Origin of the sequence: Jiella pacifica (genome assembly GCF_010500815.1) — a bacterium.
Classification (GTDB): Bacteria; Pseudomonadota; Alphaproteobacteria; order Rhizobiales; family Rhizobiaceae; genus Jiella; species Jiella pacifica.
In genome coordinates this window covers 54,476-243,510 of the sequence record NZ_JAAAMG010000007.1, presented here as the reverse complement: position 1 = coordinate 243,510, position 189,035 = coordinate 54,476, and the positions used below count along the sequence as shown (strand labels likewise).

At 66.8% G+C, this 189,035-nt stretch carries 163 protein-coding genes, 1 tRNA gene and 1 pseudogene (1 of these 165 cut by a window edge); 95 read left to right on the top strand and 70 right to left on the bottom strand.

All coding sequences use genetic code 11. The annotated features are described in order from the left end of the window. Positions 1–318: 318 nt before the first annotated feature. Entirely contained in the window at positions 319–1,374 is a 1,056-nt protein-coding gene (locus GTK09_RS11220; protein ID WP_163463243.1) for a hypothetical protein, read from the top strand. 118 nt (positions 1,375–1,492) lie between these two features. Here GTK09_RS11220 and GTK09_RS11215 read toward each other — a convergent pair whose 3' ends face one another. Continuing rightward, complete coding sequence (locus tag GTK09_RS11215) at positions 1,493–1,780, bottom strand: type 2 periplasmic-binding domain-containing protein (RefSeq protein ID WP_163463266.1); 288 nt, start codon at positions 1,778–1,780, stop codon at positions 1,493–1,495. An 18-nt stretch (positions 1,781–1,798) separates the two neighbouring features. Beyond that, positions 1,799–3,199, bottom strand: coding sequence for an FAD-binding oxidoreductase (locus GTK09_RS11210; RefSeq protein WP_163463242.1), 1,401 nt, complete (start codon positions 3,197–3,199; stop codon positions 1,799–1,801). Positions 3,200–3,279: 80 nt separating this feature from the next. Here GTK09_RS11210 and GTK09_RS11205 point away from each other — a divergent pair, with 80 nt between their 5' ends. Further along, complete coding sequence (locus GTK09_RS11205) at positions 3,280–4,200, top strand: LysR family transcriptional regulator (RefSeq protein ID WP_163463241.1); 921 nt, start codon at positions 3,280–3,282, stop codon at positions 4,198–4,200. Positions 4,201–4,268: 68 nt separating this feature from the next. Here the strand turns inward: GTK09_RS11205 and allE are convergent, their stop codons facing one another. The 10 genes from allE to GTK09_RS11155 form a co-directional block, all read right to left on the bottom strand. Then, positions 4,269–5,012, bottom strand: a complete 744-nt coding sequence (gene allE / locus GTK09_RS11200; RefSeq protein WP_163463240.1) for a (S)-ureidoglycine aminohydrolase — start codon at positions 5,010–5,012, stop codon at positions 4,269–4,271. Position 5,013: 1 nt separating this feature from the next. Continuing rightward, complete coding sequence (locus tag GTK09_RS11195) at positions 5,014–6,141, bottom strand: M20 family metallopeptidase (RefSeq protein ID WP_203560976.1); 1,128 nt, start codon at positions 6,139–6,141, stop codon at positions 5,014–5,016. Positions 6,142–6,144: 3 nt separating this feature from the next. Then, positions 6,145–7,083, bottom strand: a complete 939-nt coding sequence (locus GTK09_RS11190; protein ID WP_163463239.1) for a polysaccharide deacetylase family protein — start codon at positions 7,081–7,083, stop codon at positions 6,145–6,147. 4 nt (positions 7,084–7,087) lie between these two features. Continuing rightward, a complete protein-coding gene (locus tag GTK09_RS11185) occupies positions 7,088–7,990 on the bottom strand; it encodes a polysaccharide deacetylase family protein (RefSeq protein WP_163463238.1) in 903 nt (300 codons plus the stop codon). Between the two features lie 41 nt (positions 7,991–8,031). Beyond that, positions 8,032–8,739, bottom strand: a complete 708-nt coding sequence (locus GTK09_RS11180; RefSeq protein ID WP_163463237.1) for an aspartate/glutamate racemase family protein — start codon at positions 8,737–8,739, stop codon at positions 8,032–8,034. 37 nt (positions 8,740–8,776) lie between these two features. Then, positions 8,777–9,589 (bottom strand): ABC transporter permease, encoded by an 813-nt coding sequence (locus tag GTK09_RS11175; RefSeq protein WP_163463236.1) that lies wholly within the window; start codon positions 9,587–9,589, stop codon positions 8,777–8,779. Beyond that, complete coding sequence (locus GTK09_RS11170; RefSeq protein WP_163463235.1) at positions 9,586–10,443, bottom strand: ABC transporter permease; 858 nt, start codon at positions 10,441–10,443, stop codon at positions 9,586–9,588. The genes GTK09_RS11175 and GTK09_RS11170 overlap by 4 nt, the downstream gene beginning before the upstream one ends. Next, positions 10,440–11,507: an ABC transporter ATP-binding protein gene (locus GTK09_RS11165; RefSeq protein WP_163463234.1), complete on the bottom strand. Its 1,068-nt coding sequence runs from the start codon at positions 11,505–11,507 to the stop codon at positions 10,440–10,442. Before GTK09_RS11165 ends, GTK09_RS11170 begins: the two co-directional genes overlap by 4 nt. 3 nt (positions 11,508–11,510) lie before the next feature. Next, on the bottom strand, positions 11,511–12,542 hold the full coding sequence (locus GTK09_RS11160) for an ABC transporter substrate-binding protein (protein ID WP_163463233.1): 1,032 nt from the start codon (positions 12,540–12,542) through the stop codon (positions 11,511–11,513). A gap of 112 nt (positions 12,543–12,654) precedes the next feature. After that, positions 12,655–14,310 (bottom strand): thiamine pyrophosphate-binding protein, encoded by a 1,656-nt coding sequence (locus tag GTK09_RS11155; protein ID WP_163463232.1) that lies wholly within the window; start codon positions 14,308–14,310, stop codon positions 12,655–12,657. Between the two features lie 724 nt (positions 14,311–15,034). Here GTK09_RS11155 and GTK09_RS11150 point away from each other — a divergent pair. The 7 genes from GTK09_RS11150 to GTK09_RS11120 all read left to right on the top strand — a co-directional run bounded on the left by GTK09_RS11150 (position 15,035) and on the right by GTK09_RS11120 (position 21,322). After that, the gene (locus GTK09_RS11150; protein WP_163463231.1) at positions 15,035–15,658 is read left to right on the top strand and encodes a TetR/AcrR family transcriptional regulator; all 624 of its coding nucleotides are present in this window, start codon (positions 15,035–15,037) and stop codon (positions 15,656–15,658) included. Positions 15,659–15,760: 102 nt separating this feature from the next. Beyond that, positions 15,761–16,939: an ABC transporter substrate-binding protein gene (locus tag GTK09_RS11145; protein ID WP_163463230.1), complete on the top strand. Its 1,179-nt coding sequence runs from the start codon at positions 15,761–15,763 to the stop codon at positions 16,937–16,939. A gap of 72 nt (positions 16,940–17,011) precedes the next feature. Further along, positions 17,012–17,881 (top strand): branched-chain amino acid ABC transporter permease, encoded by an 870-nt coding sequence (locus GTK09_RS11140; protein ID WP_163463229.1) that lies wholly within the window; start codon positions 17,012–17,014, stop codon positions 17,879–17,881. Positions 17,882–17,885: 4 nt separating this feature from the next. Then, the gene (locus GTK09_RS11135) at positions 17,886–18,863 is read left to right on the top strand and encodes a branched-chain amino acid ABC transporter permease (RefSeq protein WP_163463228.1); all 978 of its coding nucleotides are present in this window, start codon (positions 17,886–17,888) and stop codon (positions 18,861–18,863) included. After that, complete coding sequence (locus GTK09_RS11130; RefSeq protein WP_163463227.1) at positions 18,860–19,624, top strand: ABC transporter ATP-binding protein; 765 nt, start codon at positions 18,860–18,862, stop codon at positions 19,622–19,624. Before GTK09_RS11135 ends, GTK09_RS11130 begins: the two co-directional genes overlap by 4 nt. A gap of 1 nt (position 19,625) precedes the next feature. Further along, positions 19,626–20,336 carry an ABC transporter ATP-binding protein gene (locus GTK09_RS11125; RefSeq protein ID WP_312869794.1) on the top strand — a complete coding sequence of 237 codons (711 nt, stop codon included), beginning with the start codon at positions 19,626–19,628 and terminating at the stop codon, positions 20,334–20,336. 17 nt (positions 20,337–20,353) lie between these two features. After that, positions 20,354–21,322, top strand: a complete 969-nt coding sequence (locus GTK09_RS11120; protein ID WP_163463225.1) for a dipeptidase — start codon at positions 20,354–20,356, stop codon at positions 21,320–21,322. A gap of 24 nt (positions 21,323–21,346) precedes the next feature. Here GTK09_RS11120 and GTK09_RS11115 read toward each other — a convergent pair whose 3' ends face one another. From GTK09_RS11115 to GTK09_RS11105, 3 genes and pseudogenes are all read right to left on the bottom strand, one after another. Beyond that, positions 21,347–21,493, bottom strand: a complete 147-nt coding sequence (locus GTK09_RS11115) for a hypothetical protein (RefSeq protein WP_163463224.1) — start codon at positions 21,491–21,493, stop codon at positions 21,347–21,349. Positions 21,494–21,563: 70 nt separating this feature from the next. Further along, a pseudogene (locus GTK09_RS11110) lies at positions 21,564–21,716 on the bottom strand (IS3 family transposase); the annotation flags it as partial. A gap of 66 nt (positions 21,717–21,782) precedes the next feature. Beyond that, positions 21,783–22,925 carry a PLP-dependent cysteine synthase family protein gene (locus GTK09_RS11105; protein ID WP_163463264.1) on the bottom strand — a complete coding sequence of 381 codons (1,143 nt, stop codon included), beginning with the start codon at positions 22,923–22,925 and terminating at the stop codon, positions 21,783–21,785. 162 nt (positions 22,926–23,087) lie between these two features. Here GTK09_RS11105 and GTK09_RS11100 point away from each other — a divergent pair, with 162 nt between their 5' ends. Further along, the gene (locus GTK09_RS11100; RefSeq protein WP_163463223.1) at positions 23,088–24,038 is read left to right on the top strand and encodes a LysR family transcriptional regulator; all 951 of its coding nucleotides are present in this window, start codon (positions 23,088–23,090) and stop codon (positions 24,036–24,038) included. Between the two features lie 63 nt (positions 24,039–24,101). Here the strand turns inward: GTK09_RS11100 and GTK09_RS11095 are convergent, their stop codons facing one another. Together GTK09_RS11095 and GTK09_RS11090 are read right to left on the bottom strand one after the other, a co-directional pair. Next, positions 24,102–24,683 carry a peroxidase-related enzyme gene (locus GTK09_RS11095; RefSeq protein WP_163463222.1) on the bottom strand — a complete coding sequence of 194 codons (582 nt, stop codon included), beginning with the start codon at positions 24,681–24,683 and terminating at the stop codon, positions 24,102–24,104. Further along, the gene (locus GTK09_RS11090) at positions 24,680–25,192 is read right to left on the bottom strand and encodes a CMD domain-containing protein (RefSeq protein WP_163463221.1); all 513 of its coding nucleotides are present in this window, start codon (positions 25,190–25,192) and stop codon (positions 24,680–24,682) included. Before GTK09_RS11090 ends, GTK09_RS11095 begins: the two co-directional genes overlap by 4 nt. 175 nt (positions 25,193–25,367) lie before the next feature. Between GTK09_RS11090 and GTK09_RS11085 the strand changes: the two genes are divergently transcribed. Continuing rightward, positions 25,368–26,834, top strand: a complete 1,467-nt coding sequence (locus tag GTK09_RS11085; protein WP_163463220.1) for an NAD(P)-binding domain-containing protein — start codon at positions 25,368–25,370, stop codon at positions 26,832–26,834. Between the two features lie 112 nt (positions 26,835–26,946). Here GTK09_RS11085 and GTK09_RS11080 read toward each other — a convergent pair whose 3' ends face one another. The 7 genes from GTK09_RS11080 to GTK09_RS11050 all read right to left on the bottom strand — a co-directional run bounded on the left by GTK09_RS11080 (position 26,947) and on the right by GTK09_RS11050 (position 33,883). After that, entirely contained in the window at positions 26,947–28,452 is a 1,506-nt protein-coding gene (locus GTK09_RS11080) for an ABC transporter substrate-binding protein (RefSeq protein WP_163463219.1), read from the bottom strand. A gap of 31 nt (positions 28,453–28,483) precedes the next feature. Continuing rightward, entirely contained in the window at positions 28,484–29,413 is a 930-nt protein-coding gene (locus tag GTK09_RS11075; protein WP_163463218.1) for an ABC transporter ATP-binding protein, read from the bottom strand. Then, entirely contained in the window at positions 29,410–30,426 is a 1,017-nt protein-coding gene (locus tag GTK09_RS11070; protein ID WP_163463217.1) for an ABC transporter ATP-binding protein, read from the bottom strand. The genes GTK09_RS11075 and GTK09_RS11070 overlap by 4 nt, the downstream gene beginning before the upstream one ends. Further along, positions 30,423–31,280 carry an ABC transporter permease gene (locus tag GTK09_RS11065; RefSeq protein WP_163463216.1) on the bottom strand — a complete coding sequence of 286 codons (858 nt, stop codon included), beginning with the start codon at positions 31,278–31,280 and terminating at the stop codon, positions 30,423–30,425. Before GTK09_RS11065 ends, GTK09_RS11070 begins: the two co-directional genes overlap by 4 nt. A gap of 5 nt (positions 31,281–31,285) precedes the next feature. Beyond that, on the bottom strand, positions 31,286–32,206 hold the full coding sequence (locus GTK09_RS11060; RefSeq protein ID WP_163463215.1) for an ABC transporter permease: 921 nt from the start codon (positions 32,204–32,206) through the stop codon (positions 31,286–31,288). Further along, the gene (locus GTK09_RS11055) at positions 32,203–33,069 is read right to left on the bottom strand and encodes an alpha/beta fold hydrolase (RefSeq protein WP_246217841.1); all 867 of its coding nucleotides are present in this window, start codon (positions 33,067–33,069) and stop codon (positions 32,203–32,205) included. Before GTK09_RS11055 ends, GTK09_RS11060 begins: the two co-directional genes overlap by 4 nt. A 181-nt stretch (positions 33,070–33,250) precedes the next feature. Continuing rightward, positions 33,251–33,883, bottom strand: coding sequence for a GntR family transcriptional regulator (locus GTK09_RS11050; protein ID WP_163463213.1), 633 nt, complete (start codon positions 33,881–33,883; stop codon positions 33,251–33,253). Between the two features lie 153 nt (positions 33,884–34,036). Between GTK09_RS11050 and GTK09_RS11045 the strand changes: the two genes are divergently transcribed. The 4 genes from GTK09_RS11045 to GTK09_RS11030 all read left to right on the top strand — a co-directional run bounded on the left by GTK09_RS11045 (position 34,037) and on the right by GTK09_RS11030 (position 40,471). Further along, entirely contained in the window at positions 34,037–36,130 is a 2,094-nt protein-coding gene (locus GTK09_RS11045; RefSeq protein WP_163463212.1) for a hydantoinase/oxoprolinase family protein, read from the top strand. Beyond that, positions 36,127–37,797, top strand: a complete 1,671-nt coding sequence (locus tag GTK09_RS11040) for a hydantoinase B/oxoprolinase family protein (protein ID WP_163463211.1) — start codon at positions 36,127–36,129, stop codon at positions 37,795–37,797. The genes GTK09_RS11045 and GTK09_RS11040 overlap by 4 nt, the downstream gene beginning before the upstream one ends. 61 nt (positions 37,798–37,858) lie before the next feature. Continuing rightward, the gene (locus GTK09_RS11035) at positions 37,859–38,950 is read left to right on the top strand and encodes an NAD/NADP octopine/nopaline dehydrogenase family protein (protein WP_163463210.1); all 1,092 of its coding nucleotides are present in this window, start codon (positions 37,859–37,861) and stop codon (positions 38,948–38,950) included. A gap of 273 nt (positions 38,951–39,223) precedes the next feature. After that, complete coding sequence (locus tag GTK09_RS11030; RefSeq protein ID WP_163463209.1) at positions 39,224–40,471, top strand: adenylate/guanylate cyclase domain-containing protein; 1,248 nt, start codon at positions 39,224–39,226, stop codon at positions 40,469–40,471. A gap of 19 nt (positions 40,472–40,490) precedes the next feature. On the opposite strand, the gene GTK09_RS11025 is transcribed toward GTK09_RS11030, so the two are convergent. The 6 genes from GTK09_RS11025 to GTK09_RS27985 form a co-directional block, all read right to left on the bottom strand. After that, complete coding sequence (locus GTK09_RS11025; RefSeq protein WP_163463208.1) at positions 40,491–41,249, bottom strand: iron ABC transporter ATP-binding protein; 759 nt, start codon at positions 41,247–41,249, stop codon at positions 40,491–40,493. Beyond that, positions 41,246–42,178, bottom strand: a complete 933-nt coding sequence (locus GTK09_RS11020; protein ID WP_203560986.1) for an iron chelate uptake ABC transporter family permease subunit — start codon at positions 42,176–42,178, stop codon at positions 41,246–41,248. Before GTK09_RS11020 ends, GTK09_RS11025 begins: the two co-directional genes overlap by 4 nt. Positions 42,179–42,263: 85 nt before the next feature. Further along, positions 42,264–43,235, bottom strand: coding sequence for an ABC transporter permease (locus GTK09_RS11015; RefSeq protein WP_163463206.1), 972 nt, complete (start codon positions 43,233–43,235; stop codon positions 42,264–42,266). A gap of 84 nt (positions 43,236–43,319) precedes the next feature. Continuing rightward, the gene (locus tag GTK09_RS11010; RefSeq protein ID WP_163463205.1) at positions 43,320–44,288 is read right to left on the bottom strand and encodes a siderophore ABC transporter substrate-binding protein; all 969 of its coding nucleotides are present in this window, start codon (positions 44,286–44,288) and stop codon (positions 43,320–43,322) included. Positions 44,289–44,459: 171 nt separating this feature from the next. Continuing rightward, the gene (locus GTK09_RS11005; RefSeq protein ID WP_163463204.1) at positions 44,460–45,269 is read right to left on the bottom strand and encodes an alpha/beta hydrolase; all 810 of its coding nucleotides are present in this window, start codon (positions 45,267–45,269) and stop codon (positions 44,460–44,462) included. Between the two features lie 119 nt (positions 45,270–45,388). Next, complete coding sequence (locus GTK09_RS27985) at positions 45,389–46,381, bottom strand: helix-turn-helix transcriptional regulator (protein ID WP_163463203.1); 993 nt, start codon at positions 46,379–46,381, stop codon at positions 45,389–45,391. Positions 46,382–46,666: 285 nt separating this feature from the next. Here GTK09_RS27985 and GTK09_RS10995 point away from each other — a divergent pair, with 285 nt between their 5' ends. Beyond that, entirely contained in the window at positions 46,667–48,820 is a 2,154-nt protein-coding gene (locus GTK09_RS10995) for a TonB-dependent siderophore receptor (RefSeq protein WP_163463202.1), read from the top strand. A 104-nt stretch (positions 48,821–48,924) separates the two neighbouring features. On the opposite strand, the gene GTK09_RS10990 is transcribed toward GTK09_RS10995, so the two are convergent. Continuing rightward, a complete protein-coding gene (locus tag GTK09_RS10990) occupies positions 48,925–49,647 on the bottom strand; it encodes a GntR family transcriptional regulator (protein ID WP_163463201.1) in 723 nt (240 codons plus the stop codon). 123 nt (positions 49,648–49,770) lie between these two features. Here GTK09_RS10990 and GTK09_RS10985 point away from each other — a divergent pair, with 123 nt between their 5' ends. The 7 genes from GTK09_RS10985 (at position 49,771) to GTK09_RS10960 (ending at position 58,393) form a co-directional block, all read left to right on the top strand. Further along, positions 49,771–50,793 carry a TRAP transporter substrate-binding protein gene (locus GTK09_RS10985; RefSeq protein WP_163463200.1) on the top strand — a complete coding sequence of 341 codons (1,023 nt, stop codon included), beginning with the start codon at positions 49,771–49,773 and terminating at the stop codon, positions 50,791–50,793. 171 nt (positions 50,794–50,964) lie between these two features. Then, entirely contained in the window at positions 50,965–51,486 is a 522-nt protein-coding gene (locus GTK09_RS10980) for a TRAP transporter small permease subunit (RefSeq protein ID WP_163463199.1), read from the top strand. After that, positions 51,476–52,792, top strand: coding sequence for a TRAP transporter large permease (locus GTK09_RS10975; protein WP_163463198.1), 1,317 nt, complete (start codon positions 51,476–51,478; stop codon positions 52,790–52,792). Before GTK09_RS10980 ends, GTK09_RS10975 begins: the two co-directional genes overlap by 11 nt. Before the next feature lie 112 nt (positions 52,793–52,904). Beyond that, positions 52,905–53,066, top strand: a complete 162-nt coding sequence (locus GTK09_RS27160; RefSeq protein ID WP_203560974.1) for a hypothetical protein — start codon at positions 52,905–52,907, stop codon at positions 53,064–53,066. Between the two features lie 3 nt (positions 53,067–53,069). After that, positions 53,070–54,803 (top strand): L-arabinonate dehydratase, encoded by a 1,734-nt coding sequence (gene araD, locus GTK09_RS10970; RefSeq protein WP_163463197.1) that lies wholly within the window; start codon positions 53,070–53,072, stop codon positions 54,801–54,803. Between the two features lie 54 nt (positions 54,804–54,857). Next, the gene (locus GTK09_RS10965) at positions 54,858–55,568 is read left to right on the top strand and encodes a ribonuclease activity regulator RraA (protein ID WP_163463196.1); all 711 of its coding nucleotides are present in this window, start codon (positions 54,858–54,860) and stop codon (positions 55,566–55,568) included. A 113-nt stretch (positions 55,569–55,681) separates the two neighbouring features. Then, a complete protein-coding gene (locus GTK09_RS10960; protein WP_163463195.1) occupies positions 55,682–58,393 on the top strand; it encodes an SEL1-like repeat protein in 2,712 nt (903 codons plus the stop codon). Between the two features lie 33 nt (positions 58,394–58,426). On the opposite strand, the gene hutC is transcribed toward GTK09_RS10960, so the two are convergent. From hutC to GTK09_RS10930, 6 genes are all read right to left on the bottom strand, one after another. After that, positions 58,427–59,245, bottom strand: coding sequence for a histidine utilization transcriptional repressor HutC (hutC, locus tag GTK09_RS10955; protein WP_163463194.1), 819 nt, complete (start codon positions 59,243–59,245; stop codon positions 58,427–58,429). A gap of 6 nt (positions 59,246–59,251) precedes the next feature. After that, a complete protein-coding gene (locus GTK09_RS10950; RefSeq protein WP_163463193.1) occupies positions 59,252–60,046 on the bottom strand; it encodes an amino acid ABC transporter ATP-binding protein in 795 nt (264 codons plus the stop codon). Then, positions 60,046–60,711, bottom strand: coding sequence for an amino acid ABC transporter permease (locus GTK09_RS10945; RefSeq protein WP_163463192.1), 666 nt, complete (start codon positions 60,709–60,711; stop codon positions 60,046–60,048). Before GTK09_RS10945 ends, GTK09_RS10950 begins: the two co-directional genes overlap by 1 nt. Further along, positions 60,708–61,352, bottom strand: coding sequence for an amino acid ABC transporter permease (locus tag GTK09_RS10940; protein WP_163463191.1), 645 nt, complete (start codon positions 61,350–61,352; stop codon positions 60,708–60,710). Before GTK09_RS10940 ends, GTK09_RS10945 begins: the two co-directional genes overlap by 4 nt. Positions 61,353–61,468: 116 nt before the next feature. Next, a complete protein-coding gene (locus tag GTK09_RS10935) occupies positions 61,469–62,311 on the bottom strand; it encodes a transporter substrate-binding domain-containing protein (RefSeq protein WP_163463190.1) in 843 nt (280 codons plus the stop codon). Between the two features lie 181 nt (positions 62,312–62,492). Continuing rightward, complete coding sequence (locus GTK09_RS10930; RefSeq protein ID WP_163463189.1) at positions 62,493–63,860, bottom strand: formimidoylglutamate deiminase; 1,368 nt, start codon at positions 63,858–63,860, stop codon at positions 62,493–62,495. A gap of 93 nt (positions 63,861–63,953) precedes the next feature. Here GTK09_RS10930 and hutI point away from each other — a divergent pair, with 93 nt between their 5' ends. From hutI to GTK09_RS10905, 5 genes are all read left to right on the top strand, one after another. Continuing rightward, on the top strand, positions 63,954–65,177 hold the full coding sequence (hutI, locus tag GTK09_RS10925) for an imidazolonepropionase (RefSeq protein WP_163463188.1): 1,224 nt from the start codon (positions 63,954–63,956) through the stop codon (positions 65,175–65,177). Next, positions 65,174–66,718, top strand: coding sequence for a histidine ammonia-lyase (gene hutH / locus GTK09_RS10920; protein WP_163463187.1), 1,545 nt, complete (start codon positions 65,174–65,176; stop codon positions 66,716–66,718). The genes hutI and hutH overlap by 4 nt, the downstream gene beginning before the upstream one ends. 16 nt (positions 66,719–66,734) lie before the next feature. After that, the gene (gene hutG / locus GTK09_RS10915; protein ID WP_163463186.1) at positions 66,735–67,553 is read left to right on the top strand and encodes an N-formylglutamate deformylase; all 819 of its coding nucleotides are present in this window, start codon (positions 66,735–66,737) and stop codon (positions 67,551–67,553) included. A gap of 19 nt (positions 67,554–67,572) precedes the next feature. Next, the gene (gene hutU / locus GTK09_RS10910) at positions 67,573–69,240 is read left to right on the top strand and encodes a urocanate hydratase (RefSeq protein WP_163463185.1); all 1,668 of its coding nucleotides are present in this window, start codon (positions 67,573–67,575) and stop codon (positions 69,238–69,240) included. A gap of 426 nt (positions 69,241–69,666) precedes the next feature. Continuing rightward, a complete protein-coding gene (locus GTK09_RS10905; protein WP_163463184.1) occupies positions 69,667–73,917 on the top strand; it encodes a hypothetical protein in 4,251 nt (1,416 codons plus the stop codon). 140 nt (positions 73,918–74,057) lie between these two features. On the opposite strand, the gene GTK09_RS10900 is transcribed toward GTK09_RS10905, so the two are convergent. The 9 genes from GTK09_RS10900 to rph all read right to left on the bottom strand — a co-directional run bounded on the left by GTK09_RS10900 (position 74,058) and on the right by rph (position 84,241). Further along, the gene (locus GTK09_RS10900; protein ID WP_163463183.1) at positions 74,058–75,200 is read right to left on the bottom strand and encodes an aromatic ring-hydroxylating oxygenase subunit alpha; all 1,143 of its coding nucleotides are present in this window, start codon (positions 75,198–75,200) and stop codon (positions 74,058–74,060) included. Positions 75,201–75,343: 143 nt separating this feature from the next. Beyond that, positions 75,344–76,636, bottom strand: a complete 1,293-nt coding sequence (locus GTK09_RS10895) for a c-type cytochrome (protein ID WP_312869789.1) — start codon at positions 76,634–76,636, stop codon at positions 75,344–75,346. Continuing rightward, positions 76,633–77,370: a cytochrome c oxidase assembly protein gene (locus GTK09_RS10890; RefSeq protein ID WP_163463182.1), complete on the bottom strand. Its 738-nt coding sequence runs from the start codon at positions 77,368–77,370 to the stop codon at positions 76,633–76,635. The genes GTK09_RS10895 and GTK09_RS10890 overlap by 4 nt, the downstream gene beginning before the upstream one ends. Next, entirely contained in the window at positions 77,367–77,744 is a 378-nt protein-coding gene (locus GTK09_RS10885; RefSeq protein ID WP_163463181.1) for a hypothetical protein, read from the bottom strand. Before GTK09_RS10885 ends, GTK09_RS10890 begins: the two co-directional genes overlap by 4 nt. A 3-nt stretch (positions 77,745–77,747) precedes the next feature. Then, positions 77,748–80,381 (bottom strand): cytochrome c oxidase subunit I, encoded by a 2,634-nt coding sequence (ctaD, locus tag GTK09_RS10880; RefSeq protein WP_163463180.1) that lies wholly within the window; start codon positions 80,379–80,381, stop codon positions 77,748–77,750. After that, positions 80,378–81,352, bottom strand: coding sequence for a cytochrome c oxidase subunit II (coxB, locus tag GTK09_RS10875; RefSeq protein ID WP_281353360.1), 975 nt, complete (start codon positions 81,350–81,352; stop codon positions 80,378–80,380). Before coxB ends, ctaD begins: the two co-directional genes overlap by 4 nt. A 309-nt stretch (positions 81,353–81,661) precedes the next feature. Then, positions 81,662–82,864 (bottom strand): radical SAM family heme chaperone HemW, encoded by a 1,203-nt coding sequence (gene hemW / locus GTK09_RS10870; RefSeq protein WP_163463178.1) that lies wholly within the window; start codon positions 82,862–82,864, stop codon positions 81,662–81,664. A 10-nt stretch (positions 82,865–82,874) separates the two neighbouring features. Next, positions 82,875–83,519, bottom strand: a complete 645-nt coding sequence (gene rdgB, locus GTK09_RS10865) for an RdgB/HAM1 family non-canonical purine NTP pyrophosphatase (protein WP_163463177.1) — start codon at positions 83,517–83,519, stop codon at positions 82,875–82,877. Next, positions 83,519–84,241: a ribonuclease PH gene (rph, locus tag GTK09_RS10860; RefSeq protein WP_163463176.1), complete on the bottom strand. Its 723-nt coding sequence runs from the start codon at positions 84,239–84,241 to the stop codon at positions 83,519–83,521. Before rph ends, rdgB begins: the two co-directional genes overlap by 1 nt. Before the next feature lie 206 nt (positions 84,242–84,447). Here rph and GTK09_RS10855 point away from each other — a divergent pair, with 206 nt between their 5' ends. From GTK09_RS10855 to GTK09_RS10825, 7 genes are all read left to right on the top strand, one after another. Next, positions 84,448–85,116 (top strand): Uma2 family endonuclease, encoded by a 669-nt coding sequence (locus GTK09_RS10855; protein WP_246217839.1) that lies wholly within the window; start codon positions 84,448–84,450, stop codon positions 85,114–85,116. 129 nt (positions 85,117–85,245) lie between these two features. Continuing rightward, complete coding sequence (locus tag GTK09_RS10850; RefSeq protein ID WP_163463175.1) at positions 85,246–86,493, top strand: NAD(P)/FAD-dependent oxidoreductase; 1,248 nt, start codon at positions 85,246–85,248, stop codon at positions 86,491–86,493. Between the two features lie 125 nt (positions 86,494–86,618). Beyond that, entirely contained in the window at positions 86,619–87,713 is a 1,095-nt protein-coding gene (gene hrcA, locus GTK09_RS10845) for a heat-inducible transcriptional repressor HrcA (RefSeq protein WP_163463261.1), read from the top strand. Positions 87,714–87,890: 177 nt separating this feature from the next. After that, complete coding sequence (grpE, locus tag GTK09_RS10840) at positions 87,891–88,592, top strand: nucleotide exchange factor GrpE (RefSeq protein ID WP_163463174.1); 702 nt, start codon at positions 87,891–87,893, stop codon at positions 88,590–88,592. Positions 88,593–88,739: 147 nt separating this feature from the next. Next, complete coding sequence (locus GTK09_RS10835) at positions 88,740–90,227, top strand: replicative DNA helicase (protein WP_163463173.1); 1,488 nt, start codon at positions 88,740–88,742, stop codon at positions 90,225–90,227. A gap of 382 nt (positions 90,228–90,609) precedes the next feature. Beyond that, the gene (gene alr / locus GTK09_RS10830; RefSeq protein WP_163463172.1) at positions 90,610–91,758 is read left to right on the top strand and encodes an alanine racemase; all 1,149 of its coding nucleotides are present in this window, start codon (positions 90,610–90,612) and stop codon (positions 91,756–91,758) included. Further along, positions 91,758–91,988, top strand: a complete 231-nt coding sequence (locus GTK09_RS10825) for a BrnA antitoxin family protein (protein ID WP_163463171.1) — start codon at positions 91,758–91,760, stop codon at positions 91,986–91,988. Before alr ends, GTK09_RS10825 begins: the two co-directional genes overlap by 1 nt. 43 nt (positions 91,989–92,031) lie before the next feature. Here GTK09_RS10825 and GTK09_RS10820 read toward each other — a convergent pair whose 3' ends face one another. Further along, a complete protein-coding gene (locus GTK09_RS10820; protein ID WP_376767985.1) occupies positions 92,032–92,454 on the bottom strand; it encodes a DUF1294 domain-containing protein in 423 nt (140 codons plus the stop codon). 45 nt (positions 92,455–92,499) lie between these two features. On the opposite strand from GTK09_RS10820, the gene radA reads away from it, so the two are divergent. From radA to GTK09_RS10800, 4 genes are all read left to right on the top strand, one after another. After that, positions 92,500–93,903, top strand: coding sequence for a DNA repair protein RadA (gene radA, locus GTK09_RS10815; RefSeq protein ID WP_163463170.1), 1,404 nt, complete (start codon positions 92,500–92,502; stop codon positions 93,901–93,903). 103 nt (positions 93,904–94,006) lie between these two features. After that, on the top strand, positions 94,007–94,645 hold the full coding sequence (locus GTK09_RS10810) for a CvpA family protein (RefSeq protein ID WP_163463169.1): 639 nt from the start codon (positions 94,007–94,009) through the stop codon (positions 94,643–94,645). Between the two features lie 130 nt (positions 94,646–94,775). Next, complete coding sequence (gene purF, locus GTK09_RS10805) at positions 94,776–96,227, top strand: amidophosphoribosyltransferase (RefSeq protein WP_163463168.1); 1,452 nt, start codon at positions 94,776–94,778, stop codon at positions 96,225–96,227. A gap of 31 nt (positions 96,228–96,258) precedes the next feature. Continuing rightward, positions 96,259–96,999, top strand: a complete 741-nt coding sequence (locus tag GTK09_RS10800) for an SDR family NAD(P)-dependent oxidoreductase (RefSeq protein WP_163463167.1) — start codon at positions 96,259–96,261, stop codon at positions 96,997–96,999. Positions 97,000–97,039: 40 nt separating this feature from the next. On the opposite strand, the gene GTK09_RS10795 is transcribed toward GTK09_RS10800, so the two are convergent. Together GTK09_RS10795 and GTK09_RS10790 are read right to left on the bottom strand one after the other, a co-directional pair. Then, complete coding sequence (locus GTK09_RS10795) at positions 97,040–98,179, bottom strand: alpha-D-ribose 1-methylphosphonate 5-triphosphate diphosphatase (RefSeq protein ID WP_163463166.1); 1,140 nt, start codon at positions 98,177–98,179, stop codon at positions 97,040–97,042. Between the two features lie 133 nt (positions 98,180–98,312). After that, the gene (locus GTK09_RS10790) at positions 98,313–98,861 is read right to left on the bottom strand and encodes a GcrA family cell cycle regulator (RefSeq protein WP_163463165.1); all 549 of its coding nucleotides are present in this window, start codon (positions 98,859–98,861) and stop codon (positions 98,313–98,315) included. 435 nt (positions 98,862–99,296) lie between these two features. Between GTK09_RS10790 and GTK09_RS10785 the strand changes: the two genes are divergently transcribed. The 3 genes from GTK09_RS10785 to GTK09_RS10775 are packed head-to-tail and all read left to right on the top strand — an operon-like array spanning position 99,297 to position 102,454. Continuing rightward, a complete protein-coding gene (locus GTK09_RS10785) occupies positions 99,297–100,511 on the top strand; it encodes an aspartate aminotransferase family protein (protein WP_163463164.1) in 1,215 nt (404 codons plus the stop codon). Between the two features lie 7 nt (positions 100,512–100,518). After that, positions 100,519–101,463: an ornithine carbamoyltransferase gene (gene argF, locus GTK09_RS10780; protein WP_163463259.1), complete on the top strand. Its 945-nt coding sequence runs from the start codon at positions 100,519–100,521 to the stop codon at positions 101,461–101,463. Continuing rightward, entirely contained in the window at positions 101,456–102,454 is a 999-nt protein-coding gene (locus GTK09_RS10775; protein ID WP_163463163.1) for an Hsp33 family molecular chaperone, read from the top strand. The genes argF and GTK09_RS10775 overlap by 8 nt, the downstream gene beginning before the upstream one ends. Before the next feature lie 161 nt (positions 102,455–102,615). Here the strand turns inward: GTK09_RS10775 and cysN are convergent, their stop codons facing one another. Genes cysN through cysQ form a run of 3 tightly spaced genes read right to left on the bottom strand, consistent with a single transcriptional unit; the run spans position 102,616 to position 106,296 of the window. Further along, entirely contained in the window at positions 102,616–104,505 is a 1,890-nt protein-coding gene (gene cysN, locus GTK09_RS10770; RefSeq protein ID WP_163463162.1) for a sulfate adenylyltransferase subunit CysN, read from the bottom strand. Continuing rightward, positions 104,505–105,431, bottom strand: coding sequence for a sulfate adenylyltransferase subunit CysD (gene cysD / locus GTK09_RS10765; RefSeq protein ID WP_163463161.1), 927 nt, complete (start codon positions 105,429–105,431; stop codon positions 104,505–104,507). The genes cysN and cysD overlap by 1 nt, the downstream gene beginning before the upstream one ends. A 55-nt stretch (positions 105,432–105,486) precedes the next feature. Continuing rightward, complete coding sequence (gene cysQ, locus GTK09_RS10760) at positions 105,487–106,296, bottom strand: 3'(2'),5'-bisphosphate nucleotidase CysQ (RefSeq protein ID WP_163463160.1); 810 nt, start codon at positions 106,294–106,296, stop codon at positions 105,487–105,489. 406 nt (positions 106,297–106,702) lie between these two features. Here cysQ and GTK09_RS10755 point away from each other — a divergent pair, with 406 nt between their 5' ends. After that, a complete protein-coding gene (locus tag GTK09_RS10755; RefSeq protein ID WP_163463159.1) occupies positions 106,703–107,986 on the top strand; it encodes a polysaccharide biosynthesis/export family protein in 1,284 nt (427 codons plus the stop codon). Positions 107,987–108,169: 183 nt separating this feature from the next. On the opposite strand, the gene GTK09_RS10750 is transcribed toward GTK09_RS10755, so the two are convergent. The 3 genes from GTK09_RS10750 to GTK09_RS10740 form a co-directional block, all read right to left on the bottom strand. Next, on the bottom strand, positions 108,170–108,622 hold the full coding sequence (locus tag GTK09_RS10750) for a hypothetical protein (protein ID WP_163463158.1): 453 nt from the start codon (positions 108,620–108,622) through the stop codon (positions 108,170–108,172). A gap of 213 nt (positions 108,623–108,835) precedes the next feature. Then, complete coding sequence (locus GTK09_RS10745) at positions 108,836–109,876, bottom strand: LacI family DNA-binding transcriptional regulator (RefSeq protein WP_203560973.1); 1,041 nt, start codon at positions 109,874–109,876, stop codon at positions 108,836–108,838. 216 nt (positions 109,877–110,092) lie between these two features. Then, positions 110,093–110,311, bottom strand: coding sequence for a hypothetical protein (locus GTK09_RS10740; protein WP_163463157.1), 219 nt, complete (start codon positions 110,309–110,311; stop codon positions 110,093–110,095). 291 nt (positions 110,312–110,602) lie between these two features. Here GTK09_RS10740 and GTK09_RS10735 point away from each other — a divergent pair, with 291 nt between their 5' ends. The 5 genes from GTK09_RS10735 to GTK09_RS10715 all read left to right on the top strand — a co-directional run bounded on the left by GTK09_RS10735 (position 110,603) and on the right by GTK09_RS10715 (position 121,803). Continuing rightward, positions 110,603–116,083, top strand: coding sequence for an alpha-2-macroglobulin family protein (locus GTK09_RS10735; RefSeq protein WP_312869787.1), 5,481 nt, complete (start codon positions 110,603–110,605; stop codon positions 116,081–116,083). Between the two features lie 381 nt (positions 116,084–116,464). Beyond that, on the top strand, positions 116,465–118,534 hold the full coding sequence (gene pbpC, locus GTK09_RS10730) for a penicillin-binding protein 1C (RefSeq protein ID WP_163463156.1): 2,070 nt from the start codon (positions 116,465–116,467) through the stop codon (positions 118,532–118,534). A gap of 185 nt (positions 118,535–118,719) precedes the next feature. After that, positions 118,720–120,207 (top strand): sensor histidine kinase, encoded by a 1,488-nt coding sequence (locus tag GTK09_RS10725; RefSeq protein ID WP_163463155.1) that lies wholly within the window; start codon positions 118,720–118,722, stop codon positions 120,205–120,207. A 26-nt stretch (positions 120,208–120,233) separates the two neighbouring features. After that, a complete protein-coding gene (locus tag GTK09_RS10720; RefSeq protein WP_203560984.1) occupies positions 120,234–120,650 on the top strand; it encodes a response regulator in 417 nt (138 codons plus the stop codon). Positions 120,651–120,783: 133 nt separating this feature from the next. Beyond that, positions 120,784–121,803 carry a sensor histidine kinase gene (locus tag GTK09_RS10715; RefSeq protein WP_163463153.1) on the top strand — a complete coding sequence of 340 codons (1,020 nt, stop codon included), beginning with the start codon at positions 120,784–120,786 and terminating at the stop codon, positions 121,801–121,803. A gap of 70 nt (positions 121,804–121,873) precedes the next feature. On the opposite strand, the gene gcvA is transcribed toward GTK09_RS10715, so the two are convergent. Then, complete coding sequence (gene gcvA, locus GTK09_RS10710) at positions 121,874–122,791, bottom strand: transcriptional regulator GcvA (protein WP_246217838.1); 918 nt, start codon at positions 122,789–122,791, stop codon at positions 121,874–121,876. 122 nt (positions 122,792–122,913) lie between these two features. Here gcvA and GTK09_RS10705 point away from each other — a divergent pair, with 122 nt between their 5' ends. The 3 genes from GTK09_RS10705 (at position 122,914) to GTK09_RS27425 (ending at position 124,794) form a co-directional block, all read left to right on the top strand. Then, positions 122,914–123,093: a hypothetical protein gene (locus tag GTK09_RS10705; RefSeq protein ID WP_163463151.1), complete on the top strand. Its 180-nt coding sequence runs from the start codon at positions 122,914–122,916 to the stop codon at positions 123,091–123,093. Positions 123,094–123,404: 311 nt separating this feature from the next. Beyond that, the gene (locus tag GTK09_RS10700) at positions 123,405–124,343 is read left to right on the top strand and encodes a TerC family protein (protein WP_203560983.1); all 939 of its coding nucleotides are present in this window, start codon (positions 123,405–123,407) and stop codon (positions 124,341–124,343) included. Between the two features lie 91 nt (positions 124,344–124,434). Continuing rightward, a complete protein-coding gene (locus GTK09_RS27425; protein WP_246217837.1) occupies positions 124,435–124,794 on the top strand; it encodes an excalibur calcium-binding domain-containing protein in 360 nt (119 codons plus the stop codon). Positions 124,795–124,823: 29 nt separating this feature from the next. Here GTK09_RS27425 and GTK09_RS10690 read toward each other — a convergent pair whose 3' ends face one another. Then, the gene (locus GTK09_RS10690) at positions 124,824–125,570 is read right to left on the bottom strand and encodes a DUF3750 domain-containing protein (RefSeq protein WP_163463149.1); all 747 of its coding nucleotides are present in this window, start codon (positions 125,568–125,570) and stop codon (positions 124,824–124,826) included. Positions 125,571–125,666: 96 nt separating this feature from the next. On the opposite strand from GTK09_RS10690, the gene GTK09_RS10685 reads away from it, so the two are divergent. Then, complete coding sequence (locus tag GTK09_RS10685) at positions 125,667–126,674, top strand: asparaginase (protein WP_163463148.1); 1,008 nt, start codon at positions 125,667–125,669, stop codon at positions 126,672–126,674. Between the two features lie 645 nt (positions 126,675–127,319). Here GTK09_RS10685 and GTK09_RS10680 read toward each other — a convergent pair. Next, positions 127,320–128,129, bottom strand: coding sequence for an NYN domain-containing protein (locus GTK09_RS10680; RefSeq protein WP_163463147.1), 810 nt, complete (start codon positions 128,127–128,129; stop codon positions 127,320–127,322). Between the two features lie 181 nt (positions 128,130–128,310). On the opposite strand from GTK09_RS10680, the gene GTK09_RS10675 reads away from it, so the two are divergent. The 31 genes from GTK09_RS10675 to GTK09_RS10525 all read left to right on the top strand — a co-directional run bounded on the left by GTK09_RS10675 (position 128,311) and on the right by GTK09_RS10525 (position 162,664). Continuing rightward, positions 128,311–129,174 carry a helix-turn-helix transcriptional regulator gene (locus GTK09_RS10675; protein ID WP_163463146.1) on the top strand — a complete coding sequence of 288 codons (864 nt, stop codon included), beginning with the start codon at positions 128,311–128,313 and terminating at the stop codon, positions 129,172–129,174. Positions 129,175–129,261: 87 nt separating this feature from the next. Beyond that, positions 129,262–132,231 carry a xanthine dehydrogenase family protein molybdopterin-binding subunit gene (locus GTK09_RS10670; RefSeq protein ID WP_163463145.1) on the top strand — a complete coding sequence of 990 codons (2,970 nt, stop codon included), beginning with the start codon at positions 129,262–129,264 and terminating at the stop codon, positions 132,229–132,231. Further along, positions 132,228–133,058: an FAD binding domain-containing protein gene (locus GTK09_RS10665; protein ID WP_163463144.1), complete on the top strand. Its 831-nt coding sequence runs from the start codon at positions 132,228–132,230 to the stop codon at positions 133,056–133,058. Before GTK09_RS10670 ends, GTK09_RS10665 begins: the two co-directional genes overlap by 4 nt. Next, complete coding sequence (locus GTK09_RS10660; RefSeq protein ID WP_163463143.1) at positions 133,046–133,558, top strand: (2Fe-2S)-binding protein; 513 nt, start codon at positions 133,046–133,048, stop codon at positions 133,556–133,558. Before GTK09_RS10665 ends, GTK09_RS10660 begins: the two co-directional genes overlap by 13 nt. Next, positions 133,551–135,107 carry an AMP-binding protein gene (locus GTK09_RS10655; RefSeq protein ID WP_163463142.1) on the top strand — a complete coding sequence of 519 codons (1,557 nt, stop codon included), beginning with the start codon at positions 133,551–133,553 and terminating at the stop codon, positions 135,105–135,107. Before GTK09_RS10660 ends, GTK09_RS10655 begins: the two co-directional genes overlap by 8 nt. Positions 135,108–135,132: 25 nt before the next feature. Further along, positions 135,133–135,939, top strand: coding sequence for an enoyl-CoA hydratase/isomerase family protein (locus GTK09_RS10650; protein WP_163463141.1), 807 nt, complete (start codon positions 135,133–135,135; stop codon positions 135,937–135,939). Between the two features lie 85 nt (positions 135,940–136,024). Continuing rightward, positions 136,025–137,299: a benzoate/H(+) symporter BenE family transporter gene (locus tag GTK09_RS10645; RefSeq protein ID WP_163463140.1), complete on the top strand. Its 1,275-nt coding sequence runs from the start codon at positions 136,025–136,027 to the stop codon at positions 137,297–137,299. Between the two features lie 362 nt (positions 137,300–137,661). Further along, complete coding sequence (locus GTK09_RS10640; RefSeq protein ID WP_163463139.1) at positions 137,662–138,378, top strand: TetR/AcrR family transcriptional regulator C-terminal domain-containing protein; 717 nt, start codon at positions 137,662–137,664, stop codon at positions 138,376–138,378. 2 nt (positions 138,379–138,380) lie between these two features. Further along, complete coding sequence (ilvC, locus tag GTK09_RS10635) at positions 138,381–139,400, top strand: ketol-acid reductoisomerase (RefSeq protein WP_163463138.1); 1,020 nt, start codon at positions 138,381–138,383, stop codon at positions 139,398–139,400. 343 nt (positions 139,401–139,743) lie between these two features. After that, positions 139,744–140,196 (top strand): PilZ domain-containing protein, encoded by a 453-nt coding sequence (locus GTK09_RS10630; protein ID WP_163463137.1) that lies wholly within the window; start codon positions 139,744–139,746, stop codon positions 140,194–140,196. A gap of 208 nt (positions 140,197–140,404) precedes the next feature. Beyond that, positions 140,405–140,480: transfer RNA gene (locus tag GTK09_RS10625), tRNA-Lys, on the top strand. Positions 140,481–141,229: 749 nt separating this feature from the next. Then, complete coding sequence (gene fliF / locus GTK09_RS10620; protein WP_163463136.1) at positions 141,230–142,924, top strand: flagellar basal-body MS-ring/collar protein FliF; 1,695 nt, start codon at positions 141,230–141,232, stop codon at positions 142,922–142,924. A 3-nt stretch (positions 142,925–142,927) separates the two neighbouring features. Beyond that, the gene (locus tag GTK09_RS10615) at positions 142,928–143,779 is read left to right on the top strand and encodes a hypothetical protein (RefSeq protein WP_163463135.1); all 852 of its coding nucleotides are present in this window, start codon (positions 142,928–142,930) and stop codon (positions 143,777–143,779) included. After that, positions 143,776–145,068, top strand: coding sequence for a MotB family protein (locus GTK09_RS10610; RefSeq protein WP_163463134.1), 1,293 nt, complete (start codon positions 143,776–143,778; stop codon positions 145,066–145,068). The genes GTK09_RS10615 and GTK09_RS10610 overlap by 4 nt, the downstream gene beginning before the upstream one ends. After that, a complete protein-coding gene (locus GTK09_RS10605; protein ID WP_163463133.1) occupies positions 145,068–146,540 on the top strand; it encodes a MotC family chemotaxis protein in 1,473 nt (490 codons plus the stop codon). Before GTK09_RS10610 ends, GTK09_RS10605 begins: the two co-directional genes overlap by 1 nt. Then, on the top strand, positions 146,537–150,856 hold the full coding sequence (locus tag GTK09_RS10600) for a flagellar hook-length control protein FliK (protein ID WP_163463132.1): 4,320 nt from the start codon (positions 146,537–146,539) through the stop codon (positions 150,854–150,856). Before GTK09_RS10605 ends, GTK09_RS10600 begins: the two co-directional genes overlap by 4 nt. Positions 150,857–151,099: 243 nt before the next feature. Next, positions 151,100–151,771 (top strand): response regulator transcription factor, encoded by a 672-nt coding sequence (locus tag GTK09_RS10595; RefSeq protein ID WP_163463131.1) that lies wholly within the window; start codon positions 151,100–151,102, stop codon positions 151,769–151,771. 165 nt (positions 151,772–151,936) lie between these two features. After that, the gene (locus GTK09_RS10590; RefSeq protein ID WP_163463130.1) at positions 151,937–153,217 is read left to right on the top strand and encodes a flagellar hook protein FlgE; all 1,281 of its coding nucleotides are present in this window, start codon (positions 151,937–151,939) and stop codon (positions 153,215–153,217) included. 38 nt (positions 153,218–153,255) lie between these two features. Further along, positions 153,256–154,710, top strand: coding sequence for a flagellar hook-associated protein FlgK (gene flgK / locus GTK09_RS10585; RefSeq protein ID WP_163463129.1), 1,455 nt, complete (start codon positions 153,256–153,258; stop codon positions 154,708–154,710). A gap of 11 nt (positions 154,711–154,721) precedes the next feature. Continuing rightward, the gene (locus GTK09_RS10580) at positions 154,722–155,804 is read left to right on the top strand and encodes a flagellar hook-associated family protein (RefSeq protein WP_163463128.1); all 1,083 of its coding nucleotides are present in this window, start codon (positions 154,722–154,724) and stop codon (positions 155,802–155,804) included. 74 nt (positions 155,805–155,878) lie between these two features. Beyond that, on the top strand, positions 155,879–156,055 hold the full coding sequence (locus GTK09_RS10575; RefSeq protein ID WP_163463127.1) for a hypothetical protein: 177 nt from the start codon (positions 155,879–155,881) through the stop codon (positions 156,053–156,055). Positions 156,056–156,176: 121 nt separating this feature from the next. Further along, on the top strand, positions 156,177–156,524 hold the full coding sequence (flaF, locus tag GTK09_RS10570; protein WP_163463126.1) for a flagellar biosynthesis regulator FlaF: 348 nt from the start codon (positions 156,177–156,179) through the stop codon (positions 156,522–156,524). Continuing rightward, complete coding sequence (gene flbT, locus GTK09_RS10565) at positions 156,524–156,979, top strand: flagellar biosynthesis repressor FlbT (protein WP_376767994.1); 456 nt, start codon at positions 156,524–156,526, stop codon at positions 156,977–156,979. The genes flaF and flbT overlap by 1 nt, the downstream gene beginning before the upstream one ends. Before the next feature lies 1 nt (position 156,980). Continuing rightward, positions 156,981–157,379, top strand: a complete 399-nt coding sequence (gene flgD / locus GTK09_RS10560) for a flagellar hook assembly protein FlgD (protein ID WP_163463125.1) — start codon at positions 156,981–156,983, stop codon at positions 157,377–157,379. Between the two features lie 2 nt (positions 157,380–157,381). Next, positions 157,382–157,654 carry a flagellar biosynthesis protein FliQ gene (fliQ, locus tag GTK09_RS10555; RefSeq protein WP_163463124.1) on the top strand — a complete coding sequence of 91 codons (273 nt, stop codon included), beginning with the start codon at positions 157,382–157,384 and terminating at the stop codon, positions 157,652–157,654. Between the two features lie 188 nt (positions 157,655–157,842). Further along, positions 157,843–159,954, top strand: a complete 2,112-nt coding sequence (flhA, locus tag GTK09_RS10550; RefSeq protein WP_163463123.1) for a flagellar biosynthesis protein FlhA — start codon at positions 157,843–157,845, stop codon at positions 159,952–159,954. Beyond that, positions 159,951–160,706, top strand: a complete 756-nt coding sequence (locus tag GTK09_RS10545; protein WP_163463122.1) for a flagellar biosynthetic protein FliR — start codon at positions 159,951–159,953, stop codon at positions 160,704–160,706. The genes flhA and GTK09_RS10545 overlap by 4 nt, the downstream gene beginning before the upstream one ends. Then, positions 160,703–161,107, top strand: coding sequence for a hypothetical protein (locus tag GTK09_RS10540; RefSeq protein WP_163463121.1), 405 nt, complete (start codon positions 160,703–160,705; stop codon positions 161,105–161,107). The genes GTK09_RS10545 and GTK09_RS10540 overlap by 4 nt, the downstream gene beginning before the upstream one ends. 59 nt (positions 161,108–161,166) lie before the next feature. After that, on the top strand, positions 161,167–161,697 hold the full coding sequence (locus GTK09_RS10535) for a rod-binding protein (protein ID WP_163463120.1): 531 nt from the start codon (positions 161,167–161,169) through the stop codon (positions 161,695–161,697). A gap of 96 nt (positions 161,698–161,793) precedes the next feature. Next, positions 161,794–162,141: a hypothetical protein gene (locus GTK09_RS10530; protein WP_163463119.1), complete on the top strand. Its 348-nt coding sequence runs from the start codon at positions 161,794–161,796 to the stop codon at positions 162,139–162,141. Between the two features lie 4 nt (positions 162,142–162,145). Beyond that, on the top strand, positions 162,146–162,664 hold the full coding sequence (locus tag GTK09_RS10525; RefSeq protein ID WP_163463118.1) for a hypothetical protein: 519 nt from the start codon (positions 162,146–162,148) through the stop codon (positions 162,662–162,664). Between the two features lie 149 nt (positions 162,665–162,813). Here GTK09_RS10525 and GTK09_RS10520 read toward each other — a convergent pair whose 3' ends face one another. After that, complete coding sequence (locus GTK09_RS10520) at positions 162,814–163,158, bottom strand: PilZ domain-containing protein (RefSeq protein WP_163463117.1); 345 nt, start codon at positions 163,156–163,158, stop codon at positions 162,814–162,816. Positions 163,159–163,337: 179 nt separating this feature from the next. Between GTK09_RS10520 and GTK09_RS10515 the strand changes: the two genes are divergently transcribed. After that, on the top strand, positions 163,338–163,823 hold the full coding sequence (locus tag GTK09_RS10515; protein WP_163463116.1) for a hypothetical protein: 486 nt from the start codon (positions 163,338–163,340) through the stop codon (positions 163,821–163,823). 204 nt (positions 163,824–164,027) lie between these two features. Here GTK09_RS10515 and iolB read toward each other — a convergent pair whose 3' ends face one another. From iolB to GTK09_RS10475, 8 genes are all read right to left on the bottom strand, one after another. After that, positions 164,028–164,852 (bottom strand): 5-deoxy-glucuronate isomerase, encoded by an 825-nt coding sequence (iolB, locus tag GTK09_RS10510; protein WP_163463115.1) that lies wholly within the window; start codon positions 164,850–164,852, stop codon positions 164,028–164,030. Positions 164,853–164,943: 91 nt separating this feature from the next. Next, complete coding sequence (iolE, locus tag GTK09_RS10505; RefSeq protein WP_163463114.1) at positions 164,944–165,852, bottom strand: myo-inosose-2 dehydratase; 909 nt, start codon at positions 165,850–165,852, stop codon at positions 164,944–164,946. Between the two features lie 249 nt (positions 165,853–166,101). Continuing rightward, the gene (gene iolD, locus GTK09_RS10500; RefSeq protein ID WP_163463113.1) at positions 166,102–167,928 is read right to left on the bottom strand and encodes a 3D-(3,5/4)-trihydroxycyclohexane-1,2-dione acylhydrolase (decyclizing); all 1,827 of its coding nucleotides are present in this window, start codon (positions 167,926–167,928) and stop codon (positions 166,102–166,104) included. Then, complete coding sequence (locus tag GTK09_RS10495) at positions 167,925–169,850, bottom strand: bifunctional 5-dehydro-2-deoxygluconokinase/5-dehydro-2-deoxyphosphogluconate aldolase (protein WP_163463112.1); 1,926 nt, start codon at positions 169,848–169,850, stop codon at positions 167,925–167,927. The genes iolD and GTK09_RS10495 overlap by 4 nt, the downstream gene beginning before the upstream one ends. Beyond that, complete coding sequence (locus tag GTK09_RS10490; RefSeq protein WP_203560979.1) at positions 169,850–170,608, bottom strand: ATP-binding cassette domain-containing protein; 759 nt, start codon at positions 170,606–170,608, stop codon at positions 169,850–169,852. Before GTK09_RS10490 ends, GTK09_RS10495 begins: the two co-directional genes overlap by 1 nt. Positions 170,609–170,672: 64 nt before the next feature. Then, complete coding sequence (locus GTK09_RS10485; RefSeq protein ID WP_163463110.1) at positions 170,673–171,779, bottom strand: ABC transporter permease; 1,107 nt, start codon at positions 171,777–171,779, stop codon at positions 170,673–170,675. A 97-nt stretch (positions 171,780–171,876) separates the two neighbouring features. Beyond that, positions 171,877–172,803: a sugar ABC transporter substrate-binding protein gene (locus GTK09_RS10480; protein ID WP_163463109.1), complete on the bottom strand. Its 927-nt coding sequence runs from the start codon at positions 172,801–172,803 to the stop codon at positions 171,877–171,879. Positions 172,804–172,913: 110 nt separating this feature from the next. After that, a complete protein-coding gene (locus GTK09_RS10475) occupies positions 172,914–173,780 on the bottom strand; it encodes a MurR/RpiR family transcriptional regulator (protein WP_163463108.1) in 867 nt (288 codons plus the stop codon). 93 nt (positions 173,781–173,873) lie between these two features. Here GTK09_RS10475 and GTK09_RS10470 point away from each other — a divergent pair, with 93 nt between their 5' ends. The 8 genes from GTK09_RS10470 to cobJ all read left to right on the top strand — a co-directional run bounded on the left by GTK09_RS10470 (position 173,874) and on the right by cobJ (position 183,809). Beyond that, a complete protein-coding gene (locus tag GTK09_RS10470; protein ID WP_163463107.1) occupies positions 173,874–174,989 on the top strand; it encodes a Gfo/Idh/MocA family protein in 1,116 nt (371 codons plus the stop codon). Between the two features lie 41 nt (positions 174,990–175,030). Then, positions 175,031–176,032, top strand: a complete 1,002-nt coding sequence (iolG, locus tag GTK09_RS10465) for an inositol 2-dehydrogenase (RefSeq protein ID WP_163463106.1) — start codon at positions 175,031–175,033, stop codon at positions 176,030–176,032. 33 nt (positions 176,033–176,065) lie between these two features. Then, positions 176,066–176,821: a TIM barrel protein gene (locus GTK09_RS10460; protein ID WP_163463254.1), complete on the top strand. Its 756-nt coding sequence runs from the start codon at positions 176,066–176,068 to the stop codon at positions 176,819–176,821. A gap of 243 nt (positions 176,822–177,064) precedes the next feature. Next, entirely contained in the window at positions 177,065–178,225 is a 1,161-nt protein-coding gene (locus GTK09_RS10455) for a sirohydrochlorin chelatase (RefSeq protein ID WP_163463105.1), read from the top strand. A 1,000-nt stretch (positions 178,226–179,225) separates the two neighbouring features. Continuing rightward, entirely contained in the window at positions 179,226–179,849 is a 624-nt protein-coding gene (locus GTK09_RS27420; protein WP_246217845.1) for a precorrin-8X methylmutase, read from the top strand. Beyond that, positions 179,846–181,159 (top strand): precorrin-6y C5,15-methyltransferase (decarboxylating) subunit CbiE, encoded by a 1,314-nt coding sequence (gene cbiE / locus GTK09_RS10445; protein WP_163463103.1) that lies wholly within the window; start codon positions 179,846–179,848, stop codon positions 181,157–181,159. The genes GTK09_RS27420 and cbiE overlap by 4 nt, the downstream gene beginning before the upstream one ends. After that, on the top strand, positions 181,156–181,926 hold the full coding sequence (cobI, locus tag GTK09_RS10440) for a precorrin-2 C(20)-methyltransferase (RefSeq protein ID WP_163463102.1): 771 nt from the start codon (positions 181,156–181,158) through the stop codon (positions 181,924–181,926). Before cbiE ends, cobI begins: the two co-directional genes overlap by 4 nt. 5 nt (positions 181,927–181,931) lie before the next feature. Beyond that, positions 181,932–183,809: a precorrin-3B C(17)-methyltransferase gene (cobJ, locus tag GTK09_RS10435; RefSeq protein WP_163463101.1), complete on the top strand. Its 1,878-nt coding sequence runs from the start codon at positions 181,932–181,934 to the stop codon at positions 183,807–183,809. Between the two features lie 165 nt (positions 183,810–183,974). Here cobJ and GTK09_RS10430 read toward each other — a convergent pair whose 3' ends face one another. Further along, entirely contained in the window at positions 183,975–184,373 is a 399-nt protein-coding gene (locus GTK09_RS10430) for a YraN family protein (RefSeq protein WP_163463100.1), read from the bottom strand. Then, the gene (gene rsmI, locus GTK09_RS10425; protein ID WP_163463099.1) at positions 184,370–185,263 is read right to left on the bottom strand and encodes a 16S rRNA (cytidine(1402)-2'-O)-methyltransferase; all 894 of its coding nucleotides are present in this window, start codon (positions 185,261–185,263) and stop codon (positions 184,370–184,372) included. The genes GTK09_RS10430 and rsmI overlap by 4 nt, the downstream gene beginning before the upstream one ends. 304 nt (positions 185,264–185,567) lie before the next feature. Here rsmI and GTK09_RS10420 point away from each other — a divergent pair, with 304 nt between their 5' ends. After that, positions 185,568–186,545 (top strand): aldo/keto reductase, encoded by a 978-nt coding sequence (locus GTK09_RS10420; RefSeq protein ID WP_163463098.1) that lies wholly within the window; start codon positions 185,568–185,570, stop codon positions 186,543–186,545. Here the strand turns inward: GTK09_RS10420 and GTK09_RS10415 are convergent. Next, positions 186,522–187,424 (bottom strand): GntR family transcriptional regulator, encoded by a 903-nt coding sequence (locus tag GTK09_RS10415; protein ID WP_163463097.1) that lies wholly within the window; start codon positions 187,422–187,424, stop codon positions 186,522–186,524. The genes GTK09_RS10420 and GTK09_RS10415 overlap by 24 nt on opposite strands. A 142-nt stretch (positions 187,425–187,566) precedes the next feature. Between GTK09_RS10415 and GTK09_RS10410 the strand changes: the two genes are divergently transcribed. Both GTK09_RS10410 and GTK09_RS10405 read left to right on the top strand, forming a co-directional pair. Then, positions 187,567–188,592: an ABC transporter permease gene (locus tag GTK09_RS10410; protein WP_163463096.1), complete on the top strand. Its 1,026-nt coding sequence runs from the start codon at positions 187,567–187,569 to the stop codon at positions 188,590–188,592. Between the two features lie 45 nt (positions 188,593–188,637). After that, positions 188,638–189,035, top strand: partial view of an ABC transporter substrate-binding protein gene (locus GTK09_RS10405; protein WP_163463095.1) — the 5' portion only. It continues 544 nt past the right edge of the window; only the first 398 of its 942 coding nucleotides appear in the window; it begins with the start codon at positions 188,638–188,640; the stop codon falls past the right edge of the window.

Genomic DNA, 189,035 nt, shown 5'->3' with positions numbered 1-189,035 from the left:
ACACTCAGGCGATGATGCGCAACCTTGGTGGCCGCATCACGCGGCCCTGCGGACTTCCTTGATGGTGACGGTCCCATGGTTCGGTCCTCCTTCCCAAAAATAGCATGGAAAGAAGATTAAGAGGACACGCTATTCGTGGCGCTGCGGAAGCGCGGAAACATGGTCGACTGCATTAGCCGTCGCTGACGAAACGAAGATCCCAACCTACCAAAATGGCGATTTCAAGCGCAGCCCTTCGCTGGGCCGGACGCTTGCGTGCGACCTATCGACGACTAAAGCTATCTGCTGACGAATCACGATGTTTTCGGGCAAGTGCATATGACAGACCGCTCTATCTCGCCCTCCCTTCAAGAGTTTGCTCAAAATCTCGTCCTGAAAGATCCAAATGTATTCATCTTGCGGGCAGATCTACGAAAACAGTACCCGAGCGTTACGCAATCTTTAGAAAGCAGCTTTATCGGGAAAAAGATCAGAAAAAATCTCCTTCTGCCTGACCTTTCTGCTTATGGAAACAAGGGAGTTGGAATATTTAGCGACTATGGAGGTGAGAGTACCGGAAAATTCAATTCTTATTCGTTTCTTGTATGTGCAATGGATGGCATTGGGTTCTTCGAAGAAAGAATGAAAGAAGTTCGAAATGATTTCGGATTAGGGCAGAAAGAGTATTCTTATAAAGACCTAAGAAATGATCGAATGAGGCGGTCTGTACCAGAGTATCTCTGTGCGCTTGACGGCGGCGTGAATGGACTTCTATGCAATGTTCTTGTCGAAAAGAAGATCCCAACTTTGTTCGGGCGACACAGAAAAACAGCGCAGAAGCGTATAGTTACGGAGTTAAATGAGTGCGGATTCGGAATATGGAAATCAAAGCCCGCCGAAAAGCTTGCGACCGTGGTGCATATTGCCGCCTATCTAACGGGGCTCTTGGCAGATGAAGGGCAAAATGTATTTTGGATGTCAGACCATGATGACATTTGCCCTAATCCAGAAAAGCACGCGTACGCTTTGAACTTATTCAACACTGTTGTGCGCAGTTACAAACGAGAAGGCTTCCAATTCGGCCGGATTGGTGGCGCCACCCCTTTTAAAGAGCGATCTGTTTTGATGTTGGATTTGCTCAGTGCGGCCGATTTGGCGGCAGGTTCTGTCGAACAATACTTCTCTCTGAAAGAAGAATTAGGAAATGTTGATTTTGGCGTGAAAGGCGGATCAGATGACGTTTTACGATGGTTTGCGCATGACGGGGTAGGACTGAAAAAAGCGACGATTGTGATACGCCAATCTTCAGAAGGCTTTGTCACAGACAACACGGTCGAGTTTCGCCTTCTCGATCCGCCAAAGAAGGCGCCGCTAGTTGTGCCCTTGAGGGTGTGATCGAGCTCACTGTCTCACCATTCCTGGACCGCCGGCGTCAGCTTCCGCGTCGGCGCTTTCTGGCGCCGACCGGGCCCCGCAATGGGCGGGCGACGGCAGGCCGCTTTCACCGCGACGTTCAACGCCTGTAGTACGCAGCCCGCAGCTCGTCGTAATAGTGCGATCCCGACGCCTTCAGGGCATCCCAGGCGCTGGAATAGGCCTTGTCGAGATATTTCTCGGCGGCCTTGCCCTCGAGCTTGATGACCTTCATTCCTTTTTCCGCGAGCTGCTTGCGCGCCGTCTCGATCTGCGGCTGAAGGGCCTCGGTCGACATCTTTTCATAGTCGATGGCGCCTTGCTCCAGAATGTCGCGGGATTCCTGGCTGAGAGTTGCCCATCTTTTGGAATTGACGATGACCTTCAGGTCCGTCTGGTAGAACTCCTATCCCGCGCTATCGGCCGCGACCCCGGGGTAAATGCCCGGATTCAGCAGTCCGGCCGGATCGAGCGCCTGCTTGAGAATACTCATCAGGGCGATCTCCTCCGCCGACCGGCTGCAATGAAGCCAGTCGCGCTTCAGCCGCCCGATGCCGTGCTCGGCCGTGATCGCTCCACCCCATTCGGCAACGAGGCCGTAGATCGCGCCTTCGATCGCATGGACCACCGCCGCGCGCCCGTCATGGGCGACGAGAAGATGGACGTTGCCGTCGCCCACATGGCCGACTTTCAGGACCTGGCCCGCCCCCTCGAGGCCCGCGAGACGGTCGTCGCAGGCTTTGCAGAAATCGCCGAGATGCGAGGAGGCGACGCCGAGATCGAAATTGATATGGGATCCGAGCGCATCGTCGACCTCCCCAACCGCCTCGCGCACCGCCCAGAGCGAACGGCCCTCGGCGAGGGACTGCGCAAGAATGCCGTCCTCGACGAGACCCTCTTCGCTCAGCGCCGCGAACCAGGTCTCGATCTCCGCCGCCGTCGACGCTCCGCCGACAATCTCGGCCAGCACGTAGAACCCGTGCGTTCCCGAAATCGGCCGCCGTACCAGCCCGGCCTTGCCGCATACGAACTCCCAGTAATCCGGCCACATGCCCTCGAAGGCGGTCAGCCGATCGCCGAACAGCTTCCGGGCGCGCGCCAGGCAGGCGATCGCCGCCGGGAAATCGGGGATCGCAAGGAGCACCACCCTTGCCTCGCCGGGATGCGGCTTCAGCTGCAGAACCGCCTTGGTGATGATCCCCAACGCGCCTTCCGCCCCGATGAAGAGCTGCTTGAGATCGAGGCCCGAATTGTCCTTCACCAGCTTGCCGAGGCGGCTGATGATCCGCCCGTCGGCGAGAACGACCTCCAGTCCGAGCACGTTCTGCCGCGTCATCCCGTAGCGCAGCACGCGAATGCCGCCGGCGTTGGTGGCGATGATTCCGCCGACCGTGGCGGAGCCGCGCGCGCCGATATCGACCGGAAAGTCGAGACCCTTGTCGCGCGCCGCCTCCTGAACCCGTTCGAGCGGGGTCCCCGCCCAGACCGTCATCGCCATCGCGTCCGCGTCGGTCTCGATGACGCCCTGCATGCGCTCGGTGGAGATGACCACGGCCCGGCCGGTGACGCAGGCGCCGCCCGACAGCCCCGTTCGCCCGCCTTGCGGGATCATGGCGATCCGCGCACGCGCGCAAAGCGCCATCGCCCCCGCCAGTCGCTCCGTCGTCGCGGGCCGCAGCACGGCGAGCGGAAGATCGCCGATCAAGCCGGAACCGTCGGAGGCGTAACGCGAGCGATCGGCTTCATCGAGAAGCAGTTCGCCGCCCTCAAGGATGTCCGAGAGAGCGGTGAGGCAGTCGTCGTTCATCGCCAAGTCATCCTTTCCCGGCGCACGAAACACCGGCTATCGTGCGGATCTTCATCCCCGTTCTCCCCGGATACCCTTCCATGACCAGCAGCTCCGTTCTCTCGCGCCTGTCCAAGCTTCAGCATTTCGTCGAGGTCGCGCAGCAGGGCTCGTTCCGGGCCGCGGCCGACAAGCTCAATGTCGCGCCGTCCGCGGTCAGCAAGCAGATCAAGAATCTGGAGGATCATTTCGGGGTCGAACTCTTCCGGCGCGATCGCGGGCGCGGCGGTCTGGAACTGACCGAGGCCGGCAGCATCCTCCTGTACCGCAGCGCCTCGATCATCAACGAGTTGTCGATCGTGCGCGAGGAACTCAACGAGCTTCTCGGCCTGAAGCGGGGACATCTGCGCGTCGGCGTCAACGAGGTGGTCGCCTCCGACCTCCTGCCGGGCATCCTCCACAACATGCACCGTAACTTCCCGGCGCTCGAATATACGATCATCGTCGAGAACACGCCCGAAATCCTCAAGCGGCTTCATGACGGCGACGTCGATATCGGTCTCGGCTACAATTTCGCGGCAGCGCCCGAGATCGAGGTTCTGGCGACGCTCCATCGCCGGACCTTTCTGATCACCTCGCAAAACCACGCCCTGGCCCCGCGACGCAAGGTGCGGCTGGAGGAGATCGCCGGCGAGAAGTTCATCTTTCCCGACTCGTCCGTCGCGCTCCACCAGATGCTGCAGGACGCGCTGATCCGCTCGGGCGTCGAGGTGCGAACGATCATGCACACCAACTCGTTCAGCCTGCTGCGGCAGATGGTTCAGGACGGGCTCGGGGTCAGCATGGTGATCGGCCGCTTCCTGCAGAGCAAGCGCGAGCAGCTCGCTTTCATCGAGGTCGAAAATCTCGGCATCGAGAGAAAACCGCTGTCCTGCTGCCGGGTCGCCGGTCGCGCGCCCACCAGTTCGTCGGTCGCCTTCGCGGCCTCCGTCAAGGCGCTCTTCGCCCAGTATGGCGGTTGACGCGCGATCCGAGCGCGGTGACGAGCCCACGCGCTGGCGACCCGCCGCCCGATGCGACGGGCGCTGCGTCATCGCGGCGAGAGAGGCGATCGATTGTAGTTCTTGTAGATCAGATAGCGCGAGGGCTCGCGTCCGAGCGCACCGAACCATTGCGGCACATGCGGCCCCATCCAGATCGCGTCGCCTTCGGTGACCGGCATCCAATCCTCGTCGAGGCGATAGATGCCGCCGCCGTCGAGGAAGAGGAGCCCGTGCTCCATGAAATGCACCTCGACATAGGCGAGAGAGGCGCCCGGATCGAACGTCATGACGTTGAATTCACAATCGAACCCCGGATCGACCGGCAACATCTTCTGGACACGAAGCCGATCGTCGCCGCGCAGGGGCTGGCCCGCGATATCGCCGAGCCGGCCCGAGAGCGGGCCCGGAACCTCGTCCTGCGCCACGAAGCGCCATTCGAACAGCACCAGCCGCGCGTTCTTCGACAAAGCGATCTCTCGCTTATCGTCCGGGGGACAGAAGGCGAAGCCCTCCGCCGGGATCCGGACACCGTCGAGCGCGACATCGCCTTCGAGACAGAACAGGAAACGGGCGATCCCGGCCATGGCGGCCGGCGCCGTCAGGCTGCCTTGCGCCTCGACGAGGGACATGGCGAATTTCGCGCCGAGGTCCGGCGAGATCAGCGTCACGAACTCGCAATCGCTCCAACCCGGTTGCGTGATCCGTTCGTGGCTTTCCGGGGTCAAAAGCGCGTGGCGCGCCTTCACCACCGAGCGCGTGCCGCCGAATTCCGGGCGAAGTCGAGGGGGCATGTCAGTCTCCGGACGGGCGCGTGCCCGCGAAATGATGGATCAGTTTCCGCAACAGCGCTTCCCGCCGCGCCAGCGGTTCGATCAGGATATGTTCGTTCGGCGAGTGCCAGTCATTGCCGATCGCCCCCAACCCGTCGAGGGTGGGCACGCCGGCGGCCGAGGTGAAATTGCCGTCGCTGCCGCCGCCGGAACTGGTCTCGGCCAGCGCGTAGCCGAGACCGTCGTTGAAGGCGTGGGCCGTCTTGAACATCGACAGCGTCGCCTCGGTCCGCCCAAGGCCGGGCTTTTCGATCTCGCCCGACACCTCGATCCGCGTCTCGCGGTCCTCGGAGGCCATGGCGCGGAGCGTGGCGTCGATGGCGGCGCCGAGCTCGTCCTTCGCAAATCGTATATCGACATCGCATGCGGCGTGGCCGGCGACGACGTTGGGCTCCGTGCCGCCGCGAATGCGCCCTACATTGACTGTCGTTCCGGCCGACAGATCGGTCAGCGCGTCGAGCCGCAGGATCGCCCGGGCAAGCTCGGAAATCGCGCTGCGGCCGTTTGCGAAGGCCGAGCCGGCATGGGCCTCAGTCCCGAAGATGTCGAGCGTATATTTCGCCCGGCCCTTGCGAAAGGTGATGACTTCGTCTGCGCGCGCGGGCTCGGGGATGAGGGCGGCGCCGTGCTTCTTCGCCTCGGCTTGTATGAGCGCGCGGGAGGTCGGCGAGCCGATCTCCTCGTCGCTGTTGTAGATCAGCGTGACCGGGCCGGGCAGGGGAGTGCCCGAGGCGAGGAGATTGCGAACCGCCGAGAAGGCCAGGTAGCCGCCGCCCTTCATGTCGGCGATGCCCGGGCCGTATTGTCTGTCGCCGTCCCTGCGGATCGCGACAGCGCCCGGCGGGCAGACGGTGTCGATATGGCTGGTGATGAGAACGCCCGGCCCGTTTGCCCCGGCAAAGCGCGCGATCAGGTGATCGCCCATCCCGTCGCGGCCCGGCACCCGTTCGAGCGCGGCCCCCAGCGGTTCGAGATCGGCGGCGATCAGGTCGATAAGGGTGCCGATGGTTTCGGTCGCCCCGGTCGGCGTGTCGATCGCCACCCAGCGCATCAGCCCGGTGAGAATGTCTTCGCTGTTCGTCAGGTCCATGGGTCAGCTCAGGCTGTCGTCGTAATCGCGCCAGATCGATGCGGCGGGCTGCAGATGCGTCTCGGTCGGGCTGGTCGCCTGCCAGTGGGCGGCGAGGTCCGACGCGCTCGCGGCCCAGACGCCCGGATAGGACATGGCCTCTTCCAGGAAGCTTGCGAGATCGTCGAAGCGATGCTGCCAGCCCGAGCGGGCCGGGGAGACCGTGATGTTGAAATATCGGCCGCGCCGATACTGCGCGAGAAACTGGGCGCGCCAGTTGCGCTTCAACGCAGCCGGCCGCTCCAGCCCCGTGCCCTCATGGGGAAACATCAGGAAGAACGTGTCGTCGAAATGATAGTAATAGGGCAGGGTGAGGAGGCTCTCGCGCTTGGAGAAGTCGCTGATCCAGTAATAGGGCGCGTCGTCGGCGAGGCCGTTGCCGAAATAGCCATAGCCCCGCTCGCGAAGCAGGCCGATCGTCGCATCCGTCACGGTGCCGGTCGCAAAGCGGTCGTCGCCGCGGGGCAGGGCGTACCAGCCCTTGGGAGCCGCTCCCGTCGCACGCTTCAGGATCTCGCCTGCGCGGTCCATATGGTCGGCTTCCTGCCCGGGATCCAGGAGGTTGGGATCCTCGCCGAGAAGGCCCTGCGCCGCGATCTCGTGGCCGGCTGTCAGGATCGCCTCCACCTGCCGGCCATAGGCTTCTGCGACGAGGGCCGGGACGGCGAAGGTCGCCTTGATCCCCAGGCGCTCGAAGAGACCCAAAAAGGCCTCCAGCCCTTCCTGCACGCCGAAATGCCAGGTCGGATAGGCAAGGTCCTCGGCGGTGATGCCGCAGGCCTTGGCCGCCGGGTTGAGATTCACCGTCAGCCCCAGCGCCATATGGCGGCCCTGCGGCCAGGTCACGGCGCCGTCGCGGACGCCGATCTCATCGCTGGTCGTGTAATTGTCCTTCCAGGGCATCGGCCTACTCCTCCCCGCCGCGATAGGGATGGTGGGTGAAGATATGCTCGGCCAGCGCGCCGCAGGTCGGGAACCAGACGCCAGGCAGGGTGCGCATGCGCTTGATCAGCCGTTCGATCATGTCGACGCGCATCGCGTGGCCCGAGACGAAGGGGTGCAGCAGGAAGTTCAAATAGCCGCCGCGCTTGTACTGGTGCTCGAAGGCCGCCCACCAGATGTCGAAGATCTCGTCGACATCGAGAATGCGCTGCGCCGCGTTCGGCGTCGCGAGCCAGCCGAAGCTGAAATACATCGCGTCGTCGAGCGCATAGTGGAAGGGAAGTTGGAGCATCGGATTTCCGCCCTCGGCGTCAAGCTCGTAGAAGGGCATGGTCCGGGCCGAGGTGAAGGAGTTGTAGACGACGCCCTTCTGCCGAAGCAGCGCCGGCGTGTGGCTCGACCGCGTGCCGGTGATCGGCCTCCCCGCGACCGTTTCGAGCGCTGCGAGCGCCCGTGTCAGATGGGCGTCCTCGATAGCAGGGTCCTTGGGAACCTCGTGCTCCCACATGTGGTCCGCCAGCTCGTGCCCGGCCGCGACCGCATGTTGAAGAACTTGCGGGTAGAGCTCGCAGATCCGCCCCGGCGTGAAGAGCGTGACATCGACGTCGTTCGCCTCGAACATTGCAAGGATCCGCCAGATGCCGACGCGGCCGCCGAACTCGCCCTTGGCCTTCTGGCCCCACGGCTCGTTCAGCATCCGCCGCAGGAGCATCGCGTCGAAGTCGAGGGTGAAGTTGACGGCGATCCGCACCCCTGCCGGATAGGCGAAGTCGGTGATCGGCACCCGCCGCCGTTCCTGAAACCGAGCGGCGGCCAAAAGCGTCTCGTAGGTCTTGCTGTCGGCCGATACCGGATGTCGTTCGGTCATCCTCACCCTTCCCGTTTCATATGATGTCGCGTGGCCGGGCCTTAGGCCCCGAGGGAAGCGGGCCGCGCGTGTACCGCTGCCTCGGCGGCCCTGAGGCCGGAAAACACCGGGTTGACGATCGGCACGCCGAGCGCTTCGCGGAGCCGTTCCGGCAGGCCGGGCGCAAAGGACATTGCCAGGCAGCCCAGGACCAGGACGTCCGCACCCTGCGCGAGACACAGCCGAGCCTGGTCGAGGATGCCGGCAATGTGGCGTTCGGGATCGGCGACGAGTTCGGCGACCGGGCATCCGACGAGGGCTTCCGAGACGAACATCGCCTCGAGCCCGATGCCGCGAATGCGCCGTCGAAGGCCTGGCGGTGTCGGGTCCGACGACAGGACCGAGAAGCGTTCGCCGAGCAGCACCGCGGCAAGCATCGCCGCTTCGCCGGGGCCGATGATCGGCAGCCCCGAGACCTCCGACAGGGCCTCGACGCCCGGGTCGCTGAAACAGCCGATGACGACCGCGTCGAAACCCTCGTCGCGCCAGCGGAGGGCTGCCTCGGACAGGCTCGGAAATACTCTGGCGATGTCCGCCGCCGACTCCACGGCGGCGGGGCCGGCTTCGGGCGAAGCGATGGCAACCTCGGCACCGGGCGACCAGCGCCTGAGAATGTCCTGCCGGCGCGCCACTTCCGCCTCGCCGGCGCTGCGGTGCAGCGGGCTCACCAACTGATAGAGCAGCCGAGGCCTATTAAGCGTCTCGGCCATCAGCGTGCCAGGTCTCGCGTCATAAGCGTGCCCACCTTCAGAAAGCGCGTTGCAGGCCGACGAGCCTCTGCACCAGAGCAACGCCGATCACGGACAGGACGATTGAGATCGTCGCGGCCGCCGCAGCCGTGGGCTTGAACTCGTAGGTCAGGAAGTCGAAGAGCGCGAGCGGCAACGTGTTGCCGCCCAGCGGCTTCAGGAGAAGCGAGATCGTGTAGAGATCGAAGCTGTTGATGAAGGCGAAGATCGCGCCCATCACCACGCCCGGCATGATCAGAGGCAGGGTCACCATCCGGAAGGTCTGCCAGTGGGTCGCGCCGAGGCTCGCCGAAGCCTCGTCCAGCGAGGAGGGGACCTGACGCAGGGCGGCGGTGATCGAGACATAGGCATAGGGGAACGACATCAGGATGTGGCCCATCTGAAGCCCGAGCACCGTCTTGCCGAGCCCGATCTTGAACAGGAAGAACAGGAGCCCGACGGCCGTCAGCAATTCTGGAACGAGAAGCGGCAGCGTCATTGCGAGCTGAAACCAGCCTCCCTTCCGGCCGGACAGCGCCTGCCCGCAAAGCGCCGCCATGGTCGCGACGATCGTCGTCACGATCGCGGTGATCGCGCCGACGCGGAGGGAGAGGAGAAGGCCGTCGACGAGATCCCGGCGCCCGAAGAATTCGCGATACCATTGCAGCGAAAAGCCGCGCGGCGGAAACTCGATCATCAGACCCGCCGTGAACGAGGCGCCGACGATGGTCACCAGTGGCACCAGGAGGAAGACGTAGAGAAGGACGATCAACAGGGCGAAGCCGAGCCCGACAGGCCGCTGTTGGACGAACATCGTGGAGGCGCCGCTCATGCCCGAGCCCTTTCCATCAGCCGCCATGTCAGCATGGTGAAGAGCCCGACCACGAGGATCGTCGAGAGCGAGAGCATGATCGCGAGCGCCGAGCCGAGCGGCCAGCGGAACGTGCCGGTGAGTTCGGCGATGATCATGGTCGGCATGTAGGTGACCATCTGGCCGCCGAGCAGCGCCGGCGTCACATAGGCTGCGACCGCCAGCACGTAGACGAGGATCAGGCCCGGCTGGATGCCAGGAAAGCTCAAGGGCAGGATGATGTCGCGGAAGACCCGGTAGCGGCTCGCGCCCATCGAAACGGAGGCCTCGACGAGATTGTCGGGAATGTTGCGCAGCGCATTGTTGATCGGCAGCACCATGAAGGGCACGAAGACATGCACCAGCGCGACGATGACCAGGCCTTGGGTGAACAGGAGCCGGAGGGGCTGCGAGATGATGCCGAGGCCGATCAGGGTCTCGTTCAGCGGACCGTTCAGCGCGGTGACGATCATCCAGCCGAAGTTGCGGACGAGGACACCGGTCATCAGCGGCGAGGCGATCAGGGCGTACAGCAGGGCGGCTTTCAATCCGCTCGCCTTCGACAGATGCCAGGCGATCGGATAGCTGACGATCAGGCATAAAAGCGCGACGCTGCCCGCCGTCAGAAGGGAGCGTGCGAGAATGCCCCAGTAGAAGCTGTCTCCGAAAACCCGCGTGTAGTGCATCAGCGTATAGTCGTCGCCGAACGGCTCGACGGTGCCGGGTACGCGGAAGCTCATCTCCACCATGTTGGTGATCGGCAGGATCATGAACACGAAGATCAGAACGACCGCCGGAGCACCGAGCAACAGTCTAAGATGCCTCGCTTTGATCATTTCGTCCCCTCCGGCATGAGCCAGGCGTGGGAACGATCGACGACGATGCCGACCTCGTCACCGATGCGAACGGGGGCATTCGGCGCGGTCGTGAGCTTCAGGACGCCGCCGTCGGCCAGCGCGATCTCACAATGCTGCGAGGCGCCGAGGAACGCGGATTTGACGATCCGGCCGCGAAAGGTCACGTCCTCGCCCAAGGTCGCGAGCTGGAGCGATTCCGGGCGCAGCAGAAGTTCGGCCGCCTCACCCGGTTCGAGCGAGGGGACGCAGTCGACGTCGAGTTCGGCACCGCCGACCGAGATCCGCATGCGGCCCTCGCCGCAAGCTTCCAACGAACGGCAGGACAGGAAGTTGGCTTCGCCGGTGAAGTCCGCGACATAGCGTTCGACGGGCTTCTGGTAGATTTCGCGGGGCGTCGCGAACTGCGCGACGCGCCCTTTCTTCATCACCGCGACCATGTCCGAAATCGCCATCGCCTCGGACTGGTCGTGGGTGACGTAAAAGGCGGTGATGCCCGATTGCTGCTGGAGATCGCGGATCAGCCAGCGGACCTCGTCGCGCAGCCGCGCGTCGAGATTGGCGAGCGGCTCGTCCAGGAGGAGGAGCTTGGGCTTCAGGACCAGGGCGCGGGCGAGCGCCACGCGTTGCTGCTGCCCCCCGGAAATCTCGCGAGGCATGCGATGTTCGAGTCCCGTCAGCTTGACGAGGCTCATGACGTCGTGGACCCGTGTCGTGATCTCGCTGCCGCTGCATTTGCGAAGTCTGAGACCGTAGCCGATATTCTCGGCCACGGTCATATGCGGAAACAGCGCGTAGTTTTGGAAAACGACGCCGAAGCCGCGCCGGTTGGAGGGCGTTGCGAGAATGCTCTGCCCGTCCACCGCCATCTCGCCCCCGTCGGGTTCGAGAAATCCGGCGAGACATCTGAGTGTCGTGCTCTTGCCGCAGCCGGAGGGGCCGAGAAGCGTCACGAGCTCGCCCGACCGCGCCGCGATCGACACACCGTCGAGCGCGACGAAGTCGTCGTAGCGTTTGCACAGGTTTTTGACGTCGACGGTCGCCATCGATCAGATCGTGCGCTCCCAAAGGTCGTTCAGGTCGGGAATGATCGCCAGGGTCTCGTCCCAGTCGAAGCGGATCGCCTTGGAGACGACGTCGGCCTGCAGCGGCCATTTCTGCAGCTCTTCTGGAAGTTCGACCGTCTTGTTGGTCGGTGCGATCAGCCAGTTTTCGGCCATCCAGAGCTGGGTCTCGGGGCTCAGGACGAAGTTCACATAGTCTTCGCCGAGCTTCTTGTCGGGGTGGTTCTTGAAGACGGAGAAGGAGTGATCGAACACCATCATGCCTTCTTCCGGAACCACGAAGTCGATCGGAACGCCCTGTTCCTGCATGGACTTCACCTCGCCGACGTCGATCGGCGCGACGGCGATCTGGCCTTGCGTGAGGAGCGGCGTGAGCTGGGCCGAGTAACCGATCTGCGGGAAGGGCGCGAGTTCCTTGAACTTGGCGATGGCGGTCTCGATGTCGTCACGGCCCGAGCCGAAATGTTCGCCCGCCCAAAGCGCCATCATGGTCGCGGCCGAGTTCGTGATCTTGTAAAGGCCGAGCTGGCCCTTGAAGCGCTCATCCCACAAATCGGCCCAGCCCTTGGGCGGGCTCTTGACCAGATCGGTCCGGTAGGCAAGCACCAGCGGCGCGAGCATGCCGGTGACGGCCGTCTTGCCCTTCAGGATCGCGGGCTCGATCAGGTCGGCCATGTTCGGCACCTTTTCGGGCGTCAGCTCCTCGAAGTAGCCGTCGTTGCGGATCATCGCCGTGTATTTCTCGTTGAGCATCACGGCAGGGAAGGGGGGATTGTCGACGCCGGCGGCCCGGAAGTTCGAAATCCACGACATGCCGAGACCGATGTCGAGATCGAAGGGCTTGCCGGTCTGCTCGGCGAAACGCGGCATGACGTGCTGGCGCCAGTCGTTCTCCCAGCGCCCGCCGAACATGTTGACGATGAACCTGTCGGACTGGGCGAAGGCGGGCGAGCGCATCATGCCGAGGGCTGCCGCGCCTGCGGACATTTGTAGGAACATGCGACGTGTGGAATTCATGAGTCACTCCTGTGGGTGGGGAGGGGGAGAGGTCTCGAGATGGGCCTTTGCCGAACCGAGGCAGGAGACCATGCCCCCTGCGCAGGACGGAAGCCGGGGCAGATCGCGGTGCTCACATGTCGATCATGGTGGGATCGAGGCGAAGGTCGATGAGGGTGGGGCCGCCCGGCGCCCCCGGCGCCGACAGCGCCCGGCAGGCCGTGTTCAGGCTTTCCGGTCCGTCGACGCGCAGCGCCCTGATCCCCATTGCGGAGGCGATGGCCGCAAAATCCGGCGGGGCGATGATCGACAGGGCGGGGTCCATGCCGCGCTGGGTGAACTGGACATGCTCCGCTCCGTAACTGCCGTCGTTGCAGACGAGGACGAGGAGATTCATGCGCTCGCGAAGGGCGGTGCCGAGTTCGGACAGCCCCGACAGGAGAAAGCCGCCGTCGCCGGCGATCAGGACGGTGAGCCGGTCCGGATCGACGGCGGCGGCGCCGATCGCCTCGCCGAGCCCGCAGCCGATCGCACCGAAATGGCACGTATAGACGAGGTCGCGCGGCGTGGTGACGGGGACGTGGCGCCAGGCGGTGGTGACGAAGCGGCCGAGATCGGCGACGACGGCCCGCTCTTTCGGCAGCGCGGCGTTCAGCGCCTTGAGGGCGGGCACGAAATCGACCGTTCCCGGCGCCGTCCTCGCCACCGGCACCAGGGTCTCGCGCCCGACGAGCTCAGCCGCCAATCGCTCCCGCAGGTCGGCATCCGCAGCGCCCGAGCCGGCGATTTCCGCCATGTCGAGAAGGTCGATCATGGCCCGGGCCGTTCCCGCCATGTCGCCGATCAGCCTCAGGCCCGGCTCGGTGAGGCGTGGGGTCTCGGCGGCGTCCGGGAGCACCTGGATCACACGCTTGCCGCGCGTCAAGGCGCCGTCGTCGGTGGTGTGCTTGCTGAGGCTGGCGCCGAAGGCCACGATGCAGTCCGAAGCCATGATCGCGTCCACCGCGACCGGATGGCTGAGGCTGCCGAAAATGCCGAGATCGAAGGGCTCGCCGGTGAAAAGACCTTGTGCCTTCAGGGTCGTCGCGAGCGGCGCCTCGATGCGGGCCGCAAGCGCGAGGAGGGCAGCTTTCGCGTCGCTCCCGATTGCCGCGCGCCCGGCAAGGATCAGCGGCCGCCGCGCCGAGGCGATCATGCCGACGGCGTCTTCCAGCGCAGCGCCCCGTGCCGGGCCGACCGGAACCTCGGGCAGGACCGGCTGGAGCGCATGGTCGCTCGCCTCCGCCCATTGCAGGTCGACCCGCATGTTGAAGACGATCGGGCGCCGCTCATGGGCGGCGAGACGGAAGGCGCGTTCGAGATCGGCCAGAGCCGTTTGCGGCCCGCGCATCTCGACGAAGCCGGCGCCGGCGGCGGCGACGACCGGGCGCTGGTCGATCTTCTGAAGATGCTGAAGGTCTCCCGGCGCGGTATCGCCGCAAAGGAGTACCATCGGGATGCCGCCTTTGACGCCTTCGGCGAGGGCGGTCATCGTGTTGGTGAGCGCCGGGCCGTGGGTGACGGTCGCGACACCGACGCGCCCGGTCGTCTGGGCGAAACCGAGGGCGGCGAGAACCGCGTTCGCCTCATGGGTGCAGGCGATGTAGCGCCCGGTGCCGTTCGAGACGAAAGCATCGACCATGAAGAGGTTGGCATCGCCGACGAGGCCGAACAGATGGGACGTTCCGAGTCTCGTCAGACTTTCGGCCAAAAGCCGATGAACCGTCCTCACAACGTGCACATGCTGCATGTTTCCGAAAAAGCCCCGAGCCAGAAAAGCGACGATCGAGAGGCAGGTTAACAGGTTTTATCATGACAAAAAGTGCATAATTTTCACCAGAAAAGTTCTTAAAAGGGAACATACTTTCGTGCCTTCGCGTGCCTTGGCTGACGTTGATGACACTTGAAGTCCGGCGTCAAATCGGCGTTTCGCGGCCCGATCTGGCTTGCCAAGCGCTCTCCTCGGCTGCCGCCGAAGGGCGGAGCCGGGCCGTCGACTAGACGGCGGGCACCTATTCGACGGCCTCCCGATAGCTCTGGCGTGCACCTTCGCATCGATCATCACCATCGCTTGGTAGGAGACCGGATCGAAGGGGTTTTCACCGGCACGATCTAACGCCCGAACAGCCAGGACAAGCGCCCCGCGTCGAGAGATCGCCGCGCGTGAAGGGCTCCGGCCCGGGCGTAATGCCGCAGTGCGCGAAGAAAAGCTGTGTTTCGGCGCTGCCGCGTGACCTCGATCGATGAGGGCTTTGCTGTTGTTTCAGAGACGTGTCAGCGTGTCCTCATGCTGATCGGCGGCGTGACCATACGCCGATTCCCAGACGCAGGGGCGCGGCGCCTGGCATGGCGGAAGCAGCCCTCGACGAAACCAGATGCCGGACCTCTGGATGATTGCAAAATGGGCACCCTCTGCGGCTGCTATTGACATGTACAGAAAAACCAGCTGGTCTGTTTCTAAATGAGGAGCTGTCGTGTCGACCAGCGAGCGAAGAACCCAGGAACAGCGCAGCGCGGAGACACGCAAGCTTCTCCTTGCCGCAACCGTCCGGTCGCTCATGGAGGTCGGCTACGCCAAGACCACGACCGCAGGAATCGCCCGCCGTGCCGGCGTCTCGCGTGGCGCGCAGACTCATCATTTCCCGGACAAGATGGCCCTGATTGTCTCCGCCACGGAGGAGATGTTCGACAATTTCGCCACCGGTCTCGAACGGCTCGCCGCCGATCTGCGCGAAGGTCCGCTGACCTATGACGGCTTCTTCGACGCGGTCTGGGCCGACATCCTCGAGGGCGAATGGTTCTATTCCTCGCTCGAGATCATTGTTGCAGCCCGAGGTGATGCCGAACTCAGGGGCCATCTTGCTCCTCTGATCCTCGATCTTCACGAACGTTTCGAGCTCACGTGGTCGCACACCTTCGTCGCCGCCGATCCGCAGATCGTCACGGCGCGCGTCGCGCTCAATCTGATGATGAACGTCTTTCGGGGGATGGCCGTTCAGGCGGTCCTGAGACGGGACGAAGAATACTTCCGCGAAATGCTGGCCGCGCTCAAGGCCATCCTCGCCATTCATGTCCGACCGGTCCGTCCCGGAGAGTGATCAAGAAACAAACAGGTTGGTCGGTTTTTACTCGGGCACATGCCCCAATCACAAGCGGCGGAAAGCCGTGGTCTCAGTCAACACGAACGACAGGAGTTGCAGATGAGAAAGATCACCGCCCTGTTTGCCATGCTCGCCTTTGCGGCGGCTCCGGCCTTCGCACAGGACGCCGGCTGGGAGACTCAGGGTCTCACCGACGACAGCATCACCATCGGCGTCATGGGGCCGTTCTCCGGAAACGCCTCGTCCTACAGCAAGGCGATGGTCGGCATGATGGCCTATTATCAGAAGATCAATGATGAGGGCGGCGTACATGGCCGCAAGCTCGTCGCCGTGCAGGAAGACACCGCCTGCGACAGCGCCAAGGGGCTTGCCGCCGCCAAGAAGCTGATCTCCCAGGACCAGGTCTTCATGCTTCAGGGCAATTCCTGCTCGGGCGTCGCGGTCGCTCTTCGGCCCGTCGTCGAGGAGTCCGGCATTCCCTGGATCGTCGCCCAGGCGGTGAGCGATTCCATCTCCGCGCCGCTCGCCAGGAACATCTTCCACGGCGTTCCCACCGGCAGTGCCAATGGCCGCGCCATGGCCTCCTTCGTCCTGTCGAAGCCCGACACGAAGAATGTCGCGATCATCGAGCACTCCAACGACTGGGCGCACAGCTACTCCGACCCGGCAAAGGAATATCTGAAGGAGCAGGGCATCACCCCTTCGCTCGAGCTCACCATGGAGCGTGGCCAGACGGACGCGACGGCCCAGGTCCTCCAGCTTCGCGAGGCGAAGCCCGACTTCATCATCGCCGCCCTCTACGAGGCGGAGACGGCGATCTTCCTGAAGGACCTGAAGAAATACGGCCTCGGCGAGATTCCCGTGATGGGCACCGCCGGCACCGACCTCGAAAACACGCTGAAGCGCACCGGCGATTTCGACACGGTGAAGAACTACTTCGTCATCCACTCCTATGTGGACAATCTCGACGGCCCGAAAATGGAAAAATGGGCCGACATGATCAAGAAATACTATCCCGACGAGGAGCTTTCGACCTTCTCCTTCGTCTCGATCGGTTCGGCCGAGGCACTGGTCTCCGCGCTGGAAAAGATCGGCCCGGACCTCACCCGCTCCAAGCTGATTGCGGCGCTCGAAGAGGTGCGTGATTTCGATACCGGCATCCTCTCCGATCCCATAACCTGGACGCCGGAAGACCATCAGGGCGTCAAGGGCTCCGCCGTTGCCGGCTTCGTCGACGAGAAGCCGACGGTGCTCAAGGCCTGGGGCCAGCCTTACTGATCGAGCCCCCCGCATCGAATGCAATTGCCGGACGCCGCATGACGGCGCCCGGCCTTGCCAAGGGAACGACGCATGTTCATGCAGCTCACCCTGAGCGGGCTCGCCCAGGGCGCGATCTACGCGCTCATCGCCCTCTCGCTCACGGTCGTCTATCGCTCGACCACGGTGGTGAATTTCGGCCATGGCGATTTCGTCATGGCGGGGGCCTTCCTGTCCTATGTGCTGGTGGTGCTCGGCGGCGTCGCTTTCCTGCCCGCCGGGGCGTTGGCGGTCGTCGCCATGTTCGTGCTGGGTGTCCTGTTCAATCGCGGGCTCATCCGGCCGATCCTCGGGGGGCCGCATATCGGGCTCGCGCTGATGTGCATCGCCGGCGGCTACGTTCTGCGGGGAATCGCCCGCATGGTCTGGGGCCGCGAGGTTCTGCCCATGCCGCCGGTCTTCGACATGCCGCCGATCTTCTTCGGCTCGCTGGTCATCACCGGCGACGCGATCGTCATCATCTCGACGGTTCTCGTGCTGCTCCTCTGCTTCTTCGGCCTTCTGGCCCTCACCGATCTCGGCAAGATGGTCCAGGCGGTCTATCAGAGCCCGCGCGGCGCCCGGCTGATCGGGCTCAATGTCGATCGGTTCAACGATGTGAGCTGGGGCGTCGGCGCGGCGCTCGGCGCGCTCGGCGGCATTCTCGTCGCGCCGGTGACGCTGCTCCACCCCGATCTCGGCGCCTCCTTCCTGATCAAAGGCTTCGCAGCGATGACGCTGGGCGGCTTCGGCTCGCTGGGCGGGGCGGTTCTGGGCGGCGTCCTCCTCGGCATCGGCGAGCAATATGCCGGCGCCTATCTCGACAGCTCCCTCATCGAGATCACCGCTTACGTGATCATCGTCCTCGTTCTCTTCGTCCGTCCCCAGGGGCTCCTCGGCCGCAAGGCCGTGGTGAAGGTGTGACGCCATGAAGATGCCGACCGCCCGCCAGCGCCGTCTCCGCACGATCCTGTTCTGGGCCGTGCCAGCCATTCTCCTCCTCGTGCCGCTTGGGACCAACGCCTACACCCAGTTCATCGTCAACGGCATGCTGATCTCGACCCTGGTGACGCTGGGCTTCACCATCGTCATCGGCAATCTTGGCCAACTCGCCTTCGCCAACACCGCCTTTTTCGGCATCGGGGCCTATGGTTCTGCGATCCTGGCGGCGAAGCTCGGTGTGCCCTGGCTCCTGACCATTCCGATCGCCGGCGTCTTCGGCGCCGCTGGCGGCTTTCTTGCCTCGGCCGCGGCCCTGCGCGGCATCCGCTCCTATTATCTCGCCATCATCACGCTCGCCTTCGGGGAGTTGATGCGCTGGAGTTATCTCCACGCCAAGCCGCTGACCGGCGGCACCGACGGCCTTCCGATGCCGCGCGAGACGCTTTTCGGGACCTCGCTCACCGACGATACGGTGAAATTCTACGTCTTCCTCGTGGTCACCGTGCTTCTGGTGAAGGCGACCGCGAACCTGCTCGCCTCGCGTTTCGGCCGCGCCGTCATGGCGGTGCGCGAAAACGAGGTGGCGACCGCATCGCTGGCCATCCCGACCTCGCGGGTGATCCTCGTCACCTTCATCTGGTCCGGCTTCGTCGTCGGCTGCGCCGGCGCGCTGTTTGCCCGCCACATCGGCCACGTCTTCCCCGAAAGCTTCGGCATGCTCCATCTGATCGCCTCCTTCGCCATGGTGCTGGTGGGCGGTCTCGGCTCGGTTCTCGGCGCGGTCCTCGGCGCGGTGATGCTCACGGCGCTGCCCGAATATCTGCGGGCCTTTCCGGGCATGGAGGAGCTCTTTTTCGGTCTCATCGTCGCGGCGGTGCTGGTGGCCCTGCCGATGGGGCTCGCCAGCCTGCTTCGCCGCCTGTCGCCGATCTTCGTCGAGCGCTTTTACCGGGAGGCGAGATGAGCGATCTTCTGATCGTAGAGGGGCTGAGTGTCCGCTTTTCCGGGCTGACGGCGCTGGAAGACGTCTCGTTCCGGCTGAACCGGGGCGAGGTCCGCGCGGTGATCGGCCCGAACGGCGCCGGCAAGTCGACGTTGTTCAACGCCATCTCCGGCTATGTCACGCCGACCTCGGGCACCGTCCATCTCAATGGCGAGCCGCTGACGGTGCTGACGCCCCATGCGATCGCCGAGCGGGGTATTCGCCGTACCTTCCAGAATGGCGGCCTGTTTCCGGCTTTGACCGTGCTCGAGAACGTACTCACCGGCCTGCACGCCCAGACCGAGGGAACTTTTTTCGACATTCTTTTCGGCCGTCGCAAAGCGCTGGATTCGGAGGCCGCGAACATTGCCCGGGCGCGCGATCTCCTGAAGCTCATGTCGATGGAGCATATGGCCGACACGCCTGCCGGGGATCTCTCAGGGGGGCAGCAACGCATCGTCGAGATCGTGCGCACGGTGGCCTCCGATCCGCCGGTGCTTCTGCTCGACGAGCCTGCCGTCGGCCTCTCTCCCGTCGCGCGGGACCAGATGATGGACATCATCCGGCGTCTCGCCGGCGAAAAGGGCGTCGGCATTCTTCTGATCGAACATGCGGTCGAACTGGTGATGGCGGTGGCCGACAAGATCCTCGTCATGGCAGCGGGCAAGCGCATCGCGCAGGGAACGCCCGACGAAATCCGCCAGGACCGCGCCGTGCTGGAGGCCTATCTCGGACATGCCTGACGTGACGCCTCTTCTTCAGATCCGCGACCTGCATGTCGGCTACGGCCAGAAGCCGATCCTGCGCGGCGCGTCCTATGACGTCGTGCCGGGCGAATGCCTGACGCTGCTCGGCGCCAATGGCTCCGGCAAGTCGACCGCGATGAACGCGATCTGCGGCTTCGTGAAGCCCTCTTCCGGGTCGATCCTGTTCGAGGGGCAGGAGACAGCCGGCCTGCCGCCGCATCGCATCTTCGCGCTCGGCATCGCCCAGGTGAGCCAGGCGCGTGACCTCTTTCCCGATCTCAGTGTCGAGGACAATCTACGGCTCGGCGCCATGCGCCGCGGCGGGCGCGAGATGGCGAAGACGCTGGCGGAACTCTACGAGCGCTTCCCGCGCCTTCACGAGCGCCGGCGTCAGGTGACGCGCACGCTGTCCGGCGGCGAACAGCAGATGGTCGCGATCGGCCGCGCGCTCATGTCGCGTCCCCGCATTCTCCTTCTCGACGAGCCGTCCGGCGGGCTCTCGCCGCAGTTCTGCGAGGAGATCGCCCAGATCGTCGACGGCCTGAAGGAAGACGGCGTGACGATGCTGATGGTCGAGCAGAACCTGAACCTGGCCTTTCGCCTCGCCGATCGGTTCATCGTCCTTCGCGACGGCGCAGTCGTCGATGGCGGCGACGTGCGCGCCATGGCCGGCGATCACGACGCGATCGTGCGCAGTATCTATCTTTGAGAACGAGGGAGAAACCCATGACGACGCTGCATGACGATCTGATCGTCTTCGACGGGCTCATCATTTCCGACTGGGGGCGGCCGGTCTTCGAGGCGATGCACAAGGGTGGGCTTACCGCCGCCAACTGCACCTGCTCGGTCTGGGAGAATTTCCGCGACACCATGCTCGCGATCGGCGAGTGGAACCGGCAGTTCCGCGACCATTCCGACCTGATCGTGAAGGCGAAGACCGTCGCCGACATCCGCCGGGCCAGGGAAGAGGGCAAGACCGGGATCGTTCTCGGCTTCCAGAACACCTCGGCCTTCGAGGACAGGCTGGAATTCGTCGAGCTCTTCAAGGAGCAAGGCGTCGGCATCGTCCAGATGACCTACAACACCCGCAATCTGGTGGGCTCGGGCTGCTATGAGAGCCGTGACGACGGCCTGTCGGATTTCGGCCATGAGGTCGTCGCCGAGATGAACCGGGTCGGCATGCTCTGCGACCTGAGCCATGTGGGCTCGCAGACCTCGCGTGACGTGATCCTCGCCTCGAAGAAGCCCGTCGCCTACAGTCATTGCCTGCCGGCGGGTCTGAAGGTCCATCCGCGCAACAAGAGCGACGAGCAATTGCGCTTCATTGCCGAGCACGAGGGCTTCGTCGGCGTCACCATGTTCCCGCCGTTCCTCGCGGCCGGAAACGACGCGACCATCGACGATTATGTCGCCGCGATCGATTACATCGTGAACCTCGTCGGCGAAGAGCGTGTCGGGTTCGGTACCGACTTCACCATGGGCTACGGGGCGAAATTCTTCGAATATCTCAACCGCGACAAGGGCTATGCCCGTCAGCTCACCGAGATCTGGGAGGTCAAATTCCCAGACGGCCTCGGCTCGATCGCCGACTTCCCGAACCTCACCGCTGCCATGGAGCGTGCCGGCTGGTCGGAAACGAAGATCCGCCGGATCATGGGAGAGAACTGGCTGACGCTGCTGGAAGAAGTTTGGTGAGAACGGCGACCTGACCGCTCTCCTTTACAGCGATTTTCCCGACACAGACGGGTCGATGCGATTGCTCGGAATGGTAAAACCGTCGCTCTCCTGCAGATGTGATGCGCCGGAAAACAGGTGCGGATAGTCGTCGATCCGCCCCTCAACCGCCGGAATGCCGACTTCGCGCATCAGTTCGACGGAGCGTTGTCTGGTCTCGGCCCGCGTCAGCTGGCGTAAGAGGCCCGGTAGGACCTCTTCATGTGGCCACAAGCGTGAAGTCGCTGACCCACAAGGCATTCGTCCGCGGCGCCTGGAACAGGCGGTTGACCCGATCCAGTGGACAGAGTGCAGCCTTGTCGCTGATCGTCGTCCTCACCGGCCTGCCGCGGACGACGCCCCTCAGGCCTCTGCCTGGCATCGGGGGTGAGATGAGCGGCTCGTCACTTCGCCGAGCCAATCTCGCAATCGGCTTCGACCGTCACGGCGCAATAGCCGGCATCGACCCTTCCCCCTCGAACCGGCCGGTGTCCAGAAACCGCTCGATCGTTTCGCAATGGGGCCCGATGTCGATGCCCTGAGCCGCCAGCCAGGCGTCGTCGTAATAGGTGGCGGCGTAGCGCTCGCCGCTGTCGCAGATCAGCGATACCAGCGATCCCTCCTCGCCGGTCTTCATCAGCTCCGCCGCGATGAGGCAGAGCGCGTAGAAATTCGTGCCGGTCGAGCCGCCGACGCGGCGAAACAGCCGCCCCGAGAGAACCCGCATGGCGGCGATCGAAGCTGCGTCCGGGATCTTGATCATGTGGTCGATCACTTCCGGCACGAAGGAGGGTTCGACCCGGGGCCGCCCGACCCCCTCGATGCGCGAGGGCGTCTCGCAGCGCGAGCCGCGCCCGCCGCCGTGATAGGCGTCGAAGAAGGCGGAGTGTTCGACGTCGACGACGCAGAGCCGCGTGTCGAGATTGCGATAGCGGATGTAGCGGCCGATGGTCGCCGCGGTGCCGCCGGTGCCGGCGCTCATCACCACCCAGCGTGGCACCCGATGGGCCTCGGCGCCCATCTGCGCGAAGATGCTCTCGGCGATGTTGTTGTTGCCGCGCCAGTCGGTTGCCCGCTCGGCATAGGTGAACTGGTCGAGATAGTAGCCACCGGCTTCTGCGGCGAGGCGCGCGGCGGTGTCGTAGACCTCGCCGGGCGCATCGACGAAATGGCAGTGGCCGCCGAAGCGCCGGATCGCCTCGATCTTCTGGGCGCTGGTGGTCTGCGGCATGACCGCGATGAAGGGCAGGTCGAGGAGATTGGCGAAATAGGCCTCGCTGACCGCCGTCGAGCCCGAGGAGGCCTCGACGAGCGTCGTCCCCTCGCGGATGCGGCCATTGCAGATCCCGTAGAGAAACAGCGAGCGGGCGAGGCGGTGCTTGAGGCTGCCGGTCGGATGGGTGGACTCGTCCTTCAGATAGACCGAGATGCCCTTGAGGCCCGGGAAGATCGGCTTGACCAGATGGGTGTCGGCCGAGCGGCGGCCGTCGCCCTCCAGAACCGTCATGGCGCGCCGCGACCACTCGCGGTCGGGGCAGGGCGGCAAAGGCATCGGGTCGTGACCCATTCTCGCGTCGGTCGTCATCGCCATGTCACCGTCTCCTCATGCATGCCGTCTATGCACCGTCCACCCAGTCGCCAGACTGACGCCGGCAGTCTCCAGCCTCGGCTTCCATCGGGTCTCATCGATGTCGCCTGAGTGGCTGGCATGATGTTTGATCGCAATCGTCTGCCGGATAGAATGCGAATGATGAAACATATCGCGCTCGATTCCCGCCAGCTCGAAGCCTTCGCCGCCGTCATCTCGATCGGTAGCGTCACCGGCGCGGCACGCACCCTCGGGCGCTCGCAGTCGGTCGTCACCAGGCAGATTCAGGATCTCGAGGCCACCCTCGGCTTTTCGCTGTTCGATCGCAACGGCCCGCGCATCGCGCCGAGCGAGCGGGCGATGCGCTTCCATGCCGAGGTGGAGCGTTACCTCACCGGCCTGGCGATGATGGGCGAGCGCATCGAGGCGATCAGGGCCGGCGCGCCCCCCGCCATCGACATCGCCGCGACGCCGGCGCTGGCGTCCAGCCTGGTGCCGAAGGCGCTGGCGCGGCTCGGCGAGGCGGCCCTGCCGCGGCAGATCCATCTCCATTCCGGATCCGCCGAGGAGGTGGTCCGCCAGATCGTCGGGCGAACCGCCGATCTCGGCGTCGCCAGCCTGCCCCTCGACCATCCGGGCATGGAGACCTGCTGGATTGGCGAGGCGCCCTGTGCCGCCGTGTTGCGCGAGGACGATCCGTTGGCCGCCCGGCCGGTCGTCGCCCTGAAGGATCTGGCCGGGCGCCGGATCATCGCCATGGCCAATCCCTACCGGTTGCAGAGCCGCATATCGGCGGCGCTTGCGGCCAACGGCGTCGAGCCGGGGGCGACGATCAACACCAACACCTCCCAGGCCGGAGTCGCCCTTGTCAGGGAAGGTCTCGGCATCGCCATCACCGAGCCCGTCACCGCCTTTGCCGATCTGCCGAAGGGCGTGACGGCGCGCCCGCTCGACGTCGCCATCGACTATCTCTTCGGCGTCGTCGTGCCGGCCGGCGAGCCGCGCTCCGAGGTGACGCGGCTGTTGTCGGAAGCGCTGCGATCGGTCGCAGAGGAGCAGCTTCCCGCGATCGGATTCAGGGCCGGGCGGAGCGAAGGCCCGGCGGGGTAGGGCGCTGCATTCCCGTTCGGCCGGCACCGCGGCGGCCATGCCCGTGCCGGCGGCCATGTCCGCTCAGCCCTCTGCCGCTACCGGCTCGCCCAGCGTATGCATCAGCCGGTTCGCCCATCCGAAGATCGCCGCGGACATGACGAGGTCGAGGATCTCGATTTCCGAGAGCCCGGCGGCGCGCAGCCGCGCGACGTCGCTCTCCTCCGCCTCCGGCGGAAAGGCCGAGAGTTTGACGGAGAAGTCGAAGATCGCCTGTTCGCGCTCCCCAAGCTCGGCCTTCGCCTCCTTGGCGAAGATCTCGGCCATTGTCGCTTCGTCGCCGATGAGCTGGTTGTAGCGGCTGGCGTGGACCGCCGCGCAATAGACGCAGCGATTGACCACCGAGGCGCCGACGGCGCCGAGTTCGCGCTCGGCGCGCGACAGGCCGTCGCGGCCATACATGATGCCGTTGAACAGCGGCGAGCGGTGGGAGAGCGACTCCGGATCGTGGGCGAGGGTCAGGACGTAGTCGGAGACCTTCTTGTTCGACGGCGTCACCTTCATCGCCGCCAGCTGCGCCGCGCTCGCCTCTTCCAGCTTCACCGGCGTCACATAGGGGCGCCATTCGGGAACCGTGGCGGTGAATTCGTGAACGACCCGGCTCATGCGGATTTCTCCATCGAAGTCTTCATCAAGCGAAGGCCGATCACCAGCCGGGACTGATAGCCGAGAAAGGCGCAGAGCTCGGCGAGGCGAACGATGTCGGCCTCCGCCACGCCGGCCGCCTTCAACGCCTCGACATGCTCGCGGGTCGCAGTCTTCGGCGCGGCGATCAGCCTGTCGGCATGGCGCAGCAGGGCATCGAGCCGTTCGTCGCCGGAAAACGTGTCCGGGTCGGCGAGGCCGGCATGGTCGTACCAGTCGTCGCAGGTGGTGAAGCGTTGGTAGTAGTGATCCTTCATCGTCTCGTCGCCAAGACGCTCCGACGCCCGGACCGCGATGATCCCCCGAACTGCGTGGGGAAGCCCGCCGGGGTCCTCAGGGGCGAGTACCGCCTCGGCGCTGGCGTCGCTGAGGGCGACGAGCTCCGCCCGCTGCGCCAGAGCCCGGACCACCTCGTCCGTCGGGCGCAGATGGGCGAGTTTGGCGACGAGGGTCGCGCTCACGTCGGTCATGGTGATCCGCCCTCCTTCTTCGGTCGGTCAGTCCCTAATATGAATACCCTTGAATTTGTCATTATAATAGGTCTTTCATGCAAAAAACGAATTCTTGCTGTCGATGACCGGGAGAGGCGGGCGAGCGTGGTCTCCGACCGGGTGTCAACGGGCCCATCGCGAAGGAAGCTGACCCATGAACACCGACCTCAGCATTGAGGGCCTATCCGGCCTCGAGGAGCGGCTTTCCCAGGATCTCGAGTTTCTGCAGCTGCCGGCGCGAAACTGGGTCCCGCCGCGTCGCCACCAGAGCCAGATCGTCCGCGACGTGCTGATCGTCGGGGGCGGCATGTGCGGCCTTGCAGCGGCCGCCAGGCTGAAGCTCCTCGGCGTTCACAACACGCTCGTTCTCGACCGGGCGTCGCAGGGGCGGGAAGGGCCGTGGGTCACCTATGCCCGGATGCGCACCCTGCGCTCGCCCAAGCAACTCGCCGGCCCCGCCCTCGGCCTGCCGGCGCTGACGTTCCGGGCGTTCTTCGAGGCGCAGTTCGGGCGGCTTGCCTGGGACACGCTCGACAAGATCGATCGGACGACGTGGATGGACTATCTCGTCTGGTACCGGAAGGTTCTGGATCTTCCGGTGCAGAACGAGACCCGCGTCGAGACGATCGAGAGCGACCGCGACGATCCCGCCCTCTTCGCCGTCACGGTCGAAAGCGCCGGCACGCGGCGGACGATCCATGCGCGCCACGTGGTGCTCGCCACCGGCCGGGCGGGGCTCGGCGGCAAGGCGGTGCCGGACGTCTTCCAGGCGCTGCCGCCCGAGTTGTGGTCCCATTCGGAGGACGCGATCGACTTTGCGGCTTTGAAAGGGAAGAAGGTCGGCGTCGTCGGCGCCGGAGCCTCGGCGGTCGACAATGCGGCGGTAGCCCTCGAACAAGGTGCTGCGAGCGTCGATCTGTTCATCCGCCGCAACGACATTCCCCGGGTCAACAAGTTCACCGGCATCGGCAGCCCCGGCGTGGTTCATGGCTTCGCCAGCCTGCCGGACGACGAGAAATGGCGCTTCCTCGACTACGTCATCACCGAGCAGACCCCGCCGCCGCGCGACAGCGTGCTGCGGGTGTCGGCTTTCCCGAATGCGCGGTTTCACCTTTCGAGCCCGATCCACGAGGTGAGCGCCGAAGGCGGACAGGTAACGCTGACGACCGCGCGCGGGACCTACCAACTCGATCATCTGATCCTCGGCACCGGCTTCAACGTCGATCTCGGCGAGCGGCCGGAGCTTGCGGCCTTCGCGCCTCACATCCGCTTCTGGGGCGACCGCTTCGAGCCGCCGAAGGGCCAGGAGAACGCCGAACTGGCGAACTCGCCCGACCTCGGTCCGGGCTTCACGTTCCAGGAGAAGCAGCCCGGCGCCTGTCCGGCGCTGAAGCGGCTCCACTGCTTCAACTATGCCGCGACGCTCTCGCACGGCAAGCTGTCGGGCGACGTTCCGGCCGTCAGCGAGGGAGCCGACCGCTTGGCGCGGGCCATCGTCGCCGACCTCTTTTCCGCCGATCGCGATCGCCATTTCGCAGACCTTCAGGCCTATGACACGCCGGAAATCCTCGGCGACGAGTGGCAGGATGCTGATGCGCCGGAGGCCGTCGGCCAAGGCTGAGGCTCCTTCCGAACGAAAAAAGGGCCGACCGGCGGCCGACCCTTCTCGATGGCATGGACAGCCCGAGCCCTCCGTCGGCTGTACGAGGAGAGCCAGGGTGTCTGATCGGGTGTTACGTCTTCGGCTTCATGTCGAAGGCGCGGACCCAGTCGTCGCCGCGGGCCTGCCAGGTGACGTCGTCGGAGACGCCGTAGGTCTCGGGCTGCACGTAGAGGAAGCCCGAAGCCGCCTCGTCGCACATCAGCTTGGTCGCCTCGGCATAGATTTTCTGGCGCGCGTCCTTGTCGGTCGTCTCGCGGCCCTCGTCGAGCAGCTTGCCGAAAGCCTCGTTGCCCCAATAGTCGTAGACATTGCCGGGGGAGAACATGGTCAGCATGCCGTCGGCGTCGATGGTCGGCCAGGCAAGCCCTTGAACGGCCATCTGGGCGAGGTCCCGGCCCTCGATCTGCTTCTTCATGAAGGCGCCGAACTCGATCTCGGAGATCTTCATGTTGAGCCCAAGGGAGGTCAGCTCCGAAGCGATGACCTGCGTCACCTCCTCGCCCTGGAGATAGCGCGCGACCGGCACCTCGATCTCGATCGGCTGGGAGAGATCGACGCCGGACTCGGCGAAGAGTTCCGCCGCCTTGTCGGGATCGTAGGGGTAAGGCTCCAGCTCGGGATTGTAGCCGAAATAGTCCTTCGAGAGGATCTGGCACTGGGAGACGGTCGCCTTGCCGTCGAAGATCGCATCGGCGATGCCGGTTTTGTCGATCGCATAGTTCACCGCCTGCCGGAACTTCAGATTGTCCATCGGCGGCTTTTCGTGATTGAACTTGATCAGCATCGAGCGGGTGGAATCCACCGCGCCGGCACTGGCGTTGTCGGCCGCGTCGATCCGGGCGATCTCCGAGGTCGGAATGCCGGTGATCAGGTCGACCTCGCCGGCGAGAAGAGCGGCGATCCGGCTGCCGGTTTCCGGAATGGTGCGGAAGTTCACGGTCTGAAAGGTCGGCTTGTCGCCCCAATAGTCCGGATTGGCCTTCAAGGTGATGCGGTCGCCGGGGACGTTCTCCTCCACCGCATAGGGGCCGCCGGACAGGGTCTCGGTCGCCGGATTGTGCGTCTCGGCCCATTTCGGCGGCAGCAGCAGGAACATCGAGAGCTGGTCGGCCAGCGCCGGATAGGGCGCCGAGGTCTTCACCTCGACCGTCGTCGGGTCGATGACGTTGACCTCGGAGACCAGCGAGAACCAGCCGGCGATGCGGGCGCCGACCTTCGGATCGCGGACCCGGTCGAGATTCCACTTCACCGCCTCGGCGTCGATCTTCTCGCCGTCGGCATAGGTCGTCCCTTCCGCCAGCTTGAAGCGCCAGGTCGTCGGGTCGACCATCTCCCAGCTCGTGGCCAGCGACGGCTGCAGCTTCAGGTCCGGGCCGCGCAGGACGAGCGCCGGATAGATGTGGCTGAGAACGCTGAGGTCGGAGCCGACCGTGCCCGTCATGTGCGGGTCGAAGGTGTTGACCGCCACGCGCAGCGCGATGGTCACCTCGCCCTCCTGGGCAAAGCTCGGCAGTGCCGTGGAGGCGGCGAGCGCGGCTCCAAGGCATAAGGATCTGAGGGTCGTCCTGAACTGCATGCTGCCTCTCCTGTTCGATCGGGGGTGGTGGTTATGCAAGAAGGAAATGGTCGGGACCGACCTCGCGCAGCGCAGCGTCCGGGGCCGGCGGATTGGCGTCGACGTCGTAGGCGAGATGTCGGCGATTTGCCTCGATGTCGGGATCGGGCACCGGGATCGCCGAGAGCAGCGCGCGCGTATAGGGATGGCGCGCATCGGTGAAGATCGCCTCGGTCGGCGCCATCTCGACGATCCGCCCCCGCAGCATCACCGCCACCCGGTGGCAGAGATAGCGGACCATCGACAGGTCGTGGGCGACGAACAGATAGGCGATGCCGAGGCTTTCCTGCAGGTCCTGGAAGAGATTGACGATCTGTGCCTGGATCGAGACGTCGAGGGCGGTGATCGGCTCGTCGGCGACGATGAAGCTCGGCTCCATGGCGACGGCCCTCGCGATGTTGACGCGCTGGCGCTGGCCGCCGGAAAATTCGTGCGGATAGCGCTTCATGAAGGCCGGATCGAGCCCCACCCGGCGAAACAGCTCGGCCGTGCGGTCGGCCCGTTCGCTGCCCTTGGCGAGCTTGTGCACGATCAGCGGCTCGGCAACGAAATCGCCGACGGTCATGCGCGGGTTGAGCGCCGCGTAAGGGTCCTGGAAGACCACTTGCATCTCGCGCCGGAAGGGCTTCAGCTGGCGCGGCGACAGCCCGACAAGGGACTGCCCGCGGAACAGGACGTCGCCGCCGGTCGGGCTTTCGAGCTGCAGCACGACGCGGCCGGTCGTGCTCTTGCCGGAGCCGGATTCGCCGACGAGGCCGAGGGTTTCGCCGGGCGCGATGTCGAAGGAGATGCCGTCGATCGCCTTGACGGCGAACTTGCTGGCGCCGAGGAAGCCGCGCCCGCCGCCATAGTGCTTCGTCAGGTCGCGGACCGAGACGAGCGGGGCGTCGGCCGAGGATGTGGCTGAGGTCGGCCGCGTCATCGCTCCGTCCCCTGTTCGGCGGCCAGCAGCGCCGGCAGATCGTACCACGCCGCCACCTGATGGCCGGGCGCCATGCCCTCGATCTGGCGAAGCGGCGGGGTCTCGGTGAAGCAGCGGGGCGTCGCGAAGGGATTGCGCGGGGCGAAGGGATCGCCCACCGGCGGTTCCGTCAGATCCGGCGGCTGGCCGGGGATCTGGTAGAGCCGCTTGGTCAGGCGGGTCTCGCCATGGGGCAGGGAGCGAAGCAAGCCCCATGTGTAGGCGCTGTGCGGCTGCTTGAAGATCGAGCGCACCGGCCCGCGCTCCATGATCCGGCCGCCATACATCACCTGCACATTGTCGGCGAGGCCGGCAACGACGCCCATGTCGTGGGTGATCCAGATGACGGTGGTGCCGAAGCGCTTCTTCAGGTCGCGGACGAGATCGAGCACCTGCGCCTGCACGGTCACGTCGAGGGCCGTGGTCGCCTCGTCGGCGATGAGGAGCTTCGGGCTGCAGGCAAGGCCGATGGCGATCATCACCCGCTGGCGCATGCCGCCGGAAAACTGGTGCGGATACTGGCCGATGCGCCTGTCGGCACTGGGGATGCCGACGAGATCGAGAAGCTCGACCGCCCGCTCCCGCGCCTTGCGCCGCGACAGGCCTTCGTGGCGGGTCAAAGGCTCGATCAGCTGACGCTCGACGGTGAGCACCGGGTTCAGCGAGGTCATCGGGTCCTGGAAGACGAAGCCGATCCGCCCGCCGCGAATGTTTCGGAGCTCGGCCTCGGACAGCTTCAGAAGATCGCGCCCCTCGAACAGAACGCTGCCGGAGACGATGCGGCCCGGCGGGCGCGGGATCAAGCCGAGCATGGCGAGCACGTGGACGCTCTTGCCCGAGCCGCTCTCGCCGACAATGCCGAGGGTCTCGCCCGCCTCGATCGTATAGGAGACGTCGTTGACGGCGTGAACGGTGCCACCCTCGGTGTCGAAAACGACGGAAAGGTTCTTCACCTCGAGAAGCGGCGCCGTCATTTCAGCCCCCGCTGCTTCGGATCGAAATAGTCGCGCAGCCAGTCGCCGACGAGATTGACGCTGAGGACGGTGAGGACGATCGCAAGGCCGGGGAAGGTGACGATCCACCAGGCGGTGGACAGATAGGTCCGCCCGTCGGCGAGCATGCGGCCCCAGCTGGGGGCCGGCGGCGGCACGCCAAGCCCGAGGAAGGAGAGGGCGGCGTCCATGATGATCACCCGCGCAAGTTCCAGCGTGCCGACGACGAGGGCCGGCGTCAGGACGTTGGGCAGGATGTGGCGGAACATGATGCGCAGGGTGCCGGAGCCGATCGCCCGGGCCGACTGGACGAATTCGCGCTCGCGCACGGCAAGCACCTGGCCGCGGATGATGCGAGCGTAGCGGATCCAGCTGGTCAGAGCGAGGACGATGATGATGTTACGAAGGCTCGGGCCCAGCGCCGCGACGACGAGGAGCGCCAAGAGCATCAGCGGGAAGGCGAGCTGGATGTCGACGAGCCGCATCAGGATGCGGTCGGTCATGCCGCGGAAATAGCCGGCGACGATGCCGAGGCCGACGCCGACGATGCCGCCGAGGATGACGGCGGCGGCCGCGACGGCGAGCGTCACTCGGCTGCCGTAGATGATGCGGCTGAGGATGTCGCGGCCGAGCTGGTCGGTGCCGAGCGGATGGGGCCCGGGGCTGAAGAGTCCGGTCCAGGTCGGCGGATCGAGCCGCGCCGACAGGCTGCCGCGCACCGGGCTGTCGAGGCCGAGCACCGGCGCCAGAAGCGCCGCGAGGACGAAGATCGACAGGATGATCCAGCCGAACAGGCCGGCTTTGGAGCGAAGGAGGGCGGAAAAGAATGACCGCATGGCCGTCACCGCCTTTCCCGGATACGCGGATCGAGCAGCCCGTAGAGAAGGTCGATCGCGAAGTTGATGACGACGAAGATGAAGGCGATGAGCGCGACGCCGGCCTGGATCACCGGGAAGTCCTTGGTCTCGATCGCCTGGATGATCAGCCGGCCGACGCCCGGCCAGGAAAACACCGTCTCGGTGACGACCGAGCCGCCCAGAAGCTCGCCCATGATGATGCCGATCATGGTGACGACGGGGATCAGCGCGTTGCGTCCGACGTGCCAGACGAGGATTACCCGCGGCATCAACCCCTTGGCCCGGGCAGTGCGCACATAGTCCTCCTTCAGGACGTCGAGGAGGTTGGAGCGCAGGAGCCGGGCGATCGAGGCGGAGACGAACACCGCGAGCGTGAAGGCCGGCAGGACGAGATGGGCGGGCGTGCCGTAGCCGCCGGTCGGCAGCCAGCGGAGATCGACGGCGAAGAACAGGATCAGCATGATCCCCAGCCAGAACACCGGCGTCGCCTGGCCGAGCAGCGCGAACAGCATGACGACCAGTTCGGCGAGGCGGCCGCGATTGAGCGCTGCGATGGTGCCGGCGACGACCCCGAGCAGGGTGCCGAGGATGAGCGCGGTGAAGGCCAGCTCCATCGTCGCCGGCATGCGTTCGAGCACCACGCCCATCGCCGGACGCCCGAACTGGAACGACTGGCCGAAATCGCCGGTGGCGATGTTGCCGAGGTAGCTGAGATACTGAAGGAAAAGCGGCTGATCGAGGCCGAGATCGGCCTGCAGCCGCGCCATCTCCTCGGGCGAGGCGCCGATCGGCAGGAGCAGCGCCGACGGATCGCCGAGGATGCGGGTGACGAAGAAGACGATCGTCACGACGCCCCAGATCGCGATGGCCGATTCGGCGAGTTTTCCAAGGAGATAGCGGATCAAGAGCCGGAACCCGTCGCTGCCGCCGCGCCGGCCGGGCCGGTGCGTGAGAGGAAGTCGCGGGTCCTTGCGATCACCGCCTCGTTCGCCTCGAAATGGATGGCGTGGTTCGCCCCCTCGACCTCGAAGAGCTCGGCGGCGGGGATCGCCTCGGCGATCAGCCGGGAGTGGTTCGGCGGACAGATCCAGTCCTCCGCCCCGACGATGACAAGCGTCGGCACCGCGATTTCGGCGAGACGGTCGCGCAGATCGTAGCTGCGCTCCTTGAACAGCGCGTTGTGGGTCTCGGCGTGAAACCGCATCTTGCGCACGCGCTCCAGCGCGGCGTCCGGGTCGAAGCGCTCGAAATAGAGCGGCTGCAGCGCCAGCCAGATGAGCCGCAGCTCGGTGTCGTCGATGACGGTGTCGGAAAACACCTTGCGCAGCATCGCGACGGAAGCGCTCGGCGCCTTGTGGATGCGCGCCTTGAAGGTCTCGAAGGCGTCGTCCTCGTTGTGATGGCTCGCCGCCGTGCCGCGCAGGATCAGCCGAGAGGCGCCCTGCGGATATTTGACGGCATAGGTCAGCGCGATCATGCCGCCGAAGGAGCCGCCCTGGAGAATGATCCTGCGGGCGCCGAAATGCTCGAGCCGGATGGCCTCCAGATCGTCGGCGAACTGCTCGAAACTGTAGGGCGGCGTCAGGCTGCTCTCGCCGCAGCCGCGCTGGTCGTAGGCCATGACGCGGTACTCATCGGCGAGCGGCAGCCAGGCGTCGTACTCGCCGAAACGATCGCCGATGCCGCGCCCGCCATGGATCGCCACGAAGGGTTCCGCGTCGCTCCGGCCGGCCTCGTCATAGACGAAGCGGGCGCCGTTGAGATGCATCGTCGGCATTCTGAACGTGGACCCCTAGCGAAATGATCGGCGGCGACCGGCGCAATGCGCCAGGCGGCGGATCGCCGCTGCGCAGCCGAGACAAGCGAGTGAACCAGTTATTGGCGCCAATTTCAAACTCAATTGCACGACGGGCCGAATTTTTTGTGCAGAAGGTACGCCTGCCTAACGGCTAGGCGCCCCGATCCTTCAGCGTCACGTGACGTGCCGTGACCTCCCGCAGCCGCTCCGCGTCCTTGAGGCGCAGAGCCTCCACCATCTCGAAATGCTCGTGCGCCGAACGGTCCATACGGGCGGGCGTGTTGTTCGCCCGTTGGACGGAGATCGGAATGCGCCAGCGCAGATCCCAGATGATCTCGATGATCACCTGGTTGTGGCAGGCCTTGAGGAGTTCGCGGTGAAAGGCGTGGTTCGCCTCGTCCTGCTCGCGGATCGTCCCGGTCTTGACCGTATCGGCGAAGATGGTGGCGAGATAGGACAGCCGGGCGAGCATACCGTCGGTGACATTCGCCACGAGCTCCTCGGCGATCGACGTCTCGACCTTGGCGCGGGCGTCCATGATATCGCGTACCAGGGCGTCGTCCATCGACGGCACGTAATAGCCGCGATTGCGCACCCGCTGCACCAGTTTGCGCGACTGCAGGGCCTCCAGCGCATGGCGAAGCGCGATCCGGGTGCAGCCGTAGCGCTCCTCCAGGTCGATCTGCTTCAGCCACATGCCGGGCGCGAGGGTGCCGCGATAGATGTCGGTCTCGATCGTCCTGGCGAGCGTGGCGGTGTCCTGCGCGGCGGTTTCCTCGGTCATGAAGGGGCTCGTCCTCAAGGCATCGAAAGCGATTTGGTCATTGCTAGCACGAGCACGCGACGTTGACATCGGAAGAAATTGGCGCCAATTTGGATTCATACGATCTGCGCGGGCTCTGTCGCGCCGTCTTTCCAACCATCTGCGAGGCCGCTCTTGTCTCCCGATCGACCCAACGATCCGTCGTCGCGCATCCGGGTGGGCGTCGATTCCGGTGGCACCTTCACCGACATCTGCGTCTTCGACGAAGCCGAGGGCGACGTCTTCGTCTGGAAGGTCTCGAGCACGCCTGCCGACCCTTCCGAAGCCATCGTCGCCGGGATCGTCGAGGGGCTCGGCGCCCATGAAGGCGGTGCGCTGGATCCCGCCCGTGTCGGCTATTTCGGCCACGGCACCACGGTCGGCACCAACGCCCTCATCCAGGGTCGCGGCGCCGAGACCGGGCTGATCACAACCCGGGGCTTTCGCGACGTCCTCGAAATCCGCCGCCAGAAGCGTCCCGAGCTCTACGACCTCCAGGCCGACAAGCCGCCGCTGCTCGCCACCCGTGACAAGCGGCTGGAAGTGACCGAGCGCGTCCTCTTCGACGGCACGGTGATGACCCCGCTCGACGAGGACGAGGTGCGGCTGGCCGTGCGCCAGCTGAAGGAGGAGAAGGTCGCGGCGATCGCAGTCTGCACGCTGTTCTCCTTCATCCAGCCGGCCCACGAGGCGCGGATCCGCCAGATCGTCGAGGAGGAGTATCCGGGCGTCTTCATCTCGGTGTCCCACGAGATCGCCCCGGAATTCCGGGAATACGAGCGGCTGACGACGACGGTGGTGAACGCCTATCTCGGCCCGATCATGCGCGCCTATCTGGAGCGGCTGTCGCCGCGGGTGGCGGCCGCCGGGCTGACCCTGGAGCCGCATCTGACCCAGAGCAACGGCGGCGTCATTTCCTGCGACACCGCCAAGGAACAGCCGGTGCGCACCGTGCTCTCAGGCCCCGCCGCCGGCGTCATGGCGGCGCTCGCCATCGGCCGCGATATCGGGGCGCCCAATCTCATCACCTTCGACATGGGGGGCACCTCCAGCGACGTTTCGCTGATCGACGGCGGCCGCCCGCAGATGGCCAACGACATCGAGATCCACGGCTATCCCCTGAAGGTGCCGATGCTCGACATCCACACGGTCGGCGCCGGCGGCGGCTCGATCGCCCATGTCGATGCAGGGCTCCTCAAGGTCGGCCCGCGCAGTGCCGGCGCTGCACCCGGCCCGGTCTGCTACGGGCTCGGCAACGACGAGCCGACGGTGACCGACGCCAACGTCGTCCTCGGCATCCTCAACCAGACCCATCTCCTCAACGGCCGGATGCCGATCGACGCCGCCGCCTCGCATGCGGCCATGGAGCGCCTGGCCGAGGCTCTCGGAATCGGCGTGATGGACGCGGCCCAGGGCATCATCCGCGTCGTCATCGCCAACATGGCCAAGGCGATCCGGGTGATCTCCGTCGAGCGCGGCTACGATCCGCGTGACTATACGATGCTGGCCTTCGGCGGCGCCGGGCCGATCCACGCCGCGCGCCTCGCCGCCGAACTCGACATCCCTCGCATCGTCATTCCCAAGCATCCCGGCATCATGTGCGCCCTCGGCCTCTTGCAGTCCGATCTGCGCACCAATCTGTCGCTGACCCGCATGACGCGGCTATCGGACGACGTATTGCCGACGCTGGAGGCCGGCTTCCGGCAGCTCGACCAGCGGGCCGAGGAGTGGTTCACCACCGAGGCGATTGCTCCCGCCGACCGCCGCGTCCTGCGCGCCGTCGACATGCGCTATGGCGGCCAGGGCTACGAGCTGACCGTCGACTGGCCGCAGGACGTTGCGGGCGAGGGCGTCCTTGCCGCGCTGCGGGCCAATTTCGAGGCAGCCCACCGCCAACTTTATGGCTATGTCGCGAGCGAGGAGCCGATCCAGGTCACGACCCTGCGCATCGAGGCGGTCGGCACCGTGCCGAAAGTGGCGATGAAGTCCCATCCCGCGGCGACCGGCCCTGTGTCGGGCGCGGTGGTCGGCGAGCGCCGGGTCTATCTGCCCGAGCGCGGCGATTTCGTCGCTGTCCCGCTCTACGACCGCACGAAGCTCGATCCGGGCCACGATGTGGCGGGTCCCGCCGTCATCGAACAGATGGATTCGACGACGCTGGTTCTGCCGGGCCAGATGGCGCGCGTCGACCGCTTCCTCAATCTCACGATCGAGAAGACACGCTCATGAGCGCCCTCGCGAAGAACCCCGAGACCGGCGACACCGCCGTCACCGTCGATCCCGTGACGACCGCGGTCATCGGCAGCGCGCTCAGCACCATCGTCGAGGAGATGGGCAAGGCGATCGTGCGCGCCGCCTATTCGACCAACATCAAGGAGCGGCAGGACTGCTCCACGGTGATCTTCGACCGCAAGGGCCGAACCGTCGCCCAGGCCGAGCGCATCCCGGTCCATCTCGGCTCGCTGCTCGGCATCGCCGACTACGTCTTGACCCATGTCGATCTGGAGACGGTGCGCCCGGGCGACGTCTTCATCGGCAACGACGCCCATACCGGCGGCGGCACCCATCTGAACGACATCGTCTTCCTGGAGCCGGTGTTCTTCGGCGGCGAGCTCGTCGCCTGGGTGACCAACCTCGCCCATCACTCCGACTTCGTCGACCGCGGCCATGCCCACATCTATCAGGAGGGGCTGCGGATCCCGCCGATCCGCCTCTACCGAGAGGGCGTTCTGCAACAGGACATGATGGATCTCGTCCTGCTCAACTGCCAGGTGCCGGGCGAGCGGACCAACGATTTTCGCGCCCAGATGGCGGCCAATCGGCTGGGCGTCCAGCGCTATCAAGCGCTTTGCGAGAAATATGGCGAGCCCGTCGTCGCGGCGGCGAGCGAGGAGATCATCGCCTATGCCGAGCGCAAGACCCGCGCCGGCATCGCCACCATTCCCGACGGCGTCTACGAGCATGCCTGCCGCTTCGACACGCCGTCCTATGACGAGATCCTCGATCTGAGGGTCAGGGTGGAGGTGCATGGCGAGGAGATCACCGTCGATCTCGCCGGCAACCCGGCACAGGTGCGCGCCGGCATCAACATGGTGCTGACCGCGACGCTGGCGACGGTGTATTTCGCCGTGAAGTCCCTGATCGACCCGGACATTCCGGCCAATTCCGGCTTCCATCGGCCGATCCACGTGAAGGCGCCGGAAGGTTCGGTCTTCAACGCCGTCTCGCCCGCCGCGGTCTATACCCGGACCGACATCGGCCAGCGCCTCGTCGACATGATCTATACTGCGCTTTCGGAGGCGATCCCCGAGCGCATCTGCGCCGCCTGCACCGGCGGCGGTCTGTTGACCTTTTCCGGCATCCACCCGCGTACCGGCCGCTTCTACGTCTACAACGAGATGTGCGGCGGCTCGATGGGCGGAAGGGCCACCAAGGACGGCCTCGACGGCGTCCAGGTCCACACCACCAACACCGCCAACATCCCGATCGAGGCGCTGGAATACGAGCACCCCGTCCTGGTCGAGCGCTACGAGCTCGTCGAGGATTCCGGCGGTCCCGGCAAGTGGCGCGGCGGCATGACCATGCGCCGCCAGGTGCGGGTCCTCGATCACGTCGCGACCGTCAATGCCGGCGGCACCAACTCCAAGGTCGCCCCCTGGGGCCTCTTCGGCGGCCACGACGGGCGTGTCACCAAGGTCGAACTCGGCGAGGGCGTCGCACCGCTGGTCAACCGCAACGGTTCGCTCGCGGCCGGACAGACGCTCGCCATGATCGCGTCCTCCGGCGGCGGCTACGGCGACCCGAAGGAGCGCGACCGCGATCTGGTGCGCCGCGACCTGAAAGAGGGACGGATTTCGAAGGCCGCGGCCCGCGAGATCTACGGGCTCGACGTCTGATGCCAATGCTTACCGTCGCCGCTCGCCGCCGCAAACCGGGCTGCCAGCCGGAGGTAGCGTCGTGAAGGTCGCGATCCTCGGGGCGGGGGGCGTCGCCCTCGGCTATGCCGCCCATCTCGCCGAGCGAGGCCACAGACCGGTGGTCTGGTCGCCCTCCGGCGCCGGGACGAAGGATCTCGTGGGGCTGGCGCTCCGCCTGTCCGGGATCCTCGACGGCGACCGTGCGGTAGACGTGGCGCAAGGCGTCGAGGAGGCGGTCGCCGACGCGGCGGCCGTCGTCGTGGCGCTTCCCGCCAATGGCCATCGCGCCGTCATCGACGCTGCCGTCCCGCATCTGCGCGACGGCCAGACGGTCATCGTCAGCGCCCAGCTTTCCTTTTCGGCCAGCTACTGCGCCATGCGGCTGCAGGAGCGCGGCATTGCCGCGCCCGTCGTCGCCTGGGCGACCACGGCACTGCTCGGCCGGCGCACCGGGCCGAACGCGGTGACGATCGGCGGGCTGCGCGACATGCTGGAAATGGCGGTGCTTCCCGCCGCTGCCGGTGTTCCGTCGCTGGCGCTCTGCAAGGACCTGTTCGGCGAGCGCTTTCGCCTCGTCGACGACGTCGTCGCGATCGCCCTTTCCAATCTCAATCCGCCGATCCACATGGCGAGCGCGCTCTGCAACCTGACCCGCATCGAAAAGGCGGAATGGTGGGGCAACTACGACGGCATCACCCCGGCGGTGGCCCGGCTGATCGAGGCGCTCGACGCCGAGCGCCTCGGCCTTGCCGAACATTGCGGCGTCATGGTGCGCAGTGCCGAGGAGCATTACCGGCTGACCTTCGGCTTCGCACCCGGCCTGTCGATCGCCGAGATGGCCGCGGCCGTCCATGCAAGGCGCAAGGGCCCCCCGGGCCCGACCTCCCTCGACACCCGCTTCGTCACCGAGGACGTGCCCTTCGGCATCGTGCCGCTGATCGAACTCGGGCGATGGCTCGGAATGGACCTCCCGCTGCACGCGGCGGGGGCTCGCCTCCTGTCGGCCCTCTATGGTCGCGACCTCGCCGCCGACAACGACCTTCTTCCGCTCGTCGATCTGGCGGGGGTGCTTTCCGGCATCCCCCTCGGTGGCGCGGACTGCAAACGACCGGCTGGACCGTCGACGCCCTGAGCGCCCGGTCGGCCATCGGCCGCGCTCGGGTCAGGAACAGCTGAAGTCGACGTCGAAGCGGGCGGCCGAACGAAGCCGCTCTGCTGCGGTGCGGGGGATGGAGCCCGCTTGCCGCAAAACGTGATTTGCCGCCCCTCGGCTCTTGGTATGTGAGTGGCCATTCTCGAAGGCCGTCGGTCGGGATTCGCCCTTGCTGCGACCAGCCCGGCCACCGCGACATACGGCCTATACCGATCCCGGCCCGTTGATTTTCGGGCCCTGAAGGAAATTGCCATGGAGCAGATTCGCTCAGTAGCGCGGCCGCAGGTCCTTGAGGACGGGAACTGGCCCGCGCGCCGGACCGAAATCCTCGACTGGCTCGTCCAAAGGACATCCGACGAGCGGTTCATCGACGTCATTTTCCAACAGCTTTGCGACCGGCTCGTCGGCGCCGGTTTGCCATTGGCGCGGGCGACGCTGCACTTCCGCATCGAGAATCCGCAGTGGTTCGGCGCGCGCATCATCTGGCGAGAAGGGATCGGCCAGCCGGAGGTGACGACCTTCGAGCACGGCACTCTCGACACGGTCGGATATGCCGGCAGCCCCATCGCCGCGGTGCATGACGGCCAGGACGAAGTGCGCTGGGACCTTAAGGCCGGCGATGCCGACGCGGCCGGCTCGTCCCTGTTCGGGCAGCTGCGCGAGGAGGGGCTGACCGACTACGTCGCCTGGCCGTTGCGGCACACGCTGGGCCGGCGACATGTCGTGACGTTTGCGAGCGACGCACCTCGAGGTTTTTCGGACGAAGATCTGGTGCTCCTGTTCGATCTCCTGCCGGTCCTCTCCCTGGTCAGCGAGATCCGGCTGAAGAACCGCCTCGCCCGGACGCTTCTCGAGACCTATGTCGGCCCCCATGCCAGCGAAGCGATCCTCGCCGGAGCGATCACCCGCGGCAGCGGCTCGACGGTTGCGGCGGCGATCATGGTCTGCGACCTCAGGGAATTCACCCACATTTCCGATCTCTGGCCCCGCGACGACGTGATCGAGCTCCTGAACAGCTATTTCGATGCGATCTGCGAGCCGATAGAACGTCATGGCGGCGAGATCCTGAAGTTCATCGGCGACGGGCTCCTGGCGATCTTTCCGCTCGATCGGCCGAGCGCCTGCCATGACCTGCTCCGGTCAGTCGCCGAAGCGCGGCAGGCGATGGACCGGCTGAATGCCGAGCGGCTGGCCGAGGATCGCGACGAATTGCACTATGGTGTCGGCATCCATGTGGGCGACGTGATGTATGGCAACATCGGTTCGCGGCGGCGGCTGGACTTCACCGTCATCGGCCCGGCGGTCAACGCCGCCTCGCGCCTCGAAAACCTCACCAAGCTGGTCAAGCGGCCGGTCCTGGTGTCAAAGGCCTTTGCCGACATGGCGGAGTGTCGGCTTGGGCTCGAAGATCTCGGCTCCTATCCGCTGCGCGGCTTCGGCGAAGAGATGCAGGTCTTCGCCTTCCGCGACGACTGGATCGTGACGGCCGATTCCGCCTGACCAATCCGGCCCGGCCAATTTATCGCCGGAACAGGCAGGTCCGCTGGCCCTCTATCTCGCGCACCAGGACGGGCAGGCCGAACACCGCCTCGATCGTTTCCTCGCTGACCACCGCTTCGACCGGCCCGTCGACGACGATCCGGCCCTCGCGCATGGCGACGATCCGGTCGGCGTAGGCACTGGCGAAATTGATGTCGTGGAGGACGACGACGACGATCTTGCCGAGTTCGTCCGCCGCCCGGCGGACGAGCCGCATCATCGAGACGGCATGGCGGATGTCGAGATTGTTGAGCGGTTCGTCGAGAAGGATCGCCTTGGTGTCCTGCGCCAGAACCATGGCGACGAAGGCGCGCTGGCGCTGACCGCCGGAGAGTTCGTCCAGGAAGCGCTCGGCGAGCGGCTCCAGATCGAGGAAGGCGAGGGCCTCTGTGATCTTTACGTGATCGTTTGCGGTCAGCCGGCCCTTCGAATGGGGAAACCGGCCGAAGCCGATGAGGTCGCGGACGGTGAGGCGGGCCAAGAGGCCGTTCTCCTGCCTGAGGACCGAGATCCGCCGCGCCAGCTCGTCGCCTTTGGCTCTCGTCACGTCGAGCCCGTCGACGAAGGCCTTTCCCTCGTCGATCGGCAGGAGCCGGGCGATCATCGACAGGAGGGTCGACTTGCCCGCGCCGTTCGGCCCGATGATCGCTGTCACGCCGGGCGCGTCGAGGGTCAGCGAGGCCCCGTCGACGACGCGGCTGTCGCCGTAGAGCTTGGTGAGCGCCACCGCTTCGATCATTGGATACCACGTTTCAGGACGATGGCGAGAAAGACGATCCCGCCCAGGAATTCGATGATGATGCCGAGCGCCGTGTCGAAGCCGAGGACCCGCTCGAGGATCGTCTGGCCGCCGACGAGACAGATGACGGCGATCAGCGAGGCGGCGATCAGAGTTTCCGCATGGCGGCGCGAGCCGACCAGCGCCACGGCGAGGCTCGCCACCAGAAGGCCGAAGAAGGTGACCGGCCCGACCAGCGCGGTCGAGACCGAGACGAGGACGGCGACGAGGCCGAGGCTCAGCTGCGTCAGCCGGACGGGGTCGACGCCGAGGGAGATGGCGGTGTCGCGGCCGAGGGCGAGTACGTCGAGCTGCGGCAGGAGCCGCCAGAAGGCGAAAGTGACGAGGCCGATCGCCACGACGGCGACGGCGAGGAGATCGGTCTCGATGCCGTTGAAGCTCGCATAGAGCCGGTCCTGCAGGACCACGAAGGCATTCGGATCGATCAGCCGCTGCAGGAAGCCGGCAAGGGACCGGAACAGGACGCCGAGGATGACGCCGACGAGGAGCAGCCGGAGGAGATCGCGCGCGCCGCGCCCGATGAGGCTGCCATAAAGACCGAGGGCGAAGAGGATCATCACGGCGGTCTGGGCGAAGAACAGCGCCATCGGATCGGCGGCGGTGACGAAGGCGGTTCCCGCCACGACCACCATCAGCGTCTGGATCAGCGCGTAGAGCGCGTCGAAGCCCATGATCGAGGGGGTAAGGATGCGATTGCCGGACAGCGTCTGGAAGATCACCGTCGACAGCGCGATGGCATGGCCGACGACGATCATCGCGGCGAGCTTCGGTGCGCGGAACGGCAGGACGAAGGACCAGTTGCCGCGCGCGCCGAGGGTCATGAAGAGGGCGCAGCTGAAGAGGGCGAGGACAGCGAGGAACGCCAGCATCCGCAGCGAGTGTTGTCGCGCAGCACGCTTTGGGGCCACCTGGGCCGGGTCCTCGGCCGCGGCCGACACATGATTTCCGGCGACGTCAGCCATGGGCGGGCCTGCGGCGAGCGAGCAGCGCCAGGAAGATCACCGAGCCTGCCACTCCCATGATGACGCCGACGGGGATCTCGTAGGGGTAGCGCAGGATGCGGCCGAGGACGTCGCAGCCGAGCACCAGCCCGGCCCCCGAGATCGCGACGACGGGAACGATCCGCCGGCCGTTGTCGCCCATCGCCATGGTGACGAGATTGGGCACGACGAGGCCGACGAAGGGAATGGCGCCGATGGTCGCCACCGTGACGGCGGCGATCAGCGAGACGATCACCAGCCCGAACGCCACCACCCGCTCATAGGCGAGGCCGAGATTGACGCTGACGTCGCGGCCGAGGCCGGCGAGGGTGAAGCGATCGGCCGCGAAAAGAGCGACGGCACCGAGGGCGAGACCGATCCACAGAAGTTCGTAGCGGCCTTTCAGGACCATCGAGAAGTCGCCGCTGCTCCAGGCGCCCAGCGACTGCAGGAGGTCCGCCCGATAGGCGATGAAATGGGCCATGGCCTGGATGATGCCCGCCAGAATCAGCCCGACCAGGGGTACCATCAGGCCGCTCTTCAGTCGCAGTCGGCGAATGAGGGCAATGAAGACGAAGGTCCCGGCGAGCGCGAAGCCGGCGGCGGCGAGCATCTTGGCGAAGACCGGAGCGCCCGGGAGGAGCAGCGTGACGACCACCATGCCGAGCCCGGCGGCCTCCGTCGTTCCGACGGTCGAGGGTTCGACGAAGCGGTTGGAGGAGAGCATCTGCATCAACAGGCCGGCGACGGCGAGGCTGGCGCCCGCGAGCAGCGCGGCCGCCGACCGGGGAACGCGGCTGACGAGGAGAAGGCGCAACGCATCGCCGTCGAGCTGGCCGTTCAGGATCGTGGCGAGCGAGAGATCGCCGGCGCCGACGAAGAGGCTGACGACGAAAAGCGCCGCAAGGCCGAGAAGACCGAGGCTGAGAAGGCGGCGATCGGTCATGGCGTGGCGACGTCTCTTTTCCGTCGAGGCGAAGGTGCGCCGCCGGTCCGGTCCGCCCGTCTCACCATGCTTGCCGGATATGGCTCATTCGGCCTTCGCGAAGGCTTCGGACAACTGGTCGACATTGCGCTGGAGAGCCGTCAGCCCGGCGCTCGACAGATACCAGGTGGCCGGATCGAGATAGACGACGTGGCCGCTCTTCCAGGCCTTGGTATTCTCGACGAGTTCGTTCTCCAGCATCGCGGCGGCGGAGCCTTGGCCGATCGCCGCGTCACGGTCGATGACGAACAGCCAGTCGGGGTTCGTCCGGGCGATGTATTCGAACGAGACAGCCTCGCCGTGATTGGAGGTGTCGAGGCCGGTGTCGGCGGGCGGCAGGCCGAAGGCGCCGTGGAGGATGCCGAAGCGCGAACCGGGTCCGAAGGCGCTCATCCGGTTGCTGGTGGTGAGCACGATCAGGCCCTTGCCCTGGCCGGCGGCGCGGGTCTTCACCTCGGCGATCGAACTCGTGAGCCTGGCGATGCGCTGGTCGACGAGGGCCTGTTTGTCGAAGATGGTTCCGAGCGCTCGGGCGCGGGCGAGCGCGGAATCGAGAAAATCGTCCTGGTCGACCGTCATGTCGATCGTCGGCGCGACTTGAGACAGCGCCTCGGTCTGGCTGGCGGAGCGTCCGCCGGTGATGATCAGGTCCGGCTCGAGCGCGGCGACCGCCTCGAGATCTGCCTCGAACAGCGATCCCACCTTCTCCACGTCGTCGCCCGCATATTTCGACAGATAGTCCGGATAGGGCGCTGCCGGCGCTGCCGCGACGTCGACGCCGAGGGCATCGAGGGTATCGAGGGTAGCGAGGTCATAGACGACGATCGTCTGGGGATCGTGAGGGACGGTCTGCGTTCCGGTCGCGGTCTCGACGGTGACCGTCTCGCCGACCCGGTCCTGCGCGTCGGCAACATTGACCGCGAAAAGCGCTGCGGCGAGGGCCAGTGGCAACGTCGAAATAGGGAAAGCGGCAGGGCCGCAGAGGGCGCGGACATGGCGGGAGATTGCGAGCATCGTCGGTCCTTTCTGCCATGAACCCACCGTCGGAATCGGACGCGCAGGGCTCGGCTGCCGTTGTCGACATGGCAAAACTGGACATACACTGTCAATATTTAGCCTTTGCCGCCGCACGCCGGCACGAGCGCGGCGAGGCGTCTCTCGCTCAGGATTCCGTGGATCAGTTGCTCAAGGGCTGGCGGCGCTTCTGTCCTCGGCGGTGAGGGCGAAGAAGCGTTCCAGTGCCGGGCCGACGATCGAGCCGTGGGTTTCCTCGCGCATGGAAACGGCGCTGACATCGCGATGGCCGGCATCGGCGAGGCGTGCACCAAAGTCCAGGCCATTCGGCCCGCCGCGGACCGCGCCGATCGTGTCCCGCTCGGCCTTTGCCAAACTCGGCCGCCCGTCCTTGCGGCCGGCGGTAAGAATCGTCAGCCTGCGATGGTCCCCCCTTGGCTGATCGGGGAAACTGCCCAGAAATTCGTCGAGCTCCGCCAGAACCCGGTGACGGTTCCACCAGACGGACGGGTCGGCGGCGAGGAAATCGGCGATCGGAAGCTCCCGGCGCAAAAACGCCCGCAGCACGAAGAGGCCGGCGAGCGAATGGCCGAACAGCGACATGCGCCCGGCCGCCAACGGAAACCACTCGTCCAGCCAGGGCAGTAGCCGCCATCGCAAGAAGCCGGCGAACAGCAGCTCGCCGCCGGTCTGTGGGGTTTCCTGGCCGGGTCTCAGCGGGATCGCGCCGGCCGCCGCATGGTCGGTCAGCTCGAAGTAGCGCCGAGCGATCCGCGCCGCGACATCGGTTTCCGGCAGGCCGATGCCGACGAGAAGGCGCGGCGACGCCTCGGCCTCGGCGATGTCGATCGCCCGCTCGAAGAACTGGTCCGCATCGAGGATCAGCGCCGTCGGCCAGCCCGCCTCGGGAGGTTCGCCGATCGGACGGACGAAGACGCGATAGGCCCGTCCGCCAAAGCTCAGCTCGTGTCGTTCCTGCATGCCTGCGCCCTTTTCGAGTGGGCGAAGCGATAGATCGAAATGCGCCGGCGGCAAAGGCCCTGAGCCGTGCGGGCGCCGGACACCGCCGTTCTAAGTCGGGCAGTCGGTCGGGCGGCTGCCTACCGCACGCTTCCCGGCGAGATGCCGAAATGCCGCTTGAAGGCCGTGGAGAAGTTGGAGGCGCTGCGATAGCCGGCCATGTGCGCGGCCTCCGCGACGCTCAGGCCCTGCTGCTCGATGGCCCGGCGGGCGCGGTTGAGGTTGCGCCGGCGGACGTAGTCGAAGGCGCTCATCCCGTGGACGCTGTGGAACAGGCGCTGCAGCGTGCTGACGCTGGCGCCGGTGGCTGCGGCGATCTCGTCGAGGCTGGGGGAAGGATTGGGAAGTTCCCGCAGATAGTCCTCGATCCGGCGCATCCGGTGCAGGTCGCGCGAGCCGACATGGCCGGTCGCCCAGCAGGCCGGCCGCATGTTCAACTGGCCGAGTCCTTCGGCGACGAGTTCCAGCGCGCGGCTTTCCAGATAGAGCTTCTGCAAGGCGGGCTCGTAGGAGGGCGGCCTGAGGATCTGCTCGCCGATGGCGATCATGCTGGCGCCGGGCCGCCAGCCGTGGCGCGCCAGATGCGTGCGGCAGAATTCGGCGACGACCGGCGCGTGTTTCGGATCGGAAAGGCCGCAGTCGGCGAGCCATTCGTGGGAGACGGTGACGTTGACCTTGCGCAGATGCTCGCCGCGGCGGGATCTGCGGGAAAACATCGTCGGGCGAGTGCGGACCATCACCGCGGCACGGACGGTGTGGCCGTCGCCTTCGCTTGCCGGCATGATCGGGCGGCCGTCGATGGTCGCGTCGACGGCGCCTTTCAGGAACAGGTAGAAGGTGACGCCCGAGCGCTGCTCGATCCTTGTGTCGAGGTCGGTCAGCTCGGTGGTGTCGGAGGAATGGAGGACGAGACCGGGCCTCAGCTCCGTCAGCCGATACTGGCCCTTCAGCGCGGCGCCGTCATCGCCAGTCCCGCCGCGCAGCCAAACGAACTTGCGGCCGACGATCGCCGAGGCGTCGGCGATCCGGCTCGCGGCGATGGTCTCCTCGGCAAGATCGAATGCGGCGCTCACGCCATTCCCTTCATGTTCATCATCCATGGTCGGTCGGTTCGGGACGACAGGCGCTGGGGCAAATGCAGCGCCCGGCTTTGCGTGTCGGACGGGCAACACATTCCTGCCATGATTGCCGATGCCGCGCTTGGTGCACCCGCCGCAAACGTCTTTGACAGCTCCGCAGAAGCGGCGCGCTGGCTCTCGTTCCGGCCTCTTCGTAAAACTTGACCTGAAATGACAGGTTTATGTGTGTCGGCGCAAGTCCCTCTCGGGGGGAGGCGCCGCTCGGAGTTCGAGGGGTTTATGATGAGCTTCAATCTCAAGCCGCGGATGAACCGCGCCAGGCTGTTCCAGGTGCTCGCGGCGACGAGCGCGATGGCGACGATCTCCTCCGGCGGGCAGAGCTTCGCCCAGAGCGCCGGGTCGACCATCGAGCTCGACACCGTCATCGTCGATGGGGCGAGCTACGAGACGGAAGGGACGAACTCCTACGCCACCGACCTGATCAGCGTCGGCGAGAAGGAAGCGCGGCCGCCGCGCGAAATTCCGCAGTCGACGACCGTCCTCACAAGGCAGCGCATCGAGGACGGGGACTACACCTCTCTCGACACCGCGCTTCGCGAGACGCCGGGCATCGTCGTCCTCAACAACGATGACGGCCGCTCCAGCATCTTCTCCCGCGGCTTCGAGTTCGATTCGCTCTATTTTGACGGGCTGCCGGCGCCGCTTTCGAGCGTCTACGGCACCCAGCCCGATCTCGCCATCGTCGATCACATCGAGATCCTCAGGGGCCCATCCGGCCTCTTCGGCGGCACCGGCGAGCCGGCCGGCACCATCAACATGGCGCTGAAGAAGGCGCCAGAAGTCTGGCGCGGCTACATCGAAGGCCAGTACGGCACCTGGGACACCAAGCGCACCGAACTCGACGTCGGCGGGCCGCTCAACGAGGCCGGCACCATCCGCGGCCGCATCGTCGGCGCCTATCAGGACGGCGACAACATGGTCGACGTCGTCGACAACGAGAACGCCGTCGCCTACGGCACCGTGTCGATCGACGTGACCGAAAAGACCACGGCAACCTTCACCATCAGCCATCTCGAGCGCGACATCACGCCCTTCAACGGCCTGCCGACCTATGCCGACGGGTCGCTGATCGATCTGGACCGCTCGACCTATACCGGCGCGGACTGGAACCAGTTCGACAACGAGGTCACCGACTACCTGGCCGAGGTCGAGCACAGGTTCGAGGACGGCGGCCACGCCCGGGTGGCGATGCGCTATTCCGACCGCCACGCCGACTTCCTCTATGGCTGGGCGGGCAGCGCCGCCGATCAGGACGGCAACGTCAACGGCATCCGCTGGATCGGCCGCGACTTCGACGAGCAGTCGCTGGCCCTCGACGCCTTCGTTTCCAAGCCCTTCACGCTGTTCGGCCAGGAGCACAACGTGCTTTTCGGCGCCGACTATCGCAAGATCGACACGACGCTGCTCTCGGCCTCCGGCCTGGTCGCCGGAACCCGCAACCTCTACGACTGGGACGCCTCGTCCACTCCCGAGCCGACCGTCAACTACACCGGCCAGACCGACAGCGACCAGCACCAGACCGGCCTCTACGGGCAGCTGCGCGTCAAGCCGATCGAGCGCGTCACGCTGATCGGCGGCGGGCGCGTCAGCTGGTACGATTCCTCGACCGAGAACCTCCTCACCGGCGCCACGCAGGACGAGATCCAGATCGACGGCCACTTCACCCCCTATCTCGGGGCGGTTGTCGATCTCAGCGACCAGATCTCGGCCTATGCCAGCTATACCGAGATCTTCCAGCCGCAGACCTATTTCGACGCCAATGGCGATCTCCTGGATCCGCGGCAGGGCGACCAGTACGAAGTCGGCTTCAAGGGCGAGTTCTTCGGCGGCGCGCTCAACGGGACGGTGGCCTATTTCCATCTGACCGACGAGAACCGGGCCCAGCAGGACACCAACGGCGACTACGTCGCTCTCGGTGAGGTCGAGGCGAGGGGCGTCGAGATGGAGATCGCCGGCGAATTGCTGGCGAACTGGCAGCTTCAGGCCGGCTACACCTATACCGAGACGGAGTATCTGAACGGCAGCGGCGCCGGTTCCGTCTTCAGCCCCTATACGCCCGAGCACCAGGTGCAGATCTGGACCGACTACACCTTCCGCGAGGCCGATGCCTGGTGGGACGGCCTGTCGATCGGCGGCGGCATCAAGATCTACAGCGACTTCTCGGCGGTCAGCGGTTCGACGACCATCGAGGCGCCGGGCTACGAGGTCGTCGATCTGCAGCTCGGCTACGCGTTCAACGAGAATTTCTCGGCGAAGCTCCGGATCAACAACCTCTTCGATGAGAAATACTATGCCCGCGTCGGCTCGACCTCGGTGTTCAATTTCTACGGCGAGGAGCGCAACGCCATGTTGACGCTGAAGGCGAAGTTCTGAGGCAGGCGCCGGCCGGCAAGGCCGGCGGGCCTCAACGATTGCGATGACACGGGGGCGCGGACGGCAGTTCGCGCCCCGTCACTTTCCTGCGTGTCGTCCTTCCGTCAGCCCGCCGGCTCGTCGAAATAGTCCGGATAGCGCTCGCAGATGGCGCGCACGGCGCTGAGCGTGCCGGAAAGGTGCAGCCGCACCGCCGCTTCGCAGGCCGCCGCGTCGCCGGCCTCGATCGCGTCGAGGATCTGGCCGTGCGCCGCGATGATCGCGTTGGCCTTGCCGGGATCGGGCAGGTTGAGGGCGCGCAGCCGGTCGATGTGGCCGGAGCGTTCCGAGATCATGTGCCACAGGTTCGGGTGGCCGGCTGCGTCGCAGAGCGACAGGTGGAAGTACCGGTCGAGGGCGGAAAAACGCTCCAGGCGATCCTCGTCGAGCGCCCGCATCTGAAGCTGCAGGACATGCCGGGCGACCGCAATACGTTTCGCGTCGCCGGTTGACGCGAGGGTCTTTCCCACCTCGATCTCGAGCGCCATGCGCAGGAACTGCGTTTCCCGGGCGTGAGCCACATTGATCTTGGCGACTACCGTCCGCGACTGCGGGAAGATCTCCACCAGCCCCTCGCGCTGCAGCTGGAAGAAGGCGTCGCGCACCGGCGTCTGGCTGACGCCGTATTCGCTCGCGAGCTGGGCGCGGGCGAGCAATTCGCCCGGCCGCAGCCGAAGGTCGACGATGCGTCGCCTCAGCGAGCCGTAGATGCTCTGCGAGGCGAGCGGCCGCCGTTCGAGATCGAGGTCGAGATCGGCCAGCAAGGCCTGATCGCCGGTCGAGGTCATGGGCTCTTTCGTTTGCCGGTTCGTGTCGCCTGAATCTTTAACAGAGCTTGCCCGGATCAGACAAATATATTAGTGCGTCAGATAGCCGGTCGGAGGCCGGCGTCCATCACAGGGAGGAATTCGATGTCCATCAGAGCGATCGTTCTCGCAGGCCTCGCGTCGGTAGCCGTCGCTGCGCCATCCGCCGCAGAGACCTTCACCATCCAGACCTCGTTCAACGCCGGCGACTTCTCGACCACCTATCTGACCGAGAACTGGCTGCCGAAGATCAAGGAGATGACCGACGGCCGCGTCGAGATCAATCTGACCCCGTCCGGCTCGGTCGTGCCCTCCAAGGAGACGCCCCAGGCCGTGGCGATGGGCGTCCTCGACGGCGACTGGACGTCGGTGAACTACTTTTCCGGCCAGGAGCCGGCCTTCGCCATTCTCGGCGACCTGATCTCCGGCTACGACACGCCGGCCCAGCTTCTCGGCTTCTGCAAGGACGGCCCCGGCGAGAAGGTCTGGCAGAAGGCGCTCGATGCGATCGCCGACGGCGAGGTCCAGCTCATCGGCTGCGGCCCCTACAGCCGCGAGGCGCTGCCGGCCCGCACGCCGATCAAGACCTTCGAGGATCTGAAGGGCAAGAAGATCCGCTCGCCGGAAGGTCTTGTCTCGGCGGTCTTCGCGGCGGCCGGTGCGAGCCCGGTCTCGATCCCCTTCTCGGAAGTCTATGGCGCGCTGGAAAAGGGCATCGTCGATGCCGCCGACGCCTCGGCTTATGTGAACAACGCCGCCACCGGCCTCAATGACGTCGCGCCTTACCCGCTCTATCCGGGCATCCACTCGATGCCGTCCATGGAGCTGACGCTGAACAAGGCGAAGTTCGAAGAGATGACGCCGGAAGACCAGAAGGCGCTGCGCGACTGGTTCTACATGGCGATGGAGGATCTCACCAACGTCGTCCACGAGCAGGACGAGAAGCTCGCGGCGGAAGACACCAAGAAGGAAGGCGTCGAGGTCATCGACTGGCCGCAGGAAAGCCGCGACAAGATGCGCGTCGTCGCCCGCAAGGAGTGGGAGAAGTTCGCCGAAAAGAGCGATCTCGCCAAGGAAGCGCTCGACGCCAATCTCGAATACATGAAGACCATCGGCCTGATGAACTGACGTGATCGGGGCGGGCGCTCGGCGCCTGCCCTCGATCGTCGCACCCAGTGTGCCCGCCGGGTGCCCGGCGGTGTTGATACGACGTCGATCTGTTCCTTGCTGCCGGCTGGTGGGCGCCAGGCCCCGCCGGACAGCGTTTTTCGTCGCTCTCTCTGTGTCTCCGGAGACTTCATGAGCAAGTTCCTGTCGCGCTATGCGGCGGCGATGGACCGCGCCAGCGTCTTCATCGGCCATGCCTGCTCGGCGCTTTTCTTTGCCTGCATCTTCTTTTCGGCGCTCGAAGTGGTCATGCGCTACGGCTTCGATCATCCAACCTCGTGGTCGATCGAGTTGACGATGGCGCTTTGCGCCATGGCCTGGGTGTTGTCGGTCGGCTACGTCACCGAGCGCAACCGCCACATCTCCATCACCATGCTGGAACTGATGGTCGGGCCGCGCGTCTGGCACTGGTTCCGCCTGATGCAGATCATTGCCGCGATCGTCACCGTCTCGGTCTTTGCGATGGCGGTCTGGGACCCGGCGCTGAGGGTGTTTTGGCGGCCGGAATATTCCGGAACCTCGCTGAACTCGATCCAGCCGAGCCTTCTCAAGGTCCTCATCCTCATCGGCGCGATCCTCTACGTCCTGCAGCTCCTCGCCAATCTCATCCGCTGGGTGCAGGGCACCGAGAAGGCCTCGACCCATGGGCATTGAATACATCACGATCCTGATCGTCGCCTCGCTCCTGGCGCTGATGGCGATCGGCATTCCGCTCGGCGTCACCACCCTCCTCGTCTCGCTCGGCACGGCGATCCTCTATTTCGGCGAGCGAGCCGGCTTCTTCCTCGTCTCCGCCAACGTCACCGAGGTGCTGCACAAATACGAGCTGATCGCGGTGCCGTTCTTCGTCTTCATGGCGAACGTCCTGGAGCGCTCCGGCATCGCCCATACGCTGTTCGAATCCATGGCGATCCTCGGCGGCCGGTTCCGCGGTTCCGTCGCGGTGCAGACGACGATCGTCGCGGTCATTCTGGCGGCGATGAGCGGTATCATGGGCGGCGAGATCGTCATGCTCGGCCTCATCGCCTTGCCGCAGATGCTGCGTCTCGGCTACGACCGGAAACTGTCGATCGGCATCATCTGCGCCGCCGGCGCCCTGGCGACGCTGATCCCGCCCTCGGTCGTGCTGATCGTCTACGGCCTCGCCGCGCAGGTCTCGATCACCAAGCTCTTCGCCGCCTCCGCCGTGCCCGGCCTTTTGCTCGCCTTGCTGTTCATCGCCTACATCCTGGTGCGGGTGCGGCTGAACCCGGTGATGGCGCCGATCTACGACATCCCAGAGACCGGGCTGCCGTTCTTCAACCGGCTGAAGTTCCTCAAGGGTGCCGTGCTGCCCGCGGTGCTGATCACCGTCGTGCTCGGCATGATCTATGGCGGCATCGCCACGGTGACGGAGGCCGCCGCCATCGGCGCGGTCGGTGCCCTCGTCGTCTCGGGGATCCAGCAGCGACTGTCATGGACGATGATGCGGAACGCGATGCGCCAAACCGTCCTGACGGTCGGCTCGATCATCTGGCTGGTGCTTGGCGCCGTCTCGCTGATCGGCATCTACAATCGCATCGGCGGCGGCGATTTCCTGCGCGACCTTTTGGGCTCGCTCGACATCGCCCCGATCATGGTCATCGTCGTGATGATGCTGATCGTCATGGTGCTCGGCACGTTCCTCGAGTGGATCGCCATCCTGTTCATCACCGTGCCGATCTTCGCGCCGGTGGTGGCCGATCTTGGCTATGATCCCATCTGGTTCGGCGTGCTTTTTGCCATGAACATCCAGATCTACTATCTCTCGCCGCCCTTCGGCCCGGCCTGCTTCTTCCTGAAGTCGGTGACCAAGGACATCGAATTGCAAGAGATCTTTGCGGCGGTGCTGCCCTTCATCGCACTTCAGGCGGTGGGCCTGTTCCTGGTGCTGTTCTTCCCGCAGATCGCGCTGTGGCTGCCGTCGATGCTGGGCAATTAACGCATGATCCCGAAAAGTGGGCACCGGTTTTCGGAAAAGATCATGCGCAGACAGGATGATAGAGCGAGATGATGAGCAGAGCTCATTTCATCTCGCTCTAAGGGAGGGAACGATGCAGACCAACCTTCACGACGAAAGCGAAGAGGGCATCTCGGCTGCCGACTTCGACCAGGAGGAGGCGAGCGACGAGGCGAATTTCGGCAACTGGCCGGAGATCGTCGGGCTCGTCGTCGTCGCCCTCGTCACCTTCATGATCCTTCAAGTCACGGGATAGACCATGACACGCAAGACCTATGACGAGCTGCGCTCGGCGCGCTGGTTCGCGCCCGACGACTTGCGCAGCTTCGGCCACCGCTCGCGGATGATGCAGCTCGGCTATTCCGAGGAGGATTTCGTCGGCAAGCCGATCATCGGCATCCTGTCGACCTGGTCGGAGCTGAATTCCTGCCACGGGCATTTTCCCGAGCGCGTCGAGAACGTCCGCCGGGGAGTGCTCCAGGCTGGCGGCTTCGCCGTCGAGATGCCGGCGCTGTCGGTGGACGAGAGCTTCACCAAGCCGACTTCGATGCTCTATCGCAATCTCCTGGCGATGGAGACGGAGGAGATGATCCGCTCCCATCCGCTGGACGGCGTCGTCCTGATGGGCGGCTGCGACAAGACCACGCCCGGCCTGATCATGGGCGCGATCACGGCCGGCGTGCCGATGATCTACCTGCCGGCCGGCCCGATGCTGCGCGGCAACTATGCCGGCCGCATCCTCGGCTCGGGCTCGGACGCCTGGAAATACTGGGACGAGCGGCGCGCCGGAAACGTCACCGACGAGGAGTGGGTCGGCGTCCAGGGCGGCATTGCCCGCTCCCACGGCACCTGCATGACCATGGGCACCGCCGCGACGATGATGTCGATCGCCGACGCCCTCGGCTTCACGCTGCCCGGCGCCTCCTCCATTCCGGCCGTCGACTCGGGCCACCAGCGCATGTCGACGGACTGCGGCCGGCGGATCGTCGACATGGTCTGGGAGGGCATGACGCCGGACATGGTCGCGACGACGCCTGCCTTCCACAACGCCGCCAAGGTCGCGATGGCCACCGGCTGTTCGACCAATGCCGTCGTACATCTGATCGCCATGGCGCGGCGCGCCGGCGTCGATCTCACCCTAGACCATCTCGACGAACTCGGCCGAGTGACGCCGCTGATCGCCAATGTCCGCCCCTCGGGCAAGGGCTATCTGATGGAGGACTTCTTCTATGCGGGCGGCCTGCGCGCGCTTATGAAGACCATGGAGGAGATGCTCGACACCTCGGTCCTGACGGTCAACGGCAAGACGCTGGCCGAGAACATCGAAGGCGCCGAGGTCTATAACGACGACGTCATCCGGCCCTTGTCGAACCCGGTCTACAAGGAGGGCTCGCTCGCCCTCCTGCGCGGCAATCTCTGCCCCGATGGAGCCGTGATCAAGCCGGCGGCCTGCGACCCGAAGTTCCACGTCCACGAAGGGCCGGCACTGGTCTTCGACAGCTATCCGGAAATGAAGAAGGCGGTCGACGACGAAAATCTCGACGTCACGCCCGACCATGTGATGGTGCTGCGCAATGCCGGGCCGCTCGGTGGGCCGGGCTTTCCCGAATGGGGCATGCTGCCGATTCCCAAGGCGCTGATCAGGCAAGGGCACCGCGACATGCTGCGGATTTCCGACGCGCGCATGTCCGGCACCTCCTATGGTGCCTGCGTCCTCCATGTCGCGCCGGAGAGTTTTATCGGCGGGCCGCTGGCGCTCCTGAAGAACGGCGACATCGTCCGCCTCGACCTGCCGAACCGGCGGCTCGACATGCTGGTGGACGAAGCGGAGCTGGAGAAGCGCAAGGCGGAATGGACGCCGCCTGAGTCGCGGTTCCAGAGGGGCTGGGGCTGGATGTTCTCGCGCCACGTCACCCAGGCCGACAAGGGCTGCGACTTCGACTTTCTGGAGCGCGACTTCGGCCGGACGGCCGGCGAGCCGGATATTTTCTGACGGGCAGCGCCCTTCGCCGGGCAGCGTCGCCCGAGCACCAACAGGAGACACGACATGAACGAGGCAACCCGTGAGAAGCTGATGGGCGTCTCCGTGGCGACGCTCGCCACCGCGCTGTTCAAGCGCGGCCTGCGCAACCAGGTGATCCAGGGCGTCCATCCGCTCGGTCGCAAGGGCAGGAACATGGTCGGCCCGGCCTTCACCCTGCGCTACATGCCGGCGCGCGAGGACCGCAACCAGCTCTCGGAATTCCTGAAGCCCGACCATCCGCAGCGGGTCGCCATCGAGACCTGCCCGGAAGGCCACGTCCTCGTCATGGACAGCCGCAAGGACGCCCGCGCGGCCTCGGCCGGCGACATCCTGATCACCCGTCTGATGGTACGGGGCGGGGCAGGGGTCGTTACGGATGGCGGCTTCCGCGACGCGGCGACGATCGCCGAGCTCGACATTCCGGCCTATCATTCGCGTCCGTCGAGCCCGACAAACCTGACGACCAACGAGGCGATCGCCATCAACGAGCCGATCGGCTGCGGCGACGCGCCGGTGTTTCCGGGCGACGTGATCGTCGGCGACGACGACTGCGTCATCGTCATTCCGGCCGGTATCGCCGACGAGATCGCCAACGAAGCCTTCGAGATGACGGTCTACGAGGACTTCGTGGTGGAGAAGGTGAAGGCCGGCGAGACGATCATCGGGCTCTATCCGCGCACCAAGGACGAGCATCTCGCCGCCTTTCAGGAATGGCGCAAGGCCAACGGTCGGTAGGCAGGCCGCGCGAGCTCGGCGCGGCGTTTCGCCATCACGATACCGGGACGTCGTTTGAACAAGCGGCTCCGTCGGGTATAACGATCTTCCGTCAGGGAATGGGAGGTCGCCCGATGAACCATCGTCCCGTACGCCCGGATGAGAGCGGCCGGCCCCAGCTGGCCCCCTCCATCTTCGCTCCCGCCGGCCTGTTCCTCGTCACCACGATCTCGGTCCTGACGATCGTCGCGGCCTGCCTGCCGCCGACGGGCGTTGCGGCGGCGACGCTGGATCGCCGCACGGCGCCGCTCGCCGCACCCGGCGGTCCTTCGCCACAGGCATCGTCGCCCGGCGCTGCCGACAGCCGTCCCGGCGAGCCGCCGGCCGCATCTTCCAGCGAAACGCAGGCGAATCGACAGGCGGTCGAGACCTGCGACGCGCTCGCCTCCGATCCAGACGACGTGACCCGGCCGCAGGGCCTTGCGGGCGAACGCAGTCCCGACGCCGTCGACTTCGAACGCGCCATCCCGGCCTGCACGACGGCCGTCTCCGCCCATCCGGGCGAGCCGCGCTACGCCTTTCAGCTCGCCCGAGCCTATCGCTCGGCCGAGCGATACGACGAAGCCGTTCGCACATATGACCAGGCCGCCAGGGCCGGCCACGCGGCTGCCCAATACGACCTCGGGCAGATGTATGATGACGGGCTGGGCGTCGAAGAAGATGAGACGAAGGCGCGCGCGCTGTTTCAACAGAGCGCTGCGGCGGGAACGCCCTGGGCCCTCCATGCCCTGGGACTGATGCAACGGGATGGCCGTGGGGGGCTTTCGCCGGACGCCGACGAGGCCGCCCGGCTGCTGCTGCGCGCTGCCGAGGCCGGCCTTGCCGCCGGGCAACTGGAGGTCGGCTACATGCAGCAGGCCGGCATCGGCTTTCCGGCCGACGATGCGGCGGCGCTCGCATGGTTCCGCAAGGCGGCGGATGCCGGCAACGCCGATGCCTTGATGTGGATCGGCAGTTTTCACGAGAATGGCCGCGGCGGTCTCGAACGCAGCGACGAGATGGCGCTCGACTTCTATCGCCGCGCAGCCGAGGGCGGCAATCTGTTTGCGACCAACATGCTGGGGCTGTTCACCGCCGACGGCCGTGGCGGGCTGACGCTGGACTCCGAGAAGGCCGTCGCCCTCTATCGCAAGGCGGCCGAAGGCGGTGATGCCGATGGCCAGGTCAATCTCGGTTGGGAATTGGCGAACAATGGCGGAGGCACCGAGGGCGAGGCCGAAGCCCTGGAGTGGTTCGGCAAGGCAGCCGATGCAGGCAATGCCAATGGGTTGATGTGGCTCGGCAGTTTCCACGAAAACGGCCGTGGCGGCCTCGCAAAGAGCGACGAGACCGCGCTGGATTTCTACCGCCGGGCATCCGAGGCCGGCAATGTCTTCGCCACCAACATGGTCGGGGTCTTCACGATGGACGGGCGGGGCGGCGTTGCCGCCGATGCCGAAGCCGCCGTCCGCCTGTTTCGCCAGGCAGCCGAGGCCGGAGACCGCGACGCTCAGGTCAATCTCGCCCGGCAACTGGCCAATGGCAACGGCACGGCCAAGGACGAGGCGGAAGCTCTGCAGTGGTTCGCCAAGGCGGCCGAGGCCGGCGATCCCGAAGCCCAAAACAGCTACGGCTTCCGCCTGATCAACGGCACCGGCGCTGCGGCCGACCCCGAGGAGGGCGTCAGATGGCTGCAGCGGGCGGCAGAATCGGGTTACGCGACGGCCCAGCTCAATCTCGGCAAGATGTACGAGGACGGCGTCGGGGTCGGGCAGGACTATGCCGAGGCCGCCGCCTGGTACGAAAAGGCGGTCGCCCAGGGCGACAGCGGCAGCGCGGTCAATCTCGGCTATCTCTATTCGACCGGGCGCGGCGTCGAAAAGGACGAGGCGCGGGCGGTGGCGCTCTATCGCCTGGGAGCCGAGGCCGGCGAGGTCATCGGCCAGTACAATCTCGCCTTGATGTACGACACCGGCCGCGGCGTCGCCAAGGATCGGGCGGAGGCCCTGCGCTGGTATCGCAAGGCCGCGGAGGCCGGCGAAGCCGACGCCCAGACGGAAATCGCTCTTGCTTATCTCGAAGGCAGCGGGCTTGAACAGGACGATGGGCAGGCCTTCGAGTGGTTCCTGAAGGCGGCCGAGAATGGCTCGGCGAACGCGCAGACCAATCTTTCCATCCTTTATGTCAACGGGCGAGGCACCAAGCGAAACTCCAAGGAGGGGGTGAAATGGCTGCGCGCGGCCGCGGCCCAGGGCGACCGCTTCGGCGAATACGGGTTGGGGCTCGCCTATCTCAGCGGCCGCGGCGTCGAGGCGAATGCGGCCGAGGCGAGGCAATGGCTCGAAAAGGCGGCGGAAAAGGGCCTCGGCGAGGCCCAGCTCAAGCTGGCCGAACTGCATGACGACGGCCGTGGCGGGATCAGGAATCCCGCGGCGGCTCTCCACTGGTATCGCGCGGCGGCGGCTTCAGGTCGTGGGGATGCCCTCGGCATCCTCGCCGAGCGCTACCGCACCGGCCGCGGCGTTCCCGCCGATGAGGTGGCGGCCGTGGCGCTCGACCGGTTGGCAGCCGAACGAGACGACGCGCCGGCCCAGTTTCGGCTCGGCAAGGCGCTGATGGAAGGGCGCGGCCTGCCGAAGGACGAGACGCAGGCGATCGAATGGTATCGGCGTGCCGCCGCTGGCGGCAGCGACGATGCAACGGCAGCGTTGCAGGCACTCGGCCTTGCCGGTGAAGGCGAAGCGGCGGGGCAGCGAAGCCAGCCGGCCGCCGACCCTGCTACGATTCGCGAGACTGCCGCCGAGTGATCGAAAGCAAATTCGGCGGTGCCGAACCGCCGCTCAGCCGGCCTTCGACGAGAACGACGCCGAGACCTCGTGGTCGCTGCCGGGATAGGTCAGGCGAACGAAGGTGATCGGCCGGCCCTCGCTGGTCGTGCGGCGCCAGATGGCAAGGCAGGGGGCGGCCTCGGCGATCAGCAGGCGCCCGGCGGTTTCCCGGTCGGCGGCGACGGCCTTGATGCGGTATTCGACGTCGGACCATGGAATGCGCGAGACCAGCCAGGCGCCCGGCGACGTCGCCTCGAAATCGGCGGCTTCGGCTTCCGGTACGGCGTCGAGGCTGATCAGCCGATCCTCGAAGCAGAAGGGCTGGCGGGCGGCAAAATGCCGGCACTGGATGGATAGGACCCGAGCCTCTTCGCCGAGCCGTTCGGTCTCGGTCGGGGTCGCCTCGCGGATTTCCCGGCTGATGATCTCGAAGTGATAGGGCAGGCCGAGCGCCGCGACCTCGCGGCCGATGTCGACGATCTCGACGATCACGGAATGGGACTGCGGGCGACGAACGAAGGTGCCGGCCTTGCGCCGCCGCTCGATCAGCCCGGCGCCGGAGAGCTGCGTCATCGCCTTGTTCACGGTCATCCGCGAGCAGCCGTAGCTCTTCGCGATGTCCTGTTCGAAGGGAAGCTGGGTGCCTGGCGGCCATTCGCCGGACAGGATGCGCGACCTCAGATCGTCGAGGATCTGCTGGTGCAGGCTCTTTCTGCCAGCGGCGCCAGCGCCACCTTCGCCGCTCCTGCCGGCCTGCGGCCCGCTACGATGGCCGTTGCCGCCGTCCTTCGGGCCCTCCGCTTCATCCGCCGGGTTCGCGACATGCTGCATGGTTCGTCAGACGAGCGTCGCCGCGCCGCGGTCGAGATAGGTTTCGAGGAACTGCTCGAGCCGCGGGTGGCGGGGCGTACCGAAGATCTCAGCCGGCGGCCCGTCGAGCAAGAGCTTGCCGTGGTCGAGAAAGGCGATCTTCTGGCCGACGCTGGCGGCAAAGCCGATCTCGTGGGTGACGATGACGAGGGTCATGCCCGTCTCCGCCAGTTCCCGCATGACGTTCAGCACCTCGCCGGTCAGTTCCGGATCGAGCGAGGCGGTCGGCTCGTCGAAGAGCAGGATGTCCGGCGAAAGCGCCAGCGCCCGGGCGATGGCGACGCGCTGCTGCTGGCCGCCGGAAAGTTCGGACGGGTAGTGGTGGCCGCGATCGGACAGGCCGACGCGCGCCAGCTGCTGGTTGCCGATCTCGTTCGCCGCCTGACGCTTCATGCCCTGAACGGTGACGAGCGCCTCGGTGACGTTGCCGAGTGCCGTCATGTGCGGCCAGAGATTGAATTGTTGGAACACCATGCCGATCTTGGCCCGCACCCGGCGGATATCGCCCGCGGAAAGCCGCGTCCTCGAGCGGCCGCCGCCAGGGTCGGCGAAGCCGAGCGGATCGCCGTCGATCTCGATCAGCCCGGACGTGGTCTCCTCCAGAAAGGCGATGCAGCGCAGGAGCGTCGACTTGCCGGAGCCGGAGGGGCCGAGCAGGCAGGTGGTCGAGCCCTTCGGCACCGAAAGATCGATGCCCTTCAACACCTCGGTGCTGCCGAAGGACTTGTGGACGTCGCGGATGCGGACGGCGGGGCGGGTCATCAAACGGCGAACCTGAATTTGGAAAGCTTCTTTTCGGCGAGGCGGCCGAGCCAGCCGGAGATCTCCACCAGCGCCCAGTAGAACAGCGCCAGCATCGTCATCGCCTCGACGAAGGCATATTGCTGGGAGCCGATGGCGCCGACGACGAGGGTCAGCTCGGGGACCGTGATGATCGACAGGATCGCCGTCTCCTTCATCAGGATGATCGCCATGTTCACCAGCTGCGGCAGGACGAGCATGGCCATTTCCGGCACGAGAATGCGCCGGACGATCTGGCCGCGCGACAGGCCGACGCATTCGGCCGCCTCCACATGGCCGGGCGGGATCGCCGCGAAGCCGGCGCGGAAAATCTCGCTGAAATAGGCCGAGCCATAGATCGTCATGCCGATCAGGCCGGCGGGGATCGGCTCGAGCGAGAGGCCGATGAAGGGGCCGCCGAAATACAGGAGAAACAGCTGGATGAGGAAGGGCGTGCCGCGGATTACCTCGACATAGAGGCGCAGGAGAAGGTTCAGCCAGAGCGGCCCGTAGCGGCGCAGCGCCGCTACGACGAAGCCGAGAAGAACGGCGAGGATCGTCGCGACGATCCAGATCCAGATGGTGTTCCAGAAGGCCGAAAGGATCTGCGGGAGCTGCTGCCAAACGATGGAGAAGTCGATGCTCATCGGCTGCTCCCCGTCCGCATCAGCCGCTCGGCGAGCGAGCCGCCGCCGGCGACCAGCCAGCAGATGACGAGATAGATCGCCCCGGCCACGGAATAGAACAGCAGCGGCCGGAAGGTCGAGGCCGACAGGTTCTGCGCCATGCGGGTCAGCTCGATGACGCCGACGACGGAGATCAGCGAGGAGGCCTTGAGGATCAGAATCATCTCGTTGACGAGCGCCGGCAAGGTGAGGCGGAAGGCGATCGGCGCACGGATGCGGCGCAGCTGCTGCCAGGGCGACATGCCGACCATGTCGGCGGCCTCGATCAGCCCGCGCGGCACCGAGTTGAAACCGCCGCGCAGGTTTTCCGCCTGATAGGCCGCCGTGCAGAGCGACAGGCCGGCGATGGCCGCGACGTCGCTCGGCACCATGATGCCGAGGACCGGCAGGAGATTGTAGATCAACAGCAGCTGGACGAGCAGCGGCACGCCGCGGAACAGGCTGACATAGATCGTCGCCGGGATCGACAGGAGCTTGCGGGGCGAAAGCTTCGCCGCGCAGACGAGAAGGCCGATCGCCAGCCCGATGGCGATGGAGATCGCGCTGAGGAGGACGGTCTTGCCCGCGGCCCACAGCATCAGTTCGAAGAGGCGTGTCGACATGTGGTGACGGCCGGTCCTCTTCGGTTACGACGGATGCGGATCCGCACGAGCGGAACGAGACCGCGCCGGGTGGCGGGCGCGGCCTCCGTCGTCAGTTGGATGGGGTGCTGACAGCGTCAGACCTTCGGGGTCGGCGCTTCGTCCGGGGTGTCGAAGCTCTGGCCGAACCACTTCTTCTGCATCTCGCCCATGCGGCCGTCCGCCTTGATCTTCAGGAGCGCCGCATTGACCGCGTCGAGCAGCGACTGGTCCTCGGGGCGCTTCGAGCCGATGAAGCCGAAATAGGACTTCTGACCGAAGGGCGGCAGGACGACCTCGAAGACCGAGGGCTGCTGCTCGGCGACGAAGGCGATGTTCGGCAGAGAATTGGCGACGGCGACGATCCGGCCGGCGGCCAGATCGGCATAGGCCTCGTTGAAGCCGACATATTCACGGGTCTCGATCGGCTCCGGCAGCGTCTCGCCATAGGCCTGCAGCTGGGCGAGCTGGGCGGTCGCCTTGCCGGCGCCGGCCAGCTTGCCTGCGATGTCCTCGGGCTTCTGGATCGTGTCGTCGCCGGCCTTTTTCAGGAGAGCGACGGTCGCCTCGGCGACCGGCGTCAGGAAGCGGTAGCGCTCGACGCGGGCCTTGGTGATGGTGGCGGGACCGGCGACCATGTCGAACTGGCCGGCTTCGAGACCCGGCAGCACGCCGTCCCAGGGCAGCGTCACCCACTTGATCTCGACACCCATCTCCTTGCCGACTTCCTCGAAGACGTCGACGTTGAGGCCGACATGGGCGCCGGTCTCGTCGATGAAGTCGAAGGGCGCGAAGGCGGTCTCCGTGCCGACCGACAGGATGCCGGCGGACTTGACGCGCTCGAGCGCATCCTGCGCATGGGCGATGGTCGGCAAGCCCAACGGCGCCGCGAGGATTAGGCTCAGCCCGAAGGCCGCTTTCAGGAAGATGCGCTTGGTCATGTCGAACTCCGGTTCGGGCGGTCGGAAGAACCGCCGCATCGACGCGGCGGATCGGCGGCGGGACATTATGCCTAGACATAACGAAGCGGCTCCGCCTCATAATGTCAATAGTTGTGCAGTTTTGGAAGAGCCTGATTTTTGCTCAGCGACGGTGGCTTCGGGTGGGCCGCGATTGCCCCGTTCAGATTCGCTCCGCCAGTGTTGCCGTTGCCGCCCTGAACCGCGCGAAGATCGCTTCGCCGTCGACATGGCGCCCGCCCTCGACGCGCTTCTGGCCCAAAGCCCAGACCTTGTCGATGGGGGATGAGGAGGCGCCGAAGACGAAGGCGTCGAGAATGCGGTCGCCGCTGCGCCCGACCAGCGCCGGATGATCGGTGGCGAGCGAGACGAGATCGGCGATGGCGCCCGGCATCAGCCCGGCGGTGCCGATCCCCGTCGCGCGGGCGCCGCCGGCAAGCGCCGCCGCGAAGATCGTTCGGCCGTTGGAGGCGCCATGGGGTGCGAGAACGTTGCGGGCGCGGCGGTTGAGGCGCTGGGCGTATTCCAGTTGGCGCAGTTCGGCGGCGACGCCGACGAGGATGTTGGAATCGGAGCCCAGGCCGAGCGTGCCGCCGGCTGCGACGAATTCGGGCGCGTTGAAGAAGCCGTCGCCGAGATTGGCTTCGGTGACGGGACAGAGGCCGGCGACCGCACCGGTGGCGGCGAGGCGGCGCGTTTCGGTCTCGCTCATGTGAGTTGCGTGGATCAGGCACCAGCGCGGATCGACCGCGGCATGGTCGAGCAGCCATTCCAACGGCCGCTGGCCGCTCCAGGCGAGGCAGTCCTCCACCTCCTTCACCTGCTCGGAAATATGCATGTGGAAAGGCGCGTCGGGCCTCAGCGCGGCGGTGAAGGCGAGTTCCTCGGGCGTTGCGGCCCTCAGACTGTGGGCGGCGACGGCGAGGCGGGATTCCGGCAGGGCCGCGATGGCGGTTTCGCTCGCCTCGACCAGCCGGGCAAAGCCCTCCCTGTCGTTGATGAAGCGGCGCTGGCCTGCCGTCGGCTCCGCTCCGCCGAAGTCGGAATGGGCGTAGAGCACCGGGATCAGCGTCATTCCGATGCCGCTGTCCGCCGCGGCCGACGAAACAGCTACGGCGAGCCGCGCCACGTCGTCATAGGGCGCGCCGTCCGGATGGTGGTGGAGATAGTGGAACTCGCCGACGCGGGTGAAGCCGCCTTCCAGCATCTCGGCATAGAGCTGCGCGGCGACCGCTTCGATCTCCTCGGGCGAAAGCGCCAGCGCGACCCGGTACATGATGTCCCGCCAGGTCCAGAAGGTGTCGTGGCCCGGCCCGCGGATCTCGGCAAGGCCGGCCATCGCCCGCTGGAAGGCATGGCTGTGGAGATTGGCCATGCCGGGAATGAGGATCGCGACCCGCTCGTCGCCGGGCATGGGTGCCGCGCCGACCTCGACCGACCTGATCCGCGTGCCGGCGATGGTGATCCGACAGTTCGCCGCAAAGCCTTCCGGCAGCAGCGCATTTTCCGCAAAGATCGTGGTCTCGGTCATCGGTCGTCCCTCGCGACGTCGCTGCAGCCGCTTGCGCGGCCTCGCATTATGTCTATACATTAACCGTCGACAAACGCAGCCTGCAAGGAGGCGATGGTGGTCGATAGCTCTCAGCCCGTAACGGTGTGGCGCAATCTGCGCCTTGCGACCATGGCCGAAACCGGCCAGGGCATCGGCCGGATCTTGGACGGCGCCCTGGTTGTCCGCGACGGTCGCTTCGCCTTTGCCGGTTCCGAGGCCGATCTGCCGGCCGAGTTCCGAGCCGCGGAAAGCCGCGACGGGGAGGGCCGCTGGGCCACCCCCGGCCTCGTCGACTGCCACACCCACCTCGTCTATGCCGGCAACCGCGCGAAAGAGTTCGAGATGCGGCTCGCCGGGGCGAGCTACGAGGAGGTCGCAAGGGCCGGCGGCGGCATCGTCTCGTCGGTCAAGGGCGTGCGCGCGGCCAGCGAGGATGAGCTCGTCGCGCAAACCCTGCCACGGCTCGACGCGCTGATCGCCGAGGGCGTGACGACGGTCGAGATAAAGTCCGGATACGGGCTCGACACCGACAGCGAGATGAAGAGCCTGCGCGCGGCCGGCCGGCTGGCCGAGGCGCGTGACGTCCTCATCCGCCGCACCTTTCTCGGCGCCCACGCGCTTCCCCCCGAGGCCAACGGCGACAAGGCCGCCTATATCGCCAAGGTCTGCGAGGAGATGCTCCCGGCCGTTGCCGCGGCGGGTCTCGCCGACGCGGTCGACGGGTTCTGCGAGGGCATCGCCTTTTCGCCCGACGAGATCGCCCGGGTCTTCGACGCGGCGAAGGCGCTCGGCCTGCCGGTCAAGCTCCATGCCGAACAGCTCTCCGATCAGGGCGGAGCGGCGCTCGCTGCCCGCTACGGGGCGCTTTCGGCCGATCATCTCGAATATCTGTCGGAAGACGGCGCGCGGGCCATGGCCGCGGCGGGAACGGTCGCGGTGCTGCTTCCCGGCGCCTTCTACTTCATCCGCGAGACAAAGCTTCCGCCGGTCGACCTCTTGCGCCGCCACGGCGTTCCCATCGCGCTCGCCACCGACAGCAATCCCGGCACCTCGCCGCTGACCTCGCTGCTCCTGACCATGAACATGGCGGCGACCTTCTTCCGCATGACCGTCGACGAGTGCCTTCTCGCTGTGACGCGAAACGGCGCCGAGGCGCTCGGCCTCGGCGACGAGATCGGCACGCTCGAAGCCGGCAAGCGCGCCGACTTCTGCCTCTGGGGCGTCGATGATCCGGCCGAACTCGTCTACCGGATCGGCTTCAATCCACTCCACCAACGCTTCAGGGGCGGCCAATGAGCGAGACACTCGTCCTCGAACCGGGCGCCGTCACTCTGGATGCCTGGCGGGCGATCTATCGCGGCGCTGGCGCGCGGCTCGCCGACGCCGCCTGGGGCGATGTCGAAAAGAGCGCCGCGGCGGTCGCCCGCATCCTGGCGCGGGGCGAGCCCGTCTACGGGATCAACACCGGCTTCGGCAAGCTCGCCTCGGTGCGGATCGGCGACGAGGACCTCGAGACGCTGCAGCGGAACATCGTCCTCAGCCATGCCGCCGGCGTCGGCGAGCCGATGCCGGTGCCGATCGCCCGGCTGATGATGGCGCTGAAGCTCGTCAGCCTCGGTCGCGGGGCATCGGGCATCAGCGTCGAAACGTTGCGTCTGCTGGAAGCGCTGATCGAAAAGGGCCTCACCCCCGTCATCCCCGCCAAGGGCTCGGTCGGCGCCTCCGGCGATCTCGCGCCGCTCTCCCACATGACGGCGGCGATGATCGGCGTCGGTGAATTCTTCGTCGGCGGCGAGCGTGTGCCGGCCATGGAAGCGCTCGCCGCCGCCGGGCTGGAGCCGGTGACCCTGCAGGCCAAGGAGGGCCTCGCCCTCCTCAACGGCACGCAATTCTCGACGGCTAACGCGCTGGCCGGCCTGTTCGAGGCCGAGCGGCTCTATCAGGCGGCGCTCGTCACTGGGGCGCTCGCCACCGACGCCGCCAAGGGCTCCGACACGCCCTTCGATCCGCGCATCCACGCGTTGCGCGGCCATGCTGGCCAGAAGGAGACGGCGGCCGCGCTGCTCTCCCTCATGGCAGGCTCCGAGATCCGCGCTTCGCACCGCATCGACGATCCGCGCGTGCAGGACCCCTATTGCGTGCGCTGCCAGCCGCAGGTGATGGGCGCGGCGCTCGACATCCTGCGCCAGGCCGGGCGAACGCTTCTGATCGAGGCGAACGGCGTCTCCGACAATCCGCTGATCTTTGCCGGCGAGGACGAGGCACTGTCGGGCGGCAACTTCCACGCCGAGCCCGTCGCCTTCGCCGCCGACATGATCGCCATGGCGATCTGCGAGATCGGCTCGATCTCCGAACGCCGCACGGCGATGCTGGTCGACCCGGCGCTGTCGGGCCTGCCGGCCTTCCTGACGCCGAAGCCGGGGCTGAATTCCGGCTTCATGATCGCCCAGGTGACGGCCGCGGCGCTGGTTTCGGAAAACAAGCAGAAGGCCTTTCCGGCGAGCGTCGATTCGATCCCGACCTCCGCCAATCAGGAAGACCACGTCTCGATGGCGGCCCATGGGGCGCGGCGGCTGAAGGAGATGGCCGAAAACGCCATGGCGGTGGTGGCGATCGAGCTGCTCGCCGCCGCGCAGGGCTGCGACCTCATCGCCGGGCCGCCGTCGAGCCCGCCGCTCGAAGCCGTCCGCAGGATGTTGCGCGAAAAGGTGCCGACGCTGCGCGAAGACCGGCATTTTTCGCCGGACATCGAGGCGGCGCTCGGCCTCGTGGCGGCCGGATCGCTCGCCGAGGCCGTGGCGCCGCTGGCGCTGCCGACGGTCGGGGAGGGGGCATGAGAGGGAGGCTGCGCCCGTGAACGACTGGCTGACCATCCGCCGCGGCAACGCCCCGCTCCTCGTCTCGCTGCCCCACACCGGCACCGAGATCCCGGCCGAGCTTCAGGGCGGCCTCGTCTCGCTCTGGCTGGCGCGGCGTGATGCCGACTGGTGGATCGATCGGCTCTACGGCTTTGCGGAGGAGCTCGACGCGACGATCGTCCGCACCGCGATCTCGCGCACGGTGATCGACGTCAACCGCGATCCCTCCGGCGTCTCGCTCTATCCCGGACAGGCGACGACGGAACTCTGCCCGACGACCAGCTTCGACGGCGAGCCGCTCTACGAGCCGGGGCGCGAGCCGGACGCGGCCGAGATCGCGCGGCGCAAGGCGCTCTATCACGAGCCGTATCACGCGGCGCTGAAGGCCGAGCTCGCCCGGCTGCGGGCGCTCCACCCGCGGATCGTCCTCTATGACTGCCACTCGATCCGCTCGGTGATCCCTCGGCTCTTCGACGGGGAACTGCCGCAGTTCAACATCGGCACGAATTCCGGCGCCTCCTGCGACCCGGCGCTGCAGGCGGCGATAGAGGCCGTCACGGCGGCGAGCGGGCTGTCGTCGATCTCGAACGGCCGCTTCAAGGGCGGCTTCATCACCCGCTTCTTCGGCGATCCTGCTTCCGGCGTCCATGCGGTCCAGATGGAACTTGCCTGCCGCGGCTACATGGAGGAGCCGGAGGACGTGGCGCCGGACGCTTGGCCGACGGCCTTCGCCCCCGACCGCGCTGCGCCGATGATCGAAATCCTGCGGGCGGTGATCGCCGCCTGCTTCGCCTTCGCCAAACCGGTCCGTTAGCCGAGAGGATGGCCCATCCATGACCCGCATCGACAATGCCCGCGACATCCGCGCCCCGCATGGGAGCGAGCTGTCCGCCAAGAGCTGGCTCACCGAAGCGCCGATGCGCATGCTGATGAACAATCTCGATCCGGGCGTCGCCGAAAAGCCCGGAGAGCTCGTCGTCTATGGCGGCATCGGCCGGGCGGCGCGAGACTGGGAGAGCTTCGACCGGATCGTTGCGACACTGAAGCGGCTGGAAGCCGACGAGACGCTGCTCGTCCAGTCGGGCAAACCGGTCGGCGTCTTCAAGACCCACAAGGACGCGCCTCGGGTCCTCATCGCCAATTCCAACCTCGTGCCCCATTGGGCGACCTGGGACCATTTCCACGAGCTGGATAAGAAGGGCCTTGCCATGTACGGCCAGATGACGGCCGGCTCGTGGATCTATATCGGCAGCCAGGGCATCGTGCAGGGCACCTATGAGACCTTCGTCGAGATGGGCCGTCAGCATTATGGCGGCAATCTCGCCGGCAAGTGGATCCTGACGGCCGGCCTCGGCGGCATGGGCGGCGCCCAGACGCTGGCCGCCACCATGGCCGGCGCCTCCTGCCTTGCCGTCGAGTGTCGCCCATCCTCGATCGAGTTCCGCCTGAAGACACGTTATGTCGACGTCGAGGCGAAAGACCTCGACGACGCGCTGTCGATCATCGGACGAGCCAACGCCGAGAAGAAGCCGGTCTCGGTCGCGCTGCTCGGCAACATGGCGGAGGTGCTGCCCGAACTCGTGCGGCGCGGCGTTCATCCCGACATCCTCACCGACCAGACCTCGGCCCATGATCCCGTCAACGGCTATCTGCCGGCCGGCTGGACCATGGCTGAGTGGGAGGACAAGCGCGAGCGCGATCCGAAGGCCGTCGCAAAGGCCGCGCGGGCCTCGATGGCGGTCCATGTTCGCGCGATGCTCGACCTTTATCGCGTCGGCGTTCCGACCGTCGACTACGGCAACAACATCCGCCAGATGGCGCTGGAGGAGGGGGTGACCGACGCCTTCGCCTTTCCGGGCTTCGTGCCGGCCTATATCCGGCCGCTGTTCTGCCGGGGCGTCGGCCCGTTCCGCTGGGCGGCGCTCTCCGGCGATCCGCAAGACATCTACCGCACCGACGCCAAGGTGAAGGAGCTGATGCCGAACGACGCCCATCTCCACCGCTGGCTCGACATGGCGCGGGAGCGCATCGCCTTCCAGGGCCTGCCGGCACGGATCTGCTGGGTCGGCCTCGGCGACCGCCACCGCCTCGGCCTCGCCTTCAACGAGATGGTGGCGAAGGGCGAACTCTCCGCCCCCGTCGTCATTGGCCGCGACCACCTCGATTCCGGCTCCGTTGCCTCGCCCAACCGCGAGACCGAGGCGATGAAGGACGGCTCGGACGCCGTCTCCGACTGGCCGCTGCTCAACGCCCTCCTCAACACCGCATCCGGCGCCACCTGGGTGTCGCTGCATCACGGCGGCGGCGTCGGCATGGGCTTTTCCCAGCATGCCGGAATGGTCGTCGTCTGCGACGGCACCGACGAGGCCGCTGCCCGAGTCGGCCGCGTTTTGTGGAACGACCCGGCCACCGGCGTCATGCGCCACGCCGATGCGGGCTACGAGGAGGCGCTCGATTGTGCCCGGGACATGCAGCTCGACCTGCCGGGGATCCTGGGGTGAGAGCTGCTCCGTAACGAGCTCTGTAGCTGAGCCCTGCGAGAGTCGAGCCCGTCAGACGGGCTTGGTTGGCAAGCCGATGCAGAGCTTCGTCTACGTCGACGGCTGGTAGCGAAAGTTGAAGCGGATCCCGCTGAGGCTCGCGCGCCGCTGCGCGGCGAAAACCACCGCCGCTGACAGCCGATGGCCGCTCCTTGCCTTGCGGAAGCCAAGCACAGCCTTGGGCAAGCCACCAGCCACATACAAGAGCAAATGCGAAGGCGGCCAGACGATCTGCTGGCCGCCGTGGCGCCGGAGCCTGTCCGAAATGCAAGAATTCGCCGGCCAAAGAGCAGTTGGAGCTGTCGTCGATGCAGCTTCACCCGCTTTCGTGCGGCAGCTCACGACCGTAGAACGCTCACAGTGTCAGGGACCCGAAGGGCCGGCTCGATGACGACGATCTCCTCCCAAAGCACCCTGCAGACCAAGTCCATCCCGGCCAGGACGCTGGCCACTTGGACCGCCGAAGATCTGGCGGTGCTGACGACGGCCCAGGTCGGCGCGTTGTCCGCTTCGCAAATCGCCGCATTGTCGAGCGATGGGATCGCCTCTCTGTCCTCCGATCAGGTCTCGGCGATTTCGGCCAAGGCCATTCCCGGCCTGACCCAGGAACAGCTGGCCGCGCTCGGCGCCGACAAGATCGCCGGCCTGACCGGCTCGCAGATCAGCGCATTGCACAGCTCGCAGATCGCTGGCTTCACGACGGACCAGGCCGAAGCGCTCACGCCGTCCCAGATCGCCAATCTCAGCCGGACGCAGATCGCGAACCTAAGCATCGAGGATCTGGCGACCTTCACGCCGGCGGACATCGCCGCCATCAGCGTGCCCAGTCTTGCAGGGCTGTCCGGCGACAAGATCGTCTCGCTGAGCGTCGAGCAGACCTCCGCCTTCACGCCCAGCCAGATCGCCGTCCTGAACGCCAATCAGGTGAAGGCGCTGACTGTCGATCAGGTCGAGGCCCTCTCCACGACCCAGGTCGCCGCATTCGGCTCGGCGCAAGTCGCCGCGCTCTCGCCGGAAAACTTCGCCACTCTCTCGGCCCCCGAGATCGCCGCCCTCAGCACGCGGGCCGTCACCGGCCTGACGAGCCAGCAGATCGCGGTGATGAGCCCCTCCCAGGTCGAGGCGCTGACGTCGCAGCAGGTCGCCGGTCTGAGCTCGCGGCAGATCGCGGCTTTCAGTGCCGAGCAGATGGCGAGCTTCGCGGCGGCCGATGTCGCGGCGATCAGTCCGAGGGCCGTCAGCGGGCTCTCCGTCCCGGCGGTCTCAGCGCTGACGACCGATCAGCTCGGCGCCATGACGACGAGCCAGATCGCCGCGCTGAAGGCCAGCCAGATCAAGGGGCTTTCGGAGAGCCAGGTGGCGGCCCTTTCCGCCAGCCAGATCGGCGCCCTCAATGCGGCCCATGTCACGGCACTCGGCGACGCCTTGACGGCCTTCTCCTCCGCTCAGATCGCGGCCATCGATGCCAAGGCCGTCAAGGGTCTCACCGCCGCCCAGGTGACCGGCCTCTCCGCCACCCAGATCGAAGCTTTGACGCCGGCGCAGGTCTCGAATCTCGGCCTGACCCAGATCGCCAGCCTGACGGGCGAGCAGTTCGCGACCTTTTCGACCGGCGACGTGGCGGCGATCAACTCCTACGCCATCGCGGGGCTCTCCACGGAAAACGTCGCCGGCCTGTCGCTCGAGCAGGTCTCCGCCCTGACGGCTCCGCAGATGGCGGCGCTGAAACCGAGCCAGGTCGCCGCCTTCAGCGCCAGCCAGGCCGACGTCCTGTCGCCTGCGCAGCTTCGGGTGATGAATGGCAGGCAGTTCACCGCCCTGTCGGTCGAAGCGATCCGGGAATTTTCGCCCGAGCAGATCGCAGCCATCACACCCGGCGCGGTCGCCGGATTGACGGTCGCCCAGGTCGCGGCTTTCACGCCGGCCCAGGTCGAGGCTCTGACTTCGGCGCAGATTGCCAATCTCACGGCGCCGCAGCTTGCCGCGTTCGGGACGGAGGCGTTCGAGAAATTCTCCCGCGCCGATGTCGCGGCGATCAGCACGAGGGCGATTTCCGGCCTTTCGCCCGAAACGATCGCCTTCATGAGCAACGACCAGTTCGCCGGATTGACGCCGGCCCAGCTCGGGCTGCTCAAGCCCGCCCAGATTGCGGCCTTCACCCCCGCCCAGACCGAAACGCTGACGACGACGCAGATCCGCGCCTTCACGGCGACGCAGCTCGGCGCCCTGCCGATGGAGAGTGTCGCCGTCCTGTCGGCCGAACAGGTGGCCGCTCTTGGCGCCAAGGCCATTCCCGGCCTGACCGCCGCCCAGGTCGCGGCCTTGATGCCCACGCAGGTCGAAGCCCTCGCGCCGAGCCAGGTGGCGGCCCTCAAGACCCAGCAGCTGGCGGCGTTCAGCGCCGACCAGCTGGCGACGTTCGCGCCGGAAGACATGGCGGCGCTGAGCGTCTCGGCGCTTTCCGGACTTTCGGTCGAGGCGATCCCCGGTCTCAGCCAGAGCCAGGTCGCAGCGCTGACCGCGACGCAGATCGCTGGGCTGAAACCGGCCCAGGTCGGTGCGCTGACGCCGTCGCAAGTCCAATCGCTGACCGCAACACAGGTCCGCGGCCTCAACTCGACGCAGCTCGCGGCGATGTCGAGCGATGCCCTGGCCACCTTGTCCGGCGACCAGATCGCAGCGATCAACGCCAAAGCCGTGTCCGGCCTCACCGCCGCCCATGTCGCCGGCCTGAGTACCCAGCAGGCCGAAGCCCTGACCCCGGCGCAGGTCGCCGCCTTGAACGCGACGCAGATGGCGGCGCTGACGGCGGACGATCTCGCGACGTTCTCGCCCGCCGACATCGCGGCCATCGGAACGAGCGCGCTCGCCGGCCTGTCGAGCGACGTCGTCGCCGGTCTCAGCGTCGAGCAGGTGGCCGCTCTCACGCCGGCCCAGGTCGCCGGGCTGAAGACGGCTCAGATAACCGCCTTGACGCCGGGCCAGATCGCCGGCCTCTCCACCAGCCAGGTCCGCGGCCTGACGGCGGCGCAGACCGGGGCTCTTTCGGCGGGTCAACTCGCCGCCCTGTCGCCCGATCAAGTCGCCGAGCTCAGCGCCAAGGCCGTCGCGGGATTCGGTGCCGGTCAAATCGCCGGCCTGACCGTCGAGCAGGTCGACGCTCTCTCGGCAACGCAGCTGGGGGCCCTGACGGGGACGCAGCTGGGCGCGCTGACGGCCGCGGCCCTGCAGACCTTCTCCGCCGCCGACATTGCGGCACTCAACGCCGGCGCCATTTCCGGCCTGTCGAACGACAATGCCGCCGCTCTTTCCGCCGAACAGCTTTCCGGGCTGACGACGAGCCAGATCGCCGGACTGACGGCCGGCCAGATCGAAGCGCTCTCTCCGGCGCAGATGAACGCCCTGACGACCGCACAAGTCGGCGCCTTCACGGCGAGCCAGATCGCCGGCCTGTCGGCCGACAAGGTCACCGGGCTGTCCACCGAGCAGTTCGCCGCGCTCGGCAGCAAGGCGATCGCCGGCATGACCACCACGCAGATCGAGGCCTTCAGCCCCAGCCTGGTTCAAAGCCTGACGACGAGCCAGATCGCGGCGCTGAACGCGGCGCAGGTTGCTTCGCTCAGCAGCGCGTCACTGGAAGCCTTGTCGGCGGACGCGATTGCCGCACTCAGTGCCACCGGGATCGCCGGCCTGCCGGCGGAAAAGATCGCCAGCCTGCGCGTCGATCAGGTGGCGGCTCTCAAGGCGACCCAGATAGCCGGGCTCACGACAAGCCAGGTCGCGGCCCTGACGCCCTCGCAGGTCGAGGCGCTGACACCGACGCAAATCGCCGCCGTCAGCGCTACCCAGGCGGCCGCCTTCGGCCCGCAGGCCGTTGCCGCGCTGACCGGGGCGCAGCTTGCCGCCCTGACCACCAGGGCGATTTCCGGCATCACGCCGACCCAGATCGAAGCCATGAACTCCGCCCAGATCGACGCATTCTCGACCGTGCAGATCGCGGCCCTCACTTCGGGCCAGATCGCCGCGCTCGGCGCCGCCGACCTCGCCACCTTCTCCCCCAGCGATCTTGCGGCGATCAAGCCGGCGGCGATCGCCGGGCTTTCCGCCGACCAGATCGCCGGGCTCGGCGGCGACCAGATCGCCGCCCTGACGACGGGCCAGATCGAGGCCCTGTCCTACTATCAGTTGCGGGCGCTCGACACCGCGCAGATCCAGGCGCTGACGACGACGCAGATCGCCGCACTCAACGCCGTGCAACTCGCGACCTTCGGCACCGACAAGATCACCGCGCTCTCGCCGGCGCAGATCGCCGCGCTCAATCCGACGTCGGTGGCCGGGCTGACCCTCGACCTGATCCCGCTTCTCAGCGCAGAGCAGGCCGAAGCCCTGACCTCGACGCAGGTTGCGAGGCTTGGCGCGGCGCAGATCGATGCCCTCAGCACGGAACAACTCGCGACCTTCTCGACGGACGATATCGCGGCCATCAGCAACTACGCACTACCCGGCCTTTCCGAGACGGATATCGGCAGCCTGAGACTTGAACAGCTGCAGGCGATCACGCCGACGCAGACCCAGGCGCTGGATTCGCTGCAGATCGCGGCGATCATGTCGGCGTACAGATCCTATCAGTCGGTCTGACCGACAGAGAGCCGATCGGCAGGGATGCCGCACCGCTACAGCCTTCCGGGATTCCCCCGAAAGGCTGACCGGGAAAGGCCGCTTCCGGCATCCAGCAAAGCCGCGCCATCCGTGTGACCTCGACGGTGCGCCTCTGCGTCTCACCCGGCGCCGTTCACCTTCCGCGAGACATATTGCGCGAATTCGAAGTTCGGGCGCTCCAGATGCGACAGGGCGCCTGGGTCGGCGAGCGGGCTGAGAAGGCCGCGATAGACCCGCTCGGTGCAGCCGCGGTCCTCGGCGTTGACGTGGTCGAGCATCGCCTTGACGGTGGCGAGCTGGGCCGGCGCTTGCGGATCGGCCATGTAGGGCGCCGACATGCCGCCGCCGAAGAGGATGCGTACCTTGCCTGGTCCCTCTGGGTGGAGGCTGAGACACCAGAAATAGCCTGGGGTGATCGAGATCATCAGCGAGGGATAGATCGCGAAAAGCCAGGTGGTGCGGCGTTCGTCGCCGGTGAGCCGCGTGTCGTTCGGATGGGCGAGGGCGAGCGGCACTGCGTCGTTGCGCAGGATGGTGTGCCAGTTGAAGGCCTCGGTGCCCTCCGGGCAGACCATCTCGTCGATGTTGGTCGAGCCGCCGATGGTCTCACGATGGCAGACCGGCAGGTGGTAGCTCTCCATGAAGTTCTCGGCGAGGACCTTCCAGTTGGTGTCCCAGACGTGGTTTTCGCGAAAGGTCTCCGAATAGCCGGCGAGATCGAGATGGGCGATCATCGCCTCGGCCTCGGCGAGGGTTTTGGACGGCGGCGGCGTGGCCGGATCGAGCGTCACCATGATGAAGCCGAGCCATTCCTCGCAGCGCACCGCCGGCAGCTTCACGTCCGTCTTGCAGAAGCTCTCGTTGCGGCTCATCGCCGGCGCGCCGCGCAAGGATCCGTCGAGATTGTAGGTCCATGCGTGATAGGGACACACGATGGCGCGGGTGTTGCCGCGGCCTTCGAGCAGCGTCGACATGCGGTGGCGGCAGACGTTCGACATCGCCCGGAGCGTGCCCTCGCGATCGCGCAGGACGATGATCGGCTCGCCGGCGATCTCCAGGGTGAGATAGTCGCCCGGCGCCTTGAGCGCGTCGGTCCGTCCGGCGCAGATCCACTCCCTGGAGAAGATGTGCTCGAGTTCGAGGTCGAGGAAGTCCTGCGCGGTGTAGACCGAGCGCGGCATCGCCCTCGCCGCCTCGAAGGGGACGGAAACGTTGGCCCTGAGCTCCTCGGCGGGCGTCGCGACGGGAGAATGGACGTTCATGGCAAGACCCGATTGATGGAAGGCTTCCAGACTGCAGGATGCCCGTCGCCGTCAGATCATGCAATGATCCGCGGCGCGCATTTTCCGATCAAATAGCCCAGTCGCCGCGGCGGATCGCTGGGACGTTCGGCCGGCGAACGGCTTTACCGGCCCGCCCAATCGATCGGCCGGATTTCCCGGCTTTCATACCACAGCGACACCGCCTCGATCTGCTCGGGCGTCATGTTGATGGCGATCGGGCTCATCAAATGCGCGAAGCGCGTGCCGCCGCGATGGCCCTCCTTCCAGAGTTCCAGATGGGTCTTCAGATACCAGAAGGGCTGGCCGTCGAGCCGCGGAAAGAGCGGGTTGCGGGCGATGCCATCCGGCCCGTGGCAGCTGTCGCAGGCGGCGATCTTGCGCTCCGGCAGGCCGGTTTCGGCGATGCGACGCCCGAGGGCCAGCGTCTCGTTTTGGCCGATGGGAAAGCCGGTCGCCGCCGCGGGATCGATGGCGAACACCTCGGTCATCGGCCTGACGTCGGTCGCCTGCTCAGGCCCCGGTGCAGACTCCGCCACGGCCTCCTCGGCGACTTGCGACAGTGCCGCGTCGCCCGGCGCTGCCGCCGGCTGATCGGCATAGTAAGCGGCGAGCCGTTCCAGCACCGCGTCGTCGTAGCGGGCGGCAGCAGACTGCATGTAGCCGCTCTGGCGCGTGCCCATTTGATAGGCCTTCAGCGTCGCCGCGAGATAGGCTTGCGGCTGGCCGGCGATGATCGGGAAGGCGCCTTCCGGTCCGCGGCCCAGGCCATCTTCGCCATGGCATCGCGTGCAGTCGGCGACGGCTTCGCGGAGGATGCCGTCGAGGCCGCCCAGCGCCTCGCCGCCGGCCTCCATGTCGACCTCTTCGGGCGCACCGCCTGCATCGATGCCGAGGGCCAGCTCCCGGTAGCGCTCCGGCGTCATGTTCGGAAGCGCGCGGAGAAAGGCGACCATCGACCAGACCTCGTCGGGGCGCTCCTGGGTCGGCCAGGCCGGCATGCCGGAATATTTGATGCCATGCTGCACGATCCAGAAGAGTTCACGATCGGCCCATTCGGCGACCTGGTCGCCGACATGCAGCTGCGGCGGCATCGGCGTCATGTGCTCGACGACTTCCGACTGGCGAACGCCCGGCGCCGCATGGCAGGGGGCGCAGCCGGTGGCGAAATGCCCCGAGCCGCGCTGCACCAGAGCGGGATCGGAGAGGTCGAGGTCCTCCGGCTTTTCCACCAGCCAGGACCGGCGCGAGACGGTCTGCTGCATCGTCCAGTGCAGGAACCAGCCGACCGGCGCGAAATGGCCCGAGGAAGCGCCGATCGACACGAGGCCCGAGGCGGCGAGCGCGAAGGGCGCGACGGCGACGAGAACGATCGCGGTGATGACGCGCCGGCGGGTGAGGGTGACCGAGAGTTTCACGATGTCGCCTCCGGCATTTCGCCCTCGGCCGGCTCGTGCTCCCTCAGCACCGTGGCGAGCAAGGCGAGGCCGCCAATCAGATAGCTGGAGCCTCCGACGATTAGCATGACGACGCCGCCGAACTGCTGGTCGCCGAGCGGCGTGAAGCTGGCAGCGGGCGAGCAGAGGTTGGCACAGGCGTAGAGCGGCCGCGGGCTGAGGAGGAGGAGGGCGCCGAGCAGCGTCATGTGCATCGAGGTGACGAGCAGCGCCAGGGTGCCCGCGGCGCGGCCGCCGAGGCCCTTGCCGTCGCCGGCCCTCGCGGTCCCGATGGCGGTGATCCAGACGAACAGGCCGGCACCGATGAACGAGGCCTGCTCGACGAGGAGCAAAGTGAAGCTGGTGCGGGCGGCATCGTGGAGAGCCGGCGCATGAAACGTCCAGACGACGGCGAATTCGACGAAGGAGGCGAGGATCGCCAGCGCCGGCGTCACCCGGGCGAAGCGCTGCGGCCAGAGCCGCAGAAGGCCGATGGCGAGCAGCGGCGCGGCCACGGCCACGACGCCCATATGCATGACCATGTGAGCGGCAAAGGAGCCCTGCGCCCGCTGCGGCAGCGGTCCGAGCCAGAGGCTCGCGAGGATGACCAGCGCCAGCGCCAAAGGCCAGAGGGAGAGCGGCGACAGGCCGGGCGCACCGTCGGCTTCTCCAAAGGCGCGGCCCGATGCCGGCGAAAGAGGTGTCGCGGCGCTCATCGGCAGTCCACCATCATCGCCGCCGGCAGGGCTGTGTAGAGCACCGCGATGAAGGAGAGGCCCGCGAGCAGCACGGTGGAGAACTCCAGGAAGCGCTCGCGCACCTCGACCGAATCCTCCTCATGAGGAATCCTGCCGCCATTGCGCCGCCATTCGCCGAGGGCCCGGAAGAAGAGGAAGCCGATGGCGCCGAGCGCCACCACCGTCAGCCCCCCGACGAAGATCCTGTAGCCGCCGATGCCCTGGAAGATGTTCTCGTTCGGCGCGCAGCCATAGGCGACCGAGCCGTAGGACAGGACGAAATGCACGGCCCAGATCGTCGGCGTGGTGATCAGGGTCCAGAGATTGTCGCGGGTCTTGTTGCGGATGGCCATGGGTCAGACCGCCAGCGGAAAGAGCGCGATGGTCGCGACGGTGAAGAGGGCTGTGCCGGCCATGAAATGCCAGTACAGCGCGACATTGACGATGTCGATGTCGTGGGTCGGTGTCATCCGGCCGGCCAGCGAGCGTGCGAGGCAATAGGCCAGCATCAGCGCGCCGGCGGTGCCGTGGCAGGCGGTCCAGATCGCCAGCACCCAGACTGTCGCCGGATAGACATGAACCGTCGGGATCAGGCCGGTGACATAAGGGCCCCAGAGGATCGCGGCGGAGGCGGCGAGCGACAGCACGACGCCGCCGCCCATGAGGAGCCGCGCCGTCCCAACCGCGCCTTTGCTGTTGGTGTTGCGGGCGAGGAGCGCCGCCAGCCAAGAGGCCGCGAACAGCCCCAGCGCGACCAGCGGCCACAAGACACCCGGCCCGATCTCTTCGCCCGCCATCATCGGCGGCGGGAAGACAGGGCTGACGGTGAAGTAGAAGAAATAGCCGAAGATCAGGCTGACGAAGGCGGTCGCATCGCCGGTCATGGTGATGAACATCGCCCACCAGCCGACCGACTGCGGGCCTGACTTGTAGAGCGGCAGCTTCAGGCCGAGCCCAACGTCCTTCTCGGCCTTTTCCGGCTGCATCGCCGTGCCGCGCCAGAGCCAGACGAGGATCGCCGCGACGGCGAAGACGGCGGTGATCAGCGTCAGCGTCCACAGATGGAAGGTCGCGAGGATGAACACGGCGCCGAGGAAGATCGCCGCCCACATGGTCATGAAGGTCGGGCCCGGCACCCGCAGGCACTGCAGCGGCTCGGCGTCGAGCACGCTCGTCACCATGGTCTCGCGCATGCCTTCTTCCGCGTCGGGCATGTAGTACCGGCCCATGTCGACATCGGCCATGAAGTTCTTCTGCTGCCAGAGCGGGTAGCGCGAGGTGACGATCGGCACCGAGCGCACGCCCCAGGCCTCGTCCGGCACTTCGGCCAGCCATTCCAGCGTGCCGGCGTTCCAGGTGTTTCGTTCTGCATAGGGCTCGCCCTTGCGGGGGCGAAGGACGTCCCACACGACGGTGACGAAGCCGGCGGCAAAGATGAAGGCGCCGATCGAGGAGATCAGGTTGGGCAGTTCGAGCCCGATATCGGCGGGATAGGTCCAGACCCGTCGCGGCATGCCGATCAGGCCCGACCAGTGCATCGGCAGGAAGGCGGTGTTGAAGCCTATGAACATCAGCCAGAAGGCGATCTTGCCGAGTTTGTCGGACAGACGCCGCCCGCCCATCATCGGCCAGTAGTAGTAGACGCCGGCGACCACCGGGAACAGCATGCCCCCGAGAAGGACGTAATGGAGGTGGGCGACGACGAAATAGGTGTCGTGGGCCTGCCAGTCGAAGGGGGCAAGCGCCACCATGACGCCGGTGAGGCCGCCGATGACGAAGATCGCGAGAGCCCCCGAGACGAACAGCATCGGCACCGAATAGATCACCCGGCCGGCGAGCAGCGTCGCCAGGAACACGAAGATCTGCACCGCCGTCGGGATTGCTACGGCTTCGGACGCCGCAGAGAAGAAGCCGAGCGAGATCGCCGGCAGCCCGGTTGCGAACATGTGGTGGACCCACAGGCCGAAGGACAGGAATCCCGTGCCGACGGCGGCGAGCACGATGAAGGAATAGCCGACGATCGGCCGCCTTGCGAAGGTTGGGATGATCATCGCGAGCAGCGCGATCGCCGGCAGGAAGACGATGTAGACCTCGGGATGGCCGAAGATCCAGAACAGGTGCTGCCACAGCATCGGGTCGCCGCCGCGTTCGGGATCGAAGAACGGCCAGTTGAACAGCCGCTCCAGCTCGAACAGGATGTCGCCGGCGATCAGCGGCGGGAAGGCGAAGAGGATCATCCCGGCGACGACGAGGACGTACCAGGCGTAGAGCGGCATCAGGTTGAGCCGCATGCCCGGCGGTCGGCATTTCAGCGTACCGACGATGAGTTCGACCGCCGCCGCGATCGAGGCGACCTCGATGAAGGACAGGCCGAGCAGCCAGATGTCGGGGCCGTAGCCTGGCGAGAAGCGCTCCTGCGTCGTCAGCGGCGGATACATGAACCAGCCGCCCTCGGGCGCGGCGCCGAAGAAGATCGAGCCGCAGACGAAGACGCCGCCGATCAGGAAGCACCAGTAGCCGAAGGCCGAGAGCCGCGGGAACGGCAGGTCGCGGGCGCCCAGCATCTGCGGCAGGAGGATGATCGCCACCGCCTCGAAGATCGGCACGGCGAAGAGGAACATCATCACCGTGCCGTGCAGCGTATAGACCTGATTGTAGAAGCTGGCGGTGAGGAAGTCGTTGTCGGGCGCCGACAGCTGCACGCGCATCATCAGGCCGAGGACGCCGGCAAACAGCATGAAGGCGAAGGAGGTGGCCGTGTACCAGAGCCCCACCTCGGTGTTGTTGACCGCCGACCAGTAGCGCCAGCCCTTCGGCTCGGCCCAGACATGGCGCAGCCGCGCCTCTTGGCCGGCGCGCACGTCGGGGTCGTCCTGGTCCCGCTCCGAGGCTGGGGGGACGTTGCCGAAGTTCAGATCCGCCTCAGCAGTCTCGGCGTCGCTCTTGCCGGCCCAGCGCGTGGCGCTCTGATCGAGAGGCACGTCGCTCATTGAAGCGTCTCCAGCCAGCCGGCGATGGCGGCGATCTCGTCTTCGGCGAGCATGCCGTAGCCCGGCATCTGGACGCCGGGTTTGACCCGGTGGGTGAAGCCGACGAAGGTCGCCAAGTTCTCCGGTGACATCGGCAGCGTGCCGGCGGCGATGGTGCGCCGCGAGGCGAGATGGGTGAGGTCCGGCCCAACCCTGCCGTTCGCCGCGGTGCCGCGCACGGTGTGGCAGGCGTCGCAACCATTCTCCATGAAACGCCGGAAGCCTTCGTCCTCGGCCCCGACCGACGCCGGCTCGCTCTGGCGGGCGACATACGCGTCGTATTCTTCGGGCGAGACGACGACGACCCTGAGCGCCATCTGGGCATGGGCGTCGCCGCAGAACTCGGCGCAGACGCCGTTATAGACGCCGGGCTTGGTCGGCTCGACGACGAGGCGGTTCACCCGGCCGGGAATGGCGTCCATCTTGCCGGCGATCGACGGGATCCAGAGAGAATGGATGACGTCCGGGCTGCCGATGAGGAATTCGCTGCGCTGGCCGACCGGCAGCCAGATCTCGTTGGCACTGGGAACCCCGCCCTCGGGCAACGATCTGGCGACGCCCGACTCCCCCTCGACGTCATAGGCCACCCGCCACCAGAAGCGCTCGGCCGAAACCGCGATGGTCGGTCCGTTCGCCTCGGCCCGCAGCACCGGCATCATCTGGAGCCCCCAGACGAGCAGCGCCGTCAGCACGACGACGGGAAAGACGCAGCCGCCCCAGATGATCAGCCGCAGGCCGGCCTTTTCGCCATAGGCCCCCGGCCGGATCTTTGTCGCAAAAACAGAAAGGCCGATGACAGCGACCCAGATCAGGACCGCCCCGACGAGCATGACCCAGAACAGAGTCGCGACCGATTGCGCCTCGACTCCGGCCGGGTCGAGCGCCGATTGCGGGCTGGTGCAGCCCGATAGCCCGGCGCAGACGGCGACCAGCCAGGGAAGGGCCGGGCGGGAGTTTTCGTCGGCGCGGGGTTCGGAGGGGATGAGGATGGACGATCTCGCGGGTGAAAATTGCAGGAGAGGAGGGCCGTTTGGATTTGCGGATGGCCGCTCGTTGCACGAGCAATTATCGCCGCCGGCTCGCGTTGCAAGATGATCGCTGCGAAGCTGTGACGATTCCAGCCTGCGATGTCGCGGCATGGCATCGCAACGGCCGCCGGCTCTCGCCACGACTATGCCGATGATGTCCATAATGCCGCTGCCGACGGCCGATCCTCGGGCGGTGGCGCGGGGCAGGGCCGCTCAGGCCAGGTCCGCGACCACCGCGTCGAGCACCAGCATGCCCGCCGGCGTCGCACGGATGCGATCCGGGCCGAGGCGCTCGATCATGCCATGATGGGCGAGGTCCTGTTCGCTCGCCTTGTCGATGTCCCGGCCGGCGAGCTTGCGCCAGCGGCAGAGATCGATCCCCTCGGTGAGGCGAAGGCCCATCAAGAGCAGCTCGTCCGCCTGCTCTTCGAGCGACAGCGCCTCGTCGGTCACGGCGCCCGAATCCCAGCTTTCCACCATCTTCAGCCAGGTCTCGGGCAACGGCTCGTTGGCGATGGCGTGGCGATGGCCGTTCTCGCCCTTGAGGCGGCCATGGGCGCCGGGACCGACGCCGGCATAGAATCCGTAGCGCCAATAGGTGAGGTTGTGGCGCGATTCGGCGCCCGGCACGGCGTGGTTGGAGATCTCGTAGGCCGGCAGGCCGCGCGCGGCGGTGATTGACTGCGTCGCCTCGTAGAGCTCGGCCGAGAGTTCCCCGTCCGGCACCTTCAGCTTGCCGGCCTTGTGCAGGTCGAAGAAGGGCGTGCCCATCTCGATGGTCAGCTGGTAGAGCGACAGATGGTCGGCGGCCAGATCGATCGCCTGGTTGAGCTCGGCCTCCCAGGCTTCCACCGTCTGGCTTGGCCGCGCATAGATCAGGTCGAAGGACAGCCGCGGGAAGATCTCGCGGGCGAGACGGATGGCTTCGAGCGCGGCCGAAACGTCATGCAGGCGGCCGAGACGCCTCAGGTCCGGATCGTTCAGCGCTTGGACGCCGAGCGACACCCGGTTGACCCCCGCCGCCCGATAGCCGCGAAACCGCGACGCCTCGACGCTCGACGGATTGGCCTCCAGGGTGATCTCGGCGTCGGGCGCGATCGCCCAGTTGGCCGCCACGGCATCGAGGATCGCCCCGACGGTCTCCGGCGCCATCAGGCTCGGCGTGCCGCCGCCGAAGAAGATCGAGGTGACGAGTTCGCCCTTGGAGCGCCGCGCGGCTTCCTTCAGCTCGCGCGTGAAGGCCGCGACGTAGCGCGGCTGGTCGATGGCCGAGCGGCGGACATGGCTGTTGAAGTCGCAGTAGGGGCATTTGGCCGCGCAGAACGGCCAATGGATGTAGACCCCGAAGCCCGGTGCCGCGGGCGTCTTGGCGAAGGGGAGGACCCCGGCGGCTAGGTGCGGCGACATCAGGTTCATCGGGCCCCTCTCATTCCACCCCGAGGGCGAGCTTGGCGAATTTCTGGAAGGCCCGCGCCCGGTGCGACAGCGCCGTCTTCTGGCCGGGCTCCCAGGCGTGCTTTTCCGCCGACATCATCTCGCCGAAGGTGCGGCTCTCGCCGTCCGGCAGGAAGATCGGGTCGTAGCCGAAGCCCTTGTCGCCGACCGGCGGCCAGACGACCGTGCCGTCCACCTCGCCGCGGAAGAACATCGGCTCATGGCCGGGCCGTGCCAGGCAGAGGACGGCGACGAAGGTGGCGCGGCGCTTGTCCGGCGTCGTCGCGCCGGCGGCCTGCAACTTTTCCTCGACGTTGCGCATCGCCATGGCGAAGTCGCGGTCCGGCCCGCCCCAGCGGGCCGAATAGATGCCGGGGTCGCCGTTCAGGGCCTCGATGGCGATGCCGCTGTCGTCCGACAGCGAGGCGAGCCCCGTCGCCTCCATCGCCGCCAGCGCCTTGATCGCGGCGTTCTCCTCGAAGGTCGTGCCGGTCTCTTCCGGATCGTCGAGACCCTTGTCGGCGGCCGACGTCACCTCGAAGCCGAAGGGCTCCATCAACTCGCGGATTTCCCAGATCTTGCCCTTGTTGTGGCTGGCGACGAGAAGCGGCCCGTCGGCCGGCGTCAGAAGCGGCATCAGTGCTCTCCGAGAACCTGGCGCTGCGTCGCGACCAGTTCGTTGATTCCCTTGCGGGCGAGCTTCAACAGTTCGAGGAACTCGTCCTCGGAGAAGGGCGCGCCCTCGGCGGTGCCCTGGATCTCGACGATGCCGCCGGCCCCGGTCATGACGAAATTGGCGTCGGTCTCGGCGGTGGAATCCTCGGCATAGTCGAGATCGAGCACCGGCTGGTTCTTGTAGATGCCGCAGGACACTGCCGCGACGTGGCCGAGAAGGACGTCGTGGCGCTTCACCATCGAGCGCTCCTCCATCCATTTGAGGCATTCCGACAGCGCCACGAAGCCGCCGGTGATCGCCGCCGTGCGCGTCCCGCCATCGGCCTGGAGGACGTCGCAGTCGATGGTGATCTGGCGCTCGCCGAGCGCCTGGAGGTCGACGATCGACCGGAGCGACCGGCCGATCAGCCGCTGGATCTCCTGGGTGCGGCCGGATTGCTTGCCCTGGGCTGCCTCGCGGCGCATGCGCTCGCCGGTCGCCCGCGGCAGCATGCCGTATTCCGCCGTCACCCAGCCCTTGCCGGTGTTCTTCAGGAACGGCGGCACCCGCTCTTCGAGGCTCGCCATGCACAGCACCTCGGTATTGCCGAAGCGCACGAGGCAGGAGCCTTCCGCATGGCGCGAGACGCCGGTGTCCATCGAGACGTCGCGCATGGCGTCATTGGGTCGTTTGGAAGGGCGCATGGCTCGATGTCTCGCTTTTGCTTCGAATTTTCATGGTTAACGGAGTGTTATTGTGCCGGGCTTGTATCGGGAAAGGCTGAAACGCGCAAAGGATTCGGGAGAGGATCTTTCGTTTCTTGAAGGGCCGGACGTCACTTGCCGGCCGGGTGCGGGTGTTCGACGACGCGCCACCGCGGATGGTTGGGCAATCGTCGCGGGGAGCGGCCATGTTGATGGCCCTCTTTCTCGGGCGTATGTTGAAAATCCCGACGCTGGCAGATGGGTTTCACGTGGCCATTCCCGAGCATGATCTCGTGTCAGCGGGCGAGTTCCTCCGGTGGGTGTGCGCCCAAGACGGTCGGTTCGAACTCGTCGACGGCCGGATCTTCCGGATGATGACGGGGGCCAAGCAGAGCCACAACGTCGTCACGGCGAACATCGTCGCGACGCTGTTGCCGCAGGCGAGACGTGGCGGTTGCCGAACCACCTCCAGCGATACCGCCGTGAGAACAGGACCACAGACCATTCGCTATCCCGACGTCGTCGTCGACTGCGGGCCGAACGATCGTGACGCGCTCGAAGCGTCACGGCCGACCTTGGTGGTGGAAGTGGCGTCGCCTGGGACCTCGGCGATCGACGCGACCGACAAGCTCGACGAATACCGGTCCCATGCCGAGATCCGGCTCATCCTTTTCGTCGATCCCGACGTCATCTCGGTCAAGCTCTACAGGCGGGACAAGGATGGCGGATGGGACGTCGAGAAATATGACGATCTCGATCAGATCGTCGCGCTTGCCGAGATCGGCGGATCGCTTGCCGTCGGTCAGATCTACGAAACGCTCGATCCGGCGACGCGACCTCGGCTGCGGCTGGTGGAAGAGCGACCCTTCCGCTGAGGCGTCGTGAGTGTCATGGCGTCGACGGGCTGATCGGACCGCCTCTTTCGCACCGCAAAATCCGCTTGCTCTCCGCAGCGAGCCGACTACCCTCCTCACCGGTACAGCGTAGAGAAGGATGAACTGCCCATGACCGACGTGATCGTGCTCGGCGCCGGCATGGTGGGGGTGGGCGCAGCGCTCGCTCTGCAGGCGCAGGGGAAGGACGTCGTCATCCTCGACAGGCAGCCGCGATTTGCCGGGGAGACGAGCTACGGCAACGCCGGCATCATCCAGGCCGAGGCCGTCGAGCCCTATGCCATGCCGACGGACATACCCTCGCTGATCGCCATCGCGCTGAAGCGCACCAACGACGTCGAATGGAGCTTCGAGGCGGTGTCCTCGGAGGTCAGGAACCTCTTCAGCTACTTTCGCTACTCCCAGCCGAAGAGCCTCCACCGCATCGCCGCGACCTACAGCGTCCTCATCCGCCGCTCGCGCGAGGACCACGCGCTCTACATCTCGGATGCCGGCGCCGACGCGCTGATCCGCAAGGACGGCTTCCACCAGGCCTGGCGCGACGAGGGCAAGCTCGCTGCCGCCGTCGCCAAGGCCGAGCGGGTGAACCGCGAATACGGCGTCGGGTATACGGCGCTCGATGCGAGCGGCCTGATGGCGGCCGAGCCGGCGCTGAAGCCCGGCTATGCCGGCGCCATTCACTGGACCGATCCCTGGTGCTGCTCGAGCCCCGGCGATCTGACCCGCGCCTATGGCGAACTCTTCCTGAAGCGCGGCGGCAGGCTGGTCGACGGCGACGCCGAGACGCTGGCGAAGTCGGGTGCCGGCTGGCGCGTCGACACCGTCGACGGCCCCCTGGAGGCGAAGGACGTCGTCGTCTGCCTCGGGGCCTGGTCGCCGAAGCTCCTGAAGCGCTTCGGCTACAGGATCCCGATGATCGAAAAGCGCGGCTATCACCAGCATTACCAGAACAATCCGCTGGACAAGCCGCTGATGGACGCTTCGGTGGGCGCGGTGTTCGTGCCGATGAAGCTCGGCATGCGCATCACCACCGGCGCCGAACTGACCGCCATGACCGCCACCCAGAACCTGCGCCAACTCGGCGAAGCCGAGGCGGGGGCACGAAAGGTGCTCGATTTCGGCGGCCCGGTCGAGAACCAGCCCTGGCACGGAACGCGCCCCTGCATGCCCGACATGCTGCCCGTCGTCGGCAAGGCGCCGCGCCATGACGGGCTGTGGTTCGATTTCGGCCACGGCCATCAGGGTTTCACGCTCGGGCCGACCACCGGCATGCTGATCGCCGATCTGATGGCGGATGGCGGCAAGGCCGGCGCTCCCGGCCCGGTGCTCGACGCCCTTTCGCCGAGGCGCTTTTCGTGAGGCGGAACCGGCGGCGAGCCCGCGATCTCCCGGCCGTGCCGCAGATGACGACGCGCCCGGCTTTCATCCGCCCGGGCGCACACCTATAGTATGGGCATGGTTTACCCAGAATTTTGCGTTTCATGATGTCCGTCAGCGACTTGGCCCGAGCTCAGCTTCCGCTGGATGCGCGCGCCCGGGAGATCTTTCGGCTGATCGTCGAAAGCTATCTCGACCAGGGCGAGCCCGTCGGCTCGCGCATGCTGTCGAAGCTCCTGACGTCGTCGCTGTCGCCAGCCTCGGTGCGCAACGTCATGAGCGACCTCGAAGCGCTCGGCCTGATATACTCGCCGCATGTCTCGGCCGGGCGGATGCCGACCGAGATCGGGCTGCGTTTCTTCGTCGACGCTTTCCTGGAGGTCGGCGATCTCGCCGCTTCGGAGCGCGACGAGATCGAGGAGAAGGTGCGGCTCGTCGGCGACGGGCGCGGCATGGAGAACCTCCTCACCGAGGCAAGCAACCTGCTCTCCGGCCTGTCGCGCGGCGCCGGCATCGTGGTCACGACCAAGTCCGACCTGCGGCTGAAGCACATCGAGTTCATCCGCCTCGAGCCGACCAAGGGGCTTGCCGTCCTCGTCGGCGCCAATGGCGAGGTGGAGAACCGGATCTTCGACCTGCCGGCGGGGGTGACCGCCTCGCAGCTCGTCGAGGCCGGCAACTTTCTCAACGCCCATGTCGTCGGCCGCACCCTCGGCGAGGCGCGCGAGCGCATCGCCGCGCTGAAGGACGAGACGGCAACGGCCCTCGATCTGTTGTCCCAGGCGCTCGTCGATCAGGGGCTCGCCATCTGGTCGGGTGCCGCAGCCGGGCAGCCGGCGCAGCTCATCGTCCGCGGCCGGGCGAACCTTCTCGACAACATCTCCGCCGCCGACGACATCGAGCGGCTGCGGCTGCTGTTCGACGATCTCGAAACGAAGAACGGCATGATCGAGCTGCTCGGCCTCGCCGAGGGCGGCAACGGCGTCCGGATCTTCATCGGCTCGGAGAACAAGCTGTTCTCCCTGTCGGGCTCGTCGTTGATCGTCGCGCCCTACAAGGGCGGCACCGAGAGCGTCGTCGGCGCCGTCGGCGTCATCGGTCCGACACGGCTGAACTATCGCCGCGTCGTGCCGATGGTCGACTACACCGCGCGCATCGTCTCGCGGCTGTTGCAGCAGAAGGCCGCCGACGGCGAGGCTTGATTTTCGAGCCCGCCAATTCGATATGCCGCTGCGATAACGCATTCGTGCATCGGACGGGGCCGTGGTCGTCGAGAACTGCGGGCCCTCCGGTCATGCCGCCAAGACGAGGACGTCCGATGGTTCGAGCCCCGCAACGGGCGGGGCAGGATGTCGAGAAAACAGGATGAAAGAGGGAAGATGAGCGAGACCGGCAAACCCGAGGGCGAGAGCCACGAGACCGATGCCGCCGAGACGGCTGCGGGCGAGAGCGCGGCTGCGGGGACGGCGACACCGCAATCTTCGAAGTGGGGCGCGGCCTATGGCGAGGCGGCGGGCGACGAGGATGGCGCCCGCGACGGCGACGAGCAGCAGGCGCGCATCGCCGCGCTGGAAGCGGAGAACGCCGACGTCAAGGACCGGCTGTTGCGGCTGGCCGCCGACATGGAGAACCTGCGTCGCCGCACCGAGCGGGAAGTGAAGGACGCGCGCACCTACGCCGTCACGAGCTTCGCCCGCGAGATGCTGTCGGTCGCCGACAATCTTTCGCGCGCCCTCGATGCGGTGCCCGAGGAGCATCGGGCCGACGAGAGCTCCGGCCTGAAGGCGCTGATCGAAGGCGTCGACATGACCGAGAAGGGCCTTCTCGCGACGCTCGAAAAGCACGGGGTCAGGAAGCTCGAGCCGCAGGGCCAGCGCTTCGATCCGAACTTCCATCAGGCGATGTTCGAAATCCCCAATCCCGAGGTGCCGAACGGCACGGTGCTGCAGGTCGTCCAGGCCGGCTATGCCATCGGCGAGCGGGTGCTGCGGCCGGCGATGGTCGGCGTCTCCAAGGGTGGGCCGAAGGCGGCGCCGGCCGAGGCAAGGGGCGCCGAGGCGGAGGCCGGCACGGGGCAATAGTCCCAGACGGTTTTCCCCGCTGTTATCCAGAGGTTTTCAGGCTGATGAGGAGCCGCCCCATTCGGGCGGCTTCTTTGCTTTGTGACGAATCACCCGATGGTGTAGGCCATCCGCTTTCGGGCAATTGATGAAAAGGATGCGACGGCGATGGCGGAGCCTGCGCGCAAATTCGAGGAAGAGGCGGCGATCTATCGCGAGGCACCGGCCAACATCGAGGCCGAGCAGGCGCTGATCGGCGCGATTCTCGTCAACAACGACGCCTATTACGTCGTCCACGACTTCCTGAAGCCCGACCACTTCTTCGAGCCGATCCACAAGGAGATCTTCGAAAAGACCTCCGAAATGATCCGGATGGGCAAGATCGCCAATCCGGTGACGATCAAGACGTTCCTGAAGGCGAACGACAAGATCGGCGAGATGACCCTCGCGCAGTATCTTGCGCGGCTCGCGGCCGAAGCGACGACGATCATCAACACGCTCGACTACGGCCGGGCAGTCTACGATCTGGCGCTGCGCCGATCGCTGATCGGGATCGGCGAGGAGATGGTCAATCTCGCCTATGACGCGCCGCTCGACATGGAGCCGAAGAACCAGATCGAGGAGGCCGAGCGACGGCTCTTCACGCTCGCCGAGACCGGCCGCTACGATGGCGGCTTCCAGTCCTTCACCGACGCCGTCACCCTCGCCGTGCAGATGGCGACGGCGGCCAAGGACCGGGACGGCGGCCTCTCCGGCGTCTCCACCGGCATCATGGCGATGGACGGCAAGATGGGCGGGCTGCAGCCCTCCGACCTGATCATCCTCGCCGGCCGTCCGGCCATGGGCAAGACCTCGCTCGCCACCAACATCGCCTTCAACATCGCCGCCGCCTACGAGCCGGCCGAGCAGGCCGATGGCTCGTTCAAGGCCAAGAACGGCGGCGTCGTCGGCTTCTTCTCGCTGGAAATGTCGGCCGAGCAGCTGGCGACGCGTATCATCTCCGAGCAGACTGAGATCTCCTCCTCGAAGATCCGCCGCGGCCAGATCAACGACCAGGAACTGACCAAGCTGATCGCCTGTTCGGAGATGATGCAGCGCCTGCCGCTCTATATCGACCAGACCGGCGGCATCTCGATCGCCCAGCTTTCGGCGCGAGCCCGCCGGCTGAAGCGCCAGCGCGGCCTCGACGTCATGGTGATCGACTACGTCCAGCTGATGCAGGGCTCGTCCAAGGCGTCCTCGCAGAACCGTGTCCAGGAAATCACGGAGATCACCACGGGCCTGAAGGCGCTGGCGAAGGAGCTGCAGGTGCCGATCATCGCCCTGTCGCAGCTGTCGCGCCAGGTCGAATCGCGCGACGACAAGCGCCCGCAGCTGTCGGATCTGCGCGAATCCGGCTCGATCGAGCAGGACGCCGACGTCGTGATGTTCGTCTATCGCGACGAATATTATCTCGCCAACCGCGAGCCCAAGCCCGGCACCGACGAGCATCTGAAATGGGAGCAGGCGCTCAACGACGCGCGCGGCAAGGCCGAGGTGATCATCGCCAAGCAGCGCCACGGCCCGACCGCCACGATCCCGCTCGCCTTCCAGGCTGAATACACCCGCTTCACCGATCTCGCCGAGGAGGCCTATCTGCCCGAGCGGTTCGAGTAGGTGGGCGGACGGGGTGCTGCAAAGGCATCGAGCGGGGAACGCGGCGACACCTTCACCCTCATGGTGAGCCTGTCGAACCACGAGGGTGAAGGCTCCAGATCGCCTCGGGGTGCCCTCGTGGTTCGACAGGCTCACCATGAGGGCAACTGCTGCCGCCGCGACCTTGGCAGCATCATAAGGAAGACGCTGCGCCGGCGCTCGCCGGCGGTGGTTCCCTGCATGCAGCCCTGTCGGATCCCGGTCGCACGACGAACCCAGATCAATGACCGGCCGGCGTCACCCGCCTGCTCGCCCAAAATCCCCATTCTCTGCTACGCTCCGCTCTGACGATCGGGCAGGGGAGGTGCCGGGTCTTGGGCAATCCCATCCGACGGGGCACATCATGGCAGCATCGACCGCATTGGCGTCTTCAAATTCGCGCATGCCGCGCGTCACCATCGACACCGAGGCGCTGAAGGCCAATTGGCGGACGCTCGATGCCCTGAACGGCAAGGCCCGCACCGGTGCGGCGGTGAAGGCCGACGGCTACGGCCTCGGTGCGGGGCTGGTGGCGGAGGCGCTTTTCGAGGCCGGCTGCCGGGACTTCTTCGTCGCCTGGGTGGAAGAGGGCGTGTCGCTGCGCGCGTCGCTCGACGGGGCGGACAGGCGCGACGCGCGGATCTACGTGCTGCAGGGTCTCGCGCTCGCCGACGTGCCGGCCTGTCTCGAAGCCGGGCTGATCCCGGTCCTGTCGAACCTCGCCGAGATCGCCGCCTGGGGCGAGGGCCTGGAACGCGCCGGCTGCAGCGCCCCCGCGGCGCTGCAGTTCGAGACCGGCATGAACCGCCTCGGCCTCGACGCGGCCGAGATCCCGATCGTCAAGGCGGCGCAGGCGGGGGGCGCGCTCGACATTCGCCTTCTGATGAGCCATCTCGCCAGCGCCGACGAGGGCACGGAGCAGCGCGAGGCGCAGCGCTTGCAGTTCCTGGCGATCTGCGAGAACTTTCCGGGCGTCGAGCGTTCGCTGGCCAATTCCGCCGGCTCGTTTCTCGGCGAGGGCTACGCCTTCGATCTCACCCGTCCCGGCATCGCCCTTTATGGCGGCCGGGCCGGCGCACCCTCCGACGGCAAGCTGAAACCGGTCGCGACGCTCACCGCCGCCATCCTCCAGGTCCGCGCCGCAAAGGCCGGCGAGGCCGCCGGCTACGGCGCGGCGGCGAAGCTTGCCCGCGACACCCGCATCGCCACCGTCGGCCTCGGCTATGCCGACGGCTACCCCCGCGCCGCCTCCGGCGCCGGTGTGCCGCTGCGCGAGACAAGGCCGGGGGCGATGGCCTTCGTGGCGGGGCATATGGTGCCGGTGCTCGGCCGGGTGTCGATGGATCTGACGTTGCTGGACGTGACCAGCGTTCCCACGGATCTGGTGGAACCGGGCATGCGGGCGGAGTTTTTTGGAGCGAACGTGTCAATCGACGCGGTGGCCGATGCTGCGGGGACGATCGCGTATGAATTGTTGACGGGGCTGGGGAAACGGGTTGAACGGGTTTACTGATGAAGCTCGGTACGATTGGACGTGGACTTCTGCCGTTCTTGCCTCTCCTCGTCGGCGTCGGATTGAAGTTCGCTCCCATAGACCAGCCGACGGGTGAGCAGCGCGTGACGCTGCGTCTCGATCACGACGTCGTGGAGGCGCTGCGGTCGTCGGGGAAGGGATGGCAGACACGGGTGTACGGTGCTCTCAGGGATTGGCTCGACAAGTCGTGGCCGCGGGGCGACGCATGACCCGTTGATCTGCTCGGGGGGGCACCATCGCCGCCGACCCGCCTCAGGCTTCGCTCAAGACTGTTCTGAGCCAGTTGCTGGCGACGTGGGGCCCGACGATGACGAGCGTTGCGGTTATCGCAACGACGACGGTGCCGTGGAACATTGTGATCAGGAGCAGTTGCGTTCGAAACGGCTCCTTGCGGGTCTTGTGGCGAAGCAGCTTCTGGCCGGCGATCGCGCCGATACTGCCTCCCACGAGCGCCAGGGTGAGGAGCCGCTGCTCGGGAATTCGCCAGCCACCTTGACGCGCCCGCGCCTTGTCGAACAGGAAAGCCAGATAGGCGGCGCAGTTGATCGCGATGAGATAGAAGCCGATGGCGAGCATGATGCTGTCGTCCGTCAAGGTGCCGTGCATCGTGGTCGCTCTGCTCCTGATGAAGTCGATGTAGCGGTCGGTAGTCGGCCCGTGGGCGTGCCGGATCATGCGGCCGTCTCGATCAAGCCGCTCAAGGCTGACCCAAGGAGTTCCATGGCCAAATCCAAGCTCACCTTCATCTGCCAGGCCTGCGGCGCGGTCTATACGCGCTGGCAGGGCAAGTGCGAATCCTGCGGCGAGTGGAACACCATCGTCGAGGAGAACGCCTCCGGGGGCATCGGCGGCGGGCCGCAGCGCGGCTCGCGGCGCAAGGGCCGCCCTTCGGCGCTGCTGCCTCTTTCCGGCGAGATCGAGGAGGCGCCGCGGATCGTCTCCGGCATCGACGAACTCGATCGTGCCACCGGCGGCGGCATCGTGCGCGGCTCGGCGATCCTCATCGGCGGCGATCCCGGCATCGGCAAGTCGACGCTTTTGATGCAGGCGGCCGCCGCCCTGGCGCGGCGCGGCAATTCGGTCGTCTACGTCTCCGGCGAGGAAGCGGTGGCGCAGGTGCGGCTGCGGGCCCAGCGGCTGCAGGCGGCGGACACCGACGTGATGCTGATGGCCGAAACCAATGTGGAGGACATTCTGGCGACCCTCGCCGAGGCCAAGCGCCCCGATCTCCTGATCATCGATTCGATCCAGACTCTCTGGTCGGACTTTGCCGAATCGGCGCCGGGCACGGTCACCCAGGTGCGGGCCGGCGTGCAGGCGCTGGTGAAATACGCCAAGTCGTCGGGTTCGGCCGTGATCCTCGTCGGCCACGTGACCAAGGACGGCCAGATCGCCGGACCGCGGGTCGTCGAGCACATGGTCGATGCGGTGCTTTATTTCGAAGGCGAGGGCGGTCATCACTTCCGCATTCTTCGCACGGTGAAGAACCGCTTCGGCCCGACCGACGAGATCGGCGTCTTCGAGATGGGCGGGGAAGGCCTGCGGGAAGTCGCCAACCCGTCGGAACTCTTCCTCGGCGAGCGCAACGCCAAGTCGCCCGGCGCCGCCGTCTTCGCCGGCATGGAGGGCACGCGCCCCGTGCTGGTCGAGATCCAGGCGCTCGTCGCGCCCTCGGCGCTGGGAACGCCCCGCCGCGCCGTCGTCGGCTGGGACCAGCCGCGGCTTGCCATGGTGCTTGCCGTGCTCGACGCTCATTGCGGCGTGCGCCTCGGCCAGCACGACGTCTATCTCAACGTCGCCGGGGGGTTCCGCATTTCCGAGCCGGCGGCCGATCTCGCCGTCGCCGCCGCCTTGGTCTCCTCGCTGTCGGGCGCGCCGCTGCCGTCCGACTGCGTCTATTTCGGCGAGGTCAGCCTGTCCGGCGCCGTGCGCCCCGTCGCTCATGCGGCGCAGCGGCTGAAGGAGGCCGAGAAACTCGGCTTCTCCCGCTCGGTCCTGCCGGACTCGACCGCAGATCTGCCGAAATCCCCCGGCATGCGGGTCGAGGCGGTGGAAGCGCTGCCCGATCTCGTCGCCAAGGTCGCGGCCGGAGGCGCCATCCCCGGCTCCGGCGAAGAGGCTTGAAGCCGCCCGCGAATCTTTTAGTGAAAATTATGCCGCAAAACGGTAATGGGGTGTTCGGCCGCGACGGGCCGCTGCCGACCCCTCGACCCTGGAAGTCTCTACGATGTCACTCACACTGCTCGACGCCAGTCTCGTTGCGATCATGCTGGTCTCGGCCCTGCTTGCGATGGTGCGCGGTTTTTCGCGCGAGGTTCTGTCGATCGTCGCCTGGGCGGTCGCGGCGATCGTCGCCTTCCTGTTCTACGCCGATCTGACGCCCTATGCCGAACAGTACATCTCTTCGCGGACCGTCGCGATGGCGGCTTCGGCGGCGGCGATCTTCATCGTCACGCTGATCATCGTCTCCTTCATCACGCTGAGGATTGCCGACTTCATCATCGACAGCCGCATCGGCGCTCTCGACCGGGTGCTCGGCTTCGTCTTCGGCGCGGTGCGCGGGCTTCTCCTCGTCGTCGTCGCCATGCTGTTCTTCAACTGGCTGGCCCCTGAGAACCAGCCGGCCTGGATCGCCAACTCCGCCTCCAAGCCCTATCTCGACGATCTCGGCAAGCAGCTGGTCGCCGCGCTTCCGGAGAATCCGGAAGGTCTGATCATGGATCAGATCGACAATCTCAAGGAGGGCGGCGAGCCGGCGGACGGACAGGCGCCGGCCGGCGAGGAGCCGACGACGATCGACGGCGCCATCCAGGGGGCGGAGCCCGCAAGTCCAGCCCCGGACGTCGACGAGGGACCGACGAATTGACGGGCTTTCGCATCGGGGCCGATGGGGCGGGGCAAGGGGTGAACCCTCTCTCCCCGACACGCGACTCGCGATATGCGAGGAGAGTCCCTATATCTGTGCAATCACACCAGCCAGCGGAACGCGGATAGATATGGACGAGACGCCGTTCGGCGACGACACGCTGCATGAAGAATGCGGCGTTTTCGGCATTTTCGAGCGGGCGGACGCCGCCGCCGTTGTCACGCTCGGGCTGCATGCGCTTCAACATCGCGGCCAGGAAGCGGCCGGCATCGTCTCCCACGACGGTGCGCAGTTTCATGTCGAGCGCCATTCAGGGCTGATCGGCGACACCTTCACCAAGCCGCAGGTGCTCGAGCGCCTGCCGGGCCGGTCGGCGATCGGCCACACCCGCTATGCCACCACCGGCGGCGGCGGCCTCAGAAACGTCCAGCCGTTCTTCGCCGAGCTGTCCGCCGGCGGCTTTGCCGTTGCCCACAACGGCAACATCACCAACGCGATGACCGTGCAGCGCGAATTGCAGCGGCGCGGCTCGATCTTCTCGTCGACGTCGGATACCGAGACGATCCTCCATCTCGTCGCCACCAGCGGCGCGCGGGCCTTCGTCGACAAGCTGATCGACGCCCTGTCGCGGCTCGAAGGGGCGTTCTCGCTTGTCGGTCTTTCGGCAAATTCGCTGATCGGCGTGCGCGACCCGCTCGGGATTCGGCCGCTGGTCCTCGGCGAATTCGAAGGCTCGCTCATCCTCGCCTCGGAAACCTGCGCCCTCGACATCATCGGCGCCGATTTCATCCGCGACATCGCCCCCGGCGAGATGGTCGTGATCACCGAGAGCGGGATCGAGAGCATCTTTCCGTTCCAGTCGCGCCGGCCGCGGTTCTGTATCTTCGAATATGTCTATTTCGCCCGGCCGGATTCGAACGTCGAGGGCCGCAACGTCTACGACATCCGCAAGAAGATCGGCATGGAGCTCGCCCGCGAGAGCCATGTCGACGCGGACGTCATTGTGCCGGTGCCCGATTCCGGCGTTCCTGCGGCGATCGGCTATGCGCAGGAGGCGGCGCTTCCCTTCGAACTCGGCATCATCCGCAACCACTATGTCGGGCGCACCTTCATCCAGCCGACGGATTCGATCCGCCACATGGGCGTCAAGCTGAAGCACAACGCCAACCGGATGATGATCGAAGGCAAGCGCGTCGTCCTTGTCGACGATTCGATCGTGCGCGGCACCACCAGCCAGAAGATCGTGCAGATGGTCCGCGAGGCCGGCGCCCGCGAGGTCCACATGCGCATTGCCTCTCCGCCGACTCGGGCCTCGTGCTTTTACGGTGTCGACACGCCGGAAAAGGCCAAGCTGCTTGCCTCGCGCATGACGATCGAGGAAATGGCGGAGTTCATCCAGGTGGACTCGCTCGCCTTCCTGTCGATCGACGGGCTCTACCGGGCCTGCGGCGAGGAAGAGCGCACGAAGATCGCGCCGCAGTTCTGCGACGCCTGCTTCACCGGCGACTATCCGACTTCGCTGACCGATCAGGACGGGGCGGACAACGTCCGCCAGCTGTCGCTGCTCGGCGGCGCCGGCTGAACGCGAAAACGACGATAGGGAGGGATCGCCGATGGCCGGACGGCTCGAAGGCAAGACCGCGCTGGTGACCGGCGCTTCGCGCGGCATCGGCTATCAGATCGCCAAGCAGATGGCGGCCGAGGGCGCGCACGTGATCGCGCTGGCGCGCACCGTCGGCGGCTTGGAAGAGCTCGATGACGAGATCAAGTCGGCCGGCGGCTCGGCCACCCTCGTTCCCCTCGACCTCACCGACATGGGCGGTATCGACCGGCTCGGCGGGGCGATCAAGCAGCGTTGGGGCAAGCTCGACGTCCTGGTCGCCAATGCCGGCCTGCTCGGTGTCCTCTCGCCGATCGGCCACATCGAGGCAAAGGTCTTCGACAAGACCATGACCGTCAACGTCACCTCGACCTGGCGGCTGATCCGTTCGGTCGACCCGCTGCTGCGCGCCTCCGAGGCGGGCCGGGCGATCGTCATGTCGTCGGGGGCGGCCCATTCGGCCAAGGCCTACTGGTCGCTCTATGCGGCGACCAAGGCGGCCTGCGAGGCGATGGTCCGCTCCTGGGCCAACGAGACGATGAACACGAAGCTGCGCGTCAACGCCGTCAATCCCGGCGCGACCCGCACCCGCATGCGCGCCGAGGCGATGCCCGGCGAAGACCCCAAGACCCTGCCGACCGCCCGCGAAGTTGCGGCGAAGATCCTGCCGCTGGCTTTTGACGACGTCACCGAGACGGGCAAGATCTTCGACGTGCGGGAGAACCGCTTCCTGACCTATCAGGACCCGGCCTGAACAGAGCCGTTTCTGGCTGCCGGACGCAATCGGCGGCGGCTCACGCCACCCGTTTGCCCTGGCGCCAGATGGCGCGGACCACCGGCGGCTCGCCCGGCTGATGGGCAACCCGGATCAGATCGGCGCGCAGCCCCGCGGCAATGCGACCGCGATCGGCGAGACCTGCCGCCTCGCCGGGATTGGCCGAGGCGAGGCGGGTTGCGGCCGGTAGTGGGACGAGACCGGTGTCTGCGAGCGTGAACACCGCCTGGATCAGGCTGAAGGGCACGTAGTCCGAGGACAGGACGTCGAGCAGCCCTGCCCGAAGAAGCTGGATCGCCGAGACGTTGCCGGAATGGGAGCGCCCGCGCACCACGTTCGGCGCGCCCATCAGCACCTTCATGCCGGCCGCCCGTGACGCTTCGGCCGCCGCGATCGTCGTGGGAAACTCCGAAATCCGCGTGCCGAGCGCGATCGATTCCGCGACATGGGCGATCGTCGCGTCGTCGTGAGACGCGAGCGCGATGCCGCGCGTCTGGCATTCGGCAGCGATCGCCCGCCGGTGCGGCCCGGCATTCTTCTCCGACTGAGCGATGCGGGCGGCGGCGAAGGCCTCGAAGTCGGCCTCGCTCATCTTGAACTTGTCCGTCAGATAGGCACGCAGGGCAGCCATATCGTGAAACTGCCGCTGGCCGGGCGCATGGTCCATCAGCGAAACGAGCCGCAGCCGCGGGTGATCCTTCAGGAGATCGAAGCCTTCGACCACGTCGTCGGCCGAGACTTCGCAGCGCAGATGGACGAAGTGTTCGGCCCGCAGCCGTCCTTCGGCCACCGCTCGCTCGATCGTGTCGGCGAGACGGGCCACCGCTTCGGCATCGGCGCGTGTGTTCTCGTCGGAGCCGACGCGCACCGCATCGAAGACCGTGGTGATGCCCGAGGTCGCCACCTGGCCGTCATGGGCCTGCACCGCCGCCATCGCGTTCCAGACGACGCCGGAACGCGGGTTGAGGTGCCCCTCGATCTGGTCGGTGTGAAGTTCGACGAGGCCGGGCAGCAGATAGTCGCCGTCCACGTCCTCCCCGCCGGTCGATCTCGAGGGCAGGATTTCGGCGATGCGGCCATCCTCGATCGCGATGGCACCCTCGACGATTTCATCGCACAGAACGAGGCGGGCATTTGCGAGGATCATCGAGCGGGTCATTGTGTCTTCTCTCAACAGGGAGCCGACCGATGGACAGGCGATGCTCGTTTCGTCTCAAGAGCAAACGAAAAGCCCGTGGCATCAGCTGCCCCGGGCTTTCGGTCGGTCCCGCAGAAATTCGTCGCGGCTCGCCTCAGCGGACGCGCCGACGCTCCGTCACCGCCTGGAAGGCGAGCTTGGCATGGAACGAGCAGTAGGGCGTTCCATCGCCGGAATGATCGCCGCAGAAGTGGAAGTCCGGCGACAGAGGATCGCCGATCGGCCACTTGCAGGTCCGCTCGGTGAGCTGCACGAGCGACAGCTTGCGCATCATCGGAACCACCTCGGCGCCCTTGCGCACGATCGGCTGGACCTGTTCCTCGATCTCATCTTCGACCTCGACCTTCAACGCCGTCGCGCCCATGGTCCGGGCGACGGGCCGGCTCGCCTGCATCACCTGGGCGGCAATGACCTGCGAGGCGACGACACGCGGGGTCGCAGCCACAGCCGGCTCGGCGATGGCGGCGACGACGGGCTTTTCCTCCGGCGCCGATTTCGCGCGGGATTCCAGCTTCAGGCGATGCACCTTGCCGATAACCGCATTGCGGCTGACACCGCCGAGCTTCTCGGCGATCTGGCTGGCGCTGTGGCCTTCGGACCAGAGTCGGCGCAGCATCTCCACGCGTTCGTCCGTCCAACCCATTGGCTTGCTCCTTCTTCACGGAAGCGGCGCCCGGAATCCAACACCCTCTCGCGCAAGCCAATGCGCGATTGGGGACACAAGATGTATGGTGAGACTAGGTCCGCCGCTCGAAGTCTAGTATCTAGGCACGGAATTTACCGTATCGCCCGACTCGCTGACAAGAGTCGCATGTCAAGGAAACGACCCTTCTGATGTTTTTCCCCAGCCAATATGGGTATTGCGCGTCGTAAAACCAGCGGCCCCTGCCGAGAGCGGCGCCGTCCGGCCCGGAAATTGGGGGCTCTTGTCTCGCACCGCGTCAGGGGGCATGTTATAGGAATGCGTCCGAGACATCGGAAGCGCATGCGAAGCCTGCCCCGTCGGCAGGCTTTGACGTTTTCAGGGGCATCGCCGTAGGCCTTTCGGTCACGGCGCTCCAAGAAGAGTTGACACGCCATGGACAAGCAGCCGCTCGACACCTCTCCTCTCTACCAGACCTATCAGCGCGCGCCGCTCGCCTTCGAGCGCGGCGAGGGCGTCTGGGTGGAGACGCGAGACGGGCGACGGTTCATGGACCTGTCCGGCGGTGTCGCAGTCAACGTCCTTGGCCATGCCCATCCCCATCTCGTCGCCGCCCTGAAGGACCAGGCCGAGAAGCTGTGGCACACCTCGAACCTCTTCGAGATTCCCGGCCAGCGCCGGCTGGCCGAGCGGTTGACCGCCAACACCTTCGCCGACAAGGCGTTCTTCACCAATTCCGGTGCCGAAGCCCTGGAATGCGCGATCAAGACCGCGCGGCGCTACCACTATGTCTCCGGCCAGCCGGAGCGCTACCGCATCCTCACCTTCGAGGGCGCCTTCCACGGCCGCACGCTGGCGACCATCGCGGCGGGCGGCCAGGCGAAGTATCTGGAAGGCTTCGGCCCGAAGGTCGAAGGCTTCGACCAACTCGTCTTCGGCGACGAGGCGGCGCTGCGGCAGGCGGCGGCGGGCGCCGACGTCGCGGCGATCCTGATCGAGCCGATCCAGGGCGAGGGGGGCATCCGCACCGTTCCGACGCCGTTCCTCCAGCTGATCCGCGAGCTCTGCGACACCTACGGTCTGCTCTTGATCTACGACGAGGTGCAGACCGGCATCGGGCGCACCGGGCGCTTCTACGCCTATGAGAATTCCGGCGTGGTGCCGGACATCCTCGCCTCGGCCAAAGGCCTCGGCGGCGGCTTTCCGGTCGGCGTCTGCCTCGCCACGCAAGAGGCGGCCAAAGGCATGACGCCGGGCAGCCACGGCACCACCTACGGCGGCAACCCGCTGGCCATGGCGGTCGGCAACGCCGTCCTCGACGTCGTGCTCGAAGAGGGCTTCCTCGAGGAGGTCCGTCGCAAGGCGCTGCTCTTCAAGCAATCGCTCGCCTCGCTCGCCGACCGCTATCCCGACGTGGTCGAGGCGATCCGCGGCGAGGGCCTGCTGATCGGCCTGAAGATGCGGGTGCCGAACACCGAGATGGTCGCGGCGCTGCGCGAGGAAGCCGTCCTCGCCGCGCCGGCGGGCGACAACGTCGTCCGGCTGTTGCCGCCGTTGAACGTCACCGAGGAGGAGATCCGCACGGCCATGGAGCGGATCGAGAACGCGGCGGCGCGGCTGTCGCCGGCGCTGCAGCGCGCGAGTGCATGAGATGACGATGACGACGAGCCAGAACCCGCGCCATTTCCTCGACCTGTCGCAAGTCTCGAAGGACGATCTCCGGTCGATCATCGACGACGCCTGCCGGCGCAAGCAGCTTCTGCCGGGCGGCGACAAGCCGCTCGCCGGCAAGATGCTGGCGATGATCTTCGACAAGCCGTCGACCCGCACGCGTGTTTCGTTCGACGTAGCGATGCGCCAGCTCGGCGGCGAGACGCTGTTTCTATCCGGCACCGAGATGCAGCTCGGCCGCTCCGAAACCATCGCCGACACCGCCCGCGTCCTGTCGCGCTACGTCGACGCCATCATGATCCGCACCACCGAGCACGAGCGGCTGACCGAGATGGCCGAGAATGCGACGGTGCCGGTGATCAACGGCCTCACCGACGATACCCATCCCTGCCAGATCATGGCCGACCTGATGACCTTCGAGGAAAAGCGCGGGCCCGTGAAGGGCAAGGTCTTCGCCTGGTCGGGTGACGGCAACAACGTGCTCGCCTCCTTCGCCGAGGCCTCGGCGCGTTTCGATTTCGAGCTGCGGATCGCCACCCCGAGCGGCTCCGATCTCGATGGCCGCTACATCGAGTGGGCCCGCGGCGAGGGAGCGAAGATCCTGACGACCGAGGACCCCGTCGAGGCGGTTTCCGGCGCCGACTGCGTCGTCACCGACACTTGGGTGTCGATGGGGCGCGAGGACCGGGCGCGCGGCCACAACGTCTTCATGCCCTATCAGGTCAACGAGCGGCTGATGGCCCATGCCAAGCCCGAGGCCCTGTTCATGCACTGCCTGCCGGCCCATCGGGGCGAGGAGGTGACGGACGGCGTCATCGACGGGCCGCAGTCGGTGGTCTTCGACGAGGCCGAGAACCGCCTGCATGCGCAAAAGTCGATCCTCGCCTGGTGCTTTGGCGAGGTGACGCCCGGAAGCCCTGCCCATGGCTGAGAACGAGCGGGTTCTTTCGGCCGGCGAGCTCGTCGGTGACGACGCCGTGGTGCCTTTCGCGGTCGAGGTGCTCGACGCGCGCGGCCGCGGCGTCCAGCTCGGCTCGATGCTCGACCAGATCCTGGCCCGGCACGACTATCCGGAGCCGGTGTCGCGGCTTCTCGCCGAGATGATCGTCTTGACGGTGCTGCTCGGTACCTCGTTGAAGTTCGAGGGCAAGTTCATCGTCCAGACCCAGACGGACGGCCCGGTGGATCTGCTCGTCGTCGACTATGCGACCCCGTCGAGCGTCCGGGCCTATGCCCGGTACGACGAGGAGGCGCTGCAAGCCGCCGTCGAGGCCGGCGCGACGAGTTCGGAAGAGCTTCTGGGCAACGGCACCCTCGCCCTGACGGTCGATCAGGGCTCCTACACCCAGCGCTATCAGGGGATCGTCGAACTTGCCGGCCAGGGCATCGAGTCCGTCGCCGAGGCCTATTTCCGTCAGTCGGAACAGATTCCGACGACGGTGAAGCTCGCCGTCGCCAAGATCGCCCGGCGCGGCCAGAACGGCTTCGTCGAAAGCTGGCGGGCGGGCGGGCTGATTGCCCAGTTCCTGCCCGAGTCCCCCGATCGCATGCGTATGCCCGACCTTCCGGGCGGCGATCTGCCGGAAGGGGCCGAGGAGTACGAAGAGGGCGACGAGTTCGACGACGCATGGCTCGAGGTGCGGGCGCTGGTCGATACGGTCGACGCCTCGGAGCTGACCGATCCGGAAGTCGGCGTCGAGCGGCTGCTCTTCCGGCTGTTCCACGAGCGCGGCGTCCGGGTCTTTCCGGCGGACAAGGTGATCGACGACTGCTCCTGCTCGCGTGAGCGGATCGGCGAGGTGCTGTCGAACTTCTCCGCCGAGGAGATCGAGGAGAGCATCGAAGACGGCACCATCAAGGTGACCTGCGAGTTCTGCGGCACGAACTACGAGTTCGATCCTCAGGAATTGCAGGGGGATTGAGCCGGCGCCGCCGACGCTCGCAACGAGGCAAAGGGTCAGATCCTGCCCCCTTGCGGGGAAAATGCCAGGCAGGACGGAGGGGATAGGCGTTCGCTCGAGCCAAAGCGTCGCCTCGAACGTCAGTGCGGGAGTGCCCACTTCCGGTTCTGCTCCGCCATCCCTCAGATATACCCTTGGTCGCGCAGATATTCGACCACCTGGTCGGCCAGGTCCTCCGGCGCGGCCATGCCGCCGGCCAGCGTGATCTCGGGGCGTTCGGGCGCCTCGTAGGGGCTGTCGATGCCGGTGAAGTTCTTGATCCTGCCTTCCCGCGCCTTCTTGTAGAGGCCCTTCGCGTCACGCCTCTCGGCGACGTGCAGCGGCGTGTCGACGAACACCTCGACGAATTCGCCCGGCTCCAGCAGGTCGCGGGCCAATCGCCGCTCGGAGCGGAAGGGCGAGATAAAGGAGCAGAGCACGATCAGCCCGGCATCGACGAACAGCCGCGCCGTCTCGGCGACGCGGCGGATGTTCTCGACCCGGTCGACCTCGGTGAAACCGAGATCGCGATTGAGTCCGTGGCGGACGTTGTCGCCGTCGAGGAGATAGGTGTGCTTGCCGAGAGCGAAGAGGCGCTTTTCCACAATGTTGGCGACGGTCGACTTGCCGGCGCCGGACAGGCCGGTGAACCAGATCGCCGCCGGGCGCTGGCCCAGCACGGCGCCGCGGCTGTGCTTGTCGAGGTCGACCGGCTGCCAGTGGATGTTGGCGGCGCGCCGCAGCGCGAAGTCGATCATGCCCGCGCCGACGGTCAGATTGCTCAGCCGGTCGATGACGATGAAGCCGCCGGTGGCGGGGTTTTCCGCATAGGGATCGAAGGCGATCGGTTCGCGGAAGGACAGATTGACGACCGCGATCTCGTTGAGATCGACCTTCTTGGCGGCCAGATGCTGGAACGCGTTGACCTCGACTTTGTACTTGATCTCAGTCGCCGAGCCCGAGACCGTCTTGGTTCCGATCTTGAAGAGGTAGGAGCGGCCGGGAACCAGCGGCTCCTCATGCATCCAGACGACGTGGGCCGAGAACTGGTCGGCGACTTCCGGCCGTTGGTTTGCGCTGCACAGAAGGTCGCCGCGGGAAACGTCGATCTCGTCGGCAAGCGTGATGGTCACCGCCTCGCCGGCGACGGCGCTTTCTTTCTCGCCGTCGAAGGTGACGATCGACTTCACCGTGCTCGTGCGCCCGGAGGCGGCGACGGCGAGTTCCTCGCCGACCGTGACGCCGCCCGAGGCGATGGTGCCGCAATAGCCTCGAAAGTCGGGACCGGGCCGGTTGACCCATTGGACGGGGAAGCGCAGGGGACGTTCCGTCTCGTGGCGGCCCACCTCGACCGCCTCGAGGTGCTCGAGTAGCGTCGGACCGTCGTACCAGGAAAGGCTCCCGCCGCGCCGGGTGACGTTGTCGCCGAAACGCGCCGACAGGGGGATCGGCTGGACGCCTTGGAAGCCGAGAGCTTGGGCGAAGCCGTCGAAGTCGGCGCGGATCCGGTCGAAGACCGCCTTCGAATGGCCGACGAGGTCGATCTTGTTCACCGCCAGGACGATGTTTTTGATGCCGAGCAGCGAGGCGATGTAGGCATGCCGCCGGGTCTGGGTGAGGAGGCCTTTGCGCGCGTCGATCAGGATCACGGCGAGATCGGCGTTGGAGGCACCGGTGACCATGTTGCGGGTGTATTGCTCGTGGCCCGGCGTGTCGGCGACGATGAACTTGCGCTTTTCCGTGGCGAAGAAGCGGTAGGCGACGTCGATGGTGATGCCCTGCTCGCGCTCGGCTTCCAGCCCGTCGACGAGGAGGGCGAAGTCGATGTCCTCGCCGGCCGTGCCGTGCCGGGCGCTCTCCTTCCGCAGCGTCGCCAGTTGGTCCTCGAAGAGGAGCCTGGTGTCGTAGAGCAGACGGCCGATCAGCGTCGACTTGCCGTCGTCCACCGAACCGCAGGTGAGGAAGCGCAGCAGACCCTTGCGCTCGTGCCGGCCGAGATGTTCCGCCAGTGCCGCGGGGCCGAACCGCTCCATCAGAAATAGCCCTCGCGCTTCTTCTTCTCCATCGATCCGGCCTCGTCCTGGTCGATCAGCCGGCCGGACCGCTCCGATGTGCGGGCGATCAGCATCTCGTGGACGATCTCGGGCAGGGTTGCGGCGGAAGAGTCCATCGCCGCCGTCAGCGGGTAGCAGCCGAGCGTGCGGAAGCGGACGAGGCGCATCTGCGGCGTCTCCCCGGGGGCGAGCGGCAGGCGGTCGTCGTCGACCATGATCAGCATGCCGTCGCGCTCGACGACGGGACGCTTTGCCGCGAAATAGAGCGGCACGATCGGGATGTTTTCCTTGAGGATGTACTGCCAGATGTCGAGCTCGGTCCAGTTCGACAGCGGGAAGGCGCGGATCGACTCGCCCTTGCGGACGCGGGCGTTGTAGAGGTTCCACAGTTCCGGCCGCTGGTTCTTCGGGTCCCAGCCGTGGTTCTCGGTCCGGAACGAGAAGATGCGCTCCTTGGCGCGGCTCTTCTCCTCATCCCGCCGAGCGCCGCCGAAGGCCGCGTCGAATCCGTAGGTGGTCAGCGCTTCCTTCAGGGCATCGGTCTTCATCACGGCGGTGTAGACCGACGCGCCGTGGGTGAAGGGGGTGACGCCCCGTCTCACGCCCTCCTGGTTGGTGTGGACGATCAGGTCCATCCGCGCGTCCTTGGCGGCCTGGTCGCGGAATGCGATCATCTCGCGGAACTTCCAGGTCGTGTCGACGTGGAGAAGCGGGAAGGGCGGCGGCGAAGGGTAGAAGGCCTTCTTCGCCAGATGCAGCATGACCGAGGAGTCCTTGCCGATCGAATAGAGCATGACCGGATTGCGGAACTCGGCCGCCACCTCGCGCATGACGTGGATCGATTCCGCCTCGAGGTGTTGCAGATGGGTGAGTTGTCGGGGCGCGGCGTCCGGCGATGCCGACATCAGTCCTTCCCTCCCACGGCGGGCGCCATCGCGACATGGCGACGGGTCGGAGCTTTCAGGCGCCATCTTCCGCCAATGTCCGGGCAAGAAGAGGATCGGCGAAGGCGACGAAATGCGGATTGGCGAAGTCGACGTCCTCCGCTTGCCGGCGCTTGCCATAGACAAGCGGCGCGCCGTCGAGGGTCGTGACGATACCGCCGGCGGCCCGCAGCACGGCGTCGCCGGCGGCCGTGTCCCATTCCATCGTCCGGCCGAGCCGCGGATAGACGTCGGCCTCACCCTCGGCGAGAAGGCAGAATTTCAACGAGGAGCCGCGCGAGACGAAGCGCTCCACCTCGTGACGCTTCAGCCATTCCTCCGTCTCGGCCGAACCGTGCGACCGGCTGGCGACGGCGACGAGCCGATCCGGCGCCTTGCGCGCGACGATCTTTCGCTGCGTGACGAGCCGCCCGTCGACGACGTCCGCCATGGAAGCGCCTTCGCGCGCCGATCCCGCCCACAGCTTGCCGATCGCCGGAGCGTAGACGACGCCGGCGGTCGGAACGCCGTTCTCGACGAGGGCGATGTTCACCGTGAAATCGCCGTTGCGGTTGACGAACTCCTTCGTCCCGTCGAGCGGATCGACCAGAAACAGCCGTTCGGCCTCGGCCGGCATGTCGCCGGCCGACACGGCTTCCTCTGCGACGATGACGACGTCGGGCGAAAGTTCCGCCAGCAGCGGCTTCATCACCGCCTCGCATCTGAGATCGGCCTGCGTCACCGGAGACGCGTCCGCTTTCGTCTTCGCATCGAAGGGCGTCGCGTAGACTGCGAGGACCTCTTCGCCGCCCAGAAGCGCAATCGCGATCAGCTCTGCAAGGGTCAATGCGGGCTCGCTCGTCTCTTTTGCCGAAGCAGGTCGTTCGTGGATCGAGCATCGGTGAATCAGGCGAAGCCGGCGGTCGCGCCCGCACTCGGCGCCTGCCGATGTCGCTTGCCGCTAGGCATAGCAGATGGTCCCGCCCGCGCAAGCCGCGCCCGCAGGCGAGCCACGAGGGCCGAAACGGCCTGTGTCGAATGGCGCACAGCGCTCGGTGAAAACCTCACTGCGCTGCTCTGCAGGCGATTCGGAGGTCAACTCGAAATCGGTCTCGTGGTAGGTTGGGGCAGGGGTATAAGGCCGCCATTTCGAGACGGGCACGTCGGGGGACGCTGCTCGTCCGGACGGCGAAGGGGCCGGGGGCGATGCGAGAGCGTCGTGCCGTTTGCCCCGGCGGCATTGGGGGATGTGAATGACGGCCGGGACGGTGACGCAAGTGAACTCCTCGACGGCGGCGCTGGGCGGGGTGGCCGGGCGGTCGAGGCCGCATCGGCGCGGTGGGGCGCGGGTGGTCCTTGCGGCGCTGGCGGCGGGGCTCCTGTCGGGCTGCGCGGCGCTGCCGGCGGCGGGGCCGACGGCGGGTGCCTTCGTCGGCAATGTCGACGAGAGCGCGGTGCAGTGGCGCAACGGCTATCTCCTCGTGCCGGTCGACGACACCGTCCTCGCCTATCAGCAGGAAGAGCCGCGGCCGAGCTTTCGCGGCATCGCCAGCCGGTCGCTGCCCTCCGACACCGGCATCGGCGTCGGCGACGTCGTCCAGGTGACGCTGTTCGAGGCCGGCGTCGGCGGGCTGTTCTCCTCGCTCAATGCCGGCGGCCAGGGCTCGTCCTCGGTGCGTCTGCCCGAGCAGCAGGTCGCCCGCGACGGCTCGATCACCATTCCCTATGCCGGCCGCGTCCGCGTCGCCGGCTCGACCGCCTCGGCCGTCGAGCAACGCATCGTCGCCGCGCTCCGGGACCGCGCGATCGAGCCGCAGGCCGTCGTCGCCGTGGCGCAGGGCAATTCGACGACGGTGACGGTGACCGGCGATGCGGTCACCGGCGCCTCGGTGCCGATCCCGGCCTCCGGGTTGAAGCTGCTCGACCTGATCGCCCGGGTCGGCGGGCCGAAGACGCCGATCTACGAGACCGCCGTGTCGCTCACCCGCGGCGGGCGGACGGTGCAGATGCCGTTCTCCGAACTCGCCAACGATCCGACCGAGGACGTCTATGTGCGCCCCGGCGACGTCGTGCTTCTGACCCGCCAGCCGCGCACCTACGTGGCGCTGGGCGCGACCGGCAAGAGCGATCAGCTGCCGCTGCAGGGCTACGAGATGTCGCTGGCCGAGGCGCTCGCCCAGGTCGGCGGGCTGAACCCCAACCTCGCCAATCCGAAGGGCGTCTTCGTGCTCAGGCGCGAGCCGGGGGCCGAGATGGTCGCCCGCTACGAGGGCCAGGCCTTCACCCGCGCCGGGCCGGGCGAGGACGCCACCCGTCTTTCCGGCGAGATCCCGGTGATCTACCGCTTCGACCTGCGCGAGCCGTCCGGCCTTCTCCACGCCCAGGACTTCAGGATCCACGACGGCGACATGGTCTATGTCGCGACCGCTCCCTTCGTCCCGGTCAAGCAGGCCCTCGACGCCTTCAGCGGCGTCGTCTCGCCGGCGCTCTCCGTTGCCAATACCGCGAGCGTGTTGTCGACTCGGCTCAGCAGGTAAGCCGGCCTGCAAAGTCGGAGCGAAACGCAGTCGAGGCCGCGCGGATGCGCAGCCTCGAGCGAGCCGGGCGAAAGAGTGGATCGGCAGTTCACGCCAGCGAGCAACACGCCGACGCGTCCGCACATTCAAGGCATTACAACACCGAACTGACCAAACCGAGGCCGGCTTTCGCGTCTCTCAATGTCAGCCCCTTGCCGGGACGATCGTCACCAGGGCGTCGGACGGATAGACGGATTCATAGAGGACGCCGTCCCCCGGCATGAAGCGCATCACCGTTTCGCCGTGGGTGTCTGCCATTTCCAGCGTGCCGTCGCTCTCGGCGCGCCACTGTGAAACGCGGGAGATCTGCGAAGAGCTGCAGTCGGGCAGGAGCGGGGCGGGCTCGAAGGCGCCCGAGCTCGGCTGGCCGCCCAGAATCTTGCAGCTTTCGCCCGATCTGAGGTCGATCAGCCGCATGGCGGAGGGCTTGGCGTCGCTGGGTCGGACGGATCCGACGATCGTCGGATCGACGGTGACGACACCGGGTCCGAGGAGGGGGGCGCCGAGGCTGGCGCCCGGCTCCGGAGCTGCCTGAAGCTTGGCGACCAGGACGAGAGCCGCAACGCCGGTGCCGAGAACGGTGGCCGTGAAATTCATGGGGCTCATTTCCGTTAAAATTGACTGAAGCGCATTATCGACGTGAAAAGCTTAACCGAACGTTGAGACGAGGCGGCGATCGTCATGTTTCGTTATGAATTCGCCGTGATCCTCCCGATCGAACGGCGTCGATGAGCGCCACCTTGCGGCGCCGACGCGCCGGATGGAGCAAGATCGCGCGCCCCTGCGCGAGACCGCGCCGTCCGGCCGTCCTTACTCTTCGCCGCCCGAGCCGCAGGACTGGCGGACCTTCAGTTCCGGCCGGATCAGCGTGGTGTGCTCCATCGCCGGCATCCCCGCCAGCCTTTCGAGCAGGGCGGTGGCGGCGCGTTCGCCGACCTCGCTCTGGCCGTTGGAAACGGTGGTGAGCGGCGGCGTCGCGATACCGGCCTCCTCGATGTCGTCATAGCCGACGACGGCGATGTCGATGCCCGGCCGGACGCCGCCGCGGGCGAGGCCGTACATCAGGCCCAGGGCGACGAGGTCGGAAAAGCAGACGATCGCCGTCGGGCGTTCGGCGAGGGCCAGGAAGGCGGCAGCGGAATCGAATCCGGAGTGGCGATCGCGCGGTCCCTCCATCCGCCACTCCGTCCGGAATGCGATGCCGCCGCGGGCAAGGCCGGCGAGATAGCCCGCCTCGCGCTCGCGGCCGGTGGAGGTGGCCCGGGTGCCGCCGATCATCGCGATGGACCGGTGGCCGAGCGAGACGAGATGATCGACGGCAAGGCCCATGCCATAGGCGTCGTCGCCGCGAAAGCCGTGGACCCCGGCACCCTCGATCGTGCGGGCGATGAGGATCGCCGGCAGGCCGTTCTCCTCGGCAAGGCCGATATCGGCGGCGGGTGTGCCGAGTGCCGGCGACAGGATCAGCCCGTCGGCGCCGAGCTGCAGCAGCGTGTCGACGAAAGCGCGCTGCTTCGACAGGTCGTCATGGTGGTTGCACAGGATGAAGGTCTGGCGGTTACGGTCGAGTTCGCTCTCGATCGACCTCAGGATCTCGCCATAGAACGGGTTCATCACGTCGTGGACGCAGACGCCGACGATGCCCGAGCGCGAGGTTCGAAGCGAGGCGGCGCGGCGATTGTAGATGTAGCCGAGCTCGCGGGCCGCCTCCTTGATCCGCTCGCGGGTGACATCCGCCACCAGCGGGCTGTCCCGCAGCGCCAGCGACACGGTCGCGGTCGAAAGCCCGAGGGCCTCCGCGATGGTCGACAATTTCACCTTCTGCGCCACGAACGCCCGATGCTTCTTCATTCCGATCGGCGATCTATTGCAAAAGCAGCGGGACGCGGGAAGCCCCGGATGTCACCACGCTCCTCTGGTTCTCTCGGGCGGCCGGCCGAAACGACGAAAACCGCCCCGGGGAGGACGGGGCGGTTTTCCGTGAACTGTCCGGCCTCTTTCGATCGGCGGGGGAGGGGGACCGGTGACGAAGGATGGCCGGACAGCTGGAGGAGGGGGCGGATATGCTCAGTGGCAGGAGCGGACGCGCTTCCAGACCCAGAGCTTGTTGCCGCACTCGTCGTAGCCGGCGAAGACCTTCTTCTTCTGGACGTGGCAGGACTGCTTGTAAGTGACGTTTTCGTAGCCGTAGTGCGGCTTGTGCCAGCTCCTGGCGCTGGCCGGGGCCGAGAAGGCGGCGCCGGCGACGACGACGGTGGCGAGGGCGATGATGGTGTTGCGGATCATTGTCGGGCTCTCCTGGGGGTGGATCGATGCCGGTCGCTGCGACCGATGCCCGATGAGTGAAAAGCCCAGAGCGGATTGGGCGAGGGACAGGGCGAAGAAAACGCCGGCGGAGATTCGCGAAAGCGACGCCGTGCGCCGCGCCATCGCCAACACGGCCTGGATGGCGGCCGGATTGCCAATGCCTGCGCGGCTCGTGCGATCACCGAATCTTTTGCTCGCTTCGACTAGCCGCCAACCTTGCTTCGGCGTAATGAACGCCTGGGGCGAAACTGACGTTGGGAGAGTCGATCCGTGCAAAGGTTCGGCGGTTTTTGTCTCGCGGCTCTGGCCGCACTTGCCATTCTCGGCGCCAGCCTTTCGGTCGCATTCGCCCAGGCGAGCGGCGAGCGCAGCGTGGTCGTCACGCGCGATGCGGACTATTTCGGCCGCGACTACGACATCCTGAAGAACACCGACCTCGACGGCTGCTCGGCGGCCTGCAAGGCGGACCAACGCTGCAAGGCCTTCACCATCAACGAGCGCAGTCGGTGGTGCTTCCTGAAGGACGGCGTGGGCGAATTGCGCCGGGTGGCCGGCGCCGTCTCCGGCGAGATCGTCGACGTTCCGGCCGTCGACGAGACCACCATCTCGGCCCGGGCGAAGGAACTCGACTTCATCCCCGCCGCCAGCGTCGAGGCGGCCAATCGCTACCGGCTGGAGCTGGCCGGTGCCGAGCGTGACAAGGAGCTCGCCCCCGTCCCCGCCGACGGTCTCGCCAGCCAGGCGCGATCGGCGCTGGCCTTTCCCGAGGCGATCCGTCTCTGGCAGGAGGTCCTGAAGCGCGAGCCGCTCGACCAGGGCGCCTGGCAGAGCCTGGCCGCAGCCGCACTCGCCCACCAGCCCAGCGAATACGACCAGCAGCAGCAGAACGCGGCCCTGCGCAAGGACGCGGCCGTCAACGCCTATCTCACCGCCGGCGGCGAAGCCGAAAAGGCCGCGGCCCTTGCGGCCATCGCCGGCAGTTTCGAGGCCGAGGAAAACTGGAAGCTGGCGATCCGCGCCTATCGCCGGAGCGTCGCGGAAGCGAGCGATCCGGAAGTCGCAACGCGCCTCGAATCCGTCCTCGCCTCCCACGGATTTCGGATCCTCGAGAACACCGTCGACAACAATGCCGCGAACCCGCGCATCTGCCTGACCTTCTCCGACCAGCTGTCGCGCAAGCTGACGACGTCGGAAAATCCGGGCGACTATTTGAGCATCGAGGGCGGCGACACGCTGCCGGTCACCGCAGAAGGCTCGCAGATCTGCGTCGACGGCGTGAAGCACGGCGAGCGCTACCGCATCGTCGCGCGCCCCGGCATCACCTCGGTCGACGGCGAGACGCTGGCGAAAGAGGCCGAGCTTTCCGTCTATGTCCGCGACCGCGACCCGGCGGTGCGCTTTGCCGTCAACGCCTATGTCCTGCCGTCCGGCGGCAATGCCACGATCCCCGTCGTCACCGTCAATGCCGATACGATCGAGGCAAAGGTCCAGCGGATCGGCGAGCGCGGCCTTGCCGGCGCGCTGTCGGGCGGCCAGTTTCTCAAGGCCCTGTCGCAATGGCAGATCGACGAGATCTCCGGCCAGAGCGGCGAGGACGTGTGGACCGGGACGGTCTCGGTGCAGCGCGAGACCAATGCGGAGACGACCACCGCGATCCCGGTGTCAGAGATCGCCGGGGAGATGAAGCCCGGCGTCTATGTGCTGTCGGCCAAAGCGAAGAACGGGCCGCAATATCAGGACCAGCTCGCCACCCAGTGGTTCGTCGTTTCCGATATCGGCCTGTCGACCTTCTCCGCCGTCGACGGCTTCTACGTCGTCGCCCGTTCGCTCGGCAGCGCCGCGCCGCTGGCGGACGTTTCGGTCGAGCTGATCGCCGCCAACAATCAGATCCTTGGGCAGGCGACCAGCGACGCCGACGGCCATCTGCGCCTGCCCGCCGGACTGATGCGCGGCACCGGCGGCGATCGGCCGTCGCTGATCGTGGCGAAGAAGGGGGCCGATTTCGTCTTCTTCAATGTCGGCGACACGCCCTTCGACCTGACCGACCGCGGCGTCGACGGCCGCGCTCCGGCGGGGCCGATCGATGTTTTCCTGACCGCCGATCGCGGCATCTACCGGGCCGGCGACACGGCGCATTTCAACGCGCTCGCCCGCGATGCGGCGGGCAAGGCGATGGCCGGCCTGTCGCTCACCCGGATCGTCAAGCGGCCCGACGGCGTCGAGTTCTCCCGCCAGAGCGTCTCGGACTTCGCCGCCGGCGGCTACGCCTTCGATCTCGCCGTGCCCGGCGGGGCGATGCGCGGCCTCTGGAAGGTCGCGCTCCACACCGATCCCAAGCAGCCGGCGCTGGCCGAGACGAGCTTCCTCGTCGAGGACTTCGAGCCCGAGAAGATCGACTTCGAGATCGCGACCGCTGCCGACGCCCTCGATCCCACCGCGCCGCCGAGCGTCGCGGTCGATGCGCGCTATCTGTTCGGCGCGTCGGCGGGCGATCTCGAGGTGAACGGCGAGGCGGTGCTGACGGCATCTGCCGGCATCGCGGCCTATCCGGGCTATTCCTTCGGCCTTTCCAGCGACGAGGTGACGGCGACGCGCCAGCCCTTCGACACGGCGCGCACCGACGCGGACGGCAAGGCCGAGCTGTCCCTGGCCGCCTTCGAGCCGCCGGTGACGACGCGGCCGCTCTCGGCCGAGCTGCAGCTGCGCATCGTCGATGCCAGCGGCAAGCCGGTGGAGCGGACGAAGGACCTCCCGGTGGCGGGCTCGAACCAGCGGATCGGCGTCAAGCCGCGCTCCGATGGGTCGGTGCCCGAGGGCTCTGAGGCCGGATTCGATGTCGTCGCCCTCGACGCCGCGGGCGAGCGGATCGCCGCTTCCGGCCTCGAATGGCAGCTGAAGAAGGTCCGCGTCGACTTCCAGTGGTATCAGAGCTCCGGCTCGTGGAACTACGAGCCGGTGAAGACCGCATCGCGCGTCGCCAGCGGCACGCTGGACGTCGGCCAGAGCGAGCCCGCCGCGCTGTCGCTGCCGGTCGAATGGGGCGAGTACGAGCTTTCCGTCGTCGACCCGTCGGGCGCCGCCGTTCCCGCCAGCCTGTCCTTCGAGGCCGGCTGGTACGTCTCGGCCACCTCGCTCGACACGCCGGACGTCGCGCAGGTCTCACTGGACAAGCCGACCTACAAGGTGGGCGAGACGGCGAAAGTGAAGATCGAGCCGCGCTTTGCCGGCAAGGCCGAGATCTTCGTCATGGACGAGCGGATCATCGCACGAAAGACCGCCGACATTCCCGCTGAGGGCGGCACGGTCGATCTGTCTGTCACCCGTGACTGGGGCCCCGGTGCCTATGTCGCGGCGGTGGTCTATCGGCCGATGGATCTCGGCGCAAAGCGCATGCCCGGCCGGGCGATCGGCATCGCCCACGTCAAGGTCGAGCCGGGCGATCTGGCATTGTCCGTCGCGATCGACGCGCCGGAGAAGATCACGCCGCGGCAGACCCAGGAGATCGGCATCGAGATCGGCGGCGTCGCCGCCGGCGAAACCGCCTATGTCACGCTGGCGGCCGTCGACGTCGGCATCCTCAACGTCACCGGTTTCAAGCCGCCGTCACCGCAGGGCTATTATTTCGGCCAGAGGCGGCTCGGCGTCGAGATCCGCGACCTCTATTCCAAGCTGATCGACCGGATGGCCGGCGCGCCGGGCACGGTGCGCTCGGGCGGCGATGCATCGGCCAGCTACGAGAGCCCGCCGCCGATGGACGAGCTGGTTTCGCTCTATTCCGGGCCGGTGGCCGTCGATGGCGAGGGCCGCGCCACCGTCGCTCTCGACATCCCGGACTTCAACGGCACGCTGAAGCTGATGGCCATTGCCTGGTCGCCATCGGCCGTCGGCGAAGCCAGCCGCGACATGGTGGTCCGCGATCCGATCGTCATCGCGGTCAGCCGCCCGGCGTTCCTTGCGCCCGGCGACACCTCGCGGCTGGCGGTCGACGTCACCCATGTCGAAGGGCCAGCCGGCGAGACGACGCTGTCGCTGCGCGGTGGCGGCCAGATCGTCTCGCTCGGTGCAAATGAGGAGACGACGCTGACGCTTTCCGAAGGCGGCCGCGAGCGGGTGCTCGTGCCGGTGACGGGCGGGGAGATCGGCGAGGCGACGATCGAGGTCGCGCTCGTCTCGCCCTCAGGGGAGACACTGCGCAAGACCGTCGTCCTGCCGGTGCGCTCGAACGCCCCGAAGGACATCGACAAGTCGCGGCTCGCCATCGCGGCGAATGGCGGCAGGCTGAGCCTCGATCCGCAGCTCTTCGCCGGCTACGTCCCCGGCACGGCGTCGGCGACCGTCTCGGTCACCGGGGCTGCCGAGTTCGACGTCGCCGGCGTCGTGCGCAGCCTCGACCGCTATCCCTATGGCTGCACCGAGCAGCTGACCTCGCGGGCGATGCCGCTGGTCTATCTCGATCAGACGATCCTTTCGGCAGGGCTCGGGGCCGGCGAGGACGTCAAGAAGCGCGTCAGCGACGCGATCTCCGGCGTTCTCTCGAACCAGGCGTCGAACGGTTCCTTCGGCCTCTGGGGCCCCGGCTATGGCGACCTCTGGCTCGACGCCTACGTCACCGACTTCCTGACGCGGGCCCGCGAGGCAGGCTATGCGGTGCCTGACGAGGGATTCACCCTCGCAGTCGACAATCTGCGCAACAGCCTCGCCTATCTGCCGGAAAAGCCCGACTGGGGACCGGTGGCCTACGCCTATTACGTCCTCGCGCGCAACGGCCGGGCCTCGATCGGCGACCTGCGTTACTATGCCGACAACGAGCTGTCGGGCTTTCCGACGCCGCTCTCCAAGGCGCAGATGGCCGCCGCTCTGGCGCTTTACGGCGACCGGACCCGCGCCGAGCGGGTGTTCCGCGCGTCGCTCGACGACACCATGGCGCCGCAGTCCAACATCGGGCGGTCCGATTATGGCACGGCGCTGCGCGACGATGCCGCCGTCCTGACCCTCGGCCTCGAAACGGCGGTGGACGGCGTCTCCTTCGATGAACTGGTCGGCAAGGTGAACGATCAACGCCGCAGCCAGCGCCACACCTCCACCCAGGAGGACGCCTGGTCGCTGCTCGCTGCCCATGCGCTCCTGGGTCGCAATCCGCCGAAGCTGACGGTCGCCGGCAAGACCGTCGAGGGCCCCTATTCCGCCGCGCTCGACGAAGCCGACCTTTCGAGCGGCATCGACATCGCCAACCGGGCGGAGACACCGGTCTCGGCTGAGGTGACGATCCGCGGTGTGCCTCAGGTCGCGCCGCCTGCCTCTGCCAATGGCTATGCCGTCGCCCGCAGCTACTACACGCTCGAGGGCGAGCCCGCCGATCCGGCGAAGATCGGCCAGGGCGACCGGCTGGTGGTCGTCGACGAGGTGACGCTGGTCGATCCGGGCCCGGCAAGGCTGATGCTCGACGATCCGCTGCCGGCGGGCTTTGCCATCGACAACCCGGCGATCCTGCGGGCCGGCGACGTCGCCACGCTCGACTGGCTGGAGCTTTCCGGCGAGGCGGCACATACCGAGTTCCGCTCCGACCGGTTCCTCGCGGCGATCGACCAGGGCACTAACGACACCGCGATGCGGCGCTTCGCCTATATCGTCCGTGCCGTTGCGCCCGGCGAATTCGAGCATCCGGCGGCGACGATCGAGAACATGTACGATCCGAGCCGCCGCGGTCGTACCGATGCCGGACGGGTGACGGTCATTGGGGCGCTTCGGTGACTTGCGCCGGATTGATATGCAGCGCGGACAGGAACCGCCTGATTTGTGGACTGGGCCAAGTCAGTGAGCTTCCAGCCGCCAGTGAGGGTACTCAGCGCTCGCGGATGAGGCGACATCCCCGACGCACCGTCATCCTTGGGCTTGTCCCAAGGATCTACTGCAACGTCCGCCACAAAATCCTGGAAGAACCGTCTCTCGCCAACGCCCGTCCATCCTTACCGACGGCAGTAGATCCTCGGGACAAGCCCGAGGATGACGAATTTCTGCCTTTGACATCTCTTCAACGGCGGTCGAGTGGCTCTGGCACTGCCTGTCGAAGGGTGACGTGGACCTCGATACGGCTGGCTTTCGACAAACCGCAATTGGGCCGAGCGACCTGACATGTCCCCCCTGCGCCGCACGGCCCAGGCCGGGGTCATCGGCCTGCTCCTCCTTCTCGTCGCCGGCCTGTGGGCCTACTCCGCCTTCGAACAGGCGGTGTCGCGCCGCGTTGCGGCGCTCACGGGGCCGGAGGTGGGCGTCGAGGTGGTTGGCCGCGAAGGCATGCTGCTGCGGGCGTTTCCCGTTCGAGACGGCCGCTGGCGGCTGGCCGCCTCCGGCAGCGACGTCGATCCGCGCTTTCTGAAGATGCTGCTGGCCTGGGAAGACCGCCGCTTCCTCGATCACGGCGGCATCGATCCGCTGGCGCTCCTGCGCGCCGTCTGGCAGTCGGCCCGCCACGGCCGCATCGTCTCCGGCGGTTCGACGCTGACCATGCAGGTGGCACGGATGCTGGAGAACCTGCCGACCGGCAGCTATTCGGCCAAGATCGAGCAGATGCTGACGGCGATCGCATTGGAGCGGCGCTACGACAAGGCCGAGATCCTGTCGCTCTACTTCCGCCTCGCGCCCTATGGTGGCAACGTCGAAGGCATCAGGGCTGCCTCGCTTTCGCTTTTCGGCAAGGAGCCGCGCCGGCTGACGGCCGCCGAGGCCGCGCTGCTCGTTGCCCTGCCGCAATCGCCCGAGCGCTACCGGCCGGACCGCTTCATCGAGCGCGCCAAGGCGGCGCGGGACCGCGTTCTCGCGCGCATGGCCGAACTCGGCATCTTGAACGAGCGGGAAGCCGGCAGGGCCGAGCGCGAGCCGGTTCCGCCCGTCCGGCGCGACATGCCGGTGATGGCCGCCCATCTCGCCGAGCGGCTTCACGCCGAAAATCCCCAGCGCAGCCCGATCAACCTGACGATCGACGAACGCCTGCAGCAACGGCTGGAAACCTATGCGCGGGACAAGGCGAGGAGCCTGAAAAGCCCGGTTTCGCTCGCCCTCGTCGTCGCCGATCATTCGACCGGCGAGATCCTCGCCGAGGTCGGTTCGCCCGACTATTTCGATCGCTCCCGCCAGGGCTTCGTCGATCTGACCCAGGCGCTGCGCTCACCGGGCTCGACGCTGAAGCCGCTGATCTACGGCCTCGCTTTCGAGCGCGGGGTGGCCCATCCCGAAAGCCTCGTCGACGATTCCCCCGGCGGCTTTGCCGGCTATACGCCCCAGAATTTCGACCACGAGTTCCAGGGCATCATCACCGCCCGCCGGGCGCTGCAACTGTCGCGCAACCTGCCGGCGGTGGAACTCCTGTCGGCCGTCGGGCCGAGTCGGCTCGTCCAGCGCATCCGCCGCACCGGCGCGAGACCCGAGCTCGGCGACCGCTCGCTGCCAGGCCTCGCCATCGGCCTCGGCGGGCTCGGGCTGACACTGGAGGATCTGGTCAGGCTCTATGCCGGCATCGCCAATGGCGGTGTGTCCGTGCCGCTGCATGTCGAGGAAGCCGCGGAGCCGGGCCCGCAACGACGCATCCTTTCCGAGCAGGCGGCCTGGTACGTCACCTCGATCATCGCCGGCGCGACCTCCACCACCAAGGGTTCGCCCGGCGAGATCGCCCACAAGACCGGCACCTCCTACGGCTACCGCGACGCCTGGACCATCGGCTACGACGGCAAGCACGTCGTCGGCGTCTGGCTCGGTCGGCCGGACGGGGCGCCGGTGCCGGGCCTCGTCGGCCAGGATGCCGCCGTGCCGGTGATGCACGACGTGTTCGCCCGCATCGGTCCGGTGACGCGCCTCGCCGGTCCGCCGCCCGGCATCCTCGCCTCGGCGGGAGCGGGCCTGCCGCCGCCCCTGAAGCGCGTGGGGAGGGCAGCCGAACGCCGCCAGGCGGGGCTGAAGCCGGAAATCGTCTATCCGCCGGCGGGAAGCCGCATCGAGCTCAGCGATGGAGCCCGAAGCGCCACGCCCCTCTATCTCAAGGTCCGCAACGGTCGCCCGCCCTTCACCTGGTATGTCGACGGCCTGCCCGTGGATCGGGACCAGCTGCTCCGCCAGTCGACTTTCCAGCCGAAGGAGCCCGGCTTTCTGGCGATCTCGGTGGTCGATGCCACGGGCGCGGCGGCCAGCGCCGAGGTTTTCGTGAAGTAGGCGACGCAGCCATCCCGCCTCTTGCGCCGCCAAGGATGCTTTTCGGCACTTGAGTGAGCGCGGCGACTTGATTAGTGAACGTTTTCACGAAATGTCAGCACCTCTCCTGAAGAACGGAGAGCCATGCGCCAGCGCCCGCGCTCTTTTGGCGGGACCGCTCCACCCTGAATGGGCCATCCGACCCGATGATGACACGTCAACGGCGCGCCAACCGCGTCATCTTCCTCGCCGTCGCCGCCGGGTTCGTCATGCTCGCCGTGGCTGCCCTCGCCGTCGTCTGGACCTTCATGCGGAGCCAGGACTACGCCGAGCTGGTGTCTCACACGATCGAGGTCGAGGCATCCGTGGCCGATCTCAATCGGCTGGTCGAGCGGATCGAGGCATCCCGCCGCGGTTATTTGCTGGAAGGCGACTCGCGGTTTCTGGAGGTCTTCGAGAAAACCGCTGCCGACATTCCGGTGCAGATCGATCGGATCGCCGGACTGACCGCCGACAATCCGAGCCAGATGGAGCGGCTCGACCATTTTCGCGACCTGACGCGGCAATATCTCGAACTTCTGCGCAATTCGATCGTCGACAAACAGGCCGGCGGAACCGGCGTTCGAGGCGCCAGTCTTCTGGATGAGGAGGACATTACTGTCGTCCAGGAACTGCGGGACATTTCCGACGCGATGGCCCTGGAGGAGCGGCGGCTGTTGGTGGCGCGCGAAGCGGAGGCGAATGGCAGCGTTTACCTCTCGACTGCCGTCGCGATCGCCGCGGCGATCCTTCTGATCGTCGTCGCTGCCGGAACCATCTGGGCGACCCGTCGCACGCTGCGTGCACTCACCTCGATCGGTGTCCAGCTCCAGGAGCTGAACGACGATCTGGAATCGGCGGTTGTCGAACGCACCAGCGAACTGCAGCGGGCCAATGCCGAGATCCAGCGCTTCGCCTACATCGTCTCCCACGACCTCAGATCGCCGCTCGTCAACGTCATGGGCTTCACCGCCGAACTCGATGCGGCGATCAAGCCGCTAAACGAATTGATCGATAAGGCCGAGGAAGTGGCACCGGAGATCGTTTCGGAGGAGACTAAGTTCGCCGTGCGCGAGGACCTGCCGGAGGCGATCGGCTTCATCCGGACGTCGACGGAGAAGATGGACCGACTGATCAACGCCATCCTGCGGCTGTCCCGGGAAGGGCGGCGGGTGCTGGCGCCCGAGGCCGTCGACATGAACGCGCTGGTCGAAGGGATCGTCGACAGTCTGCAGCACCGGATCGACGAACTCGGCGTCACGGTCGAGACCGAGCCCGTCCCGACCGTCGTGAGCGACAGGTTGGCGGTCGAGCAGATCGTCTCCAACCTCGTCGAAAATGCCATCAAGTATCTCAAGCGCGACCGGCCGGGCCGCATCACCATCCGGGGCAAGAAGGCCAGCGGCCGGGTTCTGGTCGAGGTCGAGGACAATGGCCGCGGCATCGATCCGAAGGACCACGAGCGCATTTTCGATCTCTTCCGGCGATCCGGTAGCCAGGATCAGCCGGGCGAGGGGATCGGGCTTGCCCATGTGCGGGCCTTGGCATACCGATTGGGCGGAACGATTACGTGCGAGTCCGTGCTTGATCAGGGCGCGATCTTCCGGCTTTCCCTGCCGATGGCCCTCGCACCGCAACAGGGGGTGAACACGTGAGCTCACATCAGACCGTCAACATCGTCATGATCGAGGACGACGAGGGCCATGCCCGGCTGATCGAGAAGAACATCCGCCGGGCCGGGGTCAATAACCCGATCCGGCACTTTCTCGAAGGCACCGGGGCGCTGCAATATCTCTTCGATGCGCCTGACGGCCCGGCTCGCAACGGCCCGGCGCTGGTGCTGCTCGACCTCAATCTCCCGGACATGAGCGGCATCGACATCCTGCAGCGGATGAAGGCCAAGGACAGCCCGCTGAAGCGCACGCCCGTCGTCGTGCTGACGACCACCGACGACAAGGTGGAGATCGAGCGCTGTTACGATCTCGGCGCCAATGTCTACATCACCAAGCCGGTGAACTACGAGACCTTCGCACAGGCCATCCGCCAGCTCGGCCTGTTCCTGTCGGTGATCCAGGTGCCGGATCCCGACATGGATTGACACGATCGCGCTTTGATATACGCAACAGCTTGATTAATAATCGCTATTCTTCGTTGCTTGCAGCTGGTGCGGATTTTGCAGACGACATCGGTCGAGCCGGTCTGGCGGCTCCACCACGGGAAAATCGGGGTCCATGCCGCGTGTTCTTTACATCGACGACGACGAGGGTCTCAGGCTTCTGACCAGCCGGAGGCTTTCGCGCCGCGGTTTTGAGGTGGAAACCGCCGCGGATGCCGATAGCGGCGTCGCCCGGCTGCGCGAAGGCGGCTTCGACCTCGTCGCGATCGACCACTACATGCCCGGCAAGACCGGCCTCGATGCCCTCGCGATGATCGGGGCGCTGCCGTCCCCGCCGCCGGTCGTCTACGTCACCGGATCGGAAGAGACGAGCGTCGCCGTGGCGGCGCTGAAGGCCGGTGCCACGGATTACGTGGTCAAGACCGTCGGCGAGGACTTCTTCGACCTCTTGGCCTCCAGCTTTCGCCAGTCCCTCGAACGCCAGGCGCTGGTGGCTGCCAAAGACGAGGCGGAACAGGCGCTGCGGGCCTCGAACGACCGTCTGGCGGCGATGGTGAAGGAAGCGAACCACCGGGTCGCCAACAGCCTGCAGATCCTCTCGGCCTTCGTCAACATCCAGGCATCCGCCGTTGGCAGCGACGAGGCGAAGTCCGCCCTCCGTGACACCCAGCAGCGGATCGCCGCGATCGCCCAGGTGCATCGCCGGCTCTACAATTCGGACGACATCGCCACCATCGACATGGCGGAATATCTGCTGCCGCTGGCCGAAGAACTCGAAGCCACCTGGTCGACGCCGAAGTCGCCCCGCAAGGTGAGCTTCCTATCGGATTCCGTCCGGCTGAAGACGGACCGGGCGATCTCGCTCGGCATCATCGTTACCGAACTCGTCGGCAATGCCTGCAAATACGCCTACCGTCCGGACGAGGCGGGCGAGGTACGCATCCGCCTCCTGCAGGAGGCGCCGAATTTCCGCCTGTCCGTCGAGGACGACGGGCCGGGCGTCGATCTCGGGGCCAAGCCACAGGGGACCGGCGTCGGAACCCGGCTGATCCGGGCGATGGCCCAGAGTCTGGGCGCCGATCTCGACTACGGGCACGGGCCCGGCGCTAGGATCTGCGTCACCGCGGCGCTTTGACACTTTCGGCGGGACGGCCCGCCCGGCGACGTCGCGAAAATGCGAGGCGCGCCCCGAAGCGCCGACGATCTCACGACGCCGGCGCCAGGCACGTCTCCTCGCCCGATCGCAACTCGTCGAGAAACCAGTCGCGAAAGGCTCGGATCTTCGGCACGTTCCGGCGCGTCGTCGGATAGGCCAGGAAGTAGAACTGTCCCGCCTCCGAAGCTGTCGGGAACGGCTGGACGAGGAGGCCGGCCGCGATTTCCTCGCGGTAGAAGGCAGGGGTAAGGATCGCGACGCCATAGCCGCCGATCGCCGCCCGCGCTTCGAGGTGCTGGTCGCCCATGCGCGCGTCGGGATGGCCGCCGGGCTCGAAGCCGGGGACGCCCATCGCATCGAACCAGAGCTTCCACCATCGATCGCCGGGATCGATGAGAAGCAGGCGCAACAGATCGCACGGTCTCTCGATCGATCCATAGCGTTCGACCAGCTTCGGACTGTACATCGGCGTGAAATCCACCGGAAACAACGGGTTGGCTTCAAGGCCCGGCCAGTCTCCAAGGCCGCTGCGAATCGCGACGTCGACGTCGTCGCGGGAGAAATTCGCGACGTCGCGGGTGGCCCGCGTGCGCACGGCGATGTCGGGATGCTTCATCTGAAATCGGCCGATGCGGGGCGCCAGCCAGTGCGCGGCGAAGGTCGGCAGGACGCTGACTGACAGGACACCGCCGGCATCGGCCTTGGCAGCGGAAAACGCTGCAGCGAGCTGATCGAGCGCCTCGCTCGTCGCCGGTGCCAGCAGCCGGCCCGTCGCCGTCAATTCGACGGCGCGCGTACGCCGCAGAAACAGCGGAGCGCCAAGGCGCTCCTCCAAAAGCTTGATCTGATAGCTGACCGCGGCCTGGGTCATGCCGAGTTCGTCGGCCGCCCTGGTGAAGCTGAGATGGCGGGCGGCCGCCTCGAAGACCCGAATGGTCGCGAGCGGGGGTAGGTCACGATGGCGCATGCATAGAATCTCCTTATGCATGCTGTCCGATGTTTCGTTGGTCCGCAAGTCGCTGTCGCGCCACAAAGGAGCCATCGCAACGAAAGCTGGCGTCGTCTCTGGCGGCGCGGATCGGACCCTTCATGACCAGGCTTGCAAAGGCCGGGCGCAGGATGCTGCGCGCCATCGCCCAACTCTTTCCGGTCTTCTCGATGCATCGTCGAAAGCGGGTCGCCATCACCGTCGAGACGACGTCCGAGAGCCTCCTGAGAGACATCGGCCTTCTCGACGGCCGTTGGCGTCCCGGCGGGCGCGATCGCTGAAGAGGCATGCGGGCATCCGCTCTCCCGTCCACGCACCGCCAGTCGATTGCGTCGATCGAACTTTGCTTCCCGAACGGGCGGATGACGCCGCGATCACGTCTTCGCCAACCGGCGGCGCATCCCAGATTCCCCGGCTTGAACGGCCGGCTGCGGGCGACCATCTCGACTGCAAGTCCTGATCCGGGCCCCTCTGGCGAGAGCTGCCGGCGCTTTCGCGATGTCGGATCTTCATTCGGCATTGCGGCCGGCGGGAGATTTCGTCCGTGGATATCGCCTTTCTCGCGGCGCCGTGGCTCGGCACGCCGCTCTGGATGTGGCTCGGCTTCTTCGCCCTGGTGCTCCTCGTCCTCGCCTTCGACCTCGGCATCCTCAACAAGGAAAACCACGAGATCGAGGTGGCCGAAAGCCTGAAGCTGTCGGCCCTCTACATCACCCTCGGCCTCCTCTTCGGCGTCGGCGTCTGGTGGCTGAAAGGGCCCGATCCCGCCATCGACTACGTCACCGGCTTCGTCGTCGAGAAGGCGCTGGCGATGGACAACGTCTTCGTCATCGCGACGATCTTCGCCTTCTTCGCGGTTCCGCGCATCTACCAGCACCGGGTGCTGTTCTGGGGCATCCTCGGCGTCATCGTCCTGCGGGCCATCATGATCGGCTTCGGCGCCGCGCTGGTGAACGAGTTCTCCTGGGTTCTCTACGTCTTCGCGGCTTTCCTGATCGCCACGGGCGTCAAGATGCTCTTCGTCGGCGACAAGGAGCGCCCGCTCGGCGAAAACCCGCTGGTGAAGTTCATGCGCCGGCACCTGAACGTCACCGACGAGCACCACGGCGAGCGCTTCTTCGTCACCAAGCCCGACCCGAAGACCGGAAGGATGACCCGCTACGTCACGCCGCTGTTCATGGCGCTCGTGATGATCGAGATCGCCGACGTGATCTTCGCGGTCGATTCCGTGCCGGCGATCTTCGCCATCACCACCGACCCCTTCATCGTCTACACCTCGAACATCTTCGCCATCCTCGGCCTGCGCGCCCTCTATTTCGCCCTGGCGGCGATGGTCCACCGCTTCGAATATCTGAAGATGGCGCTGTCCTTCGTCCTGATCTTCATCGGCGCCAAGGTGTTCGCCGCCGACCTTCTCGGCATCGACAAGATCCCGCCGGCGATCTCCCTCGGCGCGACCTTCGCGATTCTGGGGGCGGGCGTCGTCTGGAGCCTGTGGAAGACCCGTGGGCGGGAACCCGAGGCCGGCTGAGGGAGCCCCCGGAACGGCTCGAGGCAGAGTGAATACCGCCTGGCGGTAGAAATGAATCCAGTGAAACGCAACCATAGGTAATATGGTTGTCATGACAGATCTTCGAACCGACCCTCTGAAGAACCGCAGCCCGGGCCATACATGGCGTCGTCATTTCGCTCTCGCTCTGGCTGCGAGCCTCGTCGTCGGAGGCCTCTCACCGAACACCACCTTGGCCGCCGGCGGCCAGACCGGCGCCTTGCGCGGAGCGGACCAGATTTCGACCCCGCTCGGCGAGCGGCTTTTCGCCCAGCGGCGGACCTGCCGGTCGGTGTCGAGCTGCGAAGAGGCGGTGCGCCTGTGGTGCGGCGGCTATTCCCGCGCCGACGGCGACAATGACGGCATTCCATGCGAGAACCTCTGCACCTCCAAGCGGGAGGTGGACGAAATCCGCGCGAGGATCGGCTGTTAGGCCGACGAGTTGGTTGCGCTTCGGTGCGCTCAGCTCTCGAGCAGCGCGAACGTCCCGAAAGCCGGCACCTTGACGCCGAGCCGCCTGAAATCCAGCCCGGCGACGAGGCCGAGGATGTTAATCTCCAGCCCGCTCTTCCAGCCGGCCGACAGCCCGGCATATCCGAACAGCGACAGGTGCAGATCCCGCCCGTCCGGATCGAGATAAGCGAGGCGTCCGCCGGTCGGGTAGTCGCGGCCGACCGAGACCGGCGGCAGCGCGACGTCGATCTCAGGCACCTGCCGCATGACATGGGCGACGAAGGAGTTCGAGTTCGGGCCGGGAAAGATGTGATAGCCGCCGCGCATGGCGAAGGGGTAGGTCTCGATCGCCGCCCGTACTTTTGGAATCAGCGCCGCGGCCCGCTCGCCCGTCGCTGCAAAGACGACGCGCGGTTCGTTGGAATACCAGCGCCCGTCGGCGGGATAGCCGTTGTGACGGACAGGCATGCCCCAGCCGACCTTGTCCCAGCGCTCGTATGCCGCCCCATCCGCTTCCTTGACGACGATCCAGCTGTGCTCGGACACGGCTCCCTTCAGCCCGCCGGTACGGGCCGACAGGACGTAGACCCGGGCCTCCGGCACCGTGGCCGCCGCTGGCAGCAGCGCGGAGGACGACCAGTCGGCGGTCCGCCACGAGGTCGCGTGGTCGCCGAGATACCAGATCGCCGCCGAAGCAGCGGCCGGGAGAATGAAGACGAGGAAGAGGCCGAGTGCCAGGAGTTTCAGTTTTCGCATCTTTCCTCTTCACGACGATCCGTCGAGGCGCTCGCAGGCCGGCCCGGTCGCGCTAGTTGTGCCGCTTGTCATCAATCCGGCAGACAGGTCGAAATTATGGAAAACCCCGTCCTCGTGGAAGTGACCCGCGGTGAACTCGTCGAGAGCATCCATCGCGGCGCCTTTGCGCTGGTCGATGGCGACGGTCAGATGGTCGCCAGTGCCGGCGACATCGACCGCCCGGTCTTTCCCCGCTCGGCGGTGAAGCTCCTGCAGGCGATCCCGCTGGTCGAGACCGGCGCCGCCGCCCGCTTCGGGCTCTCCGAGAAGGACCTTTCGCTTGCCTGCGCCTCCCATTCCGGCGAGCCGGAGCATGTGCGCCGCGCCGCCGCGATGCTGCAGAAGGCCGGGCTCGACGAGACCGCCCTCGAATGCGGCAGCCATTGGCCCGGCGAGGCGGACGTCTCGCGCGACATGGCGCGGCGCGGCGAGACCCCTTGCCAGCTGCACAACAACTGCTCGGGCAAGCATGCCGGCTTCCTCCTGACGGCGGCCCATCGCGGCGAGGAGTTGGCCGGCTATGTCGGCCCGAACCACCCGGTCCAGGTCCGGGCGAAGGCGGTCATCGAGGACCTGACCGGCCGCAGCCTCAATGTCGACGTCTGCGGCACCGACGGCTGCTCGATCCCCACCTATGCCGCCCCCTTACGCGACTTCGCTTCGGCTTTCGCGAAGATTGCCTCCGGCAGAGGCATCGAGCCGCAGCGGGCGGAGGCGGCGCGCTCCCTCGTCGATGCCTGCATGGCCGAGCCCTTCGAAATGTCCGGCACCGGGAGAGCCTGCCTGAAGCTCATGCAGGCCGCCCCCGGCAAGGTCTTCGTCAAGACCGGGGCGGAAGGCGTCTTCTGCGGCGCGCTGCCCGAACTCGGCCTCGGCTTCGCCCTGAAGATCGACGACGGTGCGCGGCGGGCGAGCGAGACTCTCGCCGCCGCACTTCTCGCCCGGGCGATGGGCGAGGGCGAGCCGGCACTGGCCGAGACCTTCGCCGCCATGGCCAACGAGGATCTGACCAACTGGCGCGGCACGCGCACCGGCTCTCTGCGGGCGAGACTTCCGGAACGCTGAGACCCGTTGCGGAGCAAGAGTGCCGGGGACCATCGGCTGCAGGCGCATGTGCGGCCGGAAACCGCCGGCCGCAAGCGCGGAAACGCTTATCCTCTCCGGGCGATCGATGGGACTTCTGCCTGGTCGCCGGCTCGTGCCGCGACAGTCAGCCCCGCGAATTGCTGCGATTGCAACTGGTTTTAACGAGTATGATCGCGAAGTTGCTTGACCTTCTCGAGGAAGAGCGTAGTCTTTCAGTTGTCATAATCGTTGACGACGGAGGTTGCGATGGAGCCACCCCAGCAGGTTGCCGCTTAGACACAAGGGCTTGACGCACGGGGTCTTTGCCAGCGGCATTCGACTGTCGGATTTCGGGAGGCGGCCTACGAGCTGCCGGAGCCGTGGAACAGGCTCGACCTTCGCCGCCTCCTGATATTCTTGCCGTTGCCGATGTGCGGCAATGGAAATCTTGCGAATACGTTTCTTTTGCGATGCATCAGGCGGATGAGCGCCCCGGCGTCCCGGTCTGTTGGATTATTTTGAAAAGGCGAGGCTCTCTCCTGGTCTCCCGAGCGCGCAGATCGTCGCGCGCTTCCGTCCTCCCCGGTTTCCATTCTCGCTGGGACCTGCCACCCTCGGTGTGGGCCTGTCGCCCTCGCCCTTCCGTCAATCGGTCTTCTCCGCAGGCTTCCTCGGCGTGCGCGATCTGCCGCGTCGCGCGGCGGGCTTCTTCACAGGCTCCTTCGGTGCTTCGCGGATTTCGATCCCTCCGCCCCCGTCACGGTCGCGCACCTCGAACTCCTTGGTGGCCCGCACGAGGTCGCTCAGCTTCTTGAACCCGTAGGTTCGCGGGTCGAAGTCGGGTGCGAGGTTGAGGATCTGCTTGCCGAACGTCCCGAGATTGGCCCAGCCGTCCTCCGTGTCCATCTGGGCGATCACCCGCAGCATCAGCCGGGTCGCCTCTTCCTGGCCGGCGAGGGGCTTGGCCGCCTTGGTGGTGCTCGCCGGATCGGTGCCGCTGCGCTCGGGCAGGAGGTTTTCCGTATAGATGAAGCGGCGGCAGGCCTGGCGGAAGCTCTCCGGCGTCTTCTGCTCGCCGAAGCCGTAGACGTCGACGCCCTGCTCGCGGATCCGCGCGGCGAGGCGGGTGAAGTCGCTGTCGGATGAGACCAGGCAGAAGCCGTCGAACCGGCCGGAATGGAGAAGGTCCATCGCGTCGATGACGAGGGTGATGTCCGAGGCGTTCTTGCCGATCGTATAGGCGAATTGCTGCTGCGGGACGATCGCGTGGCGGGCGAGGATCTCCACCCAGCCCTTCGAACGCGAGCTGGAAAAGTCCCCATAGACCCGCCTGACGCTGGCCTCGCCGATCTTGGCGATTTCCTCGAACAGCCCGTCGGCGATCTTCGCCGACGCGTTGTCGGCGTCGATCAGCACCGCGAGGCGGCGGGTCGTGTCACTTCGGATGGCGGCCATGAATGTTTCCCTCGCTTCTTCCCGCAGCAATCATAGGCCGGCCGCCGCCGATTTCACGTCCGGGCGGCAAGGCGATCGGTACTCCGGGTCGAGAAGACGTCCGTTGCGGCCGGTAACGGCACCCGCTCATCGGACTGCACACGATTCGTGCGTCCTGCCACGCTCGTGGTATGACGGAAATATGTCGAACGCGCTGAGACTTGCGAGGGGGATTTTCGGCCGTGTCGCGCTTCTCGACATGGACCGGCCGCTTGTCCGCCACGCCCATCCCCACTGCCACGTGCTCCTGAAGGTCGAAGGCGCCGACACGCAGTTTTCCGTCGGCGAGCGCATCGTGCCGCTCACCGACGACAGCGCTGTCCTGATCAATGCGTGGGAGCCTCATGCCTACGCCCATCATGACGGCCAGCCGGCGACGATCATCCTCGCCCTCTATATCGAGCCCAGTTGGCTCGGCGCCTTCCGGCCGAACTGGAAGGCGAGCGGGGCGCCGGATTTCTTTGCCGTGCCGGTCGGCAGCGCGACGCTGCGCATACGCGGTCTGACCCGGGTCCTCGCCGAGGCGATGGTCCACGATCCCGGCAACGCGGACGAGCACGAGCGTCTGCTCGCCGATCTGATGATCGCCGTGATCGAGCGATTTGCCGCCTGGCGGGACGAACCGGCCTCGCTGCGGCTGGCCGCATCCCTCGTCGTCGACCACCGGATCCGCAAGGCCGTGGCGATGATGCGGGACGATCCGCGGGCGGTGAACGACATGGAGGGGCTCGCCCGCGCCGTCGGCCTGTCGCGGGCACATTTCTTCCGCCTGTTCGAAGCGACCCTCAACGTCAGCCCGCGCGTCTATCTCAACGTCCTTCGGCTGGAGCGTGCGGTGCAGGCCGTGGCGGAAGGGACCGAATCCTTCGCAAAGGTCTCCGAAAGCCTCGGCTTTTCGGCTCCGGCGCATTTCTCCCGCTTCTTCCACGACCATGCCGGCTCCTCGCCGACGGCGTTCCGGACCGTCGCGGGCCTTCGCCGAAGCGATTATGAGACTCTTCGGTAACTCGCGCGACGCCTCGGGATCGCGAGACGGCGGCCCGCGCCTCTAACCTCCTGCCAACGATGCCTGGAGGGGCATCAGGGAGGTTCCATGACCGTCAATCCGCCTGCCGACCGCTGGGTCGGCCGATCGGTTCCGCGCATCGAGGACGCCGCGTTGCTCACCGGTCGCGGACGCTTCATCGACGATCTTCCGACGCATGCCGGAACGCTCGCGGCGGCGATCCTGCGCTCGCCCCACGGCCATGCCGCCATCCGTTCGATCGACGCTACGGCAGCCCTGGCGAGCGACGGCGTCGTCGCAGTCGTCACCGGCGACGACGTCCAGCGGCTGACGCGCTCGATGACCGTCGGCGTCAAGGCAAATGTCGAATGCTGGCCGATCGCGACGGACCGTGTCCGCTATGTCGGCGAGCCGGTCGCCATCGTCGTGGCGGCGGACCGCTACCTCGCCGAGGACGCCGCCGAACGGATCGCGGTCGATTACGAGATCCTGCCGGCGGTGGTGGATCCCGAGGCGGCGCTCGGCAGCGACGCGCCGGTTCTCCACCCCTCGCTCGGCTCCAACCTGATCAACGAGCGCAGCTTCTCCTACGGTGATCCGGACGGCGCCTTTGCCGGGGCGGCGCACCGCATCGCCGTCGAGATCGCCTATCCGCGCAATTCCTGCACCCCGATCGAGACCTATGGCGTCGTCGCCGGCTACGACCCGGGGGAGGATGCCTACGACATCCTCGCCAATTTCCAGGGACCGTTCTCGATCCATGCGGTCGTCGCTCGGGCGCTGAAGGTCCCCGGCAATCGGATGCGGCTGCGTACGCCGCCGTCCTCCGGCGGCAGCTACGGCATCAAGCAGGGCGTCTTTCCCTACATGATCCTGATGGGGGTGGCGGCGCGGATCGCCGGCCGGCCGGTGAAGTGGGTCGAGGATCGGCTCGAACATCTCGCCGCTTCCGTCTCCGCGACGAACCGGGTGACCCGGCTGGAAGCCGCCGTCGAGGCGGACGGACGGATCACCGCGCTCGCCTTCGACCAGATCGAGGACTGCGGCGCCCATCTGCGGGCGCCGGAGCCGGCGACGCTCTATCGCATGCACGGCAACATGACCGGTGCCTATGCGATCGCCAACGTCTCGATCCGCAACCGCGTGGTCCTCACCAACAAGACGCCAACCGGGCTCAATCGCGGTTTCGGTGGCCCGCAGATCTACTATCCGCTCGAACGGCTGATGCAGCGGATCGCCCGCCAGCTGAACCTCGACCCGCTGGACGTCGTGCGCCGCAACCTGATCCCGGCCAACGCCTTCCCGTATCGCACGGCGACCGGCGCGCTGCTCGACTCCGGCGACTATCCCGCCGCCCTCGAACGCGCCGTCGTCGAAGGTGGGCTCGGCGAACTCGTCGAGCGCCGCACCAATGCGCGCGCCAAGGGCCGGCTCTACGGCATCGGCATGGCGGCGGTCGTCGAGCCGAGCGTCTCCAACATGGGCTACATCACCACGGTGCTGACGCCGGGCGAGCGCGAAAAGGCCGGCCCGAAGAACGGCGCCCAGGCGACGGCGACGATCGCCATCGATCCCCTGGGCTCGGTGTCGGTCAAGGTCGCCTCGGTTCCGCAGGGCCAGGGGCACCGGACGGTGCTGGCGCAGGTCGTCGCCGACGCGCTCGGGCTCGAACCGTCGGCGATCGCGGTCGTCGCCGACGTCGATACCGCAAGAGACGCCTGGTCGATCGCCTCCGGCAACTATTCGAGCCGCTTCGCCCCGGCCGTGGCGGGCGCCGCCAAGCTCGCCGCCGACCGCATCCGGGCCAAGCTCGAAGCCGTTGCCGCCGGCCAGCTCAACACCATGCCGGCCGACGTCGTCTTTGCCGGCGGGCGCGCCGCCTCGCGGTCGAACCCGGACAATGGGGTGTCCTTCGCGCGGGTCGCGGCGGCCGCTCACTGGGCGCCGGGAACGCTGCCGGAGACGGTCGACCAGACGATCCGCGAGACCGTCTTCTGGACGCCACCCGAATTGTCGGCGCCGAATGGCAGCGACGAGGTCAATTCCTCGCTCTGCCACGGCTTCATCTTCGACTTCTGCGGCGTCGAGGTCGACGCCGTGACCGGCGAGGCCCGGATCGACCGCTACGTGACCATGCACGACTGCGGCACGATCCTGCATCCCGCCATGGTCGAGGGCCAGGTGCGCGGCGGTTTCGCCCATGCGCTCGGCGCCGCGCTCTACGAGGAATACGCCTATGGCGCGGACGGCAGCTTCCAGTCCGGAACGCTCGCCGACTATCTGATCCCGACGGTGATGGAAGTGCCGGAACCGGTGATCCTCCATCACGAGACGCCATCGCCCTTCACGCCGCTCGGTGCCAAGGGTGTCGGCGAGGGGAACTGCATGTCGACGCCGGCCTGCATCGCCAATGCGGTGGCCGACGCGATCGGGGTGGACGATCTCGACCTGCCGCTCACCCCTTCGAAGATCGCCGGGCTTCTGGCCGGCCCGGAGCGGCAGGCGAAGAATCCTCCGCGCCAGGCGCGGGAAGCGCAGCCGGGCGGCCGGCGCAAGCTGACCGGCGAGGGCGCCGCAGAAGTCGCGGCATCGCGCGAGGCCGTCTGGAAGATGCTGCTCGACCCGGCGACGCTGGAAGCGATCATTCCCGGTTCGCACGGCGTCACCCAAGTCTCGGACACGCATTTCACCGCCGACGTCACCCTCGGCGTCGGCCCGGTCAAGGGCCGCTACAAGGCTGAGATCGAGCTCTTCGACCTCGACGAGCCGAACGCCGTCACGCTGCGCGGCACGACGACCGGCGCGCTCGGTTTCGGCGAAGGCGAGGGGCGGATCACCCTCTCCGACACCGGTACTGGCAAAACGAGGATCGCCTACACCTACGAGGCCGGCATCGGCGGCAAGGTCGCCTCCGTCGGCGGCCGGCTCCTCGACGGCGCGGCGCGGGTGGTGATCGGCCAGTTCTTCAAGGCCTTGGCAAACCATGCCGGCGGCGCAAACGGGCCGGGCACCGGCCTGCTCGCGCGGCTCAAGGGGCTGATCGGAGGGCGCTCGTGAAGCCGGCTCCCTTCGACTATGTCCGCGCGGCCTCGCTCGACGAGGCCTTGAGCGCCCTTCACGAGGCCGGCGACGAGGCCCGCGTCATCGCCGGCGGCCAGTCTCTGGTGCCGATGCTGAACATGCGGCTCGCCCGTCCGTCCGTCCTCGTCGACGTCATGCGCATCGGCGAACTCGCCAGGATCGAGCACCGCAAGGGCATGATCACGATCGGCGCCGGGGTCCGGCAGGCCCAGCTGGAGCGCTGGGCGCCGCTCGCCGGGACGCTGCCCCTGGTGGCGTCGATGATGCCGTGGGTCGGCCATGCCCAGACCCGCTCGCGCGGCACGGTCTGCGGCTCGTTCGCCCATGCCGATCCGAGCGCCGAACTGCCGTTGGCGCTGCTCGCGCTGGAAGGCGAGGTTCACCTGCGCTCGAAAAAGGCGCGGCGGGTGCTGCCGGCCGCCGACTTCTTCCTCGGCATGATGGCGACCGCCGCCCAGCCGGGCGAGATGGTCGAGGCGATCGGCTTGCCGGCCCATGGGATAGGGACCGGCACCGCCTTTGCCGAGGTGGCCCGCCGCCACGGCGACTTCGCCATCGTCGCCTGCGCCGCGATCGCAAGGCCGGGCGGGGCGATCCGGCTGGCCGTCGGCGGCGTCGCCGACACGCCGCAGGCGATCGCGCTGCCCGATCCGTCCGATCCGGACTTCGACGACCGGCTCAACGAATTCGCCTGGGCGCTCAACGCCCGCGACGACCTGCACGCCAGCGCCCGCTACCGCCGAGACCTCGTCCGATCGCTGGGGCGCCGCACCGTCGAGGAGGCCGTCTCATGCCGAAGCTGAACCGCGATACCCGAACCGACGTCACCTTTACCCTGAACGGGAAAAAGGTCACCGCCCGGAGCGAGCCGCGGCTGCTGCTGACGGATCTTCTCAGGCACGAGCTCGGCGCCACCGGCACCCATGTCGGCTGCGAGCACGGTGTCTGCGGCGCCTGCACCGTCCGGATCGACGGCGAACCGGCGCGCGCCTGCCTGACGCTGGCGGCCCAGGCCGAGGGCGCGGACATCCAAACGGTGGAAGGGCTCGAGCCGGAGCCGGGCGGGATGTCGCCGCTGCAGGCGGCATTCCGCGAACATTTCGCCCTGCAATGCGGCTTCTGCACCGCCGGCATCCTGATCAGCCTCAAGGCGCTCTTCGACCGGAAGCCGGGCGCGTCCGAACAGGAGATCCGCGAGCAGCTGTCCGGCCATCTCTGCCGCTGCACCGGCTACACGCCGATCGTCCGGGCGGCACTCGCCGCGCAGGCGCAAATGAGGGAGGAGGAACCCCGAAATGCTTGATCTGGGAACCAGTCTGATCGCCAGCGTCGAGCGCGATCCGAAGGCACTGGCGATCTGCGACGGCCCGCTCGAACTCACCTACGAGGCGTGGTTCGGCAAGATTTCCGCGCTCGTCGCCGGCCTCGACGCGCTCGGGCTGAAGCCCGGCGACCACCTTTTGACGCTGATGCAGAACCGCTGGGAAACCGCCTCGCTGCATTGGGCCTGCCAGCTCGCCGGGCTCATCGTCACCCCGCTCAACTGGCGCGCCAAGCCGGACGAGATCGACTATGCCGTCGAAGACGCCGAGGCGAGGGCGATCGTCTACGAGGACGCCACCGCCGAGGCCGTGGCGGGATCGCGGCGGTCCGGCGCATTGCCGAAGCTGAAGGCCGGCGCGGCGGCAGACGGCGCCGAATCCCTCGACGCCCTCATGGAGGGCTCTGCACCGGACGCGACGCCCCGCGCCACCGCCGACGACTGGTCGTTGATGCTCTACACCTCGGGCACCACCTCGCGGCCGAAGGGCGTGCCGCGCCGCCACCGCGCGGAACGGGCCGCCGCCATCGCCCATGTGGCACAGAACCTCTACCGTCACGGGGAATGCACCCTCGGCGTCATGCCGCTCTATCACACGATGGGCGTGCGCTCGCTGCTCGCGACGTCGGTGATCGGCGGGACCTTCGTCTGTCTGCCGCGCTTCGACGTCGCCGGCGCGCTGGACGCGATCGCCGCGCGCAAGGTCACCAATCTCTACCTAGTGCCGACGCTCTACCACGACATCGTCCATCATCCGGCCTTCGCCAGGGAGAAGGTCGCCTCGGTGACGAAGCTCGGCTATGCCGGGGCGTCGATGACCGACGGACTGATGAAGAAGCTCGCCGCCGCCTTCGAGCCGGAACTCTTCGTCAATCACTACGGCTCCTCGGAAGTCTACACCTTCACCATCGATCAGAACGCCGCGAAGAAGCCCGGCTCGGCCGGCCGTGCCGGGATCAACCAGCGCGTCCGCGTCGTGCCGCTCGGTGCCAAGGATGCCAACGTCCTGGCAAAGCCCGGCGAGGAGGGTGAGATCGTCGCCTCGCTGCTCGGCGACGAGAGCTTCGAGGGCTATTGGAAGCGTCCCGAGGCGACCGCGAAGTCGCTGCGCGACGGCTGGTACTTCACCGGCGACACCGGCTTCTTCGACCAGGACGGCGACCTTTTCGTCACCGGCCGCGCCGACGACATGATCATCACCGGCGGCGAGAACGTCTCGCCGGTCGAGGTCGAGAGCTGCCTGTCGCTCCATCCGGACGTCGTCGAAGTCGCCGTCGTCGGTCTTCCCGACGAGCGGTGGGGCAAGATCGTCGCCGCCTTCGTCAAGCGCTCGGCGCCGATCGGCGAGGCCGAGCTCGACGCCCACTGCAAGACCTCCGGGCTCGCCAACTTCCGCCGGCCGAGGGCCTACGTCTTCGTCGACGAGATCCCGAAATCGCCGGTCGGCAAGCTGCTCCGCCGCAAGCTGGTCGCCGGCGAATACCAGGCCGAGGCCGCGGCCTCGCCGGCCCGCACGACCGAACTTTCCTGATCAATCCAAGGACGAGAAGACCGTCATGAGCGACATTTACGCCTTTTCCGATCCGCGCCTTGCCGAACTCGACGGCTTCCGCGTCACCCTCGATGCGGCGAAGCAGCGCGCCGACGTCATCCTCGACCGCCCGCCGCTCAACGTCATCTCGATGGCCGCGCGGGATCAGTTGCGCCTCGTCTTCGAGACGCTGGACGAGGACGAGCGCGTTCGCATCGTCGTCCTGTCGGGCACCGGCGAGCACTTTTCCTCCGGCGGCAACATCAAGGGCTTCATGGAGGCGAGCCCCGAGCACGTCTCGAAACTCGCCTGGAACGTCGCGGCGCCCGCCCGCTGCTCCAAGCCGGTCATCGCCGCCAATCGCGGCTACACCTTCGGCGTCGGCTTCGAGATCTCGCTCGCCTGCGATTTCCGCATCGTCTCCGAGACCTGCCGCTATGCGCTGCCCGAGCAGAAGCTCGGCCAGATCCCCGGATCGGGCGGATCGGCGCGGCTACAGAAGATCGTCGGCGTCACCCGCACCAAGGACATCGTCATGCGCTCGAAGCGCATTCCCGGCCAGACGGCCGCCGACTGGGGCATCGCCACCGAATGCGTCGCCGACGCGGATCTGGAGACGACCGTCGACGCGCTGGTCGACGAGCTTCTGGCCTTCTCGCCGCTCGCCCAGCGCACCGCCAAGAAGATGCTCAACGACACCGACGACGCCTTCCTGACGACGGCGATCGAGATCGAGGGCCTCAACTACAGCCGCCTGCGCCAATCCGAGGACTTCAAGGAGGGCGTCGAGGCCTTCCACGAAAAGCGCAAGGCGAACTTCACCGGCCGCTGAGCGGTCCGGCCGATCAACGCGCGTCGGCCCGGCGAGTGAGGCGTTCGCGTCGCGCGCATCGACAGGGTCAACAAGGGAGGAAAGCATGGAAACTGCAAGACGAGGGCTCTTCGAGCCCGGGCCGGGGATCGGTGCGGGGCTGCGCGATCTGCCGGCAAACATCAATCTGAAGACCGGCAGCGCCGGTCTGGTCGCGGCAATCTTCGGCTGTTCGGGGCCGGCGCTGATCGTCATCGGCGCGGCCGGTGCCGGCAAGCTGTCCGAGGGCCAGACGGTCGCGTGGCTCCTGGCGATCTATGGCCTCGGCGGCCTGATCAGCTTCGTCATGGGCCTCTATTACAAGATGCCGATCACCGGCGCCTATTCGATCCCGGGCGCGGCCCTCGTCGCCGGCTCGCTCGCCACCTTTCCCTTCGACCAGGCCGTTGGCGCCTTCGTCATGGCGGGGGTGCTCGTCCTCATCCTCGGGGTGACCGGCCTCATCGGCAAGCTGATGCGCTGGCTGCCCATGCCGATCGTCATGGCGATGATCGCCGGCGCGCTCATCCGCTTCGGCATCGGTGCGGTGAACGCCGTCTCGGCACTGCCGATCGTCGTCGGTGCGGCGGTCGTCGCCTTCTTCCTGTCGATGCGCTTCCTGAAGGTCGTTCCGCCGGTTCTCTCCGCCCTCGTCGTCGGGTTGGTCGCCGTCGCATTCACCGGCTCCTTCGGCACCAACGAAGCGGGCATCAGCTTCGTCCTGCCGGAACTCACTGCGCCGAGCTTCACGATCGACGCCTTCCTCGCCATCGCGGTGCCGCTGGCGATCCTGGTCGTCGGCGCTGAAAACGCCCAGGCGACCGGCGTGCTTATGGCGGAAAAATACCCCGCGCCCGTCAATGCGATGACCATCATCTCCGGTATCGGCGGCATCCTCGCCGGCTTCCTTGGCGGCCACAACGCCAATATCGCCGGACCGATGACGGCGATCTGCTCGTCCGACCAGGCCGGCGAGCGGCGGGAAGGTCGGTATGCCGCGACGGTGATCAATGGTGTCCTCTTCGCCGGATTCGGCGTCTTCGCCGGCGCCGTCGTGCCGCTGATCCTGATGCTCCCCGGACCGCTGATCGGCGCCGTCGCGGGCCTCGCCATGATCAACGTCCTCGTCATGGCCTTCCAGTCGGCCTTCTCGAAGCCGGCGGGCTATCAGATCGGCGCCTTCGTCGCCTTGATCGTCGCGATGTCGAACGTCTCGATCCTCGGGATCAGCGCGCCGTTCTGGGCCCTCTTGTTCGGAGCGGTCGTCTCGATGCTGGTCGAGAAGCCGGTGGAAGGCATCGACGGTGGAGGCGCTGCCATTGGCGCCCGCGAACCCGCCTGACCTATCGCTTCTCATGCTCGGACTGCATTGCTTGCGCACCGGGGCCTCTGGCTCCGGTGCGTTGTTCTTTCGGCGAACGGGCCCGGGAACGCCGGGGGTACCTTGGGCGGGGCCGGTGGTCGGCCGGTTTCCGACCCCGACTGGCGGAAGACGCAGGCTTCAGTGCACCGAGGCTCGGCGCTCCGGCGTCGTTGATCACCGTGCTTGATCGCTGCTGGCGTTGCGGCGAGGTTCCGCGCAGGCGTTCAGGAAGGCTGCGATGCCCCGCTGAGCCGAAAATTCCGATCGACGATGGCAAGGGCACTTGCATTCGCTCAATCGAGTCGGTAGACGCCGCAGCCGTAACGTACGGTACGGTACTGATGGATTTGGCGGCGACGATATCCGAAGGCACGAACGGGGTGAGCGACGCCGGCGATGACCCGACGCCGCGCCAGAAAGCCGTGCTCGACGCCGCCCTGGCCCTGATCGTCGATCCGAAGGCCGCACTGACCATGTCGAGTCTCGCCAGGGCCGCCTCCTGCTCGAAGGAATCGCTCTACAAGTGGTTCGGCGACCGCGACGGCCTGTTGACCGCGACGGTGCAGTGGCAGGCCGCGAAGGTTCGCGGCATGCCGGTCAGGCGGGAAGAGCTCGGGCGCGACAGGCTCGAGGCCAGTCTCGAGCGCTTTGCCGCCGACTGGTTGACGGTACTTTCGGGCGAGACATCGGTGGCGCTCAACCGTCTCGCCATTGGCGATGCAGCAGGCGGGGGAGGACGCAATCTCGGGCGGATCGTCTTGCAGAACGGCCCGGTCGCCATGGGCCGGCGGCTGACGCCTCTGCTCGAACTCGGTCGCGAGGCGGGGCTGCTCGCCTTCGACGATGCCGGCGAGGCGTTTCGCGATTTCTTCGGCCTGGTCGTGCGCGACGTCCAGATCCGGCTGCTCCTCGGCGACAGGATCGATCTCTCGCCATCCGACATCCGCGTCGGCGCGGCTCGCGCCACGCGACAGTTTCTGGTCCTCTACGGGGCCGGTCAGCGGCCCGACGGGCCACAATCTGCAAACCCAGACTTTGCAAGCATAGGGAAGGAATGACCATGCGCGTCTATTACGATCGCGACGCCGATCTCAATCTCATCAAGGGCAAGAAGGTCGCCGTCATCGGCTACGGCTCCCAGGGCCGCGCCCATGCGCTGAACCTGAAGGACTCCGGCGTGCCGGACGTCGCCATCGCGCTGCGCGCCGGCTCTGCAACGGCCAAGAAGGCCGAGGCCGACGGCTTCAAGGTCATGTCCGTCGCCGAAGTCGCCAAATGGGCCGACCTGATGATGATGGCGACGCCGGACGAGCTCCAGGCCGACATCTACCGCGACGAGATCGCCCCCAACATCCGGGACGGCGCGGCGATCGCCTTCGCTCACGGCCTCAACGTCCATTTCGGCCTGATCGAGCCGAAATCCACCGTCGACGTCCTGATGGTCGCGCCGAAGGGCCCGGGCCACACGGTGCGTTCGGAATATCAGCGCGGCGGCGGCGTTCCCTGCCTCGTCGCGGTCCACCAGGACGCTTCCGGCAACGCTCTCGATCTCGGCCTGTCCTACGCCTCGGGCGTCGGCGGCGGCCGCTCGGGCATCATCGAGACGACCTTCCAGGAAGAGTGCGAGACCGATCTCTTCGGCGAGCAGGTGGTGCTCTGCGGCGGCCTGGTGGAGCTCATCCGGGCTGGCTTCGAGACGCTGGTCGAGGCCGGCTACGCGCCGGAGATGGCCTATTTCGAGTGCCTCCACGAGGTCAAGCTGATCGTCGACCTCATCTATGAGGGCGGCATCGCCAACATGAACTACTCGATCTCCAACACTGCCGAGTGGGGCGAATACGTCTCCGGCCCGCGCATCATCACCGCCGAGACCAAGGCCGAGATGAAGCGCGTGCTGAACGATATCCAGACCGGCAAGTTCACCTCGGAATGGATGCAGGAATACCGTTCGGGCGCTGCGCGCTTCAAGGGCATCCGCCGCAAGAACGACAAGCACCAGATCGAAGAGGTCGGCGAGAAGCTGCGCGGCATGATGCCGTGGATCAAGTCCAACGCCCTGGTCGACAAGGCCCGCAACTGATCTGACAGGCCGGAGCCCTCCGTCCATCCACAGCGTCTTCTCCTCGCCCGTCCTCGCCGCTTCGCGGCTACGGTCGGGCGGGGATTAGGTGCAACGCGGTGGTCGAGGAGAAGCGCCGCTGATCCGAAGCCCAGGTTCCTCCGGGTCCAGGCTTCTTGGGATTCATTTGCCCTGCCGCGCCGTTGTCGGCAATCGGTGGAGCAGAATCACGCCCGCATGTGCCGGTTTCTTCCGGACATGCGGGCGTTTTTGCGAGGTTCGCTCGACTTGTCTCGCCGAACTTCACGGAATGGAAACCGTGGTTGCGACAAAATGGCGTCCGTAAAGGTTCTGGAGGCCTAGCATGACCGCGACAGTGCCTGAATTCGACGGGGCAGAGCGCCGAAGCGCGCCGCGCATGCGCGTCCTCAAGCGGGCGAAGCTGATCTTCAATGGTGGGTTCTCCACCTTCGACTGCATCGTGCGCAACGTCTCGGCGACCGGGGCGCTGCTCACCATCGACGACAGCGTCCAACTGCCGAAGGAGTTCCGCATCCGCATCGGCGACGAACAGGCGATGCGTCCGGCCGAGTTGATCTATCGCCGCTCGCTGTTCGCCGGCATCAGGTTTCTCGATCTCGGCGAGCGCGGCGCGGGCGGTTTCCCGCTGGCGCGAAGCCACGCCGAGACGGACGGCGGCGACGACAGTGCCGGCGGCGAGCGGCCCCAGGGCATTCGGCGGCTCGTCCCCGAGGCTCTCCCAGAGGCGGTCACCTGCCGGTTCGCCTGGCACCATCACGGATCCCGCCGAAGCTGATTCCCGCGTCCATGACCGATGCCGTCGCGGCAGACCTCGAACGAAGGCGCCCGTCAGGGTGAAACTTGCCCGAATTTTGGTTCCGGCCAACCCCCATCCGGTTTCAATCCGACGGAGCTCGGCACCAACATCGCGAAAGAGTGAAATCGAGGGTGGACAGGTCGGAACACGCGCTTTATACAGCCGCCATCCGCGAAGGCGGCCCGGCGGGTGATTAGCTCAGTTGGTAGAGCAGCTGACTCTTAATCAGCGGGTCGTAGGTTCGATCCCTACATCACCCACCATTCTCGCGCAGCTTGCGTTTCGATTGATGTGAATGCTCGCCTCGAGGCGATTTTCGCTGCTCGCAGCAGTGTGTCCCGGGATTGCTCCCACTCGATCGAATGTTCCGTCGATTCCTGGCCATCCCGGCGTCGAGAGGGACGACGACGTTCCGGATCAGTCCGCCTTCGTCGTCGCCGACGCGATCGTCTCGGCCTCGACGTGTCGATCCAGGCGCAGATCATCAAGCTCTTGCAGGACATGCAGGAGGATAGGACTTCTCCTTCCTGTTCATCACCCACGACCTCGCCGTGGTTCGCCCTCGTTTGAACTCGTGCGGTGTTTCATATCGCGCGGCTTGCCGGAAAAATCCTTCTTCTGCCACCTCGGCATCGTGCCAGGCTTTGTCAGGGCGGGACTTATCGTTGACTACGACGATAAAAATCGTTCGATAATATTATTTCATCTTTTGCAAGTCACTGCCGCAGCCAGTGTTCTGCTTCTGCGAATATCACGCCAAGATGCAAGTCGTATCAGGTGGTGGCTGATTTTTCTCTTCGCTTACTATCGTGCTGTCCGGGCCTTTTTGAATGCGCCGGTGGACGACCTCCGCATCGGCTCCCGCTGTTACTGGAGCGGTTGCGGAACGCAGACGAAATCATCAGGGGAATCTGGGCATTAACGGTTTGTTAACCGGGGTCTCGCGCAAGCTTGAACCGGCATTGTCCGTCGCGACTCATCATAGCAGTTCGTGCGTAGCGAGGAGTGATCCATGGCTTTGGCCATTGGCGGGCAAGCCCAGCAAATCTTGACGAATCTTTCCGGTCTCGGGGCGCGCAAGCTCTCCGCGCTCGGCCTCGTCGGCTTTCTGGTGGTGGCACTAGTCGGTCTTGGAAGTTATTATCTGTCGCGGCCGGACATGGAGGTCCTCTATTCCGGCCTCGATCGCACCGACGTGACGCGTATCGGCGCGGCGTTGACGGAAGCCGGCATCGCCTTCGACGTCAGCGCCAAGGGTGATGCGATCCTGACGCCGTTCGCCCAGACGGCGCCGGCCCGCATGCTGCTCGCCGAGAAGGGGCTGCCGCGTTCGGAGAATGCCGGCTACGAGTTGTTCGACAATCTCGGTTCGATCGGCCTTACCTCGTTCATGCAGGAGATCACCCGGGTGCGGGCGCTGGAAGGCGAGATCGCCCGGACGATCCAGTCGCTCGCCCATATTCGGGCGGCGCGGGTCCACATCGTCCTGCCCGACGAGGGCAGCTTTCGCCGCAACGAGAGGAAGCCCTCGGCGAGCGTCGTCATTCGCACCGACCAGCCGGAGGATTTCGCCTCGGCCCAGTCGATCCGCCACCTCGTCTCGTCCGCCATTCCCGGCATGACGCCGGACGAGGTGACGATCCTGTCTTCCGACGGCACGCTTTTGGCATCAGGCGACGATTCCGCCTCGAGCGCGCCGACGAAGCTCTTCGGCATCGAGCGCATCGTCGCCAAAAGCGTCGAGGATTCGATCCGCCGCACCCTGTCGCCCTATCTCGGCATCGGCAACTTCCAGACCTCCGTCACGGCCCGGCTCAACACCGACCGAAGGCTGATCTCCGAGCGGACCTTCGATCCGGACGTGCGCGTCGAGCGCTCCACCCGCACCATCCGCGAGAACGCCCAGAGCGAGAATTCGACCAAGGAGAACGCCGTCGGCGTCCAGCAGGACATCCAGCCCGCCGGCGGCGCGGCCCAGACCAACAGTGGTCAGTCCTCGAAGGACAATAACGAGCGGCGCGAGGAACTCACCAACTACGAGATCAACGAAAAGACGGTGCAGACGACGAGCGAAGGCTACAGCGTCGAGAAGCTGTCGGTCGCGGTCGTCGTCAACCGGGCGCGCCTCAAGGAATCGCTCGGCGAGAATGCCACCGATGCGCAGATCGATGCCCGGCTGGCCGAACTCCAGGCCCTCATCGCCTCGGCTGCGGGCATTTCCGATCAGCGCGGCGACCAGCTGAAGATGACCGCCGTCGACTTCATCGCCTCCGACAGCGCTCTCGAGCCGATCCCGGGCCCCGGCATAGGCGAGATGTTCATGCGCCAGTCCGGCACGCTGATCAACGCCTTCACCATCCTTGCCGTCGCCGTCATGGTGATCTGGTTCGGTCTCAAGCCGGCGATCCGGGCGATCGTCCAGACGCCGGGCGGGGAGAACTCGGCCCTGGCGCTCGAAGACGGTGCGCTCCCGGGCATCGGCGCCGAGGAGGGCCCGGGCGGGCTCGAACTGCCGGGCGGTTTCGAGTTCGCACAAGGTACGCCGGATATATCCCAGTTCGGCGGCGGCGTGCCGGCCTTCCTCGGACAATTCGACGAAGCCGAGGATGTGAGTCCGCGGGCTCGTATCGCGCAACTGCTCGATCAGGACGAGTTGAAGGCCGCGAATGTGCTCAAGCAATGGATCAACCACAAAGAGGCGGCGTAAGGGATGATCTCTCTCGCAGACTATCTCACGGAATTTCCCGAAGAGAGCGACAGGCCGTTTCAGAGCCTGAAGACCGCCAAGCCGGCGGCGCAGAAGAAGCCGAGCTTCGAGCATCTGACGCTCGTCGCCGACGGTCTGCCGGTCAAGAAGCGGCCCGCCAGGAAGGTCCCCGAGCACCTCGAGGCGATTCCGGAAATCGGCGACGAGGCGAAGGCCCTGGAAAGCGTCGAGTTCGACGCCGCCGACTTCGGCTTCGATGCGGCCCCCATCGGCGAAGAGGCGGAGCCGGCATTTCCGATGTTCCCGCAGGTGACCGAGGAGGACGTCGAGGCAGCCCGGGCGGAAGGGCGCGAGGACGGACGGCTGGAGGCACTCGCCGAGATCGAGCAGCGTGTCGAGGGCGCGGTTGCCGCAGCGGTGGAAGCCGAGCGCGCGAAGGCCGCCTCGGCCACGGCAGAAGCCGTCGAGGCTGCCCGGCGCGAGGCGCTGGCGGAAGAAGGTGGACGCCTGGGCGAGCTTCTCACCGACAAGCTCGAACGCATCGAAACGGCCATGCGCACGTCCTTCGCCAGCGTTCTGAAGCCGATCGCGATCGACATCCGCAGCCGCCAGACGGTCGAGGAACTCGCCGCCGCGGTCTCGACGCTGTCGCTCGACGGGCGCGCCCTGTCGCTCGAGGCGGTCGGCCCGGCGGTGCTTCTCGACGCTTTTGCCGAGGCGCTCGGTCCGCGCCGCGGCTTCGTCGCCTTCGAGGCGGACGATAGCCTGTCCGACATCCGCATTTCCTGTGATCAGACGACGCTCGAGACCCGTCTTGCCGACTGGAAGCGGGCGCTGGAAGAGGCCTTGCAGTGAGCGAACAGTCCGAGGCCGGCCATCTGGAACGTCAGGAGATCATCATCGTTCGCCGCCGCGGCGTCGGCGACGACGGTCACCATGGCGGCGCCTGGAAGATCGCGTTCGCCGACTTCATGACGGCGATGATGGCGTTCTTCCTGGTGATGTGGCTGACCAACTCGTCGGACAACGCAACGCGCAAGCAGGTCGCCCAGTACTTCAATCCGATCAAGCTCAACGATCCTTCGCCGGCGACCCGCGGCATCAAGCAGAAGGACGACGGCGCGGACCGGACGCAGAACCAGAACGGCGAGAGCGCCGCCGAGACGAATGGCGATCCGCGCGGCAACCCCGTCGCCGGCGACGAGACGGGCGGCGAGGAAAAGTCGATCTTCCGCGACCCCTATTCCGTGCTCACCGAGATCGTCTCGGAGAGCAACAAGAACGGCGACGGTGAGATGAGCGGCAAGCCGGACGGTTCCGGCCTGCCGGGGCTCAACGGCGGCGAGGCCTACCGCGATCCCTTCGATCCCGATTCCTGGCAGCTTTCGCCCAACGTGATGGAAAGCGGCGGCCGACTCGAAGACGTTCCGCCGATCGAATTCCGCACCGCCGTCCTGCCGCCGGAAGATCCGATGACCGATCCCGAAAAGGGACCGAAGGGAGAAGGCGTCGACGAGCCGGGCAAGTCCATGGCCGAGGGCGATCAGAAGGACAAGACCGGCTTCAAGCAGGCCGGCGAGGACAAGGGCGCGCCGAGCGGTCGTGGCAAGGACGCCGCCGGCAAGGCCGACGACGGCACCCTGTCGAAGGCCGGCAAGGGCGAGGGCAAGACCGGCAAAGAGGGCGAGGCGGAGAAGCTGCGGGCCGATCTCGGCGCGGAACTGTCCAAGCTCGGCGGCGACCTGCCGGCGAATGTCGAGGTCGTCGAGGGCAAGGGCGGCATCACCATCTCGCTCGCCGACGACGTGACGTCCGGCATGTTCCCGGTGGGGTCGGCCAAGCCGAGTGCCGATGCCATCCTGATGATGGAAAAGATCGCCGCGGTGCTGTCCAAGCGACCCGGCGAGATCACCATCCGCGGCCATACCGACGCCAGGCCCTATACCAGCGGCGAATACGACAACTGGCGGCTGTCCACCGCGCGGGCTCACATGGCCTACTACATGCTCGCCCGCGGCGGCCTGGACGAAGCCCGCGTGAAGGCCATCGAGGGCTTCGCCGACCGCGAGCTCAAGGATCCGAAGAATCCCGAAGCTGCGATCAACCGGCGCATCGAAATCTTCCTGACCGAGCCCAGCGCCTGATGCGTTCCAGCGTTCCACCCATGGCGCGTTTCCTGGCGCTCCTCGCCCTCGTGCTCGCGTCGCCGGCCGTGGGTGAAGAGGCGCATGACGATGCCGGCCACAGCACCGCCGAGCAGGTGCGCAAGGCCGGCGAAGCGGCCCGGCGGGGCGATGATGCGGCGGCCGCGGCGGAAAAGGACGCGCACGAAGCGGGCGGACATGGCGCGGCGGACGACGCCCACGCCAGTGACGGCGCCGAGGCTCACGAGGACGCCGCCGCCCACGACGCCAGCGAGGCGGGGCATGAAGGCGAGACCGCCGAGGGCGACGGCGATGCGGCCCATGGCGCGGACGGCGAACACGCCGTTCATGCCGAAGAGCCGGCTCCGACGCGGGGACCTCAACCCTATCAGGTGATCCGTTCGCTGCAGTTCCTGCAGGATCAGGCGGCGCGCGGCAACGTTTCCGCCAACCGGGTTCAGTCGCGGCTCCTGCAATGGTACGGCCCGGCCTTCGAGCGGGCGACCCAGGATGCCTGGAAGGACGGGCGCAATCAGCGGGCCGCGGCCCTGTTCGTCCTCAGCGGCGGCCCCCCCTCGGTGTTGCGCATGGTGCTCGCCAAGAACGACTTTCCCGCCGATGTCCGGCCGCTGCTCGACGGTGCGCTCGCCTATGTCGAGAACCGCCAGACGGATGCCCAGAAGCTTCTGTCTGCGCTCGACGTCGACGCGATGGAGCCCGGGCTGGCAGCGCAGATCAATCTCGCCCTTGCCCAGATGCAGGCGCAGTCGGCGCCCGACAAGGCGCTGGAGCGACTGCGGCGGGTGATGCTCGACGGCACCGGAACCCTGCTCGAGGAAGCGGCGCTGCGGCTGGCGATGGTGCTCGCCGAGGACCTCGGCGACCATGACCGGGCCGACGGATACGGGCGGCTCTATTTCGACCGTTATGCGCGCTCGGTCTATGCCGGCAACTTTCGCGCGAGGTTCACGGCGCTCTATGTCGGGCGGCCCGTCGATCAGGCCGAGAAGACGGTGGCGCTGATCGCCGATGCGGTGGAGCGGATTCCGCTTGCCGACCAGCTCAACATCTATCTGTCGATCGGCCGCCGGGCGCTGATCGCCGGCAACATGAAACTCGCCGGCATGGCGGGCGCGAAGGTTTTGACGGTCACCGGTCTCACGAATCAGGCCCGGCAGCGGGCGCTGCTCTACGTCTCGGCTTCGACGCTGACGGAGCGCGAGCCGGCCGAGACGATGGCGAAGCTCGACGAGATCGACCGCGAGAGCCTCCATCCCGCCGACCGGAAGCTTTACGATGCCGCGCTCTCGGTCCTGGGCGAGATCCGCAAGCCCCTGATGGCCGATGCCGGCATGACCGCAGACGACAAGACGGACGACGCCGCGGCGACATCGATCGATTCTGCCGTCGTCGACCGCGCGACGAAGCTTCTCGACGCCGTGCGCAGCGATTTGGAGGACATGGACAAATGACCGCTGCACGGGGGGTGTCTGGAGACGTTTCGGCGATGCCGGCAGGGCGCAAGGCGGGCCGGGAGAAGGCCGGGCAGGCGAACGAGGCGGAGGGCTTTGCCGCGGCCATGCGTGGCCTTGGTTCCCCGCGCGACGAAAAGAACGCGGCCTCTGTCGCGACCACGAAGGTCAAGCCTGCCGACCGATCCCCCTTGCATGCGGGACGCCAGGGCGACTTCGGCCCGCAGCAGGAATCCGTCACGATCGATCGCGGCGAAGGCAAGCAGGAGACGAAGGCAGCGGGCCGTATCGCCGCCTCGAAGGACGAGGGCGCGGGCGCCACGGCTGAAGAGGGCGGCGTGACCGCCGGCCGCAAGAGGCCGGCTCGGGGCGCTTCGTCCGACAAGCCCGTCACCACGCTGGAGGGAAACGCGTCGGCCGAAGGCGATGCCCGCGATGTCGGAACGGTCGAGAATTTGGAGCCGAAGGCAAAGGCCGAGGCGACGAAGGGCGATGGCGAGGCGGCGACGCCGCGCGATCGGCCCTCGTCCCGGACGGAAGGGCATGATACGCCGGCCAAGTCGATGTCCGCCGCGAAAGACGGCGCCCGCGAGGGCGAAGGCGCAAGGGTCGCGGAGGCGACGGGGGCACCGTCGTCCGCGGACGGGAAGAGCGCCGAGCCGAAAGCCTCGGCTGAACCTGCGCCCCGTGTCGAAACGAAGGGTCGGCAGGGCAAGCAGTCGCCGCAAGAGCGGATCCTCGCCGAGCGCGATCCCGAATTGCGCCGCCTGCGGATCCTGCAGTCCGGCGTCGGTGCCGAGAACCCCGCCGTCGAACTGCAGCTTTCCGCCGAGGAGGTCGCCGACCGACTCGGCATCCTGCTACCGGGCGAAGTGGACGAGAACTCCCGGAGAGAGGCCGTGCCGGTACCGGCGCGGAGCGGGCGCGTCATCGTCACCGTCGGTCGGGGCGAGAGCTACGCCATCGACCCCGTCGAGCAGGACGAGCCGTCGGCACCGGCGGGGACGACCGCCGAGGCGCGATCCTCCGCGCCGCTTTCGCCGGATGCCAAGCTGGCGGCAATCCTCGGCGGGTTCGGGCTCGAAAGCCGGATCGTCGCGGCGATCGCCGCCGAGCCGGAGAGGCGCTCGAGCGAAATCGATCGCAATGCGGCCTCCGCCCCAACCGCCTGGCACGCCGGCGGGGCAGGGGCGGTGTCCACTGCGGCGACGAAGTTGCCGAACAGCGAAATCAACACCTCCCTCGACGGCAGCGGGACGGCAGAGGCGGCAAAGCCGGCCGTGCCGCTCGTCGCTCCCGGCGCCAGACCGGGCGTGACGAGCCAGTCCGCGGCGGAGCCGTCTCCGATTGCAGCTTCGACACAGGCTCCGGCCGGCGGGGCGAATTTCGTCGTTCCGGAAAGAGGCGCCGCCGGAGCTTCCGTTCCGCTGTTCGCGAGTCAGTCCGCGGCGGCCGCAGGCCCGGCGGATGCTGCCGGAAAAGGGCGAGCATCTGCAACGACACAAGCTGCAGGCGCGACGGTGGACGCGGCACGCATGACCACCATCCGACTTCCGGAGCAGCCGGGCGCGTCGCGGCCGCTCGGTTTCGGCACAAGGGTGGACCTCGTCTCGATGCGGACCGACTTCGAGCCGGCGACGCGCCGAAGCGAGCGCGGCGGCGGCGTCGGCGATGCACCGGCTGCCCGCACCGGCGCCTTGCCGGTCGAGGCTGGCAGCTCGACCGGCGCGGCTTCGGCGCGCAGCGTTCTTGCTGTCCTCGATGACGCACTCTCCGCAGGCTCCATCGCCGCGCGTCCGGCGGGTCGCGATGCGGTGCTTTCGGCCGTTCCGGCTTCGTCTGCCGGCGGCGAGAGACATGCTGCCGGCGCGCAGGCGACCGGCCTGGCCGCTGGCGCCGAGACGATATCTCGCGCGTCAGCAGCGCTGAGCGAGACCGCATCCGGCGCGACGGCATCGGAGTTGCGGCCACAAACCGCCCGGCAGTCCGAGGCGACCGCGGCCGACGGCCCGGCGCCCGCTCGAGCCGTTCCTGCGGAGGCCGGCACCCGCCGGGACGCAGGTGACCTTCCGGCCCGACAGGCGCCCACAGAGGCTGCGTCTTCCGCCGCCGCAACGAACAGGTCGGTGGAGCCGGCACCATCCAGAACTCCCGGGAGCGCCCCGCAGGTCGTGACGCAAACCGGCGTCGCGGCATCGCCGGACCGCCTTCCCGCGCTGCCGGCCGATCGCCCGGCGTCGACGGAACCTCTCGCCGCAAGGGCTGCGAAGGACGGGGCGGCCATGGTGCCCGCTTCGGCCGAACAGAAGGGAGCGGCCGCACAGATCCCGGCCCGGGCACTCGTCGGTGACAAGGTCGCTGCGTCGGCCGGTGCCAGCGACGCAGTCGCATCAAAGTCGCCGGAGCCGGTCTCCGGCGGCATGCCTGTGCGCGCCGAAGCCGTCGGGACCACTGGACAACCTGCGTCCAGAACCCCCGAGCCCGCGCGCGAGGGCCGTCAGATGCCGGCCGGCGAGCCGGTGCGGCCGAACGTTGCGCGCGAGGCAAGCGTGCCGACGGGTCGACAGGCGGGCGCAATGGTGGCCGCCGTGGCGAACGGTGCCGAGGTCAGCCGGCGGGGCGTCGATCCGATCGCTGCCGGCGAGCGTCATCCGGAAGCCGTGACGCCGCCGCGTCGCTCCCGGGGGCCGGACGAGGACGTTTCGGCATCGGTCGCAAGGGATGAGCGGGTTGCGGCCCGGGCGCCGGCACCGGGTGAGGGCGCGCCGACGCGCGCCGACGCGACTGACGCCGGCGGCGCCAGACACGACGCGCGGGCTGCTTCCAGGCCAGTCGAAGGGTCGTCTCCGCGCAATGAACCTGCCTCCGAGCGGGTGAGCCGCAAGGCCCCCGTGGCGGGCCAGAACGCGCCGGCGAAGGCTTCGACGACCCCGACCCCGACCCCGACCCCGCTGCCCACACAGACGACGGCGGAGGGATCAGTCCGCGGCGCCTTCACCGCCACCGGTGATGGCGCGGCCGCCGCCCCGTCTGAATCTGCGAAGCCCGCCCCGGCGGAGCGGTCGGCGCAGGCATCCCCGACGCCGCGCATCCACAGCGAGAGCGGCGCTGCCGCGATGCCGGCCGGCGAGCCCAGGGGGCCGGCGAGCCGGACGACGCCAGTGATGCCTGACGCCCAGCCGCAGGCTGTCGCCACGTCGACTGCGCCGCGGGCCGAGCACCCGGTTGGCGCCGAGCCGTCGCAAGGCATGCATGAGACGGTTGGCGAACGGGTGGCCGAGCCGTTGCGCCCGGCCGAAGCGGCGACGGATCAGGGGCCGAGCGACCGGGGCCAGCGCCAGGAACAGCAGCCGCGCGTCGTCGATCGGCCCGCAGCCGCGGCACCGGCCGCCGAGCCCAGGGGTTCTGCGAGCCGGGCGATGCCCGTGGCGCCGGGCGCCCAGCAGCCGCAGGCCACCACGGCCGCGCCGGCGGCGCCGAGAACGGACCATCCGGTTGCCGCCGAGCCATTGCCGACCATGCAAGCGGCCGCTGGCGATCCTGCTGCCGAGAGGCTTCCTCCCGCCACTCCCGCGGCGGAACCGGACGCCCGGATCCAGCGCCCGGAACAGCAGGCTCGGACCGCTGAAAAGCTGGGCATGCCGGGGCTCGACGACCTCGCCAGGACGAAGCCGCTCAGGCAGGCTTCGAGCCAGTCCGTGCGGTCGGAAGAAGGCGGCGTCGCGGCATCGCGGCAAGGCATGCTCTCGGCCCCGACGGTCCAGGTCGCCGATGCGTTGGCAACGGCGCTCACCCGGATGGATCCGGCCGCCAACGCGCCCGCCGGCGCGGACCGTACCCGCCTCAGGGCCGGCGGTGCCGCGTTGAAGACCATCCAGATCCAGCTGGCTCCCGAGAAGCTCGGCAAGGTCAACGTCACGCTGAAGCTCATCGGCGACACGCTCGCCGTCCACATCGAGGCCACCGAGCCGGAGACGGCGCATCGGCTGAAGGACGACAGCGAAGGTCTGAAGTCGCTGCTGAAATCGGCCGGCTTCGACGTCGACGAGGCGGTCATCACCCTCGGTACGCGTGACGCGGGCGGCCCGCGCGGTGCACACCAGCCGGGTCCGCAGGGCGATGCCTCGGCCAACGGCCAGACCCGCGAAGGATCGGCGAACGGTCAGTTCGCCTCCGATGGCCAGGCGGGCCATGGCGACCGGCGCGACGACGGACGACCGCGGCGGCCGCAGGCCCAATCGGGTGCGGGATCTCTGGATGGAAGCCCGGAAGCCGGCGGCCGCAACCCCGGCCGCGACCCCTCATTCTATCTGTGAGCCGGCGCGTGGCGCGCCTGCCACGCGGTGCGTTCGGAGAATTTTTGGTTTGGCGGCGGGCAAATGCCCGCCGCCGCCACGTTAAGCTTTCGTTAACCAAAAACTTTTTCGTTAAAAATCAGTGGGTTGGCGTTCAGATGGAAAGGGATGGTTAACAAACCCCAAATTCTTGGGATTGGTGCAAGACTCGCGTCAGGTTACCGTTTCTTTACCAACAGCGCGGCGGCGGACGAGGGGTTTAAAATGATCGTAGTGGTTGATAATCGGGAACTGGTGACGAGCGGTTACGAGTCGCTTTTTGCACGTGAGGGCGTCTCGACGGCGACCTTCCATTCCAGCGAATTTCGCGATTGGGTCGAGACGGCGCCGGACGCCGACATCTCGGCAGTCGAAGCCTTTCTGCTCGGCGACTTCGACGACCGGGCGGGATGCCCGCGGGTGATCCGTTCGCGCTCGACCGCGCCGATGATCGCGCTCTCCGAGAGCCGCAACCTGGACGGGACGCTCGATCTCTTCGCGGCAGGCGTCGACGACGTCGTCGCCAAGCCGGTCCACGTCAAGGAGATCCTGGCTCGCGTCGGCGCCATCCGCCGCCGCGAAAACGCCGAGGCGACCCGCACCGTGGTCGGTGAGATCTGCGTCTATCAGGATGGCCGCGACGCCGAGGTCGCCGGCAAATCGATGGCCCTGCCGCGCCGCGAGCGCCGCATCCTCGAATATCTGGTCTCCAACCGCGGGCGCCGGGTTTCCAAGCAGCAGCTCTTCAACGCCATCTACGGCATCTTCGACGAGAACGTCGAAGAGAACGTCATCGAAAGCCACATCTCGAAGTTGCGCAAGAAGCTGAAGATGCGCCTTGGCTACGATCCGGTCTCCTCGAAGCGATACCTCGGATACGGCATCGGTGTAGAATAACACCCGGTTTCTTTCCAAAGTATTAATCATGAATGCCTTGCCGTTGTTTTTCGGCAAGGCATTTTTTATTTCAGGCCATCTCCGGCAAGGCCTGCCGATCACAGCTAGGCACAAGCTTTCCAGCCTATCCGTGGTGCAGCGCGACAGGCAGCGGAGTCAAAGCCCATGAGCATCAACGGCGTTTTCAGGACCAGCGTTTCCGGCATGAATGCACAGGCCAACCGCCTGTCGGCCATCTCGGACAATATCGGCAATGCCAATACCGACGGTTACAAGCGCAGCGAGACGGAATTCTCCTCGCTGATCTTCGCGCAGTCGGACGGACAGTATAATTCCGGCTCGGTCACGACCCAGGTCCGGCAAACCATCAGCCAGCAGGGCAGCACGGCCACCACGTCTTCGGCGACGGACGTCGCCATCCAGGGCGACGGCTTCTTCGTGGTCCAGGATGCCAACGGCCGCGACTTCTACACGCGGGCCGGCTCCTTCGTCGAGAAGACGCAGAACGTCGGCGGGACGGAGACGACCTATCTGGTCAATACCGCCGGTTACCGGCTGACCGGCACGTCGCTGACGGACGGCACGACCGGCCCGATCGAGCTGCCCGTCGGCAAGCTGATCGCACCGAAGAAGACGGAGTCGGCGGAGTTTTCGCTGCAGCTGCCATCGTCAGCCACGGCCGTCGCCAGCGGCACCGCACCGACCGCCACCTCTCCGGCCGACACGGCGTTCACCAAGAAGACCTCGCAGGTCGTCTACAACCAGCTCGGCGAAGCGCGCACTCTCGACATCTACATCACCAAGACGGCCGACAGTCCGGCAAATGCGACGGACGACTGGACGGTCTCGATCTTCGATCAGGCGCAGTCGACGAATGGCGGCTTCCCCTATGCGGCGACCTCGCCGGAAACGCTGGTGGAATACAGTCTCGACGTCTCGTTCGACCCGGTGACCGGCCTGCCGACCACTCCCGTCGGGGCGCAGAGCCTGACGCTCGCCGACGGCAGCTCGATGGACCTCGATTTCAAGTCGCTGACGCAGTACGGCACGGACTTCTCCGCCAAGGTGACGCCCGACGGTAATCCCGCCGGCTTCATCAGCGAGTTCAAGATCAGCGACGAGGGCATCGTCAACGGCATCATGAGCACCGGCGACACCGTGCCGCTCTATCAGATCAATCTCGCGACCTTCTCGAGCCCGGATCGGCTGTCCGCCGGCGTCGGCAACGTCTATTCGGCCAATGCCAATTCCGGCGCCGCGGTTGCCGGCATTCCGGGGGTGAACGGCTTCGGCTCGCTGAAGTCCAACGCCATCGAACAGTCGAACGTCGATCTGGCGACCGAGCTGACGGACATGATCGAATCCCAGCGCTCCTACAGCGCCAATTCGAAGGTCTTCCAGACCGGCTCCGAGATCCTCGACGTCATCATCAACCTGAAGCGCTGATTGGCGCGCGGCGGCTTTTGCCACGGGACTAAAACGAGATGTCTCTTCTTTCCGCCTTCTCGAGCGCGCGATCGTCGCTTGCCACCGTGTCGCAGCAATCGGCTCTGGTGTCCCGCAACGTTGCCAATGCGGAAAATCCGGCTGCGACACGCAAGTTCGCCAACCAGACCTCGTTGATCTACGGCGGCGTGTCGATCGGCTCGATCTCGCAGTCGAGCAATCAGGCGCTGTTCAGCTCGATGACCAGCGCCAACGCCTCCCTGGCTGCGGCCGACGTGACCTACGGGGCGCTCAACTCGATCAGAAACGTCATCGGCGACACCGATTCGATCACGTCGCCGGCGGCTCGTCTGGCCGAGCTCGAGGCAGCCCTGTCGCAATATGCGGTGACCCCCGAAGACACGCAGACGGCGCGTGCCGCCGTCAGCGCGGCCTCGGATCTCGCCACCAGCCTGAATGCCGCGACCGGGGCGATCCAGACGGCGCGGACCGATGCCGACCGGCAACTCGCCGACACGGCGAACAAGATGAACAGCCTGCTCGAGAAGTTCGAGAAGCTGAACAACAAGATCATGGTCGGAACCACGGCCGGTCACGACATCACCGACGAGATCGACCAGCGCGACCAGATCGTCACGGAGCTTTCCGGCTATCTGGGGCTGAACGTCCAGGTTCGCACCGGCAACGACATGACGCTGCATACCGATTCCGGCATCACCCTGTTCGAGACCACCGCCAGGCAGGTCGAGTTCGCGCCGAAATCGGCCTATGACGCCACCGTCGTCGGCGGCAGCTTCAAGATCGACGGCGTCAGCGTCAGCGGCACTTCGGCGGGCATGCCGATCAAGTCCGGCAGCGTCTATGGCCTTTTGGCCTTCCGCGACGAGACGGCCGTCACCTTGCAAGGGCAGTTCGACGAGATCGCCGCTTCGCTGGTGGAGGCCTTCTCCGAAACCGACGCGGGCGGCCCGCCGACGACCTGGTCCGGGCTGTTCGCGATCACGGCCAACGGTTCCTCGGTCGATCTGGCGTCCGTCACCTCGAAGGCCGGCTTTGCCGGACGCATCAGCGTCTCCGCGAACGTCGTCGCCGATCCCACGCTTCTGCGGGACGGCAACATCTCCGGCCAGAGCATCGACTACAACACCGGCGACAACGCCGGCTTCAGCGGCCGGCTGAACGATCTCATCGCCAACCTCTCCGGGCAACGCAGCTTCGATGGTTCCCTCGGGGCGGGCACGTCCGGGACGATCGGCGACTACATAGCCTCCGCAATCAGCTGGCTCGAGGACAAGCGATCGGCAGCCAACGACAATGTCGACTACCAGTCGACCGTGTTGTCGCGCGCCCAGGAATCGCTCTCGGACCTGACCGGAATCAACCTCGACGAGGAGATGGCCCATCTTCTCGACCTCGAGCGCTCCTATCAGGCGTCGAGCAAGCTGATCTCGACGATCGGCGAAATGATCGACTCCATCCTCCAGATCGCCTGAGAAGCCGCGCCATGACAAACTTTCTCGTGTCGAACTATTCGCTCCTGTCTTCGCCGCGCAACGCCGTGTCGAAGATTCAGCAGGAGCTGACGATCATGCAGAAGCAGGCGACGACCGGCCGGCTCGCGGATGTCGGCCTGACGCTCGGATTGCGGACCAGCCAGTCGATTTCGCTGCGCTCGGAAACCGAGAGCGTCGCTCGGCAGCTCGATACCAACGCCATCATCTCCCAGCGCTTCTCGATCATGCAGAACGCCATGGATTCGCTTGCGGCCACCGGGGACTCCCTGCTTTCCTCGCTGATCGCCAACGGCTCCGGCGATCCAGGCACGACCGCCAACATCGATCAGGCGAGGGCGAGCCTGCAGCAGTTCGTCGGCGCTCTCAACAGCTCCTCTGGCGCGCGCTTCCTGTTCTCCGGCACCGCGACGGATCAGCCCTCGATCAGCTTTCCGACGGCAGGCGGCGGCACCGCCGACACCTATTTCGAGGGCTCGCAGGCTCAGACCGCCACGGCTGACGCCTTCACCGCCGTATTCGGGTTCAGCCAGGACGATGCGGCCGTCGCCGACATCAGCGAGAGCGATCTCGAGGCCTTCCTCGACGGTGCGTTCGATGACCTGTTCTCGACGGCGCCGGGCGGCGGCTGGAAGGACAACTGGTCGAATTCCGGCGACGGCACGACGGTGAACCGGATCAGCGACAGCGAGTCGATCAAGACGTCCTATTCGTCCGACGAAGAGGCCTTCCGGAACATCGCCAAGGCTTACGTCATGCTGTCCGACCTCGGCAACGCCAACATGAACGAGAGCGCGCGCCAGCTTCTCACAAGCCGCGCCATCGAAACTCTCTCCAAGGGACTCAACCAGCTCACGGAGTTGCGGGCCGAGATCGGCGGAAGCCAGTCGCGGCTCGACATCGCCGACGAGACGTTGGCCGCCCGCAAGAACGTGTTGACCATCTCCATCTCCGATCTCGAGGAGGTCGACCAGTACGAGGCCAGTACCCGGGTGACCGGTCTGCAGACGCTGCTCGAGACGTCCTACGCACTGACGGCGCGTATCTCGCGACTGAGCCTGTTGAACTATCTCTGAGCTTGGGTGCACCGATGGCGACTGCAGGATCAGCACCGCACACGAGAGACGGGGCGGACGGGCGAAAGCCACGCTTGCCGCCAGTCGTTTCGGCCCGGATCGGCGCGACGTTCGATTCCGTCGGCCAGGACCGGCTTCGCGGCGGCCATGGGCCGGAGCGGCGAGCCGGCCGCGACATGGGCTCCTCGGCCATCAGCCGCGCCGTCGCCCGGCCCGGCGATGCCAGGATTTTCGCCGGCGCGCTCTATTGAGCGGGGCGAAGACCGACGATCGAGTTGGGGCGCCGAGGCGGCCCAGCGCAAACAATCATTGAGTTCACCAAGCCCGAACGTCGGCTGCCGGCCGTTCAACGGGTAGGATCAAGGGGTAGGAATGTACCAGTTCTCCTATGCGGAAATCTCCGAGGATGTCGAGATCAACGCACGCGAACGCGAACGCCAGGCGCTCGACCATTCGATCGACCTGTTGAAGCGCGCAGAGAAGAACGGGCCGCGATCCCGAGATGCGATCGAGGCGATCTACATGACCAGAAGTCTCTGGGCGATCCTCGTCGAGGACCTCTCCAGCGCCGAAAACGGCCTGCCCGAAAACCTCCGCGCCGAACTCATCTCGATCGGACTGTGGATCATGCGGGAGGCCGAAGCGATCCGTCTCGGTCGGTCGAGCAATTTCCAAGGCATCATCGAAATCACCACTCTGATCCGCAACGGACTGAATTGATCATGGCAATCCTGCGCATTTCTCTGCGGGCCGGCGAGCGAATCTTCGTCAACGGCGCCGTCCTCAAGGTCGATCGGAAGACGACCCTGGAATTCCTCAACGACGTGACCTTCCTTCTGGAGAGCCACGTCATGCAGGCCGAGCAGGCGAAGACGCCGATGCGGCAGCTCTACTTCATCGTCCAGATGATGCTGATGGATCCCAACAGTTCGGAAGCGGCCATGGTGCTCTTCGGCAAGGCCCATCCGGCGATGCTGAAGACCTACAGCAACCGCGACATCATCGACGGTCTGCTCGAGGTCGAGGATCTGATCGGCCGCGGCCGGAACTTCGAAGCGCTGAAGCGCGTCCGCTCGATGATCCCGCTCGAGGATCAGATCCTCGGCGAGTTCTCGGACGCCGGCAGCACGGTGGCGAAGTTCGAACCGCCGCTACGCCTCGCCGCGGGAGCCTGAGATGAGCGTCGACGCCGTCTCTTCCGCTGCTTCGACGTCGCAGTCGAGCAGCACCGCGGCCAAGACCGCGTCGCTCGACTACGACGCGTTCCTGAAGCTTCTCGTCGCGCAGATGTCGAACCAGGACCCGCTCAATCCGACCGACTCCGCCGAGTACATGGGCCAGCTCGCCAACTTCTCCTCGGTCGAACAGCAGATCCACACGAATACGAAGCTGGATTCGATGATGGCGGTTTCGGCGCTGACCCAGGCGGATTCGCTGATCGGCCGGAAGATCACCTCCGCCGACGGCTCGACCACCGGTATCGTCGCGGCGGTCCGGGCCAGCCGTTCCGGTATCGAAGCTGTGACCGCGAGCGGTGCTACCGTCCTGCTCCAGTCGGGCACGAAGGTCGAGTAGCCATGAACGAAGCGGAAGCCATCGAGATCGTCCAATCGGCCGTCTGGACGATCGTCGCAGGCTGTGGACCGGCGGTCGCCGCAGCCATGGTCGTCGGCGTGGTCATCGCGCTGTTTCAGGCGCTCACCCAGATCCAGGAGGTGACCCTCACCTTCGTGCCGAAGATCCTCGCGATCTTCGTCGTCATCGCGCTGACGGCGTCCTTCACCGGGGCGCAGGTCTACGCCTTTACCCAGGAATCCTATTCGCGAATCGAGTCCGGCTTCGATCGCTGACCTTCCGCAGACCCCGAGACCTGCCTGACCGCAAATTTCATGGCCCGTCGGACCCGATCCGGCGGGCCTTTTCTTTGGCCGGCGCGCGGCCAGACCAAATCAGCCTGAAGCAACCTTGATCTGCGACGACCAAGTCCGGCGTACGGCCCGACGCGTCCGTCGCCGAAGACCGCAGATGAGGTTGGTTCATGGCCGTCGACATTCTGAAGCCCGGTATTTCCAGCGCTCAGAAAGCAAGGGACGACAGGAGGTCCGGCAACCGCGAGATCGGCTTTGCGATCGCGGTGGTGACGGTCCTGACCATCCTGTTCGTGCCGATTCCGGCGATCCTCATCGACATCGGCCTGGCCTTCTCGATCGCCCTTTCGATCCTGATCCTCATGGTCGCGCTGTGGATCCAGAAGCCGCTGGAATTCTCCGCCTTTCCAACCGTCCTCCTCCTGGCGACGATGCTGCGCCTGTCGCTCAACATCGCGACGACGCGGGTGATCCTGTCGCAGGGCCACGAGGGCGTGAACGCCGCCGGTCACGTCATCGGCGGCTTCTCGCAGTTCGTCATGGGCGGCGACTTCTTCATCGGCATCATCGTCTTCCTCATCCTGATCATCGTCAACTTCCTCGTCATCACCAAGGGCGCGACGCGTATCGCCGAGGTCGGCGCCAGGTTCACCCTCGACGCCATCCCCGGCAAGCAGATGGCGATCGACGCCGATCTTTCGGCGGGTCTCATCGACGAGAAGGAATCCCAGCGCCGCCGCAAGGAGCTGGAGGAGGAGAGCTCGTTCTTCGGTTCGATGGATGGCGCCTCGAAATTCGTCCGCGGCGACGCGATCGCCGGGCTGATCATCACCGCCGTCAACATCTTCGGCGGTATCGTCATCGGCGTGACCCGTTACGGCATGGACGTGGGCGCGGCGGCCGACGTCTTCACCAAGCTGTCGGTCGGCGACGGCCTCGTCTCGCAGATCCCGGCGCTGATCGTCTCTCTGGCCGCCGGCCTTCTCGTCTCGAAGGGCGGAACCCGCGGTGCCGCGCAGACGGCCGTCCTCAACCAGCTCGGGCATTATCCCCGCGCCCTGATGGTCGCTGCGGCGCTCATGGCCCTCCTTGCGCTGCTCCCGGGCCTGCCCTTCCTTCCCTTCATCGCCACAGCCGCGGCCATGGCCTTCGTCGCCTGGACCGTTCCGAAGCAGCGCCGCGAAGAAGAGGCGGCCGTCGTCGCGGAGAAGGCCGCCCAGGACAAGCTCAGCGCCGATGCGGAGAAGGACTCCGTCAAGGAGTCGCTCAAGATGGTCGAGATCGAGCTGGTGCTCGGCAAGCAGACCTCGGCCCACATGTTGGCCAAGCGCGAGGAGATGGCACGCCGGGTCCAGAAGATGCGCAAGCGCTTCGCCGCCCGCTACGGCTTCGTCGTCCCGGAAATCAAGCTGTCGGACGACCTGACGATCGATCCGAAATCCTACCAGATCAAGATTCACGGCACGACCGTCGCTTCGCAACCGCTGCGTCTCGGCGAAATGATGATCGTTCTCGGCGACGCGCCTGGCCCGGACATCCCGCATGACATCACCAAGGAACCGGCCTTCGGCATGCGCGCCGCATGGGTCTCGGAGAGTTTCACCGGGGAATTGAAGCGCCAGGGTTTCGAGCCGATCGACACGCTCTCGATCGTCCTCACCCATCTGTCCGAGGTCATCCGCAACAACCTTGCGCAGCTGCTTTCCTACAAGGACATGCGGGTGCTGCTCGACCGGCTCGACAGCGAGTACAAGCGGCTGATCGACGAGATCATTCCGACCCACATGTCCTATTCGGGCCTGCAGGCGGCGCTGAAGCTGCTGCTCGCCGAGCGTGTCTCGATCCGCAATCTCAACCTCATTCTCGAAGCCATCGCCGAGATCGCGCCGCATGTGCGACGGTCCGAGCAGATCGTCGAGCATGTCAGAATGCGCATGGCCCAGCAGATCTGCGGCGATCTCCTGCACAACGGCAAGCTCTCGGTGCTCAGACTCGGCAACCAGTGGGATCTCGCCTTCCACCAGGCGCTGAAGCGCGACGCCAAGGGCGACGTCGTCGAGTTCGACATCGACCCGCGTCTGGTCGAACAGTTCGCCGGCGAGGCGACCAAGGCGATCCGGGCCAAGATGGATCAGGGCGAATCCTTCGTGCTCGTCTCGGCGCCCGATGCGCGGCCCTACGTCCGGATGATGATCGAGCGGATCTTCGTCACCCTGCCGGTCCTCAGCCATGTCGAGATTGCCCGCGGTGTCGACATCCGCCCCATCGGTTCGATTTCGTGATCGGCGCGCTTCCCGACGTCGCCCTGTCGCTGTTCCTGATCTTCTGCAGGATCGGAACGTGCCTCATGGTGATGCCGGGAGTGTCCTCGGCGCGCATCCCGGTCCAGGTCCGGCTGTTCCTGTCCTTCGCCGTGGCGCTGGCGCTCGCCCCGGGGCTGCTTCCCATCGTCCAGCCGCTGGTCGTGGCCGGCGACGACGCGCAGCGTCTGCGGCTGATCTTCTCCGAGTCGCTGGTCGGATTCGTGATCGGCATGCTCGGCCGCATCTTCATGCTCGCCCTGAGCTTTGCCGGCCACCTCGTCGCCAACCTGATCGGCATGGGCCAGGCGCTCGGTCCGTCGATCGAGGACAACGAAAGCTCCGCCGCCCTGACGACGTTGATCACCATGACGGCGACGACGCTGATCTTCGTGCTCAACCTTCACGCCGAGATCGCCCGGGCGCTCGTCGCCTCCTACTCGGCGATCGTTCCCGCGATCGGCTTCACCGCCCAGGCGAGCCTGATCGCCATCACCGACAACCTGTCGGAGGCCTTCCTCCTCTGCCTCCGGCTCTCCAGCCCGTTCATCCTCTACGCCGTCATCGTCAATTTCGCCATCGGCCTTGCCAACAAGCTGACGCCGGCGATCCCGATCTACTTCATCTCGCTGCCTTTCGTCCTGGCCGGCGGGGTGGTGCTCTTCGGCTATACGATCGGGGACTTCATGACGATCTTCATGCAGGAATTCCAGAACTGGGTGCTCAACGGATGAGCGAGACCTCCGACCGGGTCAAACGGCTGAACCGTATCCTCAAGGTCCAGGCGCAGAAGCGTCTCCTGGAGGAATGGCGCCTCGGCCAGCTGCGCGAGCAGCGCCTCAACCTGGAAAAGTCCGATGCCGAAATCCTTGCCAGCCTCGGCGTCGACAATGCCCTGCACGGGTTGTTCGTCGGTGCCAAGGTCCGCAACCTTCGGCGCAACGAGGCGGAGCGCACGAAGCTGACCGAGGCCGAAAGCATGGCCGAAGAACGCCTGCGGCAGGTCCGGCGGGTCGAAAAGAGCCTCGAGAAGGTGAGAAACCGCACCGGACGCCTCGCCGATGCCGAGGCCGAGGCGATACAGCGCGACGCCAGCATCGACGCCTTCCTCGCCCGTACAACAAGCTTCGAATAAGCCGGGCGCAATAGAACGGGGACAACGACCCGGCAACCGAAGCGGCACGGCATGCGTCCATGACCATCTCCAACGACTTCTCGATCAAGCCTGCCGCCCTTGCGGCGACGAAGGCCGAGGCCGTCGGTCGCACCGTGCGCTCGGCCGGGACGCCGGCTGCCGCAGAGAGCTTCGCGGCAGCCTTGGCGACAGCAGGCGACGCGCAAGGGCCGACCAAGGCGAGCGCGGCGGCGGAGGTGCCGACGATCCGTCCGCTGGTCAAGCACGAGGCGCGCGAAGTGCCGCCGCTCGAGCAGTTCGAAGGCTTCGTCCTCAGGAGTTTCGTCGAATCCATGCTGCCGAGCGGCGAGTCGGAATTCTTCGGCAAGGGAACCGCCGGCGACATCTGGCGCTCGATGCTGGCCGAGGAGATCGGCAACGAGATGGCCAAGGGCGGCGGCATCGGCATCGCCGACACGATCGCCAAGAAGGGCGGCGCGCCGGTGGACGGCCGCGCGAGCGCAGCAGCGGGCGACAGCATGGCAAGGCTTCGGGCGGAGGACGGCGCCGCGCTCGCGGCGACGCATCGCAGCGCGCGGCAAGGCGGCTGAACGGCGGATCCTCGCCGTCCGGCACTGCCGCAAGCGAATGATCGACCAAGCCGCTCGATGCGAGTGGCGGCATAACGACAAACAAGGATGGTTCGGATGTATCAGGCAATCGAAAAGGCGGCGGATCGGCTGGAATCGATCCTTTCCCTGGAAATCGACACGCTTCGCGGCAAGACCAGCGAACCGCTCGCCGAACTCACCACCCGCAAGAACCATTGCCTGCTCGAGCTCAGCCGGCTGTCGCGCGCGCTCGCAGGGCAGAACGAGCGGGACGGCCGGATCGAAGATCGGCTGCGGCTCTTGCAGAAGGCGCTGCAGGAAAATCAGCGGATCCTCGGCCTGCACGTCAAGGCAAGCCACGAGATCGGCGGCGTGATCGCGGCGACCATCGCGGCGGCCGATTCCGACGGCACCTACACCACCGCCGTCGTTCGCCGGGGCTGATCCGGTGATCAAGCTCATCGGCATCGGCGTCTGGGCGGCCATCGTCGCGCTCGGATCGAGCTACGTGATGGCATCGGTCTTCGCCCCCGCACCGCAGGCCGAAGCGCAAAAGGATCCGACCTATTTCGACGGGCTCGACTATCGCTCGACCGAGAGCGTCACCATCCCGATGATCTCGAACGAGACGATCAAGGGCTACATCCTCGCCCGCTTCGTCTACACGATCGACGGAAACGTCGGGAACACGCTGAAGGTGCCGCCGGACCCGTTCATCCTCGATGAGGTCTTCCGCCGGCTCTATTCGACCGAAAACTTCGATTTCGACCGTCCCGAGAAGTTCGACCTGACGGAACTGACGACCTCGATCCGCGACGCGGTCAACGCCCGCTTCGGCATGGAACTGTTGCACGAGCTTCTCGTCGAACAGTTCGACTACATCGCCAAGAAGGATGCGCGCAGCGGCAATGCCGGAGGCGGCAAGTCCACCGGCGAGACCGTCAAGATCGGCAGCGTCGGCCACTGATGTACTCAACGATCGAACGCGTCAGCCCCTCGGCTCGTTGATGTGAGGCGACCCCCTCGGCTCGGAGGCGGCGCCGGCACCGCAGCGATTGCCGAGCACCTGTGCATCGGTTCGGCCGGCGGAGGCGTCGACGTCGACGTCCGACGATGTCAATCCGGCAAGGCGTAGTAGCGCCCGGTGAGCCGGCGGATCTCGGCCCGCGTCGGCTGGATCTCGCCGCCGACGAAACGCACGCCGATCTCGCGGCCCGCCTGCCAGACGATCACCACCGGCGACAGCCGCATCTCGACTTCGTCGAGGACGAAGAAGCGCGGCGGGAGAGGCCGGTCGGAACCACGGCGGATGCGCGCGCCGCTCCTCGAACGGTCGTAGAGCATGCCATCGTCCAGGAACCTGCGGGACAGGCCCGCAAGCTTCACCGGCCGCAGCCTCGTGCGCCGCCGCGCCTCGAGGCGGCCGTCCTCACCGGGTTGTCGGTCGCAAAGCCCCTGCATGGGGACACCTTAGGCGCGATCTCTTCAACAAACCCTGAACCGCGACAAGATCAGCCTCGTTGACTTGCGGCCTTCGTCCGAACCCATCGAGAAAAGATTAACCCGGGCCTGCGATGTTTGGAGACGTCGAGGCCGCATGATGCCGCTTCGCCCTGTCCCCACCCATCGAGGTCGTCATCATGAGTCAAAGCGCGTCCGTTTCGGCTGCCCAAAAGCTGAAGGCCGCCAATCAGTCCGACCGGGTCGTCAAGGCGCTGTCGCTGTGCCTCTTCGTCCTGTCGACGGGCTTCTTTTCGGCGGTGACGGCGATCTCCTACATGTATCCGGGCTATTTCGACCGGCTTTTGATGGAGCGGATGGCGAAAGTCGAAATCGATCCGATCGCCGTCGGCTCGACGTCGAAGCCGGAGGATGACGGAGAAGCTTCGAACGTCGCGGCCTTGCCGGTGCCGGTGCAAGTTCGGCCGTGGACGTTGAAGCCGCAGGATTTCTCGATCGTGATGGTCTTCGGCGACGAGGCGCATCTCGCCTCGCCGGGTGAGCTCTGGCACGTCGGAGTGGGCTCGACGGTGCCCGGCCTCGGCAGGATCCTTGCCATCGAAGCAAGCAAGGACGGAGGCACCGTCAAGGCGGAAAATGCGACATTGAAGGGCGTGCCGCAGTAATACGTCGGAGCGAATGGAGCGGCCTGTCGGTCGCTCCACGCTCAAAAGAGGCTCAAGCGCCGCTCGGCCCAACCGGCTTTCCCATCGAGCGATGCCTTCACGCGCAGGCCGGTTTGATTTTGGCCCGGCGGACCGGAGCGGATGGCGGTCGCTTCCCGATCCGGTTTCCGTCGAGCGGAGGGGGCGCCGTCGACTTCGAAAAAGTCAGGCGTCCCGTCTGGCGATCCAGTCGTGGTCGGGATGGTTCTTGAAGCGCCATTTGCGCAAGGGGCCGGCCATGACGTTGAGATAATACATCTCGTAGCCGTATGGCGCGGCGCAGGGGTGATGCCCCTTCGGCACCAGCACCACGTCGTGGTTGGAGACGCTGAGGGTCTCGTCGAGCGTGCCGTCCTCGGTGAACACCCGCTGGTGTCCGTAACCCTGCGCCGGGTTCAGCCGGTGGTAATAGGTCTCTTCCAGATAGGTCATGTCCGGGAAGGCGTTCTCGTCGTGCCGGTGGGGCGGATAGGACGACCAGTGGCCGGCGGGGGTGAACACCTCCGTGACGAGGAGGGAGTCGGCGACGTCGCGTTCCTCCATGGCGATGGCGTTGATGTGGCGCAGATTGGTTCCCTTGCCCCGGTCGGCGAGCGAGATCCCATCCGGGCCGATCCGTGCCGCCTTATGGCCGCCGGAGCCCGGCGCGGTGCAGACGGCCAATGTGCAGGCCGTCGTCGCGGTGGCGGACCATTCGCTGGCGTTCGGCACGTAGAGGCAGTGGGGCGGCGTCTTCTCGAAGACGTCCATCCGCTCGCCCATCTCGCCGAAGTCTTCGCCGCTCGCCGAGAGCTTCGCCTTACCTTCGACAAGAACGAGAATGGCCTCGCGGTCGCCGGTCGCCTCGCCGGCGGTGTCGCCGGGGGCGAGACGGTAGAGGGAGAAGCCGACATAGGCCCAGTCCGGCGACAGCGGGGACTTTGCGTTGTCCGGCGTGATGGCGTGGACCTTGCCGGTGGTGCCGGCCGGCTTGCGCAACAGATCGCTCATCGCGGCGCTCCTTTCGTCATTGATCGTCTTCCTGAAGGAGCCGCATGGTCGCCATGCCGGTTATCCGCTCGGTGCCGCTTCCCCGGCTCGGTCAGGACGCTTCGGAAAGCCCGGCCTCTTTCGCCAGAGCCTTCAGCGTCTTCAGGCCGAGCGACTGATACTTCATCGGATTTCTGACCGCCGGGTCCTGTTCGGCCTCGATGACGATCCAGCCGGAATAGCCGTTCTCGGCGAGGATCTTCAGGCACGAGCCGAAATCGACGCCGCCCTCTTCGTCGCCCGGCACGGTGAACACACCGCGGCGGACGCCCTCCAGGAATGACAGGCCATCGCGCCGAACCTCGGCCATCACCTCGGGGCGGACGTTCTTGGCGTGGAAATGCGACACGCGGGAGATATGCTTGGCGAGATAGGGCGCCGGATCGACGCCGTTGCCGCCGAAATAGAAGTGTCCGGCGTCGAAGAGCAGCCGCGTCGCCAGGCCGGTGTTGGCCATGAACAGGTCGAGCTCGGCGGGGGTCTCGACCACCGTTCCCATGTGGTGGTGATAGACCAGCGGCACGCCCTCGGCCTCGCAGTGCTTCGCGACGGCCTCGACCTTCGCGCCGAATTCGGCCCAGCGCTCCTTCGGCAGAACGGGGGAGGCCGCAAGGCTCGCCGCATCGTTGCCGTGGATGGCATTGGAAGTCTCGCAGGCGATGCAGACCGTGCAGCCCATCGCCTTCAGCCGGTCGAGATGCGGCTGGATCAGCGCGATCTCCGCCTCGGCCGTCTGGGTGAGGAGGTTCAGCGAATACCAGGCGGAGACGAAGGCGAGGCCGTGGGGCTCCAGCGCGGCCTTCAGCGCGGCAGGATCCCACGGCATCTTGTGGCCGTTCTCGATGCCGTCGAAGCCGATTGCGCCGGCCTCGGAGAGGCAGGTTTCGAGGGGAATGTCGGCGCCGAGGGATTGGTCGTCGTCGTTGGACCAGGCGATGGGGTTGGTGCCGAAGCGGATCATTGGGGGCGTCCTGTCGGGGGAGAGTTGGAATGCGTCGGGTTATGCGGAGGATGGGATAGCGTCGTCTTATGCGCCGCGCCGTACCCCCCTCTGCCTGCCGGATCTCCCCCTCAAGGGGGGAGATCGATCGTTCTGAGAAGGCCAAGCCGCGTGATCTCCCCCCTCGAGGGGGAGATGCCCGGCAGGGCAGAGGGGGGCGCGAAGGGCGCGGCCTTTCCATGCCAGCCGAGGCATAGCACCGATCCATCCTCACCCCCCGGCGCGAATCTTCAGCTGCGCCTCGTAAGCCGCCCGCGCCTCCATCACCTCGTCCCGCGAAGAAACCTCCGGCACCGCGACGTCCCACCAGTGTCCGCCCGGCTCGCTCGACGGATACGGGTCGGTATCGATCACCACCACGAACGGCCCGGCCGCCTGCTTCGCGCGTTCCAGCGCCGCTTCCAGCTCGGCGATCGAAGCGACGTGGACGGCCGCGGCCCCCATCGAGGCGGCATGGGCGGCGAAGTCGATATTCGACCTGTTCGCATGTTCGGTGTGGTCGAGGAGGTTGTTGAACTCCTCGCCGCCGGCCGACATCTGCAGCCGGTTGATGCAGCCGAAGCCGCGATTGTCGGTGAGGACGAGGGTGATCTTCAGCCCAAGCATCACGGCGGTGGCGAGTTCGGAATTGGCCATCATATAGCTGCCGTCGCCGATCATGCAGACGACGTCGCGATCCGGCTCGGCCATCTTGATGCCGATGGCGCCGGCGATCTCGTAGCCCATGCAGGAAAAGCCGTATTCCATGTGATAGGCGCCGGGGCGGGGCGCCTTCCACAGCTTGTGGAGTTCGCCCGGCATGGTGCCCGCCGCGCACATCACAACCGTATCCGGCCCGCTCGCCCGCTGCACCGCGCCGATCACCTGCTGGTCGGTCGGCAGCTCGTTGCCTTCGGGCGCAGCGGTCAGCGGGTCGACGGCGGCGAACCAGTCGGCCTTCAGGGCCGGGCTCGGCCCGGCGAAACGCGTCTCGTTGAGCGCCTCGGAGAGCATTTCGAGCCCGACCTGCGCGTCGCAGCACAGAGGCTCGGCGCCGTGCTTCATCGCGTCATAGGCGGCGACGTTGAGCGAGACGAGCTTTCGCGCGGGGTTCCGGAAGAGGTTCCACGAACCGGTGGTGAAGTCCTGGAAGCGCGTGCCGACACCGAGGACGAGATCGGCCTCCGCGCAGGTGACGTTGGCCGAGGACGAGCCGGTGACGCCGACTGGGCCGAGGTTCATCGGATGATCCCACGCGAGCGCCGACTTGCCGGCCTGGCTTTCGACCACGGGGATCTGGTGGGTCTCGGCGAAGGCCTGCAGCGCGTCCGTCGCGCCGGAAAAATGGACGCCGCCGCCGGCGACGATCACCGGCTTTTCCGCCGCCCTCAGGAGGTTGACCACGGCGGCGAGTTCGACCGGGTCCGGATAGGGGCGGCGGATGCGCCAGACCTTCGGCTCGAAGAAGCTCTCCGGAAAGTCATAGGCCTCGGCCTGCACGTCCTGGCAGAAGGCAAGGCACACCGGGCCGCACTCGGCCGGATCGGTCATGGTGCGGAAGGCGCGGGGGAGGGCCGTCAGAAGCTGTTCCGGCCGCATGATGCGGTCGAAATAACGGCTCACCGGCCTGAAGCAGTCGTTGACCGAGATGGTGCCGTCGGAAAAATCCTCGACCTGCTGGAGGACGGGATCCGGCCCGCGATTGGCGAAGACGTCGCCGGGGATCAAGAGCAGCGGCAGGCGGTTGACATGGGCGAGCGCCGCCGCCGTCACCATGTTGGTCGCGCCGGGGCCGATCGAGGATGTGACGGCCATCGCCCGGCGCCGGCCGCTCTGCTTGGCATAGGCGATGGCGGCGTGGCACATCGTCTGTTCGTTGTGGCCGCGAAAGGTGGTGATCATCTCCCGTTCGGCGTAGAGCGCCTCGCCGATGCCGGCGACGTTGCCATGGCCGAAGATCGCCCAGACGCCGGCGAGGAAGGGCTCGCCGTCCTCGGTCATCTGGACGGCGAGGTATTTCATCATCGCCTGGGCGGCGGTCAGCCTGATCGTCGTCATCGCGTCGTCTCCTCGTCCGTCTCCTGTCCGGCGGCGCGGGCCGCGTCCCAGAGCGCACAGAGCCGGCTGTATTTCGCCGCCATCATCGCCGTCGCGTCGTCCGCCGACAGCGTGCCTGCGAGATAGGCCCTCGCCGCCTCGCCGAAAATCGTCCGGCCGACGGCGAACCCCTTCACCAGGCCGAAACGCGCAGCCGCCGCAAAGCTTTCCTTCAGCGCGTCTTCCGAAGCATCCAGGCCGAGCATCACGATGCCGCGGACATGCGGATCATTCTCGGCGATGGCAGCACAGGCGTTCTCCCACGCGGTCTCGCTCGCCATCGGCTCCAGCTTCCACCAGTCGGGATAGATGCCGAGGTCGTAGAATCTGCGGATCACTTCCGCCGTCGTGTCGTCGTCGACGGGGCCAGCCTTGGACGGGATCACCTCCAGCAGGAATTCCAGCCGGTTGCGGCGGCAGGCATCGAACAGCCGCGCGATGCTCGCCTCCTGCTCGGCCCACATCTCCGGCGCGTCTTCCGGATGGCAGAAGCACAGGCATTTGACCACATGCTCGGCCGGCCATTCGGCCAGCCCGCCGCAATCGGTGCCGATCTCGGGCTCGAACATCAGAGGCCGCGAGCCCGGCCATTCGACGGGACGGCCGATCCAAAGGCCGCGTCCTGCCGCCCGGTAGAGCGCCTGGCGCCCCAGCCGCCCGTCGCAGAGGAGGCCGTAGCCGGGCCGCCCGTTCTGCACCTCGAGCACGGCGTCGAGGCAAAGCTGCTTGAAGGCGCCGATCTTGTCCGGTGTGGCGCCGGGCAGGTCCTCCAGCTGCATGCGGTGGTCGAAGGCGAAAACCCGCATCGTCGAAAAATCGCCCTTGCGGTTGGTCGACCAGTGGATCTGTTCGAGTTCGGCGTCCTTGCGCAGCGCCTTGTCGACGACCCCGCGCTTCAGGAAGAATTCGAGCTCGGCGAGCGAGGGATAGGCCGGCGTGCAGCCATGGCGCGAGACGGCGAAGGCGCCGCAGGCATTGGCGTATTCCAGCGAGCGGGGCCAGGCCTCGCCGTCGAGCCAGCCTTTCAGAAGCCCCGCCATGAAGCCGTCGCCGGCGCCGAGAACGTTGAACACCTCGATGGGAAAGCCCGGCCCGGCCTCACCGTCGTCGAGACTTGCCGGGACGGCGCCGGTGAAGGCGACCGCGCCCGCCGCGCCGCGCTTGCAGACGAGGGTGGCGGAGGAGACGGCGCGCACTGCCCTCAGGGCGGCGATCGTGTCCGTTGTGCCGCCCGCGATGTGGAATTCCTCTTCCGTGCCGACGATGAGGTCGAACAGGTGCAGCGTCGACTGCAGCTTGGCAGTCACCTTCTCCGAGGCGATGAAGCGCTCCTCGCCGGCGCCGTGGCCGGCAAGGCCCCAGAGGTTGGGGCGGTAGTCGATGTCGAGGGCGGTGCGGGCGCCGTGCTTCCGGGCCAGATCCAGCGCCTTGAGCACGGCGGCCTCGGTTCGGGGATGGCTGAGATGGGTGCCGGTGGCGACCACGGCCCGAGCCCGGGCGATGAAGCCTTCGTCGATGTCGGCTTCGCAGAGCGCCATGTCGGCGCAGTTCTCGCGGTAGAAGATCAGCGGAAACTGGCTGTCGCCCCGGATGCCGAGGATGACGAGGGCGGTCAGCCGGTCCTTGTCGGTGACGACGCCGGTCGTATCGACGCCCTCGCGCTGCAGCTCCTCGATCATGAAGCGGCCCATGTGTTCGTCGCCGACGCGGGTGATCAGCGCCGATTTGAGGCCGAGCCGCGCGGTGCCCGTCGCCATGTTGGTGGGCGAGCCGCCGACATATTTGTCGAAGGACCGCATGTCCTCCAGCCGCCCGCCGACCTGCCCGCCATAGAGATCGACGGAGGAGCGGCCGATGGTGATGAGGTCGAGATCCTTCTCCATCACACCGTCCCGCCGAGCGAGCCTTCCAGCGCCGCCATTTCCTGGCCGCCGGCCATCAGGTCCTGCAGCTCGTTGCCGGTGATGTCGCCGCGCCTGGCCGTGCCCAGCGTCTTGCCGCGGTTGAGCACGGTGAAGCGGTCGCCGACCGCCATGGCATGGCGAACGTTGTGGGTGATGAAGACGACGCCGACGCCCTGCTTGCGCACCCGGTCGATGGTGGCGAGCACGTTGGAGGTCTGGCGCACGCCGAGGGCCGAGGTCGGCTCGTCGAGGATGAGAACCTTCGCCCCGAAATAGACGGCCCGGGCGATGGCGACCGTCTGGCGCTCGCCGCCAGACAGGGTGCCGACGGCCTGGTCGGGCGAGCGCAGCTTGATGCCCATCTCCCGCATCGCCTCCATCGTCGCCGCATTCGCCTTGTCGATGTCCATGCGCTTGAACAGCCATTTCCCCTTGGTCGGTTCCCGTCCCATGAAGAAATTACGGGTCACCGACATCAGCGGGATCATCGCGAGATCCTGGAAGACGGTCGCGATGCCGGCCTCCATGGCGTCGCGCGGGCTGGAGAAGTCCATCGGCTTGCCGTTCAGAAAGATCTCCCCCTTCGTCGGCTTGTGGACGCCGGACATGGTCTTGATGAAGGTCGACTTGCCGGCGCCGTTGTCGCCGAGCAGGCAATGGCATTCGCCGGCCAGCACGTCGAAGCTGACGCCGGCGAGCGCGATGATGTTGCCGAAGTGCTTTTCGATGTCGCGCATCTGGACGATCGGCTGGGCGTCGGTCTTCGGCGCGCCGTGGTGGAAGGTGGTGTCGCCGGCCATGTCAGCGCTCTCCCGTCACGCGTTTGCGGATGAAGTTGTTGAACAGGACGGCGGCGAGCAGCATGGCGCCGAGGAACACCTGGAACCAGTCCTGGTCGATGGTGGTGTAGGTCAGGCCGATGGTGACCATGCCGAAGATGATCGCGCCGAAGAAGGCGCCGATCGCCGAGCCGTAGCCGCCGGTGAGGAGGCAGCCGCCGATGACCGCAGCGATGATCGCCTCGAATTCCTTCATGAAGCCGCGCCGCGCATCGGTCGAGCCGGCGTCGATGACGGTGATGATGGCGACCAGCGTCGCGCAGCAGGCGGTCAGGACGAAGAGCGAGATCTTCACCCGGCGGACGGGGACGCCGGAATTCGACGCGGCGTTCTCGTCGCCGCCCGATGCGAAGATCCAGTTGCCCTGGGGCGTGCGCAAAAGGACGTAGGTGGCGATCAGCGCGAAGGCGACGAACCAGAGAATCTCGACGGGGATGCCCGGCACCTTGGGCATGCCACTGGAAAACCGGTCGATCATTTCCTGTTTCGCCAGCCAGGCGAACAGGCCGGTGAAGGCGTCGCCGGAAAAGACCGGCGTCAGGAAATCGTTCTCCACCGCGTCGCGGACGCCGCGCAGCTGGGTGGAGCCGCCGGTGGCGATCTTCAGGCCGACCAGCGAGGCGCCGCGCAGGATGAACAAGAAGGCGAGGGTGACGATGAAGGAGGGCAGCCCGGTCTTCAGGACGATCGTGCCGTTGAGGGCGCCGAGAGCGGCGGCGATGGCGAAGGTCGCGGGGATGGCGATGACCAGCGGCATGCCGAAAGTGACGACGAAGGCGCCGAAGATCAGCCCGGAAAAGGCCACCATGGAGCCGATCGACAGGTCGAACTCGCCGCCGATCATCAGCATCGCCGCGCCGATGGCGAGGATGCCGAGCTGGGCCGCCGGGGTCATGAAGTTCATCACGCCGGAGAGCGTGAACATCGTGTCCGAGGCGGTGAACAGGAAGAAGATCGTCACGGCGACGACGCCGGCGAGCGCACCGAGCTCCGGCCGCTTCATCAGCTTTGTGGCAAAGCCTTCCTGCTTCAGCCGCTCGTCCTGAACGGCTTCCGAGACGTCGGCCATCGTTTTCGTATCCTCGACAAGTGTCTTGAGCACGGAGAAGGTCGCGGCGCGGCTGACACCGCGACCCTTCAGAGAGTGACCCCGGTGGGGATCAGGCTCAGCGAATGCCCTTGGACGAAAGCTCGATGACCTGGGACGCCTTGTCCTCGGTGACGAGGTTCGGGCCCGAGGGCACGTTGCCGCCCGGCATCAGGCCGTATTTCGCGTTGAGCGCCAGGAAGGCGACGGGCAGATAGCCCTGCAGGAACTGCTGCTGGTCGATGGCGAAGGCCGCCTTGCCATCGGCGACGTCCTTGAGGAAGCCGGCAGAGAGATCGAAGGAAGCGACCTTCACCGTGTCGCCGCGGCCGACAGCCTGAACGGCCTCGACCGCCGGTTCGCCGACGGTGGCCGCGCCGAGGCCGAGGATGGTGTCGACGTCCTGGTTGGCTTCGAGCGCCGCCTGCACCTTCGACTTCACCTCGGTCGGATCGTTCGAGGTCGGCACGACTTCGACGTTGCCGCCGAAGCCTTCCTCGAAGCCGGCGCAGCGCTGGTCGAGCGAGACGTTGCCGACCTCCTGGTTGACGCAGAGCGCGGTCTTGCCGCCCATTTCCTTGAGCTTCTCGCCCGCCGTCTTGCCGGCGGTGAACTCGTCCTGACCGACATGCAGGAGGGCGCCGAGCTTCTTGGAGACGTCGGAGCCCGAATTCATCGAGATCACCGGAATGCCCGCCTGAACGGCGCGCTCGATCGACGGGCCGAGAGCGTCGGCATCGGGAATCGAGACGACGAGGCCATCCGGCTCCTGATTGACCGCAGCGTCAATGAGCTGGCCCATCTGCACCATGTCGAAGGTCTCGGGCGCCCGGTAGTCGACGGTGGCGCCGGTGTTCTTCGCGGCCTCTTCGACGCCGTTCTTGACCACCGACCAGAACGGATCGTTGGCTTGGCCGTGGGTGACGACGATGATCTGCTGGGCCATGGCCGGCCCGGCGATGGCGAGCGCCACGGCGGCGCCGGCGAGCGTCTTCAGAAGTGTCATGTTGGTTTTTCCTCCCGCTGTCGAATGGATGGCCTGCGCGGCCGCGGCTGTCTGCGGCGGCCGAACCTCTCCCTCTTCCAGACCGCCCTCCCGGCGATCGTTTGGAAGATTTATTCCATTTTTGACCCGTTGGAGCGGATTGTCAATCGATCTTTGCGCATGCCGCCGACGGCGACCGCCAGCGAGGTCGCGAGCGTCATTGCCGCCGTCGGCACCCGGAAGGCGCCGACATCGACTTCGCGGGCGATCAGCAGCACCTTCGCGGCTTCCCGCAAGGGGCAGTCGGCGGTGTCGCTGAGGGCGACGACGGGGATGCCGCGCTCGGCCGTTCGGGCGGCAAGCTGCAGCGTTTCCTGGGAAAACGGGGTGAAGCTGACGGCAAAGAGTGCGTCGCCCGGCCGGATCGCGTGGTCGCTTTCGATCTGCCCGGAGGTGCGGTGAATGACCGTCGGCACCTCCATCTTGTCCAGCATGTAGCCCATGTAGCTGACGATGGCGAAGGCTCGGCGCAGGCCGACGAGGTGGATCGTCCCGGCCGCGGCAAGCAGCCGGCAAGCCGCGCCGAGTTTCTCGCTGGCGAGCCCATTCATCAGGGATACCAGCGACTTGTGGCCGGCCTCGGCAAAGCTCGCGGCGAGCCCTTCCGGGTCCTCTTCGCCGCGCTCCCTCAGCTGCGAGAGGCGCTCGGCATAGTCGGGGCGAAGCTCCCGGTATTCGGCCCGAAACAGCGCCTGCATCTCGGAGAAGCCGGAAAAGCCCAGCGCCTGGCAGAAGCGCATGAAGGCTGAGGGCTGCACGCCGGCGCCGGCCGACAGATCGGCGACCGTCGAGACCGCGACGAGGTGAATGTTGTGGCGCAGATAGTCGGCGCATTGGCCGAGCCGCTTCGGCAGCGTGGCGCCGAGCCCGTCGAGCCGGTCGAGCAGTTCGGAGACACTCGCCGGTGCCTGATCCTGATCGCTGGGGGAACCATCCATCGAATCTCTCCCGTCTTGACAGAGGCACTATACAGGCGCATCCCGTTGATGGAATAGATATTCCAAATCGGCGAGCCAAGTCTGGGAGGACATATGGCGATCGGTCTCGGTCTCATCGGCACCGGCTTCATGGGCAAGGCCCATGCGCTGGCCTATCGCGCCGCCGGCGCGGTCTTCGGCGATCTGCCGGAGGTGCGGCTGGCGCTGCTCTGCGACACGCCTTCGGACAAGGCGAAGGCGATGGCCCGCCAGTTCGGCTTTCAGTGCGCGACGGGCGACTGGCGCGCGCTGGTGACGAGCCCCGACGTCGACATCGTCTCGATCACCACGCCGAACGGGCTGCACAGGGAGATGGCGCTCGCCGCGATCGCCGCCGGCAAGCACGTCCATTGCGAAAAGCCGATGGCGCTGACGCTGGAAGACGCATCGGAAATGGAGGCGGCGGCCCGCGAGGCGGGCGTTTCGACCATCGTCGGCTACAACTACATCCACAACCCGGCCTTCGCCCATGCCCGGCGCCTGATCGCGGGCGGCGTCATCGGCCGGCCGGTGCATTTCCGCGGCATCGTCGACGAGGACTATCAGGCCGATCCCGAGCTTGCCTGGACGTGGCGGGCGAAGCGTGCGGATGCCGGCCTCGGCACGCTGGGCGATCTCGGCTGCCACCTCGTCTCGATGGCCTGCGGCCTGATGGGGCCGGTGGAGAGCCTTCTCGCCGACACCCAGATCATCCACGAGACCCGGCCCCTCGCCGATGGCTCCGGCCGGGGCACCGTCGAGAACGAGGACGCGGCCTCGGCGATCCTGCGCTTTGCCAGCGGCGCGCAGGGAACGCTCGTCACCTCGCGCTCGGCCTGGGGCCGCAAGAACCGGCTCGACTTCGAAGTTCACGGGACGAAGGGCATGATCGGCTTTTCCCAGGAGCGGATGAACGAGCTCCAGCTCTTCGTCGACGAGGGCGAGCGCTCCCGGCAGGGTTTTCGCACCATCCTCACCGGCCCCGAGCACCCGCCCTATGGCGCCTTCTGTCCGGCGGCCGGGCATCAACTGGGGTTTGGTGACCTGAAGACCATCGAGGTCGCCAGCTTCCTGCGCGCCATCGCCGACGGCCAGCCGGCGCATCCCGATTTTTCGGCGGCCCTCGGCTTCGAGGCCGTTATCCACGCCATCGACGTCTCCGCCCGCGAGGGCCGGCGCGTCCAGCTCTGACACGCTTCGATCGTCCGCCCCGCCGGACAGGGAGGAAATCCATGAAAGTCGCACTCTTCGGCGCCGGCCGCATCGGCAAGGTCCACGCCGCCTCGATCCGGGCCGACACGCGCTCCGAACTCGTCGCCGTCACCGACGTCGTCGCCGCCGCGGCGGAAAGCCTTGCGGCGGAACACGGCATCGCCGTCCGCTCGCCCGAGGACATCCTCGCCGATCCCGAAATCGACGCCATGCTGATCGCCTCTTCGACCAATACCCATGCCGACCTGATCGAGAAGGGCGTTGCCGCCGGCAAGGCGATCTTCTGCGAGAAGCCGATCGACCTGTCGCTGGAGCGGGCGCTGAGGGTTCGGGAAATTGCGGCGGCTTCGACGAAACCGGTGATGATGGGCTTCAACCGCCGCTTCGATCCGAACTTCGCCGCCATCAAGATGGCCTTCGATGCTGGCGAGGTCGGCAAGGGCGAGATGCTGGCGGTCACATCCTATGATCCCGCCCCGCCGCCCGTCGCCTATGTCAAGGTCTCGGGCGGGCTCTACCGCGACATGATGATCCACGACTTCGACATGTGCGCCTTTCTCTTCGGGCTGCCGGAAAGCGTCATGGCGCACGGTTCGTCCCTGGTCGATCCGGCGATCGGCGAGGCCGGCGATGTCGACACGGCCGTCGTCGTTCTGACCTATGCGGACGGCCGGCTCGCCACCATCCGCAACTCCCGCCGGGCCGCCTTCGGCTACGACCAGCGGGTGGAGCTGCTCGGTTCGGACGGCATGTTGGAGGCGCGCAACGAGATCGAGAACACGGTGGTGAAGTCGACCGCCGCCGGCGTCTCCTCGGCCAAGCCGATGTTCTTCTTCCTCGAACGCTACATGCGCGCCTATCAGATCGAATGGGCCGCATTCGTCGATGCAGTAGAGGGTGGCAAGCCTGTCCCGGCCTCCGTCGAAGACGGCGTCAATGCGCTCGCCCTGGCGGAGGCGGCGAACCGTTCGTTGAAGGAGGGGCGGCCGGTTGCCGTCGCCGACGTCCTGCCGGGGGCCTGACCCGTGGCCTTCACCCTCGCCGCCTGTGCCGAGATGTTGTGGCGCGACCGCCCGATGGAATGGCGGGTGAAGCGCCTGACCGAACTCGGCTTTCAGGTCGGGCTGTGGAACTGGCCGGACCACGACCTCGCCATGCTGGAGCGCTCCGGCGCGACGTTTTCGATCATGAACGGTTATCTCTCCGGTCGCCTCGCCGACGAGGAGGGCGCCGCCGAGCTTCTACGCACGGCGCGGCAGACCGCCGATGTCGGACTGCGCTTGGGCGTTCAGCGGCTGAACCTCCACGGCACCGGGCTCGGCGAGGGCGGCCTGCCGGTGATACCGTGCAAGACCGTCACCGGCGCCATGTGGCTGAAAGCCCGCGACACCCTGGAGCGGATCGCCGATCTCGCAGAGGAGAAGGGCGTCGTCTTCACGCTGGAAAACCTCAACACCGCCGTCGATCATCCTGGCGTCCCCTTCGCCAGGGCGGAGGATACGCTGGCGCTCGTCTCGGCGGTGAACCGGCCGGGGCTGCGGCTCAATCTCGACCTTTATCACGCCCAGATTGGCGAGGGGAATTTGGTCGAACTCTGCCACAGGGCCCTGCCCTGGATCGGCGAGATCCAGGTCGCCGACGTCCCCGGCCGCTGCGAGCCGGGGACGGGCGAAATCGCCTATGCCGGTATCGCGCGGGCGCTCGTTATGATGGGCTATGAGGGTCCTGTCGGCATGGAGGCGTTTGCTGCCGAGTATCCGGAAGACGCGCTGGAAGCTTTTCGCCGAGCCTTCACCGAAGCTTGGCAGTGATCGAAGCGCGGCTTCGATCACTGCCGGCCGAAGCCGCCATCCTCTTCGGGTTTGACCGCGCAACAATTCCCCTCTACCCCATGGCGATCAAACGACGGTGCCCCTCCCGAAGGGGCTGAAAGCGATTCCGGTGCGGCCGACCCAAGCAGGGGGCCAAGACGGAGCTGTCGGAACGATCCGCCGATCCCCGACAAAGGGGTTCGCGGCTCCTCCGGCGTCGTCAACGGACTAGGAGGGACGATCATGAAAGCCTTGATGCTGTGCGGCCATGGCAGCCGCGACCAGGGCGCGGTGCGCGAATTCGCCGGGCTGGCCGAGAAGCTGAAGGCCCGGCTGCCGGACTGGAACACCGACTACGGCTATCTGGAATTCGCCAAGCCGATCATCCGCGACGGGCTCGACCGGCTGCGGGGCGAGGGCGCGCGCGACATCATGGCGCTGCCGGGCATGTTGTTTGCCGCCGGCCATGCCAAGAACGACATCCCCTCGGTGCTCAACACCTATGCCGCCGAGAACGGCGTCACCATCCATTACGGCCGCGAACTCGGCATCGACCTGAAGATGCTGCGCGCCGCCGGCGAGCGCATCAAGGAATGTCTGAGGGCCGACGGCTGGCAGGACGGCGAGCCGCTGCACGACACGATGCTGGTCGTCGTCGGCAGAGGCGCTTCCGACCCCGACGCGAACTCCAATGTGTCCAAGGTCATGCGGATGCTGTGGGAAGGCTTCGGCTTCGGCTGGGGCGAGACCTGCTACTCCGGCGTCACCTTTCCTCTGGTCGGGCCGGGCCTCACCCATGCCGCCAAGCTCGGCTACAAGCGGATCGTCGTCTTTCCCTATTTCCTCTTCACCGGCATCCTGGTGCGGCGGATCTACGACCAGACCGACGGCGTCGCGGCCGCCCATCCGGACATCAAGTTCCTCAAGGCGCCCTATCTCGGCGACCACGAACTGGTGGTCGAGACCTTCGTGGACCGTCTCTACGAGATCCTCGAAGGCACCAACAACATGAACTGCCAGCTCTGCAAGTATCGCGAGCAGGTGCTGGGATTCGAGGCCGAGGTCGGCCTCGCACAGGAGAGCCACCACCACCACGTCGAGGGCATCGGCTCGTCGGCCGATTGCAAGCTGTGCGACACGACCTGCACCGGCGCCTGCCGGGCCGAAGCCATCGGGGGGCACGCCCACCCGGCCCATGACCACGGCCACCACCACGGCGATGATCACGGCCACAGCCACGCTCATGGCCACGAAGACCACGATCATCATCATGGCGAGGCCGGCCATCATCATGCCCATGATCACGGGCATTCGCATGGGCATGGTCAGGCACACGGTCATGACCACCACCACCATCCCTATCCGCATGCCGACCATCCTCTCGGCCCGCGGTCGATGCGCTAGATAGACGAGCGTCGGTGCCGCCGGCGCCAGGAGACGAGACGACCCGATGCCCCTTTTCGACCGCTACGCCATCGTCGACTGGTCGGCCGCCAATACGCCGACCACCGGCAAGGATTCGATCTGGATCGCGCTGGCCGAGCGGGAAGGCGGCGAGGTGCGGATGATCGAGACCTCGAACCCGCCGACCCGCTCGGCCGCGATGGCCCGGCTCAGGCAGTTCTTCCGCGACGCGCTCGCCGAGGACAAGACCGTCTTCGCCGGCTTCGACTTTCCCTTCGGCTATCCGCAGGGGGGAACGGCGGCGATCACCGGCGAGCCGGGCTGGCAGGCGCTCTGGGCCTTTTTTGCCGAGGCGATGCAGGACCGGGACGACAATTTCTCCAACCGCTTCGAGGTCACAGGGCGGCTCAATCGCGAGCGGCTCTCCTTCGCCCCGATGTATTGGGGCCGGCCGATGCATCAGGAGGTGCCGGGGCTGTCCGTCGCCAAGCCCGATCCCTATCCGACGGCTCTGCCAGAAAAGCGCCTCGCCGAGGCGCGGACAGTCAAGGCCCAGCCGGTCTGGAAGCTGAACTTCACCGGCTCGGTCGGCAGTCAGGCGATCACCGGCATCGCCCGGCTGCAACACCTTCGCGCCGACCCGGAATTTGCCGGCAAGATCGCCGTCTGGCCCTTCGAGACCCGGTTCGTCGAGGCCGTTTCGGCGCCGATCGTGCTTGCCGAGATCTATCCCGGGCTCGTCGACATCGAAAAGGGCGAAAAGTCCTGCCTCGACGAGGCGCAGGTCGATACCCTCGCCGAACTCTTTGCCCGGCTCGACGCGGCGGACCGCTTCGCGCCGCTGCTCGACGTGCCGCGCGGCCTTTCGGAGGAGGAACTCGCCGCGGTCGTCTCGGAGGAGGGCTGGATCGTCGGCCTCGACCAGCTCCGGGAGGCCAATCTCGTTCCCGACCGGGCCGGTCTCGACGACCTCGCCAATGGCCCCGCCGAGGACGGCTATCTGCGGGATCCGGCGGCGATCTACGCCGAAAGCTTCCGGATCATCCGCGAGGAGGCCGATCTTTCCACCGTGCCCGAGGAAGCCGAGGCGCTGGCCGTCCGGATGATCCATGCCTGCGGCATGACCGACATCGTCGCCGATCTCGCTGTCTCGGAAGGCGCCATCGCCGCAGGCCAGGCGGCGCTCGACGCCGGCGCGCCGATCCTCTGCGATTCGGAAATGGTCGCCCACGGCATCATCTCCGCCAATCTGAAACAGCAGAACAAGATCGTCTGCCGGCTGACCGACCCGCGCACCCGGCGCATCGCCGAGAAGAACGCCACCACCCGCTCGGCCGCCCAGGTGGATCTCTGGAGCGACGATCTGCTGGAAGGGGCGGTGGTCGCCATCGGCAATGCGCCGACCGCTCTGTTCCGCCTGCTCGAACGCCTGGATGAAGGCGCGCCGCGGCCGGCGCTGATCGTCGGCATGCCCGTCGGCTTCGTCGGCGCCGCCGAATCGAAGGCCGCGCTCCTCGCCGATTCCCGCGGCGTTCCGTTCGTCACCTTGTCCGGCCGCCGCGGCGGCTCGGCGCTGGCGGCCGCGGCCGTCAACGCGCTCGCCATCGGGACGAAGGAGCCATGAGCGATCCTGTCCGCCCCTGGCTTGCCGGCAAAGACCAGACGGGCAGCGACGAGCGGCCTCGCCCGGAGGCTGACCGCCCCTGGCTGACGGTCGTCGGCATCGGCGATGGCGGCCTTTCATCGCTGACCGGCGAGGCGCTCGACGCCATCGACCGGGCCGGGACGATCTTCGGCGGCGAACGGCATCTTGCCATGCTCGGCGAGACTCGGGCCGAGACGATCCTGTGGGACAAGCCTTTCACCGCCGCGCTCGACCGGCTGCGCGCGCGCGCCGGCACGCCGACCGTCGTGCTCGCCACCGGCGATCCCATGTGGTTCGGTGTCGGGGCGACGCTCGCGCGCCATGTCGGGCCTGGCGAGATGCGGGTGCTGCCGGCGCCGTCGGCCTTCTCGCTTGCCGCCGCCAAGCTCGGCTGGCCGATCCAGATGACCGCCTGCCTCACCGTCCACGGCCGGCCAGTCGATCAGCTGTCGCGGCACCTCTTTCCGGCCGAGCGGCTGCTGATCCTCTCCGAGAACGCCGGCTCCCCCCGCGAGATCGCCCGGCTTCTCACCAGCCGCGGCTTCGGCCAGAGCCGGCTGGTGGTGCTCGAACATCTCGGCGGCGAGCGCGAGACCATCCGCGAGACCCTGGCGGCCGGCTACGACATTGAGGACGGGGCCGACCTTAATCTCGTCGCCGTCGAATGCGTCGCCGGGCGGGCCGCGACGCCGCGTCCGATCGTCGCCGGCCTGCCGGACGACGCCTTCGTCCACGACGGCAAGATGACCAAGCGCACGCTCAGGGCCCTGGCGATCGCCGCGCTCGAGCCGATGCCGGGCGCGCTTCTGTGGGACGTCGGCGCCGGCGCCGGCTCGATCGCCGTCGAATGGCTGCGGGCCGCGCCGCGCGCCCGGGCCGTCGCCATCGAGCCGAAGCCCGAGCGTTGCGCGATGATCGCCGAAAACGCCGCGACGCTCGGCGTGCCGGAACTTCTGCTCGTCGAGGGGCAGGCGCCTGAGGCCTATGCCGGGCTCGAGGTCCCCGACGCGATTTTCATCGGCGGCGGCTTGTCGGATGGCGTCTTCGAGGAGGCGTGGAACGCGCTGAAGCCGGGCGGACGCATGGTCGCCCATGCGGTGACGCTGGAATCGGAGGCGATCCTGATCGACCTTCACGGCCGGCTCGGCGGCGAGCTGATGCGCATCGCCATCGACCGGGCCGAAACGGTCGGGCCGTTCCGCGGCTTCAAGCCGGCGATGCCCGTTGTCCATTGGCACCTGTCGAAACCCCATCCGAGGCCCCAGGCGAGCCCGGGACAGGCCGGATGAGCGGCACTCTCTACGGCCTCGGCGTCGGCCCGGGTGATCCGGAGCTGTTGACGCTGAAGGCGCTGCGGATCCTGAAGGCCTCTCCGGTCGTCGCCTATCCGGCGCCCGACCACGGCACGAGCTTCGCCCGCGCCATCGTCGCCGGCTTCCTCACCGGGGACCAGGACGAGATCCCGATCGTCGTGCCGATGCGCGTCGAGCGCTTTCCGGCGACCGAGGTCTACGACCGGGCGGCCGAGGCGATCGCTGCAAGGCTCGATCGGGACGAGGACGTCGCCGTCCTCTGCGAGGGCGATCCGTTCTTCTACGGCTCCTTCATGTATCTGTTCGAGCGTCTCGCCGAGCGCCACCCGGTCGAGATCGTCCCCGGCGTCGCATCGCCCATGGCGTCGGCGGCGCGGGCGCTCCGGCCACTGGCGGCGCGCAACGACGTCCTCACCGTTATTCCGGGGCCGCTCGACGACGAAGCCCTCGCCGCGAAGCTGCAGGGCGCCGAGGCCTTCGTCATCATGAAGCTCGGCCGGCATTTCGACCGGGTGCGGTTGCTGATCGAGCGGCTCGGATTCCTGGATCGCGCCGTCTATTGCGAGCGCGTGACGCTTGCCGAGGAACGCGTCCTGCCGCTTGCGGCGGTTTCGGGCGCGGCGCCGTATTTCTCGATGATCCTCGGCTATCGCGGCAACGAGCCGGCGATCGCAGGGCGCTATGCCCGCGATGCGGCCCGGATGCCCTCCTTCCCTTCCTCGAACGCGACAGATCAGGCCTGAACGCCGTGCCGAACGACAGACCCGCCGTCATCCACCTCACCGAGGTCGCGCGGCCGCTTGCCGAGCGGATCGCCGCGGCGATTTCCGGCCAGGCCATCGGGCTGGGGACACGGGCCGGTGCGCCGGGGGCGCCGGAGGAATCGTCCCGAGGTGCGACGCTCGGCGTCGGTGAAGGCCTGCGCCAATTCTTCACCGAGGGCCGCCCGATCGTCGCCATCATGGCGAGCGGCGCGTTGATCCGCATCCTGGCGCCGCTCCTTTCAGACAAATATTCCGAGCCGCCGGTCGTCGCCGTCGCCGAAGATGGCTCGGCCGTCGTGCCGCTCATCGGCGGCCATCACGGCGCCAACGACCTCGCCCGGCAGATCGCCGCGGCGACGGGCGGCCTCGCGGCGGTGACGACGGCGGGGGATGTGAAATTTGGCGTCGCTCTCGATGCGCCGCCGGCGGGCTATGCGCTGGAGAACCCGTCCGACGCCAAGGCCGCCATGGCGGCGCTCGTCGCCGGCGCGGCGGCGCGACTGGATGGTTCGGCACCCTGGCTCGAAGCCTCGGCGATCCCGTTTGTCGCGGACGGCGCATCCGCTGCGGAGACGGTGCGGCTGACGGTCTCGGTGGAGGCCCGGACCCCTGAGCCGAGCGAACTTATCTACCGGCCGAAGACCCTCGTCCTCGGCCTCGGCGCCGAGCGCGGCGCGCCCGCTGACGAGGCGATCGCGCTCGCCGAAAATGTGCTCGCCGAAGCCGGTGTCAGCCCGATTGCGCTCGCCGCCGTCGCCAGCCTCGACGTCAAGGCCGACGAGGCGGCGGTGCATGCGGTCGCGGCACATTTCGGCGTGCCGGCGCGGTTCTTTTCCGCCGCGCTGCTGGAAGAGGAAGCGCCGCGGCTCGAGAACCCCTCCGACGTCGTCTTCGCCGAGGTCGGCTGCCACGGCGTCGCCGAAGGCGCAGCGCTGGCTGGCGTCGGCGCGGCGGGGCGGCTGCGTCTCGCCAAGCGCAAGTCGAGGCGTGTCACGGCCGCTCTGGGCGAGGCGCCCGAACCCGTCGACGCCGAGTCCATCGGCCGGGCGCGGGGCACGCTCTTCGTCGTCGGCATCGGGCCGGGCAGCGAGGCCTGGCGCTCTCCGGAGGTGAACCGCATGGTCGCTGCTTCCACCGATCTCGTCGGCTACTCGCTCTATCTCGATCTCCTTGGCCCGCTGGCCGAGAACAAGACCCGCCACGACTTCGACCTCGGCAAGGAAGAGGCGCGGGTGCGCCACGCCATGGAACTCTCGGGCGAGGGGCGAACCGTCGCCCTCGTCTGCTCCGGCGATGCCGGCATCTACGCCATGGCGACGCTGGTCTTCGAGCTTCTCGACAAGGGCGACGTCACGGATGCCGCCAAGCGCATCGAAATCGTCAATTCGCCCGGCATCTCGGCCCTGCAGGGCGCGGCCGCCCGGGCCGGCGCGCCACTCGGCCACGACTTCTGCACCATTTCGCTGTCGGACTTGCTCACCCCTTGGGAGGACATCCAGCGCCGGGTGAAGGCGGCGGCGGAGGGCGATTTCGTCATCGCCTTCTACAATCCCGTCTCGAAGAAGCGCCGTACCCAGCTCGCCTATGCCCGTGACGTGCTTCTGGAACACCGGCCGGCCGACACGCCGGTGATCCTCGCCACCAATCTCGGCCGCGACGGCGAGAGCGTGCGCATCGTGCCGCTGGAGAAGCTCGTCGTCGACGAGGTCGACATGCTGACGGTGGTGATCGTCGGCTCGTCCAACACCCGCGTCGTCGCGACGGGGGATGGGAAGCGCTGGGCCTATACGCCGCGCGGCTATGCCCGCAAGGACGGGACGGGGATCGTCGGCGGCTATCCCGGCGCGACAGCCTTGAAGTAACCCCTCATCCTGAGGTGCGGAGCCGGTCGCGGACCGGCGGAGCCTCGAAGGAAGAGGGGTGCTTGGTGCGACCTGCGGGGAGTGCGAACTCGGCCAGTGGTGAGGCGGCGACGCGAAGGGCGTCGACGTCGACGAGTACACCGCGTCACGCAAATGCCCTCCGCCCTACGACCGCCCCCGCCACGCATCCTTCACATGCACCGGCCAGCGCCGCGGCAGGACGGCGACGATGTCGAAGCGGATGGACAGCCTTGCATGGTCCTTCTGCTTCGACAGCCAGAGGTCGGCTGCGCCTTCGATCCGTCGCTGGGCGTAGGGGCCGACGGCGTCCATTGCCGCGAGAAGCGTCGGCCGGGCCTTCACCTCGACGATAGCGACGAGATCGCCGCGCCGGGCGACGATGTCGATCTCGCCGAGCTTGGTGCGGTACTGGCGGGCGAGGATCCGGTAGCCCTTCAGCCTCAGCGCCCAGGCGGCGAGCCATTCGCCGCGATGGCCGCGGCCGAGATGGCGGCGTTTGGCCTGGGTTGCCGCTGCTCCCGGTTTCTGCGGAGACCGGCTCATTTTCCCTTCATGTCCAGGGCGCGCTGGTAGAGATCGCGCCGCGGCAGCCCGGTGAGCCTTGCCGCCTCCTGAGCCGCCTTGGCCGGCTTCATCTCGCCGAGCAGCCCGGCGAGGATCTGGTCGGCATCGGCCTCGTCCGCCACTGCATCCGCCGGCGGCGGGGCGATGCAGACGACGATCTCGCCGCGTACTTCGGCCATCTCTGCGAACCGTGCCGCCAGCGCCGGCAGGGCGCCGCGATAGATCGTCTCGTGCATCTTCGTCAGTTCGCGGCAGACGGCGGCGTCCCGCTCGGGAAACGCCTCGGCCATCGCCGCGAGGCTGGCGGCTATCCGGTGCGGCGCCTCGAAGAGGATCAGCGTGCCGGGAATTCGCACGAGCTCGGCCAGCCGCTCGGCCCGGGCCTTTTCCTTCTGGGGCAGGAAGCCGGCGAAGAAGAAGGCGTCGGACGGCAGGCCGGAGGCGACGAGCGCCGTCGTCACCGCCGAGGCGCCGGGGATCGGCACCACCTTGATCCCGGCCTCATGGGCTTGTCCCACCAGCCGGTAGCCGGGATCGGAGACCAGCGGCGTGCCGGCGTCGGAACAGAGCGCCACGGATCCGCCGGCCAGCACCGCCTCGATCAGCGCCGGGCCGGCCTCTTCCGCATTGTGCTCGTGATAGGGCGTCATCCGCCGCTCGATGGCAAAGCGCTGCAAAAGCTTGCCGGTCACCCGCGTGTCCTCGCAAGCGAGGCGGTCTGCCCCGGCGATGATTTCCAGCGCCCGGATGGTGATGTCGGACAGATTGCCGATCGGCGTCGCGACGAGATAGAGCGCCGGCTCCGGCCGGGATGCCGTGCGGGTCTGGCCGAGGAGCGTGAAGGTCGAGGCAGCAGCGGGATGGTCCATGCGCTTGGCTTACACGACGGCCGGGGGATCGTGAACACCGGGCGGCACGGCAGCGGTCGGCGCTTCAACCCAGTCTGCGGGCGGGCGCCTCACCGGATGCCGGAGATGCCAGGGCGCCGCCGATCGCGAGCCGAGGCTTGCGGGGGATCTTCGTACTTAATAATAATAAACGTATTCCGGCCGGCACCCGGCACCGGAGGTTGGTGGGACGCGCTCATCGGCAGACGACGTCGACATGCGGCGCTGCCGGAAGCGGGGGCGGGCGATGCCGCAAAAGTCGGCGCGTTTGGGGAGAGGAGACGGCATGCGGAAGACGGAGATCGGCCGAACCGGTGTCAGGGTCTCGAAGGTCGCGTTCGGATGTGCCAGCATCGGCAATCTCTATCGGGAGACCCCGGACGAGGCCGCGGCGGCCGTGCTGCAGGCGGCGTGGGACGCCGGCATCACCTATTTCGACACGGCGCCGCATTACGGGCGCGGCCTCTCGGAGATGCGGCTCGGGCGGTTCCTCATAGGGCGGACGGGCTATACGCTTTCGACGAAGGTCGGGCGGGTTCTCTCGCCCGCCGCCGCGCCGATCCTTCAGGCAGATGGCTTCATCAACCCGGCGCAGAACGACGTCCGCTACGACTATTCCGGCGACGGAATCGAGGAAAGCCTCGAGCAGAGTTTCGAGCGCCTCGGCGTCACCCACGCCGATATCGTCTATGTCCACGATCTCGGCGAATACACCCATGGCGCGGAGAATGCTCGCCACCAGGAGGCGTTCTTCGCCTCGGGCTACGAGCGGCTGGTGCGGCTGAAGGAGCGCGGGCGGATCGGCGCCTTCGGTCTGGGCGTCAACGAATGCCAAGTGTGCCTCGACGTGATGGACCACGGCCCGATCGACGTCATCCTCCTCGCCGGGCGGCTGACGCTGCTCGACCGTTCGGGGGAGCGCGAGCTGGTGCCGCGTTGCCTCGCCGCGAGGACGAGCCTCGTCCTCGGCGGCGTCTTCAACTCCGGCATCCTGGCGACCGGCCCCGTCGCGGGCGCCACCTACGACTATGGGCCGGCGCCGCTAGAGGTGATGGAGAAGGTCGCGGCGCTGCAGGCGGATGCCGGGCGCCATGGCCTGCCGCTGGCGACGGCGGCGCTGCATTTCGCGTCTCGCCACGAGGCGGCGGCGGCCATCCTGCTCGGAACGGCGGAGCCGTCGATTCTCGCCCGCAATCTCGATGCCCTCGCCACGCAGCTTTCGCCCGAGGCGGAGCGGTGGCTAGACGAGGTCGTGGTAGCGTAGGGACGACAGCAGCGTCGTCTTCGAGGTCTTCAGATGCCGCCGGGTGGCCGCCAGGGCGGCGGCCTCGTCGCGGGCCTCCAGCGCGTCGATGATCGCCAGATGCTCGTCGATGGCGGCGCCGTTGCGCTTCTTCTCGTCGGTCTTGTCCCACAGATAATGATAGTGGAAGATCAACGAGATGACCTTCTGGAATTCGGCGACGAAGCGGTTCTTGACGACCGAATTGATCGCCATGTGGAAGGCTTCGTCGAGCTTGGAAAATTCGTGGAAATCGGTGTCGATCCGCTCCAAGAGCGCCAGATGGGCGGCTCGCGATTCCTCCAGCCTCGTCCAGAACGGATGGTCCACCGGTGCTTCGACCGCATGGCTGATGGCGTTGAGTTCGAGGACGGTGCGAAAATCGGAAAGTTCGACCGCAAAGCTCTTGGTGAAGCCGAGCAGCATCCAGCCGCCCTGCTTGCGGCGGGTGACGAGACCGAAGCGGCTCAGCCCGGCGAGAAACTCCTTCAACTCATGCTGGGGCACGCCGAAATTGCGCGACAGTTCGGCCACCGAGAGGGTCATGTTCGCCGGAACGTCGAATTTCAGGATCCATTCGAGAAAGCGCTGTTCCAGATTCTCCGAGGTTCCGGCCTGATCGGGCAGGACGATCCTATCCCGATCGGTCGGCGCCCGGAGCAGGCGCTTCTCGCGCCCGTCCCAGGTGATCAGCCCCTTGTCCTCCATCCGCGACAGACAGCGGCGCACCACCGTGCGGCTGACATTGGCGATTTCGCCGAGCCTGCTTTCGGCGGGAATGGCCGCGTTCGGGTCAAGCGTGGCGCAATAGTCCAGGAGGCGATTGTAGGCTTCCCGGAAACGGGTGTCGCTGCGCGCCATCGTTGTTGGGTTCCTGTCCGCGAATGGGCGGATGCCGTGTTGGTTCAGTCCGGTATTTCGTATTGAATTATTAAAAACCATTGACAGAGGCAAGCTGCGGTGTACGGTCTTTAATAATTCAAATCCGATTGTGGGGAGGCACATGTCGGACGCGACCAAGTCCTACAAGTCTTTCGACGCCGCCAGCCTCCTGCCGGGAGGGGCGTCCATTCATCGCCTGTCGGCGCTGATGACGCTGCTCTTGCTCGTCGTCGGCTTCGCCCTGTCGAGCCAGGCCTTCTTCTCGGTCAACAACGGCCTGACCATCCTTTTGCAGACATCGGTCATCGGGCTGCTCGGGATCGGCATGACGATGGTCATCATCACCGGCGGGATCGATCTCTCCGTCGGCTCGGTGCTGGCCCTGTCCGGGGTCGTCTCGGCCCTGGCGGTGAAGGCAGGGTTGCCCGTCGTCCCGGCCATGGGATGCGGCATCCTGGCCGGCGCCGCCTGCGGGGCGTTCAACGGCCTCGTCATCACCAGGCTGCGGATTCCGCCCTTCGTCGCGACGCTGGGCATGATGCTGATCGCCCGCGGCCTCGCTTTGCAGATCACCGGCGCGGTGCCGATCTCCGGCCTCGGCAACGCCTTCGGCATCCTCGGCAACGGTGCGCTGTTCCGGATGGTCGAGATGCGGCCGAACGGGTTTCCCAAGGTGATCTTCCCCGGCATCCCCTATCCGGCGATCCTGCTTCTGATCGTGGCGATCGCCGGCGCCTATCTCCTGCATCGCCGCCAGATCGGCCGGCACATTTTCGCGACCGGCTCCAACGAGGAAGCCTCGCGCCTTTCCGGCGTGCGCGTCGACCGCACCAAGCTCTATGCCTATACGATCTCCGGCGCGCTGGCCGGCCTTGCCGGCAACGTCCTGATGTCCCGCCTCGTCACGGCGCAGCCGAGCGAGGGCGTGATGTACGAGCTCGACGCCATCGCCGCGGCGGTGATCGGCGGGGCGTCGCTGTCGGGCGGGGTTGGCACGATCTCGGGCACGATGATCGGCGCCTTCATCATCGGGATCTTGCGCAACGGCCTCAACATGTCGGGCGTCTCCGCCTTCATTCAGCAGATCGTCATCGGTCTGGTCGTCATCGGCGCGGTCTGGATCGACCAGATCCGCAATCGCCCGTGAAGCCCGGCCGGTAGCGCCGGGGTAAAGCAACAGAGGAGGAATGAAATGACAATGTTGAAAAGGACCCTGATGGCGTCCGCCATCGCTTTCGCCGCGGCGGGAGCCGCCCAGGCCGGCGAGATCGCGGTGATCGTCAAGACGACCAACTCGAACTTCTGGCAGAACGTCAACAAGGGCGCCCAGGCCGCCATCGAGGGCCAGTCCGAGCACACGATGAGCTTCGACGGGCCGGCCGCCGAGAGCGCCATCGCCGACGAGGTCAATCTCGTCGAGAACGCCATCAATCGCGGCGTCGCGGGCATCGTCCTGGCACCGTCCGATCCCGATGCGCTGGTGCCGGTGGTCAAGCGGGCGAACGAGAACGGCATTCCGGTCGTCATCATCGACAGCATGCTCGCCGACGGTGCCAAGGGCACCTACCAGGCGTTCCTCTCGACGGACAA

Bases quoted from the DNA above. Each gene is read 5' to 3' on its own strand.
- GTK09_RS11220 (WP_163463243.1), top strand. From the start codon at position 319: ATGACAGACCGCTCTATCTCGCCCTCCCTTCAAGAGTTTGCTCAAAAT.
- GTK09_RS11210 (WP_163463242.1), bottom strand. From the start codon at position 3,199: ATGAACGACGACTGCCTCACCGCTCTCTCGGACATCCTTGAGGGCGGC.
- GTK09_RS11205 (WP_163463241.1), top strand. From the start codon at position 3,280: ATGACCAGCAGCTCCGTTCTCTCGCGCCTGTCCAAGCTTCAGCATTTC.
- allE (WP_163463240.1), bottom strand. From the start codon at position 5,012: ATGCCCCCTCGACTTCGCCCGGAATTCGGCGGCACGCGCTCGGTGGTG.
- GTK09_RS11195 (WP_203560976.1), bottom strand. From the start codon at position 6,141: ATGGACCTGACGAACAGCGAAGACATTCTCACCGGGCTGATGCGCTGG.
- GTK09_RS11190 (WP_163463239.1), bottom strand. From the start codon at position 7,083: ATGCCCTGGAAGGACAATTACACGACCAGCGATGAGATCGGCGTCCGC.
- GTK09_RS11185 (WP_163463238.1), bottom strand. From the start codon at position 7,990: ATGACCGAACGACATCCGGTATCGGCCGACAGCAAGACCTACGAGACG.
- GTK09_RS11180 (WP_163463237.1), bottom strand. From the start codon at position 8,739: ATGGCCGAGACGCTTAATAGGCCTCGGCTGCTCTATCAGTTGGTGAGC.
- GTK09_RS11175 (WP_163463236.1), bottom strand. From the start codon at position 9,589: ATGAGCGGCGCCTCCACGATGTTCGTCCAACAGCGGCCTGTCGGGCTC.
- GTK09_RS11170 (WP_163463235.1), bottom strand. From the start codon at position 10,443: ATGATCAAAGCGAGGCATCTTAGACTGTTGCTCGGTGCTCCGGCGGTC.
- GTK09_RS11165 (WP_163463234.1), bottom strand. From the start codon at position 11,507: ATGGCGACCGTCGACGTCAAAAACCTGTGCAAACGCTACGACGACTTC.
- GTK09_RS11160 (WP_163463233.1), bottom strand. From the start codon at position 12,542: ATGAATTCCACACGTCGCATGTTCCTACAAATGTCCGCAGGCGCGGCA.
- GTK09_RS11155 (WP_163463232.1), bottom strand. From the start codon at position 14,310: ATGCAGCATGTGCACGTTGTGAGGACGGTTCATCGGCTTTTGGCCGAA.
- GTK09_RS11145 (WP_163463230.1), top strand. From the start codon at position 15,761: ATGAGAAAGATCACCGCCCTGTTTGCCATGCTCGCCTTTGCGGCGGCT.
- GTK09_RS11140 (WP_163463229.1), top strand. From the start codon at position 17,012: ATGTTCATGCAGCTCACCCTGAGCGGGCTCGCCCAGGGCGCGATCTAC.
- GTK09_RS11135 (WP_163463228.1), top strand. From the start codon at position 17,886: ATGAAGATGCCGACCGCCCGCCAGCGCCGTCTCCGCACGATCCTGTTC.
- GTK09_RS11130 (WP_163463227.1), top strand. From the start codon at position 18,860: ATGAGCGATCTTCTGATCGTAGAGGGGCTGAGTGTCCGCTTTTCCGGG.
- GTK09_RS11120 (WP_163463225.1), top strand. From the start codon at position 20,354: ATGACGACGCTGCATGACGATCTGATCGTCTTCGACGGGCTCATCATT.
- GTK09_RS11115 (WP_163463224.1), bottom strand. From the start codon at position 21,493: ATGCGCGAAGTCGGCATTCCGGCGGTTGAGGGGCGGATCGACGACTAT.
- GTK09_RS11105 (WP_163463264.1), bottom strand. From the start codon at position 22,925: ATGACGACCGACGCGAGAATGGGTCACGACCCGATGCCTTTGCCGCCC.
- GTK09_RS11100 (WP_163463223.1), top strand. From the start codon at position 23,088: ATGATGAAACATATCGCGCTCGATTCCCGCCAGCTCGAAGCCTTCGCC.
- GTK09_RS11095 (WP_163463222.1), bottom strand. From the start codon at position 24,683: ATGAGCCGGGTCGTTCACGAATTCACCGCCACGGTTCCCGAATGGCGC.
- GTK09_RS11090 (WP_163463221.1), bottom strand. From the start codon at position 25,192: ATGACCGACGTGAGCGCGACCCTCGTCGCCAAACTCGCCCATCTGCGC.
- GTK09_RS11085 (WP_163463220.1), top strand. From the start codon at position 25,368: ATGAACACCGACCTCAGCATTGAGGGCCTATCCGGCCTCGAGGAGCGG.
- GTK09_RS11080 (WP_163463219.1), bottom strand. From the start codon at position 28,452: ATGCAGTTCAGGACGACCCTCAGATCCTTATGCCTTGGAGCCGCGCTC.
- GTK09_RS11075 (WP_163463218.1), bottom strand. From the start codon at position 29,413: ATGACGCGGCCGACCTCAGCCACATCCTCGGCCGACGCCCCGCTCGTC.
- GTK09_RS11070 (WP_163463217.1), bottom strand. From the start codon at position 30,426: ATGACGGCGCCGCTTCTCGAGGTGAAGAACCTTTCCGTCGTTTTCGAC.
- GTK09_RS11065 (WP_163463216.1), bottom strand. From the start codon at position 31,280: ATGCGGTCATTCTTTTCCGCCCTCCTTCGCTCCAAAGCCGGCCTGTTC.
- GTK09_RS11055 (WP_246217841.1), bottom strand. From the start codon at position 33,069: ATGCATCTCAACGGCGCCCGCTTCGTCTATGACGAGGCCGGCCGGAGC.
- GTK09_RS11050 (WP_163463213.1), bottom strand. From the start codon at position 33,883: ATGACCGAGGAAACCGCCGCGCAGGACACCGCCACGCTCGCCAGGACG.
- GTK09_RS11040 (WP_163463211.1), top strand. From the start codon at position 36,127: ATGAGCGCCCTCGCGAAGAACCCCGAGACCGGCGACACCGCCGTCACC.
- GTK09_RS11030 (WP_163463209.1), top strand. From the start codon at position 39,224: ATGGAGCAGATTCGCTCAGTAGCGCGGCCGCAGGTCCTTGAGGACGGG.
- GTK09_RS11025 (WP_163463208.1), bottom strand. From the start codon at position 41,249: ATGATCGAAGCGGTGGCGCTCACCAAGCTCTACGGCGACAGCCGCGTC.
- GTK09_RS11020 (WP_203560986.1), bottom strand. From the start codon at position 42,178: ATGCTGGCGTTCCTCGCTGTCCTCGCCCTCTTCAGCTGCGCCCTCTTC.
- GTK09_RS11015 (WP_163463206.1), bottom strand. From the start codon at position 43,235: ATGACCGATCGCCGCCTTCTCAGCCTCGGTCTTCTCGGCCTTGCGGCG.
- GTK09_RS11010 (WP_163463205.1), bottom strand. From the start codon at position 44,288: ATGCTCGCAATCTCCCGCCATGTCCGCGCCCTCTGCGGCCCTGCCGCT.
- GTK09_RS11005 (WP_163463204.1), bottom strand. From the start codon at position 45,269: ATGCAGGAACGACACGAGCTGAGCTTTGGCGGACGGGCCTATCGCGTC.
- GTK09_RS10995 (WP_163463202.1), top strand. From the start codon at position 46,667: ATGATGAGCTTCAATCTCAAGCCGCGGATGAACCGCGCCAGGCTGTTC.
- GTK09_RS10990 (WP_163463201.1), bottom strand. From the start codon at position 49,647: ATGACCTCGACCGGCGATCAGGCCTTGCTGGCCGATCTCGACCTCGAT.
- GTK09_RS10985 (WP_163463200.1), top strand. From the start codon at position 49,771: ATGTCCATCAGAGCGATCGTTCTCGCAGGCCTCGCGTCGGTAGCCGTC.
- GTK09_RS10980 (WP_163463199.1), top strand. From the start codon at position 50,965: ATGAGCAAGTTCCTGTCGCGCTATGCGGCGGCGATGGACCGCGCCAGC.
- GTK09_RS10975 (WP_163463198.1), top strand. From the start codon at position 51,476: ATGGGCATTGAATACATCACGATCCTGATCGTCGCCTCGCTCCTGGCG.
- GTK09_RS27160 (WP_203560974.1), top strand. From the start codon at position 52,905: ATGCAGACCAACCTTCACGACGAAAGCGAAGAGGGCATCTCGGCTGCC.
- araD (WP_163463197.1), top strand. From the start codon at position 53,070: ATGACACGCAAGACCTATGACGAGCTGCGCTCGGCGCGCTGGTTCGCG.
- GTK09_RS10965 (WP_163463196.1), top strand. From the start codon at position 54,858: ATGAACGAGGCAACCCGTGAGAAGCTGATGGGCGTCTCCGTGGCGACG.
- GTK09_RS10960 (WP_163463195.1), top strand. From the start codon at position 55,682: ATGAACCATCGTCCCGTACGCCCGGATGAGAGCGGCCGGCCCCAGCTG.
- hutC (WP_163463194.1), bottom strand. From the start codon at position 59,245: ATGCAGCATGTCGCGAACCCGGCGGATGAAGCGGAGGGCCCGAAGGAC.
- GTK09_RS10950 (WP_163463193.1), bottom strand. From the start codon at position 60,046: ATGACCCGCCCCGCCGTCCGCATCCGCGACGTCCACAAGTCCTTCGGC.
- GTK09_RS10945 (WP_163463192.1), bottom strand. From the start codon at position 60,711: ATGAGCATCGACTTCTCCATCGTTTGGCAGCAGCTCCCGCAGATCCTT.
- GTK09_RS10940 (WP_163463191.1), bottom strand. From the start codon at position 61,352: ATGTCGACACGCCTCTTCGAACTGATGCTGTGGGCCGCGGGCAAGACC.
- GTK09_RS10935 (WP_163463190.1), bottom strand. From the start codon at position 62,311: ATGACCAAGCGCATCTTCCTGAAAGCGGCCTTCGGGCTGAGCCTAATC.
- GTK09_RS10930 (WP_163463189.1), bottom strand. From the start codon at position 63,860: ATGACCGAGACCACGATCTTTGCGGAAAATGCGCTGCTGCCGGAAGGC.
- hutI (WP_163463188.1), top strand. From the start codon at position 63,954: ATGGTGGTCGATAGCTCTCAGCCCGTAACGGTGTGGCGCAATCTGCGC.
- hutH (WP_163463187.1), top strand. From the start codon at position 65,174: ATGAGCGAGACACTCGTCCTCGAACCGGGCGCCGTCACTCTGGATGCC.
- hutU (WP_163463185.1), top strand. From the start codon at position 67,573: ATGACCCGCATCGACAATGCCCGCGACATCCGCGCCCCGCATGGGAGC.
- GTK09_RS10905 (WP_163463184.1), top strand. From the start codon at position 69,667: ATGACGACGATCTCCTCCCAAAGCACCCTGCAGACCAAGTCCATCCCG.
- GTK09_RS10900 (WP_163463183.1), bottom strand. From the start codon at position 75,200: ATGAACGTCCATTCTCCCGTCGCGACGCCCGCCGAGGAGCTCAGGGCC.
- GTK09_RS10890 (WP_163463182.1), bottom strand. From the start codon at position 77,370: ATGAGCGCCGCGACACCTCTTTCGCCGGCATCGGGCCGCGCCTTTGGA.
- GTK09_RS10885 (WP_163463181.1), bottom strand. From the start codon at position 77,744: ATGGCCATCCGCAACAAGACCCGCGACAATCTCTGGACCCTGATCACC.
- ctaD (WP_163463180.1), bottom strand. From the start codon at position 80,381: ATGAGCGACGTGCCTCTCGATCAGAGCGCCACGCGCTGGGCCGGCAAG.
- hemW (WP_163463178.1), bottom strand. From the start codon at position 82,864: ATGAACCTGATGTCGCCGCACCTAGCCGCCGGGGTCCTCCCCTTCGCC.
- rdgB (WP_163463177.1), bottom strand. From the start codon at position 83,519: ATGCCGCTTCTGACGCCGGCCGACGGGCCGCTTCTCGTCGCCAGCCAC.
- rph (WP_163463176.1), bottom strand. From the start codon at position 84,241: ATGCGCCCTTCCAAACGACCCAATGACGCCATGCGCGACGTCTCGATG.
- GTK09_RS10855 (WP_246217839.1), top strand. From the start codon at position 84,448: ATGTTGATGGCCCTCTTTCTCGGGCGTATGTTGAAAATCCCGACGCTG.
- GTK09_RS10850 (WP_163463175.1), top strand. From the start codon at position 85,246: ATGACCGACGTGATCGTGCTCGGCGCCGGCATGGTGGGGGTGGGCGCA.
- hrcA (WP_163463261.1), top strand. From the start codon at position 86,619: ATGTCCGTCAGCGACTTGGCCCGAGCTCAGCTTCCGCTGGATGCGCGC.
- grpE (WP_163463174.1), top strand. From the start codon at position 87,891: ATGAGCGAGACCGGCAAACCCGAGGGCGAGAGCCACGAGACCGATGCC.
- GTK09_RS10835 (WP_163463173.1), top strand. From the start codon at position 88,740: ATGGCGGAGCCTGCGCGCAAATTCGAGGAAGAGGCGGCGATCTATCGC.
- alr (WP_163463172.1), top strand. From the start codon at position 90,610: ATGGCAGCATCGACCGCATTGGCGTCTTCAAATTCGCGCATGCCGCGC.
- GTK09_RS10825 (WP_163463171.1), top strand. From the start codon at position 91,758: ATGAAGCTCGGTACGATTGGACGTGGACTTCTGCCGTTCTTGCCTCTC.
- GTK09_RS10820 (WP_376767985.1), bottom strand. From the start codon at position 92,454: ATGATCCGGCACGCCCACGGGCCGACTACCGACCGCTACATCGACTTC.
- radA (WP_163463170.1), top strand. From the start codon at position 92,500: ATGGCCAAATCCAAGCTCACCTTCATCTGCCAGGCCTGCGGCGCGGTC.
- GTK09_RS10810 (WP_163463169.1), top strand. From the start codon at position 94,007: ATGTCACTCACACTGCTCGACGCCAGTCTCGTTGCGATCATGCTGGTC.
- purF (WP_163463168.1), top strand. From the start codon at position 94,776: ATGGACGAGACGCCGTTCGGCGACGACACGCTGCATGAAGAATGCGGC.
- GTK09_RS10800 (WP_163463167.1), top strand. From the start codon at position 96,259: ATGGCCGGACGGCTCGAAGGCAAGACCGCGCTGGTGACCGGCGCTTCG.
- GTK09_RS10795 (WP_163463166.1), bottom strand. From the start codon at position 98,179: ATGACCCGCTCGATGATCCTCGCAAATGCCCGCCTCGTTCTGTGCGAT.
- GTK09_RS10790 (WP_163463165.1), bottom strand. From the start codon at position 98,861: ATGGGTTGGACGGACGAACGCGTGGAGATGCTGCGCCGACTCTGGTCC.
- GTK09_RS10785 (WP_163463164.1), top strand. From the start codon at position 99,297: ATGGACAAGCAGCCGCTCGACACCTCTCCTCTCTACCAGACCTATCAG.
- argF (WP_163463259.1), top strand. From the start codon at position 100,519: ATGACGACGAGCCAGAACCCGCGCCATTTCCTCGACCTGTCGCAAGTC.
- GTK09_RS10775 (WP_163463163.1), top strand. From the start codon at position 101,456: ATGGCTGAGAACGAGCGGGTTCTTTCGGCCGGCGAGCTCGTCGGTGAC.
- cysN (WP_163463162.1), bottom strand. From the start codon at position 104,505: ATGGAGCGGTTCGGCCCCGCGGCACTGGCGGAACATCTCGGCCGGCAC.
- cysD (WP_163463161.1), bottom strand. From the start codon at position 105,431: ATGTCGGCATCGCCGGACGCCGCGCCCCGACAACTCACCCATCTGCAA.
- GTK09_RS10755 (WP_163463159.1), top strand. From the start codon at position 106,703: ATGACGGCCGGGACGGTGACGCAAGTGAACTCCTCGACGGCGGCGCTG.
- GTK09_RS10750 (WP_163463158.1), bottom strand. From the start codon at position 108,622: ATGAATTTCACGGCCACCGTTCTCGGCACCGGCGTTGCGGCTCTCGTC.
- GTK09_RS10745 (WP_203560973.1), bottom strand. From the start codon at position 109,876: ATGAAGAAGCATCGGGCGTTCGTGGCGCAGAAGGTGAAATTGTCGACC.
- GTK09_RS10740 (WP_163463157.1), bottom strand. From the start codon at position 110,311: ATGATCCGCAACACCATCATCGCCCTCGCCACCGTCGTCGTCGCCGGC.
- pbpC (WP_163463156.1), top strand. From the start codon at position 116,465: ATGTCCCCCCTGCGCCGCACGGCCCAGGCCGGGGTCATCGGCCTGCTC.
- GTK09_RS10725 (WP_163463155.1), top strand. From the start codon at position 118,720: ATGATGACACGTCAACGGCGCGCCAACCGCGTCATCTTCCTCGCCGTC.
- GTK09_RS10720 (WP_203560984.1), top strand. From the start codon at position 120,234: ATGATCGAGGACGACGAGGGCCATGCCCGGCTGATCGAGAAGAACATC.
- GTK09_RS10715 (WP_163463153.1), top strand. From the start codon at position 120,784: ATGCCGCGTGTTCTTTACATCGACGACGACGAGGGTCTCAGGCTTCTG.
- gcvA (WP_246217838.1), bottom strand. From the start codon at position 122,791: ATGCGCCATCGTGACCTACCCCCGCTCGCGACCATTCGGGTCTTCGAG.
- GTK09_RS10705 (WP_163463151.1), top strand. From the start codon at position 122,914: ATGACCAGGCTTGCAAAGGCCGGGCGCAGGATGCTGCGCGCCATCGCC.
- GTK09_RS10700 (WP_203560983.1), top strand. From the start codon at position 123,405: ATGTGGCTCGGCTTCTTCGCCCTGGTGCTCCTCGTCCTCGCCTTCGAC.
- GTK09_RS27425 (WP_246217837.1), top strand. From the start codon at position 124,435: ATGACAGATCTTCGAACCGACCCTCTGAAGAACCGCAGCCCGGGCCAT.
- GTK09_RS10690 (WP_163463149.1), bottom strand. From the start codon at position 125,570: ATGCGAAAACTGAAACTCCTGGCACTCGGCCTCTTCCTCGTCTTCATT.
- GTK09_RS10685 (WP_163463148.1), top strand. From the start codon at position 125,667: ATGGAAAACCCCGTCCTCGTGGAAGTGACCCGCGGTGAACTCGTCGAG.
- GTK09_RS10680 (WP_163463147.1), bottom strand. From the start codon at position 128,129: ATGGCCGCCATCCGAAGTGACACGACCCGCCGCCTCGCGGTGCTGATC.
- GTK09_RS10675 (WP_163463146.1), top strand. From the start codon at position 128,311: ATGTCGAACGCGCTGAGACTTGCGAGGGGGATTTTCGGCCGTGTCGCG.
- GTK09_RS10670 (WP_163463145.1), top strand. From the start codon at position 129,262: ATGACCGTCAATCCGCCTGCCGACCGCTGGGTCGGCCGATCGGTTCCG.
- GTK09_RS10660 (WP_163463143.1), top strand. From the start codon at position 133,046: ATGCCGAAGCTGAACCGCGATACCCGAACCGACGTCACCTTTACCCTG.
- GTK09_RS10655 (WP_163463142.1), top strand. From the start codon at position 133,551: ATGCTTGATCTGGGAACCAGTCTGATCGCCAGCGTCGAGCGCGATCCG.
- GTK09_RS10650 (WP_163463141.1), top strand. From the start codon at position 135,133: ATGAGCGACATTTACGCCTTTTCCGATCCGCGCCTTGCCGAACTCGAC.
- GTK09_RS10645 (WP_163463140.1), top strand. From the start codon at position 136,025: ATGGAAACTGCAAGACGAGGGCTCTTCGAGCCCGGGCCGGGGATCGGT.
- GTK09_RS10640 (WP_163463139.1), top strand. From the start codon at position 137,662: ATGGATTTGGCGGCGACGATATCCGAAGGCACGAACGGGGTGAGCGAC.
- ilvC (WP_163463138.1), top strand. From the start codon at position 138,381: ATGCGCGTCTATTACGATCGCGACGCCGATCTCAATCTCATCAAGGGC.
- GTK09_RS10630 (WP_163463137.1), top strand. From the start codon at position 139,744: ATGACCGCGACAGTGCCTGAATTCGACGGGGCAGAGCGCCGAAGCGCG.
- fliF (WP_163463136.1), top strand. From the start codon at position 141,230: ATGGCTTTGGCCATTGGCGGGCAAGCCCAGCAAATCTTGACGAATCTT.
- GTK09_RS10615 (WP_163463135.1), top strand. From the start codon at position 142,928: ATGATCTCTCTCGCAGACTATCTCACGGAATTTCCCGAAGAGAGCGAC.
- GTK09_RS10605 (WP_163463133.1), top strand. From the start codon at position 145,068: ATGCGTTCCAGCGTTCCACCCATGGCGCGTTTCCTGGCGCTCCTCGCC.
- GTK09_RS10600 (WP_163463132.1), top strand. From the start codon at position 146,537: ATGACCGCTGCACGGGGGGTGTCTGGAGACGTTTCGGCGATGCCGGCA.
- GTK09_RS10595 (WP_163463131.1), top strand. From the start codon at position 151,100: ATGATCGTAGTGGTTGATAATCGGGAACTGGTGACGAGCGGTTACGAG.
- GTK09_RS10590 (WP_163463130.1), top strand. From the start codon at position 151,937: ATGAGCATCAACGGCGTTTTCAGGACCAGCGTTTCCGGCATGAATGCA.
- flgK (WP_163463129.1), top strand. From the start codon at position 153,256: ATGTCTCTTCTTTCCGCCTTCTCGAGCGCGCGATCGTCGCTTGCCACC.
- GTK09_RS10580 (WP_163463128.1), top strand. From the start codon at position 154,722: ATGACAAACTTTCTCGTGTCGAACTATTCGCTCCTGTCTTCGCCGCGC.
- flaF (WP_163463126.1), top strand. From the start codon at position 156,177: ATGTACCAGTTCTCCTATGCGGAAATCTCCGAGGATGTCGAGATCAAC.
- flgD (WP_163463125.1), top strand. From the start codon at position 156,981: ATGAGCGTCGACGCCGTCTCTTCCGCTGCTTCGACGTCGCAGTCGAGC.
- fliQ (WP_163463124.1), top strand. From the start codon at position 157,382: ATGAACGAAGCGGAAGCCATCGAGATCGTCCAATCGGCCGTCTGGACG.
- flhA (WP_163463123.1), top strand. From the start codon at position 157,843: ATGGCCGTCGACATTCTGAAGCCCGGTATTTCCAGCGCTCAGAAAGCA.
- GTK09_RS10540 (WP_163463121.1), top strand. From the start codon at position 160,703: ATGAGCGAGACCTCCGACCGGGTCAAACGGCTGAACCGTATCCTCAAG.
- GTK09_RS10535 (WP_163463120.1), top strand. From the start codon at position 161,167: ATGACCATCTCCAACGACTTCTCGATCAAGCCTGCCGCCCTTGCGGCG.
- GTK09_RS10530 (WP_163463119.1), top strand. From the start codon at position 161,794: ATGTATCAGGCAATCGAAAAGGCGGCGGATCGGCTGGAATCGATCCTT.
- GTK09_RS10520 (WP_163463117.1), bottom strand. From the start codon at position 163,158: ATGCAGGGGCTTTGCGACCGACAACCCGGTGAGGACGGCCGCCTCGAG.
- GTK09_RS10515 (WP_163463116.1), top strand. From the start codon at position 163,338: ATGAGTCAAAGCGCGTCCGTTTCGGCTGCCCAAAAGCTGAAGGCCGCC.
- iolB (WP_163463115.1), bottom strand. From the start codon at position 164,852: ATGAGCGATCTGTTGCGCAAGCCGGCCGGCACCACCGGCAAGGTCCAC.
- iolE (WP_163463114.1), bottom strand. From the start codon at position 165,852: ATGATCCGCTTCGGCACCAACCCCATCGCCTGGTCCAACGACGACGAC.
- iolD (WP_163463113.1), bottom strand. From the start codon at position 167,928: ATGACGACGATCAGGCTGACCGCCGCCCAGGCGATGATGAAATACCTC.
- GTK09_RS10495 (WP_163463112.1), bottom strand. From the start codon at position 169,850: ATGGAGAAGGATCTCGACCTCATCACCATCGGCCGCTCCTCCGTCGAT.
- GTK09_RS10490 (WP_203560979.1), bottom strand. From the start codon at position 170,608: ATGCGCGACATCGAAAAGCACTTCGGCAACATCATCGCGCTCGCCGGC.
- GTK09_RS10485 (WP_163463110.1), bottom strand. From the start codon at position 171,779: ATGGCCGACGTCTCGGAAGCCGTTCAGGACGAGCGGCTGAAGCAGGAA.
- GTK09_RS10480 (WP_163463109.1), bottom strand. From the start codon at position 172,803: ATGACACTTCTGAAGACGCTCGCCGGCGCCGCCGTGGCGCTCGCCATC.
- GTK09_RS10475 (WP_163463108.1), bottom strand. From the start codon at position 173,780: ATGGATGGTTCCCCCAGCGATCAGGATCAGGCACCGGCGAGTGTCTCC.
- GTK09_RS10470 (WP_163463107.1), top strand. From the start codon at position 173,874: ATGGCGATCGGTCTCGGTCTCATCGGCACCGGCTTCATGGGCAAGGCC.
- iolG (WP_163463106.1), top strand. From the start codon at position 175,031: ATGAAAGTCGCACTCTTCGGCGCCGGCCGCATCGGCAAGGTCCACGCC.
- GTK09_RS10460 (WP_163463254.1), top strand. From the start codon at position 176,066: ATGTTGTGGCGCGACCGCCCGATGGAATGGCGGGTGAAGCGCCTGACC.
- GTK09_RS10455 (WP_163463105.1), top strand. From the start codon at position 177,065: ATGAAAGCCTTGATGCTGTGCGGCCATGGCAGCCGCGACCAGGGCGCG.
- cbiE (WP_163463103.1), top strand. From the start codon at position 179,846: ATGAGCGATCCTGTCCGCCCCTGGCTTGCCGGCAAAGACCAGACGGGC.
- cobI (WP_163463102.1), top strand. From the start codon at position 181,156: ATGAGCGGCACTCTCTACGGCCTCGGCGTCGGCCCGGGTGATCCGGAG.
- GTK09_RS10430 (WP_163463100.1), bottom strand. From the start codon at position 184,373: ATGAGCCGGTCTCCGCAGAAACCGGGAGCAGCGGCAACCCAGGCCAAA.
- rsmI (WP_163463099.1), bottom strand. From the start codon at position 185,263: ATGGACCATCCCGCTGCTGCCTCGACCTTCACGCTCCTCGGCCAGACC.
- GTK09_RS10420 (WP_163463098.1), top strand. From the start codon at position 185,568: ATGCGGAAGACGGAGATCGGCCGAACCGGTGTCAGGGTCTCGAAGGTC.
- GTK09_RS10415 (WP_163463097.1), bottom strand. From the start codon at position 187,424: ATGGCGCGCAGCGACACCCGTTTCCGGGAAGCCTACAATCGCCTCCTG.
- GTK09_RS10410 (WP_163463096.1), top strand. From the start codon at position 187,567: ATGTCGGACGCGACCAAGTCCTACAAGTCTTTCGACGCCGCCAGCCTC.